Origin of the sequence: Snodgrassella sp. W8132 (assembly GCF_016100865.1) — a bacterium.
GTDB classification, from domain to species: Bacteria; Pseudomonadota; Gammaproteobacteria; order Burkholderiales; family Neisseriaceae; genus Snodgrassella; species Snodgrassella alvi.
In genome coordinates, this window is record NZ_JACFRQ010000002.1 from 57672 (window position 1) to 258255 (window position 200584).

The 200584-nt window shown below is 41.9% G+C and carries 194 protein-coding genes, 1 tRNA gene, 1 other RNA gene and 2 pseudogenes (1 of these 198 running past the window's edge); 127 read left to right on the forward strand and 71 right to left on the reverse strand.

Annotated features, from left to right (window positions below; all coding sequences use genetic code 11):
- Positions 1–501, forward strand: the end of a protein-coding gene (locus H3U82_RS07855) for a P-loop NTPase fold protein (RefSeq protein ID WP_198210070.1). 3729 nt of this gene lie to the left of the window's left edge; only the last 501 of its 4230 coding nucleotides appear in the window; its start codon lies beyond the left edge, outside the window; its stop codon occupies positions 499–501.
- A 26-nt stretch (positions 502–527) separates the two neighbouring features.
- Here H3U82_RS07855 and H3U82_RS07860 read toward each other — a convergent pair whose 3' ends face one another.
- From H3U82_RS07860 to H3U82_RS07905, 10 genes are all read right to left on the reverse strand, one after another.
- Positions 528–1394, reverse strand: coding sequence for a permease (locus H3U82_RS07860; RefSeq protein WP_198210072.1), 867 nt, complete (start codon positions 1392–1394; stop codon positions 528–530).
- Between the two features lie 384 nt (positions 1395–1778).
- On the reverse strand, positions 1779–3017 hold the full coding sequence (locus tag H3U82_RS07865) for a sugar transferase (protein WP_078475218.1): 1239 nt from the start codon (positions 3015–3017) through the stop codon (positions 1779–1781).
- 9 nt (positions 3018–3026) lie between these two features.
- Positions 3027–3848 carry a glycosyltransferase gene (locus tag H3U82_RS07870; protein ID WP_198210073.1) on the reverse strand — a complete coding sequence of 274 codons (822 nt, stop codon included), beginning with the start codon at positions 3846–3848 and terminating at the stop codon, positions 3027–3029.
- Between the two features lie 150 nt (positions 3849–3998).
- Positions 3999–5084, reverse strand: a complete 1086-nt coding sequence (locus H3U82_RS07875) for a stealth family protein (RefSeq protein WP_198210074.1) — start codon at positions 5082–5084, stop codon at positions 3999–4001.
- Positions 5081–5836, reverse strand: coding sequence for a glycosyltransferase family 32 protein (locus H3U82_RS07880; RefSeq protein WP_110414743.1), 756 nt, complete (start codon positions 5834–5836; stop codon positions 5081–5083). The genes H3U82_RS07875 and H3U82_RS07880 overlap by 4 nt, the downstream gene beginning before the upstream one ends.
- The gene (locus H3U82_RS07885; protein WP_198210075.1) at positions 5833–7308 is read right to left on the reverse strand and encodes a lipopolysaccharide biosynthesis protein; all 1476 of its coding nucleotides are present in this window, start codon (positions 7306–7308) and stop codon (positions 5833–5835) included. Before H3U82_RS07885 ends, H3U82_RS07880 begins: the two co-directional genes overlap by 4 nt.
- A gap of 26 nt (positions 7309–7334) precedes the next feature.
- Entirely contained in the window at positions 7335–8144 is an 810-nt protein-coding gene (locus tag H3U82_RS07890) for a hypothetical protein (protein ID WP_110414741.1), read from the reverse strand.
- On the reverse strand, positions 8141–9868 hold the full coding sequence (locus H3U82_RS07895; protein ID WP_198210076.1) for a biotin--[acetyl-CoA-carboxylase] ligase: 1728 nt from the start codon (positions 9866–9868) through the stop codon (positions 8141–8143). The genes H3U82_RS07890 and H3U82_RS07895 overlap by 4 nt, the downstream gene beginning before the upstream one ends.
- A 162-nt stretch (positions 9869–10030) precedes the next feature.
- Positions 10031–11110: an iron-sulfur cluster carrier protein ApbC gene (gene apbC / locus H3U82_RS07900; RefSeq protein WP_037393749.1), complete on the reverse strand. Its 1080-nt coding sequence runs from the start codon at positions 11108–11110 to the stop codon at positions 10031–10033.
- Between the two features lie 87 nt (positions 11111–11197).
- Entirely contained in the window at positions 11198–11722 is a 525-nt protein-coding gene (locus tag H3U82_RS07905) for a hypothetical protein (protein WP_198210077.1), read from the reverse strand.
- A 666-nt stretch (positions 11723–12388) separates the two neighbouring features.
- Between H3U82_RS07905 and H3U82_RS07910 the strand changes: the two genes are divergently transcribed.
- The 4 genes from H3U82_RS07910 to bfr (H3U82_RS07925) all read left to right on the forward strand — a co-directional run bounded on the left by H3U82_RS07910 (position 12389) and on the right by bfr (H3U82_RS07925) (position 16833).
- A complete protein-coding gene (locus H3U82_RS07910; protein ID WP_198210078.1) occupies positions 12389–13789 on the forward strand; it encodes an OmpP1/FadL family transporter in 1401 nt (466 codons plus the stop codon).
- Between the two features lie 187 nt (positions 13790–13976).
- Positions 13977–14870, forward strand: a complete 894-nt coding sequence (locus H3U82_RS07915) for an SDR family oxidoreductase (RefSeq protein ID WP_084551662.1) — start codon at positions 13977–13979, stop codon at positions 14868–14870.
- 1014 nt (positions 14871–15884) lie between these two features.
- Positions 15885–16349, forward strand: coding sequence for a bacterioferritin (bfr, locus tag H3U82_RS07920; protein ID WP_025331758.1), 465 nt, complete (start codon positions 15885–15887; stop codon positions 16347–16349).
- A gap of 10 nt (positions 16350–16359) precedes the next feature.
- Positions 16360–16833: a bacterioferritin gene (gene bfr / locus H3U82_RS07925; protein WP_041880283.1), complete on the forward strand. Its 474-nt coding sequence runs from the start codon at positions 16360–16362 to the stop codon at positions 16831–16833.
- A gap of 70 nt (positions 16834–16903) precedes the next feature.
- Here bfr (H3U82_RS07925) and cysG read toward each other — a convergent pair whose 3' ends face one another.
- Positions 16904–18316: a siroheme synthase CysG gene (cysG, locus tag H3U82_RS07930; RefSeq protein ID WP_198210079.1), complete on the reverse strand. Its 1413-nt coding sequence runs from the start codon at positions 18314–18316 to the stop codon at positions 16904–16906.
- 259 nt (positions 18317–18575) lie between these two features.
- Between cysG and H3U82_RS07935 the strand changes: the two genes are divergently transcribed.
- The 5 genes from H3U82_RS07935 (at position 18576) to H3U82_RS07955 (ending at position 23344) form a co-directional block, all read left to right on the forward strand.
- A complete protein-coding gene (locus tag H3U82_RS07935) occupies positions 18576–19298 on the forward strand; it encodes a phosphoadenylyl-sulfate reductase (protein ID WP_198210081.1) in 723 nt (240 codons plus the stop codon).
- A gap of 56 nt (positions 19299–19354) precedes the next feature.
- On the forward strand, positions 19355–20269 hold the full coding sequence (gene cysD / locus H3U82_RS07940; RefSeq protein WP_078475255.1) for a sulfate adenylyltransferase subunit CysD: 915 nt from the start codon (positions 19355–19357) through the stop codon (positions 20267–20269).
- Positions 20269–20871: an alpha/beta hydrolase gene (locus H3U82_RS07945; RefSeq protein ID WP_198210083.1), complete on the forward strand. Its 603-nt coding sequence runs from the start codon at positions 20269–20271 to the stop codon at positions 20869–20871. Before cysD ends, H3U82_RS07945 begins: the two co-directional genes overlap by 1 nt.
- A 7-nt stretch (positions 20872–20878) precedes the next feature.
- Positions 20879–22174: a sulfate adenylyltransferase subunit 1 gene (locus tag H3U82_RS07950; protein ID WP_198210093.1), complete on the forward strand. Its 1296-nt coding sequence runs from the start codon at positions 20879–20881 to the stop codon at positions 22172–22174.
- Between the two features lie 507 nt (positions 22175–22681).
- Complete coding sequence (locus H3U82_RS07955) at positions 22682–23344, forward strand: XRE family transcriptional regulator (RefSeq protein ID WP_198210094.1); 663 nt, start codon at positions 22682–22684, stop codon at positions 23342–23344.
- A gap of 233 nt (positions 23345–23577) precedes the next feature.
- Here the strand turns inward: H3U82_RS07955 and tehB are convergent, their stop codons facing one another.
- Complete coding sequence (gene tehB, locus H3U82_RS07960) at positions 23578–24438, reverse strand: SAM-dependent methyltransferase TehB (RefSeq protein ID WP_232336147.1); 861 nt, start codon at positions 24436–24438, stop codon at positions 23578–23580.
- Between the two features lie 682 nt (positions 24439–25120).
- Between tehB and H3U82_RS07965 the strand changes: the two genes are divergently transcribed.
- The 3 genes from H3U82_RS07965 (at position 25121) to H3U82_RS07975 (ending at position 29302) form a co-directional block, all read left to right on the forward strand.
- Positions 25121–26098 carry an L-lactate dehydrogenase gene (locus H3U82_RS07965; protein ID WP_025331749.1) on the forward strand — a complete coding sequence of 326 codons (978 nt, stop codon included), beginning with the start codon at positions 25121–25123 and terminating at the stop codon, positions 26096–26098.
- A gap of 192 nt (positions 26099–26290) precedes the next feature.
- Complete coding sequence (locus H3U82_RS07970; RefSeq protein ID WP_198210096.1) at positions 26291–28075, forward strand: assimilatory sulfite reductase (NADPH) flavoprotein subunit; 1785 nt, start codon at positions 26291–26293, stop codon at positions 28073–28075.
- 90 nt (positions 28076–28165) lie between these two features.
- The gene (locus H3U82_RS07975) at positions 28166–29302 is read left to right on the forward strand and encodes an acyltransferase (RefSeq protein ID WP_198210099.1); all 1137 of its coding nucleotides are present in this window, start codon (positions 28166–28168) and stop codon (positions 29300–29302) included.
- A 173-nt stretch (positions 29303–29475) separates the two neighbouring features.
- Here H3U82_RS07975 and H3U82_RS07980 read toward each other — a convergent pair whose 3' ends face one another.
- The 3 genes from H3U82_RS07980 to H3U82_RS07990 form a co-directional block, all read right to left on the reverse strand.
- Complete coding sequence (locus tag H3U82_RS07980) at positions 29476–30786, reverse strand: MFS transporter (protein ID WP_078475202.1); 1311 nt, start codon at positions 30784–30786, stop codon at positions 29476–29478.
- A gap of 480 nt (positions 30787–31266) precedes the next feature.
- Entirely contained in the window at positions 31267–31839 is a 573-nt protein-coding gene (locus tag H3U82_RS07985; RefSeq protein WP_198210101.1) for a hypothetical protein, read from the reverse strand.
- A 405-nt stretch (positions 31840–32244) separates the two neighbouring features.
- Positions 32245–32964 carry a LysR family transcriptional regulator gene (locus tag H3U82_RS07990; RefSeq protein WP_198210103.1) on the reverse strand — a complete coding sequence of 240 codons (720 nt, stop codon included), beginning with the start codon at positions 32962–32964 and terminating at the stop codon, positions 32245–32247.
- A 128-nt stretch (positions 32965–33092) separates the two neighbouring features.
- On the opposite strand from H3U82_RS07990, the gene H3U82_RS07995 reads away from it, so the two are divergent.
- Positions 33093–33635 (forward strand): DUF4865 family protein, encoded by a 543-nt coding sequence (locus tag H3U82_RS07995; RefSeq protein ID WP_198207350.1) that lies wholly within the window; start codon positions 33093–33095, stop codon positions 33633–33635.
- Positions 33636–33797: 162 nt separating this feature from the next.
- Here the strand turns inward: H3U82_RS07995 and rnpB are convergent.
- Positions 33798–34158, reverse strand: an RNA gene (gene rnpB, locus H3U82_RS08000) — RNase P RNA component class A.
- Between the two features lie 143 nt (positions 34159–34301).
- Between rnpB and H3U82_RS08005 the strand changes: the two genes are divergently transcribed.
- The 3 genes from H3U82_RS08005 (at position 34302) to H3U82_RS08015 (ending at position 39182) form a co-directional block, all read left to right on the forward strand.
- On the forward strand, positions 34302–36143 hold the full coding sequence (locus tag H3U82_RS08005) for an ABC transporter ATP-binding protein (RefSeq protein WP_198210105.1): 1842 nt from the start codon (positions 34302–34304) through the stop codon (positions 36141–36143).
- 103 nt (positions 36144–36246) lie between these two features.
- Entirely contained in the window at positions 36247–37947 is a 1701-nt protein-coding gene (dld, locus tag H3U82_RS08010) for a D-lactate dehydrogenase (RefSeq protein WP_037393718.1), read from the forward strand.
- A gap of 245 nt (positions 37948–38192) precedes the next feature.
- Positions 38193–39182, forward strand: coding sequence for an aldo/keto reductase (locus tag H3U82_RS08015; RefSeq protein ID WP_198210107.1), 990 nt, complete (start codon positions 38193–38195; stop codon positions 39180–39182).
- Between the two features lie 35 nt (positions 39183–39217).
- On the opposite strand, the gene H3U82_RS08020 is transcribed toward H3U82_RS08015, so the two are convergent.
- Entirely contained in the window at positions 39218–40111 is an 894-nt protein-coding gene (locus tag H3U82_RS08020; RefSeq protein WP_078475196.1) for a LysR family transcriptional regulator, read from the reverse strand.
- 345 nt (positions 40112–40456) lie between these two features.
- Between H3U82_RS08020 and mgtE the strand changes: the two genes are divergently transcribed.
- Together mgtE and prmC are read left to right on the forward strand one after the other, a co-directional pair.
- Positions 40457–41890, forward strand: a complete 1434-nt coding sequence (mgtE, locus tag H3U82_RS08025) for a magnesium transporter (RefSeq protein ID WP_025331738.1) — start codon at positions 40457–40459, stop codon at positions 41888–41890.
- A gap of 39 nt (positions 41891–41929) precedes the next feature.
- Positions 41930–42742, forward strand: a complete 813-nt coding sequence (gene prmC, locus H3U82_RS08030; protein ID WP_370524665.1) for a peptide chain release factor N(5)-glutamine methyltransferase — start codon at positions 41930–41932, stop codon at positions 42740–42742.
- Positions 42743–42900: 158 nt separating this feature from the next.
- Here prmC and H3U82_RS08035 read toward each other — a convergent pair whose 3' ends face one another.
- The 3 genes from H3U82_RS08035 to H3U82_RS08045 all read right to left on the reverse strand — a co-directional run bounded on the left by H3U82_RS08035 (position 42901) and on the right by H3U82_RS08045 (position 44564).
- On the reverse strand, positions 42901–43557 hold the full coding sequence (locus tag H3U82_RS08035) for a site-2 protease family protein (protein ID WP_025331736.1): 657 nt from the start codon (positions 43555–43557) through the stop codon (positions 42901–42903).
- A 65-nt stretch (positions 43558–43622) separates the two neighbouring features.
- Positions 43623–44243, reverse strand: a complete 621-nt coding sequence (locus tag H3U82_RS08040) for an L-threonylcarbamoyladenylate synthase (protein WP_025331735.1) — start codon at positions 44241–44243, stop codon at positions 43623–43625.
- Between the two features lie 174 nt (positions 44244–44417).
- Entirely contained in the window at positions 44418–44564 is a 147-nt protein-coding gene (locus tag H3U82_RS08045) for a hypothetical protein (RefSeq protein ID WP_198210111.1), read from the reverse strand.
- A gap of 493 nt (positions 44565–45057) precedes the next feature.
- On the opposite strand from H3U82_RS08045, the gene H3U82_RS08050 reads away from it, so the two are divergent.
- From H3U82_RS08050 to H3U82_RS08070, 5 genes are all read left to right on the forward strand, one after another.
- Entirely contained in the window at positions 45058–46194 is a 1137-nt protein-coding gene (locus tag H3U82_RS08050; protein WP_198210113.1) for an RNA ligase RtcB family protein, read from the forward strand.
- Positions 46194–46802, forward strand: a complete 609-nt coding sequence (prfH, locus tag H3U82_RS08055) for a peptide chain release factor H (RefSeq protein WP_025331732.1) — start codon at positions 46194–46196, stop codon at positions 46800–46802. The genes H3U82_RS08050 and prfH overlap by 1 nt, the downstream gene beginning before the upstream one ends.
- 173 nt (positions 46803–46975) lie before the next feature.
- Complete coding sequence (locus H3U82_RS08060) at positions 46976–47611, forward strand: hypothetical protein (protein ID WP_078475192.1); 636 nt, start codon at positions 46976–46978, stop codon at positions 47609–47611.
- A 510-nt stretch (positions 47612–48121) separates the two neighbouring features.
- Positions 48122–48772: a DUF421 domain-containing protein gene (locus H3U82_RS08065; RefSeq protein ID WP_025331730.1), complete on the forward strand. Its 651-nt coding sequence runs from the start codon at positions 48122–48124 to the stop codon at positions 48770–48772.
- Positions 48773–48974: 202 nt separating this feature from the next.
- The gene (locus H3U82_RS08070; protein ID WP_110414774.1) at positions 48975–49475 is read left to right on the forward strand and encodes a GNAT family N-acetyltransferase; all 501 of its coding nucleotides are present in this window, start codon (positions 48975–48977) and stop codon (positions 49473–49475) included.
- A 360-nt stretch (positions 49476–49835) separates the two neighbouring features.
- Here the strand turns inward: H3U82_RS08070 and H3U82_RS08075 are convergent, their stop codons facing one another.
- From H3U82_RS08075 to mutS, 3 genes are all read right to left on the reverse strand, one after another.
- The gene (locus H3U82_RS08075; protein WP_198210115.1) at positions 49836–50528 is read right to left on the reverse strand and encodes a DUF2461 domain-containing protein; all 693 of its coding nucleotides are present in this window, start codon (positions 50526–50528) and stop codon (positions 49836–49838) included.
- 704 nt (positions 50529–51232) lie between these two features.
- Positions 51233–51309, reverse strand: a tRNA-Met gene (locus H3U82_RS08080).
- Positions 51310–51379: 70 nt separating this feature from the next.
- Positions 51380–53992, reverse strand: a complete 2613-nt coding sequence (mutS, locus tag H3U82_RS08085; protein ID WP_198210117.1) for a DNA mismatch repair protein MutS — start codon at positions 53990–53992, stop codon at positions 51380–51382.
- 194 nt (positions 53993–54186) lie between these two features.
- Here mutS and H3U82_RS08090 point away from each other — a divergent pair, with 194 nt between their 5' ends.
- From H3U82_RS08090 to H3U82_RS08120, 7 genes are all read left to right on the forward strand, one after another.
- Positions 54187–55515 carry a murein transglycosylase A gene (locus tag H3U82_RS08090; RefSeq protein ID WP_198210119.1) on the forward strand — a complete coding sequence of 443 codons (1329 nt, stop codon included), beginning with the start codon at positions 54187–54189 and terminating at the stop codon, positions 55513–55515.
- A gap of 140 nt (positions 55516–55655) precedes the next feature.
- Entirely contained in the window at positions 55656–57110 is a 1455-nt protein-coding gene (locus tag H3U82_RS08095) for a hypothetical protein (RefSeq protein WP_078475433.1), read from the forward strand.
- The gene (locus tag H3U82_RS08100; protein ID WP_084550930.1) at positions 57107–58255 is read left to right on the forward strand and encodes a hypothetical protein; all 1149 of its coding nucleotides are present in this window, start codon (positions 57107–57109) and stop codon (positions 58253–58255) included. The genes H3U82_RS08095 and H3U82_RS08100 overlap by 4 nt, the downstream gene beginning before the upstream one ends.
- Positions 58256–58275: 20 nt before the next feature.
- Positions 58276–58812 (forward strand): ATP/GTP-binding protein, encoded by a 537-nt coding sequence (locus tag H3U82_RS08105; RefSeq protein WP_078475435.1) that lies wholly within the window; start codon positions 58276–58278, stop codon positions 58810–58812.
- 5 nt (positions 58813–58817) lie between these two features.
- Positions 58818–59477 carry a peptidase M23 gene (locus H3U82_RS08110; RefSeq protein WP_078475436.1) on the forward strand — a complete coding sequence of 220 codons (660 nt, stop codon included), beginning with the start codon at positions 58818–58820 and terminating at the stop codon, positions 59475–59477.
- A gap of 21 nt (positions 59478–59498) precedes the next feature.
- Positions 59499–59864, forward strand: coding sequence for a roadblock/LC7 domain-containing protein (locus H3U82_RS08115; protein ID WP_025331721.1), 366 nt, complete (start codon positions 59499–59501; stop codon positions 59862–59864).
- Between the two features lie 446 nt (positions 59865–60310).
- The gene (locus H3U82_RS08120) at positions 60311–60529 is read left to right on the forward strand and encodes a hypothetical protein (protein ID WP_084564650.1); all 219 of its coding nucleotides are present in this window, start codon (positions 60311–60313) and stop codon (positions 60527–60529) included.
- A gap of 1058 nt (positions 60530–61587) precedes the next feature.
- Here the strand turns inward: H3U82_RS08120 and H3U82_RS08125 are convergent.
- Complete coding sequence (locus H3U82_RS08125) at positions 61588–62070, reverse strand: hypothetical protein (RefSeq protein ID WP_198210121.1); 483 nt, start codon at positions 62068–62070, stop codon at positions 61588–61590.
- Positions 62071–62560: 490 nt separating this feature from the next.
- On the opposite strand from H3U82_RS08125, the gene ybeY reads away from it, so the two are divergent.
- The 4 genes from ybeY to rpoH all read left to right on the forward strand — a co-directional run bounded on the left by ybeY (position 62561) and on the right by rpoH (position 66788).
- Positions 62561–63076, forward strand: coding sequence for an rRNA maturation RNase YbeY (gene ybeY, locus H3U82_RS08130; RefSeq protein ID WP_084564652.1), 516 nt, complete (start codon positions 62561–62563; stop codon positions 63074–63076).
- Positions 63077–63078: 2 nt separating this feature from the next.
- Positions 63079–63915: an HlyC/CorC family transporter gene (locus tag H3U82_RS08135; protein WP_025331717.1), complete on the forward strand. Its 837-nt coding sequence runs from the start codon at positions 63079–63081 to the stop codon at positions 63913–63915.
- A gap of 274 nt (positions 63916–64189) precedes the next feature.
- Positions 64190–65710, forward strand: coding sequence for an apolipoprotein N-acyltransferase (gene lnt / locus H3U82_RS08140; protein WP_084550934.1), 1521 nt, complete (start codon positions 64190–64192; stop codon positions 65708–65710).
- Between the two features lie 229 nt (positions 65711–65939).
- Positions 65940–66788: an RNA polymerase sigma factor RpoH gene (gene rpoH / locus H3U82_RS08145; RefSeq protein ID WP_084564654.1), complete on the forward strand. Its 849-nt coding sequence runs from the start codon at positions 65940–65942 to the stop codon at positions 66786–66788.
- A 165-nt stretch (positions 66789–66953) separates the two neighbouring features.
- Here the strand turns inward: rpoH and H3U82_RS08150 are convergent, their stop codons facing one another.
- A complete protein-coding gene (locus H3U82_RS08150; RefSeq protein ID WP_084564656.1) occupies positions 66954–67796 on the reverse strand; it encodes a DUF3579 domain-containing protein in 843 nt (280 codons plus the stop codon).
- 536 nt (positions 67797–68332) lie between these two features.
- Here H3U82_RS08150 and H3U82_RS08155 point away from each other — a divergent pair.
- Together H3U82_RS08155 and H3U82_RS08160 are read left to right on the forward strand one after the other, a co-directional pair.
- Positions 68333–68671: a P-II family nitrogen regulator gene (locus H3U82_RS08155; RefSeq protein WP_198210123.1), complete on the forward strand. Its 339-nt coding sequence runs from the start codon at positions 68333–68335 to the stop codon at positions 68669–68671.
- Between the two features lie 30 nt (positions 68672–68701).
- Positions 68702–70027 carry an ammonium transporter gene (locus H3U82_RS08160; protein ID WP_080690472.1) on the forward strand — a complete coding sequence of 442 codons (1326 nt, stop codon included), beginning with the start codon at positions 68702–68704 and terminating at the stop codon, positions 70025–70027.
- Positions 70028–70136: 109 nt separating this feature from the next.
- Here the strand turns inward: H3U82_RS08160 and H3U82_RS08165 are convergent, their stop codons facing one another.
- Genes H3U82_RS08165 through orn form a run of 3 tightly spaced genes read right to left on the reverse strand, consistent with a single transcriptional unit; the run spans position 70137 to position 72846 of the window.
- Positions 70137–70610: a CinA family protein gene (locus H3U82_RS08165; protein WP_025331711.1), complete on the reverse strand. Its 474-nt coding sequence runs from the start codon at positions 70608–70610 to the stop codon at positions 70137–70139.
- Positions 70591–72252, reverse strand: coding sequence for a glucose-6-phosphate isomerase (gene pgi, locus H3U82_RS08170; protein WP_078475445.1), 1662 nt, complete (start codon positions 72250–72252; stop codon positions 70591–70593). Before pgi ends, H3U82_RS08165 begins: the two co-directional genes overlap by 20 nt.
- A gap of 45 nt (positions 72253–72297) precedes the next feature.
- Complete coding sequence (orn, locus tag H3U82_RS08175; protein WP_078475446.1) at positions 72298–72846, reverse strand: oligoribonuclease; 549 nt, start codon at positions 72844–72846, stop codon at positions 72298–72300.
- Positions 72847–73188: 342 nt separating this feature from the next.
- Here orn and H3U82_RS08180 point away from each other — a divergent pair, with 342 nt between their 5' ends.
- The 43 genes from H3U82_RS08180 to H3U82_RS08390 all read left to right on the forward strand — a co-directional run bounded on the left by H3U82_RS08180 (position 73189) and on the right by H3U82_RS08390 (position 102077).
- Positions 73189–74475, forward strand: a complete 1287-nt coding sequence (locus tag H3U82_RS08180) for a M48 family metallopeptidase (protein WP_198210125.1) — start codon at positions 73189–73191, stop codon at positions 74473–74475.
- Positions 74476–74477: 2 nt separating this feature from the next.
- Positions 74478–75362 (forward strand): ribosome small subunit-dependent GTPase A, encoded by an 885-nt coding sequence (gene rsgA, locus H3U82_RS08185; protein ID WP_198210127.1) that lies wholly within the window; start codon positions 74478–74480, stop codon positions 75360–75362.
- 229 nt (positions 75363–75591) lie between these two features.
- On the forward strand, positions 75592–76236 hold the full coding sequence (gene rplC / locus H3U82_RS08190) for a 50S ribosomal protein L3 (protein ID WP_037394597.1): 645 nt from the start codon (positions 75592–75594) through the stop codon (positions 76234–76236).
- The gene (rplD, locus tag H3U82_RS08195) at positions 76236–76856 is read left to right on the forward strand and encodes a 50S ribosomal protein L4 (RefSeq protein WP_025331819.1); all 621 of its coding nucleotides are present in this window, start codon (positions 76236–76238) and stop codon (positions 76854–76856) included. Before rplC ends, rplD begins: the two co-directional genes overlap by 1 nt.
- Positions 76853–77167, forward strand: coding sequence for a 50S ribosomal protein L23 (gene rplW, locus H3U82_RS08200; protein ID WP_025331706.1), 315 nt, complete (start codon positions 76853–76855; stop codon positions 77165–77167). The genes rplD and rplW overlap by 4 nt, the downstream gene beginning before the upstream one ends.
- Before the next feature lie 5 nt (positions 77168–77172).
- Positions 77173–78009, forward strand: coding sequence for a 50S ribosomal protein L2 (gene rplB, locus H3U82_RS08205; RefSeq protein ID WP_037394606.1), 837 nt, complete (start codon positions 77173–77175; stop codon positions 78007–78009).
- 5 nt (positions 78010–78014) lie between these two features.
- Positions 78015–78290 carry a 30S ribosomal protein S19 gene (gene rpsS / locus H3U82_RS08210; RefSeq protein ID WP_025331704.1) on the forward strand — a complete coding sequence of 92 codons (276 nt, stop codon included), beginning with the start codon at positions 78015–78017 and terminating at the stop codon, positions 78288–78290.
- Positions 78291–78300: 10 nt separating this feature from the next.
- Positions 78301–78630: a 50S ribosomal protein L22 gene (rplV, locus tag H3U82_RS08215; protein WP_025331703.1), complete on the forward strand. Its 330-nt coding sequence runs from the start codon at positions 78301–78303 to the stop codon at positions 78628–78630.
- Positions 78631–78639: 9 nt separating this feature from the next.
- Positions 78640–79344 carry a 30S ribosomal protein S3 gene (rpsC, locus tag H3U82_RS08220; RefSeq protein ID WP_037394614.1) on the forward strand — a complete coding sequence of 235 codons (705 nt, stop codon included), beginning with the start codon at positions 78640–78642 and terminating at the stop codon, positions 79342–79344.
- On the forward strand, positions 79328–79744 hold the full coding sequence (gene rplP / locus H3U82_RS08225) for a 50S ribosomal protein L16 (RefSeq protein ID WP_037394618.1): 417 nt from the start codon (positions 79328–79330) through the stop codon (positions 79742–79744). The genes rpsC and rplP overlap by 17 nt, the downstream gene beginning before the upstream one ends.
- Entirely contained in the window at positions 79744–79935 is a 192-nt protein-coding gene (rpmC, locus tag H3U82_RS08230) for a 50S ribosomal protein L29 (RefSeq protein ID WP_025331702.1), read from the forward strand. Before rplP ends, rpmC begins: the two co-directional genes overlap by 1 nt.
- Positions 79935–80198, forward strand: a complete 264-nt coding sequence (rpsQ, locus tag H3U82_RS08235) for a 30S ribosomal protein S17 (RefSeq protein WP_025331701.1) — start codon at positions 79935–79937, stop codon at positions 80196–80198. The genes rpmC and rpsQ overlap by 1 nt, the downstream gene beginning before the upstream one ends.
- A gap of 232 nt (positions 80199–80430) precedes the next feature.
- Positions 80431–80799 carry a 50S ribosomal protein L14 gene (gene rplN, locus H3U82_RS08240; RefSeq protein ID WP_025331700.1) on the forward strand — a complete coding sequence of 123 codons (369 nt, stop codon included), beginning with the start codon at positions 80431–80433 and terminating at the stop codon, positions 80797–80799.
- Positions 80800–80810: 11 nt separating this feature from the next.
- Positions 80811–81134, forward strand: coding sequence for a 50S ribosomal protein L24 (rplX, locus tag H3U82_RS08245; RefSeq protein ID WP_025331699.1), 324 nt, complete (start codon positions 80811–80813; stop codon positions 81132–81134).
- A gap of 10 nt (positions 81135–81144) precedes the next feature.
- On the forward strand, positions 81145–81684 hold the full coding sequence (rplE, locus tag H3U82_RS08250; RefSeq protein WP_198210129.1) for a 50S ribosomal protein L5: 540 nt from the start codon (positions 81145–81147) through the stop codon (positions 81682–81684).
- 2 nt (positions 81685–81686) lie between these two features.
- The gene (gene rpsN, locus H3U82_RS08255) at positions 81687–81992 is read left to right on the forward strand and encodes a 30S ribosomal protein S14 (RefSeq protein WP_025331697.1); all 306 of its coding nucleotides are present in this window, start codon (positions 81687–81689) and stop codon (positions 81990–81992) included.
- Positions 81993–82006: 14 nt separating this feature from the next.
- Positions 82007–82399 (forward strand): 30S ribosomal protein S8, encoded by a 393-nt coding sequence (rpsH, locus tag H3U82_RS08260; RefSeq protein WP_025331696.1) that lies wholly within the window; start codon positions 82007–82009, stop codon positions 82397–82399.
- A gap of 9 nt (positions 82400–82408) precedes the next feature.
- Positions 82409–82942, forward strand: coding sequence for a 50S ribosomal protein L6 (gene rplF, locus H3U82_RS08265; protein WP_025331695.1), 534 nt, complete (start codon positions 82409–82411; stop codon positions 82940–82942).
- 13 nt (positions 82943–82955) lie between these two features.
- Positions 82956–83309, forward strand: a complete 354-nt coding sequence (rplR, locus tag H3U82_RS08270; protein ID WP_025331694.1) for a 50S ribosomal protein L18 — start codon at positions 82956–82958, stop codon at positions 83307–83309.
- Positions 83310–83328: 19 nt separating this feature from the next.
- Positions 83329–83847, forward strand: coding sequence for a 30S ribosomal protein S5 (rpsE, locus tag H3U82_RS08275; RefSeq protein ID WP_025331693.1), 519 nt, complete (start codon positions 83329–83331; stop codon positions 83845–83847).
- Complete coding sequence (gene rpmD, locus H3U82_RS08280) at positions 83840–84025, forward strand: 50S ribosomal protein L30 (RefSeq protein WP_025331692.1); 186 nt, start codon at positions 83840–83842, stop codon at positions 84023–84025. The genes rpsE and rpmD overlap by 8 nt, the downstream gene beginning before the upstream one ends.
- Position 84026: 1 nt before the next feature.
- Positions 84027–84461: a 50S ribosomal protein L15 gene (gene rplO, locus H3U82_RS08285; RefSeq protein WP_025331691.1), complete on the forward strand. Its 435-nt coding sequence runs from the start codon at positions 84027–84029 to the stop codon at positions 84459–84461.
- Positions 84462–84474: 13 nt separating this feature from the next.
- Positions 84475–85791 carry a preprotein translocase subunit SecY gene (secY, locus tag H3U82_RS08290; RefSeq protein WP_025331690.1) on the forward strand — a complete coding sequence of 439 codons (1317 nt, stop codon included), beginning with the start codon at positions 84475–84477 and terminating at the stop codon, positions 85789–85791.
- Positions 85792–85796: 5 nt separating this feature from the next.
- Positions 85797–86015, forward strand: coding sequence for a translation initiation factor IF-1 (gene infA / locus H3U82_RS08295; RefSeq protein ID WP_003684714.1), 219 nt, complete (start codon positions 85797–85799; stop codon positions 86013–86015).
- 18 nt (positions 86016–86033) lie between these two features.
- Positions 86034–86147, forward strand: a complete 114-nt coding sequence (gene rpmJ / locus H3U82_RS08300) for a 50S ribosomal protein L36 (RefSeq protein ID WP_003697674.1) — start codon at positions 86034–86036, stop codon at positions 86145–86147.
- Positions 86148–86203: 56 nt separating this feature from the next.
- On the forward strand, positions 86204–86566 hold the full coding sequence (gene rpsM, locus H3U82_RS08305; RefSeq protein ID WP_025331689.1) for a 30S ribosomal protein S13: 363 nt from the start codon (positions 86204–86206) through the stop codon (positions 86564–86566).
- A 16-nt stretch (positions 86567–86582) separates the two neighbouring features.
- Complete coding sequence (rpsK, locus tag H3U82_RS08310; RefSeq protein ID WP_025331688.1) at positions 86583–86975, forward strand: 30S ribosomal protein S11; 393 nt, start codon at positions 86583–86585, stop codon at positions 86973–86975.
- 15 nt (positions 86976–86990) lie between these two features.
- Positions 86991–87611, forward strand: a complete 621-nt coding sequence (gene rpsD, locus H3U82_RS08315; protein WP_025331687.1) for a 30S ribosomal protein S4 — start codon at positions 86991–86993, stop codon at positions 87609–87611.
- 24 nt (positions 87612–87635) lie between these two features.
- Positions 87636–88622 carry a DNA-directed RNA polymerase subunit alpha gene (gene rpoA / locus H3U82_RS08320; protein ID WP_025331686.1) on the forward strand — a complete coding sequence of 329 codons (987 nt, stop codon included), beginning with the start codon at positions 87636–87638 and terminating at the stop codon, positions 88620–88622.
- A gap of 18 nt (positions 88623–88640) precedes the next feature.
- Positions 88641–89024 carry a 50S ribosomal protein L17 gene (gene rplQ / locus H3U82_RS08325; RefSeq protein WP_025331685.1) on the forward strand — a complete coding sequence of 128 codons (384 nt, stop codon included), beginning with the start codon at positions 88641–88643 and terminating at the stop codon, positions 89022–89024.
- A gap of 449 nt (positions 89025–89473) precedes the next feature.
- Positions 89474–89860: a hypothetical protein gene (locus tag H3U82_RS08330; protein ID WP_198210131.1), complete on the forward strand. Its 387-nt coding sequence runs from the start codon at positions 89474–89476 to the stop codon at positions 89858–89860.
- A 14-nt stretch (positions 89861–89874) separates the two neighbouring features.
- The gene (miaB, locus tag H3U82_RS08335; RefSeq protein ID WP_198210133.1) at positions 89875–91203 is read left to right on the forward strand and encodes a tRNA (N6-isopentenyl adenosine(37)-C2)-methylthiotransferase MiaB; all 1329 of its coding nucleotides are present in this window, start codon (positions 89875–89877) and stop codon (positions 91201–91203) included.
- A gap of 205 nt (positions 91204–91408) precedes the next feature.
- Positions 91409–92722 carry an NCS2 family permease gene (locus tag H3U82_RS08340; RefSeq protein ID WP_037475034.1) on the forward strand — a complete coding sequence of 438 codons (1314 nt, stop codon included), beginning with the start codon at positions 91409–91411 and terminating at the stop codon, positions 92720–92722.
- A 125-nt stretch (positions 92723–92847) separates the two neighbouring features.
- Positions 92848–93411 carry a carbonic anhydrase gene (locus tag H3U82_RS08345; protein ID WP_025331681.1) on the forward strand — a complete coding sequence of 188 codons (564 nt, stop codon included), beginning with the start codon at positions 92848–92850 and terminating at the stop codon, positions 93409–93411.
- Positions 93408–94043 (forward strand): nicotinate (nicotinamide) nucleotide adenylyltransferase, encoded by a 636-nt coding sequence (nadD, locus tag H3U82_RS08350; protein ID WP_198210135.1) that lies wholly within the window; start codon positions 93408–93410, stop codon positions 94041–94043. Before H3U82_RS08345 ends, nadD begins: the two co-directional genes overlap by 4 nt.
- A 62-nt stretch (positions 94044–94105) precedes the next feature.
- On the forward strand, positions 94106–94495 hold the full coding sequence (rsfS, locus tag H3U82_RS08355; protein WP_025331679.1) for a ribosome silencing factor: 390 nt from the start codon (positions 94106–94108) through the stop codon (positions 94493–94495).
- A 32-nt stretch (positions 94496–94527) separates the two neighbouring features.
- Positions 94528–94998 carry a 23S rRNA (pseudouridine(1915)-N(3))-methyltransferase RlmH gene (gene rlmH / locus H3U82_RS08360; protein ID WP_198210137.1) on the forward strand — a complete coding sequence of 157 codons (471 nt, stop codon included), beginning with the start codon at positions 94528–94530 and terminating at the stop codon, positions 94996–94998.
- Positions 94999–95204: 206 nt separating this feature from the next.
- Entirely contained in the window at positions 95205–97082 is a 1878-nt protein-coding gene (gene dxs / locus H3U82_RS08365; protein ID WP_198210139.1) for a 1-deoxy-D-xylulose-5-phosphate synthase, read from the forward strand.
- Between the two features lie 602 nt (positions 97083–97684).
- Entirely contained in the window at positions 97685–98689 is a 1005-nt protein-coding gene (dusB, locus tag H3U82_RS08370) for a tRNA dihydrouridine synthase DusB (RefSeq protein WP_198210141.1), read from the forward strand.
- A gap of 43 nt (positions 98690–98732) precedes the next feature.
- Entirely contained in the window at positions 98733–98969 is a 237-nt protein-coding gene (locus H3U82_RS08375; RefSeq protein WP_037394816.1) for a Fis family transcriptional regulator, read from the forward strand.
- A gap of 32 nt (positions 98970–99001) precedes the next feature.
- Positions 99002–100576: a bifunctional phosphoribosylaminoimidazolecarboxamide formyltransferase/IMP cyclohydrolase gene (gene purH, locus H3U82_RS08380; RefSeq protein WP_198210142.1), complete on the forward strand. Its 1575-nt coding sequence runs from the start codon at positions 99002–99004 to the stop codon at positions 100574–100576.
- A 33-nt stretch (positions 100577–100609) separates the two neighbouring features.
- Positions 100610–101416: a sulfite exporter TauE/SafE family protein gene (locus H3U82_RS08385; RefSeq protein ID WP_198210143.1), complete on the forward strand. Its 807-nt coding sequence runs from the start codon at positions 100610–100612 to the stop codon at positions 101414–101416.
- A gap of 25 nt (positions 101417–101441) precedes the next feature.
- Positions 101442–102077 carry an MBL fold metallo-hydrolase gene (locus H3U82_RS08390; protein ID WP_198210144.1) on the forward strand — a complete coding sequence of 212 codons (636 nt, stop codon included), beginning with the start codon at positions 101442–101444 and terminating at the stop codon, positions 102075–102077.
- A 193-nt stretch (positions 102078–102270) separates the two neighbouring features.
- On the opposite strand, the gene H3U82_RS08395 is transcribed toward H3U82_RS08390, so the two are convergent.
- Together H3U82_RS08395 and H3U82_RS08400 are read right to left on the reverse strand one after the other, a co-directional pair.
- Complete coding sequence (locus H3U82_RS08395; protein WP_198210145.1) at positions 102271–103557, reverse strand: AmpG family muropeptide MFS transporter; 1287 nt, start codon at positions 103555–103557, stop codon at positions 102271–102273.
- Between the two features lie 163 nt (positions 103558–103720).
- A pseudogene (locus H3U82_RS08400) lies at positions 103721–104869 on the reverse strand (DNA recombination protein RmuC); the annotation flags it as partial.
- Between the two features lie 909 nt (positions 104870–105778).
- On the opposite strand from H3U82_RS08400, the gene H3U82_RS10980 reads away from it, so the two are divergent.
- The 3 genes from H3U82_RS10980 to H3U82_RS08415 all read left to right on the forward strand — a co-directional run bounded on the left by H3U82_RS10980 (position 105779) and on the right by H3U82_RS08415 (position 107751).
- Positions 105779–106090, forward strand: coding sequence for a rhamnan synthesis F family protein (locus tag H3U82_RS10980; RefSeq protein WP_370524668.1), 312 nt, complete (start codon positions 105779–105781; stop codon positions 106088–106090).
- A gap of 35 nt (positions 106091–106125) precedes the next feature.
- A complete protein-coding gene (locus tag H3U82_RS10945; protein WP_255518462.1) occupies positions 106126–106521 on the forward strand; it encodes a rhamnan synthesis F family protein in 396 nt (131 codons plus the stop codon).
- Positions 106522–107349: 828 nt separating this feature from the next.
- Complete coding sequence (locus H3U82_RS08415) at positions 107350–107751, forward strand: hypothetical protein (RefSeq protein ID WP_198210148.1); 402 nt, start codon at positions 107350–107352, stop codon at positions 107749–107751.
- Positions 107752–107875: 124 nt separating this feature from the next.
- On the opposite strand, the gene rfbC is transcribed toward H3U82_RS08415, so the two are convergent.
- From rfbC to rfbB, 3 genes are all read right to left on the reverse strand, one after another.
- A complete protein-coding gene (rfbC, locus tag H3U82_RS08420; protein ID WP_078475463.1) occupies positions 107876–108454 on the reverse strand; it encodes a dTDP-4-dehydrorhamnose 3,5-epimerase in 579 nt (192 codons plus the stop codon).
- 2 nt (positions 108455–108456) lie between these two features.
- Positions 108457–109347 carry a glucose-1-phosphate thymidylyltransferase RfbA gene (rfbA, locus tag H3U82_RS08425; protein ID WP_198210150.1) on the reverse strand — a complete coding sequence of 297 codons (891 nt, stop codon included), beginning with the start codon at positions 109345–109347 and terminating at the stop codon, positions 108457–108459.
- A gap of 66 nt (positions 109348–109413) precedes the next feature.
- Positions 109414–110505, reverse strand: coding sequence for a dTDP-glucose 4,6-dehydratase (gene rfbB / locus H3U82_RS08430; protein ID WP_370524670.1), 1092 nt, complete (start codon positions 110503–110505; stop codon positions 109414–109416).
- Between the two features lie 190 nt (positions 110506–110695).
- On the opposite strand from rfbB, the gene H3U82_RS08435 reads away from it, so the two are divergent.
- Positions 110696–111742: a hypothetical protein gene (locus H3U82_RS08435; RefSeq protein WP_078475466.1), complete on the forward strand. Its 1047-nt coding sequence runs from the start codon at positions 110696–110698 to the stop codon at positions 111740–111742.
- 588 nt (positions 111743–112330) lie between these two features.
- On the opposite strand, the gene H3U82_RS08440 is transcribed toward H3U82_RS08435, so the two are convergent.
- Positions 112331–113335, reverse strand: coding sequence for a hypothetical protein (locus H3U82_RS08440; RefSeq protein ID WP_198210152.1), 1005 nt, complete (start codon positions 113333–113335; stop codon positions 112331–112333).
- A gap of 492 nt (positions 113336–113827) precedes the next feature.
- Here H3U82_RS08440 and msbA point away from each other — a divergent pair, with 492 nt between their 5' ends.
- Positions 113828–115615, forward strand: coding sequence for a lipid A export permease/ATP-binding protein MsbA (msbA, locus tag H3U82_RS08445; RefSeq protein ID WP_198210153.1), 1788 nt, complete (start codon positions 113828–113830; stop codon positions 115613–115615).
- Between the two features lie 396 nt (positions 115616–116011).
- Here msbA and H3U82_RS08450 read toward each other — a convergent pair whose 3' ends face one another.
- Positions 116012–117058 (reverse strand): hypothetical protein, encoded by a 1047-nt coding sequence (locus tag H3U82_RS08450; RefSeq protein ID WP_232336148.1) that lies wholly within the window; start codon positions 117056–117058, stop codon positions 116012–116014.
- 226 nt (positions 117059–117284) lie between these two features.
- Here H3U82_RS08450 and H3U82_RS08455 point away from each other — a divergent pair, with 226 nt between their 5' ends.
- Genes H3U82_RS08455 through H3U82_RS08470 form a run of 4 tightly spaced genes read left to right on the forward strand, consistent with a single transcriptional unit; the run spans position 117285 to position 120815 of the window.
- A complete protein-coding gene (locus H3U82_RS08455; protein WP_198210155.1) occupies positions 117285–118136 on the forward strand; it encodes a glycosyltransferase family 25 protein in 852 nt (283 codons plus the stop codon).
- 32 nt (positions 118137–118168) lie between these two features.
- The gene (locus H3U82_RS08460; RefSeq protein WP_198210157.1) at positions 118169–118957 is read left to right on the forward strand and encodes a putative nucleotide-diphospho-sugar transferase; all 789 of its coding nucleotides are present in this window, start codon (positions 118169–118171) and stop codon (positions 118955–118957) included.
- Between the two features lie 27 nt (positions 118958–118984).
- Positions 118985–119788 carry a glycosyltransferase family 25 protein gene (locus H3U82_RS08465; protein WP_198210159.1) on the forward strand — a complete coding sequence of 268 codons (804 nt, stop codon included), beginning with the start codon at positions 118985–118987 and terminating at the stop codon, positions 119786–119788.
- A gap of 4 nt (positions 119789–119792) precedes the next feature.
- Positions 119793–120815: a glycosyltransferase family 2 protein gene (locus H3U82_RS08470; RefSeq protein ID WP_198210161.1), complete on the forward strand. Its 1023-nt coding sequence runs from the start codon at positions 119793–119795 to the stop codon at positions 120813–120815.
- Positions 120816–120826: 11 nt separating this feature from the next.
- Here the strand turns inward: H3U82_RS08470 and H3U82_RS08475 are convergent, their stop codons facing one another.
- Positions 120827–121399 (reverse strand): hypothetical protein, encoded by a 573-nt coding sequence (locus H3U82_RS08475; protein WP_096765827.1) that lies wholly within the window; start codon positions 121397–121399, stop codon positions 120827–120829.
- A gap of 10 nt (positions 121400–121409) precedes the next feature.
- The gene (locus tag H3U82_RS08480) at positions 121410–122156 is read right to left on the reverse strand and encodes a hypothetical protein (RefSeq protein WP_198210163.1); all 747 of its coding nucleotides are present in this window, start codon (positions 122154–122156) and stop codon (positions 121410–121412) included.
- A 343-nt stretch (positions 122157–122499) separates the two neighbouring features.
- Between H3U82_RS08480 and sstT the strand changes: the two genes are divergently transcribed.
- From sstT to H3U82_RS08495, 3 genes are all read left to right on the forward strand, one after another.
- A complete protein-coding gene (sstT, locus tag H3U82_RS08485; RefSeq protein ID WP_025331653.1) occupies positions 122500–123735 on the forward strand; it encodes a serine/threonine transporter SstT in 1236 nt (411 codons plus the stop codon).
- Positions 123736–123866: 131 nt separating this feature from the next.
- Positions 123867–124862: an LLM class flavin-dependent oxidoreductase gene (locus H3U82_RS08490; protein WP_084565247.1), complete on the forward strand. Its 996-nt coding sequence runs from the start codon at positions 123867–123869 to the stop codon at positions 124860–124862.
- A 191-nt stretch (positions 124863–125053) separates the two neighbouring features.
- Positions 125054–125950, forward strand: a complete 897-nt coding sequence (locus H3U82_RS08495; RefSeq protein ID WP_037394709.1) for a glycosyl transferase — start codon at positions 125054–125056, stop codon at positions 125948–125950.
- Between the two features lie 114 nt (positions 125951–126064).
- Here H3U82_RS08495 and H3U82_RS08500 read toward each other — a convergent pair whose 3' ends face one another.
- Positions 126065–128245 carry a primosomal protein N' gene (locus H3U82_RS08500; RefSeq protein ID WP_198210301.1) on the reverse strand — a complete coding sequence of 727 codons (2181 nt, stop codon included), beginning with the start codon at positions 128243–128245 and terminating at the stop codon, positions 126065–126067.
- Positions 128246–128498: 253 nt separating this feature from the next.
- On the opposite strand from H3U82_RS08500, the gene pyrB reads away from it, so the two are divergent.
- Positions 128499–129440, forward strand: a complete 942-nt coding sequence (pyrB, locus tag H3U82_RS08505) for an aspartate carbamoyltransferase (RefSeq protein WP_198210166.1) — start codon at positions 128499–128501, stop codon at positions 129438–129440.
- Between the two features lie 6 nt (positions 129441–129446).
- The gene (gene pyrI, locus H3U82_RS08510; protein WP_025331648.1) at positions 129447–129905 is read left to right on the forward strand and encodes an aspartate carbamoyltransferase regulatory subunit; all 459 of its coding nucleotides are present in this window, start codon (positions 129447–129449) and stop codon (positions 129903–129905) included.
- A 24-nt stretch (positions 129906–129929) separates the two neighbouring features.
- Here the strand turns inward: pyrI and fghA are convergent, their stop codons facing one another.
- The 6 genes from fghA to H3U82_RS08540 form a co-directional block, all read right to left on the reverse strand.
- On the reverse strand, positions 129930–130763 hold the full coding sequence (gene fghA, locus H3U82_RS08515) for an S-formylglutathione hydrolase (protein ID WP_198210302.1): 834 nt from the start codon (positions 130761–130763) through the stop codon (positions 129930–129932).
- Between the two features lie 90 nt (positions 130764–130853).
- Positions 130854–131963 carry an S-(hydroxymethyl)glutathione dehydrogenase/class III alcohol dehydrogenase gene (locus H3U82_RS08520; protein ID WP_198190400.1) on the reverse strand — a complete coding sequence of 370 codons (1110 nt, stop codon included), beginning with the start codon at positions 131961–131963 and terminating at the stop codon, positions 130854–130856.
- 448 nt (positions 131964–132411) lie between these two features.
- Entirely contained in the window at positions 132412–133659 is a 1248-nt protein-coding gene (locus H3U82_RS08525) for a condensation domain-containing protein (protein WP_198190401.1), read from the reverse strand.
- Positions 133660–134240: 581 nt separating this feature from the next.
- Positions 134241–135077: a PHP domain-containing protein gene (locus H3U82_RS08530; protein ID WP_198210168.1), complete on the reverse strand. Its 837-nt coding sequence runs from the start codon at positions 135075–135077 to the stop codon at positions 134241–134243.
- Entirely contained in the window at positions 135074–135247 is a 174-nt protein-coding gene (locus tag H3U82_RS08535) for an oxidoreductase-like domain-containing protein (protein WP_198190403.1), read from the reverse strand. The genes H3U82_RS08530 and H3U82_RS08535 overlap by 4 nt, the downstream gene beginning before the upstream one ends.
- Positions 135244–135468 (reverse strand): RNA-binding S4 domain-containing protein, encoded by a 225-nt coding sequence (locus tag H3U82_RS08540; RefSeq protein WP_037474876.1) that lies wholly within the window; start codon positions 135466–135468, stop codon positions 135244–135246. Before H3U82_RS08540 ends, H3U82_RS08535 begins: the two co-directional genes overlap by 4 nt.
- 129 nt (positions 135469–135597) lie before the next feature.
- Here H3U82_RS08540 and argE point away from each other — a divergent pair, with 129 nt between their 5' ends.
- Positions 135598–136764 carry an acetylornithine deacetylase gene (gene argE, locus H3U82_RS08545; RefSeq protein ID WP_198210170.1) on the forward strand — a complete coding sequence of 389 codons (1167 nt, stop codon included), beginning with the start codon at positions 135598–135600 and terminating at the stop codon, positions 136762–136764.
- A 72-nt stretch (positions 136765–136836) separates the two neighbouring features.
- Complete coding sequence (locus H3U82_RS08550; protein ID WP_025331641.1) at positions 136837–137235, forward strand: cytochrome b562; 399 nt, start codon at positions 136837–136839, stop codon at positions 137233–137235.
- Between the two features lie 301 nt (positions 137236–137536).
- Here H3U82_RS08550 and H3U82_RS08555 read toward each other — a convergent pair whose 3' ends face one another.
- From H3U82_RS08555 to recQ, 5 genes are all read right to left on the reverse strand, one after another.
- Positions 137537–137767, reverse strand: coding sequence for a hypothetical protein (locus H3U82_RS08555; protein WP_198210172.1), 231 nt, complete (start codon positions 137765–137767; stop codon positions 137537–137539).
- 783 nt (positions 137768–138550) lie between these two features.
- Entirely contained in the window at positions 138551–139108 is a 558-nt protein-coding gene (locus H3U82_RS08560) for a hypoxanthine-guanine phosphoribosyltransferase (protein ID WP_025331639.1), read from the reverse strand.
- Between the two features lie 382 nt (positions 139109–139490).
- Positions 139491–139961, reverse strand: a complete 471-nt coding sequence (nrdG, locus tag H3U82_RS08565) for an anaerobic ribonucleoside-triphosphate reductase-activating protein (protein ID WP_084587387.1) — start codon at positions 139959–139961, stop codon at positions 139491–139493.
- Between the two features lie 2 nt (positions 139962–139963).
- Positions 139964–142105, reverse strand: a complete 2142-nt coding sequence (nrdD, locus tag H3U82_RS08570; protein ID WP_198210174.1) for an anaerobic ribonucleoside-triphosphate reductase — start codon at positions 142103–142105, stop codon at positions 139964–139966.
- Between the two features lie 932 nt (positions 142106–143037).
- The gene (gene recQ / locus H3U82_RS08575; RefSeq protein ID WP_198210176.1) at positions 143038–144828 is read right to left on the reverse strand and encodes a DNA helicase RecQ; all 1791 of its coding nucleotides are present in this window, start codon (positions 144826–144828) and stop codon (positions 143038–143040) included.
- 93 nt (positions 144829–144921) lie between these two features.
- On the opposite strand from recQ, the gene H3U82_RS08580 reads away from it, so the two are divergent.
- From H3U82_RS08580 to H3U82_RS08650, 15 genes are all read left to right on the forward strand, one after another.
- On the forward strand, positions 144922–145359 hold the full coding sequence (locus tag H3U82_RS08580) for a surface-adhesin E family protein (protein ID WP_037394744.1): 438 nt from the start codon (positions 144922–144924) through the stop codon (positions 145357–145359).
- A gap of 40 nt (positions 145360–145399) precedes the next feature.
- Positions 145400–145723 (forward strand): hypothetical protein, encoded by a 324-nt coding sequence (locus tag H3U82_RS08585; protein WP_198210178.1) that lies wholly within the window; start codon positions 145400–145402, stop codon positions 145721–145723.
- 148 nt (positions 145724–145871) lie between these two features.
- The gene (mnmG, locus tag H3U82_RS08590; RefSeq protein ID WP_198210180.1) at positions 145872–147764 is read left to right on the forward strand and encodes a tRNA uridine-5-carboxymethylaminomethyl(34) synthesis enzyme MnmG; all 1893 of its coding nucleotides are present in this window, start codon (positions 145872–145874) and stop codon (positions 147762–147764) included.
- Positions 147757–148392, forward strand: coding sequence for a 16S rRNA (guanine(527)-N(7))-methyltransferase RsmG (rsmG, locus tag H3U82_RS08595; protein WP_025331631.1), 636 nt, complete (start codon positions 147757–147759; stop codon positions 148390–148392). The genes mnmG and rsmG overlap by 8 nt, the downstream gene beginning before the upstream one ends.
- Entirely contained in the window at positions 148389–149159 is a 771-nt protein-coding gene (locus tag H3U82_RS08600; RefSeq protein ID WP_025331630.1) for a ParA family protein, read from the forward strand. The genes rsmG and H3U82_RS08600 overlap by 4 nt, the downstream gene beginning before the upstream one ends.
- 87 nt (positions 149160–149246) lie before the next feature.
- Positions 149247–150101 carry a ParB/RepB/Spo0J family partition protein gene (locus tag H3U82_RS08605; protein ID WP_084586238.1) on the forward strand — a complete coding sequence of 285 codons (855 nt, stop codon included), beginning with the start codon at positions 149247–149249 and terminating at the stop codon, positions 150099–150101.
- A 194-nt stretch (positions 150102–150295) separates the two neighbouring features.
- Complete coding sequence (locus H3U82_RS08610) at positions 150296–150640, forward strand: ATP synthase subunit I (RefSeq protein ID WP_078475490.1); 345 nt, start codon at positions 150296–150298, stop codon at positions 150638–150640.
- Positions 150637–151497 carry a F0F1 ATP synthase subunit A gene (gene atpB, locus H3U82_RS08615; protein WP_084586237.1) on the forward strand — a complete coding sequence of 287 codons (861 nt, stop codon included), beginning with the start codon at positions 150637–150639 and terminating at the stop codon, positions 151495–151497. Before H3U82_RS08610 ends, atpB begins: the two co-directional genes overlap by 4 nt.
- Positions 151498–151552: 55 nt before the next feature.
- Positions 151553–151783, forward strand: coding sequence for a F0F1 ATP synthase subunit C (gene atpE, locus H3U82_RS08620; protein ID WP_078475492.1), 231 nt, complete (start codon positions 151553–151555; stop codon positions 151781–151783).
- Between the two features lie 64 nt (positions 151784–151847).
- Positions 151848–152318 (forward strand): F0F1 ATP synthase subunit B, encoded by a 471-nt coding sequence (locus tag H3U82_RS08625; protein WP_078475493.1) that lies wholly within the window; start codon positions 151848–151850, stop codon positions 152316–152318.
- Between the two features lie 4 nt (positions 152319–152322).
- The gene (locus H3U82_RS08630; RefSeq protein ID WP_078475494.1) at positions 152323–152859 is read left to right on the forward strand and encodes a F0F1 ATP synthase subunit delta; all 537 of its coding nucleotides are present in this window, start codon (positions 152323–152325) and stop codon (positions 152857–152859) included.
- Between the two features lie 10 nt (positions 152860–152869).
- A complete protein-coding gene (gene atpA, locus H3U82_RS08635; RefSeq protein ID WP_025331624.1) occupies positions 152870–154414 on the forward strand; it encodes a F0F1 ATP synthase subunit alpha in 1545 nt (514 codons plus the stop codon).
- A gap of 24 nt (positions 154415–154438) precedes the next feature.
- Positions 154439–155314, forward strand: a complete 876-nt coding sequence (atpG, locus tag H3U82_RS08640; RefSeq protein WP_025331623.1) for a F0F1 ATP synthase subunit gamma — start codon at positions 154439–154441, stop codon at positions 155312–155314.
- 33 nt (positions 155315–155347) lie between these two features.
- Entirely contained in the window at positions 155348–156745 is a 1398-nt protein-coding gene (atpD, locus tag H3U82_RS08645) for a F0F1 ATP synthase subunit beta (protein WP_025331622.1), read from the forward strand.
- A gap of 10 nt (positions 156746–156755) precedes the next feature.
- Positions 156756–157178, forward strand: a complete 423-nt coding sequence (locus tag H3U82_RS08650) for a F0F1 ATP synthase subunit epsilon (protein WP_025331621.1) — start codon at positions 156756–156758, stop codon at positions 157176–157178.
- A 322-nt stretch (positions 157179–157500) separates the two neighbouring features.
- On the opposite strand, the gene H3U82_RS08655 is transcribed toward H3U82_RS08650, so the two are convergent.
- The 5 genes and pseudogenes from H3U82_RS08655 to H3U82_RS08675 all read right to left on the reverse strand — a co-directional run bounded on the left by H3U82_RS08655 (position 157501) and on the right by H3U82_RS08675 (position 161388).
- The gene (locus H3U82_RS08655; protein ID WP_084565262.1) at positions 157501–158244 is read right to left on the reverse strand and encodes an SDR family oxidoreductase; all 744 of its coding nucleotides are present in this window, start codon (positions 158242–158244) and stop codon (positions 157501–157503) included.
- A gap of 149 nt (positions 158245–158393) precedes the next feature.
- Positions 158394–158720 (reverse strand): carboxymuconolactone decarboxylase family protein, encoded by a 327-nt coding sequence (locus tag H3U82_RS08660; RefSeq protein ID WP_084548196.1) that lies wholly within the window; start codon positions 158718–158720, stop codon positions 158394–158396.
- Between the two features lie 30 nt (positions 158721–158750).
- Positions 158751–159149, reverse strand: coding sequence for a cupin domain-containing protein (locus H3U82_RS08665; RefSeq protein WP_084551377.1), 399 nt, complete (start codon positions 159147–159149; stop codon positions 158751–158753).
- Between the two features lie 383 nt (positions 159150–159532).
- Positions 159533–159649 (reverse strand): annotated as a pseudogene (locus H3U82_RS10985) (DNA polymerase beta superfamily protein); the annotation flags it as partial.
- Positions 159650–159819: 170 nt separating this feature from the next.
- Positions 159820–161388 (reverse strand): hypothetical protein, encoded by a 1569-nt coding sequence (locus H3U82_RS08675; RefSeq protein WP_198210181.1) that lies wholly within the window; start codon positions 161386–161388, stop codon positions 159820–159822.
- Between the two features lie 332 nt (positions 161389–161720).
- Here H3U82_RS08675 and H3U82_RS08680 point away from each other — a divergent pair, with 332 nt between their 5' ends.
- From H3U82_RS08680 to H3U82_RS08690, 3 genes are all read left to right on the forward strand, one after another.
- Positions 161721–162149: a MerR family transcriptional regulator gene (locus H3U82_RS08680; RefSeq protein WP_100126115.1), complete on the forward strand. Its 429-nt coding sequence runs from the start codon at positions 161721–161723 to the stop codon at positions 162147–162149.
- A gap of 130 nt (positions 162150–162279) precedes the next feature.
- Positions 162280–162813 carry an NAD(P)H-dependent oxidoreductase gene (locus H3U82_RS08685; RefSeq protein WP_370524673.1) on the forward strand — a complete coding sequence of 178 codons (534 nt, stop codon included), beginning with the start codon at positions 162280–162282 and terminating at the stop codon, positions 162811–162813.
- An 82-nt stretch (positions 162814–162895) separates the two neighbouring features.
- Positions 162896–163303, forward strand: coding sequence for a GNAT family N-acetyltransferase (locus H3U82_RS08690; protein WP_084551381.1), 408 nt, complete (start codon positions 162896–162898; stop codon positions 163301–163303).
- A 321-nt stretch (positions 163304–163624) separates the two neighbouring features.
- On the opposite strand, the gene H3U82_RS08695 is transcribed toward H3U82_RS08690, so the two are convergent.
- From H3U82_RS08695 to gyrA, 3 genes are all read right to left on the reverse strand, one after another.
- Positions 163625–164266 carry a rhodanese-like domain-containing protein gene (locus H3U82_RS08695; protein ID WP_084548202.1) on the reverse strand — a complete coding sequence of 214 codons (642 nt, stop codon included), beginning with the start codon at positions 164264–164266 and terminating at the stop codon, positions 163625–163627.
- Positions 164267–164508: 242 nt separating this feature from the next.
- Entirely contained in the window at positions 164509–164706 is a 198-nt protein-coding gene (locus H3U82_RS08700; RefSeq protein ID WP_078475503.1) for a (2Fe-2S)-binding protein, read from the reverse strand.
- Positions 164707–164874: 168 nt separating this feature from the next.
- Complete coding sequence (gyrA, locus tag H3U82_RS08705; RefSeq protein WP_037394775.1) at positions 164875–167478, reverse strand: DNA gyrase subunit A; 2604 nt, start codon at positions 167476–167478, stop codon at positions 164875–164877.
- Positions 167479–167898: 420 nt separating this feature from the next.
- Here gyrA and earP point away from each other — a divergent pair, with 420 nt between their 5' ends.
- The 5 genes from earP to H3U82_RS08730 all read left to right on the forward strand — a co-directional run bounded on the left by earP (position 167899) and on the right by H3U82_RS08730 (position 172974).
- A complete protein-coding gene (gene earP / locus H3U82_RS08710; RefSeq protein WP_232336150.1) occupies positions 167899–169095 on the forward strand; it encodes an elongation factor P maturation arginine rhamnosyltransferase EarP in 1197 nt (398 codons plus the stop codon).
- A gap of 43 nt (positions 169096–169138) precedes the next feature.
- Entirely contained in the window at positions 169139–169699 is a 561-nt protein-coding gene (efp, locus tag H3U82_RS08715) for an elongation factor P (protein WP_025331610.1), read from the forward strand.
- A 139-nt stretch (positions 169700–169838) separates the two neighbouring features.
- Positions 169839–171224: an MATE family efflux transporter gene (locus H3U82_RS08720; RefSeq protein ID WP_198210182.1), complete on the forward strand. Its 1386-nt coding sequence runs from the start codon at positions 169839–169841 to the stop codon at positions 171222–171224.
- A complete protein-coding gene (gene murB, locus H3U82_RS08725; RefSeq protein ID WP_198210183.1) occupies positions 171221–172270 on the forward strand; it encodes a UDP-N-acetylmuramate dehydrogenase in 1050 nt (349 codons plus the stop codon). Before H3U82_RS08720 ends, murB begins: the two co-directional genes overlap by 4 nt.
- 50 nt (positions 172271–172320) lie before the next feature.
- Positions 172321–172974: a TetR/AcrR family transcriptional regulator gene (locus tag H3U82_RS08730; RefSeq protein WP_100126139.1), complete on the forward strand. Its 654-nt coding sequence runs from the start codon at positions 172321–172323 to the stop codon at positions 172972–172974.
- Positions 172975–173250: 276 nt separating this feature from the next.
- Here the strand turns inward: H3U82_RS08730 and H3U82_RS08735 are convergent, their stop codons facing one another.
- Entirely contained in the window at positions 173251–174255 is a 1005-nt protein-coding gene (locus tag H3U82_RS08735; protein WP_198210184.1) for an MBL fold metallo-hydrolase, read from the reverse strand.
- A gap of 257 nt (positions 174256–174512) precedes the next feature.
- Here H3U82_RS08735 and H3U82_RS08740 point away from each other — a divergent pair, with 257 nt between their 5' ends.
- Complete coding sequence (locus H3U82_RS08740; protein ID WP_198210185.1) at positions 174513–175928, forward strand: hypothetical protein; 1416 nt, start codon at positions 174513–174515, stop codon at positions 175926–175928.
- Between the two features lie 193 nt (positions 175929–176121).
- On the opposite strand, the gene H3U82_RS08745 is transcribed toward H3U82_RS08740, so the two are convergent.
- Positions 176122–176940, reverse strand: a complete 819-nt coding sequence (locus H3U82_RS08745; RefSeq protein ID WP_157785010.1) for a PQQ-binding-like beta-propeller repeat protein — start codon at positions 176938–176940, stop codon at positions 176122–176124.
- Positions 176941–177672: 732 nt separating this feature from the next.
- On the opposite strand from H3U82_RS08745, the gene pta reads away from it, so the two are divergent.
- Positions 177673–179370, forward strand: a complete 1698-nt coding sequence (gene pta, locus H3U82_RS08750; protein ID WP_198210186.1) for a phosphate acetyltransferase — start codon at positions 177673–177675, stop codon at positions 179368–179370.
- Positions 179371–180183: 813 nt separating this feature from the next.
- Here the strand turns inward: pta and H3U82_RS08755 are convergent.
- A complete protein-coding gene (locus H3U82_RS08755; protein WP_084548210.1) occupies positions 180184–180456 on the reverse strand; it encodes a DUF3079 domain-containing protein in 273 nt (90 codons plus the stop codon).
- 169 nt (positions 180457–180625) lie between these two features.
- Between H3U82_RS08755 and H3U82_RS08760 the strand changes: the two genes are divergently transcribed.
- The 3 genes from H3U82_RS08760 to H3U82_RS08770 all read left to right on the forward strand — a co-directional run bounded on the left by H3U82_RS08760 (position 180626) and on the right by H3U82_RS08770 (position 182828).
- Positions 180626–181741, forward strand: coding sequence for an FAD-dependent oxidoreductase (locus H3U82_RS08760; RefSeq protein ID WP_198210187.1), 1116 nt, complete (start codon positions 180626–180628; stop codon positions 181739–181741).
- Positions 181741–181935, forward strand: a complete 195-nt coding sequence (gene thiS, locus H3U82_RS08765) for a sulfur carrier protein ThiS (RefSeq protein ID WP_198210189.1) — start codon at positions 181741–181743, stop codon at positions 181933–181935. The genes H3U82_RS08760 and thiS overlap by 1 nt, the downstream gene beginning before the upstream one ends.
- A 365-nt stretch (positions 181936–182300) precedes the next feature.
- Positions 182301–182828, forward strand: a complete 528-nt coding sequence (locus tag H3U82_RS08770; protein ID WP_038649059.1) for a DUF1440 domain-containing protein — start codon at positions 182301–182303, stop codon at positions 182826–182828.
- A gap of 198 nt (positions 182829–183026) precedes the next feature.
- On the opposite strand, the gene H3U82_RS08775 is transcribed toward H3U82_RS08770, so the two are convergent.
- On the reverse strand, positions 183027–183674 hold the full coding sequence (locus H3U82_RS08775) for a peroxiredoxin (protein WP_096765851.1): 648 nt from the start codon (positions 183672–183674) through the stop codon (positions 183027–183029).
- On the reverse strand, positions 183661–184167 hold the full coding sequence (locus tag H3U82_RS08780) for a MarR family winged helix-turn-helix transcriptional regulator (RefSeq protein ID WP_198210191.1): 507 nt from the start codon (positions 184165–184167) through the stop codon (positions 183661–183663). Before H3U82_RS08780 ends, H3U82_RS08775 begins: the two co-directional genes overlap by 14 nt.
- Before the next feature lie 537 nt (positions 184168–184704).
- Here H3U82_RS08780 and H3U82_RS08785 point away from each other — a divergent pair.
- The gene (locus H3U82_RS08785) at positions 184705–185490 is read left to right on the forward strand and encodes a thiazole synthase (RefSeq protein WP_198210193.1); all 786 of its coding nucleotides are present in this window, start codon (positions 184705–184707) and stop codon (positions 185488–185490) included.
- 242 nt (positions 185491–185732) lie between these two features.
- Here H3U82_RS08785 and H3U82_RS08790 read toward each other — a convergent pair whose 3' ends face one another.
- The gene (locus H3U82_RS08790) at positions 185733–187133 is read right to left on the reverse strand and encodes an amino acid permease (protein ID WP_084587424.1); all 1401 of its coding nucleotides are present in this window, start codon (positions 187131–187133) and stop codon (positions 185733–185735) included.
- 342 nt (positions 187134–187475) lie between these two features.
- On the opposite strand from H3U82_RS08790, the gene H3U82_RS08795 reads away from it, so the two are divergent.
- A complete protein-coding gene (locus tag H3U82_RS08795; protein ID WP_198210196.1) occupies positions 187476–188756 on the forward strand; it encodes an MFS transporter in 1281 nt (426 codons plus the stop codon).
- Positions 188757–188915: 159 nt separating this feature from the next.
- Positions 188916–191561 (forward strand): aminopeptidase N, encoded by a 2646-nt coding sequence (gene pepN / locus H3U82_RS08800; RefSeq protein ID WP_198210198.1) that lies wholly within the window; start codon positions 188916–188918, stop codon positions 191559–191561.
- A gap of 129 nt (positions 191562–191690) precedes the next feature.
- Here the strand turns inward: pepN and efeB are convergent, their stop codons facing one another.
- The 8 genes from efeB to H3U82_RS08840 all read right to left on the reverse strand — a co-directional run.
- Positions 191691–192980: an iron uptake transporter deferrochelatase/peroxidase subunit gene (gene efeB / locus H3U82_RS08805; protein WP_198210200.1), complete on the reverse strand. Its 1290-nt coding sequence runs from the start codon at positions 192978–192980 to the stop codon at positions 191691–191693.
- A gap of 10 nt (positions 192981–192990) precedes the next feature.
- Positions 192991–193884 (reverse strand): EfeM/EfeO family lipoprotein, encoded by an 894-nt coding sequence (locus H3U82_RS08810; RefSeq protein WP_198210202.1) that lies wholly within the window; start codon positions 193882–193884, stop codon positions 192991–192993.
- Entirely contained in the window at positions 193871–194689 is an 819-nt protein-coding gene (locus H3U82_RS08815) for an FTR1 family protein (RefSeq protein WP_198210204.1), read from the reverse strand. Before H3U82_RS08815 ends, H3U82_RS08810 begins: the two co-directional genes overlap by 14 nt.
- Positions 194690–195066: 377 nt before the next feature.
- Positions 195067–195897, reverse strand: coding sequence for an FTR1 family protein (locus H3U82_RS08820; protein WP_100126132.1), 831 nt, complete (start codon positions 195895–195897; stop codon positions 195067–195069).
- Between the two features lie 14 nt (positions 195898–195911).
- Positions 195912–196247: a cupredoxin domain-containing protein gene (locus tag H3U82_RS08825; RefSeq protein WP_025331587.1), complete on the reverse strand. Its 336-nt coding sequence runs from the start codon at positions 196245–196247 to the stop codon at positions 195912–195914.
- Positions 196248–196354: 107 nt separating this feature from the next.
- Positions 196355–196900 (reverse strand): iron transporter, encoded by a 546-nt coding sequence (locus tag H3U82_RS08830; RefSeq protein ID WP_025331586.1) that lies wholly within the window; start codon positions 196898–196900, stop codon positions 196355–196357.
- 587 nt (positions 196901–197487) lie between these two features.
- A complete protein-coding gene (locus H3U82_RS08835) occupies positions 197488–197844 on the reverse strand; it encodes a hypothetical protein (RefSeq protein WP_025331585.1) in 357 nt (118 codons plus the stop codon).
- A gap of 978 nt (positions 197845–198822) precedes the next feature.
- Positions 198823–200584: YadA family autotransporter adhesin (locus H3U82_RS08840; protein WP_198210206.1), on the reverse strand; the 1762-nt coding region annotated here is incomplete at its 5' end.

A 200584-nucleotide genomic window follows, 5' to 3' on the forward strand; every position in this document is an offset into this window, starting at 1 on the left:
ACTAACGAACCAGTTTCGGTTATTAAATATTCTTTTTCATCTAAGATAATGGCATATGTACTGGAGTATAACTTTAATAAAGATGATTTAGTGAATTTAATCAAAGACTATGATAAACATGATGAAGATATTCAGAGTCTTATCGTAGAACAGTCAATTAAAAATTGTGAATTGATTGTAATAAAACAAAAAACAGATATTGCAGATAATCTTTTGAATAAATTGTTTATTTCTGAAAAGCTAGGAGAGAATAAAAAAATTGATTTATTTATTCAGGCTTTACCCTATAAATATATGCATGTATCAGAGCGAAGGCAGGCATTAAAGAGTATGCAATTAGACGAATTTAATAAAATATGGAATCGTGGTACGCCAAAGATTAAATGTTGTGAAGATTATAGTCGTCTGTTGTTAGCACTAAAAGAACAAGGTTTAATACAGGATTTCTGTGTAGATAATAAACAAGAGAAATATTATCGAATTACTAAAAGAAATGGCTGAAAGTATGTTGGTTGAACAATTTCAAACTAGTTAGTTAATTTTATTGCCATAATACCTATAGCATAGATACCAATAGCTATAATGCTGATACAAGTACCACAGGAAATAGGTTTAACGGAGTAACCGGTACCCAGATAGTGGGTTTCAAGAACAATGATATTGGCTGCCGGAGGAAGCAGGCAAAATAAGTAAAGTGCGGCACTATTTTCCAGAATAAGGTTCTGCCGGCACAGACAGGCAAGGCCAAGCAGGGCGGAGAGGATGCAGAAATAAGCCGCAGCTTTTTTCAGGAAGGTCTGAATGGTGTTTCTGATGTCGGTCAGTGTAATTCTGCTTTTAGCCAGCCACATACCAAGAATAGCCATGCCAAGAAAGCTCATCAGAAATTTGGCGAGGGAATAAATTATATCCAGCTCACGGATTTGTTTACCCAGCGGTAATAGTAAGCAGCCAATAATAAGGGCAATGACGGGAGGCATCTGAATCAGTTTTCTGATATTGAACCGGATGCCGGTAAGCAGCCATGCCCCAAGTGAGTTACCGACAATAGAACTGCCGATATAAGCAGATATAAATATTGCGGCAGCCTGATTACCAAAGAGCGAGGCTGCTATGGGAAGACCGAGCCAGCCAATATTCAGATAGCTGAAACACAGGGTGCTTACCGGATTGATCCGGAGAAATTTACCGGTAAGCAGCATTATGCTCATAACGACAATAGTGGTAATTAATACCGCGCCCATATTGCTGAAATTGGTCGCTATATTATAGATAATTACGACAGGGATAATAAATTTTGTCAGTAGCAGAGACAAAACAGGTTTTGTATCCCGGGTTAATTTGCCGGCGATCAGACCACAGAGCAGGTAAATCAAGGGTAGAAACAGGGTCATGCCGGCTCCCTGAGCATTGCATCGGTTTGTGATAGTTCATTGTAGCTTATCTTTTTTCAGAACATTAGTCATCTGCATTTATTCGATAAGGTATTTATATACTTACAATACGTTTAATTATTTTTTATCGGTGTATTCTGATAAGTTTTGGTATTTGAGTTTTTTCTAGAGCCAGATAATCAGCGTTACTGGTACAGCCGTGGGATGGGGAGATAAATGCAGCAATCATTTATCACTGCTTTGATATCTTTTATGTGTTTTATTGCTTTGGGTCAAATGTAAAGATTTCTGTTTATCGGCAGTTGTGCTATGTGGTTTTTGTTAGTGTTTTGCAACGCTACCGGTAAGATTTTACTGGTAGCGTTTTGTATGGGGATGGCTGGGTTAGCGTGCGCCGAAGCCGGTGAGCATGGTTTTGAGGGTTTTGAAGAATATGAGTATATCGAGTGAGAAGGAAAAATGTTTGATGTAGTAAAAATCATGTTCGATTTTTATCTGGGTTTGTTCGGTGTCGGCAGCGTAGCCCTGAGTAACTTGCGCCCAGCCGGAAATACCGGGTTTGACAATGTGGCGGTAGTCATAAAAGGGAATTTCCTGAATAAACTGGTCGACAAATACTTTTTGCTCGGGGCGGGGACCAATCAGGCTCATGTCACCTTTCAGGATGTTCCAGAACTGCGGCAGTTCGTCGATGCGGGTTTTGCGGATGATGTGTCCGATACGGGTGACGCGGGCATCCCCAAGTTGCGCCATGCGGGCACCGTTTTTCTCTGAATCGCTGCACATGCTGCGAAATTTATAAATACAGAATTCTTTGCCGCTGCGTCCTACACGGTTTTGCCGGAACAGGATGTTACCCGGGCTTTCAAGTTTGATGGCAATGGCAGTAATAAGCATTACCGGCAGGGTAACAGGGGCAGATAGCAGGATAAGAACGATGTCGAATACGCGTTTAATTAATACATAGGTTGGTGAAGGCAGTAAAGAACCAAGATCATTTTCATATAGGTGATGAATTTTAACCCGTCCGGTAAGAAATTCTTCTACCTGACGAATATTGTAGACAGGCATGCCATTGAGGGTTTGCCGGGCAAGAAATTTCTGCCAGTGGTTGTCGAGCTCAGGTTCGTGCAGGTCGGCAACAATGCCGTTAATGACAGAGCTCTCAGGCAGGCAGGGGCTGGTTAATTTTATCCAGTTGACATTGGGAAGCTGGTCGGCGTTGCTGGCACGTCCGTAGGGCAGGTATGCGTAGGTTGTTATGAATTTGTTGCGGTAATAGATATAAGAAATACACAGAAACAGGGACAGACAGCCTGCCATGAATAAAAACCATACGGTATAGGGCAGGTTAAAGAATTTGGCCGTCATCCACATGCCGAAAAACCAGAAGAAAGCATGCGGCAGAGCAATCACTGCGGATTTTCTGCCGGGAAAGTTACTGAATACGGATAAAGATTTGGTTGTCAAAATATGGGCAATACCGGCAAGAATTATGCTGGTGATGAAAGCAGCACGTCCCTGGGCAAAGCCTTTAATAGGCTCCATGATGGCCAGTGGCAGTAGCATTACCAGCAGGGTTCCGAAGAAAAGACGGCTTTTATAGGACAGTAAACTTCGCATAATTGTTTTTTATTTGTTCAGGCGCAAATGTTGGTAGAGGTTGCCCAGCAGGCTGGTCGGCAGCAGACGGCTGCTGCCACGCAGGGCAAAACAGCTTAGTGCCGGCAGCAATGGCTGGCTTTTGAGGCGGTGTTTAAGACGCAGCAGCTGCCATTCGCTGCGAAGGTAGCGCAGCCCGCGCCGGCGGGCATGCATGTTGTGACCGGCACGGGCATACACGAGGGTTTCCGGCAGGTTTGCTGCCTGATAGCCGGCCGCCAGCAGGCGCAGCCACAGGTTGTAATCTTCCATCCACTGGTGATGCTGATAGCCGCCTACTGCCTGTACCGCACTTTTGCGGTAGGCCGCAGCCATGTGATTAATCGGGTTGCGCCACTGAGCATAATGGCGGATGGCAGTGTCTGTAAGAGGTACCTGCCTGACTGTGCCGCTTAGTTCCGGGGTTGTGCTGAATTCGGCTATCTGCCCGCTGAACAGGGCAATATCGGGGTTTTCCAGGATATATGCCCACTGGTATTCAAACCGTCCGGGTGCGCAGATGTCGTCAGTATCCATGCGCATGATCCATTCATGCCGGCAGTGTTCCAGTCCGGCATTAAGGGCATGTCCGAGACCGACATGCTGCGGCAGGGGAACGATTTTCAGAGGCAGCCGGGTCTGATAGCTGTTCAGTACGCTATGCAGTTCAGTACCTACAACACCATCCAGTACCATGATGATTTCGTCGGCCTGTATGCTCTGCGTGCACAGGCTTTCCAGACAGGCGCTGAGCCAGTCGGGATGTTCCTGTGCATATAAGGAAAGCAGAACGGAAAAAGGGCGCGTTTTCATGGTTGTGGCAGTGATGGATGCCTATGCTAATGGTTTGTCAAGATTTGTTTATTATATCGCAACAATGCAGGCAGGTGCCTCTCAGATGACGACGGGTGCAGGTTTATGCTGTTACATCAAAGATAGTTGCTGTTTTTTTTACATTTATATCTATTTATACTGTGATGATGGCTGCTGGCTGTTTTGTTCAAATGAGGCCGGATCGGGCAGGTAGTGCTCGTAAAATGCACTTTGAGCAGCGTGCAGTTGTGCCAGTTCGGTACTGTTGTTGCTGGTGCAGGTATCGTTGAGGCAGACAAAACGGATTTCCGGGTGGCGATGCAGATAATGGATAGCGTTATTCAGTTCGGTTATGTTGCTGATGTTGCGCACGAAGCCGTCGTTATGTTTTTGGGGTATGAATGCACCGCTGGCCAGTTGCCAGTAGCGATTGAGGTAGATGGTGAGGTCGTTACCGGCGCGGAAGCGGTTTGCGGTGCTGGCAAGTATTTCCGGTTCGAAGTGCTGATAAACCTGTTGCAGGGTATTGCGGGTGTAAGGCTGGGGCAGATGCCAGTGAGCAAACCAGAAATAATGGCGGTAAAGGTATTTGAGCAGGAAATTGCTGAATTTTTCACGCAGACTGTAGCTATGGGCAAATAATTGCTGTTTATTCAGTGAGGCCGGCTGATACAGGCGGTTAATCAGGGCAATATTGTTATTCAGTGCATCTACCCAGCTGTTGCGGCCGCGCAGACGGCGAAACAGGCTGCCGCGCTTTAGCCAGCCATGACAGAGAAAGTCTACCGGCAGCCCGTGCTGAAACAGCCGCTCACGCGGGACAGGACGCAGAATAACGGTGTCGTCGTTAAGATAAACAAATTGTTCACTCAGGCCTTTAAGGTTAACCAGATTCATTTCGATAGCTGAGGAATTGAATACTGGCAGATTCTGCGGGCGGATAAACAGTTGCCGGTGGCTGACAATTTCGATTTTTGGATGGCTGGTTTTCAGCCATGACGGTTGCTGATCAGCGGTTATCAGGTAAATTTTGTGATACCACGGGCAGTTTTTTTCAATGGAGCGCAGTACATAACGCAGGGTGCCGAAATCCTGATAACGGTTATTACTGGTCGCGTCACTGTGTCCCTGATGCTGTGGCTGATAGTGGTTTTTTGCAGCCAGCCAGTCCGGATCGCTGTTGTCTACCCATGGCAGAACAAAATCAATCGGGGTATTGTCAGTACTGGTGTTCATCGGTTTTTCCGTTTGAGCAGCGCTATCAGTTTCTGGCTGTTACGGGCGCCAAGTGTAGTACGCAGTGTGTTCAGGATTCTGCGTTTGAGCCGGTTGATGCCTTTACTGTCATTAAGCCATGTACCGTCGTAGTGATGAATGCAGACAGTATTAGCAGTACGGTTCAGTTCATGGGTATAGGCATTTTTGGCCATGAAGTAATCACTTGGATAAACGCAGACATAGCCGGGAATTTCCTGCCGCTGATCGTTAAGGATAATTCCGTGCTTTTGGTATATTTGTTTAAATAACTGGTTGATGGTAATAAGCTGCTGCGGATTGAATTCAAGATTCTGATACTGTTGCCAGATATCCTGCATAAGAATGCTGCCGGCTTCACAGCCCATTACGCCGGCCTGAGGGTTACAGGTAAGCTCGCGGGTATAGGGATTCATGCCCTGTTCGAAACCGGTGAAGCAGTGATGGTGCAGAAACGGGTCGAATGAGGCAATCATCTGTACATCGGTATCCAGATAGATGCCGCCATGCTGATAAAGTGCCTGAATACGGCAGACATCGGCTACAAAGGCATATTTTCCGGCAGCATAGGCTGAACGGGTGTAAGCGTTAGCCTGGTAGTCAAAATTGTGTTCGTTCCACAGCTGAATTTGGTAATCGGGCAGAAACTGGCGCCAGCTGGCAATATATTGTCGGGTGGCGGCAGGCAGTGGCTGAGGTCCGAACCAGCAATAGTGAATCAGTTTGGGTATCATTGGGCAGGCCGGCGATAAATCAGAATTAACAGGGTGCCAAAGGGTATGGCGGTGCTCAGACCGGTAATAAAGCCAAGTTTAATCCAATCGATAAAGGTATGTACACTGATACTATTTACCGGATGCCAGCCAATAGTGAGGATAATGGCGATGGTAGCAAAAACTGTCAGCCACAGCAGATAGGCACGGGTGCAGGGCAGGGACAGAATGTGTTTGCTGGTGTAATGCACCATTTCACTGCTGCGGTAAAGAAATGATATCAGTGCTGCAAGTAAAATGCCGGCACTGCCCCATATCTGTATAAAGCATACTGAGCAGGTAATGTTCAGAGCAGCTTCGATCAGTGCCTGTGGTTTGGTGTCTTTGTAGCGACCGGCTGCCATGATCATGGTCATACTCGGAATACGGCTGTTTTCAATAATGCCCACCAGTAAAAACAGGGCAGCCAGCACGGGCTGATGGTAGTTGGCATCGGTCATATTACGGGTATAAAGCTGAATAAAGGGCGTCAGCAACAGGCCGGTGCATGTATAAACCCAGCCCAGAAAGCACATAAAGAGACGATTATAGCGGCAGAAATTCTGACGGGTACGCTGGATATCTGTGGTAAGGCTATGACCGAAAATAGCCTGCATGCCTTGTGACAGTGATTGCAAGGCCATTTTGATGGCGCCGAAAATCAACGCATAAACGGCGTAGATGCTGGCGTCTTTCAGGGACAGGAAAAAAGTAATCAGTACCAGTGGTGAGCTGAATATCAGCAGACCGGTTAGCTGATGGGTTAGGGCATCCCATGTTTGTTGCAGCTTATACGCGTTATGTTTGTCGTAATGCTGGTTCAGATTGTGATAGTGGTGTTTTACATAGTGACGGTACAACAGAAATTTACTCGCCTGTATCAGGGTAGAGATAAACTGAACAGTCAGAATACTATAGCCGTTACCGATCAGCCAGTAGCATACGACGATGTTAACGAAGATGCTGCCTGCCTGAATGGCGGAGATGATATAGGTTTTCTGGTCGGCAGTAAGTAAGGCACGGTAGCTGCCGAAAAAGAAAAAATCCAGAATATTCACGGCACCCATAATCAGTACCATGTAAAAGGTAAGGCTGGCACTGATTTCGGTGTGGGTAAGCCAGGCAAACAGGATAGCCAGTATCAGTAATGCGACGGCAAACAGCCCGCCGGAGATGCGGTAAAAGTGATGGGCGGCTGCAAGAATACGGTTACGCAGCTGGTTATCCTGTGCTGTCAGCGCCTGATAAAGGGCTACGACGGCAGCTGCACCGATGCCAGCCTCTAGTAAAGTCAGGTAGGCAATAAACTGTTTGATAGAGGCCAGCATACCGTTGGTTGCTGAACCATAGGTTACAACAATTAACGGCGGCAGGATGAATCCGCCCAGTGCAGTTATCAGTTGCAGCAGCAGATTAGCGGATATGTTTTTCAGGATAACTGCACGGGTACTCATGAATATTTAAGCGGATAGGTGCCGGCTTAATGACATTTACCACTACGCTGCATCCGGCCGTAACGACCGGTAATGGCGTTGATGTCCTGCATAGCTGAGTTGTCTACACCACTGAATACAACGCGCATTTTGGCAATGCTGGTAGCGGAACTGCCGGATGACTGGCTGTCACTGTCGCTGCTACCGCCCAATGTGGTGATAAAGGCGTCACTGAATCCCTGCATTTTGGCACGCGCCATCAGGCCTTCTGCATCTTCCCGGCGGTTAAATACGCCAAGGCTGACTTTACCCTGATTAACACCGTAGTCAAACCCCTGTTCCTGCAGACGGGCACGTATACTGCTGTCATTACCGGAAGAGAGGGCAACCATGTAGCGGGTAGGAGCAGCTGTCTGACGGGTTTTGGCCGGAGCGCTGACCTGTTCTATAAAGCGGCTGGTGGTAAACGGCCAGTGAGTAAGCAGGCCTTTGATACGATGAAAATCGTCTTCCGGCAGGGTAACAGTGGCAGTACAGGTATTGGCCGGAGCAGCAGGCTGCTTGTCAGTGTTGTCGGAAGCATTAGTAGTAGCGGCAGTAGTTGTTTTGGGCGCAGCAGTGGTTTCTGTTTTGCTGGCAGCTTTAGCCGCTGTTGTATTGCTGCCGGCAACAGTTTCAGTTTCTGTTGCCTGCCGTACACTGATGTCCGGACTGGCTGGTGCAACAGCTTCTGTTTCAGGGCTGGCGGCACTGGCTGCAGCAGGTGCACCAGAATTACTATGTACCAGTTTCCCTGCTATCATGCTGCCGAAAACAATGATATTGAGTGCTACCAAAATTGCAAACAGCCATTTCATGCGTATTCAACCCAGTTTAGTAAACCGTAAATCACTAAATTATCCACAATTTCAATGCGGTTGTCTAAGACAAATGTATTAGGGAGTGCCTGAGCCACTTTATTGGCACCACCGCCGGTAATAATAATGTCGACAGGTTTGCCGGCACCGATTTTCTGTTGCAGGCGCGCATGCATCAGCACAATAGCCCCGCAGACTGCGTCCATAATGCCGCTGGCCATGGCATTCGGGGTGGTGGTGGCAAAAGCGTATGGTTTGCCCAGCGGCCGGTTAAGATTGGCGGTGCGTCGGGATAATGCCTCTTTCATTAAATAAAAACCCGGCAGGATACTGCCACCAAGATAATGGTTGGTGTCGGTAAGGGCATCTACTGTGACGGCTGTACCACAGCTGACTACGACACAGGCCTGACGGCTGTAGCGCCGGCTGCCAATGAGGTTAAACCAGCGGTCGGCACCATGTTCGGCCGGATTGCGGTAATGATTGGAGATGCCGAGTGCTTCCGGCATGGAAGGCAGCCACTGTACTGTCACAGGCAGAATACCGGCGATTTGCTGCTGGCGGGCTTCTCCGCAGACAGCACAGCCGATAATGCGCTGTACGCCGGCTCCTTGTCTGGTCCAGTCCTGTATCAGGGGCTTCAGGTCGTAGTAGGCTGCTTTGCCATAACCCAGTATGCAGCCGTTTTCTACCCATGCCCATTTGAGTTTGCTGTTGCCGGCATCCAGCAACAGGTAACGTTTTCTATTATTGGCTTGTACCTGATTCTGTGCAGTCCCCGGGCGCAGGCTGATTTCACCGGTGACGAAACTGCGTTCTCCGTCGGCAGTTTGCAGCAATAAAGCCCCCGATGCTGCAATCCCGTTAACGGTACCTTCGGCAATGGTCTTGCCGTTGGCCAGGAGATGGACTATTTGTCCCTGATCCCGATGCAGCTGGTTATAATCATTAAGAAACGATTCTAGCCCGGTCTGGTCAAACAGAGGCAGATATTGTGCCAGTTTGGCCAGAATACCCTGAAAAATCTGTGTTACCTGTGCATGTGGCAGAAGAGACAGAATAGCTGCGGCTGTGCCTACCTGATCGGGCAGACTGAAATTGATGCCGATACCGATAACAGCAGTGGTCTGATTCTGTTGCGCTATGGTTTCAATCAGGATGCCGCCAAGTTTGTTTTTATCCAGCATCAGATCATTCGGCCATTTAATTTGTGCCGCTACACCGAGCTCGCGTAAAGTTTGTGCGATAGCCAGCGCTACTACCAGCGCCAGACCGCCAAGCTCTGCCTGAGGCCGCTTAAATGACCAGCTCAGGCTGAACATAAGGCAGTCACCGATACGGTTTTGCCATGATTTGCCCTGACGTCCGCGCCCGGCAGTCTGCTCATAAGCCAGACAGATTTGCGGCGCTGTATTTACCGGTGCATAGCGCAATTGCTCCAGCAGGACGCTGTTGGTCGATGTGGTCTGCTCCAGCAGCTGCGGATTAAACCCGTACTGACGGGCACTGGTATTGAAGATGTGTTCCGGTATTAATGCCAGAGTTTTAGTTAGCTGCCAGACACCATTGCGCTGACGCAGCAGATTCTGGATATGGGCAGGCATATCCTGCCATGCTGCATTGAGCTGCGGTATTTTTTTATTCAGAATGCCTGCCAGTGTCTGGACTTCATGTGCCAGACCATCGGCAAGCAAGGCCAGTAACGGCCAAAACGGTGTGTTCATAAAATGGCATCACCAAGGGTGTCATTGGTTACAACAGGTTAAATTCAATTTGCTGTGTCTGACGGCTTTGCCGGATGCAGACAGGCTGTTAAAACGGCTGTGCAGTCACAACCGTTGTGAATATTATCGCATGGTTCGGTAAATGTATTTGGCTGTGCAGGTTTATTCGACCACAATTTTGGGAAAACGCCGGCTATAGTCTTTGCCCTGATCTGCCAGTGCCTGCACCAGTTGCCATGCAGCCTGTTCATACAAGCCGGCTATTTGCGGCTGCTGCTCTGCCAGTATGCCGGCGGTACCGTTATCCATGGCCTCACGTACAGCCATTGTTAACGGTAGCTGACCCAGCAGGGGAACACCGAGTTTATCAGCAAGCTGTTTACCGCCATTCTGTCCGAAAATAGATTCGGTATGGCCGCAGTTAGAGCAGATATGCACCGACATGTTTTCAAGTACGCCGAAAATGGGAATATTGACTTTCTGGAACATATTGACTGCTTTGCGCGCATCAATCAGTGCTATATCCTGCGGTGTGGTCACTACAACCGCACCGGTAACCGGAATTTTCTGTGCCAGTGTCAGCTGGATATCGCCTGTACCGGGGGGTAAGTCGATAATCAGATAATCGACATCATCCCACTGGCTCTGAAACAGAAGCTGCTGTAAAGCCTGACTAACCATGGGGCCGCGCCAGATAACTGCCTGATCAGTATCAACCAGAAAGCCGACTGACATCACCTGAATTTCACCGGCAGCCATGACCGGAATCAGTTTATCTTGATGCTGACGCGGTTCAAGGCCGGCGACACCGAGCATGGTAGGCTGGCTGGGGCCGTAAATATCAGCATCAAGGACGCCGACACGGGCACCCATGCGGCTCAGGGCAATTGCCAGATTAGCACTGGTAGTCGATTTGCCCACACCGCCTTTACCTGAGGCAACCGCAATAATATTTTTGACGCCGGCAATGGTTTGCACACCGGGCTGCACTTTATGTTTGCCTATCGCCAGTTGTACCTGAACAAATAATGGTGTGTCACCGAATTCAGTGGTAATGGCCTGATCAATACGCTGTTGCAGTTCGTCAATCAGATGGGCAACCGGATAGGGAAAAGTAAGATCCAGATGAATGCCGTCACTGGCGACGGTAACATTACTCAGGGCTTTTTCACTGCCCAGTGTACGGTTACTGTCCGGAATGGATATTGTGTTAAGTAAGGCGGTAATGGATTGTGTGTTCATGCAAATTAAGTCCGCAACTGTATTTCCGGCGCATATTTTACCCTATTTGGTCTGCAGCCAGTATTTGCTTAAGACGGTAGTGAATAATCAGGCTGGTGGCTGGATGTTTTCAGATTCAGCAGAGCTGCCGGAGTCAGCTTTGCTGTGCTGCTGCCGGCTGCGGATCCAGAGTAAACGCAGACACAGGGGGGCAGGATAAAGTAACAGTATGGAAACGATGAGGTAATGCAGATTATGCCAGTCTATAACCAGCTGTCCATGTGCAAGTGACCATAATGCCCATGACCATTGCCACCATGCAGGTAAACTAAATGCCAGTACAATCAGCAGCGCAGCTGTTCTGAGCAATGTCAGAGGCCATATCTGCTGTTGCTGTACTGCGCGGTTTAACTGTAGCAGTGTACGAAAAGCCAGGCTGAGAATGAATACCATACCGCCGTTGGCGATTACCTGTAACCAGCTAAAGGCAATGTCTGGTGATACCGGTAAACTATTGCGTGGTACTGGTGTCTGTTCCATTGAAATACTGGCAACAATATTCAGTATGAAACTGTAAATCAGATCCAGCCATAACAGTAATAGTGGCCAGGTGCGTTTCAAACGTTGAAACATGTTGTTTCGCTATCGAAATCAATAATACGACAGTGTACCCACTGCTACAGGCGACTGTAAATGGCTGGTAGCCGGATTATTTCGCTTATAAATGCTGAAACTGCTGTATAAAAAATAATTAATGATTGCAAAGTCGGGCAAATGTTGCCAGCAGAATAATGAAACGCTGGTGTGCTGCACTGCGGACTATCCGGTATTCATTTTCAGGTAATCAACAATTTTGTGTTTATTTATGGTTTGGTTTACCAGCCAGAAATAATGACCAGTCAGGCATAAGCAAACTGAAAATCATATCAGGCAAATATGTTTCAAATTCAGCCTGAATAAAACAATTTTATTGTTATTTAATTTATTATGCTTTTAGTTTGTATATTTTTTATCTGGTTTTAATTAGTGTATTTTCTTTAGTTAAAAAAATAGCTATTTGAAAAATAATGATTTTTATTCTTATTTTATATGCTATAAGAGTAAAAATTAATTGAATTTAAATACGGGTAATTTAATCTAGTTGAATAATTGTAAAGATTATCAAACGGCATTATTTACTTTTTTGAGTTAGAATAAACACTCAAATTTATCTTATTCTTAATTTTTGACTGAATTTTTTATTTGTTTTCTGACCTTTAATAAGGTCTTTTTTATTTTATGCTTTTGAGAATAAACACAATGACAAGACGTTTGCCAGTTGTGATGAAAATAAGTGCGGTCTTAATCAGTACGACGATAGTTATTTCTCCTGTATATGCTTCCGGATATCATTTGGGCTTACAGTCGGTAACAGCTGTTGGAACCGGGAATGCTGCCGCTGCTGAAGCGGCCGATGCGGCAACAATTGTCAATAATCCTGCCGGACTGGTACATCTGGATGGCACCCAGCTAGAGACTAATCTGTTTGTGATTAAGCCCGATATTAAATACAGTAATGCACGAGGTGTATTTTCAGATGGTTCCGCAGTACAGGGACCTGAGCATGGCAATATTGCCAATACTGCGCAACTGGTGCCGCAGCTGTATTTTTCCCATCGCCTGAACGACAGATGGGGTATGGGGCTTGGGGTATATATTCCGTATGCGGCCAGAACCAATGACAGTTCCGATTCGGTATTGCGTTATAACGTGAATAAAACCAATGTAAAAGCACTGAATATTAACCCGGCGATTGCTTATAAAATTAATGACAGGCATTCACTGGGTGTGGGGCTGATTGCGCAATACCTGCATGCAGAAGTACAGAAATATGCGGATTTTACTCCGGTGGGCAGTGCACAATCCGGAAGACCGTCGTCTGAATTACATCAGCAAGCTCCGGGCGCATTTGATGCACGCGCAACAGTCAAGGGTAATGACTGGGGCTATGGTTTTAATGCCGGCTGGTTATGGGACATTAATGATGATGTCCGGGTAGGTGTGAGCTATCGTTCGAAGATTAATCAGCATTTGCACGGTACTGCGCGCTGGAAACCTATGGGCAAATTTGCAGAAAACTATGCTCCGCTGTTTGAGCAGTTTGGCTTTAAGGCTCTGGAAGGTGCACAGGTACAGATTACTACGCCGGAAGTAGTATCTGTACACGGTATGTGGAAGGTCAATCCGCAGTGGAATGTTTTCAGCAATGTGAGCTGGACGCGTTCTTCACGTCTGCATGCTCTGGATATTAAATTTGAGAATGATAAGGCAATTGATCCGGTACATGGTGCTACTTCGAATACCACTCATATTGCCACAAACTGGCGTGATACTTATGCGGTTGGCGTGGGTGCTTCCTATCAGCAGAATCCGCATTTGCAGTGGCGTTTCGGCGTGAATTATGACCAGTCGCCAGTACGCAGTGCTTCTTCGCGTCTGTCTACTATTCCTGATGGTAACCGCTGGCTGTTTGGTGCCGGATTTAAGTATGATGTGGATAAAAAGAATACGGTAGCGGTATCGTATGCTTATCTGCATATTCAGCATACACATATGAATCAGCAGGATGAAGGAACACATGTATCAAGCAATGTGCGCGGTGAAGCTGATTATCGTTCGAATGCGCATATTGCCGGTGTTTCGTATACTTACCGGTTCTGAAATCTGTCCGGATGGCTGCTTGATGTCATTGTTTGATTATTGTTTTTTTAAGCCATTGAGATTAATAAACTTTAACTAGAATATTGACATAAATTACAGATACTTTTCTTTGTTGTGTACTAATCTGTCGTATGATGGTTCAGCTGTTCCATTTTGGATAAAGCATTGTTAAACAAGGAGATGTATTATGAAGCATCAAGAAGGTTTACAAGATCCAAGAACCAAGTACTACCATCAGGATTTTTCTAAACAGCATCAGCCTGCACCGGGCTTGCAGAGCAGAATGGATCCGGTGCCGGATTGCGGTGAAAGAAGCTATGAAGGTCATGGTCGTTTGCACGGCCGTAAAATTCTGGTAACTGGTGCCGATTCAGGTATTGGTCGTGCTGCTGCTATCGCTTATGCACGCGAAGGTGCCGATCTGGCCATTAATTATTTGCCAGCTGAAGAAGAGGATGCCAAACAGGTTGCTGCTCTGGCACAGGAAGCCGGCCGTAAGGTGGTGTGCATACCCGGTGATTTGAGTGACGAGCATTTTTGCAAACAGCTGGTTGAAAAAGCTCATACTGAGCTGGGCGGCCTTGATGGTCTGACTTTAGTGGCTGGTAAACAGACTGCGGTAGAGCGTTTCTGTGATATCAGCACTGAACAGTTGAAAAAGACTTTTGAAGTGAATATTTTTTCCCTGTTCTGGGTGATTCAGGCTGCTATGCCGCACTTGCCAGCCGGTGCCACTATTGTGACGACCAGCTCTGTACAGGCATATCAGCCTAGCCCGAATCTGGTCGACTATGCCACTACTAAAGCCGGAATTGTGGCTTTTACTCAGGCGTTGGCTAAACAGGTTGCCGCCAAAGGTATCCGGGTTAATTCTGTGGCTCCCGGCCCAATCTGGACTGCACTGGAAATTACCGGTGGTCAGCCTCCTGAAGCTATTCCGAAATTCGGTCAGAGTGAATCAGTACTTGGTCGTGCCGGACAGCCTGCCGAACTAGCATCTACCTATGTTTTCTTAATGTCTGAAGAATCCAGCTATGTGACAGCACAGGTATACGGAGTAACTGGTGGTATTGTGCTGTAAGCCAGTACTTTAAACCGTAATCTGTATTAATCCGTACCGAAATTTTTTCCGCTCTGATTGTTTATCAGCCGGAGAACTTAAATTCCGGTACGGATTTTTTGTTAATTACAGACGGATTTTCTGCGTTCTTCTGACCAGCCAGTACTTATTTGACAGACTATAGTCATCATTTTCAAAAGTCATCCGGTATGATTCTTGTATTCTGGTCAGGTGTATTACCCTGTATCTGTAAATAACTACTAATTGACTGTATTAGCCTTGTATTAAACAAATTGCTTCAATATTGAAGTTCCGGACATTGTCTATCTTTCAGGTAAACTATTTTATTTTCATAAATTTTGATACTAAGCAGTATTTATTTTATTGGTATATTCTGCTCCGATAATAAATGCGAATAGTTATGTTTTACATGGATAACTAACTGATAAAATTATGGGTATGTAGCTGTAAAAATAAAAATAAATAGTGAAAATAAGTTAAATTTTATAAATATTTTATAAATTAAATGGCTATTTCAGGTTGTTTACAACAGCTTAATAGATGGTGATAACTATTATTGTTATAAAGCTATGTTTTTATTTAATATTTTGTTAAATTGAGAATATTTTATCAAATTATTATGAAAATTAGTTTTATTTAGATTAAAAATAGTTATTTAATTTAATGTTATGATAACCCTGAATGGTTGTATTGATGATTATGCAGAATTTATTGCTTTGTTAATACAACTATTTAGAGGGGAGTCGGGTTGCGGGCTAGTGATAGTCTGCAACCCAAGACTGTAAAGATATTATTTTAGAATATTTTTCCCCGTATAAATGACTGCGCGATGTCAGTGCATCGCCTAATCTGCTGATGATACCGGCAACGATAAATTAATAAATAAAATTCTATGAATGACGTTCAGGCTATGACGGCAAATGAGTCAGGGCGGTTTGTTGACGACTGTTTAGTGATTGAGCATGCCTGTCTGGACGAATTAGCAGAAGAGTTTTGAGTAAAAAGGAAACAGACATGGAAGGCAAAAAAGTTGTACTGGATTGTTTAAACCGGTTACTGGCAGGAGAGCTGGCCGCACGTGACCAGTATTTTGCGCATTCACGCATGTATGAAGATATGGGCTATATGAAGCTTTTTCAGCGTATAGACCATGAGATGCAGGAAGAAACCGATCATGCTCACCAGTTTATTCACCGTATTCTGATGCTCAATGGCAAACCGGAAATGGTACCGGATGCAATTAATGTCGGTACTGATGTGATTAGTATGCTTGAAAATGATCTGGCAACAGAACTTTGTGTACGCCAGAATCTGAAAGATGCAATTAAGCTGTGTGAGCAGGAACAGGACTATGTCACCCGGCAGTTTCTGGTGACACAGCTGAAAGATACTGAAGAAGACCATGCCCACTGGCTGGAGCAACAGTTGCGCCAGATTGAAATAATGGGTTTGCCGAATTATCTGCAAAGCCAGCTGTAAGGAGAAAGATATGCAGGGTGATCGTCTGGCCTTACAGGCATTAAATAAAAATCTGGGTCTGCTGCTGGTATCCATCAATCAGTATTTTTTACATGCACGGATATTACGTAACTGGGGTTTTGCCGAACTGGGTGAGGCATTATACAAACATTCGATTCGCGATATGAAAAGTGCGGATGCACTGATTGAACGTATTCTGCTGCTGGAAGGACTGCCAAATTTACAGGAATACGGCAAAATTCTGGTTGGCGAAAATATCATCGAAATTCTGCAATGTGACCAGCAGGCAGAACAGGCAAAACATGTGGCACTGGCTGATGCCATTGCAGTATGTGAAAACCAGCTGGATTTTGTCTCCCGTGATTTGCTTGAACAGCAAAAAGCAGTAAATGAAGAGTATCTGGACTGGCTGGGAACACAGCTAGACCTGATTGAAGAAGTTGGTCTGGCTAATTATGCCCAGACCGCAGCGCAGGCAGACTGATACTTGCCTGAATGAAAAAACAACACGTTTGCGAACGTGTTGTTTTTTCAGCCGGAGAAATGATTAATTTCTATGCAGCAGCTTCACTGGCAACAGATTGGTTATCCGTCTGTTTAAACCATGCCAGTTGCTCCCGTAACTGTACTACTTCACCGATAACCATCAGAGCTGGTGTATCAGCCTGTTGAGCCAGATCGGCCAGCTGATGCAGTCTGCCGGTTAAGACACTCTGGCTGGACATTGTACCATGAGAGATAATCGCAACCGGTGTATCGGCAGCACGTCCGTGGTTAATGAGTTGTCTGCTGATTTCAGCCGCTTTCAGCGTACCCATGTAAATAACCAGTGTCTGCCGGTTACGGGCGAGTGTCTGCCAGCCATAAGGCTGGTCGGCCAGCTGCTGATGGCCGGTAATAAATAATACACTCTGAGCATAATCACGATGGGTTAGCGGAATACCGGCATAGGCAGTTGCTCCCAGACCGGCACTGATACCCGGAATAATCCGAAACGGAATCTCAGCAGCCTGCAATATGGCACATTCTTCTCCGCCACGACCGAATATAAACGGATCACCGCCTTTCAGACGCACAACGCGTTTTCCCTGCTGCGCCCACTGTACCAGTAATTCATTGGTTTGCTGTTGCTGTACCTGATGGTGTCCGCAACGTTTGCCTACACTGATTTTTAATGCATCACGCCTGACCAGATCCAGTACTTCTGCTGAAACCAGTGCATCATATAACACCACATCTGCTGTCTGTATCGCCTGTAAAGCATGCAGGGTCAGCAGGCCGGCATCGCCCGGGCCGGCTCCGACCAGAGTAACTTCGCCCTGTGGCAAAGGCTGATGCTGTGTCAGTTGTTGTTGCAGCAGTGTTTCTGCTGCTGATTCATTGCCACGGGCAATATACTGGTTAAAACGGCTGTGTTCAAACAGATATTCCCAGAAACGCCTGCGTTCGCTCATGTTGTGCAGTGTGGCTTTGACTCGTTTACGCCAGCGTCCGGCTATCGCCGCTGCCCGTCCGATAGAAAAGGGCAGTAATAATTCAATTTGCTTACGAATCAGCCGTGCCAGCACAGGTGCATGACCGCCGCTGCTTACCGCTACCTGTATCGGATTGCGGTCAATCAGTGCCGGGACAATAAATGAGCAGCAATCTGGCTGGTCTACGCAGTTGCAGAAAGTGGCAGCTGCTTCGGCTGCCTGAAAAATACGCCGGTTAAGCGCATGATCGCTGGTTGCGGCAATCACCAGAAAAATACCGTTTAATAAATCAGGGCTGAATTCGGTACCGATATGCTCAGCCTGTTGCCGGTCAAACCATTCTTTAAATCTGGCTGTAGTCTGCTGTGCGACCACCAGCAGATGCGCACCAGCCTCTAACAAAGCACCGGCTTTGCGTTCGGCTACGTGGCCGCCACCCACCAGTAATACCTTACGCTGGTGTAGTTGGGTAAAAATCGGGTAGTGATTCATGCTGACTTGTCGTTGTTGTTTATACGCTATCTTATAAGCGCCGGTGCCCGGATGAAAAAGAAGCAATTTTTCTAACCAAAGCGTTGGCAGTTATATCTGTAACAGCAGCATCAGTGACCGGAAGTTTGGTTATAAAGAAAGAAATTTTTATTCTTTCCGCCATGCCGGCTGCACTTGTTACTATTTGTGCTATTCAGACAGTAATCCGGTTGAACAATTACTGTCATTAATAATTTGTGCATTCAGGATAGTGATAACCATGTTGCGTCCCCGTTTGTGGACTCCTCCGCATGATGCGGCTGCCACCGGCCGCCTGCCGGCTCTGATGGCCGAGCTGACAACACGCTTGCAGCAGATTGCACAGCAGCATCACCATGTTAAATTTGCTTCCAGTCTGGCGGTTGAAGACATGGTCATTACTGATGTGATTGCCCGCGAACAGCTGCCTATTGAAGTATTTACGCTTAATACTGGTGCATTGAACAGTGAAACACTGAGCTTGCTGGGGGCTGTGCGTCAGCACTGGGGTATTCATATTACGGAATACCGGCCAGATGAACACGCTGTAAATGCATATATCGCCACTCATGGCAAACTGGCTTTTTATGACAGTGTTGCACTGAGGCGTGAGTGCTGTCATATCCGCAAAATCGAACCGCTTGGTCGTGCTCTGAGTCAGGCTGATGCCTGGATAACCGGACAAAGGCGTGAGCAGTCGGCAACACGTACGGCTCTGGCTCTGGCAGAGCAGGATCAGGTGCACGGCATGGCTAAATATAATCCTCTGGCTGAATGGCTGGAAACTGAAATATGGGCATATGCCCGGCAGCAGCAGTTACCGGTTAATGCCCTTTATCAGCAAGGTTATCCCAGTATTGGCTGTGAGCCCTGCACCCGCCCTGTAAAAGCAGGCGAAGACATTCGTGCCGGACGCTGGTGGTGGGAAAGTCAGGACAGTAAAGAATGTGGTTTACATAAATAAGCTGAAATCAACTCAGGGTTGCAGACAGAATGGTCTGTGCCCGTAACGGGAATATCATGAGTATTCAAGACAAACATCTGGACTGGCTGGAAGCTGAATCTATTTACATTATCCGCGAAGTAGTGGCCGAAGCACGCAATCCGGCATTACTGTTTTCCGGCGGCAAGGATTCAGTGGTGCTGCTGTCTCTGGCTGTAAAGGCTTTTCAGATTCCGGGGCACAGCCTGCAACTGCCATTGACACTGGTGCATATAGATACCGGACACAACTATCCGGAAGTTATTGCTTTTCGTGATGAAGTCGTACGCCGCCTTGGTGCACGTCTGGTTGTCGGCAGCGTAGAAGAGTCGATTCGCCGCGGCAGTGTTACTCTGCGCCGGGCTACTGATTCACGGAATGCCGCACAGGCCGTCACTCTGCTGGAAACAATTGAAGCCAATGGTTTTGATGCATTAATGGGCGGCGCCAGACGGGATGAGGAAAAAGCCCGGGCTAAAGAACGGATTTTTTCTTTTCGGGATGAATTTGGTCAGTGGGATCCGAAAAACCAGCGTCCCGAATTATGGGATTTGTACAATACACGTCTGCATCCGGGTGAAAATATGCGGGTTTTTCCGATTTCCAACTGGACAGAACTGGATATCTGGCAATATATCGCGCGTGAACAGCTTGCTTTGCCGGAGATTTACTATGCACATCAGCGAGAAGTCGTTGAGCGCAACGATATGCTGGTACCGGTAACAGAGCTGACACCAAAGAAAGAAGGTGAAGTCAGTATTGTGCGCAGTGTGCGTTTCCGGACTGTTGGTGATATTTCCTGTACCTGTCCGGTAGCCAGCACAGCCAGTACAGCAGCAGAAATTATTGCTGAAACCGCACAAACCACGATTTCCGAACGTAATGCTACCCGTATGGATGATCAGGTATCGGAAGCGGCGATGGAAGAGCGTAAGAAAGCAGGTTATTTCTGATGACAGAAAAACAAACGGTATTACCGGCCAGAATATTTATTGTGCATGGTTTTCAGAGCAGTCCGCAGGATAACTGGTTCGACTGGCTGGCTACACAGATCCGGCCAACCGGTGCAGAAGTAACCGTACCGCTTATGCCTCAGCCGGATTATCCGCAGGCAGCGCAATGGCAGCAGACACTGGATAAGCTTATCGGCCAGCCGGATGAACAGACTTTTCTGATTGGTCATAGTCTTGGCGTTATTACGCTGCTGCAATTTCTCAGCCGGCATAAACCTGCACGGCTGGGCGGTCTGATTCTGGTTGCCGGATTTGCCGCACACCTGCCCAAGCTACAAATACTGGATGGTTATATCGATGCCAGTCAGCCGGATTTTGCAGTATTGCAGCAAATCAGTATGCCGGTTCACAGCATTATTTCAACTAATGACCCATATGTTCCCGAAGCAGCCAGTAACGATATTGCCCATGCCTTGCATAGCAGTATTCAGTATATCCCTGATGGCGGCCATTTGATGGCAGAAGACGGCTTCAGAAAACTGGAACCTGCTCGGGACAGCCTGCAACAGATGCTGGCACAGGCGGCAACCTTTAAAAAGTGAGACACTGATGAGTACTGATTCTGTATTGCGTTTTATTACTGCCGGCAGCGTAGATGATGGTAAATCCACGCTGATAGGACGACTGCTGTTTGACAGTCAGTCCTTACTGGCTGATCAGGTTGCTTCGCTGTATCACGGCAAGCACAAACGTACCGCCGACGGCATTCCTGATTTTGCTCAGCTAACTGACGGACTTGCCGCTGAGCGTGAGCAGGGTATTACTATAGATGTAGCCTATCGTTATTTTGCCACGCCGGCGCGTAAATTTATTATTGCTGATACGCCGGGGCATGAGCAGTACACACGCAATATGGTTACAGGTGCATCTACTGCTGATGCAGCCATTATTCTCATAGATGCCACCCGGCTGGATTACACTGAACATACACCAGCCTTACTGCCGCAAACCCGCCGCCATAGCGCGATTCTGAAACTGCTGGGTACGCCGCATATTATTGTGGCAGTAAACAAACTGGATTTACTGGATTACAGTGAAGATAAATTTAATGCCATTAAGCGTGCTTATGCTGAACTGGCTATTGCTCTGGATTTGCACAATATCAGCTACGTACCCATATCAGCTTTGAATGGTGACAATATAGTGACTGCCAGTGCGCATATGCCATGGTATCAGGGGCAGCCTCTGTTGCCTTTGCTGGAAAGCCTGCCCGCTGCCAACCGCAGCAGCCAGTTACTGTCTGCTCCTGCATTATTCCCTGTTCAGCGGGTTGCCCGGCTGGATGGCAGCAGCGCAGATGATTTTCGCGGTTATCAGGGGCGTCTGGAACAAGGTACCCTGAAAGTGGGCGACCGTATACGCATTGAACCGGCAGGGCAGACCAGTGCCATAGCGGCCATTTATACGCCTGATGGTCAGGTGGAGCAGGCACAGTCAGGTGCTGTGCTGACTGTGGTACTGGCAGATGATGTTGATGTTTCCCGGGGCGACAGTCTGGTGGCAGCAGACAGTGCATTACAGCCAGTGAAAACCATCAGTGCTTCCGTGTGCTGGTTCGACAGCAAACCCTTAAACTCAGCCCGCCGCTACTGGTTCAAGCATACTACTCAGACGGTATACGCCAAAATCAAACAGGTTGATTATCTGCTGGATGTACAAAGCCTGAACCATCGCGAAGACAGCGACAGCCTGCAGCTAAACGATATTGGCCGTGTACAGCTTAGTATTCAGAAACCTGTGGTAGCAACTACTTATGAGGATAATCCCGCTGCCGGAGCCTTTATTCTGATTGATGAAGCCACCAACCATACTGTTGCAGCCGGTATGATTGTTTCTGTTGCTTAAAACAGCATTCATTAATAGTTAATCTATTGAAAATAAGCAGACAGAATTAATATTCTGTCTGTCTGGTACCAGCCTGATATTCAGGCTTTTATTGTTTTGTCATATATTAACTCGTAGATAATATTTATTAAATTTATTCGTCGTTTCAGATTATTTATCCGGCAAAATTCGGATATATTTAATATCTAATAGGTAAATATCTGATGCTTTGAATGCAAACATACAATGTCGCAATAAGATTTATATCAAACTTTTGTGTAAAAAATATGTAAAAATGACGTTAAACTGAAAATTTTAAAAGTCAAATTGTTAATGTAATATGATATTAATTAAAGTTTATGATGAATTATCATATTAATATTATTGGAAAATTTATATAGGGTAAATAATATTAACTTTTTTTGGCTAAATTTCCATATTTTATATATTAAAAATGATTATTCGTATAAACAAAACATAACACGATTTACGTTAACATCATTCTGTATTTGAGTCAGGAGATAACTGATGTTAAGCGATCGGATTAAACAGGCGCGTAAGCATGTGGCTCTGTCACAGCAACAGGTGGCTGATAGAATGGGGGTTTCTAAAACTGCCGTATTTAAATGGGAGAATGGTCATTACGAACCGAAAAATCTGGATATACTGGCCAATATACTGGGTGTCAGTTTATCCTGGTTACGTGAAGGCCGTGGTAGCCCTTTTCCGGCAACAACCACAACATTGGCTGCAGAAGTAAATATTATTGCAGAAAATCAGGATCAAACGCTTGTTCCATTTTATTCTTCAATAGAACAGGCCGGCAGTGTGCAGTCAAACCAACTGCATATTCAGCACGGTAAAGGAATCAGTTTAAGAACTGAGCTTCTGGAGCGTAAAAAAATCAATCCGCAAATGGTGGTGTGCTTTTCGGTAAATGATAATAGTATGGAACCTATTATTCCTTACGGTACTATTTTTGCAGTAGATTTAAACCGCACCAATATTATTGATGGTAATTTATATCTGATTAAACAAAATCACCAGTATCGCATCAGGAAACTATATTCAATGCCCTACGAAGAAGTACGTTTGCATGCTTTTAATACAAGGGAATATAGTGATGTCTGTATACCAGCTAATCACATTATTATCATTGGCCGGATATTTTATTACGCTGTAGAGTTGTAATTGGTGTCATTATCATGTTATTTTTTAATTAAGCTGGATACTTTTACTTTTAATTCAGTAAATTGTTTACTAATGCTCTGCTGGTTTCAAGGGAAACAGATCTGACTGTTTTCAAATAAGTATTACTTAGTCTGAAACTGGCATTATCGCTTTTTAATCTTAATATAGTTATTATTGAATTTTCTATTTAACCATTGCATGTTTTCAATTGTACTAAACTACATCCTGAGATATTACTTTTTTTGTGCCAGTAAAGTGGTAAATCGCAGTTTTATTCGATTACCATCACTATCGGTTTTATGCAGTTCACCAACATCTTCATTGTATTTCAGAATATTCCAGTCCTGATAATAATTACGCAATTCATTCTCTTTAAAAGTAAACGAAAACCCGACTGTACAAGGGAAATCGTCAGTGGACATCGCACTGACAATTAAATTATATCCCCCCGGTTTTGTTATCATTTGCATATTACGAATAATATCGGGAATTCTGTCTGCCTGTAGAAACATCATTACCACTGTTGAAATAATTAAATCGTAATTACCTGTTAAATCAGCCTGATTTATATCATATACAGATGCGTTGATATGGGATAAATGTTCATTAGCAATAATGCTTTGTAAATTATTAATACTCACCTCTGATTTATCAACGGAATCAACATCAAAACCCAGTAACTGTAAATAGAGTGAGTTACGACCGGAACCACAACCTAAATCCAAAACTTTCCCTGCCGAAAAGAACTGACTAACTGCCAGTACTTCAGAGTGCGTTCTGGTCATTTGATATTTTTTCTGAGTGTAATCTTCCGGCAGACAATAAAAAGCCAGCTGGCATTGCAAATCATCCGATATCTGAGCTATCCGGTGCCATTGCTGAGGTAAAATCAACGGTGGTTGCTGCTGAGTATTGAAAACATGTTCAGAAATGATGTCTCCCTGTTCGGTTAATATATCGAAATTAACATAACCTTTAATAATATTTAATTTTGCCCAGGTACCTGTTTGTGTATTATGCTGTTCACGAAACTGTTTCGGTAAGGTTTGTGCATTCCAGACTGGTAACGTTTTATAGCAAATTAAATTTTTCATCACATCACTATTAATAAAATAACTTATTGATACCATAGTATATGGCTTTTTTTATTAGTTAAAGAGATGACTCAAAATTAATTTAATTTGCTATTGTTACCTTACAGATAACATAGCATCTTTATCTTTAAAATAACCCGTATTTATATTCCGAATATCAAGAATAAATCTTCCTTTGATCATAAAAATAGATATTTATTCAATTTACCTTTAATGCAAAATTTTATGATGCCTCTAGCCTGGTATTCGCAAGGCCATAATTTATTCTATTTTAGAATGGCGATAACATTAAGAGAAAAAGGCAGATTATAAATACAATAAATGAATATTTGACATAGTTCTTACGAGTAGTAATTCGAAACCACTTTTTATAACTAACTATATCAATAATCAATAAAGTCTATAAATAAAGATCAATATTTTGGTTTTTAGTCAGGTATAAAATAGAATTTGCCAGCGTAAAGATATTATTCAAAATTAAATATAATTATGTTAAATTCACGAAAATATCAATATAACTGGCAAAAAATATACATAAAATTATATTTATAGGTCTAATATACCAAAATTTGTAATGAATAATGAATATAAATAAATAAAAAAAATGGCATATGGTAATCTGTTACAATTTATGCATAAATTCACATAGTTTTGTATTTATCCATAGAAACGAGGTTGATTTATGTTACAGCCTACTAATGCCAAAAATCACCAGAAAATAGTTCTGGTCGGCGCCGGTGCAGTTGGTTCCACTTTTGCCTATGCTGCTACCCTGCAAGGTATCGGTCAGGAACTGGTTATCGTCGATGTTGCCCGGGATAAGGCGCATGGTGATGCTAAAGATATTGCTGATGCATTACTGTTTACTTATCCGAAAAACATTTACGCCGGTGATTACAGTGACGCTGCTGATGCTGATATCGTAGTCATTACTGCCGGTGCTGCTCAAAAACCCGGTGAATCACGTCTGGATTTGGTTAATCGTAATCTGCATATCATTAAAAGCATTGTCACTCATATAGTAGAGTCTGGCTTTAACGGTATCTTTCTTGTGGCTTCGAATCCGGTTGACATTCTGACTTATGCTACATGGAAAATTTCCGGTTTTCCGGCAGAACGGGTAATCGGTTCCGGTACATCTTTGGATTCCGCCCGTTTGTGTAAATATGTAGGGTATTTACTGAATGTCGATCCGCGCACAGTAAGCGGATATATTCTGGGTGAACACGGAGACACCGAGTTTCCGGCCTGGTCTCACCTGAGTGTAGGCGGGCTGACCATAGAAGAATGGATTAAAGGTGACCCGCGCTTTACCGAAGCAGATCTGGATATTATTGCTGATCGTGTGGTCAATGCCGCTTACGATATTATTCGCCTTAAAGGTGCTACTTACTATGGTGTCGGTGCTGCTCTGGCACGTATCTGCCGCGCATTATTGGATGATGAAAATACCATTTTACCTGTTTCTGCTTATTTGAACGGTCAGTATGGTGTTAATGATATGTATATTGGTACACCGGCAGTGTTAGACCGGCATGGTATACGTCAGGTAATTGAAATTCCGCTGAATGAAAAAGAGCAGGGTTTAATGCGTGCTTCAGCCAGCCATCTGGATGAAGTGATGCGTAAATCTTTTCCGGAAATCGGTATTAAACGCTAATCCGGACAGTCTGGAGGCAAGCCAGACCATCCGATTCAAGGCAATCCGAAGGGTTGCCTTTTTATATATTCTTACTGCTTCTATCTAAATAAGCGTCATTTCTTTCTCAAAAAACTTTGTGCTTGCTAGTATGGCTGACTATCTATTGCAGTCTGAAAATTACATTAATCATAACTTTATCGAGCACAAGCCATGAGCATACCCATTTCCCCTGAATTGCTGCAATCGCTTGCCAGCCTTTCACCAACACAACTTGCCTGGCTGTCCGGCTATGCATGGGCAAACAGTCAGCAGCAAAATACGGTTTTTCCGGCAGCGTTGCCGGTATCCGGTGTTGCAGAACCGGTTGCAGCACGCAAAGTACTGGTTTTATCCGCTTCACAAACCGGTAACGCACGTCGTGTGGCAGAAAGCCTGCAACTGAAACTTGAAGCTGCCGGTATTAATGCAGCTTTAATCGCCAGCGGCGACTATAAAATCAAGCAACTCTCCAATGAAGATATTCTTTTGCTGGTAACTTCAACACAGGGCGAAGGCGAACCTCCGGAAGAAGCTTTACCACTATATAAATATCTGTTTGGTAAAAAAGCACCGGCTCTTAATCAGCTTCACTTTGCGGTACTGGGACTGGGAGACAGCAGTTATCCGCAATTTTGTCAGTGTGCTAAGGATTTTGATAATCAACTGGCTCATCTGGGTGCGCAGCGCCTTGCTGAACGGACTGACTGTGATGTCGACTATCAGAGTAGTGCCGCAGCATGGCAGGATAAAATTATTGCTCTTATCAGTGAGCTGAATAACACTAATAGCGCAAGTATAAGTAATGAGGTTCAGCAAAGTGTAGTCGCTGCACAAACTGCGGTATTTACCAAAGCAGCACCATTCAGTGCCACCTTAAGTTTGCGCCAGCGGATCACCACACCTGAAGCCAACAAAGATGTCGAACACATCGAAATCGATTTAACCGGTTCCGGTATCCGTTATCAGCCCGGGGATGCTCTGGGCGTGTTTTATCAGAATGCAGCCACACTGGTAGAAGAAATTCTGCAGCATACTCAGGTAGACAGGGATGCACTGGTTCGACTGGCTGACGGACGTGAAATAAGTATCGGAGAAGCTTTACAGAATGAGCTGGATATCACTCAGAATACACCTGCTCTGGTGCAAAACTATGCCCGGCAGATACAAAATGCCGAACTGGATGAAATTGTGGCTGACAATACAGCCCTGAAGCAGTTTATTGCCACTACTGCGCCAGTCAGTGTGCTGGCAGCCTATCCGCATTTAATTGATGCACAGGCATTACATGATTTATTTCGTCCGCTTACACCGCGCCTGTATTCAATTGCTTCAAGTCAGGATGAGGTTGGCGAGGAAGTTCATCTGACCGTGGGTGTGGTGCGTTTTATTCAGCGTGAACGGCAATATACAGGAGGTGCGTCCGGTTTTCTCGGTGAACGTTTGCCGGAAGGTGAGGCAGTGCGCGTATTTATTGAAGAAAATCACCGTTTCCGCTTACCTGAAGATGGTAACACACCCATTATCATGATTGGTGCCGGTACAGGTATTGCACCGTTTCGCGCATTCATGCAACAGCGTGATGCCAATGGTGACGCAGGTGAAAACTGGCTGTTTTTCGGTAATCAGAAATTTACTGATGATTTTCTTTATCAGGCCGAATGGCTGCAATACCGCAAAAGCGGTTTACTGACACGTTACGATTTTGCCTGGAGCCGTCAGGAAAACGAAAAGGTTTATGTACAGCATAAATTGCGGGAGCGTGCACAGGATATCTGGGAATGGTTACAGCGCGGAGCGCATATTTATGTTTGCGGCGATGCCGGCAAAATGGCTCGTGACGTAGAGCAGGCACTGCTGGATATTGTTACTGAGCAGGGTAAACTCAGCTCTGAAGATGCTGATGAATATCTGAGTGAGCTGCGTCAGCAGCAACGCTATCAGCGTGACGTATACTAACAGCAGGCCTGATTCTTAAAACCGGATTCACAGATACTGTAAAAAAACATTAATATCAGGTTATGTTTACTACTGATTGTTAATATTTTTATGCTTTTTTCATACCAAATGTTTGGCTGGATGCTGGGATTATTAATACTGTGCTGGGCAGTATTTCGAACCAAGCTGTTTGCATTTATGGATAATCCCGGTAGCCGGCGGATAGAGCGACTGGATGGTCTGCGCTTTATATTAGCTTTCAGTGTAGCCATGCATCATTATGTTTACAGCTATTATTATTTGCACGGCCAGCCATGGACACCGGCCGTATTTGTCCATAATCTGCTCAATCTACGTCTTGGTGCATTCGCTGTTACATTGTTTTTCATGCTTTCAGGTTATCTGTTTGCGTATTCTGGCCCCGTTTCGTGGATACAGTTTTATCAGAAGCGTCTGCTGCGCATTGCACCGGTATTTTGTTTATCTTCTGCCTGCTGTATATTACTTGCACTGTATTTTCAAAGACATACACTGATTACACGTGATATGCTGCTTAATCTGTATTACTGGTTTGATGCCGGTATTACTGGCATTAAACCAGGATTATTCGGTATGCAGGACGCCCGATTGATTAATGCAGGTGTATATTGGACGCTATACTGGGAATGGGCATTTTATTTTTCCCTGCCACTGATATGTATTCTGCGCCCGAAAACCGGTTTACTGCCTCTGGCAATAATCGTAATATTTATTGCCGTTTATCTGATTGCCCCATTTAATCAGCAAAAAGCTTACTTTATTGCCTGTTTTGCCATAGGCGCACTGGCCAGAATATTGTCAGAAACTGTACAGATATCTAAAAAATTCTGTGATATCGGTATCGTGCTATTACTGGTACTGATTTTTTGTATTACTAATGGTAACTATGACATTAATTTTTTACCACTGTTTGCAATGCTGTTTGGTCTGATTGCGCTCGGTGGCAATCTATTCGGGCTGTTACGGCTAAAAGCTTTTATACGGCTCGGTGATGCCAGCTACAGTATTTATTTATTACATGGTATTGGCTGGTTCTGTATGAATAAATATATAGTTTCCCATCATTTAATTTTGAACCGCACACAATACACATTAGTATCTACAGCAGTATTGTTGATTTTACTAACTATCTGTACCCTGACTTTTCAGTATATTGAAAAACCATTTATTGCTTTAGGCCGGCGTAAATTTTCATGGTTGAAAGAATAAACGTTTAAACAAATTTTTCTAGGGTACGACAAATGGTTGTATCACTTTCAGAAAACTAATGCTTAGTACAGATACAGATAATTCAGGATTTAATACCACCATAATTCTGCCCGGAACAATTCAGTGATCCGGGCAGTATGGTTTATGCGATACATTGCTTGCTTTGCAAATAGTTATTTATCCGGCTGATCCTGATTATCAGTATTCTGCAAAGTTTCATGAATATGCTGTTCTGCACTTTGGGCATCATACGGAGTGTCAGTAGCATTATTGTTGCGCGGGTCAAGCTCGGCGGTCATCGGTCCAACATTGCCGGATACCGGTACATAAACACTGCGTTCTGAAACAAGGACAGCCGGCTGCATGTACGCATATACCGCCAGAATGGTTGCGATAATCGCATATACACTATAGAAGCCGAAATGATTGAACAGCTGCATAACTGAACCCAGAATCAGTGGTGCCACCAGTGAGCCCAAACCATAAACAAACAGCAGACAGCGATTTACTTCCACTGTATTCATATTGGCAGGTAAAACATCATTGGCGCGTGCCAGCCCCAGTGCATACATCGGAAAGCCGCTACAACCGATAGCCAGTGCAATCACGCACTGAGCCCAGATATTACCCGGCAACCCCACTAACAACAGCATGCCACTGATTGCTGCTACCGCAGCTACACAGGCACAGCCGAAAATAGTACGCGGGCGCCCGAATTTATTTGACAGCCAGGCAATAAATAATTGGATGGTAAACCCTCCAATCATTGCAGAACCCAGAAACAGAGATACTTGAGGCAGACTGTAGCCCAGTTTCAGTATAAATACCGAGCCCATGGTGAAAAAGCCATTAATAAAAATCCCTGCCATAAAACAGGCAATCCATGCCAGTGGTACAATGGAAAAGACGTGCGGCAGACTGATACGTTCACGTTTAGGAATTTCCGGTTGCTGCATACGGGTCAGCCCTACCGGTAACGTGGCGGCAATCACCAGAATAGCAGCCAGTGTAAAAATGTTATTACTGGTCATATTCAGGCTTAGCAGCAGAACGCTGGTTGCTGACGACATGTAATATACTACTTCGTACAGAGCCAGAATCTTGGCGCGGTTCTGAGGAACGCTGCGTGCTGTAAACCAGCTTTCCACTACCATTAATAAGCTGTAGTGACAAAAACCCAGTAATGCACGCAAAATCCCCCACATCCACAACTGTTCTACCATCAGATGGGCGAGAGCGGCAATAGCAAACAATGCACCAAATACGCTGAAGCTGCGGATATGTCCTACGCGTGAAATAATCCGGTGAGAAACAATAGCAGAAATCGTACCACCAATAAAAAAGGCAGCATTCAGCACACCGATGGTAATATTACTGACTCCCATTTGAGTCGGCTTTACCCCGGCAGAATTCAGAATAAGCCCGTAACCGGAAAACAGAAAAAAAATAGAACCATATAAAGACAAAAACTGGCGCGTGTGCATGCTGATACCGATAATTAAACAATAGCCAAGCCTGACATAAAACTACTGTTAATGTAAAGTCTGTTACTGAGCGGACAAATAATTAAATTATATCTACATTGATTATTCAGGCTATGCAAAATACTCCTTCTGAGTTGATGCAGCCTGAGATTTAACAGTATTTAGTAGTGATTATCCGGCATAAAATTTTCTCTGGTGATGTAAAAGAAACAACCAAAATTTTCACTTCATCTGAATAAATTTTATTCAAATAAAGAGATTAAACACAATTAGCAGTACAAATTGCAGGTATAAAACTGTCTGTATATTTTAAATCTATTTATATATCAGGCTTAGGATTGAGAATATTCAATCTGCCCCATCTGGTATTGTTTATCCCATGATTCCCTTTGGGATTAATTATTAAACGTGATAGTAACTAGCATCAATCCTAAAAGACCGGTTATCCGGTCTTAATCATTCTGGCTATTCATATTTAAGTTATTTCATTCTCAAATACTTCGATGGTATATTTCTAAGAAACGGAGAAATGATAAAGCGTAAAGATTGGTCGTCCAGATCATGCTCCTGTGTATAACGAACATTATTGAACTCATATGAACATAATTTTACCATGCCACTGGATCCAGCTGGCCATGAGGTTTTATGTTTGGATTCACATACTTTATTACGCTCGAAGTCACTAAGCTCAAAATCAGCATCAAATGCTTCACTAATAAGCTGAATAGATTGCTGACATTTATTCATATCGGCTGATTTATTATTCGAGGATTGGTCACAGTTAAGTTTAAGTTGTGTTATCAACTCATCCCAGCTGTTTCTATGCATTGTGAGGTTGATATGAGGTGCAAGGTCATATTCAGATAGAGACTCCTCGCTTTTTTTAATAGGTTTCAGATTATATCGATATTGTTTATTTAAGGTATTGAATTTTTCTATAAAATCAGATGCTTTAACTTGATAGATGGGTGGGGAGGACACAGTTAGAGCTAATGCTGAGTAAGAGATTAACTGACAGACAACAAAAATAATGGCTATAAATATTTTTTGCATTTGGCTATCTCTGGGTTTAAAAAAGTAAGAATTCAATAGTTATCCAGCATTAGGCGTTACTGGAGAATATAAGAATGTAAATATCTGTTTTATTTTATAGATATTATGTTGTTTCAATGAAAAATAGAATGATTTAAATCAAAATTTAAGGATTTTGACTAGTGATATTATCAATCCGGCCGGAATAAATATCAGATCATAACTCTGTACCTGTTTAGATAATTTCTGCGCCTATTTAGTGGTAATTTTATCGGTAAGGCACTATTCAGACGTGCGGACATGCAGGCTGCAACAGTAAAAATCCATACAGATGTATTCAGTTCACAGCAAATGGTTTATTAACAGACTTAACCGGTTAATAATGATCCGGGTAGTGATAGTAAACTTGATATGATATAAAATTTTTTAAACTGATTGATGCTGATAACAAAAATAGTCAATCAGATACTGGTGAGTATCAAGTGGTGTAAGTTTATCCTGCGCAAAGAATACGGGCAATAGTGCTATTGCCTGCCCCTTTTTAACAAGATTTAACAGCTGGCTGAGAGAATCAATGGTAATAATATTAGTCAGCTGCGGATATATTGCTAAAGTTTTGGCACGTAAGGGACAATCTGCATCGTTGTTAATCAGGACAGGTAAATGCAGATGAGTAGTAACTTCGGAACTTTTTAAAAAGGCAACAGGTAAATATCCGGTTTCTGTTAAATCATAATCTTTATGCTTAAATTTTTTAAAAGTAATAACTTTATCATAATTATGCTGATTAATTTCATTTTCTATTTCACAGGTTTTTTTAATAACAATATCTGTTGATTCTATTTGATATTCAGTCTTTTCAATAACAATAAACTGAAACAGAAGTTCTGAAATTAATAATAAAGGTTTAACAGATTTAAATGATAATTTTATTTGTGCAAATTTTTCCAGTGTTGAATTGCTAAAAGCATAAAACTGATGGCCTTGTGCTGTTGGTTTCATTCCATCAAAACTACGGATAAAAAGCGTTGCCCGTAATTCATGTTCCATCTTTTTCAGATGTGCGGTCAGATTAGATTGTGAATAGCCTAAAATTTTTGCTGCTTTATTAAGACTTTTAACGTCATAAACTGTTTTAAAAATCATTAATCCTTTGAAATCCATATGTTGTATATGCCTATCATTTTTTCTGATAACTCAATCGCAGATTAGAATTATTCAAAATTTAATTAAATTTATAAACTGAATTACATCGTTTAAAGCGGGAATTCAGTATGCAGGCTATGCAATATAAAATTAGTTTACCAGCCGATTATGATATGAATATTATCAAAGATCGTATTCAAGATAATGGTTTTAAAACAGATGGCTTTGAAGATTTATTATTTAAGGCTTATATAATTGCTGATAAAAAGAGTGGCAACACAGGCAATGGATATTGTCCTCTTTATCTTTGGAAACAAACCAAAGGAATGAACAAATTTATTTTCGAGGGCTATTTTGACAATATTATTAATTCTTTTGGCTGGCAAAAAATCAATATTGGTATTACAGCAGAAGTGGAATTGACAAATGATTTCTCACAAAGCCGGTATGTATCAGAAGAAAATTTTTCTATAGCAGAACAAGTACGGTTAAGAGATTTTTCTTTTCAAAGTGCTGAGTATAAAAATAAAACTGGTAAAGTGATTATTTATAATCCTGATAAATGGCGTTATGCCGCATTTACTTTTTTTAAAGACAAACCAGCCATAAATAATCAGAATCTGTATCAGATTCTCCATCTTTCGCTTGATGCAGGGGATGGTCAAAAATAAATTAATCAGATTGTTCAATGAATGATAACAATAGATAACTAACTTGTTTTTACTTTATGTTTTTCTTTGATATCCGGTGCCATAGAAATGCTGAAAAATCAATGAGTACAAGAGAGCCGGAAAAACGGTTACAACTGTGTGAATAACCATTATGCTGAGGGGCACATCAGACAACCTATAAGCCGGGTTCTGTCTTGGACAGTCATTCATCTGGGCGGCACATTACTGTGCCGCTCTAGCAACCTACCCGAATGCTCGGCGAGCAGCGTCAATGCATTCTGTTTGGTCTTGCTCCGAATGGGGTTTAGCCTGCTACACGTTGTTACCAACGGCACGGTGCGCTCTTACCGCACCATTTCACCCTTACCTGTGCTGTGGTTTCCCACAGCCATCGGCGGTTATGCTTTCTGTTCCACTTTCCGTCGCCTCACGACGCCCGGCTGTTAGCCGGCATTCTGCTCTGTGGAGCCCGGACTTTCCTCCATGCATGTATATTATGCACAGCGACTGTCTGGTATGCTGATGTGCCTGCAGGATTCTAACACAAACCGCTGAAAGCTGATTTATATTTCAGATTATGTATAATGATTTGTCTTATTATTTTTCTGGCTGCCGTATTTGCTGGTACAGCCGCTATGGCTCATCTATGCAGAAAGCCCACGCAATATGTTACTGAACCGATTTTTTAGCTGGTTTGAAAACCGCATTGATACTTATCCGGATACGCTTCCGCAACCGCCGAAAAAAGGTGTGTTGCCGTTTATCTGGAGTTGTCTGGAAGGAGCACGCCCCTGGCTGCTGCTGATGGTTATCATGACCATAGGTACCGGTATTCTGGAAGCACTGGTATTTCGTTTCCTTGGTACGGTAATCGACTGGCTTGGTGCTTATTCACCAGACAGGTTATGGCCGGAAAAAGGACATGAACTGCTGCTGATGGCTGCTGTGCTGATATTCAGTATTATTTGGTCATTTCTTTCTTCCAATGTACAGTTTCAGACTCTTCAGGGCGCCTTTCCGATGCGTCTGCGCTGGAATTTCCACCGCCTGATGCTCGGGCAGAGTATGGGTTTTTATCAGGATGAATTTGCCGGCAGGGTTTCTGCCAAGGTGATGCAAACCGCGCTTGCGGTACGTGATACGGTAATGTCTGTGTCCAATATGCTGGTTTATGTACTGGTTTATTTTGTTACCAGCGGGGTAATACTTGCCGGTATGGACAGCTGGTTATTGCTGCCTTTTATTCTGTGGATAGTGCTGTTTGTCATGGTACTCAGATTTCTGATTCCTAGGCTGTCTAAAACTGCTCAGAGGCAGGCAGATGCCCGCAGTCTGATGACCGGTCGTATTACTGATGCCTACACCAATATTGCTACGGTGAAGCTGTTTTCTCACAGTGCGCGTGAAGCTGCCTATGCTAAAGCATCAATGCAGGAATTTCTGGTAACCGTGAATGCGCAGATGCGTCTGGCAACCCTGCTGGATAGTCTGAGCACCATGATTAATACTTTACTGGTAGTCGGTTCTGCCGGTCTGGGTATCTGGCTGTGGATGCAGGGGCAGGTGGGTGTCGGTGCTATTGCCACAGCGACAGCCATGGCCTCACGGATTAATGGTCTTTCACGCTGGGTAATGTGGGAAAGTGCGCGTCTGTTTGAAAATATCGGTACGGTTGAAGATGGTATGAAGATACTATCCCGTCCGCATGCTATTGTTGATAAACCTAAGGCACTGCCGTTAACAGTTAATCAGGGTGCGATTGATTTTGAGCATGTAAACTTTTCTTACAGTGAGGATAAACCGCTGCTGCGCGATTTTAATCTGCATATCCGCGCAGGTGAAAAAGTGGGTCTGGTCGGACGCAGCGGCGCCGGTAAAACTACACTGACCAATCTGCTGCTGCGTTTTTATGATGTACAGGGCGGGCGTATTCTGATTGACGGGCAGGATATCCGTGATGTAACGCAGGACAGTCTGCGTGCAGCACTGGGGCTGGTGACACAGGATACTTCTCTGCTGCACCGTTCGGTACGTGACAATATAGTTTACGGGCGTCCAGATGCCTCTGATGAAGAAATGATACGGGCAGCTCAGCAGGCAGCAGCGGATGGTTTCATTCCGTCACTGGAAGATTCCAAAGCAAGACATGGATATGATGCACATGTGGGTGAGCGTGGTGTGAAGCTGTCTGGCGGACAGCGCCAGCGGATTGCCATAGCCCGTGTAATTCTGAAAGATGCGCCGATTCTGCTGCTGGATGAAGCCACCAGTGCTCTGGATTCAGAAGTAGAGGCCGCCATTCAGGAAAATCTCACCCGGTTAATGCAGGGCAAAACGGTTGTGGCAATTGCGCACCGGCTGTCTACGATTGCTGCAATGGATCGGCTGATTGTGATGGATAAAGGGCAGATAGTTGAGCAGGGCACACATAGTGAGCTGCTGGCAAAAAATGGTGTTTATGCTATGCTGTGGCAACGGCAGAGCGGTGGTTTTTTGCCTGAAGCCTGATATACATCAGATATGTTAAAAATCTTTCCGTTAATATATAACTGTTCTAAAATGGTTTGTATTAATTAGGAATAAGTCACTACATAATAAAGGGAGAAGCAGTATGGGTATTAATACACATACCGACCTCGTTCACACATTACAGGGAATTGTCGGGCATGAATATACTCTGACTGATCCCGCACGTACTCTGCCTTACCGCCAGGGTATTCGTTTCGGAGTTGGTGATGCGCTGGCTGTTGTGATACCGGGTACACTGGTGGAACAGTGGCGGGTGTTAAAAGCCTGTGTTGAAGCGGATGTGATAGTCATCACTCAGTCTGCCAATACTGGTCTGACAGGTGGTTCGACACCGGATGGTAATGATTATGATCGCCCGATTGTCATTGTCAGCACACGCCGGCTGGATGGTATTCAGGTGATTGAAAATGGCGAACAGGTAGTCTGTCTGCCCGGCAGCACACTGTTCCGTCTGGAAAAAGAGCTGAAACAATATCAGCGTGGTCCGCATTCGGTTATCGGTTCATCCTGTATTGGTGCCTCCGTGATGGGCGGAGTATGTAACAATTCAGGCGGTGCGCTGATTCAGCGCGGTCCGGCTTATACTCAGATGGCAGTGTTTGCTCAACTGGATGAAAACGGTCAGTTGCATCTGGTAAATCATCTTGGTATCGAACTGGGCGATGAACCGGAAACTATTTTACAGAATCTGCAAAATCATAAATACAGCGATCAGGATATCAAACATGATGCCGGTATGGGACATGACCACGAATACCGCAACCATGTACGCGAAATAGATGCAGATACGCCGGCACGTTTTAATGCCGATCCGGCACGGCATTATGAAGCTTCCGGCAGCGCCGGACGTCTGATGGTCTTTGCTGTTCGTCTGGATACTTTCCCGCTGGAGAAAAAATCTGCGGTTTTCTATATCGGCAGTAATGATACCCACGAGTTGGATGATATTCGCCGCCATATTCTCAGCAAGTTTAAAAATCTGCCGGTTTCCGGTGAGTACATGCACCGTGAGGCTTTTGATATTGCTGCGGCGTATGGTAAAGATATTTTTGTTGCCATTCAGAAATTCGGTACGGATGCTATGCCGCGCCTGTTTGCCTTTAAGAATTTTGTTGATCGTATCATGGCGAAAATTCCGTTTTTTCCGAAGAATTTTTCTGACCATTTTGCGGTATTTATGTGTAAGTTTCTGCCGCAGCATTTACCTCAGTCCATTCGTGATTACCGCGACCGTTACGAACACCATCTGATTCTGAAAATGGCTGATGACGGTATTGAGGAAGCAGAAGCATTTCTGAATACTTTTTTCCAGCAGAAAACTGGTAGTTATTTTCGCTGTAATGAAAAAGAGGCCGAAGCGGCAATGCTGCATCGTTTTGCCGCAGCCGGCGCAGCGACTACCTATCGTAATGTGCATAGCGATACGGTAGAAAATATTGTTGCACTGGATGTGGCTTTACGGCGTAATGACAGCGAATGGTTTGAAACCCTGCCTGACAGTATTAATCAGCATTTCATCCATAAAATGTATTATGGTCACTTTTTCTGTCATGTTTTCCATCAGGATTATATTGCCCGTAAAGGTACCGATTGCAACAAAGTTGAAGATGAGATGCTGGTATTACTTGATCAGCGTGGAGCCCAGTATCCGGCTGAGCACAATGTTGGTCACTTGTATCATGCCAAACCGGCTTTAAAGCAATTCTACCGGCAGCTGGATCCTACCAATAGCTTTAATCCGGGTATTGGTAAAACTTCAAAGAAAAAATACTGGGCTGATTAAGCTGACAAATAAATCAGTATTTTCTGAAAATTATTGCTGATAAAGGTATTTGGAAAAGATAGTATTTACGTCTGAAATATACCGCTGAGCGCCTGCTGATTTGTCAGGCGCTTTTTTTGACTGATGAAAAGGCAGGTTGATTATTTATGAATAGTATTAATTAACCTTAGTAATTCAGACCTCTTAATCCTGTAGCCTGCAAAGACTATGCTGTTTCTGCAATTAATCACAAAAGGAATAGTACGATGCAACAACGTTATTTAGGCAGTAGCCGTCTGGCCGTTTCTGCTTTGGGGCTGGGATGTATGGAGCTGAGTTTCGGATATGGTGCGGCAACAGAAACCGGAAAAGCCATTGAGCTGATTCGTTCTGCTGTGGCACAAGGTGTGACTTTTTTTGATACGGCAGAAGTCTATGGCCCTTATCTGAACGAAGAATTAGTCGGTGAGGCTTTGAAACCTTACCGGCAACAGGTAGTGATTGCCACTAAGTTTGGTTTTACGTTTGGTGATGATAATAAACAGCAGATTTTAAACAGCCGTCCGGAGCATATTCGCCAGGCAGTCGAAGGTTCATTGCGACGGTTGCAAACAGATGTGATTGATTTATTGTATCAGCATCGGGTCGACCCTGATGTACCGATTGAAGATGTTGCCGGAACGGTTAAAGATTTGATTGCTGAGGGAAAGGTAAAATATTTTGGTTTGTCTGAAGCCGGTGCTGCTACTATTCGCCGGGCTCATGCAGTACAGCCTCTGACTGCTTTGCAAAGTGAATACTCAATGTGGTGGCGCGAGCCGGAAAAAGAAATTTTGCCATTGCTGCAGGAGCTGGGAATTGGTCTGGTACCGTTCAGCCCGCTGGGTAAAGGCTTTTTAACCGGTACCATTAATTCATCTACTGTATTTACCGCCGATGATTTCCGCCGGCGTGTACCGCGCTTTACTCCTGAAGCGCGGGCAGCAAATGAAAATCTGACCACTCTGATCAATAAACTGGCTCAGGCTCATCAGGTTACTCCGGCTCAGATTGCGCTGGCATGGCTGCTGGCACAAAAACCATGGATTGTTCCGATTCCGGGCACTACCAGACCAGACAGACTTCAGGAAAATCTGGCTGCGGCCGACATTCAGCTAACTGCCAGTGATGTTGCTGAAATTAATCAGGCTCTGGAGCGTGTTTCTATTGTGGGTGAGCGTTATCCTGCTGACCTGCAGGCACGTGTAGGGCGTTAATCAGGAAAGAATAAGGGAGACTCATATGGTTTCCCTTATTCAACTAGTCGTAAAGCATCAATCATCATAGCAAAGGCACGGGGGTGCTGTTTGCGGCTGGGATAGTAGAGGTAATAGCCCGGAAAAGCAGGACACCATTCTTTCAGTACTTGTACCAGCTGACCGGATGCCACCAGTGCTGTGACCATATCCTCGGGCACGTAGCCAATACCAAAACCAGATAACACGGCGTCTATGCGCTCAGGCAACTGATTGAAAGTGAGTTGTCCGTTTACTTTAATACGCAGTGGTTTGCCGTCTTTTTCAAACTCCCACTGGTAAAGTGCATTGGCACTGGGTAAGCGTACATTGATACACTGATGATGCTGTAAATCATATGGGGTGGCCGGTATAGCGTGAGTCTTGAAATAATCTGCTGATGCCACAACGGCCAGACGTATTTCAGAGCTCAGTTTAATGGCTACCATGTCTTGTTCGAGGCTCTCTCCAAGGCGTACTCCGGCATCAAAACCATCCTGCACGATATCTACAAAATGGTTATCGATAAATAACTCAACATTAATTTTCGGATGTTCTTTCAGAAATGGTTTCAGTTTCGGCCAGAGTACCGTATTTGCCGCATGTTCACTAACAGACAGCCGAATATTGCCGCTGGCTGTACCATTTTGTTCAACCAGATTCTGTAATGTAAATTCAAGCTCATTTAATCGTGGTTCCAGATAAGCAATTATCTGTTCACCTATATCAGTAGGCGCCACACTGCGCGTTGTCCGGGTCAGTAAACGTGTTTGCAGTTTTTGCTCCAGAACTTTAATCGCGTGGCTGAGCGCAGACTGTGTCATTCCCAGTTTACGGGCTGCTCTGGTAAAACTTCGCTCTTTGGCTATTGTCAGTAAATATTGAAATTCATTGAAATTTTCTCTGAGCATGTTGCTATTCCCCCTGCTGAGTTTAATCATAATTTGCAGCAGTAATGTAATTTATACATTAAAACAATGTGGTGTCATCAGCAACCTTATTCTGTGACAGAGAATATATAAACTTTACCGTGAAATACACTGATTATGCAGCTTAGCAATTTAGTTTGTGGTGATAAACGCAAAGAAGGAGAGGCGCGAACAGGTAAAATCCGTGTACAATATTATTAAAGACAGCCTGCTCAAGCAGGCTTTAATTTATCATAACAGGCAAAATGCTGTTTTATCAGGATATACTGCTGGCATTGCAGCGGTAACATTCCGGTTTGGATGTGCAACACACAGGATAACAATACAATGGATAGCCATAGCAATCTCAGCGAACTGGAACGCCTGCATCTGGATACCGATCACATATGTGAGCTGGTTGCTATTCTTTTGCCGGTTGCCGAGCATATCCATTCGCATACTCAGTCATACCTGCAAACACCGGAGCAGGAACAGGCACTGACTGAACTGATTGCTGCTCTGCACGAGCTGCATCCTGCCGATATGGCTACCCTGCTGGAGTCGCTGCCGCTACAGGAACGTATGCTGGTGTGGAAGCTGGCTACACCTACTGAAGATGGTGAGGTATTACTGGAGGTTTCTGATCCAGTACGTGAAACCCTGATTGAAAGCATGGCGCAGCAGGAACTGCTGGCCGCTGTGGATAATCTGGATGCAGACGAACTGGCCGAGCTGGCTCCGGATTTGCCCAAAGAAGTTGTTTATGAAGCCATCAGCAGCCGTGATGAAGAAGAGCGGGCACAAATTACTGCGGCAATGTCATTTGAAGACAATCAGGTTGGCGCACTGATGGATTTTGAGCTGGTAAGTATTCGGGCTGATGTAACCTGTGAGGTGGTATTGCGTTATTTACGCCGTTTTGAACGTTTGCCCGACCATACCGATAAAATCTTTGTAGTCGATAATTACGATGTTCTGCAAGGCGTTTTACCCATACGCAGTCTGCTGGTTGCCGATCCGGATTTACTGGTCTCGACAGTTATGGCCGATGATGTGGTTACCTTCCGTCCTGAAGACGATGCTGAAGAAGCAGCAGCGGCATTTGAGCGCTATGATCTGGTCACTGCACCAGTAGTAGACAGTAACCGCAAACTGATCGGACGTATTACCGTTGATGAAATGGTGGATGTGATTCGTGAAGAATCAGAAACCGATATGCTGAATATGGCCGGTTTACGTGAAGAGGAAGACCTGTTTGCGCCGGTAGTGGATTCAGTAAAAAACCGCTGGATATGGCTGGCTGTCAATTTGTGTACGGCTTTTGTTGCCAGCCGTGTAATTGGTATGTTTGAAAACTCAATTGAAAAAATTGTTGCGCTGGCAACACTGATGCCGATTGTGGCCGGTATTGGCGGTAATTCCGGTAATCAGACCATTACCATGATTGTGCGCGCCATGACCTCCGGACAAATCAGTAACAGTCAGGCATGGCGGTTACTGCGCAAAGAAGAGGGTGTTGCTCTTGTAAATGGTATTATCTGGGGTTCTGTGATGGGGCTTGTTTCCTATTTCCTGTATCACAGCGTAGGTATTGGTCTGGTTATGGTGGCTGCAATGACACTGAATCTGTTACTGGCTGCCACGGTCGGCGTACTGATACCGGTAATTATGCAAAAATCCGGCCGCGATCCGGCACTTGGCAGCAGTGTGCTGATTACTGCTGTTACAGATTCCGGCGGCTTTTTTATTTTTCTCGGTCTGGCTACCCTGTTTTTGTTATAAACCTGTCTTAAAGAATAGATAATGAATACAGATACGCCAATCACTCTTGATAGCTGGTTACACAACTGCGGTTTGCCGCGACTGGAAGCACGAATGCTGCTTCAGCAGGTACTGGATATCAGTCATGGCTATATTATCGCCCATGGTCAGCAGCTAATCAGCAGCAGAGATCAGACCAGACTGAATCAACTGGCACAACGGCGGCTGGCTGGTGAGCCATTGGCCTATCTGCTCGGATGGCGTGAATTTTACAGCAGGCGTTTTCAAGTTACAGAAGCTGTACTGATTCCGCGTCCGGAAACGGAACATCTCGTAGAAGCGGTTTTAGCACATTTACCTGAGCACGGAGTTGTGTGGGATTTAGGTACAGGCAGCGGAGCCATTGCGATTACCGTAGCCTGTGAACGTCCTGATGCACAGGTATGGGCAGCTGATATCAGTGCAGAAGCACTGGCAGTTGCGCGTACCAATGCTGCTGCCCTGCAGGCAGACGTATCTTTCGGACAAGGTTCATGGTATCAGGCGCAGCCGCAGCCTGCAGTTAACAGTGTGGACGTAATTGTATCCAATCCTCCTTATATTGCCGTACATGATCAACACTTGCAGCAGGGGGATTTGCGCTTTGAACCACAGCATGCGCTCACCGATAATTACAACGGTCTGACTGCATTTCAAACCATTATTACCGGCGCTGCACATTTTCTGCGTCCTGATGGCTGGTTATTACTGGAACATGGCTTTGATCAGGGAGAAGCAGTTCGCACAATGTTAGCGCAGAATAATTTCAGTCAGATTTACACACAGCCTGATCTGGCAGGTCTGGAAAGAGTAACACTAGGACAGAGAAAATAATTTCCTGGTAAATCAATGAGCCAATCATTTATTCACCAGAATTAATTTTAAATTGATGTAATCAATATAATTCGGCAAGAATATAAAAATATTCTTGCCGAATTAAATATTTCAATAGAATTTTGAATAATGAAAACTACATCTGATCTCAGAAGAGATTAATCACTGAAGATATCAATTATTGATGACATCAGCGATACAATAATATCGGTAAACGGCCACAAAATAGTCGACATTATGCCACTTACAATCAAAAGCAGAATAATCCATGTTCCATATGGTTCGAGTTTACGGTATTCCATCGAAGCTTTTGGTGACAGAAAACTGTCAACAAAACGTGCACCCGGTTGCGGAGGAATCGGCAGGAGACTGAAAAAGCAGAACATAGCATTAACATAGATACCTATTATTCCCATCATTGCCATTGGTTCCTCAAAATATTCCGGCACCCACTGACTGATAATCACAACAATGGTCCAGCACAGACATAAGAGCAGGTTAGCCAGAGGGCTGGCAATGGCTACCAGACGCTCTCCCTGACGTCTGTTTTTAAAATTTCGCGGGTCAATTGGTACTGGTTTGGCCCAGCCAACCATGAGAAAGCCTGACAAAAGAATCATAGTTGCCAGCGGGATAATAATTGTTCCGACAATATCAATGTATTTAGCCGGATTCAGACTCAGCCGACCCATCGTTTCAGCTGTACGGTCACCGCAAAAGCGCGCCACATAACCACAAACTGCTTCCGGGAGCGTAAGCCCAAGCAGAATCGGCAAGATTGCCAGAAGTAAGAAAGCCAGATCAAATTTCTGCAAAGTAAAATCCTTAAAATACAAATAGAAAATTCTGTATCAAAACAGTTATGATACCAGTGAAAATTTTACAAACCAAATAGTGCAGCATCCCCTTTACCCTGCCGTATCAGCGTAATATCCTCGGTCATATCAATGACGGTTGTAGGTTCAGTACCGCACCAGCCACCGTCTATCACCAGATCTACTTCATGTTCAAGCTGATCCCGGATATCATAAGGGTCAGTTAACGGTTCATCATCATGAGGCAGCATCAGTGTACATGACAGCATCGGTTCATTCAGATTCTGCAATAAAGCCAGAGCTATACGATTGTCCGGAACACGTAAACCGATGGTTTTGCGTTTAGGGTGAAGAGTACGTGCTGGTACTTCTTTGGTGGCCTGCAAAATAAATGTATAACTTCCGGGCGTTGCTGCTTTGAGTAGCCGGAACTGGCTATTATCTACACGCGCATAAACGCCCAGCTGGCTAAGATCATGACACATCAGAGTTAGATGATGTTTCTGATCAATGCCGCGTATACGTAAAATTCGCTCCATTGCCTGTTTATTGCCCGGCAAGCAGCCCAGTGCATAGCAGGAATCCGTCGGATAAACAATCACTCCGCCACCACGAACAATATCTGCTGCCTGATTAATCAGTCGTTCCTGAGGATCAGTGGGATGGATAGCAAAAAACTGTGCCATAAAAAATTCCTCATTTTGTATTTATCAATCTAACCAGTTATTGTAAACATAAGCCTGCCACACCAACAGAGAATAATATGTCCGACTAACTATTTATTTAGAAGTATTACCAGCAGTAAACAGCCAGCACATATTCAGACAGGTATCAGCACAAATAGAAAATTGCTGAAAAATTCAGCATTCAGCCTGAAATTCTCTACCAGTGCCGGTAAACTGTCTTATCAGAGCACATGATTTCTGTCCGTTATCAATATGTTGCGGCGTTACTGTTCCATTTCTGCCTGAGTTACTGCCACTATAAATATCGTTAATCCCCGTCATTATGCTTCTACTGCCGTTCCACTGACGGGCAGCAGTTCTGGAAGTTTTAACCCGGCGCAGATTTTTAAATTAATGCAGGAAACGTGGTTACCGATTAATATCAGAGTATGAATTATTATTAATGATTAATTTTTATTATTTTTAATTGAAAATAATTGTGTCAAAAGTACCGGATTAGTGTATTAGTGGTGAAATAACTACAAAACACTAATTATAATCAGCTCATTGACATAAAAATCGCTGATTATTTTTGACTACCTGTAAAACCTGATTTACAGTACGCCACTCTGTCAAATTATCAACATTGCAACGGAAAGGAATAATTATGTTTGTACTACCTATCCCTTGCAGGTCAATCCAGGGCTGATTACATCCTGATCCTTGGCTACGGCCTGCCAATTTATTACTCAGCATGCAAATCCTGTTCATTTATGATGAACATGGCTGACTATTGCTTGCTTATTACCAAATAAAATAATTGGAATGGATCAGAATGGGCAATTCTATTCAGCAGCTGGCGGACAATATTACCCTGATAACATCACCAGAACTCTGGTTAGAGGGCGAAGCCATCCGGCAGCTAGAGACAACTGCAAAACTTCCCGATATTAAATACGTTGCCGGTATGCCGGATTTACATCCCGGCCGTGGTTATCCGGTAGGTGCAGCTTTTTTTACTACCCAATATCTTTATCCGGCACTGATTGGCGGGGATATTGGCTGCGGAATGGCATTATGGCAAACCACAGTTAAAATCCGGGCAATGAATCAGGCTAAGCTGATTAAGCGTCTGGATAATATTGACCAGCCGCTATCAATCACAGAATGTACAGCGTTATGGCCAGAAATTCTGCCATTAAATAATCATACATATGCTTCAGGAACCATTGGCAGCGGTAACCATTTTGCAGAACTGCAAATGCTGGAAACAGTTTATGCACCGGAAATCATCCGGGAGACCGGACTGGATAAACAGCACCTGCAACTGATGGTACATAGCGGTTCACGCGGGCTGGGCGGCATGATTCTGGATAAACATACCCGCCAGTACGGGCATCAGGGATTAATCGCCGATAGTCCTGCCGGTAAAGAATATCTGATGCAACACAATCTGGCTCTGGATTATGCACAGCAGAACCGCGAGCTGATTGGCAGACGTATTCTGGCTAACCTGCGTCAGGAGGGGCAAAAACTGCTGGATATCAGCCATAACTTTATAGAACCGGTAACAATCAATAAGGAGTATGGCTGGTTACACCGAAAAGGTGCTGCGCCTGCCAACAGAGGATTAGTGATTATTCCCGGTTCCCGTGGTGATTTCAGCTATCTGGTACAGCCACTGGAGACCGTTTCCTCACTATATTCTCTGGCACACGGTGCAGGGCGTAAATGGCAGCGCTCTGCCTGTAAGGGCAGGCTGGCAGAACGCTATACAGCAGAACAGTTAAACCGTACAGCACATGGCAGCAGAGTAATCTGCTGTGATCGTGAACTGTTATATGAAGAAGCCCCTCAGGCATATAAATCAATTGAAAGTGTAATCGCAGCCATGGTTCAGGCTCAGCTAATCAGACCGGTAGCACGCCTTAAACCAGTGATTACTTATAAAGTTCAGGCGGAGAAGAAATAATGCAACTTTTGCAATTATCTGCTGCTTACGGACCAGCTGAATGTTGTCTTGCCGTTGTCAAAGCATTAGCACGTTTACAATATGAAGCTAAACAGAAACAGGTTGAAGTACAAGTTCTGGAACAGGAACCGGCTAAACACGGACTGCATTCGGTACTGGTAAGTTTAGAGGGTACTCAGGCCAGCGCACTGGCTGATATGTGGCAGGGTACTATTCAATGGATTTGTATCAGCCCTTATCGTCCGCAGCACAAACGAAAAAACTGGTTTATCGGAGCAAGTTGTTTTAATCCAGTTGTTCAGCAGTACTCTGATGAAATTGTGTTTGAAACCATGCGTTCATCCGGAGCAGGCGGACAGCACGTTAATAAAACAGAATCAGCTGTCAGAGCAACACATACAGCCAGCGGTATTAGTGTTAAAGTGCAATCAGAGCGCAGCCAGCATGCTAATAAAAAACTAGCTGTACTGTTGCTCCAGCATAAGCTGTTACAGCAGGAACAGCAATTGCAGGCAAGAAATAAGGCGGTTCATCATAAACACCATCATCAGATAGTCCGTGGCAATCCGGTACGAATATTTACCGGCATGGATTTCAAAGCTTTGTAGTGGTAAGCAGGCAACCAGATATCTTCATAGTTGCCTGTTTTATTTTCAACATCAATCTACCGAGTATCCGTTTAGAATAAATTTACAAAAAAAGTGAATATTGACATATATCATATAAATAAATCTGGTTTTTGATAAAATAAATTAATTTACATAATTAATTAAATGTCATAATGAAAAAATATATATTAGAGCCTTATGTTGCTTTCGATCCTGATACGGCAACATATTTATTTACCAAGAATATTAAATTAGAAGAAAATCAATCACCGGCGCCTCAAATATCCCGGGAGATATTTAAAATATATTTTCCTAAAAAAATTTTTTTTAGCGGCGTAATTATTTATATCATCGATATTGCATGTTTTTATTTGCAAAAATTTTTTTTAGAGGAAAATGCAATACCTAGAACAGTTATAGAATCTATTCAGATACTCGTGATTATATTTTTACTGATATCTATAGCACAAATTGTCGGAATAATTCGTGAAATCAGAAGATTAAAAAAATTATACCAAGAAATTAACTGGCCTGCTGAATATCATTATGTGTTTTTTGAAGAAGGAATCTTAATCAAATCTGTTGACATGGAAGGTATTTTTTATTGGGATGATTTTATGAGTATTATTTTAACGTCGAATACATTAGCGTTTAATTTATGCCCGGCCGGAACCCAAAAAGGCAATATATTTATCAAACACTATCCGCGTTTACATAATTTCTATCTTTTTACTGATATAGATGAGCAAATAAAAACATTAATTACTTCAATAAGTCAAAGATATAAAAAATTAGTTGTATTTAGATAGCATTTGTTACATTAACAGATAATGAAAACTTTTCCGTAAATTCTTAGCTGCTTTAATGCGATGATAGCTATTGGTAATCTTATCAGTGCCGTTATATAACCTGATGCGGGTAACTAAATCTGGTTTTCTCCGCATCAGAATTCAAATTTTTAAAACCTTCGTCTGAAAATATCTGGCAAGAACGATAAAAATATAACTAAAATAATCCAGCCAAAAACAATATTGCCTTATCAAGACCAAATTTCAACCAAAAGCATTATTAATTAATTACATAATTTTAAACAAATTAAACATTGAAATTTACCTTAAAATTACAATATAAACTATTGATAATAAATATATATTTTATTATTGTGTTTCTAATATTATAAATATTAATTACTTTAGGATATTGAGCGATATTCAGAATAATATCTTTTATTGATTTCATGATACATTTATTTATTAAAATCAATAATTTATGTTTATTTATCTGAAGCTGCGGTTATTATTGTTTAAAAGGAACCGTTAATGAATCCCATCTATCTCAATATCATTTTCAAAATGCTGGTCGCATTTTGTATTCTGTTAGTGTACATCAACTTATCCGGTAAAGGGTCTCTGGCGCCCATTTCTGCTATTGATCAGGTAGGTAACGTGGTTTTAGGGGCAATTATTGGCGGTCCGCTATATAATCCGTCCATAAGTATTACCCTACTTATGAGTGCTTCCATTTTTTGGGCAGGATTACTGTTACTGGTACGTTACACCACATTTAAGCGCAATATTGCTAAAGATTTTGTTGACGGTACCTCTATACGCTTAATGGAAAATGGAATCGTACTTTCACAGAATTTTCGTAAAGCAAAACTGTCTATCCGTGATTTTATTATGTTACTCCATCAGCGTGGCTATAACAGTCTGGAAGCACTCAGTGATGTCTGGTTTGAATATAATGGTCAGATGACCGTAGTAAAAAAAGGTGATCCCTCCATGGCCGTTGTTGTAGTAGAAAATGGAGTAGTGAATTACCCAAGTTTAAAATCTCTGGGGCATGACGAAAAATGGCTGGAAAATGAGCTGAACCGGTTAGGAGAAAAACTGGATGATGTTTTTCTGGCAGAAGTGCATGATAATAAGCTTTGGGTTTATCCAGATGTGCAAAAAAGTAGCGGAAACTAGTTTGATTAAACTTAGTTTGTAAATTTTATGCCATTTATCATGTGGCATCGTATTGAGATAAAAAATTTTTCTGATTCTTAGCTGGCTGTTACCGGCAGCAATACCCGGTATTTTGCAGTGATAATGAATTTCTCAGCAAATATGCGATAACATATCAATGTTGGTGATAATGAAGTGCAAAGTTTTGCTGGAACAAATCATAATGAAAATAGAAAACAAGTTGGGTAATGCTGCATCTGAAATCGAAGTAAAACCATACTCTCCACTCTATGCTACTGAAATATGCGATTTGTTTCATTCGACTATTCATGCTATTGATACCGATATTTATAGCAAAGCAGAGCAAGAAGCATGGTGCCCAACACCACCAGATTATCAGATGTGGTTAAAACGTTTAGATAACACTCAGCCTTGGATGGCTATCTTTGGCTCACGCCTTGCGGGGTTTATTGAACTTAAAAATGATGGTTACATAGACTGTTTTTACGTGCACCCTGACTTTCAAAAACGTGGCATAGCCAGAAAACTCTATGACCATGTGCTTGGCTTGGCACACCAGAAAAAGCTTTCACAATTAAGTGTAGATGCTTCAAAAGTGGCCATGCCAATTTTCAAAAAATGGGGTTTTATAATAAAGCGGGCTAACAAAATATCCAGAGAAAATCAGGTACTGATAAATTACCATATGTATAAACCACTTTGATTTTTATTGAGACCTCTGTTAAGTAGAAAACTTTATAAAGATAGCAGAAAATGAAATACACATCTGGTTTACCTATAATGAAGAAATAAATCCCGAATTTGCTTTGACCAACTATGTCTAATTTTTGAATCATCAGGAATTGGAGCAGTGGCAAAAATTATACTTTAACAAGTATAAACACCAATATTGGGTAACCCGAATGTTAGTGCGTGATGTTCTGAGCAGAGATCTACAAGGTATTCTTGCCGAAAATATAGAATTCATAACTAATAATTATAAGAAGCCCTATAGCTATATTGTCTCAGAAATTAAAAGCTATAACGGGAAATAATAAAAATCATTTTATATTGATGAGAATATTTATAACTTGGAAATATTTTTAATGAATTCTACATCCATTAAAAAATCATAAAGTGGTAATAACTGTTTAAAGCCTTGGGTCAGTTTATTTGGTAAATCCCTGTCAAATATATCTTCGATATGATGACTGGTTGCCATTACAGCAATACTTTTCCGGTTGTACCATGTTGCAATCTTTTTATCCTGCTCTTTAATTAAAGGACGTTTATAACTATCACCAACAAGCTCAAACGGTTTCTTCACACACCTCATCACTTTTAAAAACACTTCTGGTTTATTCAGTATTTCTTCACGGAAAATATCCATGGTTTGTTTGGGTGCACGATAATAACCAAGCCCATATCGATAAGTATCGGGACTAATTTCAAAAAAATAGGCAGGTGCCTCTTTCCAGTCGCGGCTTGGACGTTTAAATGTCAGCCATAATCGGCTGCGATAAAGAGATTTATCTTTTGAGAAACGGGTATCACGATGAATACGTGATATCGTTTTACCAATAGCCGGGCGAGTTTCAAATTCTTTGTCGATTTTCAACATTTCAGGGGTTAACTGTTCAACCAGTGCCCGAAATGGCTGTATCAATTCATGGTCATAAACTGAACGATGCTCATCAAACCACGGCTTACTATTATTAATCCGGATATCTTGTAAAAAATTGAGTCCAGTCTGCGTAAATCCGTTGAATTTATACATTAATCACCCTTTAAATATTCCAGAAAACGCACGGGATTTCCGGATTACTTACTTCATTTTTATCTTACCTAAGTAATTAAAGTTAATCCAGTATTCAGGCAAAGTAAATAAACTGGTTGAAAATTAATTTTTAATGTAATTTCTGATTACCGAGCTTATCTGAACATAACACTGCTGTTTACATTCCAGTGTTTCCGTGTCGAATCTCATATAATTAATCTAAAGTTTTACGGATATCTGATATTAATCATGGAAGCTTTGAACCGATAACCAATATTACTGAGACTTTGAAAGATTTAATAAAATATATACCGTGCAGTGATGCATGTGAAAATAATATTGTTAATTTTACAGGTTTACATGTGATTGATATGAGTAATTAAGATATTTTTCGATATCTGAAAATATTCTCAGTACAGAAAGATTTTGCATGTCTTTTTTGCCTTTATATACTTATATTCAAAGCTATTAAACCTGAATCCTTGATATTGTCGTTTTACATTTATTAGTCAGATATTGAATCTGGTTGTATCAATCAGCTTGTTATGAAATGGATAATTAAGATAAATCGCAAAGACTAATAAAAATAAATAAGTAAAATCGGCAATCGAAAACCAGAAATATCTATTTTTAAAATAATGAAATGATGTTCAGAGAATGGATAAAACAAAATGTCCTGTTTAAAACAGGACATTTTAGAAATCTGGATGCGGGGGCAGGATTCGAACCTACGACCTTCGGGTTATGAGCCCGACGAGCTACCGTGCTGCTCCACCCCGCGTCTGGTAAGGGAGCTATTATACGGATAATCAGCCTTATGTCAACTAAAAAACCGATTTTCTATGCATTTTTTATGATGACTGATGATTTTGCCAGCAGTTCACCAGATCATAAATAGCAGCCAGTGCTGCTTTAGGTGTCAGTTCATCAGGCTTTAGTGCATTTAGCTGAGCGCATAAATCAGCAGGAATTGCCGATATAGCAACATGATTAATATCAGTATCCATCATGGTTTCTTCTTCGCTGTCTGCTGCCTGAGCCTGGAACATATCCAGTTGCGGCTGTTCGGAAGCTGCATGCTGTTCAAGTGTTTGTAAATGGCGGTAGGCGGCACTTAGTGCCCTCGCCGGCAGTCCGGCCAGTTTCGCTACTGCTATCCCATAACTTTTACTTGCTGGTCCGGATTCAATATGATGCAGAAAAACAATATCCTGTCCTTGTTCCAAAGCCGCAAGATGCATATTGAATGCGTGTGCATGCTGCTCAGGTAAGCGGGTTAACTCAAAATAATGGGTAGCAAAAAGAGTGTAACTGCGATTTCTTTGCAGTAAATGTTCTGCAATGGCCTGCGCCAGAGCCAGACCATCAAAGGTAGATGTGCCACGGCCAACTTCATCCATTAATACCAGCGATTGTTCTGTTGCATGATGCAGAATATAAGCCGTTTCCGACATTTCTACCATAAAGGTAGAGCGGTTACCTGCCAGATCATCCGAAGCACCAATACGGGTAAATATCTGGTCAAATTCTCCCAGTGTACAGCTGTCTGCAGGTACCGGAGCACCAATATGCGCCAGTAACACAATTAAGGCTACTTGTCGCATATAAGTAGATTTACCCCCCATATTCGGGCCGGTTAAGAGCATCAGGCGCCGTTTTTCATCAAGACGCGTATCATTGGCAGTAAACTGTTTAACTTGCGCAGCCACTACCGGATGACGGCCATTTTTAATCTGTAAACACGGATAGTTTACCAATTCCGGAAAACAATAATGTTCGGTGCATGCATATCTGGCCAGTGTATTTAATACATCCAGACTGGCTGCCGCACGGGCGCTGCGCTGTAATACCGGCAGTTCACTTTGTAATTGCAGTAACAGCGTGTCATATATCTGTTTTTCCCGTTCCAGTGCATTTTGCTGTGCACTTAATACTTTTTCTTCGAAATCTTTTAATTCAGGCGTGATATAACGTTCTGCATTTTTCAGAGTCTGGCGTCGCTGATAGTCTGCCGGAGCCTGTTCAGACTGCACCTTACTCAATTCAATATAAAAACCATGCACACGGTTGAATTCAACTTTCAAACTGGATAAACCTGTGCGTTCCCGCTCCCGGTTTTCCAATTGCAACAAAAACTCATCTGCATGATTCTGTAAACGGCGTAATTCATCCAGTTCCGCATCAAAGCCATCATTAATCACCCCACCGTCGCGCAACCATATTGACGGTTCAGGCATAATCGCCATATTTAACTGTTCGGCAATAGGTGCGGCAGGTGGAAACTGTTCCAGCAGAGTTTGTATCAGGCTGCTACTCTGGCCGGATTCTTCTAAACGAAATTCTGCCAGAATAGTCAAACTATCCCGTAAAGCAGATAAATCACGAGGGCGGGCACTGCCAATAGCAATTCGTGCGGCAATACGTTCAATATCTGCTACCTGATTTAGCATGGATGTTACTTGTGCCTGCTGAGAGGCCAGCTCTGCAACGGCCTGTTGCCGGGCTATAATTTGCTGACGCTGACGCAATGGCTGATGTAACCATTGTGCCAGTAGACGACTGCCCATATGAGTTGCACACTGGTCTAAAACAGAAAATAGTGTAGGTGCTTTTAAACCGCTTAAAGTCTGAGTTAGTTCCAGATTGCGGCGGGTTGCCGCATCCATACCAATATAAGCAGATTCCTGCTCCAGTGACAGGCTGTCTAAATGTTTAGGTAACTGCATTTGGGTTTGCTGCACATAGTTCAGCAAAGCACCCGCAGCACCGATTGCTGCATCATGTATTCCCGGTTGTAAACCGAAAGCACGTAAGTCCTGACTGCCAAAATAACGCTCAATCATACGGGCACCGGTATCAGCAGCAAATTGCCATGTGTGTAACCGGGTTAGTTGCCAGTCATAGCCACTAAGATTCAATTTTTCCTGAGTCTGATCAGAAAGCAGTATTTCTGCAGCCTGCAAACGTGCCAGCTCATTAGGCAATGCTTCAGGAGTAATGATTTTGCATCTGAATTCTCCGCTTTGCAGCGAAAGCCACGCTATGCCAAGCTGTTTTTTCAATAAAGAAACGGCCGCAATACGGTTGGTCTCTTTATCTTCAAGTAATGCCGTATCAGTCACCGTACCCGGTGTAACAATACGTACAACCTGCCGTTCTACCGGTCCCTTATTTGCCCCCACTTCACCCGTTTGTTCACAAATAGCTACACTTTTACCCAGTTTTACCAGCTTTGCCAGATATTGTTCGGCTGCATGATAAGGTACACCGGCCATTCTGACCGGTTCTCCGTTAATCTGTCCGCGAGTAGTCAGCGTTATATCCAGCAGACGGGCTGCTTCAACGGCATCTTCCAGAAACAGTTCATAGAAATCCCCCATCCGGTAAAACAGTAATTTGTCCTGATGTTCAGCCTTAATAGAAAGGTATTGCGTCATCATCGGTGTGAGGGCGGGTTTACTCATAATGTGGAGAATATTTGAATTGATTAAAAAAACGCTATTGTAACAGAGTGTTTACATTCAGTTTATACAACGCCAAATATCACTGCCTAAAATCAGTTATTCAATAGTTCATTGTTTAAAAGCGTGACGGACTGTCATAATGGTGTAAAAATAGAGTTTATATTTTCTGTATCGATCTCAATTCCTATTAAAAAATGTCAAAAATCTTGCCATTAAAGAAATTCAGCCTAATTCGCTGCTGGATACTGTGCTTCTGTGTTTTATTTCTGAGTGCCTGCCCTCATGTCCGTAAACCTACAGATAAAATTCCTCCGAGCGAAACCGGTTCAGTAACACCGGGTAAACCGTTACCCCGGAATTATGTCTTTACCCCGGGGAAAGCCGGCGTCAGCTACCGAGCTGTTTCTTATCAGGAATTGCCGCAATGGCCGATTCAGTCATTTGTTGATAGTCTGGATGCATTCAAAACCAGTTGCAGCAAACTACAAATGCAGCCAGCCTGGCAGTCAATATGTCAGCAGGCAGCACACACATCCAGACATAACCAGCATGCCAGAGTATTTTTTGAAACTTATTTCACGCCATGGGAAGTCAGCCAGAACGGACAGCTGGCCGGTACTGTAACCGGCTACTATGAACCAATGCTGCCGGGCGATACCAGACAGACTGCACAGGCGCGCTTTCCTATTTATGGTATTCCCAGCGATTTTATCGTCGTTCCGCTAAATGCCGGACAGCGTCAGGGTGTTGTACGTATCCGACTTACCGGAGCAAATAGCGGCGTCATTACACCTAACGGAGATTACACCGCAAATCTGGCCTCCTTTCCCCTGAATGAGAAAACACGGGCACTAAAAGGCCGCATCAGTGGTAACCAATTGATTCCATATTACACCCGTGCCCAGATTAATGCAGGCGCACTTAATGGCAAAGCCCCTGTTCTGGGTTATGCTAATGATCCGGTAGAATTATTTTTTCTACATGTACAGGGGTCAGGGCAGTTAAGAACACCTGACGGCCGGATGCTGCGCCTCAGTTTTGCCGATAAAAATGACTACCCTTATGTATCAATTGGAAAATATATGGCTAACAAAGGTTATCTGCCACTTGCACAAACTTCAATGCAGGGTATTAAAGCCTGGTTACAGCAACATCCGCAGCAATTGGCTGAAGTCTTAGGGCAAAATCCAAGCTATGTCTTTTTTCGCGCATCTGCAGAGCCGGCCAGCGGACCAACCGGTGCATTGGGTGTACCCCTTACCAAAGGATATTCTGCTGCTGTCGACAGCCACTTTATGAATCTGGGTGCCCCTTTATTTGTTGCTACTACCCATCCCGCTAATGGTTTTGGTTTAAACCGGTTAATGATGGCGCAGGATACCGGCAGTGCCATTAACGGTGCAGTAAGAGTAGATTATTTCTGGGGTTATGGCGATGAAGCCGGTGCTTTGGCGGGTAAAATGAAATACCCCGGATACGTCTGGCAACTATTACCTAACGGAATGTTGCCCCAGGTTAAATAAAAATCTGGCGAACAAATGCAAGCTAAGGTAAAATAGTTACAGTATTGACAATTGTATGTGAAGCGTTACCGTAAATGAAAAACATGCATTTAACCATGCGCTCATGCATCTGGCAACTAATTATAAAAGGGATGTAAATTATGGAATTATATTTACCTATTGCCCTTTTGGTTATCTTGCTGGCTGTATTGCTTGTGCTGAAAAAGCGGCAGAAAGCGGCAGGACAAGGCAAAAGTAAAAGTTCGGTCCGCAAAAAGCAATCCGCATCTAAACAAAATAAAAAGACAGGTAAACAGGCTGCTGAAGCCCAGAATACATCCGAGAATGAGGATGCTTCAGCTTCTCTGGAGGATGAGGATTGGGACTGGCAGTTAACCACCAGTCCGGATAAATCCACGGTTTCTGTCGCTACTGTAGATCATCTTACTGAATATAAAGTTTATAAACAGTTTGGTTATTTTCAGAAAGCAGCTGATTCACTCGGTGCATATCTGGAGCAGAATATTGCCCAGCAGAGTCCTGCAATGGCAAATACTCTGGTCAATGAACTGGCTGCATTATGCTTAGATGCCAAAAATTCAGATAAACTTGCTGAAGTAATTGATCAATATCGTAATTATTTCCAGCGGCCTGAATTAGAAAATCTGATTCGCCAAGGACTTGCACTAGATGAAAATCATCTGGGTCTGCGCGTGCTTGCAGAAGATTTGCTGCAATGGGATGTCAAGGAAACAGAAAAAGAAGTAGGCATCAATCAGGATAAAAAACCTGAAGATGTTCGACCTGAAGCAGAATCCTCTGCTAATAAACAGAATGCTGAGGAGCAGCCGCACGAACTGCTGGTAGAAGGTAATCTAGGTAACTTTAAAATTCGCGGTGATGAGCGTGATGTTCTGCTGAGTTTTTCCAAACCCGAAAACAGTTACGTGTTGCTGAAAGAACAGTTGCCCTATGATGCAGCTATTCGCTGTCTAAATAAAGCAATTAAAACATCCAGAAAACCAGCAGGTATGATTATTGATGCTCTGGTGCTGGATTACAGACATAATAATATCAATGTGTTTGCACAACATTTATGGCGTTTGTATTATACTTTGGGCCAATACGGTAATGTCGTAAAAGAACGTATGCTGGGTTGGGGATACAGTCTGGGTGATCATCCAATGTTTGAAAAGTTGGAGACTAAGCCTAGCGAAACGATATTGCGTGATATTGGCGTGACTCAGGGTTATCTGCCTGTGAATAGCAGTGCCCTTAAAGCTAAACGCCTGTCATTGGTTGATAAAGCATCTTCAGAGAATGACGTGGCCGAAACACCTGCAGAACTTGTATTGCGGGATGTGGAATCGTTGCTTACCTTTGGTCAGTTTGATGAAGCAATGGATTTATTAGAAAAATCAGTCCTGCTTTATCCACAAGAGTCTCAGCTTTACATTACTTTATTTGACTTATATGAACGTGCAGAAGAATGGTCACGTCTGGAAAAAATGTTACAGGTAATTCGTGCTGAAATTCAGACGCCACCTGAAGAAGTTGTACTTGCTATGAGTCAATTATTGAAACGTATTAACCACGGTGGTGTGCAAAATCAATGATGAACAATTCAATACCCAAAGTAAAAACTGCCTATGTTTTGCTCGTCAATGTGGATGATCGCCAGACAGCCATGTTGCGCATGGCATTTAAGATGTACAATAGTGTAAATTACCAGTTAGTTCAGCCTGAAGATAATTTACAGCCCGAACTGGTTTTGGTTGATGGTGATGCTGACGACGGCGAAGAGCTCTGGCATAAGGCAAAAAAGAAATTTCCTGATGCTGTGGTAGTCTTTTTTGGTCGTAATGCACCATCTTTTACAGCACCTTACCTGATGAAACCTATCCGATTCGATACGCTGTTTCAGCATCTGCGTAATTTGCAGCAGGGGAACGGGGTCTGGCTTGCTGATAAAGCAGCTGCACAAAAAGAATCAGTTAGTGAAAAAATTGAATCAAATGCTGAACATAAGGCAGACAAAATTGCTGAGCATGCACATCAGTCGGTAACTGTAGTGCGCTTTCATACTCAGGGAACCTTACTGGGTATAGTACAAAAGCTTGCTCAGCAAACTGAAGATACAGCAATTCTGTTTAATAATAAGCCTGTATTAATTGTATTTCCCAGCATTGAAAGAGTATTACTGGCAGCTGAAAGTGATTTTTTGCAACAATTGTGTATGCAAACTGATGCAGAATGGCAGACTAAAACTGTACCTGCATCCGCATCAACAGCACAGTTGCATGATAAAGCTAAGCTAACCTTACAATCCTGTATTTGGCAGTTATCAATCTGGACAGCACGCGGTCGTCTGATTGAGCCTATTACGCCGGATACAGTGATCAGACTGAAAGCATGGCCAAATATGACTCGTCTGGCTTATTTGCCTGAAGCTATGCGTCTGTCAGCTTTTTTGGTGCGTACGCCTGTGGCACTGAATACTTTATATAAGTTATTACCAGTTTCTTTAGAAGATGTTTTAAACTATATAGCAGCTACATATTCAATTGGTGCCCTGATTATTGAGCAGCAGTTGACTCCTCCTGCTACACAACAGGAGAAAGAAATGGTTCTGACAAGAAAAGCACCACAAGCTGCTAAACCAGCAAGTGGTACACAAGAGGCAGAATATGATGAGAGCGATAAAGACAAGCCGAAAGGTGGTTTACTGGCACGTTTGATGGGTCGCTTGCGTGGCAATTAATACCTAAGCAGGGAGTAATCATGGTTGAAAATAAAATTATATTTACCGGCCCGGTTGGGGTGGGAAAAACGACTGCCATTGCTGCATTATCGGATGATCCTCCGGTACAGACTGATGCCAGTGCGTCGGATATGACACAGGATAGAAAAGGTCATACTACTGTAGCCATGGATTATGGTGTTATTCGGCTTGATGAACATACAAAAGTTCATTTATATGGTACACCTGGTCAAGAACGTTTTGACTTCATGTGGAGTATTTTAAGTAAGGGGAGTATGGGTTTAATTCTGCTGCTGGATAATACCCGCCAGAATCCATTAAAAGATTTGAAATTTTTTCTTACCTCTTTTCATGATTTACTGGATGAGGCTCCGGTTGTCGTTGGTGTAACTAAAATGGATATCAATCCTCAGCCGGGCGTGGATGTTTATCAGCAGTATTTGGCGCAGCATAAACTTAATGTACCTGTTTTTGAGGTAGATGCCCGTAATGAAGATGATGTAAAACAACTGGTTACTGCTATGCTGTACTCAATTGATCCAGGTTTAGAAGGGTAGTTAGTATGGAATCTACATTACAGCTACATCATGATTTGTATCCTAAAGTGATGCCAGCCGGTGCATTTTATGCGGTATCCAGCCCCAACCAGAGTGCCAGTCGTATGTTGCTGGCCAATATTCTGCAGGCGGATATTAATGCGAAGTTAACCGAAGAGCGTTTGAAACGATGGGCTGAAACAGATGATGTTCACACAGCGTTGAATTTGTTATATCGCTTACAACGTCTGGAATTCTTATACGGAGAGGCTAAACCCAGTTCTCAGCTGGTTAAAGTTACCTCTGATGAATTTGAAAACATTCTGGGGCAGCTATCAGACAGCCATAAAGCACTGTTGGTAGATCAGGATGGTTTTTATTTTGCTAATGTCGGTTTTAATCATGAAACTGCCGAAGAGGTAGCTAATCTGGCTAGTGAGGCTACACGCCTGACAGAAAAACACAGTTTACTGATTAAAAATAACCTTAATATCTACAACAACGCTATCGGGATATGTGATCCTGCCGGTCAGAGTGAATTAACATTCTTTCCTCTGTATATAGGCAATACCAAAAATATTTTGGTAACAGCAGGATTGCCGCTACTAAATGGTGAAGCTTTTGTCACGATGGTACGTGGTTTGTACGTATTGGCGGGTGAAGACATTCATGTGGTAAATGAATAACATCAATAGAAAGACATCAAGATGCAAGAACAATTACTGGTTTCGGTATTAAGTGATTTAAACAGCTCTTCGGCTGATATTACCGCATCTGCTGTAATTTCCTCCGATGGTCTGCCGGTAGCAACCTTGTTACCGAATGGTGTTGATCCAGACCGCGTTGGTGCAATGGCAGCAGCTTTGCTTGCTTTGGGAAACCGTACCTCCCGTGAGTTACAATGTGATGAACTGGAGCAGGTTATGGTTAAGGGTAAGCATGGTTATATTCTGCTAATTCAGGCTGGTGAGACCAATGTGCTGGCTGTAACTGCTAACGAAGGCGCTAAGCTTGGTCTCATTTTATTGGATGCCCGCCGCGCAGCACGTAGTATTGTAGATATTTTACGCTAAATTATCATATATAATGAAAGCCCTGTTTTCAAATATTTAAGCAGGGTGAGTAAATTTATATCAAAGAGGTAAATTGATAAGTGGCTTAGAATAGCAGTATATTTTAAATCATTTGAAGCAATCAATTTACCATATGTCTTTTGCCATAAATAAACTCAATATTTAGAATAAATACTGAGTTTATTTATGGATTTTGTTTGGATTCAAGAAACAGCTATTTTAATTATTATTGAATTAGCCTAATTAGTTTCACAATGCATTAGAATATTGTTTTTTAATATCTGTATTCATTTATATAATTTAAATAATAAATATATTAAGAAAATAAAATAATTTTATATAAAAATAGTGAATCAGTAATTTATACTTTTGGCAAAGAACAAGCAACTTATTGAAACAATAAATATTGGAAAGATGTTTAATTCTATTTTTTTCTTAGGGTTACAATGAAATTTAAATTAGTAATGTTTATATTATTAGGTTTAGTTTTTACCCTGCAAAATGTTTATGCTAATTCTGATGTGGATTTAGATGCCATTCCGGAAGAATATCGATTTCCCAAATATAATAACATTGCTCATCCGCCAATTAATGTTGAATATAAAGGCCATAAAGGAACAGCGATGTTTCTTAGTAATACTCATGAAAAGGGAGGCGTAATTTAGAGGTTTATTTCTTAACAAATAATAATAAAGAATTAAATAAAGCATACGAACTTTATACATATCAATATGGTGATGAAGAACTAGTAAGTGCTTTTGAATATACTGATAAAAAAACAGGTGACAAATACATTTACATTTTACTTAAAGATACTTTAAAGCCAAACATATCATACAGTTATGGCTTTATTAAATTACCTTTATTTATAGAAGATGATGGTATATTAAGGGCATTATTTTTTTGGGGGGATAATAGAGTCATATCAAAAATAATTTGTATCGATAATTTTCAAACTGATAGACGCTGTGAATTTTCAACGAAAGAGGGGTTGATAAAATATCTTAATAAAGTGAATGAATAATAAATGGGACTGAATTATTATTTTTATTAATCAATTAAGTAAAAGATTAAAAAAAGTGATGAAGTAAATTTACTGAATTGTATTAAATCTTAAAAGATAAATCGGTTAATCAAGAATAATATATTGATTAAATTTAGATTAATACATTTATTTGTTTTGCAGAGAATTTTAAACAGACATAAATGTACATCTCCAAAAATAATTCTTCAAAATACATTATTAAATTACTTTATTATTGATAAAAGGTAGAATTAGATGGTAATAAAGTTTATTGTGAAGAAACAATAAAAGTGTTTGTGTTATTGAAAGGAAAGACAATAAATTTTTATTCATCACATTGATTTATAGGTTATAAATTTCAGGGGTAATAACTATTTGTATGTTATTCGTAATGATTTTTGGAAATCTTGCATAATAAAGAATTATTATAACAAATTTCATTATGTCCATTAATCATAGTAGGGCTTAGTTTTTTATTCACTTTGTTCCTTACATTGGCGGTTTTGTATTACTCATTTTATGTACCTGAACGGAACTCTTGGCAGTGATCGTTTTGGCGAAGATTCACTTGCAAGTTCTAACAGCAGTTTAATATAATATTTTAGTTATATCGTTTAATCAAAAGAAAGGTTTAATTAATAAAGTAGGCTCTTTTTTATATTCAACACACACTATATAAATAAATTATGCTTATCAGTATCACGATGCAGATATTTGATGAGCTGGCAAATTTTCTCCACCTATTTGAAAAAAAGATAACTGATAACTAATTATATCTTCTTTATTTTCAGGAATATAAAACTGAACTTCACACGGATGCTCTGGAAACTGTAATTTTAGTTTTGCAGTATAAATTTCTTTAAGCACTTTACCTAAAGCAACTACTTTGTCACTCGTTACTTGTTCATTACAATGAATATCGGCGATGTGAAGGTGGTTAACAAGACACTCTACAGAGTAGCGCGTAGCCCCTTCCTTTTTTGCCCAACTATTGAGATAATCTGCTGTGAGCCCTTCTCGCACAATATAGCCATCAATCCATTGAAATGTTGGCCAAAATAATGTGCAATAACCCACGGCTAAATCATAACTCCCCATACAGCCAATCCAACTTTCTAAATCAATGCCTGCTCCATTATTCCATGCGCCTAGCTCTTGCTGCATACTTTCAGGAATGTTCATTATGAGCTCCATCTACTAGTAAAATAATATAATCATAACATAGCAAAGTGCTTGTTTAATTAAAGGTGCTCTTAGTACTCTCTCAAAAAAGACACTAACCACATTAATAGTCGGTGCCTTTTTGGTTAATAACACATCAAATCTTAAGAGAGCAGTGGATTAATGAAGATTAATTTAAAAATAAGATTTTAACATTTTAAATGCTGGATAATAAAATTTGTACAGTTAAAACTATATGTAAGAAATTGATGAAAAAATATGATGTTAAAATGGAAAATAACAAATAGGATAATGGGTGATGATACAAAAAATGAACGATTATGTGCAATATAGCTGTATAGATCAAAATTTTAATATAAATATTATCAAATTGAAATTTAAACTTTAATAGTAAAATCCTGATAAAAGCATTATTTCCAGAATCAGTGATGTAGTGCATTTATCAATAGTACTTGTTAAAATATACCTATTAGTATCAAAAATAAATTAGATGAAAATTGCCAAAAAAAAGCCGGTTTTACAACATTTGAATCAAATATTCAGTTTAAATGTCGATAATCGCAGTAATGCCAGCCTTGTTCCGACTTATAGACAGTGGCGGCAATGGATATGGCAAACGTGTAAGAATAGTTATAAACGAGCCAATATTGCCATATTACTATGTAATGAAGATGCGGCATGCCAATTTAATCATAATTATCGAAACAAAAATTATGCAACTAACGTTCTGAGTTTTGCACTCAATGAAGGTGAGAGTATGTATTTACCTAACTGCTCAGAACTCAATGGTGATCTGGTTTTTTGTCCGCAGGTGATAGAAAAAGAAGCAGCTGATCAGCATAAATCATTAATAGCGCATTATGCTCATCTTACTGTCCATGGTGTTTTACACCTGATGGGCTATGATCATATTGATGATGATGAAGCAGAAATTATGGAAGCGCTTGAAATTCGTATTCTGCATCAGTTAGGATATACCAATCCCTATATACAGGATGAATATTGATTATGGACGAAAGTTCATCGAAACCCGGATTTTTTGAGCGACTGGTTAATCGTATATCTGGAGAGACGCCGGATACTGAAGAAGACGTACTGCAAACCTTGCGGGAAGCCCATGAACGACAGGTTTTTGATGCAGATACCCTACAATGTCTGGAAAATGTACTGGACTTTGCTGATCTGGAAGTACGCGATGCGATGATAACGCGCAGCCAGATGGATGTGATTAAGATTGATGATTCATTAGACAAAATTATTACTTATATCATTGATACTGCTCATTCTCGTTTTCCGGTAATTGGTGAGGATAAAGATGAAATTCTGGGTATCCTGCATGCAAAAGATTTACTCAAATACTGGAATAAAACAGAGCATTTTCAGCTAGAACAAATATTGCGTCCTGCTGTATTTGTTCCGGAGGGTAAATCACTGAATACATTGCTGAAAGAATTCCGTGAGCAACGTAATCATATGGCTATTGTTGTTGATGAATATGGCGGTACTTCCGGACTGGTGACATTTGAAGATGTAATAGAGCCTATCATTGGTGATATCGAAGATGAATTTGATGAAGATGATAGTGCTGATAATATTTTTGCAGTGTCTGCTGAGCGGTTTCGCGTTAATGCGGTGACAGAAATAGAAGATATCAATGCATTCTTCGGTACTGATTATTCTGATGAAGAAGTAGACACTATTGGCGGTCTGGTTATTCAGGAAATAGGCCACATGCCAGTACGAGGTGAAAAAATTACCATTGGTAAATTAAACTTCACAATAGCCCGGGCTGATGCACGGCGCTTACAGACACTAATGGTAACTGTTAAACATGATGTAGATTAGTATACTTAATGCGTTTGCGCATTGAAAATTTTTTTATTTACATTGTTTTAGCTACAGAAACATAGAGATAGCTTATCAATCCGTATTTTATAGAAGGCAATATTTATGGTAATTAATCATATATTGTATTGAAAATATATTATTAAAATATAATGAATATTGATGTTTGCCATTAATGGCTAATGTAATTATTAAATTTTAATTTAGCTGTCTAAAAGCTGCGGAGATTTATGTGACTGCTCAACCGGAGATAGCTACACAACATTCTTCTGCTATGAAGTGTCATGCTATTTTAGCTAAAGCATGGGTGTACTGGCCGTTATTATTCATATCTGCGGTTCTGGTACCATTTACCTTTGCTCCTTATTATCATTATTGGTTATTACCAGTTTTACTGGCGGTATTGCTGATTTTGCAGAGTGTACGGCCACAATGGCGTATCAGGACAGCCTATCTGTGGGCATTAACTGCATATACATCATTACTCTACTGGATAGATATTGCTTTACATGATATTGCCGGATTAGCGCAAATTTGGGCCTGGCCGCTGACATTGATATTACCTGCTTATTTGGCTATTTATCCTGCTATAGTATTCTGGTTACTGGGTAAATTCAGGTTTTCAGGCACTATTTGCCATACTATTGTATTGCCTTTGTTATGGTGTCTGGCTGAATTTGTCCGTGAACGTGCACTAACAGGTTTTGGCTGGGGCATCTGGGGTTATAGCCAAATAGCAGATTCGGCTCTGGCCGGTTATGCACCAGTGGGTGGTATTTTTCTGGTTACACTGGTGACTGTAGCCAGTGGTGCCTGGCTGGCTGAGTTGGTACTGGCAAAAAGCTGGAGAGTAAAGATTAGCTGTGGTGTTGCATTAATAAGTGTATGGTTGCTTGGAGCAATATTATTACAGTTTCACTTTACACAGTCAGATGGCACTCATGCCAGGATTGCTCTGGCACAAGGCAATATTCCGCAGTCATTCAAATGGGATGAGCGGTCATTACAGCCAACATTACAACGTTATTTTGATCAGATAGCCAGTACCCATGCAGATATTGTTATTTTGCCAGAAACAGCGATTCCGGTAATGCGTCAGGATATGCCTGCTGAACTATTAGATGAATTTACTCAGCTTGCGCGCAGCCATGGTTCTGCACTCGCCGTGGGTATTCCGCAATATACGGCAGATGGAACCGGTTATCAAAATGCAGTGATTAATTTTACAGCTACTCCTGTAACAGCCGGATTGCCTTTCTATGCAAAAAATCATCTGGTTCCGTTTGGTGAGTATATTCCTTTTCCGGCTTTACTGGGCTGGCTATATAGTAAGATGGACATGCCACTGGTCGGTTTTTCTGGTGGTGGCATAGGACAAATGCCTTTACAACTGGCTAATCAGCGTATTGCATTTAATATTTGTTATGAAGATGGTTTCGGAGATGAACTAATTGCTACAGCCAAACAGGCGAGTTTACTGGCAAATGTAAGCAATATGGCCTGGTATGGAAAGTCACATGCTATGCAGCAGCAATTACAGCAATCTCAGGCACGTGCATTAGAAACAGGGCGCTATATGGTTCGTGCAACCAATACAGGAATGACTGCAATTATTAATCCTAAAGGGAAAGTTGTGGCACAACTCAAACCTGATACTGCATCTGTATTAGAAGGTGAAATATCCGGTTATAAAGGTAGTACACCCTATATGCGACTCGGAAGCAGCTGGCCTTTGGCTTTGATCAGTCTGTTTTTACTGTTAATACTAGGTATTTATGGACATTATCGCCATTGAATAAACCAAACTAATGTGTATAATGATAAATTTATACAATCATAATTTTGAATATACATTATTTTTCCTATAATGAACAAATCATAAATAGTAATTGAAGTACAGTAATATTTTAATTACAATGATAAATTATTAACTCAGTTATTAATTGTTTTCCTGCAATAAACAATGTGTTATTGTAGGGAGCGAAAAATAATTAAATAGCTGGGCACACAGAGAAAGGACAGGCATGAATACCGCTTTTGCATTACCCGTGCTGACCGGGCATGGTAGTTTGGAGCAATACATTCATACCGTAAACAATATTCCTATGCTTTCTCCTGAGGAAGAACAGGATTTGGCGGTACGCCAGACCGAAGGGGATTTAGAGGCTGCAAAAAAACTGATTTTGTCCCACTTGCGTGTAGTCGTTTCTATCGCTCGTGGTTATGATGGTTATGGTCTGAATCAGGCTGATTTGATTCAGGAAGGCAATATTGGTTTGATGAAAGCGGTAAAACGCTTTCAGCCAAGTCGTGGCGTACGTTTATTTTCGTTTGCGGTACATTGGATTAAAGCTGAAATACATGAATTTATTTTACGTAACTGGCGTTTGGTGCGTGTAGCTACTACTAAACCACAGCGTAAATTATTCTTCAATTTACGCAGTATGCGCAAATCTATGGCTGCATTAAGTAACAAAGAAGCACAGTCGATTGCTGATGATTTAGGTGTGAAACTTTCTGAAGTTCTGGAAATGGAACAGCGGATGACAGGTAAGGACATGTCGCTGCTGGCAGAAAATGATGATGAGGATAATTTTGCACCGATAGACTGGCTGACTGACAGTACTACAGAACCAACACAAGTACTGGCGCAGCAGGCGCATTATACTCTGCAGACCGAAGATTTGCAGAATGCACTGGCTAAACTGGATGATCGCAGCCGGCATATTGTTGAAAGTCGCTGGCTGGCAGATGATGGTGGATTAACCTTGCATGACCTGGCTGGTGAATATGGTGTATCTGCAGAACGTATCCGCCAGATTGAAGCCAAAGCTATGCAGAAATTGCGTGGCTATCTTTCTGAAAAAGAATGAGATTTATATCGTGCTATTCAGAAATATGAAAATAAATTCAATCTGATTTGTGTATTTTAAAAACAAATTAACTGAAGATAAATTTGCTATCTTAATAGCTAATATGCGGATAAAAAATACAGGATATGAAATATCCTGTATTTTTATATGTTATGAAGATGTTATTTAATCAATTTTTTGGCTGAATTTATGGCTGCATAATGTAAAACCGTTTTTCAGATATAAATGATGCATATTGCTACTATCCGAAGATACATTTGAATCAGCATGAATACTGCTACAGTGTTCATTTATTGCAATTGTTTTCAATGTTTTGAAAATCTGGCTAGCCTGCTCATCAGCTATGGGTAAATGAAGGCTGGCTAAATCATCAATATGTATATGGCGTCCAGAAGCAAAGTTAGTCACAATTCGAAAGCCACAAACGGTCACGGCATTCTGTTTACCTTCTTCAAATATTCCCAAAAGACGATAACCTTCGGTCTGCTGAATTTTGACCAGATCCTGAAACTGAGCTATATCACGAATATTGGGATGCAACAGATGCAAAGCTGCAAAAGCAGAACTAGTCTCTGCAGGAGTCAGTTCACGTAATTGATTAACCGGAACCTGTAGTTCTGTTTCTATTTCTGTTTGAATTGTATTTAATTGTGTTTGTGCTGTTTCTGCATTTTTCTGAGATACAGCATCGGTGAGTGTAATTTGTTTATGTTCCTGTTCTTCTAATAAAGATTTGCAATCCAGAATACGTAGGTCGTTGTCACGGGCAAAATCCATCAGGAAATTAAAAGCAGTAGCGCTGATCTGCTCCAATTTTCGATCTACAGCAACACAGCGGATATTGTCTACCAGAATCGGACGAACCCATTGATGATAAGACAGACGATGTCCCTGATCAAAAGAGGACAATATTCCGCATAAACGCTCAGCCCAGTCACTGGGACGAAAACGTTTATTATTATTAGTCATACCCTGGATAACGATTTCATACGGATTGCAAATTAGCATGTTGACCTCTTGATAGAAACATGAAGTTTCAATAATGCATATATTTATTTTTACTGTCGTGATTAATTATACCTGATACGGCATATTTAATGTATGTCACATGTGTGTGTTTTCTATTGAAATTATTTATGCAAAAAGAATAATAAATGTAATTTTATTTCATCTGCTACTTTTATTCTGTCAGATATAATTTCTGATAAAGATATCATCTGGACTTGTTATGTAATTAAATCTATTGAGCTGATTAGTTTATATGCAGAATTGAAATATAAATGGTTTATATAACTATTTTAATTGTTCTATAGGCTATATCGACCAGATTGATTATGACATTTGTCTGATGGATTCATTAGCAAAAGATAAGATAAATACCCCAGTAATTTTGATACATCTTTGCAGATTTAAAATAAAGATGTATGGTGTAATTAAAATTTTTGCTTGCTGCAAATTACAGAATTAACAAATTGGATTTGATGAATGTCATTAAGACTGTCTTGATGAGCAACATTCAAAAATTCAGAAAAGAGGAGAGTTATATGAAAAAAGTTACAGCGATGATTAAACCATTCAAGCTGGATGATGTACGTGAAGCACTGGCTGAAATAGGTGTGCAAGGAATGACTGTCAGTGAGGTAAAAGGTTTTGGCAGGCAAAAAGGACATACTGAAATCTATCGGGGTGCAGAATATGAAGTCGATTTCTTACCTAAAATTAAAATAGAAATTGTACTCGTAGATGATCTGGTAGAGCGGGCTGTTGAAGCGATAATGACATGTGCCAGTACAGGTAAAGTGGGTGATGGCAAAATTTTTGTTTCATCGGTTGAGCAGGTGGTGAGAATACGTACAGGTGAGTCCGGATCGGATGCTGTATAAATAATCTGAATAATTATTAAGGGAAATACAATGAAGTTGATTGATAAATGTGTAGTAATGACAGCTCTGTTATTACCATTGCCGCTACTGGCTGCTGATTTATCCGGATGGTGGCGACCGCTGTCAGAGATAAATGCAGGTAATACAGCATGGGTAATGACTTCTGCCGTACTGGTTTTGCTGATGACTGTTCCGGGGCTGGCATTGTTTTATGGCGGAATGGTACGAAAAAAAAATGTATTGGGTACTATGATGCACAGCTTTGTCGTTGCCGCTCTGGTGAGTGTGCTGTGGATGATAATAGGCTATTCGTTGGCTTTTACCCCGGGTAATTCATTTATTGGTGGTTTGGATAGGTTTATGCTTGGCGGTATGGGGCTGGATAAAACCAGAGAAATGACTACTATTGTTAATGGAGATGGTACTGTTCCTGAGTCAGTATTCATGTTTTTTCAAATGACCTTCGCCATTATATCTACGGCTATTGTGACAGGTGCTTTTGCCGAACGTCTGAAATTTTCAGCCTTATTGTTATTTTCCGGTTTTTGGGTTACTTGTGTTTATGCGCCGGTATGTCACTGGGTCTGGGGCGGGGGCTTTATGAGTGATACACAAACTCCGGTTCTGGATTTTGCCGGCGGAACGGTTGTGCACATTAATGCCGGTGTTGCCGGACTGGTAGCTGCACTGGTGATTGGTAAACGTCTGGGGTACGGTAAAGATGTAATGGCACCACATAATATGGTACTTACTCTAACCGGTGCTGCGATGTTATGGGTTGGCTGGTTTGGTTTTAATGCCGGTTCAGCTGGTGCTGCGGATGCTTCTGCCGGTATGGCTATGGCTGTGACTCAGATAGCAGCAGCTTCAGCAGCATTAACATGGATGTTATGTGAAAAACTGGCAGGACATAAACCTTCTGCATTGGGTATGGCTTCTGGTGCGGTGTCCGGTCTGGTAGGCATTACACCTGCTGCCGGGTTTGTCGGTCCACAGGCTGCATTGGTAATCGGAGTATTGACAGCTGTTGCTGCTTATTTTGCCGCAGTGTATTTAAAACGCAGATTTGGTTATGATGATTCGCTTGATGCCTTTGGTATTCATGGCTTTGGCGGTATCGTTGGTTCAATTTTAACTGGTTTGCTGTTCAGTAACGCCATTTTTGGCGGTGAGGCGACTTTAGGTAGTCAACTGCTGGCTCAGATTAAAGATGTGGCTATTACAATTGTATACAGCGTAATTATGACTTATCTTATTCTTAAAATTGTGGCAATTGTATGTCGCGGTTTACGTATTGATCATGATTCAGAACGCGAAGGTATGGATGTGAGTATCCATGGTGAACGTATTGAATAAGTATGGTTGATTCTCAATTCTGTTTGAAATGAAAAACTGACCGGCTGTGAAAAACCGGTCAGTTTTATTTTATCTGCTGGATTCTGATAAATAACGTATATAGTCTGGTTTAACGGTATAAATATTGACGTAAAAAACGCAAAGCATATTCCACAGCCTGAGTGCGGATTGTATCTCTATTACCGTTAAACTGATAATTTTTAGCCCAGATACGCTGTTTGGTTGCCAGCCCGAACCATACTGTACCAACTGGTTTTTCGGCACTTCCTCCAGTTGGTCCGGCAATACCGGAAATCGAAATAGCATAATTTGCTTTCGAATTAATCAGAGCACCTAGTGCCATTTCGCGTACACATTCCTCACTAACAGCTCCATAATGGCGCAAAGTTGTTTCGTTAACATTAAGTAACTGTTTTTTTGCCTGATTGCTATAAGTGACATAGCCCATATTAAACCAATTTGAACTACCCGGCAGGCGAGTTAGTTCTGCTGCCAACAAGCCCCCGGTACATGATTCGGCACAGGTTACCGTATGTCCCAATTCATCCAGTTTGGTGGTAATGTCAATTAAGGTTTGTGTCATGGTGATGTTTTCTGAAATAGTCAATGAGGCCGTTAGTTGAAGCATCATGGTGTAGCGAATCATTAGTACTTAATTCCGGTTCAATATTTTTAGCCAGAACTTTTCCGTACTCTACACCCCACTGATCGAATGAATTAATTCCCCAGATTACACCCTGTACAAATACTTTATGTTCATACATGGCCAGCAGCATACCCAGATTAAACGGGTTAATTTCATCTATTAAGAGTGTATTAGATGGCTGATTACCCGGAAATACTTTTTGCGGAGCCATAATATCGCGTGATTTGTTATCCAGATGAATTAATTCGGCATAAGCTTCCGCCAGTGTTTTGCCACGCATAAGTGCTTCAGTTTGAGCAAAGGCATTAGCAACAAGAACTTTATGCTGGGTACTGACATGATAAAAACTGTTAACTGGAACAATAAAATCGGAAGAAATCAGTCGTGGTCCCTGATGCAGTAATTGAAAAAAAGCATGCTGGCAGTTAACACCTTCCTCACCCCAGATTATCGGACCAGTATCAAAGTCCAGCCGTTCTCCATAACGGCTTACCTGTTTTCCATTACTTTCCATGTCTAGCTGCTGCAAGTGTGCAGCCAGACGGCGCAGTCCGTGGTCATAAGGAATGATTGCATGGCTGGTTGTGGTATAAAAGGTGTGATACCACAAGCCGATCAGTCCGAGTAAAACCGGAATATTATGTCTTGGCGGTGCATGAAAAAAATGTTCATCCATCGCTCTGCCGCCAGCAAGAAAATCCTGAAAATTTTCTTTACCAATGGCGCAAATAACTGATAATCCAATAGTTGACCAAACAGAGTAGCGACCGCCTACCCAGTCAAACATGGAGAATGTATGATCCGAAGTGATACCAAAAGCCTGTGCTTTATCAACAGCACTGGTTATAGCTATAAAATGGCGGCTGATATCAGCTTCACTCATTCCCTGTTGTAAAAACCAGTTACGTGCGGTTTGTGCATTCAGCAAAGTTTCAGGTGTAGTAAAAGATTTGCTGGCAATGATAAAAATGGTTGTGGCCGGATTAACTTTATTCAATACTTGAATCAGGTTGGCGCCGTCAACATTGGCAACATAATGAATATTCAGACCAGTTTGCTGAAACGGACGTAAGGCCAGTGTCACCATTTCCGGACCAAGATGAGATCCGCCAATACCTATATTAATAATATCCGTAATACGTTCATTACCAGCTCCGGTATATTCACCATTGCGCACTGATTCGGCAAAGTGGTAGGCTCGTTCCAGTTCCCGATGGATATCCGGTACGATATTATGATCATCAACATACACTTCAGCATGCGGCGGTAGCCTGAGTGCTGTATGTAATACGGCACGATTTTCGCTAACATTAATTTTATCACCGCGGCGCATTTTGTCAGTCCAGCCACGTACATCTGCAATATTGGCCAGCTCAATCAGTAATGCAAGCGTATCTTCAGTAATACGGTTTTTGCTGTAATCCAGTAACAGACCATTTAATTGTTCATGCATTTGTGCAAAACGATCTGGCTGCTGACGGAATAAGTCGCGCATATGCAAGAAACGGGTGCTGCGCTGATGCTGATGCAATTGTGCCCAAATGGCTGTCTGATTAATGGGGCAGGACGGATTGATCATAACCGGAATTAATTTCAGCAAAGATAAATAGGGCAGTATACAAAATCAGCTGGGTATTGTTAAGAAGTGTTCGCGATAATAAGCCATTTCCTCAATGCTTTCCTTAATGTCATCCAGAGCCTGATGTGCACCTTTTTTACTGATGCCTTTGACAATGGCAGGATTCCAGCGTCTGGCCAGTTCTTTAAGAGTAGAAACATCCAGATTGCGGTAATGGAAGTAAGCTTCCAGTCGCGGCATGTAGCGCACCATAAAGCGGCGATCCTGATGAATGGAATTGCCACACATTGGTGAGGCTTTTTCCGGTATCCACTCACTGATAAAAGCCAGCAATTTTTCTTCAGCCTCAGCTTCTGTTAGCGTTGAAGCTTTTACTTTATCTACCAGACCAGTACGGGTATGAGTGGTGGTATTCCATTTATCCATATGATCGATAATGCTGTCTGGCTGATGAATTACCAGTACTTCAGACTGTGCGAGTATATTCAGGTCACTATCGGTAATGATCATGGCAACCTCTATAATACGGTCTGTATCTGGATTTAATCCGGTCATTTCCATATCCAGCCACGCAAGATTTTTAGCGTTTTGCATATCTTAATCTTGATTAATAATAAAATATGATTTTAGCTTCTTTCTGGTAAGGCTGATAGGTTAAGCTGATTTTTTTACCTATATCTGGAGCTAAAATCAGGCAAAAGTAATTGTTTTAGGAGAACACAGAACAGACTGAACTTCAATTATTCTAATTGAATATAATTTGTGTAATGTTTTAAGTAGTTTTGGATATTATCACAAGATAATATATGGTAATAATATATTATTCAGTTAAATAATCATGTTAATTTTAAATAGAAGGATGTTTATTCAGACACTTTTTAGCCAGTAACAGATAAACTCCGTTAAAATGATTATTTTCAGGTACAAAGTATTTTTATGGTGTTTTATCTTTCTGCCCAAACAATTTATATATTGTTTTTATTATTTTTCATCTGCAGCATATGTGGTCAGTTATATCTTTCTGTTCGCCAAAGTAAAGCTGTACTGGCACATCGTAGCCATGTTCCAGCGGCTTTTATGCAAAGTGTGTCTCTGGCCGAACATCAAAAAGCAGCGGATTATACTTTGGCCAAGCAGCGTCTGGCTCGTTATGAAATTCTGTTTCAGGCATTATTATTGCTGATATTCACACTTGGTGGCGGTCTTGATCTATTAGCGCATTTAAGTCAGAAATGGGTACAGCACGATATTGCACAGGGAATTGTGCTTATTGGTCTGTTTGCTTTGGTTAATATGATTCTTGGCTGGCCGATCGCCTGGTACCGCAGTTTTTGTCTGGAGGCAAAATTTGGCTTTAACAAAATGACCATGGCTACTTTTATTGCTGATCAGTTTAAAGGTAGTCTTTTAGCCATTATTGTTGGCTTGCCCTTACTGTATATTATTCTCTGGCTGATGCGGATTCTGATTGCAGCAAACTGGTTTGGTGGCGCATGGTGGCTGGCTGTATGGCTGGTATGGGTCAGTTTTTCCTTGTTACTGATGTGGGCTTTTCCAAAATGGATTGCGCCGCTTTTCAATAAATTTGAACTATTGAAAGATGATACATTGCGAACCCGGATTGAAAACTTGTTGCAGCGTACTGGTTTTCATAGTGATGGTATTTTTGTAATGGATGGCTCCAGACGCAGCGGGCATGGTAATGCTTATTTTACCGGTCTGGGGAAACATAAGCGCATTGTATTTTTTGATACCTTACTGAAAGATATGCAGATAAGTGAGGTTGAGGCTGTACTGGCTCATGAGTTAGGTCATTTTGCCCACAAACATGTATTCAAACAAATGATTGTTACTTTTATATTGGCTTTAATTGTTTTTGCTGTTTTGGGCTGGCTATTACCTCAGACTGGTTTTTATACTGGTCTGGGTGTGCATGAAGTCAGTCATGCTATGGCTTTATTATTATTTATGCTGGTGCTGCCAGTATTTACTTTTCCGTTTTCACCATTGTCGAGTGTTTTGTCCCGTAAAAATGAATTTGAAGCAGACCGTTTTGCAGCAAAATATGCAAATGCCGATGATCTGATTCATGCTTTAACCAAACTTTATCGTACTAATGCCTCCAGTCTGGTTAGCGATATCTGGTATTCGCGGTTTTATGATTCGCATCCGGGAGCACGGGAACGTATTGCTGCATTACAAACAGCCGTAAAGGCAGACTGAGAATGGCACAGCCTGTGAATGAATTATTAACAGCACAGATTATTACCAGTTTCGGGCGCCGCTTCATAGTGCGCACACATGCGGGTAAAACTTATGAAGCCACTACGCGAAAGAAAAGAGTTGATTTTGCCTGTGGTGATGAAGTCCATATTAGTCATATCAATCAGCAGCAGGCTGTAATTGAGGATTATTTACCCCGGCGCAGCCTGCTTTACCGGCAGGATGCTACGCGCAGTAAACTCATTGCGGCCAATGTTACCCTTATGCTAATCGTACTGGCTGCTGTACCGACTCCCAGTGAATTATTATTGCAGCGTGCATTACTGGCTGCAGAGGCTGCGGATATACCGCCACTGATTGTATTAAATAAAGCAGATTTACTACAAAATAAGCTTTGGCTCGAAAAATTGGCCTTTTATCAAAGTCTGGGTTATCAGGTAATCAATATTAGTGCCTTATATAATGTGGCTGAGCTGCGTCAGTATTTACAGGGAGAGCGGGCAATCCTGTTAGGTCAGTCAGGTATGGGTAAATCAACTTTAACCAATGCATTGCTGGGTAATGAACAGGCACGGGTAGGTGATATCTCAGCGGCACTGGATTCAGGTCGTCACACCACGACTCATGCGCAATTATATGATCTGGATGCACACAGTCAGCTTATTGATTCGCCCGGATTGCAGGCATTTGGCTTACATCATTTGTCAGTTAGTAATCTGCTGCATTATTTCCCTGATATGCGTCAGTATATCGGGGAGTGCCGTTTTCATAATTGTACTCATCGTCAGGAACCGGGCTGTGCGCTGAAACAGGCTGCGGCTGACGGGAAACTGAAGCCTGAACGACTTCAGTTTCTGCAAAGTATTACTGATGAATTAACCAGATAATATTTATATTCAGGCAGAGTAAAAATACCCGAAATCCAGACTAATAGTCATGTATAAGGCATAAACGTTGTTTTTTTATCTAAAAATCCGTGCTTTACTTGCATAAAAAATTGATTCATGCAGAGTAAACATGATACTATCGCCATCTTGCCGATTTTACGTCGGCAAGATTCTTTATTTGTGCGAGGCCAATCAATCGTAATTGGTCCCTTTATAAAAGGAAATAACTATGACTTTAGGTCTGGTTGGGCGCAAAGTAGGCATGACGCGCGTGTTCGATGAGAACGGCGCATCAGTTCCGGTAACTGTACTGGATATGTCTGCTAATCGCGTCACTCAACTCAAATCCGAAGCTACTGACGGCTACACTGCCGTACAGGTAACTTTTGGTCAGAAAAAAGCCAATCGCGTAAGCAAGGCACAGGCAGGTCATTTTGCCAAGGCAGGTGTTGAAGCCGGTCGTGGTTTGGTTGAATTTGCTGTTTCTGAAGAAAAACTGGCTGAATTGTCTGCCGGTGCTGAAATCAATGTCGGCATTTTTGCAGCAGGTCAGTTAATTGATGTCACTGGTACCAGTAAAGGTAAAGGTTTTTCTGGCACCATCAAACGTCACAATTTTGGTTCTCAGCGTGCTTCTCACGGTAACTCACGCTCTCATCGTGTGCCTGGTTCAACCGGTATGGCACAGGATCCGGGTCGCGTATTCCGTGGTAAACGTATGGCCGGACAGTACGGTAACGTTAAGTCCACCATTCAGAATCTGGAAATCGTACGCGTAGACACCGAACGTCAGTTATTGCTGGTAAAAGGTGCGGTGCCCGGTGCGGTTAACAGCGACGTTGTCGTGCGTCCGAGCGTGAAGGTAGGTGCGTAATGGAACTGAAATTAATTGATGCTCAGGGTCAGGTTGCAGGTGCAGTTGCTGCGTCTGACGCATTGTTTGCACGTGAATACAATGAAGATCTGGTTCACCAGCTGGTTACAGCTTTTCTGGCTAATGCCCGTTCCGGTAACCGTTCACAGTTAACCCGTGCCGAAGTAAAACACTCCACTAAAAAACCATGGCGTCAGAAAGGAACCGGCCGTGCCCGTTCTGGTATGACATCTTCTCCGCTGTGGCGCAGTGGTGGTCGTGCGTTTCCGAATAAACCAGATGAAAACTTTACCCAGAAAGTAAATCGTAAGATGTACCGTGCGGGTATGGCAGCCATTCTGTCTCAGCTGGTACGCGATGAACGCCTGTTTGTAATTGATGAATTATCTGCTGCTACTCCTAAAACTAAAGCATTTGCTGAACAGGTTAAAAATCTGGGTATGGAGCAGGTATTGTTCATTACCAAACAGCTGGATGAAAACGTTTACTTGTCTAGCCGCAACCTGCCGAATGTACTGGTTCTGGAAGCACAGCAAACTGATCCGTACAATCTGTTACGCTTTAAGAAAGTGGTGCTTACCAAAGCAGCAGTTGCACAACTTGAGGAGCAATGGGTATGAATCAACAACGTTTAATGCAAGTGCTCTTGGCTCCTGTTGTTTCCGAAAAAAGCAACATGCTGGCTGAAAAACGCAACCAGATGACGTTTAGAGTATTGCCGAATGCCACTAAACCTGAAATTAAGGCAGCAGTGGAACTATTATTTAATGTGAAAGTGGATTCTGTAGCCACAACCATCATTAAAGGCAAAAACAAACGTTTTGGCCGTACCATCGGTAAGCGCAGCGATGTTAAGAAAGCTTATGTCAGCCTGGCGGCTGGACAGGAGCTGGATATTGAATCTGCTGCCGCTTCTGCAGATAAGGAATAAGCACTATGGCTATTGTTAAAATGAAGCCGACTTCTGCTGGCCGTCGCGGAATGGTACGCGTGGTTGCGGAAGGCTTGCATAAAGGTGCACCCTATGCACCATTATTAGAAAAACAGTCTTCAACTGCCGGTCGTAATCACGGCGGACGCATTACAACCCGTCATAAAGGTGGTGGTCACAAACACCATTACCGTATTGTTGACTTTAAACGTAATGATAAAGACGGTATCGCTGCTAAAGTAGAACGTATTGAGTACGATCCGAACCGTACCGCTCATATTGCGTTATTGTGTTTTGCAGATGGTGAACGCCGTTACATTATTGCGCCGCGTAATGTTCAGGTAGGTGCCGTATTGGTTTCCGGTTCTGAAGCTGCAATTAAAGCTGGTAATAATCTGCCAATCCGCAATATTCCGGTAGGTACAACTCTTCATTGTATCGAAATGAAACCGGGTAAAGGCGCACAGATTGCCCGTTCAGCCGGTGCATCTGCTGTATTGCTGGCAAAAGAAGGCGTATATGCACAGCTGCGTCTGCGTTCAGGTGAAGTACGTAAAATTCATGTTGACTGCCGTGCCACCATTGGTGAAGTAGGCAATGAAGAACAAAGCCTGCAAAAATTGGGTAAAGCCGGTGCTAAACGCTGGCGTGGCATTCGTCCGACCGTACGCGGTGTTGTGATGAACCCGGTTGACCACCCGCATGGTGGTGGTGAAGGTCGTACAGGTGAAGCTCGTGAACCGGTTAGCCCATGGGGTACACCGACTAAAGGCTATCGTACTCGTCGTAATAAACGCACGAACAATATGATTGTTCGCCGCCGTTACTCAAATAAAGGTTAACTGATATGGCTCGTTCATTAAAAAAAGGCCCATATGTCGACCTGCATTTACTGAAAAAGGTCGATGCGGCTCGTGCTAATAACGACAAACGCCCGATTAAAACCTGGTCACGTCGTTCCACTATTCTGCCTGATTTTATCGGTCTGACCATTGCTGTACACAACGGCCGTACCCACGTGCCTGTATTTATCAGCGATAACATGGTTGGTCATAAGTTGGGTGAGTTCTCATTGACCCGTACCTTCAAGGGCCATTTGGCTGATAAGAAGGCTAAAAAATAAGGGATAAAACATGAGAGTTAGTGCACAACACAAAAATGCCCGTATTTCAGCACAAAAAGCCCGTCTGGTAGCTGATTTGGTACGTGGTAAAGATATTGCTCAAGCGTTGAATATTTTGACATTCAGCCCGAAAAAAGGTGCTGAACTGATTAAAAAGGTACTGGAATCTGCAGTAGCCAATGCCGAACACAACGAAGGTGCTGATATCGATGAACTGAAAGTGGTTACTATTTTTATCGATAAAGGTCCGAGTCTGAAACGTTTTCAGGCACGTGCTAAAGGTCGTGGTAACCGCATCGAAAAACAAACTTGTCACATCAACGTGATTGTAGGCAACTAAGGAAAAGCGATGGGACAAAAAATTAACCCTACAGGCTTTCGCCTGGCAGTGAATAAAGATTGGTCTTCCAAGTGGTTTGCCAAAAGCGGCGACTTTTCCAAAGTGCTGAAAGAAGATATCGACGTACGTCATTTTTTACGCAAACGTCTTGCAAATGCTTCTGTAGGTCGCGTGGTAATTGAACGCCCGGCAAAATCTGCACGTATTACCATTTACAGTGCCCGTCCTGGTATTGTAATCGGTAAAAAAGGTGAAGATATTGAAGTATTAAAACGTGATTTGCAGAAAATCATGGGCGTGCCGGTGCATGTAAACATCGAAGAAATCCGTAAACCGGAAATCGATGCGCAAATTATTGCGGACAATATTGCCGGACAACTGGAAAAACGTGTTATGTTCCGTCGTGCCATGAAACGTGCTATGCAGAATGCTATGCGCGTTGGCGCCAAAGGCATCAAAATTATGTCTTCAGGTCGTCTGAACGGTATCGAAATTGCGCGTACCGAATGGTATCGTGAAGGTCGTGTGCCTTTGCATACCCTGCGTGCCAATGTTGACTACGCTACCAGCGAAGCTAAAACTACATATGGCATTATCGGTATCAAAGTCTGGGTTTACAAAGGTGAACTGACACCGGGTGAAATTCAGGCTAAGCCGGAACAGGACAAGAAACACAGCAGAAAGGCAGGTGGTCGAAATGCTGCAGCCAACTAGAATGAAATACCGCAAACAGCAAAAAGGCCGCAACACCGGTATTGCTACTCGTGGCAATAAAGTTAGCTTTGGTGATTTTGGTCTGAAAGCTGTGGGTCGCGGTCGTTTGACTGCACGCCAGATTGAGGCAGCACGTCGTGCAATGACCCGTCATATTAAACGTGGCGGTCGTATCTGGATTCGCGTATTCCCGGATAAACCTATTACTGAAAAACCAATTCAGGTTCGTATGGGTGGCGGTAAAGGTAATGTGGAATATTACATTGCTGAAATCCAGCCGGGCAAAATGCTCTACGAAATGGACGGTGTTGATGAAACATTGGCTCGTCAGGCTTTTGAACTGGCTGCAGCCAAATTGCCGATTCAGACTGTATTTGTTAAACGCCAGGTAGGTCAATAATGAAAACCAGTGAATTGAAAGACAAATCTGTTGAGCAGTTAAACGAAGAACTGGTTGGTCTGTTGAAAGCGCAGTTTGGTTTGCGTATGCAGCACGCCACCGGCCAGCTGGGTAAAAACAGTGAGCTGAAAAAAGTGCGTCGTAATATTGCTCGTGTAAAAACCATTTTGCATCAGAAGGATGGTGAATAATGACTGAAGCTAAAAACGTACGTACTTTGCAGGGCAAAGTCGTGAGCGACAAAATGGATAAAACTGTAACAGTATTGGTGGAACGTAAAGTGAAACACCCGCTGTATGGTAAAGTAATCCGTCGTTCTACTAAAATCCATGCGCACGATGAGCAAAACCAATACGGTATTGGTGACGTTGTTGTCATTTCCGAGGGTCGCCCGTTGTCAAAAACCAAAAGCTGGGTTGTAACTGAGCTGATTGAGAAAGCACGTAATGTGTAATTAACACAACAATGTGCTGCAATTAGGGAACGAAGTCTTGCGACAATCAGATATTGTCTGTAAACTTCGTTCCTTAACTTTCAGTTTCTTGAAAGTCTCCGGCAGTCGCCGGAACTCTCCCTTCGGGACCCAAGACTGGTTTACTAGAACCGTTAATGGTTTCAGACAGCTATTAAGTGGTAACAAGCTGACTGAAAGCGGTAAATTAAGTTGGATTTTTAAAGGTAATAACATGATTCAAATGCAGACCATCTTAGATGTGGCTGACAACTCTGGTGCGCGCCGCGTAATGTGCATCAAAGTATTAGGTGGATCTAAGCGTCGCTACGCATCTGTAGGCGACATTATTAAAGTGGCCGTAAAAGACGCAGCTCCCCGTGGTCGCGTTAAAAAGGGCGATGTATATAACGCTGTGGTAGTGCGTACAGCTAAAGGCGTACGTCGTAATGACGGAGCACTGATCAAATTTGATAACAATGCAGCCGTGCTGTTGAATACCAAACTGGAACCAATTGGTACCCGTATTTTTGGCCCGGTAACCCGTGAGCTACGTACTGAGCGATTCATGAAAATCGTTTCATTGGCTCCTGAAGTACTGTAAGTGAGGTTGCAATGAAAAAGATTAAAACTGGTGATCAGGTGATCATCATTGCCGGTAAAGATAAGGGCAAACAGGGTAAAGTAGTGCGTGTTTTGGGTGATAAAGTGATTGTTGACGGCGTAAATCGTGTTAAACGTCACCAGAAACCTAACCCCATGCGTGGGATTGAAGGTGGTGTAATCACCAAAGATGCGCCATTGGCTATTTCCAATGTGGCGATTTTCAATCCGGAAACCCAAAAAGCTGACCGCGTAGGTATCAAAGTAGAAACTGTAGACGGCAAAGTAGTGCGTACCCGTGTATATAAATCTACCGGTGCCGCCGTGGGAGCTTAAGGAGTAATCAATGGCTCGTTTAAAAGACTTTTATAACACTACTGTTGTTCCTGAGTTGACCAAACAGTTCGGTTACAAATCTATCATGGAAGTACCGCGTATTGAAAAAATTACCCTCAACATGGGTGTTGGTGAAGCGGTTGCCGATAAAAAAGTAATGGAACATGCAGTTGGTGATCTGGAAAAAATTGCTGGTCAGAAACCAGTAATAACTGTAGCACGCAAGTCAATTGCAGGCTTTAAAATCCGTGATAATTACCCGATTGGCTGCAAAGTAACTTTGCGCCGTGATCGTATGTATGAATTTCTGGATCGTCTGATTGCAATCGCTTTGCCGCGTGTACGTGACTTCCGCGGTGTAAATGGTAAATCATTCGACGGTCGTGGTAATTACAACATGGGCGTGCGTGAACAAATTATTTTCCCGGAAATTGAATACGATAAAATTGATGCTTTGCGTGGTTTGAATATTACTATTACCACTACTGCCAAAACTGACGCAGAAGCTAAAGCACTGCTGTCTCTGTTCAAATTTCCGTTTAAGGGTTAATTATGGCTAAGAAAGCACTTATTAATCGTGAGCTGAAGCGTGAAGCTTTGGCAAAAAAATATGCTGCAAAGCGTGAAGCCATTTTCGCCATCATCAATGATGCTAACGCGACTGATGAAGAACATTTTCAGGCACGTCTGAAACTGCAGGCTATCCCGCGTAATGCTGCTCCGATTCGTCAACGTCGTCGCTGCGCTTTGACCGGTCGTCCGCGTGGTAATTTCCGTAAATTCGGCTTGGCCCGTACCAAAATCCGTGAAATCGCCATGCGTGGTGAAATTCCGGGTGTCATCAAAGCCAGCTGGTAATAGGAGTATAAAATATGAGTATGCATGATCCTATTTCCGATATGTTGACCCGTATTCGCAACGCTCAGCGTGCGAATAAAGTCTCTGTAAGTATGCCTTCTTCAAAACTGAAAGTAGCAATTGCCAAAGTTTTGAAAGAAGAAGGCTACGTAGAAGATTTCGCCGTATCTGCTGAAACCAAGGCGACATTGGAAATACAATTGAAATACTATGCTGGTCAGCCGGTAATTGAGCGCATTCAGCGCGTATCACGTCCTGGTCTGCGTGTGTATAAAGGTTCCAACGACATTCCTTCTGTAATGAATGGTTTGGGCGTTGTGATTGTGAGCACTTCTAAAGGCGTAATGACTGACCGTAAAGCCCGTGCCAATGGTATTGGCGGTGAGTTATTGTGCGTAGTTGCCTAAGGAGAAAACATGTCTCGAATTGCAAAACATCCGGTAGTGGTTCCGGCTGGCGTTGACGTTAAGTTTTCTCCAGAGGCTATCATTGTTAAAGGTAAAAACGGCGAATTGTCTCTGCATCAGCACGCTGAAGTGAATGTGGCATTGAATGATGGTCAGCTGGTTGTTACCGCCAATGATAACAGTACAAAAGCAAATGCTTTATCCGGTACAGTTCGTGCCTTATTGCACAATATGGTTGTGGGCGTGAGCAATGGTTTTGAGAAAAAGCTGCAGCTGATTGGTGTGGGTTATCGCGCTCAGGCTCAGGGTAAAGTATTGAATCTTTCTTTAGGTTACTCTCATCCGATTAACTACGAATTGCCTGAAGGCATTACTGCTACTACTCCTTCTGCTACCGAAGTAATCATTGCCGGTGCAGATAAACAGGTAGTAGGGCAGGTGGCCGCTGAAATTCGTGGATTCCGTCCGCCGGAACCTTATAAAGGTAAAGGTGTACGTTATGCTGATGAGCGTGTCGTTATTAAAGAAACCAAGAAAAAATAATTGAGGCTCACTGATGGATAAAAATGTAGCAAGACTGCGTCGAGCACGTAAAACCCGTGCCAAAATTGCAGCCCTGAACAAAGTGAGATTGTGCGTTTTCCGCACCAATAATCACATTTATGCCCAGGTTATTAGCGCTGAAGGTGACCGAGTACTGGCTCAGGCCTCTACTCTTGAGGCTGATGTTCGTGCCAGCATTAAATATGGTAGCAATGTAGATGCTGCTGTTGTAGTTGGCAAACGCATTGCTGAAAAAGCCAAAGCGGCCGGCATTGATGCAGTGGCTTTTGACCGTTCTGGTTTTCAATACCATGGTCGCGTTAAAGCCTTGGCTGAGGCAGCCCGTGAAAACGGTTTGAGCTTCTAATAAACTGGAGACCAGAAATATGGCAAAACACGAAACTGAAGAACGCGGTGACGGCCTGATTGAAAAAATGGTTGCCGTAAACCGTGTGACCAAAGTGGTTAAGGGTGGCCGCATTATGGCCTTCTCGGCTTTAACCGTAGTAGGTGATGGCGATGGTCGCATTGGTATGGGCAAAGGTAAATCTAAAGAAGTACCTGTGGCTGTACAGAAAGCTATGGATCAAGCCCGCCGCAATATGATCAAAGTGCCTTTAAATGGACGTACCATTCATCACGAAGTAATTGGTCGCCATGGTGCAACACGTGTATTCATGCAACCGGCCAAAGAAGGTAATGGTGTGAAAGCTGGTGGTCCAATGCGTTTGGTATTTGATGCAATGGGTATTCATAATATCTCTGCTAAAGTACATGGTTCAACCAATCCATACAACATTGTTCGCGCAACTCTGGACGGATTATCTAAGCTGTATACGCCGGCTGAGATTGCTGCTAAACGTGGCCTGACCGTAGAAGAAATTTTAGGAGCAGATCATGAGTGAGCAAAAAACCATACGCATTACACTGGTTAAAAGTCTGATTGGCACTATTGCTGCTCATCGTGCCTGCGCACGCGGTTTAGGCTTACGTCACCGCGAGCATACTGTTGAAGTGCTTGATACCCCCGAAAATCGTGGCATGATCAACAAAATCAGCTACCTTTTGAAAGTGGAGAAGTAACATGCTTTTGAATACCATTCAACCTGCTGAAGGTGCTAAACACGCGGCTCGCCGTGTAGGTCGTGGCATTGGCAGCGGTTTAGGCAAAACTTGTGGCCGAGGCCATAAGGGTCAGAAAAGCCGTAAAGGTGGTTATCATAAAGTCGGTTTCGAAGGCGGTCAGATGCCTTTGCAACGCCGCCTGCCGAAACGCGGTTTTAAATCTCTGACTGCTAATCTGAATGCAGAAGTGCGTTTAGATGAACTGGCTAAAATTGCAGTTGATGAAATTGATGTTTTAGTTCTGAAACAGGCAGGACTGGTGCCTGCTACTGCTCTGAATGTTAAAATTATTGCTTCAGGCAGTATTGATAAGGCGGTAACTTTAAATGGTATTAAGGCCACCAAAGGTGCGCAACAGGCCATTGAAGCTGCCGGTGGTAAAGTAGCAGAATAAGGCAAGGACTCAAGTGGCTAATCCGCAATCCGCAACAGGACTTTCAAAGTTCGGTGATTTGAAAAATCGTCTGTTATTTTTACTTGGTGCGTTGGTTGTATTCCGCATCGGTTCACATATTCCAGTGCCCGGTGTGGATGGTGCTGCTTTGACCAAATTGTATGAAAGTGCCGGCGGAGGCATATTAAGTATGCTTAATATGTTTTCCGGCGGTTCTCTGCAACGGTTCAGTATTTTTGCAATAGGTGTAATGCCCTATATTTCAGCCTCAATTATTATTCAGCTTGCTTCTGAAATTATTCCTTCATTGAAGGCTCTAAAAAAAGAAGGTGAGGCGGGGCGCCGTACTTTGACCAAATATACCCGTTACGGTACTGTTTTGCTGGCCACTTTGCAAAGCTTTGGTGCTGCTGCATTTGTTTACCAGCAAAATGTAGTAGTTTCCGGTCAGATTGAGTTTTATTTCTCAACTATGGTTTGTCTGGTTACAGGAACCATGTTTCTGATGTGGCTGGGTGAACAAATTACTGAACGTGGTATAGGTAATGGTATTTCGCTGATTATTACCGCCGGTATTGCAGCCAGTCTGCCTGCCGGTATTGGTCGTTTGCTGACATTAACCAGTCAGGGATCAATTAGTTATCTGATGGCTGTTGCACTGATTGTTGGTGCGCTGGCATTGATATATGCTGTTGTATATATTGAAAGTGCACAACGTAAAGTACCTGTGCAATATGCCAAACGTCAGGTAGGTAATCGCATTATGCAGGCGCAAAACTCTCATCTGCCGTTCAAACTGAATATGGCTGGGGTTATTCCGCCAATTTTTGCATCCAGTATCATTTTGTTTCCATCTACTCTATTAAGCTGGTTTGGTTCAGCAAATCCGGATAGTTGGTTACAGAAACTGGCTACATTATTGCAGCATGGTCAGCCTGTTTATATTTTGTTATTTGCAGCTACTATTATCTTCTTTTGTTATTTCTATACGGCTTTGGTGTTCAGTCCAAGGGAAATGGCAGAAAATCTGAAGAAAAGTGGTGCTTTCGTTCCGGGTATCCGGCCTGGTGAGCAAACCAGTCGTTATCTGGAGAAAGTTGTATTGCGTTTGACCTTTTGGGGCGCAATTTATATTGCTATCGTGTGCCTGATTCCGGAAGTGCTGACTTCTGCGATGAATGTACCTTTCTACCTAGGTGGCACCTCACTACTTATTCTGGTGGTGGTGACCATGGATTTTAAAACGCAAATCGCTTCTTACGTAATGAGCAGTCAGTATGAACATCTGATGAAGCGTTCTGCGATGAAATCATTATCATCACGTCGTTAAGTATTATGGCTAAAGAAGATACCATACAAATGCAGGGTGAAATTCTTGAAACCCTGCCCAACGCAACTTTTAAAGTTAAACTTGAAAACGATCACGTCGTTTTAGGTCATATCTCCGGAAAAATGCGCATGCATTATATTCGTATTTCACCCGGTGATAAAGTGACTGTGGAATTGACTCCGTACGATTTGACTCGTGCCCGCATCGTTTTCCGCGCCCGCTAAGAGTAGAAAGGAAATAATATGCGCGTTCAGCCATCGGTAAAGAAAATTTGCCGTAATTGTAAAATCATTCGTCGTAATCGTGTCGTACGCGTGATTTGTACTGACCCTCGTCATAAACAACGCCAAGGCTAATGGATAACCATAAGTCTTTGTGTTATAGTGACAGACTTTTGCCCTAAGGAAAAAATATGGCTCGTATTGCAGGGGTAAATATCCCTAACAATGCCCATATCGTAATTGGCCTTCAGGCTATTTATGGTATTGGTTCGTCTCGCGCTAAACTGGTTTGCGAAGCTGCCGGCGTTGTGCCGAGCACTAAAGTAAAAGATTTAGACGAGACTCAGCTTGATGCTTTGCGTGAACAGATTGCCAAATACCATGTAGAAGGTGATCTACGCCGTGAAGTAACCATGAACATCAAACGTCTGATGGACATGGGCTGTTATCGTGGTCTGCGTCATCGTCGTGGTTTACCGTGCCGTGGTCAGCGTACCCGTACCAATGCGCGTACGCGTAAAGGTCCGCGTAAAGCGATCGCAGGCAAGAAATAATTGATAAGGAATAATAATGGCTAAAGCAAACACAGCTCGTGTGCGCAAGAAAGTACGTAAATCCGTAAGTGAAGGTATTGTGCATGTACATGCATCTTTCAATAATACCATCATTACTATCACTGACCGTCAGGGCAATGCATTATCTTGGGCTACCTCTGGCGGTGCTGGTTTTAAAGGTTCACGTAAGAGCACACCATTTGCCGCTCAGGTTGCGGCAGAAGCAGCTGGTAAAGTTGCCCAAGAGTATGGCGTAAAAAATCTGGAAGTTCGCATTAAAGGGCCGGGTCCTGGTCGCGAATCTTCTGTGCGTGCGCTCAACGCTCTTGGTTTCAAGATTACCAGTATTACAGACGTTACTCCATTGCCACACAATGGTTGTCGGCCACCTAAAAAACGTCGTATCTAACAGGAGTATTTGAGTATGGCACGTTATACCGGCCCGAAATGTAAATTAGCCCGTCGTGAGGGCACAGATCTGTTTCTGAAGAGTGCACGTCGCTCTCTGGATTCAAAATGTAAACTTGACTCTGCTCCCGGCCAGCATGGCGCAAAAAAACCGCGTTTGTCCGGCTATGGTCTGCAATTACGTGAAAAACAGAAAATCCGCCGTATTTACGGTGTGTTAGAACGCCAGTTCCGCCGTTATTTTGCTGAAGCAGCCCGTCGTAAAGGTTCGACTGGTGAATTGCTGCTTCAGTTGTTGGAGTCTCGTTTAGACAATGTGGTATACCGTATGGGGTTTGGCTCTACTCGTGCCGAAGCCCGTCAGTTGGTATCTCACAAAGCCATTACCGTGAACGGTCAGGTTGTAAACATCCCTTCTTTTCAGGTGAAAGCTGGTGATGTGGTTGCTGTTCGCGAAAAAGCCAAAAAACAGGTGCGAATTCAGGAAGCATTCAGTCTTGCCAGTCAGATTGGTTTACCAAGCTGGGTTTCTGTTGAAGAAGGCAAGCTGGAAGGTGTTTTCAAAAACATGCCAGATCGCACTGAATTGAGTGGCGATATTAATGAACAGCTGGTGGTAGAGTTTTACTCTAAATAAAGCTGGTTAAGTGAGGACAGTTAAATGCAAAACACATCCGAATTCTTGAAGCCACGTCAAATTGACGTTGACACCTTGTCTGCTACCCGTGCCAAAGTGTCTATGGAGCCTTTTGAACGTGGTTTCGGCCATACCTTGGGTAATGCTTTGCGTCGTATCTTACTGTCATCAATGAATGGTTATGCGTCGACAGAAGTAACGATTGAAGGCGTATTGCATGAATATTCTACACTTGACAGCGTTCAGGAGGATGTTGTTGATATTCTGCTGAATCTGAAAGGTGTAGTATTTAAAGTGCATGGCCGCACAGAAGTAACTTTAAGTTTAAAAAAATCAGGTGCCGGTGTTGTTACCGCAGCTGATATTGAGTTACCTCATGATGTCGAAATTGTTAACCCTGATCATGTTATCTGCCACCTGTCTGAAGGTGGTAGTATCAATATGGAAATTAAGGTTGAACAAGGCAGAGGCTATGAGTCTGTGTCAGGCCGTCGTAATAAAGACGACCACAAACGTATCGGCGCTATTCAACTAGATGCAAGCTTTTCGCCTATCAGTCGTGTCAGCTTTGAAGTAGAACCTGCTCGTGTTGAGCAGCGTACTGATTTAGATCGTCTGGTTCTGGATATTGAAACTAACGGTGCTATTGACCCTGAAGAAGCAGTTCGCAATGCGGCCTGTATTTTAATTGATCAAATGTCAATTTTTGCAGATTTACAGGGTACTCCAGTTACCGTGGTAGAAGAGAAAGAACCACCGATTGATCCAATTCTGCTTCGTCCAGTTGATGATCTGGAGTTGACCGTTCGTTCAGCAAACTGCTTGAAAGCTGAAGATATTTACTATATTGGCGATTTGATTCAACGCACAGAGACTGAATTGTTGAAAACCCCGAATCTGGGTAGAAAATCTCTGAACGAAATCAAGGAAGTCCTGGCTTCCAAAGGATTGACGTTGGGTTCAAAACTGGAAGCCTGGCCGCCGGCCAGTCTGGAAAAGCCACAAGTTTGATGATTAAAGGATAATGACATGCGTCATCGTAATGGTAACCGCAAATTAAATCGCACCAGCAGTCATCGCGCTGCTATGTTGCGTAATATGGCCAATTCTTTGTTGACTCACGAAACAATTGTAACTACTTTGCCGAAAGCAAAAGAGTTGCGTCGTGTAGCTGAACCATTGATTACTTTAGGTAAAAAGCCTTCACTGGCTAATCATCGTTTAGCTTTTAACCGTACACGTGATCGTGATGTTGTTGTTAAATTATTCAATGAGTTAGGTCCGCGCTTTGCTAATCGGAATGGTGGCTATCTGCGCATATTGAAGTATGGCTTCCGTAAAGGCGATAATGCTCCGCTGGCTCTGGTCGAGTTGGTTGAGAAAGCACCTGAATCTGAAGCTGTAGCTGAGTAATCAGACTTCACGAACAAGCCAGCCTTTAGGCTGGCTTGTTTCATTTTGATTTTTTGCTTTATGGTTTTGTGAATAGTTTGAAAATGTGTATTTATTTAGTAGTTGAGATGTATTAATTCAGTATATATCTATAAATTTTATTAGGTACGATTCACTACTTTTTTCATCATTGAATAAGTTTGGTTTTTGTTATGATGCCGAAAAATGTAGTTATTTTAGGAGTTAATCAATACACAAATTAAAAGCTGATTTTTTGAACCGAATTTAAATTATTTGTTTAGTGTAAGTTTATTACTGTAATTCTATTTAAATATATTTGTTTGATTTAATAAGTTTGTATTTACTGTTTTAGTTTTTCAGAATTCGTTTTTCTTAAAAAGCTGCTGTTTATCTCTCTTCTGCGTATAATTATTGACTCTCAGCCGACTATTGTTATTTAAGGAGAAATCATGAAATATTTACGTTTAGTATTGTTGAGCCTGATTTTTTTATCCTCTTCTTTAGTATGGGCAGGTCGTGTTTTACCTAATGACATTCATATAGTTGTATTGAAACAAGCAGAAGGACAGCAGGTTGTATTAGGGACGGCAAAAAAGGCATGGTTACGTACGTTAAGTCTGGGCTTAGTTAAAGGTAATAAAATATTTCAATTAAGCAGGGGAGTACGTATACATGATACAAATAATCGTTTTGTTACGTATAACAATTTATACAAATTTAAGAATGCAACGATAGCAGTGCGCGTTGACAGAGCAAATCAGATTCAGGAAATCTGGGTACTGACTGATGAAGAACAGGACGCATTAGTGAGACCCAATAATCCGCAGGTTGAATAATTATTGTAGGTGTTATGAAAAAAGTATTTATACGAACCTTTGGTTGTCAGATGAATGAATACGACAGTGAAAAAATGCTGTCTGTTCTGGCAGAAGGGCAACCTTTAGAACGAACTGACAGGGCTGAAGATGCAGATATTATTCTTTTTAATACCTGTTCGGTTCGGGAAAAGGCTCAGGAAAAAGTATTTTCAGATTTGGGTCGTATCCGACCTTTGAAAGTTAAAAATCCGGATTTAATTATCGGTGTCGGTGGTTGTGTGGCTTCACAAGAAGGTGAGGCGATTATTCAGCGCGCACCTTATGTGGATGTGGTTTTCGGTCCTCAGACTTTGCATCGTTTACCACAAATGATTCTCGATAAAGAAACCAGTGGTCTGTCACAGGTAGATATTTCTTTTCCGGAAATAGAAAAATTTGATCATTTACCGCCTGCACGTGTTGAAGGTGGAGCAGCGTTCGTATCTATTATGGAAGGCTGTTCCAAATATTGCAGTTTTTGTGTTGTACCCTATACGCGCGGAGAGGAATTTTCACGTCCACTTGACGATGTGCTTACTGAAATTGCCGGTCTGGCACAACAGGGTGTCAAGGAAATTAATCTGCTGGGACAAAACGTAAACGCCTATCGCGGCGATATGGGTGATGGTGAAATCTGTGATTTCGCGACGTTGCTGCGCATAGTGCATGAGATACCTGGTATTGAACGCATGCGCTTTACGACCAGCCACCCGCGAGAATTTTCTGATGCAATCATTGAGTGTTATCGTGATTTACCTAAGCTGGTATCACATTTGCATCTTCCGGTACAGTCTGGTTCTGACCGTGTTTTAATGGCAATGAAACGTGGCTATACAGCCTTAGAGTATAAACATATTATCCGTAAGTTGCGGGCTATCCGGCCGGATTTATGTTTAAGTTCAGACTTTATTGTTGGCTTTCCGGGAGAAACTGAGCGTGAGTTTGAGCAAACTCTGAAGTTAGTACAAGATCTGGCTTTTGATTTAAGCTTTGTATTTATCTATAGTCCGCGTCCGGGAACACCGGCAGCAAATTTACCTGATGATACTCCTCATGCTGAAAAAGTACGTCGTCTGGAAGCATTAAATACAGTGATTGAAGCTGAGACAGCGCGTATTAATCAATCTATGCGTGGTAGTGTACAGCGCTGTCTTGTAGAAGGTGTGTCTAAAAAAGATCCTGATCAGTTACAGGCGCGTACAGCAAATAACCGGGTAGTTAATTTTACGGGGCATCCTCGTCTGATTAATCAGATGGTAGAGCTGGAAATCACTGAGGCACATACTTTTTCTTTACGCGGAAAAATGGTTTTAGCCGATTAAGTAATTAATCTTTCTAATAAGGGGAAACGCTGCATTAATCCATTTATCTGGATACCGGAACATGTACATTAATACAGTATAAAGGCTGTGCTTGTTGTCGGAATGTGATGCTATATTTGTTTGTTTTTTCGTCTGGTTATCAGTAAAAATTTATTAATGATAACCGGTTTTGTCTGGCCTTTGTTCGGTATTAAAAGGAATTGGCATGAGCCCAGCGGGTACTTCTTTTCTGGATCGTTTTTTTAAAATTAAAGAAAGTGGCAGCAGTGTGCGCACTGAGGTGTTAGCCGGTCTGACTACTTTTTTGGCAATGAGCTATATTCTGGTAGTTAATCCTTCCATTCTTAAGGATGCGGGAATGGATTTTGGTGCGGTATTTGTGGCTACCTGTATTTCTTCAGCTTTTGCCTGCATGATGATGGGATTGGTAGCTAATTATCCGATCGCACTCGCGCCCGGTATGGGACTGAATGCTTATTTTACTTATGCTGTTGTAAAAGGTATGGGTATATCATGGCAGGTAGCACTGGGTGCAGTTTTTGTTTCTGGTATTGTTTTTATTATCTTAAGCCTGTTTAAGGTGCGCGAAGCGATTGTTAATTCACTACCGAATTCTCTCAAGTATTCTATTGGCGGCGGTATTGGTTTATTTCTGGCTCTGGTAGCGCTCAAAAGTGCCAAAGTAGTGGTATCTAATCCGGACACTCTGGTCAGTCTGGGTGATATTCATTCTCCTCAGGTGTTGCTGACGATCGTGGGCTTTTGTTTTATCGTTACTTTGGAGCATTTCCGCATACGTGGCGGAATTATTATCGGTATTTTGGTAATTACGGCTATTGCTTCAGTAGCAGGTCTTAATGAATTTAAGGGAGTATTTGCGCCGGTACCCTCTCTGGCTCCTACCTTTTTACAGCTGGATTTTCATGATTTATTTAACATGAGTCTGGTTAGCGTTATTTTTGTGTTTTTCTTTGTGGATTTATTTGACAGTACCGGTGTTCTGATTGGTGTTGCCGGACGCGCCGGTTTGTTGGTGGATGGCAAATTACCACGGGTAAAAAAAGCGTTGCTGGCCGATTCAACGGCAATTGTAGTCGGTGCCGGGCTGGGTACTTCTTCTACTACTGCTTATGTAGAGTCGGCAGCCGGAGCAGCTGCAGGCGGCCGTACAGGTCTGACAGCAGTGGTGGTTGGTCTTCTGATGCTGGCCAGTTTGTGGTTTTCCAAGCTTGCTGCCAGTGTACCGGCATATGCAACTGCGCCTGCTTTGTTATATGTGGGTGTACTGATGATGCGCAGTATGACGGAAATTGACTGGAAAGATGTATCTGAAGCTGCACCAGCATTTTTTACACTGATTTTTATGCCTTTCGCTTATTCAATTGCAGATGGTATTGCAATGGGTTTTATTAGTTATGCACTAATTAAACTGTTCTGTGGCAGAGTTAAAGAAGTTTCTTATATGGTGTGGATTATTGCTGTACTATGGGCTTTTAAATTGCTCTGGTTAGGTGCATAGACAGTTCGGTTTGTTAACAGGCAGCCGTTGGGCTGCCTAAATATTTTATGTTTTTTGTTCTTCGGGCTGATGTATCAATGTAATAAGCTTCATGTAACGATTAAATAAATGCAGAGGGAGAAATTATGTCTTTAATCGATGAAATTATGGACTTTAATCAAAGATTTGTTGATGCAGAAGAGTATGAGCAATTTTTTACAGATAAATATCCGGAAAAAAATCTGGCGATTGTTTCCTGTATGGACGCACGGATTCTGGATTTATTACCCCGTGCTCTGGGATTGAAGAATGGAGATGCTAAGGTAATTCGTAATGCCGGTGCTTTAGTCACCCATCCCTGGGGTTCTGTGATGCGTTCATTACTAGTGGCTGTATTTGAAATGAATGTAACTGAAATTATGGTGATCGGGCATTATGATTGCGGCATGCAGGAATTACATGTGCCTGATATGCTTGACCGAATGCGCGCCCGGGGGATCAGCGATGAGCGCCTTGAAATTCTGGAAAATGCCGGCGTAGATTTCCATAAATGGTTAACTGATTTTGATTGTGTGGAAGATGCTATTATGCATTCGGTGAATATGATACGTAAGCATCCTCTGATGCCCAGTGAGATTAGGGTACATGGTCTGGTTATTCATCCGATTACCGGTAAGCTGAATATTGTGGTTAACGGAAATAAAGTATGAAGCGTATCGGTTTGTTCGGCGGTACTTTTGATCCTCCGCATAATGGGCATATTCATATTGCACAGGGTTTTGCCGATGAGTTAATGCTGGATAATGTTATTTTTATTCCGGCTGGTGATCCGTATCATAAACCGACGGTTATCTGTACACCGGCACTACAACGTCTTGCTATGGTGGAAAGGGCAATTAGTACAGACAAACGTATTAGTGTGTCTGATTGCGATGTACTACGTAATGGACCTACATATACTATTGATACGGTATCTCTGTTTCGTCAGGTATTTCCGCAGTCTCAGTTATGGTGGTTGCTGGGAATGGATTCATTGTTGCAATTACCTCACTGGCATCGTTATCAGGCTCTGCTACAAAGTGTGAATCTGGCAATTGCTCAGCGCGGTCAACAGAGATTAACCGATTTGCCGGAATCATTGCAGCAATGGTTGCCAGATGCTCTGGCTAAAAATATAACTGTACCGGATGGTAGTGATGGCGGACGTGCAGTTTTATTACAAACGTCATTTTTACCAGTCAGCTCAACTGATATTCGTGCAAAATGGTCATCAGGTCATCATGATGATGTTCCGGAGACTGTGGCTGAATATATCGACCATGAAGGTCTTTATCAGGCATAATTTATATTTATAGAGTATTTCTAAGCTGGAAATGCTTTTAACATAATAGGGTATTTTACTATATGGATGAAAATCTTATCGCTCAATGGGAAAATATGGTAGCCGTTAGCGTTAATGCACTTGAAGATATTAAAGGAAAAGATATTATTGTGCTGGATACTTCAGCACAAACTTCGCTGTTTTCGCGCATGATTATTGCCAGTGGTGACAGTACACGTCAGGTAAAGGCTCTGGCCAATAATGTGGCTGTCGATTTGAAAGAGGCTGGTTATGAAATTATCAGCACAGAAGGTCTTGATAGCGGTGAATGGGCATTGGTTGATGCCGGTGATCTGGTTGTGCATGTTATGCAGCCAGCAGTACGCGATTATTATGATATTGAAGCTTTGTGGGGTGGTGAAAAACCTTCCTTTCATGCAGGGGCAGCTAAGCCATGGCAGGCTGCAGATTGATTTGTGCCGGATACTCATTTTACTGGAATTGAATGAATATTACTGTGCTGGCGGTAGGAACGAAAATGCCGCAATGGGTAGATTATGCTGTGACCGATTACAGTAAAAGATTTGGTCGTGAAATTCAGTTTCAGCTTAAAGAAATCAAGCCGGAAAAGCGTGGTCCCGGGATTAGTACAGCGCAGGCAATGGCTGCAGAAGAGGCGCGTATTGTTGCAGCCATTCCTGTGCATAGTTACCTGATAGTTCTGGATGAACGCGGAAAAGCACCAACTTCGATGGAACTCGCTGACTGGTTAAAAAAATGGCAGCATCAGGGTGATAATCTGTGTTTTGTTATTGGTGGTGCCGATGGTATGACTGATGGTTTAAAACAGCGGGCGAATTTGTTATTGCGGCTCTCCAGTCTTACTTTACCTCATGGTATGGTGCGGGTATTGCTGACAGAGCAGCTTTATCGTGCACAGTCGATTCTGCATAATCATCCTTATCATCGTGAGTAATTCAATAGTGTTGATTGGTAATTTAAGATTGAATTGTTTTGATTGACTGAAATTATTTGGATGAATCCGGATAAAAATAATTTATCGTCATACAGTGAAATACCCCCGTGCAGGGGGTATGCTGGTATATAATTACTCTGCATTTACTTGGCAGGTATTTGATCTGTCACCCGGATTAATAAATTAATAATAAGCAAAGTCTGATCATGAATCCTACACCACTGCTTGATACCATTGATTTACCGCAGGATGTTCGTCGTTTACAAAAAACACAGTTACCTGAGCTGGCCAATGAATTGCGCGCCTATTTACTTGAATCAGTAAGTAAAACAGGAGGACACTTTGCCAGTAATCTGGGGGCAGTTGAGTTAACTGTTGCTTTGCATTATGTATATCAGACACCATATGACCATCTGATTTGGGATGTAGGGCATCAGAGTTATCCGCATAAAATTCTGACCGGACGTAAGCAACGCATGAATACAATGCGGCAATGCGGTGGTCTGGCCGGTTTTCCTAAACGCAGCGAGTCTGAATATGATGTGTTTGGCGTCGGTCATTCCTCTACTTCGATTGGTGCTGCTCTGGGTATGGCTGTTGCTGATAAATTACAGCATAAAACCAATCGTAGTGTGGCTATTATTGGTGACGGGGCAATGACGGCTGGGCAGGCATTTGAAGCGTTAAATAATGCCGGGGATATGGACATTGATTTGTTGGTTATTCTCAACGATAACGAAATGTCTATTTCACCCAATGTGGGAGCTTTACCCAAATATTTGGCGAAAAATCCTTTGCATGATGTAAAAGACTTAGTTAAATCTATCAAGCACAAATCAGAAAAAGTGCTGAGTCTGGTTCCGGGCGCTCTGGATGTGGCTCAGCGGGTAGAAAATAAAATTAAGGGGCTGATTGAAGAAAGCACCAGCTCCGAAACTTTATCATTATTTGATAATTTTGGATTTACCTATTCCGGTCCGGTTGACGGGCATGATGTGATTCAGCTGGTAGATGTATTGCAGGAAATACGCAGCCGTAAGGGGCCGCAATTGTTGCATATTATTACAAAAAAAGGGCATGGCTATAAACTGGCAGAAAATGATCCGGTTGCATTTCATGCTGTCAGTGCATTTGATCCTCAGCAGGGTTTGCATTCATCTGCCGGGGCTGCTAAACCCACTTATACACAGATTTTTAGTCAATGGATAATTGATCAGGCCGCGGCAGACAATAAATTACTGGCTATTACTCCGGCAATGCGTGAAGGCAGTGGTCTGGTAGAGTTTGAGAAGCTTTACCCTGAACGTTATTTTGATGTAGGTATTGCAGAACAGCATGCGGTTACTTTTGCTGCCGGACTTGCCTGTGAGCAGATGAAGCCGGTTGTAGCAATTTATTCAACTTTTCTGCAACGTGCTTACGATCAGCTGATTCATGATGTGGCATTACAGAATTTGCCGGTTTTGTTTGCTATTGATCGCGGCGGAATTGTCGGTGCAGATGGTCCGACACATGCGGGTGTCTATGATTTAAGCTATTTGCGCTGTGTACCCAATCTGGTAATTGCTGTTCCTAGTGATGAACGCGAATGCCGTTTACTATTATCAAGCTGCTATCAGCTTAATCAGCCGGCGGCTGTGCGTTATCCGCGTGGTATGGGTACCGGTATCGAAGCGGGATCAGATTTGTCCACAGTAGCAATTGGTAAGGGAGTAGTACGCCGCAAAGGAAGTAAAATTGCTTTGGTAGCGTTTGGTAGTATGGTACAACCAGCACTGACTGTAGCTAATGCTATTGATGCTACAGTAGCAGATATGCGTTTTGTCAAACCACTGGATACAGAGTTATTAGTACAGCTGGCAGCAGAACATGATTATATAGTTACGCTAGAAGAAAACAGTAAAATTGGTGGTGCAGGAAGTGCTGTGCTTGAAGCATTAACACAGCATAATCTGACTAAACCCGTTTTGACACTCGGAATTCCTGATATTGTTACTGAACATGGTGATACAGCACGATTGTTAGCGCAAATGGGATTAAGTGCAGCAAAAATTCAGCAACAAATTCTACAATGGATAGAATAATTATTATCTGAATAGTATCAGGCAGCTTAATAGAGTTTTTATCTTAATAAAACTTTATTAAGCTGCTCTTAGTATGATGGACTGTATTTGTAGCTTTCAATATCTTCCTACCACCTAACTGTAATTAAAATCATTTAACTTCACACAAATAAAATAAATACTGCCAGCAAGCTTTAAAATCACTTTAAATATCACCAGTAATCTGCTTGTGGTTATTTGACCAACAAGTCGACAGGCTGTTTTATATCTTCTTATCTAAGTGCTGACATTTTGAAATAGTCGCTTTATTACAGCAGAGATAAATATAAATAGATAGCATAAAATTTATTATATTTTGGCCTGTTAGTTAGTATTTTACTCGTAATTGATTAATCAGTATTTAACCGATGCAGCAAATATCTATTTTGGACATCTGAAAGTAAATTGCAGAATACAAACTTGGCTTTAGTATTAGCGGGCTAAAACTATTTTATATTTAAGAAATAATTTTTTAAATTAATCAATGTGCTAGATTAATAATATTATTTATATTTGGAGTGAGTGCCTAAAAAATGTACAATATTTAGATATTTATTCTTCTTTCTCCGTTTGATTTAGCAATTATGCAAATTGGTTGTTATCAGCTTGCTACTCCGTTTGCCTTAGCTCCGATGGCAGGTATAACTGATAAACCTTTCCGTCAGTTATGCCGTGAATTTGGTGCAGGCTGGGCTGTAAGTGAAATGATTACCAGTGATCCTTATTTACAGAAAACTCGTAAGACTTTGCAGCGGGCAGACTACGACGGTGAAAGCGGGGTCAGGGTAGTACAGATTGCGGGTAGTGATCCGCAGCAGCTGGCCGAGGCTGCCTGCTATAATGTAGCTCGTGGTGCTGAAGTAATTGATATTAATATGGGCTGCCCGGCAAAAAAAGTATGTAATGTATTGGCTGGTAGTGCTCTATTACAAAATGAAGCACTGGTTAAGACTATTTTGCAAACCGTTGTCGGCGCAGTTGATGTTCCGGTAACGCTGAAAACCCGTCTGGGATGGGATGACGATCATCGTAATATTTTAACCATTGCGCAAATAGCTGAACAGGCAGGAATTGCTGCTCTTGCTATCCACGGCCGAACACGAACGCAAATGTACCGGGGAACGGCAAGTTATGATCTGATTACACAAGTACGACAGCAGATAAACCTGCCATTATGGGTTAACGGTGATATTATCAGCCCGCAAAAAGCGATTGATATAAAACAACAAACCGGCGCCGATGGTGTGATGATCGGGCGCGCGGCGCAGGGACAGCCATGGTTGTTCCGTGATTTGGTACATTACTATAAGCATGGTTGTTTACCACAGGCACTGACCGTAGCGGAGCATGCACAGATTATAGTTAATCATGTTTCTGCTATACATGATTTTTACGGGATATTTACGGGGGTGCGCATTGCCCGTAAACATATTGGCTGGTATGTGTCCGGTCTACCGGAAGGTGAAATTTTTCGCAGACAGGTGAACACGACAGATGATGCGCAAATACAGTTGCGGCTGGTTAATGATTTTCTGGACAGGCAAGTAGCACAATTAACAGAGTGGTCATGTGATTACCGTGAGCAATAAGCAGTTTGCCCTGAGTTATATAAGGAAAATGTAAATGAGTGAAATGCCTAAAGTTAGTATCGCTCAATGTATAGAGGCAAATGTACGTCAATATTTTGCTGATCTTGATGGTGAAACACCTTGTGCAGTATATGATATGGTATTACAGCAGATGGAACTACCGCTATTACGTTGTGTAATGGACGTATGTGATAACAATCAGACACGTGCAGCACAAATTCTTGGTTTGAACCGCAATACTTTACGTAAAAAATTAATCCAGCATCATCTGCTGGATTAAATCAGTAATATTCGCATATTAAGGGAGAAATCATGGCTGTAATCAAACGGGCACTGCTGAGTGTATCAGACAAAACTGGTGTAATTGAATTTGCGCATCAGCTGGCACAATTAGGAGTTGAATTGCTGTCAACCGGCGGCACAGCCAGTTTACTGGCTGATGCCGGTATTGCTGTCACTGAAGTGGCAGACTATACGGGTTTTCCGGAAATGCTGGACGGACGGGTTAAAACATTACATCCGAAAATTCATGGCGGTATTCTGGGACGACGTGACTGTCCTGAGCATGTAGCACAAATGGCAGAGCATGATATTAGAACCATTGATCTGGTTTGTGTAAATTTGTATCCATTTGCGGCAACAGTAGCTAAACCTGACTGCACACTGGAAGATGCTATTGAAAACATTGATATTGGTGGTCCGACAATGGTGCGTTCTGCAGCCAAAAACTGGCGAGATGTAGCCATTGTTACAGATTATCATGATTATGAAGCCATTATTGCCGAAATACAGCAGCTTGGCAGTTTATCTGCGCAAACGCGTTTTAATCTGGCACGAAAAGCTTTTGCCCATACAGCTCAATATGACGGTATGATCACTAATTACCTGACTCGTATTGACGATCAAAATCTGTCCGGAAAGCCGCAATTATACATTTTTCCTCAGCAATATAATCAGAACTGGTTGAAAGTGCAGGATTTACGCTATGGAGAAAATCCTCATCAGCAGGCAGCATTTTATCGTGATGTGAAGCCGGCTGCCGGTAGTCTGGCTAATTATCAGCAATTGCAAGGCAAAGAATTATCGTATAACAATATTGCTGATGCCGATGCAGCGTGGGAGGCTGTTAAATCTTTTACTCAGCCAGCCTGTGTTATCGTTAAGCATGCTAACCCTTGCGGAGTAGCAGTTGCAGCGGATACGTTAACTGCTTACCGTCTGGCATTTGCTACCGATACAACCAGTGCATTTGGCGGTATTATCGCGTTTAACCGTGAGGTAGATGCAGCAACAGTAGAAGCAGTTACCGGTCAGTTTCTTGAAGTATTAATGGCACCCGGATTTACTGCAGAGGCAAAAGCCATTATTGCTGCTAAAAAAAATGTACGTGTGCTTGAAATTCCCTTGTCAGCCGGAGCCAATCAGTTTGAATTAAAGCGTGTTGGCGGTGGTCTGCTGGTACAGACACCGGATAATCATCAGATCGAAAAAGCACAATTGCAGGTAGTCACATTACGTTCACCGACTGAACAGGAAATGCATGATTTACTGTTTGTATGGAAAGTGGCGAAATACGTAAAATCGAATGCAATTGTTTTTGGTAAAGGCGGTCAAACCTACGGTATCGGGGCCGGTCAGATGAGCAGGGTCGATTCAACCAGAATCGCTGCCCGTAAGGCACAGGATGCAGGTTTTGAGCTGGCAGGTGCCTGTGCGGCCTCAGATGCATTTTTTCCTTTCAGAGATGGCGTAGATGTAATTGCTGCGCAGGGTATTAAAGCCATTATTCAGCCTGGCGGTTCTGTACGGGATGAAGAGGTGATTAATGCAGCCAATGAGCATGGTATAGCAATGGTCGTAACCGGAGTACGCCACTTTCGCCATTAATATACAGTATTAGTGCAGCAAAAAAAATAATCTATGGAACTGCTTGCTTATTTAATAATCGGTGCGGTAGCCGGCTTTGCTGCCGGTCTGTTCGGAGTAGGTGGCGGTTTAATCGTTGTTCCTATACTCTATATAGTCTTTATGCATGCGGGCTATGGTGAGGCTGTCACCATGCATCTTGCGCTTGGCACATCCCTAGCCACTATTATGGTTACGTCAGTCAGTTCCATGCTGGCTCATAATAAAAATCATGCAGTGCTCTGGCCGGTGGTAGGACGGTTAACTCCTGGACTTGTATTTGGCTCATTCGCAGGTGCGGCTATTGCCGATGCTTTATCCGGTCAGAAATTGCAACTGGTTATCGGTATTTTTACTTTGTTCGTTGGCATCAATATGCTTCGCAGTGCCCGGGTAAAATCCAGCAGACAGAACAGGCCGTTAATTAATCCACGCTGGCACTGGTGTGCAGGTGTTGTTATTGGCCTGGCATCTGCTTTATTTGGTATCGGAGGCGGAAGTTTAACAGTGCCTTATCTGAATCGAAGCGGAATAGCAATGCAGCAGGCAGTAGGATCCTCCGCTGCATGTGGTTTGCCGATTGCGATTGCCGGAGCTTTAGGCTTTATATTCTTTGGAACGCATGAACACATTGATATAGCTCATACCATTGGTTATGTTCATATTTACGCATTTATTGGTATAAGTATTATGAGCTTTATCACTGCCAGACAGGGTGCTAAAGTAGCTCATCGGCTTTCACCGACAATGCTGAAGCAATGTTTTGCCTGTTTACTATTATTCATGAGTATATATTTTTTAAGCAAAGCACTATTCTTATAAATTAGTAACAAAATAAGAGAAAATAATGGCTTTACAAATTCAAGTGATACCAGTAACACCATTTCAACAAAATGCAGCATTGCTTTGGGATGATGTCAGCAGGGAAGCAGTACTAACTGATGTTGGCGGAGAGTCTGAACTTTTATTATCTGCAGTCAGTCAGCACCAGCTTAAACTGCAGGCTATCTGGTTAACACACGGACATCTTGATCATGCCAGTGGTGTAGCCGATTTAACTGAGCAGCAAAGTGTTCCCGTGCTGGGGCCGCATCAGTCTGATGATTATTGGTTGCAGGCATTGCCTGAAATTACCGCTAATTATGGTTTTCCGGTTAGTAAACCACTTACTCCCACACGCTGGTTGGAAGATGGCGATGAATTATCCGTTGGTGAACATAAATTTATTGTTTATCACATACCCGGTCATACACCCGGTCATGTTGTGTTTTACAGTCAGGTAAATAACTTATTGATTACTGGTGATGTTTTATTCCGTGAATCTATCGGCCGTACTGATTTTCCAGGCGGAAATCATGCTGATTTAATTCATGGGATTCAAAGTAAACTACTAACTTTGCCTGATAGTACTCGTGTTTTGCCGGGGCATGGTCCTATGACTACTATCGGTCATGAGAAACTGCATAATCCATATTTACGCTAATCAGGCTTGCATTTAACTGACAAAGTGTTCAAATTTATCCTGCAAAACCTGATTATTGAAGCTTTAATGCAAATATGCAGAATTATATATTCTGAATTGAACCAGATCATTCAGTTTGCCAATTGGCTTTTGAATCAGGCACAAACTAAGTTCTGATAATCTCTTTTTAGTTTAATTATATGTACAAGCAGTACTAAGTATCTGTTACGTTTTGATTCCATGGCGCAACTTTTATTAATAATAGCATACCGGGTAATGCCAGAAAGAAGCATAACCAGAAAAAATTGACAAAGTCCAGCCAGTTAATCAGATAACCGGTTGTTGCATTAATCAAAGTTCTTGGTACTGCTGCCAGACTGGTAAACAATGCCAGTTGTGTGGCAGTAAAAGCAGGATTGGTTTCACGTGCCATATAAGCCACAAAAGCAACCGTACCCAGACCCACACCAATTGCTTCAACGCCAATAACGGTTGCCAGCATTAACTGCTGCTTTAAACCGATTACGGCAAAAGGTCCCTGACTTGCCAGCCAGACAAATCCCAATATAGAAAAAACCTGTACCAGCCCGAATAGCCATAAAGCACGATTAATACCTAATTTAATCATCCAGATCCCGCCCAGAATGCCAGCAATAATTGTTGGCCACAAACCGGCATGTTTAGCAATCAGACCGATATCTTTATTACTGAAGCCCATATCTATATAAAAAGGTGTAGCCAGTGCAGTAGCCATACTGTCACCCAGTTTATACAAAAAAATAAAAAACAGTATCAGCAAAGCATTTTTAACACCTTTACGATTAAAAAATTCATTAAAAGGCTCAGTAACTGTTTGTTTAAAAGATTTATGAGTAATTACCGGAAGTTTGGGTTCTTGTGCCAGAAAGAGCGTCATAAATAGACCAGGAAGCATAAATAATGCGGTAATGGCGAATACTGTCGACCATGGATATGTCTCAGCCAGAATCAATGATAAGGAACCCGGTATAATTGAGGCAATACGATAGGCATAAACATGAATCGTATTACCTAATCCTAACTCATTATCCTGCAATATTTCACGCCGGAAAGCATCTAGAACAATATCCTGACTGGCCGCAAAAAAGGCTACAAACACCGACAGGATTTTTATAGTTGTCATATTCTGATTAGGATTAAGCCCGATGTAACCGAGTAAAGTCAGCAATAATGCAACTTGTGTGATAAACATCCAGCCACGCCGTCTCCCCAGCCATGGTAATTTAACTGAATCCATTAATGGTGACCATAAAAATTTCCAGGTAAAAGGCAGGCCGACCATGGAAAATGAAGCAATAGTTACCAAATCTATATGTTCTTTACGTAACCATGCCGGAATCAGATTAATCAGAAAATATAACGGCAAACCGGAGCTGAAACCTGTAAATATACATATCAGCATATGTCGGCTAAAAATTTTGCGTAATAATGGAACAGATGATTGAGAATCAGTTTGAGTCATTCGGATACAATCCAGCATCAAATGATATATGCCTGAAAGACTACATAAATATTAATTATTTATGTAATTGGCAAGATGGTTAAAAATACTGTCTGTCAACAGCTCTTGTAAGTTGGTTTATAATTTAAATCATCAATACATTAAAATAAATGGCGAACTTTTTTCAAAGTGAATCAGGAATAGACAGAGTTAGTTCTTCCTCGTCGTCTTCTGAGATTTGATAATGTTCTGGTAAATTTTTACCGCTTTGTACACCTAATTGACGTAATTTATTGGCTTTACTTACCAGATTACCACGTCCGTTTACTAATTGCCCCATTGCTTTCTGAAATTGTCCCTGAGCCTGATCCAGATTTTTACCTACACCTTCAAGCGTATTCACAAAACCAACAAATTTGTCATATAGTTTGCCGCCTTCTTTGGCAATAGCCAAAGCATTCTGGTTTTGCTGTTCATTACGCCAGATATGAGCAATTGTACGTAATGTCGCCAGTAAGGTGCTGGGTCCGACCAGCATAATCCGTTTCTGAAAACAATCATCAAAAAGCTGATTATCCTGTTGCAAAGCAAGTAAATATGCCGGTTCAACCGGAATAAACATGAACACAAAATCCAATGTATTTAACCCGTCAATTTCATCATAGCTTTTAGCTGAAAGATCCTTAATATGCTGGCGTACCGACTGAATATGGGCTGCCAGTGCTTTGGTCGCAGAACCGGGATCTGTTGCCTGAGTGTAGCGTACATAAGCAGTTAACGAAGTTTTTGCATCAATAATGATCTGTTTATTCTCCGGTAAATTCACCAGAACATCCGGTTGCAACCGGCGCTGCCGGCCATCCTCATCAATAACAGTTGAGGACGCCTGTAAAACATATTCACGCCCCTTATGTAAGCCTGAATTTTCCAGCACTTTTTCCAGAATCATTTCACCCCAGTTACCCTGATTTTTATTCTGGGTACCAGTTAATGCATCCGTAAGTGCTTTAGCATCATTGTGCAGCTGTGCATTTAACTGCTGTAAATGTTTCAGTTCAGTTTCAAGAGTAGTGCGCTCTTTAGCTTCTTTTTCATAAGTATTTTGTACCAGCTGACTAAATCCCTGCATACGTTCATGTAAGGGAGTTAATAACTGATTAAGACTGGTTTGATTCTGTTCACTGAAACGTTTACTTTTTTCTTCAAGTATATCATTGGCCAGTGCTTTAAACTGATCAGTCAGACTAACACGGGCTTCATTAAGCAAAGTCAGCTTTTCATCATAAGTTTCACGTTCATGCTTTAATTGTGTAGCCAGACGACTATTTTCCACACGCACATGATTTAATTCTTCCTGTACCTTTAGAAACTCTTCTTCACGCAAATGCCACTCCTCACTACGTAACTGCCAGTCTTGTAGTTGCTGTTCTGCTGCTGCCAGTTGGGTAGAAACAGACCGGCACTGTTGCTGTTCCCGCTCTAAAGCACTCTGAATATCGGTTAATTGAGCATTAACAGCTTCGGTTGCACTTAAACGTTTATGTACGATCTGTAACTCTTGGCGGCAATTACAAAGCTCAGCATTATAATTTTGATTGATTTGGTGTAGATTATTTACTTCTGCCTGGGTACGACTTAGCTCATTTTTTGCTTCAGATAAGAGAATATCTCCGGCCTGGCGTTCCTGTAACAACTTTTGGCGTGAAAATAGATATAATATACAAATGATTAAGATAAATAAGAATATCAAAATTAGCCAAGTCATAATGGTCATGATTTATTAAAATTTATAGCAAACAACAGCGTTAAATAATAGCATTTATTTAGCACTGACATAGAATAATTCAGTGTTGTAATGTGAAGATTAGACTAAATCTATTGATGAGCTACTGAAAAATAGTTATATGAATATTGAATTCGTAAATTCTATTTATATAGAAAAGATTTAAAATGCTAAAAGCATATAAAAGTAATAAAATTTATAAGCAGTATCAAAATAATCGATATTTATTATTGAATTCTGTATTTGGTTTGATTTTTTGCAGATATCTGTATTAAATATGCTGAAATAATAAAAAATATCATAAAAACCAAATTTATTTCCAATAATCATAAATATATGTATACCTTTATTTCAACGTATTAGGTTGTTAATGTGTTGCAGATAATAAATTTTTTATTTATTGTCTTGTAAATAAAAAATTTTTCACATAAAATTTTCTTATATAAAAATAAATTAAAAATTGCATATGAAATTAAAATAAAAATAGTTCTAAATCGTGGTCGTGACATCGTGCCAATGTTTACAGAGTTTGGTCAGCAATTAAAGCAGTATGATTATCTGGCACATTTACACAGTAAGAAATCGGTATATAACAAAGAGGTTATAGATAGTTGGTGTTCATATCTTTTTAATTCGCTGTTTGGTTCTGCAGCAAACATACAGAAAATTTATTCATTATTAATAGAAAATAATAATTTAGGTATAATTTATCCACAAATTTATCATCGGCTACCTTATTTTGCTTGTACTTGGTTAGCAAATAAAAGCTAGGGGGGCAAAAGTTATTAACTCATATGAAATTACCAATGATAAATGGTTATTTCAATTATCCGGTTGGATCAATGTTTTGGGCTAAAACGAATGCATTAGTGCCTTTATTTGATCTCAATTTGAAATGGGAAGATTTTTCAGAAGAACGAGGACAAACAGATGGAATATCGGCACATGCACTTGAAAGATTGCTAGGCATTGTACCTTCTTTAACTGGTTATAGCTCAGTAATTATTCAGGATTTAAAGTATCCTTCCTGGTCATCCTTCCAGATAGATACTCAATACCTGACACGAGACATACAATTTTATAAATCAAGAATTAACAAAGAGAAAGTAAAAGTAGTTGCTTTTGATATATTTGATACCTTATTGGTAAGGCCACTTTTAAATCCTGATCACAAAAAAAATAATATCCCAGTATTATCTTGATGATGAATGTAGAATGCTTTTTAAAAAATATTGGGTAGTTGCAGAAACTCAGGCCAGAAGTAGTAAAAGTAAGGATGTTTCATTATATGAAATATATGTCCAGTTTAAATATTTATCACAACTTACAGATAATCAGGTTCAGCAAATACAGTAAATTGAGGAAAGGGTTGAACTGGCTTACGTCAGTCCTCGTTATGACGTAATTGAATTAATGCAATTTGCTAAAAATATAGGGAAAAAGATTATTTTAATTAGCGATATATTTTTATCAAGAGAAATAGTTAAGAAGATGTTATCTCAACATGGAATTACTGAATGGCATAATTTATATTTATCTTCAGAAACCGGAGTCCGAAAGGATACTGGAAAGTTATATAAATACATGTTAAACAAATTTATGATTTGTGGAGTTCACCGCAAAAAAATACTCCTCAAAGCCATTATCTGCAAGTTTCTCGTAGATGTGTAACAGTACCGGCTATTAATTATTTTTAGGATATTATTGATATTGCAGAGAAAAACTACTATGAGAATAGTATTCAAAATTATTTGATTGAGCGATTTGGCTTAACTCTGGATGCTGAACGTTGGAAAAATATATATCAAAAAATTTATGGGATAAGGATAAAAAATTAATTATAAAACAAATTGATCATATAAAGCCTTTATTAGAATACCTGCAAACAGATATTTTAAGTCTGGCACAAACTGAAAAACTACCTTTAATGACATATCTGAAAAAATCCGGTCTCTTTTTCAAGTAAAAGTTCTGCGGTTGTAGATGTTGGGTATTCCGGGACAATTCAACTAGCATTAAATAAACTATTGATGCAGCCAATTCATGGTTATTACTTTGCAGCAATCATCCCGAGTATAGAAGGATTAACAAAAGATATTAAGATAAAAGGCTGTTATGTAAATAATTTAGCAATTTTGTATCCTGATTCTCAAATTTTTACCCGAAGTTTTGAGTTAGAAAAATTATTAAATGCTGATGATACTCAAATTATTAAATATTGTATTAATAATGATATGCTAAAAGGAGAGTTTAAAAATCTGTCCGATAGAGAACTGGCAACCCGACCAATACGAAATGCTTTACAACAGGGTGCTATAGATTTTGCGAAGGATGCGGTCAATCTTCGTAAAAATCTTTATTTTGATTTTAAACCTTCTTTGTTTATCGCCAACTCTCTATGTAAAGACTTTAGTTTAACATTAAGAATTTAAAAATAAAGTTTTAGAAAATCTAATTTTGGAAGATGATTATTGTGGCAGAGGTTTGGTAAGTAGATACGAATAGTATTGAATTAAGAAAAAATAAAAGGATTAATGATTTAATCCTTTTATTTGCTTAAAATAAATCGATTTTGTTATCTATCAGTTTCTTAAAATTTGGAGCATTATTGTCTTTATCTGTTTGATTTATTGACATATCGTTTTCAATCGGCCAATTAATAGCTAGATCTGTATCATTCCATAACAGGTTGCGTTCGCATTCTTTAGAATAATAATTGGTGGTTTTATATAAGAATTGAGTATTATCTTCTAAGGCAATAAAACCATGTGCAAATCCAGCGGGTATCCAGAATTGACGAAGATTCTTTTCAGATAGCTCGACTCCCACCCATTGACCAAAAGTTGGAGATGATGTCCGTATATCTACAGCGACATCCCATGCTTTTCCACTGACTACTCTTACAAGTTTTCCTTGAGCATGTGGATTTATCTGATAATGCAATCCACGAATTACGCCTCTATGTGAAATTGAGTGATTGTCTTGTACAAAGTTTACAATTGATTGATTATATGACGTTAGAATTGAATTAAAGGTTGTCTGGTTAAAACTTTCCATAAACCAGCCACGATTGTCTGCAAAAACTCTAGGTTCTAAAATCAGCAGATCTTTAATCTTAGTCTCAATCACATTCATATTTAGGCTTTCCTAGAAAATTCACTATATAGTTTTAATAGATATTGACCATAATCTGTCTTTTGAAAAAGTTTGCCACGTTTAAACAATTGATCTAAATCTATCCAGCTATTATTAAAAGCAATTTCTTCAAGGCATGCTATTTTTAATCCTTGTCTTTTTTCAATTGTCTGAACAAAACAGCTGGCTTCAATCAGTGAATCATGTGTACCAGTATCCAACCAGGCAAAGCCACGCCCGAGTATTTCAACATTTAATAATTTCTTATTTAAATAAGCATTATTAATATCAGTTATTTCAAGTTCACCTCTGGGTGAAGGGCGAATACTCTTGGCTATCTCAATAACTTCATTATCATAAAAATACAACCCTGTAATCGCATAATTTGATTTTGCTTCATTCGGTTTTTCTTCTATGGAAAGTGCTTTTCCATTGGTGTCAAATTCGACTACACCGAATCTCTCAGGGTCATTAACATAATAACCGAATACGGTAGCACCTTTTTCTTGTTGTGCTGCCTTTTGTAATTGTGTACCGAAACTTTGCCCGTAAAAAATGTTATCACCCAGGATAAGTGTGACATTATCTTTGCCAATAAATTCTACTCCAAGAATAAAAGCTTGTGCCAATCCGTCAGGAGATGGTTGTACTTTATAAGATAAATCAATTCCTAAATCTCTGCCGTCACCTAACATTTTTTTAAAATTAGGTAAATCTGCAGGAGTTGAAATAATCATGATTTCTCGTATCCCGGCCAGCATAAGTACAGAAAGGGGATAGTAAATCATCGGTTTATCATAAATGGGTAATAACTGTTTTGATACGCCTAAAGTAATAGGATAAAGTCTGGTTCCGGATCCGCCAGCCAGTATAAGACCCTTTCGTTTAACCATTTTTTGTTCCTTGATTATTAATACAATTAGAATTTAATTTTAAATAAATATTTGATTTATTATATCCTATTTCGGTTGGTATTGTTGTTGTATCCATTTCTGATATTCTCCGGTCAGAATATGATCTACCCAATCCTGATTGTTTAAATACCATAATACGGTTTTGCGTAAACCCGATTGAAAATTTTCTTTTGGTTCCCAGCCAAGTTCTTGTTTAATCTTACTCGCATCAATAGCATAACGTACATCATGTCCGGGACGATCCGGAACAAATGTGATTAAATCTTTGTAGGATTTTATCCCAAGTGTTTTATTGGGTACCAGTTCATCTAGAAGATTACATATATTTTTTACTACATCAATATTTTTCTGTTCATTATGCCCTCCAATATTATAGGTACTACCTGTTTTGGCTTTTGTGACAACCTGATATAAAGCTCTGGCGTGATCTTCAACATACAGCCAGTCCCGGATTTGTTCACCATTTCCGTATACAGGCAGTTTTTTACCTTGTAAAGCATTAAGAATAGTTAATGGGATTAATTTCTCCGGGAAATGATAAGGTCCATAATTATTCGAACAATTTGTAATAATAACTGGCAGTCCATAAGTACGATGCCAGGCACGAACCAGATGATCTGAACTTGCCTTACTGGCTGAATAGGGTGAACTTGGAGCGTATGGAGTAGATTCTGTAAATAATTCTGTACTTAAATCACTAAGATCACCATATACTTCATCAGTTGAAATGTGATGGAAGCGAAATAAATGTTGTTTTTCTTCAGGCAAATTTTCCCAGTAACGACGACTTATTTCCAAAAGTTGAAATGTACCTACAATATTAGTCTGAATAAATTCTGCTGAACTGGATATTGAACGATCAACATGTGATTCTGCTGCCAAATGCATAACTGTATCCGGCTGAAATTGCTTAAATAATTGTGTTATATATGCTTGATCACTAATATCGGCCCGACAAAAATGATAACGTGAATTATTTGCAATGGTGGCTAATGATTCTAAGTTACCGGCATAGGTTAATTTGTCAACATTCAAAATTTTATGGTCAGTTTCATTGATCAGATATCTAATAACTGCTGACCCAATAAATCCTGCTCCTCCAGTGATAAGAATATTCATAAAATTACATTCAAAAATTGGTAAAATGTAATATTTTATAATATAAATTATATTATGATATAAAAAATTAAAGTAAAATGGAAAAAATTTATTTAAGTTAAATTTGAAACATTTTTGTTTAACGAGCAATATAGTTGGTCTAAATATTGTCTAAATTTATATTGTATAATGGTTCCGTAAATTTTGTATGGAAGACAAGGTATATTTTATGACAAAAACAATTATTCTGGGTATGCCTAAAAGCCGTAATATTTACTTACAAATCAAAAAAAATCTGGAATTTTACGGGTTTGAGGTATTGTACATAGATAACTACCCAGAATATATTAAGCATTTTCATTATCAGAGTTTTAAAGATTATTTGTATAATCAGGTGCAAAAGTTTTTTTTTAGAAATTATTCATATAAAACAAAATTAAAAGAAAAATTACTTTTATCAAATGTTGAGCGAGTGCTAAGTAAAAGGAATTATGAATATGCTATTATTATACGTCCTGATTTGTATCCGGTAAGCTTATTAAACCTGATGAAAGCACATACCAAAAACGAATTTATTGCTTATCAGTGGGATGGATTGAGACGCATGCCTTGTACAAAAGAAACAATAAATTTATTTGATAGATTTTATGTATTTGATAGTCATGATTTAGTTGATAATAATTATCAAAACTATAAATTGGAGGGAATAACCAATTTTTATTTTGATATGAACAAACCGCAACCGGTGAAACACAAAGGAACAATAGCATATTATGTAGGAACACATGTTTCCGAACGTGTTGCTGACATTGAATATTGTGCAGCAGAGCTAATTAAAAACGATATCCAGCTCAAGTTTATTATCCCTACGAGTAATCAGAATAAGATTAATCAATACCATTGCTCTGATTATTTTATTTTTGGTGCCGAGAATGAAGTTGATTTTTCCAAAAACATAGAAATGTTAAACGAAATAGATATTATTGTCGATTTTGTTAATCCACTTCATAATGGTTTATCTTTTCGTTTTTTTGAAGCTTTGTATTACCAGAAAAAATTAATTACTAATAATGTTAATGTATCTAACTACGATTTTTATCATCCTGATAATATCCTTATCTGGCATAAAGATGATCTTTCACAAAAAATCAAAGAATTTTTATCTAAACCTTTTAGACAGATAGATCCTGAAATAGTAAAAAAATATGGATTTAATAACTGGATCAGGAATATTTTAAATTTACCGCCCTATTCAAAAATTAATTTATTGGATTAATTAAAACAAAAATTAATTATATAAAAGGTTCGCAGTTCTGAAATGCTATATTTTTTATGGTTTTATTTTTTTGATGAAAAGCCTTACTCTTGTTGCAAATCATTTTTAATGGAAAGGATTTTCTTTAATACACAGAAACAGATCAATAGGGCATTCAAATAAGTGAGTTAATACAGTGTGGAAAATATCAAAAGATATAATCGGGAAATCTTCTGTCTCTTTTAATAGTTGCTCTATGTATTTAATATCTATTTCTGCATTATTTTGGGCGTAATAATGATTAACTGAATTTAATAAAGAATTTAGATTTGTTGTATCCATAATAAACGCTATTTTAATTCCTTGGGCAATTAATATTTTTTGTTGTTAATTAAATAAGTTACTTTTTATAAATCTAAATCTGGATTTATATATATTTTGTAAATTAAATACCAGTTAAATAATTGATTTTAATAAAAATTAAAATGAATATTTATTTCAAATATTATTGTATTTAATTTTAGTTCGAAATTTTAAAGACTGTCACTTGCAAAATTTATCTGGTGTTATAAATTTCAGACTAAATTTTGAATTAGTCTATATATTTAATTATGAATTTATACCTAATATATTTTCTATCCAGTTTTTAAAACAGTATTTCGCAACTATATCCGGATTTATAGGGCTATATGGTTTCATAAGAAAGTTATTTATCTCTCCTAAATTTTTATCGTCCCAAATGAATATATTATTCGGATGATAAAAATCATAATATTGAATGTGTTTGTTGGTGGTGATTATTTTTTTTTTGTAGTAAAGTGCTTCAAAATGGCGGAACGATAAACCGTTATGATCTGCAATAACAAAATCTACCAAGATATCCGCTGTAGAGACATTTTTTAAGTTATCTTGATAAGATAGGCGATTTTTTTTACCAAAAATAAGATGTTTTGATTTATAACATTTAATATCGCTTTTTTTGCTCGTAGGTATTATAAATTTAATACTGACTCCATTTTCCGCAAGTTTTTCGGCACACTGCTCTATCATGGCAACGCGACTTTTCTGATGGTCACCAATATAGTAAGCTTCTAACTTATCATTTTGGACATAATCCGGCTTTATAACATCAAAATAGAAATTAGTAATACTATACAGTTGATGGTTTTGGTAGTCAGGGTTATTTAAATCGGTATGATCAAAAATAAAAAACCGATCAAATAAATGAATAATATTTTTTACTGGAAAGCGTTTTAGTCCATCCCATTGATAGCCAATAAATCTTTTTTTAGTATGCTTTTTTAATAAAGCCAATACCTTTGGCGGATAGATATCTGGCCGGATAACTAAGGCATAGTCATAAAGATTATCTGCCAGAAGTTGTTTTGCTTTATGAAAACTTTGTTTTTCTCGTAAAGTTTTTTTATATGTCTTACTCTGGGTGATATTTTTATGCAGAAAGTGATATATACGTTCCCAAATACTGTTATATTTGAATTTCAGTACACTATCTAATCGTAAAACTTGATATCCGTGAAATTGAAGGTTTTTTTCAATTAATTCAACTATACCATTGCTTGGTGGCATAGCTAATATGATGGTTTTACGAGTCATGAATAAAAACTGATTTAGATGTTGATAACAATTAAAACTGCTGAATGTAAAGAATTGGATTTATCCAATCAATATACAGAATAAGTTTATATTTTAATTCAAATTTAAATATCATATGTGTTTTGATTATTCTTTTAGAGTAAAAATATATACAATATTTATCAACAAATTGTTTTAAATAAACCGTATTTGTTAGCAATATGTAAATTGAATTCGGTAAGATCAGTGCTTAGTTTGTCTTAACTGATTTAAATTTCATTGATTTGGTAGTGGATTTTTGTACTGGAGAGAATTTTTATCAGGTATTTTATTCAGATTGTTTTCGATTTGATAGAATACAAGTTGTATGTGATTTTAGAAGTTGATAATTGGTATAGGTTTAGATTGGCAGTTTGCTGAATTTAATGGATTTATGCCGTTTATGATGAGATACCGACAGGTAATTTCATCGACACTGTGTTTTGTTTTGTATTTGATTGTTCTGGGAAGCGAATGAAAAAAAGTAAAAAGGCTGATGCTTTTTCACCGCATAATCTTTATAAGAGATTATTTCCGTATATGCGCGGGCTGGTAAAGTATTTTTTTATTTCTGTATTGGCAATGGTTGTCGTAGGTGTGACAGGTCCCCTTTTTGCTTATTTGTTAAAGCCGATCATTGATAATGGTTTTGTTGACAAAAATATCGAAGCTATGAAATGGGTACCATTTGAAATCATCGGTTTGTTCATTTTTCGTGGGGTTGCCAACTATATAAATGAATATACCAGTGCTTATATTTCTAATCAGATGGTCCAGGTAATTCAGCGTGATCTGTTTGCAAAAATGATGATGTTACCTGTGAGTTACTATCAGGAAAACAGCCGCGGGCGCATGATGTCGCGCATTACCAATGACGCTAAAGGAATAACGGCTGCCGGTTTTGATGTGATTACTGTCTTTGCCAAAGATGGTGTGACTGTTTTGGGACTTCTGATTTGGTTGTTTTATCTTGACTGGCAATTAACACTGATCACTTTTGTTACCATTCCATTAATTGCCTGGTGTGTGAGGGTTATTAATAAGCGTATTCGCCGATTAGTTACTAAAAGTCAGAATGATCTTGGCCAGGTCATGCAAATTTTGTCTGAATCAATTGATGGTACAAGGGTTGTACGCATTTATGGTGGTGAACAGTATGAACAGAGTCGTCTGGAAAAAACCAATAAGGCTCTGCGTAGTCTTGCTGTCAGACGTCAGTCGTATACGTCTATTGGCAGTGCAGTAACACAGCTGTTAATTGCCACATCATTATCAATTATTTTATATGTTGCTGCTAAAAGAGCCAGTCATGCAGGCTTTACTGCCGGTGATTTTATGTCTTTTCTGTCAGCTATGCTGATGATGTTTGATCCGTTAAAACGGATTACCAATATGTCCAGTGTTTTGCAGGCCGGACTGATGGCTGCAGCTAGTGTATTTCACTTTCTGGATGAACCGGAAGAAAAAAATCAGGGAAAAAAACAGCTGACTGCTCCTATTGGAGATATTGTTTTTCAGAATGTAACATTGCGTTATCAGCATGCGGATAAAAATGCGATAGATCATCTAAACCTGACAATTAAACAGGGTAGTGTGGTTGCGTTAGTAGGAGAGTCTGGTTGCGGTAAAACTTCTACTGTAAATCTTATTCCGCGATTTTACGATACGACCAGCGGACATGTAAGTATAGGTGGTATAAATGTTGATGATTTTGAATTGAAAAATCTTCGTTCAAAAATGGCATTAGTTAGTCAGGACGTTGTTTTATTTAATGATACTATTGCGAATAATATTGCTTATGGTTCTCCGCATGCTACAGAGGCAGATATTATTCAGGCTGCGAAAGCTGCTAATGCCTGGTCATTTATCAATAATATGCCTGAAGGCTTAAAAACTGAAGTGGGTGATCAGGGGATGAAGTTGTCCGGAGGTCAGCGACAGCGTTTGGCAATTGCACGGGCATTGCTAAAAGATGCGCCTATTTTAATTCTTGATGAGGCAACTAGTGCTTTGGATACTGAATCTGAACGATTAGTGCAATCTGCCCTGGAGACACTAATGAAAAACCGGACCACAATTGTGATCGCGCATCGCCTGTCGACTATTGAAAATGCGGATAATATTGTGGTGATGCATCAGGGGAAAATTGTCGAGCAGGGTAAGCATGCAGAGTTACTGGCAAAAAATGGACGTTATGCATTCTTGCATCGGATGCAGTTTGGTGAAAACCGCAATTCGGCTGAAGATAAATCATTAAATTAACAGATTTAAGAGTGTTTAAAATTTGCCTGTATTGTTTTTATTTATTGGTTTATATGTTTAAAAGTAGCAGAAATATTGGATTTTCAGTACTTTATTCATAATAAATCTATAAATAGATTGCTAACCGGATACTATGATTGTAGAAATAATGGTATCCGGTATTAAATTTAAATGCATTAATTTCATTTAATTCGATTAATATCTAAAGCAAAAAGATTTATTCATATTCAGTATGATATTAAATTGTTGTTCGATACTTCTCTTAATATTCAATTTTGCAGAGTAAGTTCCGTTGGTTTATCTTTTGCTGAAGCAGATGTTGTGTAATTGAATGTGCTGTAGTTAGTATTTTTTAAATACAAATTTGAGCCTACAGCATTTTTTAGAATATTTCAATTATATAACGGATATTTTCTGGAATGGCTGTCTGTTTAAAATATTGTTTATCCAGTTTGCAAAACTGTATTTTTTTATAATATCCGGATTGATGCTGACAAATGGCCTGGCCAGAAAGCTCTCTATTTTCTGTAAATCATCCGCATTCTTCCATATAAAAATGTTATCCGGATGATAGAAATCAAGATTTTTGATTTGTGGGTTATTGGTAATTAATTTCTTTCGATAATATAAAGCTTCAAATGTACGAAATGATAAACCATGATGAACCGGATTAACGATATCAATGAGTATATCTGCATTGTTGATGTGCTTTAAATTGTCATCGAAGGTAATATTTTCAGGGATAAAATGAATTTCCTTGCAAGAATATAGTCCCGCTTTGCTAGCTTCAGACGGGCGAAATTTTATATTAAAATCTAGATTTATCCCGTATTTAATTAATGCATTTGCACAGGCTTCTATAGCGGCAATGCGACTATCTACATGTAGTCCGACGAAATAGGCAATGGTTCCGGTATGTGATACAGGTTGTGGCTGATACATATCAAAATAGAAATTACTGATTCCATTTAGCCGGTACTGCTGGTATTCGTCATTATGCAGATCTTCAGAATCGAATACATAAAAACGATCAAATAAGTTTATTGTCGGCTTTGTTTTAGGAAATCGTCTGATTCCATTCCACTGATAAGCAACAAAATCGTTTTTTGTATGAATTTTTAGCAGTTGTAAGGCCTCTATAGGAAATAAGTCTGGTCGTATAACCAAAGTATAGTCGTAATGATTGTTGCCTAATAGGTTTTTAATATTTGCCAGTAATTTCTGATTGTACATTTGTTCTTTCAGATAAGCTTTGTATGAACAATCTGAAAGAAAAATTTTTCGGGCTGTATGAATCAGGTGCGATTTCAGGCTAGGATAATAAAAACTGGAATCAACTTGCTTCTTCAATTCCTCTGAAGTGCTGTTTATAAAGATAACTTTAAAATTATGGTATTCTAAATGTTTTTGAATAGCAGCAGCGAAGTCACTATAGCTTGACATTGCCAGAATAATAGTTGGTTGCGACATTGTTAACTTAATTTTATGAAATCTGGTATTCTCGATAGCTGTAAAGTTGAAATAGTGTAACTATTATCAGTTCAGATAGCTATTTTAGCAGTTTATACTGGTGAGTGTATCAGGATACTGGTTTTATCTATGAATGGCAGACATATTTTAGCTATAATTTATAGATAATTTATGACTAAAGTATGTGCAGGGCTAATCAATGCTCAAAACTTTTTTAATTAATCTTGAACGCCGTCCGGATAGATTAATGTTTGTTAAACAACAACTGGAAAATCTGAATATTGCTTTTGAAAGGGTAAATGCAGTTGATGGCAATTGTTTAACTGATGAGCAAAAAGCCTTTTTTAACCAGAAAAGATTTGCACTGGAATGTAAACGTAAGGTCGTTAATGGAGAAATTGGTTGTGCCTTATCCCATCAGGCGGTATGGCAGAGAATGGTAGATGAAAATATACCCTATGCTCTGATTCTGGAAGATGATGTTCAGCTTAAACCTGAACTGGTTTCTTTGCTGGCTGATGAAAAAAATTTTCAGTCTTTTGATTTTTTAAATCTGACTTTAAAAAGACCTTTTTACGATATTGATGTTGCGGCAGTTAATTCTTGTATTGCGCATAAACAGTTTGTCCGACCGCGATTCTGGCAATTGGTAAGGCGCAGATTATGGCGCTTTATGGAAAGTAAAGCTATTGTCCGGTGGAAAATTTTTCGTTTACATACGCTCTGTAATCATATGATTGCCTGTGAATGTGATATCGCTCCGTCATTGGCATGTTGTTATATTGTATCTTTGCAGGGAGCTAAAAATATGCTGCAGGCAAGTAAAAATCTCTTTTATCCCATTGATAAGGTCTGGCATTATAGTGGTGGCCGGTTAAAAGAGGCTTTTTTGGTTGAACCGCTGGCATTTCAGAATCTGGATTCAGATATTCCTCATCGTGTGCGTTTTAAACTTACTTTGGGACAAAAAATTAAAAGATTTTTTCTTAAGGGGCGGCATTGGCGGCGCCATTTTGATGTTGTGAAAATGTATGGATGGACACGTTTATAATAAATATATGTTAATCACTGAGAATAATACTAATGATTAAACTGGGCAGAGAATATGCATGGCGAGCCAAGAATCGTAAAGTTGTGGTTCCGCTGGCACGGGTTGTGACTGATGAGATGAAAGCATCAGCAGATGATGCGGTAACAGTTGTAGCCTATCATACAGATGATGAATTTTATACGCATGAAGCCAAACGTATGTGTGCTTCTGCTGAACGTTTGGGTATCAGAGTTAAGACAACTGCTATTTCCAGTCAGGGTGGGTGGGAAGCCAATACGTCGTTTAAAGCAGCTTATTTGCTTCGTGAACGTGATATAGTCAGCGGACCGATGCTGTATGTGGATGTTGATGCGGTTTTTCATGTTTCTCCGTTAAAATATCTTGCCAATCTGGATTGTGATATTGCAGTGTATTATGATTTAGGAGATGGTCATTTAGTATCTGCAACTCTTTTTTTCCAAGACACTGAGGCTGCAAGACACTTGCTAGCCGAATGGAACCGGCAGTGTATAGCGCATCCGGAAATCTGGGATCAGGAGGTTTTACAATCTGTCATTGCTGCTGATCAGGCATCTGACAATCCTCGTTATAAAGTTTTTCATTTGCCTGTTGGCTTTTGCTGGATATTTGATCGTGAAGACAATCTGCGTGCACCTAAACAGCAGGTTTATATCGAACAGTTACAGGCGGCCCGTGTGGTTCATGAAAATCTGAGAACCAGCGGGAAGCTGTTTTCAATACGGAAAAGTAAAGTACAGCGTCGCATGGATCGGATACGAGAAATTGAGGATGTTCTGTTTCAGCAAAAATCTGATGATTAATTATAATATCTGTGGTGATACAAACAGATGATTTCTGCTCTAGTAATTAATCTGGATCATTCAGTTGAGCGATTGGAATTTCAGCGCAAACAACTGATTCATTTGCAAATACCTATGCAGCGCCTGTCTGCTGTTAATAGTTCGGATATTCTTGGTGAACAATATGAACAATTAGCAAATGGCTGGGAGCGTAAATTGCGTCCGGCTGAGGTAGCCTGTTTTTTAAGCCATAAAGCTGCATGGCGATATGTACTTAATACCGATAAACCCTGGTTGATTCTTGAAGATGATGCTCTATTATCGCGTAAAACAGTAGATATTCTTGCTGCGTTAATTCCTCTGGCAAATGAAGTTGATTATGTGAATCTGGAAACGCGCCATCGACGTAAATGGATAAGTAAAAGGGCGTTTAATTTAATTGATGGTTATGAATTACGCCGGTTATATCAGGATCGGACAGGTGCCGCCGCATATGTTTTATTCCCTTCCGGGGCACGGAAGCTGTTAAACAGAGCTGAATATTCGGCACCGGCGCTTGCTGATGCATTTTTGTGTCGTTCATATGATTTGAATGCCAGACAAGTGTATCCGGCCGCTGCAATTCAACTGGATCAGTGTATTAATTATGGTCTGGAGCATACAGAATCTTTTGTTTCTACTATCACTCCTGAGAATAATCTGAAACCTCATGCAAAAGATATTTATAGTAACGTATGCTTTAAATATCGTCGTCTGGCAGCACAAATTCGTATGGGATGGAGGCAGTTATCCGTGCTGCGGTGTGCACAACGTACGCTGGTGCCAATAATAAAAAGTGATTTTGAGGAATAGTTGTGTGAATGGGGTAAAAGATAATTATGCAGGTACAGATAAAGTAGATTTAAGTATTCTGATTCCTGTATTTAATGTTGAATCATATCTTTCCGGATTGCTGGATGCTTTATTTCCGGATTTGACTGCTTTAACTGAAGTTATATTTTATGATGATTGTTCACCGGATAATTCACTTAGTGTGATTCGCAAATATCAGCAGAGTTATCCGTATGTGAATATTCGTGTACTGTGCGGAAAGAAAAATCTGGGTATTACTCAGGTTCGCCAGTGTCTGTTGCAGGCCAGTCATGCTGAATATGTCTGGTTTATTGATTCAGATGATTTGATTGAACCGCAAGCGGTACGGCAGATAAGGAATATTCTGAGTGAGTATCATCCGGATGTAGTACTGTTTGATTATGATGTTTTTTTTGATGGTAGTGGTAAAATTAAATACCATGAACATTTATCAGTTACTCCCGCAAATACTTTGCTGCATCAGAATAACGGTGAGTTATACCGCCTTGCAATTATGGATGGTAAACATTATTTCTGGAATAAAGTTTTCCGGCGTACTTTGGTAACAGATTCGTGTGATTTCACTATACCTGCCTATGAAGATATTGCGAATACTCCGATTATTCTGAATCAATGTCAGACTTACTTTTATTATCCGCAAACTTTAGTACATTATCGTATCTGGCCGGATTCGATTGTGCAGAAAATGAGTCTGAAACAGGTATATGGTATCAGGGCTTATCTGACACAGGCTGAATATGCTGATAAAGTGGTTGATGATAAAAAGTGCTGTGCTTATTTATTATATAAAGCTCATCTTTATTATTTCAGGTTGTGTCGTAAACTCAGAAAAATGAATCTTCCGGAAATGGAAAAAGCCGATATTTTGCTTTTGGCTAAAGAGCTATATGCACAAAAACAGTTATCGACTTGCGCAACTGTTTCGTTATTAGTACGTACGGGTATGTGGGACAAGGCGGCTAAACTGATATTAAAATCAGGTTTAGCCCGATTCTCATGCAGGTAAATATTTTCTATTCAGATTGCAGTTATTTTACCTTCGGTAATCCATTTATAAATTAGTTTTTTTTCATCATCCCAGTTATGCCCCGTCCAGCCTTCACTGGTGAAATTATGTATATAAATTTGTTTTTCCGGATAATGCTGACAAATGTAATCAATGGCCAGTAAACCTGTGCTTGGCTGGCGAAAACCCAGTGTATTGGCACAGTGCTGATAAGTATCTGTAGGTATCGTGTTTATTTGATATTGATCCAGATGAGAGTGTTTAATCCATTTAGGAAAACGCCAAATATATTTTATCCGTTTATGTAAAGGAATATTCTGATATCGTCCCAGACAGATATCTTTTGTGGTATATCGAAAAAATATTTGTGTGTCAGGTTTAAAAAACTGATGGTCAATATTCAGATGTCTGATTTGTGTGTAGCCATTGGCAATAAATACCCAGTCGGCCATAAGTGTACAGTTTGGATTGGGGGTGTTAAAGCGGACTACGATATCGTCTTCATGAATTAATCCGGCAATAGAATTTTGTTCGTCAGCATTGCCAATGATGAAGAATTTACTGTGTGTTTGTACGATTTTCATAATAGTAATTTTATTGCCAATAATTTTTTAACCATGGAGCCGGTAAAACTTTACGGTACCATTTTCCTCCGCCTCCCCTGATGGCATCCGGAGGATTAACTTCGCCGTGAAAGATGATAATTTTGCCGTAATCCGGCTTTTCCGGTGGCTGCCATAGCGCATAAGGCATTTTTTTTAATACGTCATATTTATAGCTCAGACACCAATTTTCAGGCCAGTAACTTAGTTTATGATTTTCGCGCACATACCATGATAAAAATGCCTGTTCATGACGAAATTGCTGACGAATAGTCTGGAAATGCTCGCGAAAATAGCTCATTAACTCTGGTAATGCACCAATCTGAAATCGGTATACTGAGCTATTGCCGACTTTTCGCCACGGCTTTTTCCAGTCACGAATAATCCATACTTCGTCCTGTCGGCTAGAAGGATGTGTGAAGAAGCAGTCTATGTTATCGATTATGACTATGTCTATGTCAAGAAATAAAGCTGTACCGTGTAAACCATATAAATCTGTACTAAATGTTGTCAGTTTGTTCCAGCCACGTTCAGGCAGACCCTGAGGCAGATCCAGTGGTATTAGCGGATAACACTGAACAGCCGGATTGATGCCTTTAGCATCATCTGTCAGGCAAATCATGGTAAATGGTAGCGTTAAATGGCGTTGTACCATGTTATAGAGGCGGTTGATGTATTCAGCATCATATTTTTGCCCCCATTTCATGCATAGTATGTAGTTTTGTGAAGCTGTGTCCATGGCATATTCTGTCTGGGCGGTTACTGGTGTGGGAGTATAGCATTTTAGATTTTTGTGTAGTTTGATTCCATTGATTAAGAATAATAAATTGCTGATTGATTTTAACTGTTTTTCGCGGTTTTATTGATTATTCGCTGTTTGTGTTCGTTTTAATGCTAAACTTATTATCTGCTAGGTAAACTGAAATGGTTTTCTGTTAAGGTTTAATGGTGTTGAAAAGACGGATTAAAACAGATTTTCTGATGAGAGATAATTTGCTGCTCACGGATTTATTGTCAGTTCTGATGATATTTTGTATCTGTTTTTAAATGTGTTTGAATCCGGCGATAACCAAGGATTGTGAATGAAGAAGCTTTTATGGGTATTATTTAAGAGTAATCTGATTGTACGCATGCTGATATGTATGATTATCGGCGCGTTTATTGCGGCGTTTTTACCGCAGTACGGGGTGAAACTGGAATTTCTGGGTAAGGTATTTATTCAGGCTTTACGTGCAGCTGCTCCGATACTGGTTTTTGTGTTAGTTATATCTTCTATTGTTAATAATAAATTTGATAATGTTTCCAGTATTAAGTCAGTAGCCTGGTTATATGCTGTTACTGTTCTGATTTCTGCAGTGCTGGCTTCTACGGTAAGTTTTTTATATCCGCTTCATTTGGTGATGGATGTACCGCCGATATCTGAAAAACCGCCGGAAGGTGTGGCAGAAATTCTTATGAATATTGTGCTCAAGTTTGTAGATAATCCGGTTGATGCACTGGCAACCGGTAATTTTCTGAGTATTCTGGCATGGTCAACAGCATTGGGTATTGCATTGCGCCAGAGTAGCGAGGCAACGAAATCGGTGATTAAAAACTGGTCGGATGCCACTATTTGGGTGGTTCGCCTTGTTGTGGCAATTGCTCCTTATGGTGTACTTGGTTTGGTTGCTTCTCACTTTACGAGTGATGGTTTGGCTAAGCTGAAGAATTATCTTGAGCTGATTGGTGTATTACTGGGTCTGATGGTGTTTGTGGCACTGGTGATTAATCCGCTGATTGTATTTTTGAATTTTCGTAAAAATCCATATCCGCTGGTGTTTACCTGTTTGCGTTATAGTGGAATTACAGCGTTTTTTACCCGTAGTTCAGCAGCAAATATTCCGGTAAATATCCGTCTGGCTCAGCGTATGCAATTGCCGGAAGAAATTTATTCGCTGTCTATTCCTCTGGGTGTGACAATGAGTATGAATGGAGCAGCTATCACGATTACGACGATGACGATGGCTACTGTGCATACTTTAGGTCTGGATGTGAGCTTTATTCAGACATTGTTGCTAAGTATTCTGGCAACGGTATGTGCTCTTGGTGCTTCCGGTGTGCCCGGCGGTTCGCTGCTACTGATTCCGGTAGCATGCAGTATGTTTGGTATTGATCCGGCTATATCCGCTCAGGTGGTAGCAATCGGGTTCGTTATCAGTGAAATTCAGGACTCAGCTGAAACAGTTTTGAATTCTTCTAGCGATATGCTGTTTACCTCTGTGGTGTCACTCAAACAGCAGGGAAGAGATCCGAGTAAAATTGAGTTACTACCGGAATAAGCCTGTATCATGATTGTGTATAGGCCGCTGTATAATTTATGCAGCGGTTTTTTATACGCGGGCAGAGTATTCGTTTTCTGCGCATAGGACGAATTTAATTTATATCTGTTTTTCTTCAATGTGAGGAATTTATGGCTATTCCTGTTTCTATACTGAATCTGGTACCACGTCGGGATAAAGGTACTGCGGCGGCGGCTATACAGGATATGTTGCGTCTGGCACAGGCTGCTGAACAGTCAGGTTTTGTGCGTTACTGGATCGCAGAACATCATAATATGCCGATGGTTGTCAGCTCTGCCACTCAGGTATTAATTGGTCATACACTGGCTCATACCCACAAGATAAGGGTAGGCAGCGGCGGAGTAATGCTGCCTAATCACAGTCCGTTAATGGTTGCAGAACAGTATGGCACTTTAGCAACCATTTATCCGCACCGGCTTGATTTGGGACTGGGGCGTGCACCCGGTACTGACAGGGTAACAGCTGCAGCTTTGCGTCGGCAGTTAAATGATGTTTCATTACAGTTTGCTGATGATGTGGTGCAGTTGCAGCGTTATCTGGGTGATGAGAATTGTCAGGGAATAGTAAAGGCCTATCCGGGTATTGGTACACATATTCCGCTCTATATACTTGGCTCCAGTACGGATAGTGCTTATCTGGCAGCCAAAATGGGGTTGCCATACGTTTTTGCTGCACATTTTGCACCGCGTTTTCTGGAAGAGGCCGCAGCGATTTACCGGGAACGTTTTCAGCCTTCTGCTCAGCTGAGTAAGCCTTTTTTTATGCTGTGTTTAAATGTTGTTGCCGCGGCAACGGATGAAGAGGCTCGTTTCCTGCAAACTACGCAGTTTCAATCGGTATTGGGACTGGTTCGCAATAGTCGGGCGCCGTTACAGCCACCTGTACCACATATGCACGGTTTATGGACTGCTGAGGAGGAAACTTATGTGCGTAACTTTACTGCCTGCACATTACTGGGTGCTCCTGATACTATTCGTCAGCAGCTGGAGGAATATCGCCTGCGCTTACAGCCGGATGAAGTAATGGCTGTGAGTTATATTTATGATATGGATAAATTACTTGAGTCTTATTATATTTTTAAGAGTGTGGCAGATATTGTCGGCTAATCTGTTAACTTGCCCATATTAAAACGAATTAATACCTGATAATAGGTATCTACCGGTCTGATATTTATAAATTTAATTGGAATTATTTGTTTCATATCAAATATTACTTGATTAATATTATCATTTTTACTGGTATTTTTGCGGTAAGATTACAATTATCTTTATAACGTAAGCAAATCGGGAGTATATGCATGAGCAACGATGTAATTAAGGTCTTTGTGGGTTGTGACCCGAATAACTGTGATCTGGAACAGATGATGGTGGTGGATTACAGCATCCATAAACATACATCGCGGCCAGTGGAAATTGTCTGGATGCAGTTAAGTCATGACCCGGAAAGCCCCTGGTACTCTGATCCGCAGTCTGGTGCCGGCTGGCATACTGAAAAATGGGCAACACCGTTTTCAGGTTTCCGCTGGGGTATTCCTGCTGCCTGCAACTATGAAGGCCGGGCTATTTATATGGATGCAGACATGATTATTCTGGCTGATTTAGCCGAACTCTGGGAGCATCCTATTGAAGGTGAAGCAATTGTTGCTGCCAAGGAAGTGCATGATCATGCCAAGGGCAAACGTTTTACCCGCTTGTGTACTTGTGTCTGGGATTGTGCGAAAGCTAAAGCTAAATTGCCGGAACAGGCTACGCTGCGTGCTGACCCTGATTCGCATAAGAAAATGATGGCTAAGTTTAAAGAGCATCCTGAATGGGTACAGGCTTATACAGCCGCATGGAATTGTGTCGATGGTGAAGGTATGCCGATCGAGCAGATGAAAATTTTGCATTATTCGGATATGGGTACCCAATTTAGCCATAAGTATTCAATCCCGCGTTTGTCTGCAGCTGGTCAGAAACATTGGTTTGATAGTGATATTCTGCCTCATCCGCGTAAAGATCTGGTTGAGCTGTTTGACCAGTACTATCAGGAAGCTCTGGATGCCGGCTATAAGCTGGAAAATTATGCTGTGGAACCTTTTGGTGCTTTCCCTAAGGAATCTCAAGTAGGTTATGATGGCAATGAAGTTACCCGCCAGAAAAAACAAAAACCATTACTTTCACGTGTTTGGCATAGTCTGCGTGGACGCGAATAAGTTATCAGTTAAATCTGATTACTGGTCATCTGCCAATCTGGCTGATGACCAGTTTTTGTTACAGATAGGGTAAAAATGAATGAATGTATGCTTATAATTCGAATGGCATCATAATTACATTTCCAGCGGATCTACATCGATCAGCCAGCGTGTGTGCGGGCTGGTTTTTTCCAGATGCAATAGCCAGCTTTGCCATATTGTAATGCTGTGATGTAATTCGCGCCGGTTATGACTTTCCAGAAAGACCTGTGCCCGTTCATAACCGGCCAGTCGTGCCATTAACATTGGTACTGGTCCGAAAATACTGACACTGGACGGTAAAGACTGTTGCTGTCCGATACCCTGTAATGCCTGTCGCAGGAGTTCCTGTGCTTCACGCATGGTTCTGGCGTCAGCACGAATAGCTGCCATATAGCTGAAAGGTGGCATGCCCAGTTCCTGTCTTTCCGTCAGTTCTGCTGTTGCAAAAGTAATATAATTTTGTGCAGCCAGCGCCTGATAAACTTTGTGTTCGGGTTGTCTGGTTTGTACCCAGACTTCGCCGCTGCATTCTGCTCTGCCGGCACGGCCGCTTACTTGCATCAATTCGGCAAACAAGCGTTCTGGTGCGCGAAAGTCTGCACTGTAAAGACTGTTATCTGCATTTAAAACAACAACCAGATTCAATTGCGGAAAATCATGACCTTTGGCCAGCATCTGGGTGCCGATCAGAACATCTACCTGCCGGTTAATGATTTTACTGTAAATATCTGACCAATCCTGCCGGTGGGCGGTGCTGTCGCGGTCTACCCGCAGAATACGTGCCTTAGGTAACAGATATTGCAGGTTTTCTTCAATGCGTTGTGTTCCTTGCCCGACAGCCGTTAAATCCTGATTACCGCATTCCGGGCAACAATGTGGAATACGCTGGTGAAAATCACAGTGATGACAGCGCAGCTGACCGGCATGCTGATGTAAAACCATCTTGGCCGAGCAGTTAGGGCAGCCGAAAGTATGCCCGCAGGCGGCGCAGAATAAAGCCGGAGCAAAGCCGCGACGGTTCAGATAGACCATACTTAAGCCACCATTGGCAAAATTGGTCTGTAATTTTTGTTTGATAATATCGCTCAAACCATTATCCAGTGGTAACCGGCGAATATCTACCAGATGAATTTGCGGTAATTGAGCACTGATATGGGCGCGTTCGCTTAATTGCAGTAGTTGATAATCTTTTTGCTGGGCTTTATACCAGCTTTCCAGAGATGGAGTGGCACTGCCCAGTACAATAGGACATCCTGCCTGCTGTGCACGCCACACAGCCAGATCCCGTGCCTGATAACGCAGTTCGCTTTCCTGCTTGAATGAGTAATCATGTTCTTCATCAACTACAATTAATCCCAGATTATGCATGGGAGTGAAAACAGCCAGTCGGGTGCCAATGATCAAAGCCGCCTGTCCAAGTGCTGCCTGAAGATAATTAGTTGTCCGTTGTCCGGCAGCAGTCTGACTGTGCAGCAGAGCAGTAATAGTATGTGGAAATCGCTGGCGCACACGCTGCAACAATTGCGGGGTCAGATTGATTTCCGGCAGCAGAAATAAAACCTGTTTGCCCTGCTGCAATATTTTGGACATGATGTCGAAATAAACTTCTGTTTTGCCGCTGCCTGTAATGCCATATAACAGAAATGGAGCAAACTGGCCGAATTTATTCTGTACTGTTGTACTGGCAAGCAGTTGTTGCTGATTAAGCTGATGCCGGCTTTCTGGAATGCTGCCGCAGGCCGGAACTGAAGTAGTCTGTATCCAGCCTTGTAGTTGCCACTGATTAAGATAATGTGCAGCCTGAGAATGTATGGTCTTAAGTTGTTGTAATGTAGCAGATGTTGTTTGCAGATGTTGCCATAATGCATTTTGTTTGTGAAAGCGTGCCGGTGGAGGAGGCTGTTCATGCCCCAGAGTATTTAACGTGTAAATCACTTCCGGTTGGGGTAGTTGCACGACTTCAGGCTGACGCAGACCCTTCGGCAACGCCGCCATTACTGCCTGCCCGAGAGGATAGTGATAATAGCGGGCAGTAAAACTGAGTAATGTGCGCCAGTCTTCAGGCAATTGCCAGTCATCAGAAAGCACTGATTCTATTGGTCGTATTTTGCTGATATCAATTTCCGGTTCTACATTACTTTCCCATACTATGGCGGCCATCAGACGTTTGCGAAAGCGTACTGCTACCCGTGTACCGGCGGGCAGGGCTGTGGTATGGGCATAAGTAAGCAGAGAATACAAGGGCACATTCAGTGCCAGTTGATGGTAAATCAATGTAAGCAGAAATAAAAAAGGCAATGAAGTGCTGATTGTAACTCAATTTGACCAGCTTTTATCATTGCGCTGTTTATGCGATAATTTATATTAATTTATTATTACGGGGATAATAGCGTGATGCAGATACTGGCAGCAGATGTTCAAGATTGTCTGGAACAGGTATTACATCAGTACAGCTAATTTCCGTAAGATTTTACCCGTTTGAAGACGGGTTTTTTTGTGCCTATTGATAAATGCTGAAGGTTAAATTATGGCTAATCCGCTGTATCGGCAACATTTCATTTCTATTAATGATTTATCTACTGCGCAGTTGGAATTTTTGCTGGCGCTCGCTTTACAGTTAAAACAGCAGCCTCAGGCTGATTTATTAGACGGAGGTTTAATTGGTTCGTGTTTTTTTGAACCGTCTACACGAACCCGTTTGTCATTTGAAACTGCTATCCAGCGGCTGGGCGGTAAAGTTATTGGTTTTGCTGATGGTGCCAATACCAGTGCCAAGAAGGGAGAAACGCTTGCTGATACCGCCAGAATTATCAGTAATTATGCAGATGCAATTGTAATGCGTCATCCGAAAGATGGTGCAGCCCGGGTAGTCAGTGAGTTTGCCCGGGTGCCTGTTATCAATGCAGGAGACGGTACGAATCAGCACCCGTCGCAGACATTGCTGGATTTAGTCACCATTTATGAAACGCAGGGACATTTACAGAATCTTAAAATTGCTTTAGTTGGTGATTTGAAATATGGCCGTACTGTACATTCACTGGCGCAGGCTCTCAGTCGCTGGGGGTGTGAATTTGTTTTTGTGTCTCCGCCAACTCTGGCAATGCCTGCTTATATCTGTGAGCAGCTGGATGATAATGGCGTACATTACCGGACTTCCGGCAGTCTCGAAGAAGCATTGGCCTGGGCTGATATTCTGTATATGACGCGTATTCAGCGTGAGCGGTTCGATGAACAGGAGTTTGCCAGAATCAGTGGTCATTTTAATTTGTGTGCGGCTATGCTCGGGCAGGCTAAACCGAATATGCGTATTTTGCATCCTTTACCGCGTGTGGATGAAATCCATGCAGATGTCGATGACAGTATTCATGCTTATTATTTTCAGCAGGCCAATAATGGTATGTATGCGCGGCAGGCTATTCTGGCGGCGATTCTGAATGAACATATTGATATAGTTGGAGCAAAAGGATAAACAATGATGAATCAGACCAGACTGAGTGTTGAGGCAATAAAAGATGGTACTGTGATTGATCACATCCCGGTAGGGCAGGGGCTGACTATTTTGCGCCAGTTTAAATTGCTGCATTCCGGTGATGCGGTTACGGTGGGGTTTAATCTGAGCAGTAAATCCACCGGCAGCAAGGATATTATTAAAATTTCCGGTCAGTATCTTGATGATGCTGCGGCTAACCGCTTGGCTTTGTTCGCGCCGCAGGCTACAGTTAATGATATTGAAAATTTTCGGGTAGTACGCAAACGTACATTAACTTTGCCGGAAAGTATCAGTGAAGTGTTTCGTTGTCCGAACAGCAATTGTGCCAGCCATGGAGAACCGGTAAAGAGCCATTTTTCTGTTCGGGTGAGTCATGGCGAAACCCGTTTATGCTGTCATTACTGCGAAAAAACGTTTGCGCGCGAATCCGTGATTGAAGCTTAGCTGTTAATTTACCGGTCTGGTGATTTATAGTCCGAATGCTTCGGCATGAAAGCTGATGTGGCTTTCTATAAATGTACTGACAAAATAATAGCTGTGATCATAGTTTTCACGCAGCTGATACCGAATGTTAATGCCTTTGGCTTTGGCTGCCTGAACGAAATCCTGTGGATTTAATTGCTCAGGATAGTATTCATCCACGCTTCCCTGATCGATAAGAACTGGTAATGAAAACGGATACCGGCTGATCAGTTCAGTACTGTCATATGCAGCCCAGTCTTGCTGATTGGCTCCCAGATAGGTTGAGAATGCTGTCTGACCCCATGCTCCGGCTACCGGATGGGCGATAGGAGCAAATGCCGATACAGCAACGTAGCGCTGAGGGTTTTTCAGGGCAATCATCAGCGCACCATGACCGCCCATACTGTGGCCGCATAAACTACGCTGTTCATTAACCGAAAAATGTTTTTCGATAAGTTCGGGCAGTTCTGTGACCACATAATCATACATCTGGTAATGCTGAGCCCACGGCTGCAGGGTAGCATTAAGATAAAAACCGGCTCCCTGTCCCAGATAGTGCACATCTGCATCAGCTACATCAGTACCGCGCGGACTGGTATCCGGCATAACCAGAACAATACCCCATTCAGCAGCAAAACGCTGTGCACCACTTTTCATCGAAAAATTTTCATCAGTACAGGTGAGCCCGCTCAGACAATACAGTACAGGCAGCCGGTAGCCTTGTAAGGCACGTGACGGAAGATAGACAGAAAATGTCATGTCACATTGATTGGAGTGACTGTAATGCCGGTAACGTCGTTGTTCGCCGTTAAACAGTTTATGGGTGGTCAGCAGAGTAATTTCAGCCATTTTAAAGGATCCGTATTGAGTTTATAACATGATGAAATACAGGCAATTACATTAATAATGTGTATGCACATACGCATATTATTAATAATAAATGACTGTACGAATTGATTCGCCGGTATGCATCAGCTCGAATGCCTGGTTAATATCAGTCAGCGGCAATGTATGAGTAATAAATGGTGTCAACTCGATTTTACCCTGCATGGCTTCTTCCACCATCTGCGGCAGTTGTGAGCGTCCTTTAACCCCACCGAAAGCAGATCCTTTCCATACCCGTCCGGTAACCAGCTGAAAAGGGCGTGTGGCTATTTCCTGACCGGCACCGGCGACGCCGATAATAATGCTTTGTCCCCAGCCCCGATGAGCGCATTCCAAAGCAGCACGCATCACTTCTACATTACCGATACACTCAAAACTATGATCTACGCCCCATTCAGTCAGACCAATAATTACCTGTTGTATAGGTTCCTGATAATCGTTCGGATTAATACATTCTGTGGCACCAAAATGTCTGGCAAGGGCAAATTTAGCCGGATTGGTATCAACAGCAATAATTCGTCCGGCTCCGGCCTGTCGTGCCCCCTGTACTACAGCCAGCCCGATACCACCCAGCCCGAATACGGCAACAGTATCACCTGCCTGTACTTTAGCAGTATTGTGTACTGCACCAATACCGGTAGTGACTCCGCAGCCTAGCAGACAAACCTGATCATGTCTGGCTTCAGGATTGATTTTAGCCAGAGATACCTCTGCCACAACGGTATATTCGCTGAAAGTTGAACAACCCATATAATGGTAAATGGGTTTTCCCTGATAGGAAAAACGTGTTGCGCCGTCAGGCATCAGCCCCTTACCCTGTGTTGCTCTTACTGCGGTACACAGGTTTGTTTTACCCGAACGGCAAAACAAACACTTCCCGCATTCGGCGGTATACAAGGGAATGACATGATCACCGGGTTTGACAGAAGTGACGCCTTCACCAACTTCTACCACAATACCGGCACCTTCGTGCCCCAGAATAACCGGAAATACACCTTCAGGATCATCGCCCGACAAAGTAAATGCATCAGTATGGCAAACACCGGTATGAGTAATCTTTACCAGTACTTCACCAGCCTTGGGCGGAGCAACGTCTACTTCAACAATTTGTAATGCCTCTCCCGGAGCAAAGGCAACTGCGGCACGAGATTTCATACTCTATCCTCTGAATTAATAAGCACATGTATTCGGCTAACATAACGGGATTGCAGCAATAAATCAATTGTCAGATTCTTAATTGCCAGTCTGATAGTCTGAATATGAGACCAGAAAAGCTGTGCAGAATAAATATTATGAGTGTAAAAATCTGATTTATATTGATATTCTAATGAATTTTATTTGTATGCCAGTATGGATAGTATATTTGTATGTATAAATAAAATTATTAACCGGAAAGCGCCACTATCAAACTTAATATATCAATAGTGGCGCTGACTGATGTGCAAGCATAAAAATCAGCCAGAAATGCCTGATTTCCTTGTTAGAAAATGCTGATATATCTGAAATATAGGTGTACTCATTATCTTTAAAACAAGGATTTTCCAAGTCAAATGCAGCAATCGCAGCTATATTTTGAGTATTTAATTTATTGATTTTTAAATGCTCAATACTCTTTTATGGCGAAATTTGTTAGCTGTCTGGCAATTCTTTCCATCAACTGGCTGATAATTTTACGTTGTAATATTTTGGTGTAATAAGAAAGGCAAAGTATCAGGCAGCCATTAAGGAAAGCCAGATGAAAGGTGGCAGTCAGAGTGCCGCTGTTCATATTGGCTCCGGTACGAAAGTTATGCAGCTTGAAGTTTGGCGGTACGGTTATTTTGTTAATCCGGCCATTATTGGTATATATAAAAACCAAATCTTTTTGCAGATTTTGTAACGTTATCGGTGACAGCATTTTATTTGCTGCAACTGTTGCTTTGGCATCCAGAATATCCTGTTTAATTTGCTGTGCACTGGTGTAAATATCTCCGGAAATAGTGGTTATTGCCTGCTGAATTAAGCAGGTAAAGCTGTCTTCTATGTTGAGTATCGGATGGCAGTTAATCGCAGTTAATATGGGAAATGAATCCAGCTTAAAAAAATCAGTATTGGTCTGCTGAATCAGGGCAGTCAATAATGAATTCATGGTCAGATTATGTCTGCTTGCTATTGAGCTTAATTTTTCAACAGTTTCTGCTTCAATTATGGCCGTATAGCTTGCTGTTTGGATTTCTCTGGCAGGATTACTCCACATTTTTACAGCTTGTTGATAATCAGGATAACTGTGTCCTGTCTTATTTGCAGAACTAAAACCTGTATTTTCTGGAGATATATTTCGGTCAATAGTTTTATCAGAAAAATTTTGTGCAGACAGACGTAATATTTCAGAAAAAATCTTCAGACCGGCTGTGGCGTCTGCAATGACGTGAGCCAGTGTCAGTATCAGTAAGTGGCGATTAAAATTATCCTGACTCAGCATGGTCAATCTGCATAATTGCTGATGGATATCTAACGGATCATTTACCTCTCTTTCCAGTAATTCATCAAAAGAGCGGACATCATTTGAGGGTAATTCCGGTATGGTAATGACGGTGAATATTATGGGAAAAGATAAAGAGGATTTAACCAGATGCCATTGACTTTCCTGTAGAAGAATTTTGGAGGCCAGTGCCTCATATTGCTTTTGAATGATTTGTAAAGCCTGCTCTACTCTGCTCGGTTCCAGTTTACCTTCAACCTCCAGAATTAAAGTAAATTGTGTTGTTCCTGAAAAATTAGTATGCAAATTTGCCATACCACTTTCCAGTCTGTTCAGAGGGCGGATAAAGTTTAACGCCTCTGATTGAATATCAGAGATCTGAGTGCTCATTTTTATTTCCTTTATATTGACTTGAATAAGTTCAGAAAAGCGATTAATAATTTTTTGTTAAAAAAGAAATCGATAGGAAAACACAAATTTAAAATAAGGTAAGTCTAATACTGTTATTTTATTTATTTTTAAATCTTATTTTATTTTGTAGATAATTTGCTATTAAATTATTGTATATGTAGATATATTTTACATTTTATTGGAATGGTAATGCCTATTAAGCAACAATATTAGTAATATATAAATAAAATAAATTTATCTGTAATAGGCCAATTATTTATTAATATTAATAGCGAAGTAAGCACGCATATCTGGTAAGTAATAAGACTGTACGGTTTTTCAGCAAAATTGATAGACATTTTAATATTATTTTTTTAGCGGATTTCCGTATATATCTTACTTTCCCGGTCATACTGGCTATTACTGTACAGGCAATAAAAATTTGATTTACTGTTTAATTCTTATTATCTGAATTTTTATATGATTTTGGCATATTATAATCAAACATTTTGTGATTGGTTTATGACTGAAACAAACTTGAAATACCTGATTTGATTTAAAATTTATCAGAGATAATACGGTTAATCAGCTAAATGATCCCATACTGGTTTACAGATAGGTGGTAGTTCAGGACAGCAGCCGAGCAGGCCACCACCAAAATCACCATCACGATGAAAATCACTGCCACAGCTGGCTAAAAAATCGAATTGTTGTGCCAGTAAGGCATAGTTCAGTCTATCGTTCAGATTAGAACGCCCACTATGCACTTCAATCGCTTCGCCACCACAAGCCTTAAAATCACTGAACAGATTGCGGCGTGCAGTAGCAGACAGCTCATAGCGCATTGGATGCGCAATAACTGCAATTCCGCCTGCATGCCGGATAGCAGTAACAACCTCAGCCAATTCTGCCCACTGATGTTTAACACTGCAGGATTTACCGTCACCAAGATATTTGCGAAATGCATCAGCTTTTTTATTTACATGGCCGGACTGGACTAAAAAATCAGCAATGTGCGTACGTGTTACCATATCTATATTCGTAGCAAGTGCCAGTGTACCTTCATAAGCATCACTAATTCCTTTTTTAGCCAGCTTGTCAGTAATGGCCTGTAAACGCTGTAAACGGCCACTGCGAAGACGTCCGAGTAGAGTTTGTAATACTTCATCTTCTGGAGATATATTCAGACCGACAATATGTATAGTGCGTCCGCGCCAGCTTACTGAGATTTCCACCCCGTTAATCAAAGTGATTCCTGACTGCTTGGCCTGTGCATGCGCAGCAGCCAGACCACCGGTATGGTCATGGTCTGTTAATGCCAGCAATGTGCAACCATTAGCAGAAGCACGCAGGACAACTTCGGCCGGCGTCAGTGCGCCATCAGAAACCGTGGAATGACAATGTAAATCAATATTCATGAGCTTTTTTCGTTATTAGAAGATGATGTGGACAACTGTGCCTGGATCGCTTCATATGCAGCTTTTTCGCGGTAATAAATTTGCCAGACACAGGCATCGCCACAGTCACTATTGCAGCATTCCCAGTCTTCCGGTGGTACTGGCGGAGTTAATAATTCCGGTGCGCTCATAACTCACTATTAATGACATTGATTTCACTGTCACCCAGCCGGATACTGTCTCCGGCAATGATTTTCGCGGTTTTACGGGTTTCCGGCTGCTGATTGCGCAGTACTTTACCTTCGGCAATCAATTGTTTGGCTCTGCCGCCGCTTTCTGCCAGCCCAGCCAGTTTAAGCAGATCACATAACGCAACATGTGGATGTCCGGCTAAGTCAAATTGCTGTTTCATCTGTTATACCTTTCCATAAATAGCTATTGTAGCTATTATCAGCGTCGAAGAGGATTTTGTTTTATGTACTGTTTAGGCTAAAGGCATAAAATATGCTATGGTTTAACCAGAGTTAACCGGAGATTTGCCGTGGATACACTTAGCTGGTTATGTCAGCTGATTGCTTTTGATACCACCAGCCGTCAGAGTAATCTGGCCTTGATTAATTATGTAGCCGATTATCTGGAGAGCCGTAAACTGTCGCCATGGCTGGCACATAATGAAAAGGGGGATAAAGCCAATCTGTTTGTCACTATCCCGGCTGCTGATGGCAGTACTTCTGGCGGGATAGTACTTTCCGGTCATACTGATGTTGTGCCGGTAGACGGGCAAAAATGGTTATCAGATCCGTTTGCAGCAAATATACGCGATGGCCGCGTATATGGTCGTGGCAGTAGTGACATGAAAGGTTTTATTGCCAGCGTACTGGCTGCGGTTCCGGACATGCAAAAGGCAAAGCTGAAAGTCCCATTACATATTGCTTTGTCTTTTGATGAAGAAGTCGGCTGTCTCGGTGCACCGGTGATGCTGGCTGAGCTGGAAAAAAGAGGTTTGCAGCCGCAATCCTGTATTGTTGGTGAACCTACATCCATGCAAATGGTAGTGGCCCACAAAGGGATCCATACTTTCTGTTGTGAAGTACACGGTAAAAATGCTCACTCTTCGCTCACGCCTGATGGTGTGAATGCAATTGAATATGCAGCCCGTCTGATTGTATTTATCAACCAGCTGGCTCAGCAATTACAACAGCGGGCTGATTTGGATCATGCTTTTGATGTCCCGTTTGCTACTGTTTCAACCGGCCTGATTCGTGGCGGTACCGCTATTAATATTGTGCCGGATTATTGTACCTTTGAATTTGATTATCGTAATTTGCCGCATATGACGGTAGAAGAGCTGACTGAACCGATTCGGCAATATATTGCAACGACCCTTTTACCCGCTATGCAGGCAGTGGTACCGGAAGCATCAATTAAGCTAACCCATAATGTACAGGTACCTGCTTTAAATGACGCAAATAATCAGCAGCTGCATGCATTGATTACTCAACTAGTGGATAATAAACAACAAGCCAAAGTGGCCTATGCGACTGAAGGCGGCCAGTTTCAGAATAGCGGTATCAATACTGTTGTATGTGGTCCCGGTAGTATTACAGTGGCTCATAAGGCTGATGAATATATAGAACTGGAGCAGCTTGAACGCTGTGATCACTTTTTACGCAAACTGATTCAGGTGCAAAGCTTATCATTTACTTGATACGGTATTATCAAACTCTGCGCTGTTTTATATATAAAATGTTTAGGATTAACTGAAGAACAGGAAAATCAGATGGCAACCAAAAAATTTCTCTCTGCAGGGATATTGTTATTATCACTGATATTATCAGTGATGACTGTTCAGGCGAATGGCGTAAACGTTTATATGAGTGCTATTAATATGAGTTATGCGCGTTTTAATTCAGCGCAAACAGTCGCAGATGCCAGTAAAGCTCTGGCCAGTATGCGGGCTGCTGCCGTGGCCGCTAAAGCAAAAAAACCTTCCGGTCTGGAAAATGCTGCACCGAATAATCCAAAATTGAGAGCATACTATGCTGAGATGGATAAATTGATTGCAGAAATTGATAAAACCAATAATCTGGTTAAAGCGGGAAAAATGGTACAGGCTAAGGCAGAAGGTAAGAAAATATTGCAATTACGTGATGAAGGGCATAAAGCGATGAGGCAATAAAAGATACTAGGGCGGTATAGCAGTAAAAACGATAGTCCAGAATGCAAAAAGCCTGGTTCCGCCCCTTAAAAAGCTAAAGAACCAGGAAACATAGACAAATAAACTAACTGATAGATAATGACCGGAAACAATGAGTCTGTACGGACATTATCTTAAATTTTTCAGGCAATCCTTTTTTTGCAACATTTCTTTATCCCCTTTCTACAATCAGATAATTGTAGCTATTAATACAAAAAATATACTAAATGCAATAAATATAATATATTATAAAAACTAACTATCTCATTACTGATTATAATACTCAATTAACTTTGCTGTCAGGCTTGGCTGAGTAAATAATTACTTTTTTAGGGCGTTTCAGTTTATATCTGATAAATAAGCGTATATCAGAACCAAAGGTGTTGTTTTCACACAAATTAATATGACAAAACTCTGGTAAAACCTGCTTATTGGTAATTGGAGCCATCGCTGGCGGAAACAGGCGTAACATATACGCTTCCAAATGGCGGCTTTCCGCCACAAAAATAGTCATAAACACTGCCTTTCCTGATTATTCTAATCAAACCGCTATGCGCTTCCAGACGCATCTGGCGGCAGAAGAATGGCAAGGCTGGAAGACCGTTAATCAGAACCGGCAGGCATAAAGCCTCCCTGCCATTGTCTACCATCGAAAAGGTATGCCAATGACTCGGTAAACAGAATATGAAAAAACCATAATAAAAAATATCAATGGTTTATCTGTCTGATAAAACAGCCTTCCAGAGCTGACCGTACTATTTAATACGGTATAGACATCATACTGGCGAGTAATTAAATTTGTCAAGAATGTGTTAATTAAATAATATAATCAATAGTTAATGTAATATTTTATTTTTTTATTGTAATCATTAAAAAAATTATTTAATAAAATATAACATATTATATTTTATACATATTTAGTATATACATTCTATGTATGCTGATATATTATGATATTAACATTTTTATTAGTGCTGTATGGCTGTTATTTAAATTTGAACATGAATTAGCTTAATCCTGCATTAATTCTTTATTTTTTATAAAAAATATATTTTAAAGCAGATTTGAAACAGTTGGCTGTCTTTCAAAAATGATTATTTAATGCAGTAGATATATTAATGATTTAGATACAGTTTTAATGCTATAGCTTTGAGTGAACCGTGATTTTATTAATGATAATGATGGAATTAAATTTGATTATGTTATATGTATTTCAAAACCGGAAAATCTAAGAATGAGCAAGGAGCCACGGTGTAGATAACCATGGCCTGCATACAATAGATACTGTTATTGACGATTACTCAGCCAGAGCATAAATTTCGTCCAGATTACGCCATTTACCTTCGGCATCCATGCCATACCCGAAAACATAACGATTGGGAACATCCAGTCCGACAAAATCAGCCATAATGGGCTTTTCTTTGCCAATCAGTTTGTTGGCAAAAACAGCTGTAGAACAGCTGGCTGCACCCATTTCCAGTATCTGTTTTTTTACGGCTGCCAGTGTATGTCCCTCATCCAAAATATCATCCAGCACTAGAATGTGGCGTCCGACTACCGCATTCTGCGGGGCACGCAGCCACTGATAATTACCACCTTTTAGTTTATCACCGTAGCGGGAAATATGGATGTAATCGAAATCCAGCGGAAAACGCAGTAATGGCAGTAATTTTCCGGTGAAAACAACTGCACCACCCATTACTGGTAATACCAGCGGGTATTTATCACTTAATGCTGCAGTGATGTCCGCAGCCATTTGCTCCAGCCTGGTTTCACAGGTTCTGCGGTCAAACAATAGATCTGCTTTATCCAGCATTGCCTGAGTTTCGGCGCGTCTGTCAGTTACATCAATTATGCTCATTGGTATTGTCCATGTGTATCCGGGTAAGTAAAACCGTATGTCACTATTAATTGACCACCAATATGCTCAGAATAGATGCAGGTAGTGTTGTCTACGGTTTAATTGAGTAAATTTGTACTGCTCTGGTGATTTGGCAGCACTAAGACGAATGTGTTTTGATTGTTTAAACCAGAATATTAAAGGTAAATTATCCCAGAATTTTACTTGCAATATGCGAATTTTATGCCATTCCGGCCATTTCGGGCAGTCTGAGAACATGCGAGTAAAATAACTGGCTGGTTTATTAGAAAAATTTTCTGACGGCAAGGAGTAAAGAAGCACCATTGCTGTTATGCAGAATTAATCTGTTAACTACAATGGTGCCATAATGGTTGAATTATACCGGATGCAGGTAATGAATCTGCTGGTTACTGCTGCCGCGCCAGACTAATGCCGGATCTTTCAGTTCCTGTATGAATTTACCGTCGATAAGAGTGTTGATTTCATTTACAACTTGTATTTGCGCTGGTGATAATTCTGCCAGCGTGTAGCCTGTCCATAACCAGATGTCTTTATGTTCGGTTTCCTGCCGCACCCGTCTGACCAGTTTCAGGATGGCATTCAGGTTATGCGGGTGCAGCGGATCCCCGCCGGTGAGCGACAGACCCTGACGCACAATACGTTTGTCGTTAAGGTCGCTGATAATCAAATCTTCCATCTGCTGGTCAAATGGCTTACCGGAATCTGTCCGCCATGTGGTGGCGTTATAGCAGCCCCGGCATTTGTGCTCACAGCCGGCTACGAACAGCGTACAGCGGGTTCCGGGACCGTTGACAACATCAACCGGATAATACTGATGATAATTCATACTTACAGTGCACCACATTGCTGACCAAGGTGTTTGACCCGTCGTTTAACCTCTTCCTGTTTGCCGGCATTAAACGGGCGGGAATCCGGACTGCCCAGATAACCGCATACACGTCTGGTAACGGATACCCGTGCAGGATCATGATTGCCGCATTTCGGGCAGACAAAACCTTTGCTGGTACAGGAAAATTCACCGCTGAATCCACAGTCGTAGCATTCATCGATCGGTGTATTCGTTCCGTAATAGGGAACGTAACGGTAGCTGTAGTCCCACACGTCCTCTAATGCTTTAAGATTGTGCTGTAAATTCGGATATTCCCCGTAGCAGATAAAACCGCCACTGGCCATTTTCGGATAGGGTGCTTCAAAATCGATTTTATCGTAAGGATTAACCTTTTTCTCAACATCCAGATGGAAGCTGTTGGTATAGTAACCTTTATCGGTCACACCATCGATAACCCCGAATTCGGCAGTATCAAGCCGGCAGAAGCGATCACACAGGTTTTCACTGGGTGTGCTGTACAGGCTGAAACCATAACCGGTTTCGGCTTTCCAGCGGTCGGCAGTGTCACGCAGTTTTTGTACGATAGCAATGGCTTTCTCGCGCAGGGTTTCGCTATCAAAAACATGTTTTTCGGTACCATACAGGGCATTAATGGTTTCGTGCAGACCGATATAACCCAGTGAAATTGAGGCGCGGCCGTTTTTGAATATTTGAGCTACTGAATCATCAGCATTCAGACGTACCCCGCAGGCACCCTCCATATACAGAATCGGAGCTACTCTTGCTTTGACATTTTCAAAACGGGCAATGCGTGTCATCAGTGCTTTGCGGCACAGTTGCAGACGTTCATCCAGTAACTGCCAGAAACGTGTTTCATCATATCTGGCTTCTATGGCGATACGGGGCAGATTCAGGCTGATAACTCCCAGATTGTTTCGTCCTTCATGGATTTGCTCCCCGTTTTCTTCATAGACACCAAGGAAGCTGCGGCAGCCCATCGGGGTTTTGAAGGAACCGGTAACAGCGACAACCTGATCATAGTTAAGAATATCTGGATACATACGTTTGGAAGCACATTCCAGAGCCAGCTGTTTAATGTCGTAGTTAATATCACCGGCTTTGTGGTTAATACCATCTCTAATGCTGAATACCAGTTTGGGAAAAACGGCTGTTTTGCCATTTTTACCAAGGCCTGCGAGGCGATTGCGTAAAATAGCAGTTTGTATCAGCCGGCTTTCCCAGCTTGTACCCAGACCAAAGCCAAAGGTTACAAAAGGAGTCTGACCATTAGCCGTATGCAGGGTATTAACTTCATATTCCAGTGACTGAAAGGCGTCATAACACTCTTTTTCAGTACGTGCACGTGCATACTCGTTTGCATTGGCAATCTGCCATTCAGTTGCAACTGCCAGATGTTTGTTGTAGCTGGCACGAACAAAGGGAGCCAGTACTTCATCAATTCGGTTGATGGTGCTGCCGCCATAAATATGGCTGGCTACCTGCGCAATGATCTGTGCGGTTACCGCAGTGGCAGTGGCAATTGATTTCGGCTGCTCGATTTCGGCATTACCCATTTTAAAACCGTTAGTCAGCATGCCTTTCAGGTCAATCAGCATGCAGTTAAACATTGGGAAAAAAGGTGCATAATCCAGATCATGGTAATGGATTTCACCCCGTTCATGTGCCAGTACCACATCGCGTGGAAGTAGGTGCTGTTGAGCGTAGTGTTTGGCGACAATGCCGGCCAGTAAATCGCGCTGTGTCGGAATAACTTTACTGTCTTTGTTGGCGTTTTCATTGAGCAGACTAAAGTTGGTTTGTTCAACCAAACCCTGAATTTCACGATTTAGACGACTGCGTGATTCACGTGCCACATCGCGGGAATGGCGATATTCAATATACGCCCTGGCCAGTTCCTTGTACTGTCCGGCCATTAATTGGTCTTCAACAGCCTGCTGGATATCATGAATATCAATGTACTCACGCTCGACAAGATGACCGGCCACACTTTCTGCCACCTGATGGCAATAATCGATATCGTTAATCTGTACTGCTTTGGCTGCTTGTTGTATGGCTTCTTTGATGCGGGCTGTATCAAAAGGTACGTGACAACCATCTCTTTTAATTACAATGGGTTTCATGCTGATTATCCTTCTGCCGCCTGTAATAACCGGCAGCAGTTACTGCATTGTTATTAAATAATAACAATTTGTCTGATCACAGTGCTTATATGTAAAAATACTATATTTAGTGTTTAAATGCTGTTGTTGCGCTTTTTTTTACTATATATGGGATTTGTATGATGAATAAAGCAGCATTTTTCACATTTATTTGATATAGCGCATCATTCATGGTTGACATGGCTATTTATTATAGATAAATCATTGGCTTATATTATTGAAAACAAAGTGTAAAAAATGGTCATTTCTTGCCTGCAACCGCAATGCTGATGTCTGTAACCAGCTCGTCTGAAATTTCTGTTAGAAGGTAACATGTCTGAATTAGATAATTTTATTTTCAGTAATATGCTTATTGTCATTATCTGATGATTGCTATGCAAGTAGCCTAAGTTAAGGCTGATGGGGATACTTATAATTGACAACCGGGTAAACAGTACAGTTTGCCATCGGTAATGATAGCGAATCTATATAACAGATAAATTTGAGCATAATAGGTGTCTGATAAAGGCAGGAATACCTATCAGTCGAAATTGAGCTGCTATGCTTTTATAAATGTGCAGACAGGTGATGGCTGTAAAAACGCATACAGCCAAACTAATCAGATGGATGGGTAAATGAACCCTAGAATAGATGCGATAAATTACCAAAAACAGATAAAAATAATAATCAGATAATGGCAGGATACCAGCTGCAGAATGCCCGTATTACCGGACATTCTCATGCACATAAAGTAGGTAAAATCAGGTGTTATTCTGCCGATAATCACCTGTTATGAAAAACTATTTGCTGTATCGGTATAAAGGCAGAATCATGACCGGATAAGTAAAGATAAAAGTTATAAAAACTGAGGAAATAAATGATTTATGAGCAGAATAGCAGAGACGTTCTGACTATTATTGCGCCCATTTGCGACACAGGGCCAGAATATCTGCACCGAAATTTCTGATTTTACTTTCACCTAATCCATAAATATGGTTTAAATCAGCCAGTGTGGCCGGCGGATGCCGGACTAAATCCTGTAATGTCCGGTCGGCAAAAATGGTATAGGCTGGTACATTGTTTTTGCTGGCGCGTTCTTTACGCCAGTTGCGCAGCGTTTGCCACAGACGTTCTTCGCGTTCAGTACGCAGCCAGGTATCAGTATTGCGATTGTTGCGGGTTTTATCATGCTTCAATGGTCGCAGCCAGACCTGTTGCTGGTTTTTTAATACTGCCCGTGCCTGCTCAGTAAGCTGTAATGCCTGATTGGCTATATCAACATTCAGATACCCTGACGCAACGCATTGCCGTACCACTGTACGCCACTCTTTAACTGTTAATTCACTGCCTATACCGAAAGTAGATAAATGCTGGTGTCCGCAGCGTATTACCAAGTCTGATTCGCGACCGCGTAAAACATCAATCACATGTCCGGTAGCAAAACGCTGTTTTACCCGATACACGCACGAAAGTAATTTTTGTGCCAGTACAGTGCCGTCAAATCTGCTGGGCGGGTCAGTGCAGTTGTCGCAATGTCCGCAGGACTCACCTTCCTCTCCGAAATAGCGCAGCAAGAGCCGGCGGCGGCAGTCTGCAGTCTCACAAAAGGCCAGCATGGCATCGAGTTTTTGTAAATCAATGCGTTTTTGCGCTTCATCGCGCTCAGCAAGCTCAATCCGTTCGCGCAATAGTACCCAGTCATTCAGGCCATAACACAGCCAGCTGGTGGCAGGCAGGCCGTCACGGCCGGCACGCCCTGATTCCTGATAAAAATGTTCAATGCTGGCAGGCATATCAAGATGGGCAACAAAACGTACATCCGGTTTATCTATACCCATACCAAATGCTACTGTTGCTACGATAATAATGCCATCTTCCTGTGTGAAGCGGCGCTGATTTCGGCTGCGTATTTCCCAGTCCAGTCCGGCATGATAGGGCAGGGCAGTCAGACCGTTTTCGCTTAGAAAAGCAGCAATATCTTCCACACGCTTGCGTGACAGACAATACACAATACCATTCTCTCCGGACATCTGGCTGCGGATGAATTGTAATAACTGTTTCTTACCGTTGTTTTTTTCAATAACCTGATAGTCAATATTCGGGCGGTTAAAGCTGGAAACAAATAATCGTGCGTCTGTTAAATCCAGATAGTGCTGAATATCTGCTCTGGTGGCATTATCTGCTGTGGCAGTAAGGGCAATACGCGGAATACCGGCAAATTCGTCTGCCAGAATGCTCAGTTGCTGATATTCAGGACGAAAATCATGTCCCCACTGGCTGACACAATGAGCCTCATCAATCGCAAACAGGCTAATACGGGTATTGTGTAAAAACTGTAAAAAACGTGGCATAACCAGACGTTCCGGTGCTACATATAATAACTTCAGATGCTCAGCCGCGATTTCATCAGCAATGCGCTGTATCTCTTCACTACTGGTGCCTCCGTGTACACAGGCGGCAGAAATACCATTGACATTCAGAGCTGTAACCTGATCCTGCATCAGTGCGATCAGTGGTGAAATCACAATAGCGACACCATCGCGCATTAATGCCGGAATTTGATAACATAAAGACTTGCCCGCGCCGGTAGGCATCAGTACCAGTGCATTATGACCGCTGGCTACTGTGTCGATAATTTTTGCCTGTTGTCCGCGAAATTCCGGATAGCCGAAAACATCGTGTAAAATTTGCTCGGCATGGGTCACAAAACACCTGTTACATTTAATCTGAAACGGGTATTGTACTGCAATTTACCTTTATTTCCGACAGCTACCTGATGGCTGTTGCAAGGAATTAGCATGAAAATCATTTATTTCCGTCACCTGATAACCAGTTTGGCTGTTTGTGCTATTCTGGCTGCATGTACTACCACCAATGTTCCGAAAGCCAGCGGCAGCTGGGTTGAGCTTGGTGTATCCGCCAGTGGTAATATCCAGTATGCGCTTGATAGCGGCAGTATTAAACGCCAGGGTAATCTGGTTACTTTCCGCGATCGCAAAACCGTTATCGACCCTAAACAGCAATATTACAGTAACACACCGGCTTATAAAACCGCACTGAGTACAACACAGATTGACTGTAGTCGTAAAATATTCCGGGTACTTGATGTAGAGTTGCTGGATGCGCATGGCGAACTGATTCGTCAGGATCATTTTGGTGAAACAGACTTGCGCCCGATGGGTATTACCAGTGGTTCAGCTTCCGAACAGCAATATCAGCATGTATGTGCACATTAATTCTAATTAAGATTAATTCTGATTAAGAAAGTTAGCAGGCATGAAAGTAAAATATAGCTTGTGGTTGATTTTAGGTCTGGCGGTTACGGCATGGGCTGAATCTCCTGCCGATGTTGAATTACTCAGTGCTCAGAAAGCTTATCAGGCGGCACTGTCAGCACAAAGTGCCAGCCAGAATAAAGCATTGCAATTGCAAACTCAGTTGCAATCGGCGCAGTTACAGCTGAAAAATGCACAGGATAATGTTACTCGTCTGCAAAATGATTTTAATCAGGCTGATGTTCAGCGCCAGCAGGCTGATGCTGCATTACAGGCAGCCGGTACCAGACTTGATGCCGCATGGCAGGGTGTGCACGGCCGTTAAAACAGACAGACTGCAATAACTGCCGGGGTGAAAAATCTCTTTGCATTTTTACATGCCTGACAAATGGCAACAGCTCGCGTAAAATAGCACTATTTTGCTCAGGCATTGTTTCTTGAAAAAACAATGCTATGGAATCAACTGTTGTCAAATGAATTATCCGATTGAATACGATGTAATTGTGGTGGGCGGCGGACATGCCGGTACAGAGGCGGCTTTGGCCGCTGCGCGTATGGGTGCGCAAACATTATTACTTACCCACAATATCGAAACTCTGGGACAAATGTCGTGTAATCCGTCGATCGGCGGCATCGGCAAAGGTCATCTGGTGCGCGAACTGGATGCACTGGGCGGGGCAATGGCGCTGGCTGCTGATTACGGAGGTATTCAATTTCGTCGCCTGAATGCATCAAAAGGACCGGCAGTACGTGCAACACGGGCACAGGCTGACCGCATTCTGTATAAAGCAGCTATCCGTTCCATGCTGGAGAATCAGCCGAACCTGCAATTATTTCAGCAGCAGGTAGAAGATATTGTTGTGGAACATGGCCGTGCTGTCGGAGTAATGACGGCAATGGGTGTTATATTCCGTAGTCGTGCAGTGGTGCTGACGGCTGGTACCTTTCTGGCTGGTAAAATTCATATTGGTCTGGAAAACTATGCCGGTGGCCGTGCCGGTGATCCGGCTGCCCAGCGTTTATCAGGCTGCCTGAAAGAGCTGAATTTACCGCAGGGACGTCTGAAAACCGGTACCCCGCCAAGAATTGATGGTCGCAGTATTGATTTCAGCCAGCTTAAAGAACAGCCGGGCGACAATCCGGCACCAGTATTTTCAGTACGTGGCAGCCGGGAGATACATCCGCAGCAGATTTCCTGCTGGATTACCCATACTAATAGCCACACCCACGATATTATCCGTAGCGGTTTCGACCGCAGCCCGATGTTTACCGGTAAGATTGAGGGAGTCGGTCCACGTTACTGTCCTTCTATAGAAGATAAAATCAATCGTTTTGCCGATAAAGAAAGCCATCAGATTTTTCTGGAACCTGAAGGGCTGAAAACACGCGAATATTATCCGAACGGTATTTCTACCAGTCTGCCGTTTGATATTCAGTTAAAGCTGGTGCATTCAATGCCCGGATTGCAGAATGCACATATCCTGCGCCCCGGTTATGCCATTGAATATGATTACTTTGATCCGCGTAATCTCAAGGCCAGTCTCGAAACCAAAAATATAGCCGGACTGTTTTTTGCCGGACAGATTAACGGTACTACCGGTTATGAAGAAGCTGCTGCTCAGGGCTTACTAGCCGGAACCAATGCTGTATTATATCTGCGTGAAGCAGAACCACTGGTATTGCAACGTGATCAGGCTTATTTGGGTGTACTGGTGGATGATCTGATTACTAAAGGCGTTACTGAGCCGTACCGCATGTTTACCAGTCGTGCCGAATACCGTCTGCAATTGCGTGAAGACAATGCTGATATGCGTTTGACCGGTCTGGGCCGAGCTGTTGGTCTGGTCAATGATGCGCAATGGCAAATATTTCAGCGAAAACAGGAAGCAGTTGAGCGCGAACTGCAACGCATGAGCCACACATGGTATACACCATTGAATCTGCCACTGAGTGATCAGCAGCGGGTGCTGGGTCAGCCACTGAGTAAAGAATCCAGTTTACTGGATATGCTGCGCCGGCCTAATGTCAGCTATGCTGACTTAATGACTTTACCTAATGCACAGCAAGAAGTTCTTGAAGCCGATGCGGCTGAGCAGGTAGAAATTCAGGCCAAATATCAGGGTTATATTGAGCGGCAAAATGAAGAAATCAGTCACCGTCAGAATCTGGAAAAACTAAAATTACCGGCCAGCATTGATTACACGCTGGTAAAAGGCCTTTCCGCAGAGGTACAACAAAAACTGAATCAATTTCGTCCCGAAACAGTTGGACAGGCTTCACGTATATCCGGTATCACACCGGCGGCAGTCGCATTACTGATGGTGCATCTGAAACGGGGTTTTGAGGGAGCAAAAAAATATGAATGACATGAAAACCATGTTGCAACAAGGTTTGCAGCAGATGAATATCGAACTGACTGTTCCGCAGCAATTACAATTACTGGCCTTCGTAGAGCTGTTGAAAAAATGGAATAGTACCTACAATCTGACTGCACTGCGCAATGATCAGGATGTTATCAGTCATCATATTCTCGACAGCCTCACTCTTTTGCCTTATGTAGAGCATGCCAGAGGTCTGATTGACGTAGGCAGCGGCGGTGGTATGCCAGGCATACCCGTAGCTATAGCACGCCCTGATTTGGCTGTCGCCCTGCTTGATGCTAACAGCAAAAAAACATCATTCCTGCAACAGGCAGTAATCGAGCTGGGCTTAAGTAATGTACAAGTTATAACGGCACGGGTAGAAGCCATGGTTGGTGAGCAGTTCGATGTCATTACCAGCAGGGCTTTTGCTGAATTGAATGATTTTGTTACCATCACTAAACAGTTGATGGCAAAAGGCGGTTACTGGGCGGCTATGAAGGGAGTTTATCCCTATGAAGAAATTGAACGGTTACCTGAAAATACAGAACTGATCCGGGTAGATAAACTCAGCGTACCGCATCTGGATGCAGAGCGGCATATGGTTCTGGTACGCAAGAAAGAAAGTGCATGAGTGCGCATATTATTGCAGTAGCCAACCAGAAAGGCGGGGTAGGTAAAACTACAACCGTAGTTAATCTGGCCGCTTCGCTGGTGGAAAAAAAGTCCAGAGTTCTGATAGTTGATCTCGACCCTCAGGGTAATGCCACAACTGGCAGTGGCATTAATAAAGCTAATGTAACCAGCGGAGTTTATGCTGTGTTGCTTGGTAATGAAACTATTCAGCAGGCCATTACTTCTGCTCAGCATGGCGGTTTTGATGTTTTACCTGCTAATCGTGCTCTGGCGGGTGCTGAGGTGGAGCTGGTGCAAGAGTTGGCGCGGGAAATGCGCCTGAAAAATGCACTGGCACAAGTGGCTGATCAGTACGATTACATTATCATTGACTGCCCGCCGACACTGACTTTATTAACCATTAACGGTCTGGTTGCAGCACAGCACATTATTGTACCCATGTTGTGTGAGTATTATGCACTGGAAGGTATTTCCGATCTGATTGCCACCGTGCGTAAAATCCGCCAGGCCATCAATCCGCAACTGGATATTTTAGGTATTGTCCGTACCCTGTACGACCCGCGCAGTTTGCTGGCAAAACAAGTGGACGAACAGCTGGGTACCCACTTTCCCGATAAGCTGTTCAGTACACCGATTCCGCGTAATATACGTCTGGCTGAAGCACCAAGCCATGGCATGCCGGCCTTGCAATATGATCCTCGTGCCACTGGTACCAGAGCCTATCTGGCACTTGCAGATGAAGTATTGCTGCGTACTAGTAAATAAGCAGTTAATAAGCATAAATTAAATGTATTTATGTAATAACAGCCTTTGCCACAATGTGGTGTTAATCCGGAAATTAAAGAGCAATACATGGTAAAAGCAAAAGGTTTGGGTGCAGGACTGGATGCCCTGCTTGGTTCCGGTAGCGATATTACCGGAGGGGATCGTTTAACAACAGTAGCAGTTACAGATATTATTCCCGGGCGTTATCAGCCTCGAACCCAGATTGATGATGAAGGGTTACAGGAACTGGCTGATTCAATTCGTGCTCAGGGCGTTATTCAGCCAGTAATCGTACGTGAAATGGGGCTACATCAGTACGAACTTATCGCTGGTGAGCGTCGCTGGCGTGCTGCTCAGCTTGCCGGGTTGCAGGAAATACCCGTAGTCATCAAAAGTATTACCGATGAAGCTGCGCTGGCCATGGGACTGATTGAAAATATCCAGCGGCAGAACCTGAATCCTATCGAAGAAGCCCGGGGGTTGAAGCGTCTGGTAGATGAATTCGGTCTTACACATGATACAGTAGCCAAAGCAGTTGGACGTAGCCGCAGCAGTATTTCTAACAGTCTCCGTTTACTTAATCTTCCTCAACCGGTTCAGGACCTGATGTATGGCCGTCAGCTGGAAATGGGACATGCCAGAGCTTTATTAACTTTGCCGGTTATCCAGCAAATTGACCTGGCACAGAAAGCAGTACAAAATGGCTGGTCAGTACGGGAAGTTGAGCGTCGCTGTCAGCAAATTCAGGCTAAACCGGAGGCTGCCAAACGCCATCCGGCAGAAAAAAGCAGTGAAGTTCAACAAATAGAAGCGGCGCTTGAGCAGCGTTTTTCTGTGCCTGTGCAGGTACAAAGTAAAAATCAGCGCAGCGGCCGGATTATTCTACAGTTTGATAATCCGGAAACTTTAAGTCATTTATTACAGAAATTAGGACTAGAATAATTCCTGCAAACAGAAATTAACTGTGGCAAAATTGTTTAGTTGGGTTATCAGTTTAAGCAATATTGTAGAAATATATAGAAAAATTAATTAATTAGGTGTAGTTAATTTAACAAAATTTCACAAAATTACTTGACGATATTGTATTAGTTGATTATATTATTGCAGCTTACCGAAGTGTTTTTCAGGGTAACAGAATGAAGTGGATCATGTTTTGGCAAACAGTCATGTTGTTTGCCGCAGTTTGCGTGTCCGCATGGTTGTGGAATTATTCTGCTATCTGGTCAGCAGTATTAGGTGGGCTGAGTTACCTGATACCTACATTACTGGCGATATTAACTATTATTGCTGCAAAAAAATTACCGGCGCTATTACCTGCAACACTGTTAATGGCCGAGATTAGCAAAATTCTGATGATATGCCTGATGATGTTATTGGTGTATTTATGCTATTCCGCTGTTAACTGGTTTGCTTTCCTGACAGGACTAATACTGGTCAGTCAGGCTGGATTGTTCACATTTAGAAAAAGATTGTTATTATGAGCGGCACAGAGATGACTCCGGGCGAATATATTAGCCATCATTTAATTAATTACACCCAGAAATCACCAGATTATCAGACAAATCTGGTTGATTTCTCATTTCTTGATCTGGATACACTATTCTTTTCCATTTTGACCGGTGTAATCGCTTCTGCTATCTTGTTTATAGCAGCAAAACGTATGAAAGCAGACGTGCCAACCCGTTTTCAGGCTGCAATTGAATTGCTGATTGAATTCGTTGACAGTGCCTGCAAAGATATGATTCATAACGAGAAATCTCGTAAGATTATTGCTCCTCTGGGGCTGACTGTATTCATGTGGATTCTCTTCATGAATATCATGGATTTATTGCCAGTAGATTTACTGCCATGGGCATGGCAGCATGCTACCGGTGATCATCATGCCTATTTGCGTGTAGTACCTACTGCCGATCTGAATGCAACCATGGCCATGGCGATTTCAGTCTTGTTTTTATGTTTTGTTTATAATATTAAAATCAAGGGACTGGGTGGCTGGATTCATGAATTATTCAGTGTGCCGTTCGGTAACAAAGTTTGGTTGTTTATCCCAAACTTTCTGATGAATATTATTGAGTTTTTCTCCAAAACCCTTTCACATGGTATGCGACTGTTCGGTAATATGTATGCCGGTGAAATTCTGTTTATGGTTATTGCCTTAATGGGTGGTGCATGGGGTGTGTCCGGTGCCGCCGGTGTCAGTGATGTTATGCTGTTTATCCTGCAGATTATTGCAGGTCTGGCATGGGCTATATTCCATATTCTGGTAATCGCCCTGCAGGCCTATCTCTTTATGGTACTGACTTTTGTTTATCTGGGTCAGGCTCACGATTCCCATTAAGGGTCAGTTTATTTGTTGTAGTATTCTCTTTTTTTATATTTAAGGAGTTAAGTAAATGGGTGGTTTAATCGCTATCGCTTGTGGTCTGATGATTGGTATTTCTGCAATGGGTGCCTCTATCGGTATTGGTATGCTGGGTGCAAAATACATGGAATCTTCTGCCCGTCAGCCTGAATTAATGGGCTCATTGCTGGGTAAATTCTTCATTATCATGGGTATGATTGATGCTACGTTCATTATCTCCCTGGGCGTATCATTCTTATACTTTATCAAAATTGGTGGCTGATAAACTTGGATTTGCTGGTTGTTAACTGTTTTAATTAATAAACACAAATTCTAAAGGTTTAATCGTGAATATCAATGCAACCCTAATCGCACAAGTACTCGTTTTTATCATGTTTGTGCTATTTACGATGAAATTCGTATGGCCACCCATTGTCAAAGTACTTGATGCCCGTGCCGACAAAATTGCCGAAGGTTTGGCTGCTGCCGAACGCGGGAAAAACGATTTTGCTCAGGCGGAAAAACGCGTTGCTGATATCTTAGCCGAGGGTCGCAGTCAGGTCTCCGAAATGGTGGCCAATGCAGAAAAGCGTGCCGCGCAGATTGTTGAAGATGCCAAAACGCAGGCATCAGAAGAAGCTGCCCGTATAATGGCTCAGGCAAAAGCTGATGTTGAGCAGGAAGCCAACAGAGCCCGTGAAGCATTGCGTCAACAGGTGGCTGATTTGGTTGTTAAAGGTGCCGAATCTATCCTGCGCAGCGAAGTTAATCCTTCACGTCACGCTGATTTACTGGCGAACCTGAAACAGGAGCTGTAATCCCATGGCTGAGTTCGCAACCATAGCCAGACCATATGCAAAGGCATTATTCAGTCTGGCACAAGAACAGAATCAAATTGAGTCTTGGTTGGACGAACTGAAAACACTGGCTGAAATTATTCTGCAACCTAAAGTGCAGTTACTGATTGACGAGCCGGAATGCGAATACACAGAAAAGGCAAAACAAATCCTGTCATTAGTGGATTTTACGCCGGCTGATGAATTAAAAAATTTCATCTTTCTGTTAGCGCAGAACAAACGCTTAACAGTTTTGCCAGAAATTTATACGTTATTCCAAGACTATGCTTTGTCCCTAAACGACATAAAAGAGGCCACTGTATATACGGCTTATCCCATTGACGAACAACAATTTACACAAGTCGTTTTAGATATGGAAGCCCATTTCAAAAGCCGGTTGAAAGCGCGTCAGGTGGTTGCCCCGGAATTGATTGGTGGCGTAAAAGTAGAAGTTGGTGACCAAGTATTGGATTTGTCGGTGCAAGGCAGATTAAACAGCCTGCATACGGCATTGATGAATTAGGAGAGTTTTCATGCAGCTTAATCCTGCTGAAATTAGCGATTTGATTAAAGCTAAAATCGCAAACCTGAACGTTGATTCAGAATTACGTACCCGCGGTACTGTAATGTCTGTAACTGACGGGATTGTGCGCGTTCACGGCTTATCAGACGTGATGCAAGGTGAAATGCTCGAGTTTCCCGGCAATACATTTGGTCTCGCCATGAACCTGGAGCGCGATTCTGTAGGTGCCGTGATTCTGGGTGAATCAGAACATATTAAGGAAGGTGACGAAGTTACCTGTACCGGCCGAATTCTGGAAGTACCGGTTGGCCGTGAACTGATTGGTCGCGTAGTTGATGCACTTGGCCGCCCGATCGATGGCAAAGGTCCGATTAATACTACACACACTGCTCCGGTAGAAAAAATTGCTCCCGGGGTGATTGCACGTCAGTCTGTAGATCAGCCAATGCAAACCGGTTTGAAAGCCATTGACTCAATGGTACCGATTGGTCGTGGTCAGCGTGAGCTGATTATTGGTGACCGTCAGACTGGTAAAACAGCCGTGGCACTTGATGCCATTGTTAACCAGAAAGATACCGGTGTTATCTGTATTTATGTTGCTATCGGTCAGAAAGCTTCTTCCATTGCCAGTGTAGTACGTAAACTGGAAGAACATGGTGCCATGGATCACACCATCATTATTGCTGCCACTGCATCAGAAGCAGCTGCACTGCAATATATTGCGCCATATGCCGGTTGCAGTATGGGTGAATATTTCCGTGATAACGGCGAAGATGCGCTGATTGTATACGATGATTTGTCTAAACAGGCTGTGGCGTATCGTCAGATTTCCCTGCTTTTGCGTCGTCCGCCAGGCCGCGAGGCTTATCCGGGTGATGTATTCTATCTGCATTCACGTTTGCTGGAACGCGCTTCCCGCATTAATGCACATGAGGTAGAAGAACTGACCAAAGGTGCCGTTAAAGGTAAAACTGGTTCTCTGACTGCTTTGCCAATTATTGAAACTCAGGCCGGTGACGTATCTGCATTCGTACCTACTAATGTAATTTCGATTACAGACGGTCAGATATTCCTGGAAACAGACCTGTTTAACTCTGGTATTCGTCCTGCTATCAATGCCGGTATTTCAGTATCCCGTGTAGGTGGTGCAGCACAGACTAAAGTCATTAAAAAGCTGGGCGGCGGTATTCGTCTGGCACTGGCACAGTACCGTGAACTGGCTGCATTCTCGCAGTTTGCTTCTGATCTGGATGAAGCTACCCGTAAACAGCTGCGTCATGGTGAAGTTGTGACGGAACTGATGAAACAGAAGCAGTTCAGTACACTGAGCACAGGTGAAATGGCGCTGACACTGTGGGCGATTAATAACGGCTCTTATGATGATGTGCCGGTATCAAAAGCATTGGCCTTTGAAGCAGAATTTTTAAGCTATGTGCGTACCCAGTGTCCGAATGTGTTACAGGACATTGATACAACCGGCGCTTTGAGCGATGATAATGCCAAAGCATTGGACAACGCCATGAAGACCTTCAAATCGTCTTACAGCTTTGCGTAAGCGTGTTATTGAAAGGAGTCTGAAATGGCAGTAGGAAAAGAGATTCTCACCAGAATTCGCAGTGTTCAGAATACTCAAAAGATCACTAAAGCGATGCAGATGGTGTCAACCTCTAAAATGCGGAAGACTCAGGAACGGATGCGTCAGGCGCGTCCGTATGCCGATAAAATTCGTCTGGTGATGAGCCATCTGGCACAAACCCATTCTACTCATAATGTACCTTTATTGCGCAGTAATAATGACAGCAAGCGTGTTGGCTTTATTGTTATTACCACAGATAAAGGCTTGTGCGGCGGATTGAATGCAAATATTTTAAAAGCATTCTTTCATAAGGTGCAGGAATGTGAGCAGAATGGTCTGGATGCAGAGATTGTGTGTCTGGGCGGTAAAGGGCTGGCAGCCTGTAACCGTGTGGGTCTGAATGTCATTGCCAGTGCTGTGGGTTTGGGTGATACACCCAAAGTAGCTACATTATTAGGTCCGTTAACGGAAATTTTCCAGCGCTATGCCGAAGGTAAACTGGATGCTATTTATCTGGTTTATGCCGGTTTTATCAATACTATGCGTCAGGAAGCACGTCTGGAAACCCTGTTGCCGATTGGTCAGAATGTTCTGGATGAAGTATCTGAAAGCAAAGAGTTCGGCTGGGAATATGTATACGAACCATCACCACAGCAGGTGCTGGAATTTTTAGTCCGCCGTTATTTAGAGTCTGTGGTTTATCAGGCCTTATCTGAAAATATGGCTGCCGAACAGGCTGCACGTATGGTAGCGATGAAAGCTGCTACTGATAATGCAAGTAATGCCATTAAAGAATTGCGTCTGATATATAACAAATCGCGTCAGGCAGCGATTACCACAGAGTTGTCAGAAATTGTGGCCGGTGCTGCTGCTGTTTAAGCAGAACAGGTCAAATAAACTTAGGATGCGATAATGAGCCAAGGCAAAATCGTACAAATCATTGGTGCGGTAGTGGACGTTGAATTTCCGCATGATACTATCCCCAATGTGTATGACGCTCTTAAACTGGTTGATACTGATTTAACTCTGGAAGTTGAACAGTTACTGGGTGATGGTATTGTACGTACCATTCCGATGGGTACTTCCGATGGTCTGAAACGCGGTATGGCCGTAATCAATACCGGTGCTCCGATTACCGTACCGGTAGGCACAGCTACTCTGGGCCGGATTATGGACGTTTTGGGTCACCCGGTAGATGAGGCAGGTGAAATCAAAACCGATACTACCCGTTCTATTCATCAGCAGGCACCGAAATTTGATGAACTTTCCAGCTCTACTGAATTGCTGGAAACCGGCATCAAGGTGATTGATTTGCTGTGCCCGTTTGCTAAAGGCGGTAAAGTTGGTCTGTTCGGTGGTGCCGGTGTGGGTAAAACCGTCAACATGATGGAACTGATTAATAATATTGCTAAAGCACACAGTGGTTTGTCTGTGTTTGCCGGCGTTGGTGAACGTACCCGTGAAGGTAACGACTTTTATCACGAGATGAAAGATTCCAACGTACTGGATAAAGTAGCGATGGTGTATGGTCAGATGAATGAGCCACCGGGTAACCGTCTGCGTGTGGCATTAACCGGGCTGACCATGGCGGAATATTTCCGTGATGAAAAAGATGAAAATGGTAAAGGTCGCGATGTATTGCTGTTCATCGATAACATTTACCGTTACACACTGGCCGGTACTGAAGTATCTGCATTATTAGGACGTATGCCGTCTGCTGTGGGTTATCAGCCGACACTGGCTGAAGAGATGGGACGCTTACAGGAGCGTATTGCTTCCACTAAAACTGGTTCTATCACGTCTATTCAGGCCGTATATGTACCTGCGGATGACTTGACTGACCCGTCTCCGGCTACTACTTTTGCCCACTTGGATGCTACAGTCGTGCTGAGCCGTGATATTGCCTCTTTAGGTATTTATCCTGCTGTAGATCCGCTGGATTCCACTTCCCGTCAGCTTGATCCTGCTGTAATCGGTCAGGAACATTATGATGTTGCACGCGGTGTACAGACTACTCTGCAAAAATACAAAGAATTAAACGATATTATTGCAATTCTGGGTATGGATGAATTATCTGATGAAGACAAGCTGACTGTAAACCGTGCGCGTAAAATTCAGCGCTTTTTGTCACAGCCTTTCCACGTAGCGGAAGTATTTACCGGTGCGCCGGGTAAATATGTATCTCTGCGTGATACTATTGCCGGCTTTAAGGCTATTCTGAGCGGTGAATATGATCACTTGCCGGAACAGGCTTTCTACATGGTAGGCAATATCGAAGAAGCTGCTGAAAAAGCGAAAACCCTAAACTAAGGAGCACTTGATGAGTACCATGCAAGTGGAAGTGGTGAGCAATGAAGAAAGCATCTACTCCGGAGAAGCGAGTTTTGTAGTCGTGCCTACTCTGGAAGGTGAGCTTGGTATTTTTCCTCGCCATGAACCCATTATGAGCCTGGTGCGTCCTGGTGCCCTGCGTTTGACAGTGCCTGGCCAGAAAGAAGAAATTCTGGTAGCCGTATCAGGTGGTGTCCTGGAAGTACAGCCGGATAAGCTTACGCTGTTGGCGGACGTGGCCGTTCGCAGTGAAGAAATGGATCAGCAGCGTGCCGAAGAGGCTAAAAAAGCAGCAGAATCAGGTATACATGAAGCCAAAGATGATGTTTCTCTGGTAAAAGCACATGTGGCTTTAGCTGCGGCAATTGCCCAACTGAAAACGCTGGACTATTTGCGCACGCATCGAAAATAAACAACTTTGATGGCAATCAATCTATAACTATCTGATTGCCTGACTGAGATGTTGAAAAGCCCGGACAATTTGTCCGGGCTTTTTATATCTGCACAGATTCAATCGAATGTTATCAACAATGAATTCATTAGATATACATCATTTAGTTGTTTAATGGTATCTGATTATGCTGAATATTTTATTGCATACAGGCAACTATGCTATATATGAAGAAAAAATATAAATGATCGTGATTCACTCCGTATCAGCTCACGTAATAAGAGTGTAATATCGGCTCAAACAGATGAATATTACACTCTTGTTGGTAAATCACATTTAACTTCTATGCTTGTTTAGTCGGATAAATAGTTAATTCACTAATATTGGTATCTTCAGGTTGTTCAATAGCAAAATTTACTACGCGCGCAATGGCGTCAGGGCTGATGCCTACCTGTTTATAGAGTTCAGTCATACTTTGTAAAACAGCAGTATCGGTAATGCTTTGTAAAAGCTCGGTATTGATTGCAGCCGGATATAGGGTAGTGGTGCGAATATTGGTTTGTTCGGTTGCACTTTCCTGCCGGATCACTTCCATCAGATTGCGTACAGCAAATTTGGTGGCTCCATAAACACCACAACCCATAAAGCTTTTGATACCGGCTATAGAAGAGGTGGTAATAATATGTCCCGATTTTTGTTTAGTAAAAATCGGCATCACTGCAGCTATACCGTTTAGCACACCTTTCAGATTAATATCAATCATGTCATTCCACTGTTGAGTTTGAACGGCACTGATTGGTGAGTTAGGCATGATTCCGGCGTTATTGAATATCACATCAACGCCCTGAAAATGTTTTTGTGCCAGTTCGACCAGTGTCTGCAGTTGTTCCGGTTGGCGCACATCTGTAACCTGATAAACTGCCTGACCGCCAGATTGAGTAATTTCCTGTTGCAATAATTGCAGTTGCTGTTCACGGCGTGCTGCCAGAACAACTTTAGCTCCGTTCCGAGCCAGTAAGCGGGCTGTTGCCGCACCAATACCGGATGATGCACCGGTAATAATAACAACCTTATTCTGAACACTCATATTTATTCCTTTGCAGATTGTAAAATTGAACATTACCGGCAGAAAATTTAATAAACCGGCATTTACTGTCTTCAAACAAATCAGAATAGTTTGCAAATAAGTCTATAATCTGACAATTAATTTGTTTGATATGATGATTATTGCACAGATTACTTTTTAGTATCGTGATATATTTCTTTAGCCAGATTAAATGCTGACCATGCTTTGGGCCAGCCAACATAAAAAGCCAGATGAGTGATAATCTCAACGATTTCAGTTTCAGTAATACCGTTTTGTCGTCCGATGTTTAAATGCGCGCGTAACTGCTCAAAGTTACCGGCACTGATCAGTGCGGCAATAGTAATCATACTACGCTGGTGCGCTGGTAATTGCTGTTCGCGAGACCACACCTCTCCAAATAGCACATCATCATTAAAATGTGCAAACTGGGGGGCAAAATCACCTAATAAATCATGGCCTGCTGTCTGTTTTTTCATGATTTTCTCCTATAGATTAAAAAAGATAAGTTAAAGATTGTTGTAATCACTGCTGTCTACCGGTTCCAGCCATTCACTTTGACCTTTAGTAATGGCTATATGGCTGAACCAGCTGTCTTTAGTGGCACCATGCCAGTGTTTGACTCCGGCATGAATGACTACCGAATCCCCGGGATTTAGCAGTCGCGCTGGTTTATCTGCTTCCTGATACCAGCCTTGTCCTGCTGTTACAAGCAGAATCTGATAGCCATGCAGATGTTTGTGCCAGTGATTATGGCAGCCCGGCTCAAAAGTAACATTGCTTACATCGACATCTATTTGTTCATCGATAGCGGCTAAATTAGATAAATAGCTTTGGCCGATAAAATATTGTGCATAATTAATATTAATCTTGCCTTGCGGAAAGATCTGTTTGAATGCTGTAGACATGGCTTACTCCTGTTGTTATCAGTATTTGAGTATAAAACTTAAAGTTAACTTTAACTCAAGAGTTATTTTGTATTAAACCATAACCATCAACTTTAGATATAATTTTAATTATGCAAAGATTAAAGTTATAAGATTGTAGATTCTGTTTTAGAAGTATAGCAGTTGTTTCAAGAATATCTATCTTCATCATAGATGTAACGAAAAATATGCTTTTTAAATATATTTGGTGCCACGAATTTCTTATTCTTTGAGATTTTGTCTACTATTTTTTTTGACCATTCGGACTGATTTATTATATTGATAGGTTTGCTTAATCTTTTACTCAAAAGGCGTAGTATTCGATTTTCGAAGCAGTTGTAAGGTTTTTTTCAAATCCAAACCATCTATAAATCCAATTTATTATTAAATGGAAGAGTCAAATGAGATGCCGGATTATCAATTAATAAGTATTTAGCAAACGGATGAACATATATAAAACTTACATCATAATCACTACTTGGTGAAGGAAATCCCTAAGTGCGGCTGCCAGATTCGCAGCAAAATAATTTTGATATTATTTTACTGCTCTAATGCAGTCAGTTCTGTTTAATACGGTTTTGCCTATGTAATAACATCTCTGTTAATTAATTTTATAAAGATTGTTTTAATAATAAGGCTATCAATCATTGTTTTAAGTTAATAACGTGATGATTCTGTGTTTAGTTTTTTCATCAGGTTCAATAATTGCCAGTTCTTGAATTGCGGTTTTAATTCTTTCTGACCAAGATGATCGATCCCAAGCTTTTATAGTATTTAATGCTATATTTCGGTTTTGTATTACCGGGCTATTCAAGCCGATTAATATTAAGTCTTCTCCAATACCGGGAAAATGATTGAGTTCTTGTAAAATCAAATCTAATAAATTATGTGTGTCAATTTCTGTTTCATATTCATAGATTAATGCAGGGCCTGTTGCGATTTTAGCAAAATCATATTGTTGATTAGCTAATTGAATAACTTGCTTTATTCTCGGTAATGAATCACTGAGTAGTAAATAAGGCCACTGATCGCTATGATAATTTTTTTGATGTTCAAAATGTGCTTCCCATGCATCAAAGCCATATTGTGTATAAAGGTTTGCAGCTAGCTGAAATTGTTGCGTATTATTAGTTGTCAGCGTATTTTTAATTAAGTCTAACCATTTATCTTGCTTAATAACCTCATTTGCTTTATTGATTATTTGATTTTTGATTTTCTTATCCCAGTTAGGATAATAATCGTTTACTTTATTAACCACAAAATCGTGTAATAACCAAACGGTTCGTAATATTTTCAGATCCGTTAAATTTGGTAGATTGAGTAAATGGGTTAAATAATTAAGACAGACTTTAGCACCAGCAGCATAGTTATGCATATCCTGAGTGGGTCCGCCGTTTATCAGCGCTGCAATAATTTCACTTGTGGAGCTGATTAATTCACTATCAATGGTTTCATGCGCTAAAGCTTTATCTAATTCACCTGACATTACACAGGTGTAAGCAAGATATTCATTCATCAAACTATTTTGATAGCCGGATCTTAGCAACCAGTCTTTTGTTGATGATGATAACGGATATGTTACTAACCGATAAATGATATGAATACGTCCCCAACCATCAATTTTTTTTGCTAATGTCAGCAAGGCATTTTCAATATCGGTTTCAGATGATAGTGTATTTTGTAATGCGCCAGCAGAATATAATGAAAATTCTTCATGCATACCAAATAACAAAAATAATTCTGTTTGTTCGGTAGTAAAGCATCCTAATATGGCAATACTGAATTTAATGATTTCACGATCCGGACTATTAAGTGCTAGCCAATAAATAAATTCGTATAATTTATCAAAATCAATAATGAGTTTAGGTATTTCCTCAGTTAAATCTTCAATATAACTTAAGGTTCGTCCTGTTTGGACTAGGGTGTAAAGTGTTTCGATATCTGATTGATTAGGTTGCGCAGTTATTTTGGTGAGTAATGCTAAAATTTTTTCTACACAACTTTGTTCTGCAGAGGCACTATGATAATTTGTAATTCCATCCCTCATTCTTGCTGCCTGTTTTATTTTTCGACTATCTAAGGAGTGATCAGGCAGAATTTTGGCCGTTTCGGGAAGTTTATCCGCGTTTTGATAAGGGAGTAAAAACTGATAAATACTGGTTTTATGGTTATCCCATACCAATGGAAAGTGTTGGCAATTAATATTATTCAGGTATTCCATTATTTTTCAGATTTTTAATATTTTAGAGTTTTTATGTATGGTGTTAATCTCTGGTAAAAATTAAGTACGGTTACCAGTACTGTCTGATTTTGCTGTGGTGGTTTGATTATACCTTAGCAATATATTAAGCATATGCTTTCCTGTATTATTATCTGAATATCTATTTTGAATTACCTTTTTTATTCATCATCAAAATTTTATTGCTATTTTTATACAGATTGATTCTTTATTTTACGCATTAAATTGGTTTTGCCTGATTTGCTATTACTTAGTCTTTAATATGAAATGATATTTTAAGTTGTTTGAGCTTTATTTTGGTGATAGGAACAAGAATGACAGAGTCACAACAATACAGTATCCGTGCTTTTGCGGATATATTCGGATTAACGCCGGCAACTGTCCGGTATTATGAAAGTCTTGGGCTGATTTCTCCGCAGCGCTCTGTCAATCAGCGTCGTTTCTATACCGAAAAGGACGTTGATTGGATGCGTTTTATTTTGCATCTGAAAAATACCGGTATGAGTATGGAACAGCTTCAGCAGTATGTGTTGCTGCGCAGTCAGGGGGATATAACTATTACTGAGCGGCTGGAGTTGTTGTTACAGACCCGTGATGATTTTTTGCAACAGCAGGCAAAACTGCAAAAACATCTGCAGATTTTGAATGACAAGATTGAATGGTATCAGCGACGGCAGCAGGGTCTTTTATCTGAGCAGGTGAGTTTTGCTGAATATTTAATCAGCAACGGCCATAGTCTGTAATACTGTGCTCTGTCTGGCTAAAGTGCAGGCTGTACTGTAAACTGAAATTCGGATGTGTTCGGATAAGTTAATTTTTATTTATATTTAGTGATCAAATAACCAAGGGGAATAAAATGAAAAAACACTGATTATTGTTGCGCATCCTGATATTGAACATTCTTCAGTCAATAAACGCTGGATTGAAGAAGTAAAAAAATTTCCGGTATATGAGCTGTATCAGTCTTATCCGGACGGTAAGATTGATGTGGAGAAAGAGCAGGCTTTGGTAGAGGTACAAGGTAGTCTGATCTGGCAATTTCCGGTTTACTGGTTTAACTGCCCGCCACTAATGAAACAGTGGTTTGATGATGTTTTAACCTACGGATGGGCATATGGTTCCCGCAGGACTCAGCTTAAAGATCGAAAAATCGGTTTGGCTGTTTCTATGGGAAGTTTGGAACAGGATTATCAGGCACCTTATGATTTAACGGCAGTTCTGCGTCCGTATGAAATGACTTTACATTATGTTAAAGCAGATTATCAGGGTGCATTTTCTTTGTTTGGCGCTAATACAGATGCTTCATTAGTAACAATTACTCCGCAGGCAATCAATCAAAGTGCTGCAGATTTTATTGAGTTTCTAAACAAATTTTATAATATGTTGAACCATGAACAGGGTTATTAGTTGGTTTCATCTGTACAAATTAGTTTTTCACTGTATCTGTATGTGAAGTTAATACTTTGTTCGTTTACTGGAGGTATTATGTATGAATAATATTGCTTACCGTTGTAATATCAAACCCGAACTCGAAGAAACGCTGAATCTTTACCGAAATTGCAGTCTGGGGGAACGGCGTCCGATTACGGATAAATCCCGTTTTCAGTCTATGCTGAATAATGCAAATTTAATTATTACAGCATGGGACGGACAGAAGTTGGTGGGTATTGCGCGCTGTTTAACTGATTTTGTTTATATTACTTATCTGGCTGATTTGGCTGTTGATGAGCGCTATCAAAAGCAGGGTATTGGTAAGCAGTTGATTCGGGAAATTCAGAAAAATACTGGAGAGAATGCCGGAATTGTTTTAATTGCTGCGCCACAGGCTGTCGACTATTATGGTCATATCGGTTTTACTGCTCATACATCTGCATGGGTTTTAAAGAAACCGTTATGATAGTAAATACAGTTCGTTGCTATTGATTATTCTTTTGTCTTGCCGGGTGCCGGACAGGCAGGTTTGGCAGAAACAGTGTTTTTCAGATATCAGTGCAGTGGGACATCATGATGGCTTGGCAGATAATCACAAAATAAGGGCAAAGCTATGATGACGGATTCCTGTTTTGCTCCTGAAAATAATATTGGTATTTGCCTGCAAGTTAATAACTTAGTATGGTTTCAGTTAACAGAGAGAGAAAAGTAAGTACGGCCATCTATTCTGACTATTCATGTGAATAGTCAGAATAGATGGGTTTAATGATTTGTGCGGATAAATGATTTATTTAACTTCGCTACCTTCAAATTTTAATCTTTTATCGTTAACAGAAACGAGATCTCCTAATTCGTAAACATTACGATAACCATATCCGTATAGATTGATAAAGGTAGGTATATTAAGGGCTAAACTGATCTTATCACGATAAGATGGCAGTCCGTTCAGGTCTGTTGGTGTTACTGCCATTTTACTGGCAAAGTTTTCCTGGTCATCTATAAAATTATTATTGCAATAAATGAGAATGGTTGTATTTTTATCTGGAATTAATCTGTATAGGCTAATCTGGTTATAGTCGGAAAAATTCAGATGAATGGCTCCTTTCAAATGTTTTCTGTCATACATTTCTTTGGATCTGGAGTCCAAAATAATGGTTTTTGAATTTTTGGATTTGGCCAAAAATTGGTTTAAAGGAAGAAGTCTTTTAGCTCTGTATCGTTTTACTTCTTCGGCTAATTTCATGTAACCATCAAAATCTATTTTGCTGCTGACTGATTTATCCTGAGCTATAAAATAATTCGATAAACGATTAACTTCAGCCTTATTAACTTTGGTAGTGGTTTTTGCAGTAGCAGGTAATGCTAATGTAATTAATATCGCTAAGCTTGATGTAAGAAAATAGTGTTTTATCAGATTATTCTTTTTCATTTATTGCTCCCTTTAAGTAAAAAACAAAACATTGAACATAATAAACAAACCAAAAGGCTTATGTGTTCTTATATGCCTGTTTGTTGATTTATGTAAAATATATGGTTTTGTTGATTCGGGTAGCGCAACTAATTATAAATAAGTTATCTATATTTAGTTAAAAGATAAAAATATGAAATGGTTGATAAATAAGAATGCAGTAAAGAAAATAACGGTTAATTATTCGTATGAGTATCAAATTTTTATGTGTTGTCCGCTTTGGTGCAATTAATCTGACGATCCTGATGACAGGAGAGGAATGAGCTGGCTAAATCAGCACAGCAGCCACAACAAGTGGCTACACCAAGCTGAGCCTGTAAATCAGTGAGACTTGAGGCGCCGGCAGCAACAGTTTCTTTTATCTGGCGATCAGTAATGGCATTGCACAGACAAACGTACATGTTTTGTCCTTTGTGTGTGTTTGGTTTCTTTTGTGGGTAAAGATGATAGTGGATTTCATTATTATTATCAAGTAGTGGATTTTATGCTGTCTGAAAGCTGATTATGTTTCTACCGGTAAAACATAAAGCCGACTGGGAAAGTCGGCTTTATGTTTTTAAATGTCGGAATTAATCTTCTGGTGTATCCAGTATATCTACTTCGTTATCGCTGTTTTCTTCTGCTTCAGCAATACGTTCCAGACTGACCAGTTTTTCGCCTTCATCCAGATTAATCAGTTTAACACCGGCAGCAGCACGACCGGTGGAACGGATCTGATCGACTTTGGTACGAATCAGTACACCGCCACTGGTAATCAGCATCAGGTCGTCGCTATCGGCTACGAGTGTAGCGGCTACCAGGTCACCATTACGTTCACCGGTATCGATGGCAATTACGCCCTGAGTACCACGGCCGGAACGACGGTAGTCATCAACAGCAGTGCGTTTACCAAAGCCGTTGGCTGTGGCGGTCAGTACCAGTTTGTCGCTATCTTCTTCAGCATCATAGGCCAGCAGGCTGATTACCTGGTTATTTTCAGCCAGTTTCATGCCGCGTACACCGCGGGCACTGCGTCCCATCGGACGAACATTGTCTTCACTGAAACGGACTGCTTTACCACCATTGGAAAACAACATGATGTCGTGTTTACCGGCAGTTTTAACCGCACCAATCAGATGGTCACCTTCATCCAGTCCGAGGGCGATAATGCCGGCTGAGCGCGGACGTGAAAAATCGATTAGTGATGTTTTCTTGACGATACCCTGTTCGGTACACATAAAGACATATTCATTTTCGCTGAATTCACGTACCGGCAGAATGGTGTTAATTTTTTCACCTTCTTCGAGCTGAATCAGGTTGTTAACCGGCCGCCCACGGCTGTTGCGGCCGCCTTCAGGCAGTTTGTATACTTTAATCCAGTGGCATTTACCCAGACTGGTGAAACACAGCAGGTAGTCGTGTGTGTTGGCGATAAACAGAGTTTCAATAAAGTCTTCATCTTTGGTGGCAGTTGCCTGTTTACCGCGACCGCCACGCCGTTGTGCCTGATAGTCATCTGCCTGCTGGGTTTTGATATAGCCGCCGTGAGTCAGTGTAACCACCATGTCACGTTTCGGTATCAGGTCTTCATCGGCAATGTCGCCACCAAAAGTGTTGATTTCGCTGCGACGTTCATCTCCGAATTGTTGCTGGATGGCGGTCAGCTCATCATGAATAATCTGGTTGATACGAGCCGGTTTGGCAAGAATATCAAGTAAGTCGACAATATTATCAAGGATAGTTTTGTATTCATCGACAATTTTATCCTGTTCCAAACCGGTAAGACGTTGCAGACGCATTTCGAGAATGGCCTGTGCCTGCGCGTCGGAAAGGAAATAGCCATCAGCACTCAGACCGGTATTTTCCGGTAAATTCTGAGGCTTGATCAATTTTGCATCAATATCGCTACGTACGAGCATGTTTTTAACCAGATCAGGACGCCATGCCCGTGAGGTTAAAGCGATTTTGGCTTCTGAAGGGGTAGGAGATGATTTAATCAGGGCAATGATTTCATCGACATTAGACAGAGCTACTGCCAGACCTTCGAGCAAGTGACCGCGTTCACGTGCTTTACGCAGATTAAACATGGTACGCCGGGTAACAACTTCGCGACGGTGACGCAGAAATTCATTCAGAATCTGTTTCAGGTTCAGCAGGCGCGGCTGACCGTCTACCAGAGCCACCATATTGATGCCGAAACTGTCCTGAAGCTGAGTTAATTTATACAGCTGATTAAGAACAACTTCGCTATTTTCATTGCGTTTGAGCTCGATAACCACACGCATGCCGGATCTGTCCGACTCGTCGCGCAGGTCTGAAATACCTTCGAGAATTTTATTGCGTACCAGCTCGCCGATTTTTTCGACTAGTCTGGCTTTGTTTACCTGATACGGAATTTCATCAATGATGATTGCTTCGCGTTCATCATGATGTCCGATAGGTTCGATATGGGTTTTACCACGAATAATGACGCGACCGCGACCGGTACGATAACCCTCACGTACGCCTGAAAGTCCGTAAATAATACCGCCAGTCGGAAAATCCGGGGCAGGAATCAGATCGATAAGCTCGTCAATACTGAGGTTTTCATTAGCCAGCAGAGCTTTGGCACCGCCTATTACTTCGTTAATATTGTGCGGCGGAATGTTGGTAGCCATACCGACGGCAATACCGGAAGAACCATTAATCAGTAATGTCGGAATACGTGTTGGCAATACCGCCGGCTCTTGTTCTTTGCCGTCATAATTCGGGACAAAATCAACAGTTTCCTGTTCGATATCAGCCATTAGCTCATGCGCAATTCTTGTCATGCGGATTTCGGTATACCGCATAGCCGCTGCACTGTCGCCATCAACGGAACCGAAATTACCTTGTCCGTCGACCAGCAGATAACGCATGGAGAAATCCTGCGCCAGACGTACGATAGTATCGTAAACCGCTGTATCGCCGTGCGGATGGTATTTACCAATAACATCGCCGACAATGCGCGCAGATTTTTTGTAAGGCCGGTTCCAGTCGTTATTCGCTTCGTTCATTGCATACAGCACACGACGATGAACCGGTTTCAGCCCATCGCGTACATCAGGAAGAGCACGTCCTACAATCACGCTCATGGCGTAATCCAGATAGGAACTGCGCATTTCATCTTCAAGTGATACTGCTATGGTTTCTTTGGCAAAAAGTGCATCAGACATAATGGCTTTACTACTTTAGAGAGCATGGTTTATTTTACCATAATGGTAATTAGTTTCTGATTATTTTTCATGGCTCGGATGATCTGGCATAAAAAACCTTGTCGTTAAAGGGGTTAAAGATATGCTCACAATATTTGTGGATAAATCTGTGGAAAATGAAAGATGAGCGTGCATAATTGCCTATAAATCAAGACTTGGATGTGCTTGCTTAAAAAATAAGCCTTAAAATAAAATTGTTTAAAAACAAATATATATAAAAATAAGATGCATGTGTGCAGCTATTTTTGCTTTTTGTGGGGTTCAGTATGCGTTGCTTAATTCATGTGGATAAAATCAGTTTGTCAAGTCTGTTTTATGGTTGACAAAAGGATAAATAGTGAGAATGTGTGAGTAAGTTGTGCTGTCTGTAAGGAAATTTTAATGCATGTTTTAAATTTACCTGAAACTATGCTATCGGATGAGTCTATGGCAGAGGCATGGGTATTTGTACGGGTAATTGATAATTATGGTGATGCGGGCGTAGGCTGGCGGCTAAGCTGTCTGCTGGCTGAATATCTGCACATGCATGTGCGTTTGTGGATTGATGATACTGATGCACTTAATAAGCTAGTGCCGGCACCGGAAAAACAGGCACGGATTACTATCGAAGCATGGCAGGGCGATGCCATGATGCAGCAACAGCTGTCTGCTGCTGCCGATCCGGTATTGGTAATAGAAACGTTTGGTTGTGAGCTCCCGCCTCAGGTATTGGAAAGAATGAGGCAGCGCCGGCCATTGTGGCTGAACTGGGAGTATCTGACCGCCGAAGACTGGGCGGTTGGTTTACATGCTATGTCATCGTTGCAGCCTAATGGTCTGGAAAAGTATTTCTGGTTTATGGGTATTGATGCGGACAGTGGCGGTTTGTTACGGGAACCGGATTATCTGGCTGAGCGGGAAAAATTCAGACAGCAGCCGAAGCTTCAGCAGGCATTCAGGCAGGAATATGGTTTGCCGTTACAGTATACAGGGCAGTTATGGCTGGTATTTGCTTATACTTCCGGTCAGTGGGCACAATGGATGGCTATGTGGCAGCAGGCGGATACGCCGGTAACGTTGTGGCTTGCCGGCGGACAGGTCATTGAAAGTTTACGTGCGGCAAAATTAATTGCACCGGAGGAGCTGCAGCAGGAAGGGGATATCTGTGAGCTGGGGAATGTGACGCTGGTACGTATTCCGTTTGTGCCACAGGCGGCCTTTGACCGTTTGCTGTGGCTGGCAGATGCGGCTATTGTGCGCGGTGAAGACAGCTTTGTCCGGGCATTATGGGCAGGATTACCGTTTTTCTGGCATATTTACCGTCAGGATGATGATGTCCATCTGCAAAAGCTGCATTCATTCTGGTTTAAGGCGATGCAAGGCTGGCCGGCAGAGCTCAGACAGGCGTTTACTGTTTTGTCGGATGATCTGAACGGAGCTGGGGCTGTGAGTTCGTTAAAACGTGAACAGGCATGGCAGTATTTGTGCGCGCATTGGCAAAGTTGGGTAAAATCAGCCGCTGCGTGGTCAGAAATGCTGCATGGGCAGGACAATGCGCTGGAAAAACTAGCCAGATTCAGCCATCTTCCGCTAAAATAATATACTTATTATTTGCTGAACATTTTTGGAAGTTAGATTAAAGATGAAAACCGCACAAGAATTGCGCCCGGGTAATGTATTTATGGTGGGCAATGATCCGATGGTGGTGCAGAAGTCCGAATACAATAAATCCGGTCGTAATGCTGCCGTGGTAAAAATGAAATTGAAAAACCTGCTGACTGGTGCTGCTACAGAAACGGTTTATAAAGCCGATGAAAAATTTGATGTGGTAGTGCTGGATCGCAAACAGTGCACTTACAGCTATTTTGCTGATCCGATGTATGTTTTCATGGATGATGAATTCAATCAGTATGAAGTGGAAGCAGAAAACATCGGCGATGCCATCAAGTTTATTGTAGACGGCATGGAAGAAAAATGCGAAGTAACGTTCTATGACGGCCGCGCTATTTCTGTAGAACTGCCTACTATTATCGTGCGTGAAGTGGAATATACTGAACCGGCAGTAAAAGGTGACACTTCTGGCAAAGTAATGAAAAATGCACGTTTGGTAGGTGGTGCCGAGATTCAGGTAGCTGCTTATATTGAAAATGGCGATAAAGTGGAAATTGATTCACGTACTTTTGAATTCCGTAAACGCGCTTAACTGATTTTCTTGCTGGCAGGCTGTCTGAATGATTTCAGGCAGCCTGTTTTATTGTTGGTATCGCAGCAGTAAACTGCCTGATGAGTGTGATGATCTACGGTATTTTGTTGTTTGTATTGTTTAATTTTGTAGGTGAAACATGTTGTTTGAACTGAATCAGCACGGCCGGGGCGAGTTGCTGGCTGAATGTCGCAGATTGCTGCGGCTGGCGTTGCCGATTCTTATTGCACAGGTAGCGCAGGTAGGTGTAGGCGTAGTCGATACTGTAATGGCCGGTCATGCCAGTGCCAACGACCTGGCCGGCGTGGCTCTGGGTTCGAATGTATTTATTACGCTGTATATTACTTTTCTGGGAGTGATGACGGCATTACAGCCGATACTGGCACAGTTATACGGTGCCGGTAAAACAACGGAAATCGGAGAACAGGGACGGCAGGGAATATGGTTCGGACTGTTTCTCGGTGTTCTGGGTATGCTGTTGCTGTGGGCAATGATTATACCAATGCAGCACTGGCTGAATATGGGTGCATATGTGGATGCAGTATTTGGTCAGTTTGTATTCTATATTGCACTGGGTATGCCGGCAGCGATGATTCACCGGGCATTTTATGCTTTTGCCTCTTCTTTAAACCGCCCCAAACCTATTATGGTGGTGAGTCTGATTGCACTATTGCTGAATATTCCGCTTAATTATATTTTTGTCTACGGAAAATTCGGGATGCCGCAGATGGGAGGCGCCGGCTGTGGTCTGGCCTCAGCTATCTGTTTCTGGCTGAATGCCATTGCACTGGGCATATATATTATACGGCAGCGGTATTTTGCACCTTTTGCTCTGTTTGTGCGCTTTGAGTGGCCGCGCTGGCGTACACAGGCTTCTTTGTTGCGTCTGGGTATTCCGATCGGAATGTCATTCTTTCTGGAAGTGAGTCTGTTTACTTTTATTAGTTTGCTGATTGCCCGTTTCGGGGTCACTCAGGTGGCAGCGCAACAGGTGGTAATCAGTATTACCTCTTTAATTTATATGTTGCCGCAAAGTGTGGGCATTGCGCTGGCTGTATGTGTGGGTCAGGCAGCCGGAGCACGTAACTGGCAGCGTGCCCGCTTTGTTTCCGGAGTAGGGTTGTGTATGGGTCTGCTTGGTGCCTGCTTTACCGGGATCATGCTGCTGCTGTTCCGGCATTTCTGGGTAGGCTTATATACAGCTGATCAGGAAGTGATTTTACTGGGCGGTACGCTGTTGATTTTTGCAGCAGTTTTCCAGTTGTCTGATGCAACACAGACAATTGCTTCTTATGCCTTGCGCGGCTATAAGCTGACTAAGATTCCGATGGTGATTCATGCGTTCAGTTTCTGGGGTCTGGGTCTGGGTTTCGGCTGTTTGTTTGGTTTGTATTTCGGTATGGCACTTTATGGTTTCTGGCTGGCTCTGGTGCTGGCATTGACAGGTGCGGCTGTGGCACTGGTGTGGTATCTGCACCGGAAAAGTGAAAAATTTATGCTGACAGATGCAGAAGGCAAATCATGATAAGTGTGATTGAACATGCAGATTTACAACCGCTAAATACTTTTGCTCTGCCGGTACGGGCACGCTGGCTGGTCACATTAACGAATACTGAACAGTTGCCGGATATTCTGGCACTGCCTCAGTTTGAACGGCAAAGTGTGCTGTGGTTGGGTGGCGGGAGTAATATTCTGTTTTGTGCGGATTATCCGGCACTGGTGGTGCGTATGGCCAATCGTGGTATCAGGCTGGTGGCGGATGATGGTGTACAGGTTATCGTAGAAGCTGCGGCCGGTGAAAACTGGCATGAATTTGTTCAGTACACGCTGGAACAGGGCTGGTGCGGCCTGGAAAATCTGAGTCTGATTCCGGGTACAGTAGGGGCGGCACCTGTACAGAATATCGGCGCTTATGGTGTTGAAGTACAATCCTGTATTGAGGCTGTACAATGTTTTGATCTTGAAAGTCAGCAACTGTGCTGGCTTAGCCGGAATGAATGCAGCTTTGCTTACCGGGACAGTGTATTTAAGCATGGCCAGCAAGGACGTTATGTCATTGTGGCGGTACGGTTTGTATTATCCCGCAGTTTTACACCGCAACTGCATTATGGTGATTTAGCTCAGGTGGCCACAGAGATGGCACAGGGGCAGCCTCTAACTGCCGGTATCGTTGCACAGGCAGTGTGCCGTATCCGCCGGCAGAAGCTGCCTGATCCGCGAGTGCTTGGCAGTGCCGGCAGTTTTTTTAAAAATCCTGTTGTGGCGGCTGAACTGGCAGAAAGCCTATTAAAACAATATCCGGCTTTGCCGCATTATCCACAGCCTGACGGGCAGGTAAAGCTGGCAGCAGGCTGGATGATAGACCAGTGCGGCCTGAAAGGCTATCAGCTTGGCGGTGCGGCAGTTCATGAGAAGCAGGCTTTGGTACTGGTTAATAAAAAACAGGCCAGCGCAGCCGATGTAGTTGCTCTGGCTGAATATGTTCGTAACTGTGTAGCACAGCATTTTCAGGTATTGCTCGAACCGGAACCGGTCTGGCTGCCGGAAGTTTTGCCGCATGCGGCTGGTTAAGAGAATATCTGTATGCTTTGCCCGGTGATAAACTGCATAATCAGAAAGAAATTAATATGGTGAAAGAATCACGCCCCAATACGTATAACCGCATTATTGATGCCAGTCTGAAACTGTTTAATGAAGAGGGTGAACGCAACATCAGCACTAATCATATTGCTTCTTTTCTGGGCATCAGTCCGGGCAATCTTTATTATCATTTTCGTAATAAAGATGAAATTATTATGCAGTTATTCAAGCGCTACAGTGAGAAATTGCTGTGTTATCTGCAGCAGGTCAGTCCGCCACAGGACACAGAAGCGATTAAGAACTATATGCTTGGTGTTTATGATGTAATGTGGCAATACCGTTTTTTATTCAGTGATTTAAATGCAATGCTTTCACGCAGTGCCGAATTATTGGGTGAACACAATAATTTCACCCGGGTTCGTGTATCACCACTACTGCAAAATCTCTTGCAGCAACTGACTGATATTGGTTTTATACAAACAGACGAAGTTGCCCGCAAGGAAATGGCAGTGAATATCTGGCTGATAACCAAATACTGGTGTGATTATGACAGTGCCTTATATGAACGCAAACTGACTGAAGCTTCTAAATTTCGTGGTACCCACCAGACTCTGACTCTGTTACGACCTTATGTTACCCCTGCCTACCGGGAAGAATTCAGTCGCATGATGAATGATTTGCGTAATCAGGTGTGAAAATAAAAATAAATAAAAGTGGTTTAGCTTAAACAGAATTTTTAATGCGATATTTTTTATCAGTATTTCATTTGCTCAAGTTAAGAAACTATACTATTTCTGCACGCATATTTATAAATTTGCACTGATTAATACGGCAATCAATTGGTCAGTCCGTATTTCAGATGTAGCAGACTGAAATTTAAATAAAATTAAAGATAATATTTTTTATTTTGCAATCTGTGAGTTCCATTCGGAACGATATGCCGGGTATGAAATTTTTTATTATTGTTTAATTTAATCAGGAATGGGACGGCTAGCTCCCATTTTGATACTTTCAAAACGACTGTTGTCCAGCTGCTGTTGTTCACAGGCCTGAGCTAGTAGCTGTGGTGGTTCATCTATGGGTTCATCTGCCAGTTCAAATGCACCCCAGTGCATGCCAACGGCCTGACGGCATTGTAGTATTTGAAAAATTGTTACTGCCTGATAAGGATCTATGTGCTGATTATGCATAAACCAGCGGGGTGCATAAGCTCCTGTCTGGATTGCAGCCATGTCTATCGGGGCAAATCGCCCGGCAATCTGCCGGAACATAATCTCGCTGAAACCTGTATCTCCGCTGAAATAAGTAGTACTTCCCGCGGCTGTCTGCATTATCCAGCCACACCACAGAGTACGATTGCGGTCGAAAATGCCGCGCTGGCTCCAGTGATGTGCCGGTACAGCATGAAACCGGATATCTTTAATCGTCACCTGTTCCCACCAGTCCAGTTCAATGACATTACGTACGCCCATATGTTCCAGTTTATTTTTCAAACCTAGGGGAACAATGGCAGTGATGGACGGAAAACGTTCGGCTAACTGGCGGATACTTGCCTTATCCAGATGATCGTAATGGTTGTGTGACAGTGCGATAACATCCACTGAAGGCAGCTGGGCAATACTGGCTGCAGGCTGAGTACGGCGTTTGGGGCCGGCAAATGTTACTGGTGATACCCGCTGTGAAAATACCGGATCGGTAATAATGGTACATTGCTGTAAACGTATGAGCAGTGTGGCATGGCTGATCCACCATAGCCGGTTGCCGCTCAGTGTAAAGTCCGGTTTCTGATACCAGTCGCGTGCAAAATGCTCATATCCGTTTTGCGGTGGTTTAGGCAGATGATGGATATGCCTTTCCCAGTTCCAGCGACAGACTTCCAGGGGTTTGATGACTGTAGGTTCCAGATTGCAGAAACCATAAGGTGTATGATGACTTTTAGCCGGATTGTAATATGGGTTTCTTTTCTTAAATAGCATTATCTGTTGTCTTTAGCTGATACAGCTACGGCAATATATTATCAGTTTAAATGTTTTAATGCTGTTTGCAGTTTCTATTTTAACTTAATTATAAATCATTCAGGTAGATATACCGAAACTGCGACGGTGGGATGATGTTATGCACAGAATGAAATCAGGATAAAAGTAAAGGCATTTGTTTGTTTTGTTAAATAGTGTTAATATGCGCCTTTTGTATTTTATCATGCGCCTGTTTTCGCGCCTCTGGAGATCGAAAAATGAAAAAAATTTTACTGGTCTTTTTATGTCTGTTGCTGGCAAGCTGTACATTACCGGTTAAGCCGGAGGACAAGTTCAAAACCGGTGATTATGTAGGCGGAGTGAAAGTTCTGGCTAATAATTTCAACACTAAGGCTAAGAAGCTTGAGCAAAAGAATAAGCCATGGAAGGACAAGGATATTCTGTATTTGCAGGTTACTGTTAGCGGTTTAGTGGAAATGGCGCAAAAAAATATTAAACAGGCTGCCGTTTCTGATTATGACTTACGGATTAAAAGCTATCAGCTGTTACTGGCGATGAAAACTGAGCTGGCAGATAAAAGTTACAGCACTTATATTGAAAAATATTTAAGTCTGTATACAGTAGATGGTCTGAAAGAATCTCTGGCTATACAGTTTTATCAGCAGGCTAATGCAATTGTAGCTTCAAACAGTGCAGATTATTTGCGCAAGGCTAAATTATACCGTCAGGGCTATGAGTATTTTAATTATAAGGATATTAAAAAGCGCGCTGATGATAATCAGAACATGTATTATAAAACTGCTGCTCAGGAATATTACACTGAAGCACAGGCTAATGTCAGAGACAAAAATTATAAAGAGGCAGCGAATAATTTTCGCAAAGCTCATGATGTTTATCTGCCTTTGGGCAATTATAAGGACAGTGCCAAATTAGCTGCTATTTATGAAAAAAAATGGCGTACTGCTGAAGCGGAAAGTCACTATCAGGAAGCGCAGGGTATTGTGCGCAAAGCAAGACTACTGAGTGAATACCGGCAGGCAGCGGCTTTGTTCCGTGCGGCCAGTGATGTGTACAGTCCTTATGGTAACACCTATAAAGATTCTACCAGACAGGCAGGTGTATATGAACAAAAAGGACAGGTACAGATATTTATCCGCGGAAATGACTATCTGGCCTACCAGATACGTTCCGTACTCCAGGCAAGCTATGTCAGCTTTGTAAACAGCCCTGGATCGGCTAATCTGGTGATTGATGTAAATATGACCCGCGGTCATTTTCAGCAGTATAAGGATAATATTGAGACGGATGATAAATATGAAAATCTGAAAGTGGGTACAAAAAAGGTAGCTGATGAAAATGGTAATATGGTTGAGCAATCTGTTTATGAAGATTTTTATTTCAAACAATATAGTGTGAAGACGATTAATGAAGCGGTAATGAATGCTGAAGTGCATACTAGTGGACTATATGAACTAAACCGCAGCTATAGAGGAAAAAGTACTTCATCGCAAACTTATTACTGGTTTGACGGACATGTTCCCAGAAAATACACAGCATTTACAGAAGGTACATTGCTTAGTCGTGAAGAGCAGTTTAGTGAGGCACGTAGTAATCTGTGGTATCAGATGCGCGGAGACTTTACTGAAATGAGCAGAGCACTGGCAAATCTATAGTTGTTTGAAAACTATTTTTAATTATCAGACAACCGGAAATACATACGTAACAATTTTGTGATCAGGAAATTTCCGGATCGGTATCTGATGATTAAAAGATGCTTATGTAAAAACAAAACCTGAATGAAAGCCATTCAGGTTTTGTTTTAGAAACTGGTTTGAACAGTTTATTGAAACTAATGTCTAGTTTGAACTATTTAGGATTAAAAGCATAAACAGTACCATCCTGCCATGTACCTATGTAATAGCGATTATTATGTAAAGCCAATGCTACTGCTCCTGGTAAAGAGGTAACTAATTTACGTACAGTCCCGGTTTTAATATCAACTGTGCGTACCATATCAGCACCATTATCAATCACGGCAACCATATTTGGCGAAACGGTGACAATACCTACTCCCGGCCGGTTGAAGTCTTTGCCCAGCTCTGTTTGCTGACCATTCGGGCGGATTAAGGTCAGGCGACCACTATACTGGGAAACAACCAAACTGTTATCCGGTAACTGTGTTACACCAACCGGAGTGGATAGACCGCGTGCAATAATTTCCTTGCGACGGTTGTTTAAATCAAGAGACACAATTTCTCCGGTGGAGCGGTTGGTAATCAGTAAATTTCCAGAATTGGAAAAAGCAATACCTGTCGGAGTATGGTAGCCATCAGAAATTTTTTCAGCTTTGCCGTCAGCAGTTATTTTGAGAATATAGTCATCACTGTATGATGATACGTAAATATTATCCTCTGCATCAATTACAATACCGGCAGGAGAAGAAATATTGGAATAAATAGTTTTACGCTCACCGTCCGCGGTTATTTTAGTGATTGAATTGCCAGACCAGTTGGTAACATACATGGCATTTGAGCTATCAAAAGCAATGCCTGTGGGCGCATCAAAAGAAGCTGCTACGGTGGTTAATCCGGCAGTATTATCTGCTGATATTTTGGATGCAGCTGCTCTGGTAGTATTATTTGCTGACGTATTGGATGCAGTTGCTCCGGTTGTTGAGCTGACCATATTGCTCCTTCCGTATAAATATAAAGTACATAAAGCAAGACAAGCAAAAACAATGGTATATAAGGAGAGTTTTTTCATCATGAGTACCCGCTAAAAGCTAAAGAAATGTGAACACCATAACACTCAGAATAGCTGAGAAATTGCTAATGGCCATTATTCATGCTTAAGCTTACTAAGCAAAAATTACTTAGCTTTTTTTTCTGCAATGCTATGGCTTACTTAAAGCGAAAGCCGGTATAGCTATTTTCTGGGCAAGAGTCAGAAATAAATGATTCATAATTTGCCATCATCATTCTCTAAAATTTAAATGCCCAAATAATGCATGAATAAAGCCTGTCAAAAGCGTATATAAAAAACAGAAAATACAGAAATACGAAATTAGCGATATAAAATAAATATCAAAGGCGAAACTCAGCAATAGCAAAAATAAACATATACAGTTATTTGACAGATTTGGATGATTTTATTAGTTCAAGCTAATGTTTTTTATAATGATTTTTGAGTAAAAATTAGTAATGCTGTGCTGGTGCTGCTGCCTGATTCAGGCAGGAAATAATTGAACAGATAATGACTTATGACTTGGTTAGTGGTTGCAATATCCGGCCGGCTTATGTTTTTTCATGCAAAAGTTGATGTAACTTATAATATAGCGCAGCGAAGTAAATTATAATCGTTAACGATAAGATAAGTGCAGTATTTGCTGCTAGTGTAATTTAAATGAAAGGGATGTTTATGTCACAATTTTTGCTGGTGCCGACAGGAACTCAGACAAATATAACTGCTGTAGGTTTGGGCGTGGCGCAGGTATTTGTACAAAAAGGTCACGTGCCTTTGTACTTTAAACCAATTGCTGAAGATGTGGCTAAGGATAATACATCTGAACTTGTACAGGTTGTATTGAATCAGAAATTACCGGTACCGCAGTCGCTGAGTAATCTGGATGAACGTGTATATCAGGGACAGGCAGATGATGTAGTAGAAGAATTTGTTGCTGCTTTCCACGAGATGGACGAAATTAAACATGATGTTGTTGTTATTGAAGGTGCAATACCTGAAGCAGGCCGTACATATCTGCCGGCACAGAATGTGAAAATTGCGGCTGCACTGAATGCCCGGGTAATTCTGGTCGCAGCAGTGGCCGGTCAGACAGCAGCGGCGGTGGCTGCGCAATTACAACTGACTTTGCATGATTATGCACACGGACATACTGAAATCAGTGGATTTATTTTAACTGCTGATGCACAGAATGTACCATCTGCCGGTTTTACGGCGGATGTTCAGGCTGAACTGGCTAAACATGGTAAGCAGCTGGAATGTATCGGTCTGGTTACTGTACCGGCAGATGTACAGGTTGCACAGGCACAGGAAGCTGCTAAAGCGGTAGCGGCACAATTAAATGCAGATGTGCTGGGTAGCGAACTGGCGAAACCTGTAGCAACACATCTGGCACCGGCAGCGTTTCGCTATCAGATGATGGCACGTGCCCGTGCGGCGAATAAACGCATTGTTCTGCCTGAAGGCAATGAACCGCGTACCATTGCTGCGGCTGCAATTTGTGAAAATAAAGGTATCGCCCGTTGTGTTCTGCTGGCCAAAAAAGCAGAAGTGGAAGCAGTGGCTCAGGCTAAAGGCATTACTTTGCCTGCATCTCTGGAAATTATTGATCCTGACAGTATCCGTGAACGTTATATTGCTCCGATGGTCGAACTGAGAAAGAGCAAGGGTCTGACTCCGGAACAGGCTGCTGAACAGTTACAGGATACGGTAGTTCTGGGCACAATGATGCTGGCTACCGGTGATGTAGACGGTCTGGTATCCGGTGCTGTACATACAACGGCCAATACTATTCGTCCGGCTTTGCAGCTGATTAAAACTGCGCCGGGGGCCAGTCTGGTATCCAGTGTATTCTTTATGCTGATGCCGGATCAGGTGCTGGTATATGGTGACTGTGCTGTTAATCCGAATCCTACAGCCGAACAGCTGGCTGATATTGCTATTCAGTCTGCCGATTCTGCTAAAGCATTCGGTATTGAACCCAAAGTAGCGATGATTTCATATTCTACTGGCTCGTCCGGCAGTGGTCCTGATGTTGAAACTGTTACCGCAGCAACCAAACTGGCACAGCAAAAACGTCCTGATTTACATATTGACGGTCCTTTACAATATGATGCTGCCAGCGTACCAAGTGTGGGCAAACAGAAAGCACCGGACAGCAAGGTAGCCGGTCAGGCAACTGTATTTGTATTCCCAGATCTGAATACGGGTAACACTACATACAAAGCAGTACAGCGCAGTGCACATGTGCTGAGTGTCGGTCCGATGTTGCAGGGGCTGAATAAACCGGTAAATGATTTGTCACGCGGTGCCCTGATTGAAGATATTGTGTATACCATTGCACTGACGGCAATTCAGGCAGTACAGATGAACTAGGCAAGATATTACAAGCCCGCAGGCATTGTAATTTTGTTATACAGCAGACAGATGATAGTAATATCATTTGTCTGTTTTTAATTTTTGGTAATAACTTTTAATAAATCTATTCTTTTGAGAAATATTATTTCTAATTTTAGTTATAAAAAGGTAGATTGTTGTCTTTTGGTGCTATATATTTACAAACTATTGTCAAAATTGAATTCATAAATTACAGTCTATTACACAGACGATGATCTGAAAAAAGCCAAGAATACAGAGGCATAATTTAAAAATAGAGGAAATATTACGGTATTAAATACTCGCCTGCAGATATTTGCAGGCGTTTTATTTTTATCTGCTGTTATTTTGATCTAAAAACCATTTCTGTGCACACATGCCGGCTAGGTTGCTGCCCGCTGCTGGTCACTATTTGCAATATTGTTTCAGGTATTGGTTTATCTGAAAGAATTTACTATTTTAAATAAATTATATACAGGTTTGGAATTTTACCAGAATACAGTTTTTATACTGTAATATCGTCATTCAGAATCATTTCTATTGTGTATTGCACAGCCACTATTTTCTGTAATATGGATAGCGTGGTAATTTTTCCGGTATGTTTTCAATCTTGTATCTGGTTTGCAAATATATCAATATGATTTTTAATCATAAATTTAGTTTAATGCTCAGTTCGGTTCATGCTGAATTAACTTAGCTTGATGTGCACCTTATGCTGCTGTGTTTCAAATTTATGAGCTGGATTAAAGAAATTGTTTTTTTGCGACATGGGTTCTGACAGGGAAGTGTATTTGCTGTTACATTAGGGACAGCTTACTTTTTTAACGCCAGTTTGATATGCGGTTTATGTGGTTTCTCTTCCGGTAAAGAGGGTTTACCGGCGGCGGCAATTTGTTCGCGCTGTGCTTCTGAAAGCAAGCCAGACCAGTCTCCGTCCAGATACCATTGCTCGCCGAAATCTTCGCAGGGATGCGGGATACGGATGCAACCATTACCACATTGCAAATCATCAGCACGACAATATTTATCACAACCCCAGCAGATTCGTTCGGGATGTTTCGGGTGTAACGGAAAAACCTTGGCCATGATGATGCAAACTTGTGACGATTAATATGAAGTTATACCTGCTGAGATAGTTTTATTCAAGGAACGGTTAAATGAAAACCGTGTAATATTTTGTCTGGATGAGGTGCTGATGGTACCGGATGCAGACTGAAATTGAATACAGATTCTAGTCAACAAAAATGGGTGCACGATGAAACAATATGATGTTGCAGTGCTGGGAGGCGGTTTATTGGGACGTCTGACTGCCTGGTTATTGGCAGAGCAGGGTTGTAAAGTAATATTATTTAATGCCGGTAAACGTAATGGTGAAGGCGCTGCTGCTTTTGCAGCGGCAGCTATGCTGGCACCTACAGCTGAGGCAGTAGAAGCAACGCCTCTTGTGGTACAACTGGGTTATACCAGTCTGCCTGTCTGGCGCCAGTGGGTGGATTCGTTTCCGACACCGGTATTTATGCAGCAAAATGGTTCATTGATTGTATGGCATCCGCAGGATCGTGCCTTAGCAAAACAATTTACTAATCACTTGCAGCGTGCCCATCAGGATAACAGCGTCTGGCAGATGTGGGATAAACAGGCAATCAGTGAGCATGAACCACAGCTGGCCGGACGTTTTAAGCAGGGACTGTTTTTACCGACCGAGGGGCAGCTGGATAATCGCCAGACATTACTGGCTCTGGCCGATGTGATCGAGCAAAAGCAGGTTAGCTGTCACTGGGAGCAGAGCAGTGATTTGGCTGAATGTGCCGGTCTGGCTCACTGGACGCTGGATTGCCGCGGCTATGGCGGCAAAAGTAACTGGAATAGCCATGGTCAGAGCCGTCTGCGCGGGGTACGGGGAGAGGTGCTGCGGGTTTATGCGCCTGATATTGAGCTTAATCGTCCGGTACGGATATTGCATCCGCGCTATCCTATTTATATTGCACCCAAACAGAATAAGTTGTTTGTTATCGGTGCTACACAGATTGAAAGTGAAGATGACAGTAATCTGAGTGTGCGCAGCGGTTTGGAGCTGATGTCTGCTTTGCATACTGTTCATTCGGCATTCGGTGAAGCAAGGATTTTGGAAAGTATGGCTGAACTGCGCCCGACACTTAATCACGAGAGCCCGGAAATACGTTATGATAAGCAAAATCATGTAGTGGCTGTAAATGGTCTGTTCCGGCACGGTTTTATGATTTCGCCGGCAGTAAGTATTGCAACAGTACGGGTATTACAGGCCTTAATGCAGCAGCAATCCATTCCGGATGCTCCGGCACGCTATCATATTGATGTTTTACCGGAAAATGACAATGGAGAAACAGATTAATGGATATTAGTGTTAATGATGATGTAATTGATTTTAATGGTAATACTGTGGCTGAACTATTGGAGCAGCTGATGCCGGAATCACCATTTGCGGTTTCGGTAAATACTTGTTTTATATCCAAAAAACAATATTCTGTTTATCAGTTGCAGCCGCAGGATAAAGTGGATATTGTCAGACCGGTAGTGGGCGGGTAGTACCAGCCGGTAGTTAAGTTTTATTTTGAAAACCCTGTTTGATACAGGGTTTTTGCTTATCTGGCAACAGCCGGTTTATACCTGCCGGGAAGAATAATTTACTTTGTTTATCTATAAATGAATTGGTGATTTGAGCAGTGAAAATTCGATGAGAGGTATATGGATTTTCCGGTATACAAAATCAGTATATTGCTGATTAAACAGCCATTCAGATTTTTAAACAGTTATTTATGCTCTGCTGGAGAGATATTCGGAGGGTAAATTTACTTGATTTAGCATTAAATATGCATTTACACTTGCGACCCCAATTTTGGGTTAATTAATAGAAAAAAAAGTAATCATTATTACATTAAGAGGAAATAATTATGTCTAATCTGTTTACTCGCACACAACCATCCAGTCGCAATTACGGTGTAGCCTTTTTTGCCGGTATTATGGGCGGTCTGGTTTCTGCATTTGTGAAATCAGGTACGGAAGGAATAATGCCGCCACGAACCCCGGATCGTATAGCACCGCCCATTCAGATGATTCAGGATATGGGTATTGATATTCACAGCATGGTTTACATCTATTCAGATCAGTTAGTGAACTGGGGTGGTAGTACCATACATATTCTGTTTTCAATTGTATGGGCTATTATTTACTGTATGGCTGCTGAAATTTTTCCTAAAGTTAAATTATGGCAGGGTCTGGCTTTTGGTATTGGTGTAACCATTCTGTTTCACGGTATTATGCTGCCGGTGCTGAATTTATCTCCGGCACCATGGAATCTGCCGTTTGATGAATTGTTTTCTGAACTTGTTGGTACGCTATTATGGATGTGGACAATTGAAATCTTCCGCCGCGATCTGCGTAACCGCCTGACCGAAAAACCGGATCCTGAGTTTCAGTAAAACTCATCTGATTTATGCATGATGTACCGGCTTATATGCTTAAGACCGGATACGATGCCCGTGTATATCTGTAACAATCGGGAAAATATTATTTAGCCGCTATTCCTGATGATACAGACATGCACGGGCATTATGTTAAGCACTTCAGCCTGCTGGCTTTAGTGCTTTGTGATGGATGAAATCATGATGATGGCAGGCTTAATCTTTTTTCAGTGCTTTGATTAGTTCCGAAGTGTCAGCTCTTTCCATGTAATTGACATTGATATAGGAAAAGATAACTTTTTTATTTTGGTCGATAATATAAGTGGCTGGTATGGGCAGCTGATAACTGTCATCACCATTAAAATCAGGCAGATTTGCACCTAAGTTTTTGTATAAATTTCTGACATTCTCAGGTAAGGTAAATACCAGACCGTACTGTTTGGCTATCTGATTACCCGTATCCGATAAAATAGTCAGATTAATATTGTGTTCCTGTATTAATTGAGCGCTGATATCAGGTTTTTGCGGAGAAATAGCGATAAAGTGAACGTCTTGAGTATCGAGGATTAATTTCAGATTTTGGTTAAAGTGTTCTAATTCTTTAACACAAAACGGACACCAGCTGCCCCGGAAAAAACTGAGAATGACTGATTTTGTCTCCAGTAATTTATAGAGTTCGATTTTTTGATTATTTGGCGCTACCAGAGAAAAATCTGGTGCGGTATCTCCGCTTTTTATGGCATGGCAATCTAAATTCTGCGTAAGCATTTCTGATAATGAATTTCCCATTACATTCAATACTTCTGCAGGTAACTGGGTAAACATATCTTGCTGTATTGATTTTAGTTCTTCAATTATTTTCATTATGACTTTCCTGTTGTGAAACGTTTTGATGAATTTGTTGCAGAATTTTTTTAAATATCGTTAATTCTTCAGCAGATAAATTTTGGGTTATTTTTTCTATCCACTGGCTGTGATGATGCAGAATTTCTTTAACCAGTTTAGTGCCGGTATCAGTTAATGAGACGAGGGAAATTCTTTTATCCTGACTGGCAGTTCTTTTTGAAATCAGTTTTTCATTAACTAGTGAGCTGATTAGTGTTGTTGTTGATGCTTTGGTTATGCCTAATAATTTAGCAATTTCTTGTAATGACAGCTCAGGATATTCTTTTAACAATACTAAAATAATCAGCCTGCTTTCAGATAAATGAAATTGCTGCAGACGTTTGGCGCATTCAATATCAATAGTGTTTGCAACGGATAATAGAGTAAAGCATGTCTTAATTTTATCCAGATCTGCAATTTTTTCTTTTTCCAGAACGTTACAAAAGGATAAATAACGGTTTTCAAGTTGCATACGGTTATTTTTTTAAATTAGTTAGTGACCTTACTATTTGTTAATTATAGTATAGACTAGGAAAATTATTGTCAATAATTTCAGAATCGTATTGTTATGGTAAATTAATATGAATGGCTGTGTTTGCTGTTTTCCGGATGTTTCTAGTAATTAAGAATTTATTTGTTTTCTTGGATATTTCTGAAATTTTTTGCTTGATGGCTAGGATAAATTGAATTGTCGTAACCATGCCGGCAGAAAGAGAAGCTGCAAATGTTTTCATTTATTAGGGCTGATATTTACCATGACATTCATTACACAGGGTTTTTGTTTCCTATCATGATAAAAGTTATATGTGCGGTGCTTTGATATTTGAAATAAAAATATTAATTATGATAATTATATATATGCACCGGGTAATAGTAACAAATGTTGTTTTAAGTGAAAATAAGTGAAAAGTTATTGTTTTTGTTATAAAGTATAAATGCTTTGTGCAGTTTGCCTTTATCGCTTGTAGTTGGAAGATTTTTATTTTTTATGTTAACGGGGGAAGTGAATATGGCTTTACAACTTTATGATGAAAAGTTTAATAGTCGTTTGTTGTTAGGCACTGCTGCTTATCCCACTCTTGAAATACTGCGTACGGCAGTAAGGAAAGCGCAGCCGGCCATGATTACGGTTGCTTTACGCCGTCAGAGCGCAACTTCGGCAGAGCATGGGCAGGGTATATGGGGATTGTTGCAGGAGCTGGCTGTACCGATTCTTCCTAATACCGCCGGTTGTCTGAGTGTAGAAGAGGCGGTAACAACTGCGCAGATGGCTCGCGAGGTATTTGAAACAGACTGGATCAAGCTTGAACTGATTGGTGATGATGATACCTTGCAGCCGGATGTATTTCAGCTGGTGCGTGCAGCCGAAATCCTGATTAAAGAGGGTTTCAAGGTACTGCCATATTGTACTGAAGATTTGATTGCCTGCCGTCGCTTGCTGGATGCCGGTTGTCAGGCACTGATGCCATGGGCTGCACCGATTGGTACCGGTCTGGGACCGGTACATGAATATGCTTTGCATGTCCTGCGTGAACGCTTACCGGATATTCCTCTGCTTGTCGATGCAGGGCTAGGCTTACCTTCGCATGCGGCAAAAGTAATGGAGTGGGGTTTTGATGGGGTATTGCTGAATACCGCAGTTTCACGTAGTGGCTTGCCGGTGATGATGGCAGAAGCGTTTGCACTGGCTATTAATGCAGGAAGAATGGCTTATGAAGCGGATCCGGTAGTACCGCGGGACAATGCACAAGCCTCTACACCTCAGGTCGGACAGCCTTTCTGGCACTATGCTTAACTATGTTTTCATTTGTCACTGAATACTGATTTTGTGTGAAATGGCTTAGCGGTTATTGCTTAACGGCTTCCCGATAAGGAAAGTTATCCCCCAATAACATATTGAATTGAAGAGCAGCAAACTGATTAAGATTAGTATTCAATAAAAGACCTAAAGCGTATGTAAGCTTTAGGTCTTTTATTGATTATTCTGTCCTGTTTAATTGATGCAGATAGTAATTAATCAGGACAGATTTTTGGATACTAATGATTCGGATGGTCTGTATCGGTATAGGTAATGCGTTTTTTCAGTTGCTGACGATATAAAGGCAGGAACATGGTCAGCAGAATAAACCACACTGGTGTGGCGACCAGACCGGTAAGCGTATCTTTATCCTGACTGAACAGATATAGGACAAAAACGAAAAATATCAGAGTGGCATAACACATGGGTATACCCAGAGGCATTTTGTAAACTGAGCGCGCATGCGCTTCAGGATAAAGCCGGCGGTAGCGTAGATAGGCAATCAGAATGACTGCCCATACAAAAATAAAGCAAATACTGGATACGGTGGTGACAATCGTGAATACTTTCATTACGTCGCCTTCCGCATAAAGCAGAACAACGCCAATCAGCAGCAGAGCACAAGAATATAACAGACCGTTTTGCGGCACTCCGTTGGCGGACAGCTGCGCAAAAGCCTTCGGACCAACACCGTTTTTTGACAGACCGTACAGCATACGGCCGGTAGAATACATACCGCTGTTGGCGGAAGACAGTGCAGAGGTGAGTACAACAAAATTAATAATAGTGGCCGCAGCACTGATGCCGATCAGTGTAAACATATTGACGAACGGACTACGGTCTGGAGCGACCATATTCCACGGGGTAACCGTCATAATAATGGTTAGTGCCAGTACGTAGAAAATAATGACACGCACCGGTATTTTATTAATGGCAGCCGGCAGGGTGGTATTTGGATCATCTGTTTCGGCTGAAGCGGTACCGACCAGCTCAATGCCGACAAAAGCAAAGATAGCAATCTGAAATGCGGCAAAAAAACCTGACCAGCCATGAGGCATCCAACCGCCGTAAGACCATAAATTGCTGATTTTAGCCTGAATGCCGCTGGGGCTGGTAAAGCCGGTTAGTAATAAATAGCCGCCACAGCCGATAAGTGCGAGAATCGCCAGAATTTTAATCAGGGCAAACCAGAATTCCAGTTCGCCGAAGAGTTTGACCGATAACAGATTCAGCGCCAGCAGGATGGCAATGCAGATAATGCCGGGCAGCCATAATGGCACTTCCGGCCACCAGAACTGAGTATAACCGGTAATCGCTACAATATCTGCCATACCAATCACTACCCAGCAAAACCAGTATGACCAGCCGACATAATAACCTACAGTCGGATTCAGGATATCGGTAGTGAAATCGACAAAAGATTTGTAATGCAGATTGTGCAGCAGTAATTCACCCATGGCACGCATCACAAAAAACAGAAATGCGCCGATGATTATATAGGTAAACAACACAGATGGTCCGGCCAGGCTGATCGTACGGCCTGAACCCATAAACAGACCGGTGCCGATTGCGCCACCAATAGCAATCAATTGTAAATGTCGGTTTTTCAGTGTGCGTTTTAACTCAGGTGGTCGGCTCATGGTGTATCCTTTACAGACTGGAAAACAAAACAAAAATAGAAAACATGGTTTTATTTTTAGAAGTGTATACGTTGATATAAAGTTAATTATGATAAATATATATGCTGCTAACCACAGACTGGTTCATCACTATGCTTATATACATTTATTGATATAAGCATTTTTACCGGTACATACCGGTTCGAATTTGTAATACTTTATCACAGTTTATTGTTGTTGCCGGCAATATCTGAATATAGTTGTTGAGAATGAGAGGCTGTTGTATTAAGGTGATGGTGTTACCGGTTTTAGACCGGTATAAAAAGACATAATAACAGATAAATAAGGAAGGAGAGCTTGTCCATGCGCGCAATCCAGACCGGATTAGTGGTGGGCTATGGTTTTATTGTGATGTTTATCAGCACAGCCATAAAAGGGGTTTATCAGGTTTATTTTACCAGTCTGGTAGATCATTATGCTGTGAGTATTGAAACAATGGCTCTGGTTGGTGGTTTTTTTGGCCTTGCGCAAGGTATTTACTCAGCATTAGTCGGTAAGCTGTGTGACCGTTGTGGTGCTGGTCATGTTCTGTTATCGGGAATGCTGGCAGCTGCCTGCGCATTTTTGCTGTTTTCCTCTAATAATAATTTCATGACTTTTGTGCTGGGGTTTCTGCTGCTGGCTGCATATGCGGTTGCTGCACTGACTTTTGTACCGGTCAGTATTCTGATTGACAGATATGTAATACCTGAGCGGCGCCAGTTTGCGTATGTGCTGGCCACTAACGGCATCGCTGCCGGTCTGATGATATTGTCTCCTCTGTGGATTTATCTGGACGGGTTTATTTCATGGCCGATGCTTTGTGCTATTCTGGCCGGTGTATTTGCCTGTCTGGCTATTGTTCCGGCATTGCTGAACTGGATGGAAGGTATCTGGGTGCCTGAAAAAGTAGCAGTGCAGTCAGCAAATATATCATCTAAGCCTAAGCCGGTCAGCCCGAATATTACCGCACCTTTACCCCGTTACTGGTATCTGGACCGTCGGTTTGTGCTGTCTGCCTTAGCTTTTTCCGGCTGCGGTACGTCAATGATTTTTATTGATGTACATTATGTTCCGACAATACAGGAAATATTAAGCCAGAATGAAACCGCCAATCTGTTTACCGGTACTTCACTGAGTTTGCTGGGGCTGGCGGAAGCCGTGGGCAGTGTACTGATTGGTTATCTGGTGGCTAAAAAAGTATCTCTGCCTTTATTGCTGTGTCTGCTGTATATCGTGCGTTGTATAACGCTCATGGCACTGGCTCTGTGGTCGGAACCAATGATGGTACCGCTGTTCGGGATTTTTTTCGGAATAACTTATATGGGAACCGTCATTATTATATCCCGTCTGGCCGGTTCTATTTTCGGTTATCGGTATAAAGGCTTTATTTTTGGTGCATTTTTTCTGATTCATCAGATTAGCGGTTTATTAACCGCCTGGCTAGGTGGTTTGCTGCGGGTATATTGCGGTAGTTATTTTCCGGTTATCTGTTTTGTTGCTATATGGATGGCATTATCAGCAGCTGCCTCTTTATTGTTATCTATGCTGAAAAAAAATGATAGTTCTGATAACGGTGGTCGTTATCAGGTTAAATATGAATAATAATTGCCAATTCTGCTATTAATAGCCGGCAGGAATTGAGAACGGCGAACATGGCCGTATTTAAAGATAATTATGTTGCCGGACAGGGCATGATGAGGTTGATTGTATTGATGGCAGTCGTACAATAACCAAAACAGATTTGAATAAAGAGTGTTAATGATGAGTGAAGAAAAAGTGGTTCATTATCTTAAAGATTATCAGGCACCGGATTTTGCGGTGGCAGATATTAATCTGACTTTTACTCTGGACGAAGCTTATACCACAGTAATCAATCGTATGACTGTTGTACCAAAGCAGACGCAAAAACCTTGTGTGCTTGATGGCAGTGCGGAACTATTGCAGATTGTTTTAGATGGTAAATCCTTATATCCGCATGAGTATGCTGTGGCAGATGAAAAGCTGATTATTCATACGGTACCGGAAAGACAGTTTGTACTGGAAATCACGACCAGACTGTATCCGGCACAAAATAAAACGCTGATGGGTTTATATGAATCCGGTGATAATCTGTATACCCAGAATGAGCCGGAGGGCTTCCGTAAAATTACTTATTACTTTGACCGTCCGGATGTCATGAGCCAGTTTACCACCACCATTATTGGTGACAAAGAACAGTATCCGGTTATGCTGTCTAACGGTAATCTGATTGATAGTGGTGAGCTGGATAATGGTCGTCACTGGGTATGCTGGCGTGACCCGTTTGCCAAGCCAAGCTATCTGTTTGCTCTGGTAGCAGGCAAGCTGGCGGTGCTCGAAGGCAGTTTTACTACCTGTAGCGGTAAAGAAGTGGCGCTGAAATTTTATACCCGTCCGGAAGACCGTGCTAAGGCAGGTTTTGCTCTGGAGTCGCTGAAGCATGCCATGCAGTGGGATGAAGAGCGCTTTAATCTGGAATATGATTTAAATATTTTTATGGTGGTGGCTGTTGGTGATTTTAATATGGGCGCCATGGAAAATAAGGGCCTGAATATTTTCAACACCAAATATGTGCTTGCCAGCAGTGATACAGCTACAGATGCTGATTTTGAGGCGATAGAGGGTGTAATCGGGCATGAGTATTTCCACAACTGGACAGGTAACCGGGTCACTTGCCGGGACTGGTTTCAGTTGTCGCTGAAAGAGGGGCTGACCGTTTTTCGTGATCAGGAATTTTCAGCCGACCGGGCCAGCAGAGCTGTTCGCCGTATTCATAATGTCAGAGTATTGCGCAGTATGCAGTTTGCGGAAGATGCCGGTCCGATGGCACATCCGGTACGACCGGCTTCATACGAGGAAATGAATAATTTCTATACACTGACTGTGTATGAAAAAGGTGCCGAAGTGGTACGTATGTACCATACTCTTCTCGGTGAAGCCGGTTTTCAGAAAGGAATGCAGCTTTATTTCCAGCGGCATGACGGACAGGCTGTTACCTGTGACGATTTTCGTGCTGCTATGGCCGATGCCAATGGTGTTAATCTGGAACAGTTTGCGTTGTGGTACAGTCAGGCCGGTACACCGCAGGTTAAAGCACGTGGTGAATATGATGCGGAAAAACGTACATTTAGTCTGCATTTGCAGCAATCTATTCCGCCCACACCGGATATGAATGAAAAACAGCCAATGGTGATTCCGGTAAAAGCCGGTTTAATCGGTAAAGATGGCTCACCAGTTTCGTTCCGGCTGGATAACAGTGATTCTGTGGTTGAAGAAACAGTACTGGTATTTAATCAGGCTGAGCAGACTTTTGTCTTTAATGATGTAACACAAGAAGTCATACCGTCATTATTGCGCGGATTCAGTGCTCCGGTGAGACTGGAGTATCCCTATAGTGATGCTGATTTAATGCTGTTACTGGCGCATGATAGTGATTCTTTTGCCCGCTGGGAAGCAGCACAAACTCTGTACCGGCGTGCCATTACGGTAAATCTGGCTGCGCTTGAAGCTGGTCAGCCTGTACCACATCATGCTGCGCTGGCTCAGGCCATTACGGCGGCACTGAATGCTGATATTGATCCGGCGTATAAGGCAGTATTGTTGCAGGTGCCGGCTGAAGCAGAATTGTGGGAAGATGCTCAGAGTATTAATCCCGAGCTGTATGTTCGTGCACGTCAGGCACTGTTGCAGGATCTGGCTTGCAGTATGGAGGATACACTGACACACTGGCGTCAGTGGGCTGATGAGCAGGAGCAGAACAGTAAACATGCTGCCCCGCAGGAATACCATCCTGATCTGGCCGGTATTCGCAGCCTGCGCAATACTTTACTGCAATGGGGCGTACAGGCCAGAGCAGAATTATTGCAAAGCATTGCTGCTGAGTATCCGCAGCGGGCTACCAATATGACGCATGAATTCGGAATGCTTCTGGCCATTAATCATTTGGCTGATACAAAGCGTAATGAGTTATTAGACCAGTTTGCTCAGCGCCATGCTCATGATGATTTGGTCATGGATAAGTATTTTACTCTGATAGGCAGCAGCCAGCGGACGGATACTTTGCAACAGGTGCAGGCAGCATTACAGAACCACGCTTTCAGCTTAGAAAATCCGAATAAGGTACGTTCTTTACTGGGTAGCTTTAGCCGGAATATTCAGCACTTTCATGCGGCCGATGGCAGTGGTTACCGTTTTATTGCTGAGCATATATTGCACATTGACGGATTTAATCCGCAGGTGGCTTCTCGTCTGGTACAGGCATTTAATCTGTACGGTCGGCTGGAACCGCACCGCAAAGCCTTGATGGCCGAGCAGTTACAGCGGATTCAAAAACATGACGGGTTGTCCAAAGACAGCCGTGAAATTGTAGATAAAATATTAGGTGGCTGAGGAATTGCTGATTTATTTAGTGATAAGCCAGATAAATGAAAGCACTACAGTTGATGCTGTAGTGCTTTTTTATTTCAGTATTTTATTTTTTAAGCCTTATAAACTTAAAAATATCTGTCTTGGTACTGTTTATCCTTCAAGCAGCAGTCTGCCCAGATAGTCATTTTCTTTGGCCATTCCCGGTAAAACAAAGAAAAATCCGCCGCCGAATGGTTTGATATAACGTTCCATCGGTTCGCCATTCAGGCGATTCTGGGTATCAATAAAACCTTTTTTCAGGTCGTTCTGATAGGCAACAAAAATCAGACCCATATCAAGTTGACCGTTGGGTAATACACCCAGAGAGTAACTGAAACTGCGCCGGCGCAGTTTGGCTACATGCCGTTCAGGAATACGTGGTTCTGCACGGCGCATGTGTGAATCAAACAGAATACGGTCGCCATGAGGGTCACTGTTCATTTTCGGGTCATCCATTTCATGTTGCATACCAATGGGTGCTCCGCTGGTTTTGTAACGGCCAAAATCATTTTCCTGATCTTCCAGCGGGGTTCTGTCCCAGAATTCGAGATTGAAGCGAATCAGACGGATTGCCTGATAACTGCCGCCCAGACACCATGCCGGTTCCTGGTTGTTCTTGGTTACCCATACCAGTTCATCCATCAGTTTGCTATCGCTAATGGAGCCATTACCGGTACCGTCTTTAAAACCAAACAGATTAATAGCGGTAGTGTGATTGTCGATATCTCTGGCCGGCAGAAATCCGTCCATTTTCCATACCGGCACCATATACTGATTACAATGACTAATCAGATCGCGCAGGGCATAAATGACACTTTCGCGGCTGTTGGCGCAGAACTGGATTGATAAATCTCCGCCGCACCATGCTTTTTCCAGCCGGTCGTTGGGAAAGCGGGGCATAGGAATCAGTTTTTTGGGTTTGAGCTGAGACAGACCAAAACGCTGGTCAAACAGGCTGGCACCCACGGCCAGGGTAATTGTCAGTGAGTCGGGAGACAGATTATGACCCAGCAGCCCGGATTCTGCCGGAGGAAGCTGGTCATTTTTTCCTGCTGTGAGTGTTTGTGGTCTGGTGAGATAGGCAATACGTTGTGAAATCCGCTGGAATAACTGTTGCAGCTCTTTTTTGTTTTTTACAGTAACGTTGAAGACAACAAAGATAGCTTCTTTGGTGTCGGGGGTGATTACGCCGGCCTGATGGCTACCCCAGTAATCAACGGCCTGATTGTAATCATGAGTACAGTTGCCGGCTGCATTGGCTGCTTTGATGGCGCTAAGACTGGCGATACCCAGCCCTCCGGCCAGCAGTATTTTCATGCTATTGCGTCGCGTAGTGCTGGCCGGATTGTCTTCAGGCGAGGCAGCTGAGACAGGCTGATGTCTGAAGGTATTTTTAGACATAACTTAAACCTTAATGAGGATATTTATAATAAACACGAATACTTAGTTGCGCCCTAAGCTGGGCCAGCCGTGCTGTCTGCGTACTTAGTAAGGAATACAGGATATCGTGATCTGTCTGACTGAGCCGGCTGAAACTTTGGAATTGGTTCTGGGGCAGTTGATAATGCTGCAGAATGGCAAAAATCTGCTGGTAACCATGATTCAGTGCTTTACGCTGCTCTGCCGGAATAAAGCTCTGCAGATGCTGCATGATTTGTGCTGAACCGGTTACATTGGCATGGATATCGGCCAGATCACTGTGGCTATACTGATTTTCTTTGCCGGCAAGTTTGGTTTGCAGAATCATTTCCAGAAAGTCGGATGCTGACTGAACTACTTTGGCAATATCCAGATCATCGGCAGCTACACGTTTTTGTAAATCAATAATTTCATATTGCAGATTGCTGTTTTCTGCCTGTGCTTGCTGTAGGTCTTTGAGTTTAAATAAATCATATTCTAAACGGTGAAAACCGCTGAAATTCGGATCATCGGTACCTTGCAGATAATAATCAGCGCGCGAGTTAATATTCTGGTCAGCATTACCAAACAGTTTGACGATAACCCGTACTTGTTCGTAACTCTGATGGGCACGGATATAATTTTGTTGCGCCTGTTGCAGCTGTCCGTTTTTGCAGGCATTCTTAATCGCATTAAGATATTGCTGAGTGGTTTTTAGTTGCAGTACAACTTCCTGCTGATAATTACGAATTGCTGACTGGTATTTTTCCGGAGTGGGAATATCCCCTTTTGCGACTACAGCATTAGAATCATTGATAATTGGTGCCCGCAAACCATGTGCTGCAGCAATGGCAGGCATCAGTAAAGAGCAAATAATAAATAGTGTACAGAACTTATTCTGTGTCATTTAAAATTTTCCTTAAGAAGAGCTGTATGGCGATTAATAGCAGAATACTAATAAATGAAATGATGCTAAACCATACAGGCGGCGAATTATAGGCAGAAATTAAGTCAGGAAAGCTGTCGGACAGAAAGCTATTGTCAATAAAATGTGAGATTTTCACTGCCGGCCACATCATAATATCAGGAAGGGGTTCATTGTGTGCCGACAGATATACACCTGCTTTGACATATGGGGGGAAATTCAGAACTAACATTATAATACTGGTTATGATAAGGTATTTTTTCAACTGCATGCGGCGGCTGATTACAACAAATGGATAAAATGTCAGGGCAGATACTGCAATGCCGAGAATGACCGCAAGGCATAAATTAGTATAATCAGGATTATTCAGCTGTCTGATCTGACTGGACAACCATAAGATAACTTCATTGCCTGCACAGGCAATGGTAAGTGCTGCTATGAACATGGCTGCTGTCCATGAACGTGCCATCTGCTGAGCTTTTATCTGTTCCTGTGCTGATCCCATGCTCAGGATATAGTCAAACATCAAAAACACTACTAAAAATGTCAGTAAAGTAATCAATAGCAATATGCTCATCATAAGCATTTTTTGATTTTTATCGGGAATATATCTGAACACACCACCGATAATTGCTGCCAGGAACAGTACACCAAGTATCAAGCCGCTAAACAGATGGCGCATTCCGCTTTTGCTGTCCGGATTATGCTTAATCCATGAGTAAATAATGCCGACAACAATCAGTGTTACAAAGCATTCACGCCAGACAATAAAAAAGGTTTGTTCCATTCTATATCTCGTTTTATTTTAAAATTAATTGATTAAAGACCTGTTCCGATTGAAATTTATACAGGGTTTTTCAGTGCAATGGTAGCAACTGATGAAGCATTGCACCGATTACTTTTTATTGTGACAGAAGGGGGACAAACGTGATATATCTTTTGTTCGTATTCACCATATTGCAGCAAGTAATAGATATGGTTGGTAAGGGTGTTAAGTGCTGGGGCATGATTTTCAGCCTGAGCTAGTTATCAGTAATGCTAGAGAAGGATAAGGCTGTATAAAAACACTCAAATCATGATTGAATGGTGCCGGTAAATCATATGCTGAAGAAATAACCGGCACATGCCCAAAGTAAGTAAATCAGATATGTAGCAGGTTTTGCCTTATTTGGATTTTTTCCTTAAAAACAATATAGCCATTAATAACCAGAATACACCAAAAGTAATGACGCTAATCCACATTGGCTGGGAGCGGTAGGCAAACAGTGAGGAAGCAAAACTGCCAATCAGACCGCTATCGTCAATAAAATGTGATGTATCCCATGCCGGGCTAATGAGGAAATCAGGAATTGATACATCATGCTCCAGCAGCATATTGGTACCGTCTTCAACAGCTCTCAGCAATAATGAAATGGCCAGAAATAACAGGACAATACCGGTTATGGTAAAAAACTTTTTCCATTGGATGAAGCGGCTGGTTAGAATAAAAGCATAAAATGTCAGGGCAGATACTGCTATGCCGATAAGTACGGCGAGACAGAAATCGGAGTAATTTTGACTGTTCAGCTGCATAATCTGGCCGGACAGAAATACGACAATTTCACTGCCTTCACGGGCAATGGCAATGGCTATAATAAACAGAGCTCCCCACCAAGAATTGCGGGCTACCTGTTGTGCCATTTCCTGTTCCAGGGATGATTTCATATTTCGGGCGTGTTTGTTCATCCAGTACACCATTTGCACAATCAGTATGCAGGCAACAGCAGACATGCCCATCATAAACATGGTTTGATGGTCATCGGTAAGCGCTTTGAATACGCCGTTGATGATTAATGCCAGTATGACAGAAATCAGTACGCCAAGCCCGACACCGCCAAACAAATAACGCATACCATGGCTATTGTCAGGATTACGTTTAATCCATGCATAAATAATGCCGACAACCAGTAATGCTTCGAAACATTCACGCCAGACGACAAAAATTGTTTGTCCCATTGTATTTCCTGCTTTTATTTTACTATTAACTGCCCTTTGGGCTTATTCAGATGAAAGTCATCGAAAAAGATATAGGTACCGGGTTTTTTCGGGGCGATGACGACCACTGATGAAGCACCCGGGGCGAGTACTTTTTCTTTGACCAGCTGGGTACTTTCAAACTCGACGGGACCTTTGCCAATATTGGTAACCTTAATGCGAATAATTTTGTTGGCCGGTGCATTGAGGGTCAGGGGAATCAGATCACCATCTTTCATTTTCAGTTCCAGAGTGACTTTATCGTCAGCAATGGCTGAAAATGAAAACATAAGACTGCATAAACCCAATAAGATAAGAAGAAATTTTTTCATAACAGATATTCTTACAGTGAAAGGTGTTGTGGCAGTAATAATGTAATAAGGGATTATTCAGCCAGTTGAAACTAGAATAATCCCTGATCACAGCCAGCTAAATGCGATTAATAGCTGCCTTTGCGGCCTACACCGGCATAATCAAAATCCCAGCTGACTTCAAATGGTTTGAACCATGGTGCTACGCCGGTTTCTTTGTCAATATGGCGAGCCATCTGGTTGGCTGTTGGTGGGGAGATACGGTAGGTAACACGATATTTGCCCAGACCATTCAGTTTGATGTTGTCACCATAGTGGGGACCATCATTGGCAACCATAGACATGAATTTACCTGAATGTTCGAATTTGCCTTTAGTCAGTTTGGTAATGGAGTATTCTATATTCAGATTGGGAATCCAGTCTCCTTCGGCAAAGCCGTTAGGATTACCTTCTGTTGCATGAATATCGGCTTCCATGTGCACGTCGGATTTGCTGGCCGGCAAATGCATATTACTGTGATCCATGCCATCAGTGTCCATAGTAATAGGCGGCAGATATACACCGGAAATTTCCATTCCGTTTTTAATAATAGGTTTGCCCATGGGGTATTCCTGAGCAAAGGCTGCCATTGATACAAGAGCGGCACTGGCGATAGCAATTTTTTGTAACAGCATTTTATAATTTCCCTATTTTATTCATATTGAGACAAATTGAATCAGATATGACTGCATATCAATTGATAAGGATTATCAATATACTCCTTTTACCAATGTTAGAAAATAATTAAATTATGTTTTTTACTGGTGTTTATTGTTATTTATTGTGGTGCAAATAACAGTAATTTTTTGAGGTTGTCCGTAAAAGTGTCTTATAAATAACAAATCTAAATTGACAATTGAATATATCCTTTATTAATAAATATATAGATTAAAAAAGCTGAAAACGCCGGCTGGAAATGGTTTCAGCTGTTATCAATCTTAATCTGGTCGTTACCAACCGGAAAACTGATGGAGGAATTTCTAAATTATTTGCTGTTGTGGTGTAGGCAAACTATTGATATATAAGTTAAGTAATGTTAAATTAAGCTTGTGGTTGTGATAGCGCTGGTTATGGAAATGATCAGCCGGAACAGATTCCGGATAGTACTTTAATTGGTATGTGTTAGTTTGAAGTAGAAAACTGTTCGGGCTGGTTTGGTGGTATGAATAAACAGTTATCGAAAATAGTCGCCTATGGTGAAATTACTATAAGCAGAAAATGATTAGGTTCTGTGTACTGCCTGCCATATTTGTTGTGCTATGGGTTCTATCCCTTGCCAGAGCAGGGGTTCCCAGTTATGCTGTTTGCAGAATGAAAATACCAGGGTTTCGGCACTGATGATGCTGTTACAGGGCTTGAAAACCAGCAACCCGCTATCCTGCCAGTCTGAGTCGGCTTTGATGATATAGGGTGACAGGATATAGGCTGTATATTCGGTAATTTCCTCTGGTTCGTTATGCCATTGGCTGCCGAGTGATGTAGTTTGTTGTATATAATAAAGTGCAAAGGGGTATTGCAGTTGTAGATTGTCGTGCAATGCTGTGGATAGCGCATTCTTGTCAGGCGCAAGAAGTTTCATTGTTTATTCTCCCTTTGTATTTTATGCTGAATGAGTAATTGTATGAAGTATGTAGTATATCTGTGTATCAGGACGACACCTGATTGTCAGTAGTTTTTGGACAAACAGGTTAGATTGTGGTTTCTGAAAGGGGAGATTTGCTTTGTAGATGTTCATATCATTGCCCTTCTCTTTAATCATGAGACCGCAAGTGTGCTGTTAAACACAGATGGCGGCAGACAAATGGCAGGGTTGACAGACCGACAAAGAGTATACCGGTAGGCGTAAAGCCTCCCTGCCACTGTCCACCATGAAAAAAAGCGGTGGCAATGGGTTTTTACAGACCAACGCTACTTTTTTGGTAAGTAGCAAAAAGTCTGCCTCTTTGTTCAGCCTGTCAAAGCTGGTTACGCTATTGAACGTAACGTCTTTATCTTGCCGCTAAAGCAGGGAACTGTCAATTATTGACTCATATATATGTATGAGTTATCTGATATGCATTTTCATTCCGGGTAAAAATGGTTTGTTTATCCGGATTATTAAGTCTGTTTTATGACTGAAAAGTCAGTTTTTATTTTTTTGGCATGTATTGCCGGCTGTTATGTATTTTGCATATTTTTATGATAAATGCGAGATTAAGCAGACGATTGTGTAATTACTTATTGTATACAGGACAGAATATCTTTAACTGTAGCCATATTCGCTGAACAGGCTGTGATGACTATTGAATAATATAAATGGATAATAAACAGAAACCGGCTGCATATTCTTCGATTTAGTGTATTTGCAATATTTTTTGTTTAATGGTTAACAGTTTTATTTTTAAAGTGTTGTTTTATTGGTATTAGAAGCGAATTGATATAACTAAAAAAACTGGTATTTCATCATTCAGTCTTTAGTATCAGGATAATGTAATTTCTCAATGCTTTTATTTGTTATTTTCAGCAAAAAATCGGGCATACACTGGTATGCCCGATTTTGAAGCTATTTATCTGATGATTACCACTTATAGCCTATACCTGCATTAAAGCCGGTTTCACGTCCGGTAGTGGAGACACCTGCACCCCATGAGAACTTACCGGTATTGTTTGTGGCTTTGTAGTTAATACCAACTGCAGCATAACCATGATATGAACCCATGCCTACACCTACTGTCTGTTCACCGGCATTTAACTGCGGCAGATAAGCACCAGACAGTGCCATGGCCAGTGCAGTACCGGAATAGGCACGCCGTTCTACACGATGTACGCGGTCGTTAACATCATTGACGTAGCGGTTGATATTTTCCATGCGGGCATTAACACCTTTCAGCTGTGCCACATTGACTGCATCAGTGTCAGCAGTACCTGCAGCGACACCTGTAATCTGACGGTAAACACCATTGGCGGCGTCACCCACAGACACAGCGGCCTGAGTGCTGGTGGTTGCCTGAATGGCTCTTGCCTGTTGTGCTGTGGCACTAACCGGAATGTAGCCATTAATACCTGCTGCCGTATTGGCCACAGAGTTGGCACCCAGCGCAATTCCGCCATTCTGAGTAACGCTGGCATGATTACCAATAGCTACGCCGTTTTCTGCACTGGCTGCTGCTTGTGAACCAATAGCTACAGCAGCCTTACCACTGGCAGCTGCTGCACCGCCTACAGCAATAGCATCACTTCCGTTTGCTGAAGCCACAGCCTGAGTGGAATTAACTTTTGCATATTTGCTGCCGCCGTTATACAGATTGTTAATGGCATCGCCTACATTATTGGCTGTTACCGCAGTACCATCAGCATTGCTGGTTGTATAGCTTGGTGCAGTGAAACCACCTGTGCCGGCTCTGGTGAGCGGGTTGTAGCTGGCATTACCGCCCAGGCTGGCTGCTACTGCAGACAGGGCATCAGCTGTTGAAGCAGACAGTTTCTGGGTATCCGAAATAGCCTGATTGGCTTTTTCAGTTGCTTCATTGATCGCAGAAGCATTACCGCCACCACTGTTTTGTGCCAGCTTGGTATCCACTGAGCTGGAAAGACTTTGTAAATCCTGTTTCCATTCATTTTTCATTTGCCACAGCTGGCTGCCATTCACTGCCTCTGTTGAATTCTGGCCTGTATCACCAGAAGCAACATTGGTAATTTTCTGGGCAGTGCCGGAGCCATGGCTGGCATCGTAAGCTGAACCGTTCCATTGCAGGGCATTAAGCTGTAATGAGCTCAATGTTGTGGATATTCCTGCCGGTATGGTGCCGGAAGCAAGGTGAAGCTGATCCTGCAGGCTGGACAGACTGGTTGAGGTGGAAGTGGACAGCGAATAGAGCTGACGACCATTTACTGCCTGATTAGACGTTGCGTCTACTCGTCCGTCTGCAACTCCACTAATGGTTCTTTCGTTGCTTGCTTCACGAGTCAGCTGATTTGAGAAGGCTGTTGTACCATCGTCAAAATGCACTGAGTTCTTCTGCAATTCGTCAATCAAACGTTTTGAGGTCTTAATATCATCCTGAGCAGTTTTAATATCATCCTGAGCAGCTTTGATATCTTTGTTCATCGTTTCTATCGTTGTCCTGCTCTCAGTAACTACCTGATCAACTGAGCTTGATACACTGCTAATGATGGAAGACGAAATACTGTATAACTGTCCGGCATTGACTGCATCAGTAGAACCGTCTGCCAGCTGACCGGCAGCCACGTTGGTAATCTTCTGGGCAGCGCCGGAACCATGGCTGGCATCATAAGCATTACCATTCCATTGCAGTGCGTCGCGTTGCAGATTACTGATG

What these genes read in the sequence shown, in the direction of transcription:
- H3U82_RS07860 (WP_198210072.1), bottom strand. Translation starts at nt 1,394, where the DNA reads ATGACCCTGTTTCTACCCTTGATTTACCTGCTCTGTGGTCTGATCGCC.
- H3U82_RS07865 (WP_078475218.1), bottom strand. Translation starts at nt 3,017, where the DNA reads ATGCGAAGTTTACTGTCCTATAAAAGCCGTCTTTTCTTCGGAACCCTG.
- H3U82_RS07870 (WP_198210073.1), bottom strand. Translation starts at nt 3,848, where the DNA reads ATGAAAACGCGCCCTTTTTCCGTTCTGCTTTCCTTATATGCACAGGAA.
- H3U82_RS07875 (WP_198210074.1), bottom strand. Translation starts at nt 5,084, where the DNA reads ATGAACACCAGTACTGACAATACCCCGATTGATTTTGTTCTGCCATGG.
- H3U82_RS07880 (WP_110414743.1), bottom strand. Translation starts at nt 5,836, where the DNA reads ATGATACCCAAACTGATTCACTATTGCTGGTTCGGACCTCAGCCACTG.
- H3U82_RS07885 (WP_198210075.1), bottom strand. Translation starts at nt 7,308, where the DNA reads ATGAGTACCCGTGCAGTTATCCTGAAAAACATATCCGCTAATCTGCTG.
- H3U82_RS07890 (WP_110414741.1), bottom strand. Translation starts at nt 8,144, where the DNA reads ATGAAATGGCTGTTTGCAATTTTGGTAGCACTCAATATCATTGTTTTC.
- H3U82_RS07895 (WP_198210076.1), bottom strand. Translation starts at nt 9,868, where the DNA reads ATGAACACACCGTTTTGGCCGTTACTGGCCTTGCTTGCCGATGGTCTG.
- apbC (WP_037393749.1), bottom strand. Translation starts at nt 11,110, where the DNA reads ATGAACACACAATCCATTACCGCCTTACTTAACACAATATCCATTCCG.
- H3U82_RS07905 (WP_198210077.1), bottom strand. Translation starts at nt 11,722, where the DNA reads ATGTTTCAACGTTTGAAACGCACCTGGCCACTATTACTGTTATGGCTG.
- H3U82_RS07910 (WP_198210078.1), top strand. Translation starts at nt 12,389, where the DNA reads ATGACAAGACGTTTGCCAGTTGTGATGAAAATAAGTGCGGTCTTAATC.
- H3U82_RS07915 (WP_084551662.1), top strand. Translation starts at nt 13,977, where the DNA reads ATGAAGCATCAAGAAGGTTTACAAGATCCAAGAACCAAGTACTACCAT.
- bfr (WP_025331758.1), top strand. Translation starts at nt 15,885, where the DNA reads ATGGAAGGCAAAAAAGTTGTACTGGATTGTTTAAACCGGTTACTGGCA.
- bfr (WP_041880283.1), top strand. Translation starts at nt 16,360, where the DNA reads ATGCAGGGTGATCGTCTGGCCTTACAGGCATTAAATAAAAATCTGGGT.
- cysG (WP_198210079.1), bottom strand. Translation starts at nt 18,316, where the DNA reads ATGAATCACTACCCGATTTTTACCCAACTACACCAGCGTAAGGTATTA.
- H3U82_RS07935 (WP_198210081.1), top strand. Translation starts at nt 18,576, where the DNA reads ATGTTGCGTCCCCGTTTGTGGACTCCTCCGCATGATGCGGCTGCCACC.
- cysD (WP_078475255.1), top strand. Translation starts at nt 19,355, where the DNA reads ATGAGTATTCAAGACAAACATCTGGACTGGCTGGAAGCTGAATCTATT.
- H3U82_RS07945 (WP_198210083.1), top strand. Translation starts at nt 20,269, where the DNA reads ATGACAGAAAAACAAACGGTATTACCGGCCAGAATATTTATTGTGCAT.
- H3U82_RS07950 (WP_198210093.1), top strand. Translation starts at nt 20,879, where the DNA reads ATGAGTACTGATTCTGTATTGCGTTTTATTACTGCCGGCAGCGTAGAT.
- H3U82_RS07955 (WP_198210094.1), top strand. Translation starts at nt 22,682, where the DNA reads ATGTTAAGCGATCGGATTAAACAGGCGCGTAAGCATGTGGCTCTGTCA.
- tehB (WP_232336147.1), bottom strand. Translation starts at nt 24,438, where the DNA reads ATGAAAAATTTAATTTGCTATAAAACGTTACCAGTCTGGAATGCACAA.
- H3U82_RS07965 (WP_025331749.1), top strand. Translation starts at nt 25,121, where the DNA reads ATGTTACAGCCTACTAATGCCAAAAATCACCAGAAAATAGTTCTGGTC.
- H3U82_RS07970 (WP_198210096.1), top strand. Translation starts at nt 26,291, where the DNA reads ATGAGCATACCCATTTCCCCTGAATTGCTGCAATCGCTTGCCAGCCTT.
- H3U82_RS07975 (WP_198210099.1), top strand. Translation starts at nt 28,166, where the DNA reads ATGCTTTTTTCATACCAAATGTTTGGCTGGATGCTGGGATTATTAATA.
- H3U82_RS07980 (WP_078475202.1), bottom strand. Translation starts at nt 30,786, where the DNA reads ATGCACACGCGCCAGTTTTTGTCTTTATATGGTTCTATTTTTTTTCTG.
- H3U82_RS07985 (WP_198210101.1), bottom strand. Translation starts at nt 31,839, where the DNA reads ATGCAAAAAATATTTATAGCCATTATTTTTGTTGTCTGTCAGTTAATC.
- H3U82_RS07990 (WP_198210103.1), bottom strand. Translation starts at nt 32,964, where the DNA reads ATGATTTTTAAAACAGTTTATGACGTTAAAAGTCTTAATAAAGCAGCA.
- H3U82_RS07995 (WP_198207350.1), top strand. Translation starts at nt 33,093, where the DNA reads ATGCAGGCTATGCAATATAAAATTAGTTTACCAGCCGATTATGATATG.
- H3U82_RS08005 (WP_198210105.1), top strand. Translation starts at nt 34,302, where the DNA reads ATGTTACTGAACCGATTTTTTAGCTGGTTTGAAAACCGCATTGATACT.
- dld (WP_037393718.1), top strand. Translation starts at nt 36,247, where the DNA reads ATGGGTATTAATACACATACCGACCTCGTTCACACATTACAGGGAATT.
- H3U82_RS08015 (WP_198210107.1), top strand. Translation starts at nt 38,193, where the DNA reads ATGCAACAACGTTATTTAGGCAGTAGCCGTCTGGCCGTTTCTGCTTTG.
- H3U82_RS08020 (WP_078475196.1), bottom strand. Translation starts at nt 40,111, where the DNA reads ATGCTCAGAGAAAATTTCAATGAATTTCAATATTTACTGACAATAGCC.
- mgtE (WP_025331738.1), top strand. Translation starts at nt 40,457, where the DNA reads ATGGATAGCCATAGCAATCTCAGCGAACTGGAACGCCTGCATCTGGAT.
- H3U82_RS08040 (WP_025331735.1), bottom strand. Translation starts at nt 44,243, where the DNA reads ATGGCACAGTTTTTTGCTATCCATCCCACTGATCCTCAGGAACGACTG.
- H3U82_RS08045 (WP_198210111.1), bottom strand. Translation starts at nt 44,564, where the DNA reads ATGACGGGGATTAACGATATTTATAGTGGCAGTAACTCAGGCAGAAAT.
- H3U82_RS08050 (WP_198210113.1), top strand. Translation starts at nt 45,058, where the DNA reads ATGGGCAATTCTATTCAGCAGCTGGCGGACAATATTACCCTGATAACA.
- prfH (WP_025331732.1), top strand. Translation starts at nt 46,194, where the DNA reads ATGCAACTTTTGCAATTATCTGCTGCTTACGGACCAGCTGAATGTTGT.
- H3U82_RS08060 (WP_078475192.1), top strand. Translation starts at nt 46,976, where the DNA reads ATGAAAAAATATATATTAGAGCCTTATGTTGCTTTCGATCCTGATACG.
- H3U82_RS08065 (WP_025331730.1), top strand. Translation starts at nt 48,122, where the DNA reads ATGAATCCCATCTATCTCAATATCATTTTCAAAATGCTGGTCGCATTT.
- H3U82_RS08070 (WP_110414774.1), top strand. Translation starts at nt 48,975, where the DNA reads ATGAAAATAGAAAACAAGTTGGGTAATGCTGCATCTGAAATCGAAGTA.
- H3U82_RS08075 (WP_198210115.1), bottom strand. Translation starts at nt 50,528, where the DNA reads ATGTATAAATTCAACGGATTTACGCAGACTGGACTCAATTTTTTACAA.
- mutS (WP_198210117.1), bottom strand. Translation starts at nt 53,992, where the DNA reads ATGAGTAAACCCGCCCTCACACCGATGATGACGCAATACCTTTCTATT.
- H3U82_RS08090 (WP_198210119.1), top strand. Translation starts at nt 54,187, where the DNA reads ATGTCAAAAATCTTGCCATTAAAGAAATTCAGCCTAATTCGCTGCTGG.
- H3U82_RS08095 (WP_078475433.1), top strand. Translation starts at nt 55,656, where the DNA reads ATGGAATTATATTTACCTATTGCCCTTTTGGTTATCTTGCTGGCTGTA.
- H3U82_RS08100 (WP_084550930.1), top strand. Translation starts at nt 57,107, where the DNA reads ATGATGAACAATTCAATACCCAAAGTAAAAACTGCCTATGTTTTGCTC.
- H3U82_RS08105 (WP_078475435.1), top strand. Translation starts at nt 58,276, where the DNA reads ATGGTTGAAAATAAAATTATATTTACCGGCCCGGTTGGGGTGGGAAAA.
- H3U82_RS08110 (WP_078475436.1), top strand. Translation starts at nt 58,818, where the DNA reads ATGGAATCTACATTACAGCTACATCATGATTTGTATCCTAAAGTGATG.
- H3U82_RS08115 (WP_025331721.1), top strand. Translation starts at nt 59,499, where the DNA reads ATGCAAGAACAATTACTGGTTTCGGTATTAAGTGATTTAAACAGCTCT.
- H3U82_RS08120 (WP_084564650.1), top strand. Translation starts at nt 60,311, where the DNA reads ATGAAATTTAAATTAGTAATGTTTATATTATTAGGTTTAGTTTTTACC.
- H3U82_RS08125 (WP_198210121.1), bottom strand. Translation starts at nt 62,070, where the DNA reads ATGAACATTCCTGAAAGTATGCAGCAAGAGCTAGGCGCATGGAATAAT.
- ybeY (WP_084564652.1), top strand. Translation starts at nt 62,561, where the DNA reads ATGAAAATTGCCAAAAAAAAGCCGGTTTTACAACATTTGAATCAAATA.
- H3U82_RS08135 (WP_025331717.1), top strand. Translation starts at nt 63,079, where the DNA reads ATGGACGAAAGTTCATCGAAACCCGGATTTTTTGAGCGACTGGTTAAT.
- lnt (WP_084550934.1), top strand. Translation starts at nt 64,190, where the DNA reads ATGAAGTGTCATGCTATTTTAGCTAAAGCATGGGTGTACTGGCCGTTA.
- rpoH (WP_084564654.1), top strand. Translation starts at nt 65,940, where the DNA reads ATGAATACCGCTTTTGCATTACCCGTGCTGACCGGGCATGGTAGTTTG.
- H3U82_RS08150 (WP_084564656.1), bottom strand. Translation starts at nt 67,796, where the DNA reads ATGCTAATTTGCAATCCGTATGAAATCGTTATCCAGGGTATGACTAAT.
- H3U82_RS08155 (WP_198210123.1), top strand. Translation starts at nt 68,333, where the DNA reads ATGAAAAAAGTTACAGCGATGATTAAACCATTCAAGCTGGATGATGTA.
- H3U82_RS08160 (WP_080690472.1), top strand. Translation starts at nt 68,702, where the DNA reads ATGAAGTTGATTGATAAATGTGTAGTAATGACAGCTCTGTTATTACCA.
- H3U82_RS08165 (WP_025331711.1), bottom strand. Translation starts at nt 70,610, where the DNA reads ATGACACAAACCTTAATTGACATTACCACCAAACTGGATGAATTGGGA.
- pgi (WP_078475445.1), bottom strand. Translation starts at nt 72,252, where the DNA reads ATGATCAATCCGTCCTGCCCCATTAATCAGACAGCCATTTGGGCACAA.
- orn (WP_078475446.1), bottom strand. Translation starts at nt 72,846, where the DNA reads ATGCAAAACGCTAAAAATCTTGCGTGGCTGGATATGGAAATGACCGGA.
- H3U82_RS08180 (WP_198210125.1), top strand. Translation starts at nt 73,189, where the DNA reads ATGGTGTTTTATCTTTCTGCCCAAACAATTTATATATTGTTTTTATTA.
- rsgA (WP_198210127.1), top strand. Translation starts at nt 74,478, where the DNA reads ATGGCACAGCCTGTGAATGAATTATTAACAGCACAGATTATTACCAGT.
- rplC (WP_037394597.1), top strand. Translation starts at nt 75,592, where the DNA reads ATGACTTTAGGTCTGGTTGGGCGCAAAGTAGGCATGACGCGCGTGTTC.
- rplD (WP_025331819.1), top strand. Translation starts at nt 76,236, where the DNA reads ATGGAACTGAAATTAATTGATGCTCAGGGTCAGGTTGCAGGTGCAGTT.
- rplW (WP_025331706.1), top strand. Translation starts at nt 76,853, where the DNA reads ATGAATCAACAACGTTTAATGCAAGTGCTCTTGGCTCCTGTTGTTTCC.
- rplB (WP_037394606.1), top strand. Translation starts at nt 77,173, where the DNA reads ATGGCTATTGTTAAAATGAAGCCGACTTCTGCTGGCCGTCGCGGAATG.
- rpsS (WP_025331704.1), top strand. Translation starts at nt 78,015, where the DNA reads ATGGCTCGTTCATTAAAAAAAGGCCCATATGTCGACCTGCATTTACTG.
- rplV (WP_025331703.1), top strand. Translation starts at nt 78,301, where the DNA reads ATGAGAGTTAGTGCACAACACAAAAATGCCCGTATTTCAGCACAAAAA.
- rpsC (WP_037394614.1), top strand. Translation starts at nt 78,640, where the DNA reads ATGGGACAAAAAATTAACCCTACAGGCTTTCGCCTGGCAGTGAATAAA.
- rplP (WP_037394618.1), top strand. Translation starts at nt 79,328, where the DNA reads ATGCTGCAGCCAACTAGAATGAAATACCGCAAACAGCAAAAAGGCCGC.
- rpmC (WP_025331702.1), top strand. Translation starts at nt 79,744, where the DNA reads ATGAAAACCAGTGAATTGAAAGACAAATCTGTTGAGCAGTTAAACGAA.
- rpsQ (WP_025331701.1), top strand. Translation starts at nt 79,935, where the DNA reads ATGACTGAAGCTAAAAACGTACGTACTTTGCAGGGCAAAGTCGTGAGC.
- rplN (WP_025331700.1), top strand. Translation starts at nt 80,431, where the DNA reads ATGATTCAAATGCAGACCATCTTAGATGTGGCTGACAACTCTGGTGCG.
- rplX (WP_025331699.1), top strand. Translation starts at nt 80,811, where the DNA reads ATGAAAAAGATTAAAACTGGTGATCAGGTGATCATCATTGCCGGTAAA.
- rplE (WP_198210129.1), top strand. Translation starts at nt 81,145, where the DNA reads ATGGCTCGTTTAAAAGACTTTTATAACACTACTGTTGTTCCTGAGTTG.
- rpsN (WP_025331697.1), top strand. Translation starts at nt 81,687, where the DNA reads ATGGCTAAGAAAGCACTTATTAATCGTGAGCTGAAGCGTGAAGCTTTG.
- rpsH (WP_025331696.1), top strand. Translation starts at nt 82,007, where the DNA reads ATGAGTATGCATGATCCTATTTCCGATATGTTGACCCGTATTCGCAAC.
- rplF (WP_025331695.1), top strand. Translation starts at nt 82,409, where the DNA reads ATGTCTCGAATTGCAAAACATCCGGTAGTGGTTCCGGCTGGCGTTGAC.
- rplR (WP_025331694.1), top strand. Translation starts at nt 82,956, where the DNA reads ATGGATAAAAATGTAGCAAGACTGCGTCGAGCACGTAAAACCCGTGCC.
- rpsE (WP_025331693.1), top strand. Translation starts at nt 83,329, where the DNA reads ATGGCAAAACACGAAACTGAAGAACGCGGTGACGGCCTGATTGAAAAA.
- rpmD (WP_025331692.1), top strand. Translation starts at nt 83,840, where the DNA reads ATGAGTGAGCAAAAAACCATACGCATTACACTGGTTAAAAGTCTGATT.
- rplO (WP_025331691.1), top strand. Translation starts at nt 84,027, where the DNA reads ATGCTTTTGAATACCATTCAACCTGCTGAAGGTGCTAAACACGCGGCT.
- infA (WP_003684714.1), top strand. Translation starts at nt 85,797, where the DNA reads ATGGCTAAAGAAGATACCATACAAATGCAGGGTGAAATTCTTGAAACC.
- rpmJ (WP_003697674.1), top strand. Translation starts at nt 86,034, where the DNA reads ATGCGCGTTCAGCCATCGGTAAAGAAAATTTGCCGTAATTGTAAAATC.
- rpsM (WP_025331689.1), top strand. Translation starts at nt 86,204, where the DNA reads ATGGCTCGTATTGCAGGGGTAAATATCCCTAACAATGCCCATATCGTA.
- rpsK (WP_025331688.1), top strand. Translation starts at nt 86,583, where the DNA reads ATGGCTAAAGCAAACACAGCTCGTGTGCGCAAGAAAGTACGTAAATCC.
- rpsD (WP_025331687.1), top strand. Translation starts at nt 86,991, where the DNA reads ATGGCACGTTATACCGGCCCGAAATGTAAATTAGCCCGTCGTGAGGGC.
- rpoA (WP_025331686.1), top strand. Translation starts at nt 87,636, where the DNA reads ATGCAAAACACATCCGAATTCTTGAAGCCACGTCAAATTGACGTTGAC.
- rplQ (WP_025331685.1), top strand. Translation starts at nt 88,641, where the DNA reads ATGCGTCATCGTAATGGTAACCGCAAATTAAATCGCACCAGCAGTCAT.
- H3U82_RS08330 (WP_198210131.1), top strand. Translation starts at nt 89,474, where the DNA reads ATGAAATATTTACGTTTAGTATTGTTGAGCCTGATTTTTTTATCCTCT.
- miaB (WP_198210133.1), top strand. Translation starts at nt 89,875, where the DNA reads ATGAAAAAAGTATTTATACGAACCTTTGGTTGTCAGATGAATGAATAC.
- H3U82_RS08340 (WP_037475034.1), top strand. Translation starts at nt 91,409, where the DNA reads ATGAGCCCAGCGGGTACTTCTTTTCTGGATCGTTTTTTTAAAATTAAA.
- H3U82_RS08345 (WP_025331681.1), top strand. Translation starts at nt 92,848, where the DNA reads ATGTCTTTAATCGATGAAATTATGGACTTTAATCAAAGATTTGTTGAT.
- nadD (WP_198210135.1), top strand. Translation starts at nt 93,408, where the DNA reads ATGAAGCGTATCGGTTTGTTCGGCGGTACTTTTGATCCTCCGCATAAT.
- rsfS (WP_025331679.1), top strand. Translation starts at nt 94,106, where the DNA reads ATGGATGAAAATCTTATCGCTCAATGGGAAAATATGGTAGCCGTTAGC.
- rlmH (WP_198210137.1), top strand. Translation starts at nt 94,528, where the DNA reads ATGAATATTACTGTGCTGGCGGTAGGAACGAAAATGCCGCAATGGGTA.
- dxs (WP_198210139.1), top strand. Translation starts at nt 95,205, where the DNA reads ATGAATCCTACACCACTGCTTGATACCATTGATTTACCGCAGGATGTT.
- dusB (WP_198210141.1), top strand. Translation starts at nt 97,685, where the DNA reads ATGCAAATTGGTTGTTATCAGCTTGCTACTCCGTTTGCCTTAGCTCCG.
- H3U82_RS08375 (WP_037394816.1), top strand. Translation starts at nt 98,733, where the DNA reads ATGCCTAAAGTTAGTATCGCTCAATGTATAGAGGCAAATGTACGTCAA.
- purH (WP_198210142.1), top strand. Translation starts at nt 99,002, where the DNA reads ATGGCTGTAATCAAACGGGCACTGCTGAGTGTATCAGACAAAACTGGT.
- H3U82_RS08385 (WP_198210143.1), top strand. Translation starts at nt 100,610, where the DNA reads ATGGAACTGCTTGCTTATTTAATAATCGGTGCGGTAGCCGGCTTTGCT.
- H3U82_RS08390 (WP_198210144.1), top strand. Translation starts at nt 101,442, where the DNA reads ATGGCTTTACAAATTCAAGTGATACCAGTAACACCATTTCAACAAAAT.
- H3U82_RS08395 (WP_198210145.1), bottom strand. Translation starts at nt 103,557, where the DNA reads ATGACTCAAACTGATTCTCAATCATCTGTTCCATTATTACGCAAAATT.
- H3U82_RS10945 (WP_255518462.1), top strand. Translation starts at nt 106,126, where the DNA reads ATGATAAATGGTTATTTCAATTATCCGGTTGGATCAATGTTTTGGGCT.
- H3U82_RS08415 (WP_198210148.1), top strand. Translation starts at nt 107,350, where the DNA reads ATGCAGCCAATTCATGGTTATTACTTTGCAGCAATCATCCCGAGTATA.
- rfbC (WP_078475463.1), bottom strand. Translation starts at nt 108,454, where the DNA reads ATGAATGTGATTGAGACTAAGATTAAAGATCTGCTGATTTTAGAACCT.
- rfbA (WP_198210150.1), bottom strand. Translation starts at nt 109,347, where the DNA reads ATGGTTAAACGAAAGGGTCTTATACTGGCTGGCGGATCCGGAACCAGA.
- H3U82_RS08435 (WP_078475466.1), top strand. Translation starts at nt 110,696, where the DNA reads ATGACAAAAACAATTATTCTGGGTATGCCTAAAAGCCGTAATATTTAC.
- H3U82_RS08440 (WP_198210152.1), bottom strand. Translation starts at nt 113,335, where the DNA reads ATGACTCGTAAAACCATCATATTAGCTATGCCACCAAGCAATGGTATA.
- msbA (WP_198210153.1), top strand. Translation starts at nt 113,828, where the DNA reads ATGAAAAAAAGTAAAAAGGCTGATGCTTTTTCACCGCATAATCTTTAT.
- H3U82_RS08450 (WP_232336148.1), bottom strand. Translation starts at nt 117,058, where the DNA reads ATGTCAAGCTATAGTGACTTCGCTGCTGCTATTCAAAAACATTTAGAA.
- H3U82_RS08455 (WP_198210155.1), top strand. Translation starts at nt 117,285, where the DNA reads ATGCTCAAAACTTTTTTAATTAATCTTGAACGCCGTCCGGATAGATTA.
- H3U82_RS08460 (WP_198210157.1), top strand. Translation starts at nt 118,169, where the DNA reads ATGATTAAACTGGGCAGAGAATATGCATGGCGAGCCAAGAATCGTAAA.
- H3U82_RS08465 (WP_198210159.1), top strand. Translation starts at nt 118,985, where the DNA reads ATGATTTCTGCTCTAGTAATTAATCTGGATCATTCAGTTGAGCGATTG.
- H3U82_RS08475 (WP_096765827.1), bottom strand. Translation starts at nt 121,399, where the DNA reads ATGAAAATCGTACAAACACACAGTAAATTCTTCATCATTGGCAATGCT.
- H3U82_RS08480 (WP_198210163.1), bottom strand. Translation starts at nt 122,156, where the DNA reads ATGGACACAGCTTCACAAAACTACATACTATGCATGAAATGGGGGCAA.
- sstT (WP_025331653.1), top strand. Translation starts at nt 122,500, where the DNA reads ATGAAGAAGCTTTTATGGGTATTATTTAAGAGTAATCTGATTGTACGC.
- H3U82_RS08490 (WP_084565247.1), top strand. Translation starts at nt 123,867, where the DNA reads ATGGCTATTCCTGTTTCTATACTGAATCTGGTACCACGTCGGGATAAA.
- H3U82_RS08495 (WP_037394709.1), top strand. Translation starts at nt 125,054, where the DNA reads ATGAGCAACGATGTAATTAAGGTCTTTGTGGGTTGTGACCCGAATAAC.
- pyrB (WP_198210166.1), top strand. Translation starts at nt 128,499, where the DNA reads ATGGCTAATCCGCTGTATCGGCAACATTTCATTTCTATTAATGATTTA.
- pyrI (WP_025331648.1), top strand. Translation starts at nt 129,447, where the DNA reads ATGAATCAGACCAGACTGAGTGTTGAGGCAATAAAAGATGGTACTGTG.
- H3U82_RS08520 (WP_198190400.1), bottom strand. Translation starts at nt 131,963, where the DNA reads ATGAAATCTCGTGCCGCAGTTGCCTTTGCTCCGGGAGAGGCATTACAA.
- H3U82_RS08525 (WP_198190401.1), bottom strand. Translation starts at nt 133,659, where the DNA reads ATGAGCACTCAGATCTCTGATATTCAATCAGAGGCGTTAAACTTTATC.
- H3U82_RS08530 (WP_198210168.1), bottom strand. Translation starts at nt 135,077, where the DNA reads ATGAATATTGATTTACATTGTCATTCCACGGTTTCTGATGGCGCACTG.
- H3U82_RS08535 (WP_198190403.1), bottom strand. Translation starts at nt 135,247, where the DNA reads ATGAGCGCACCGGAATTATTAACTCCGCCAGTACCACCGGAAGACTGG.
- H3U82_RS08540 (WP_037474876.1), bottom strand. Translation starts at nt 135,468, where the DNA reads ATGAAACAGCAATTTGACTTAGCCGGACATCCACATGTTGCGTTATGT.
- H3U82_RS08550 (WP_025331641.1), top strand. Translation starts at nt 136,837, where the DNA reads ATGGCAACCAAAAAATTTCTCTCTGCAGGGATATTGTTATTATCACTG.
- H3U82_RS08555 (WP_198210172.1), bottom strand. Translation starts at nt 137,767, where the DNA reads ATGACTATTTTTGTGGCGGAAAGCCGCCATTTGGAAGCGTATATGTTA.
- nrdG (WP_084587387.1), bottom strand. Translation starts at nt 139,961, where the DNA reads ATGAATTATCATCAGTATTATCCGGTTGATGTTGTCAACGGTCCCGGA.
- nrdD (WP_198210174.1), bottom strand. Translation starts at nt 142,105, where the DNA reads ATGAAACCCATTGTAATTAAAAGAGATGGTTGTCACGTACCTTTTGAT.
- H3U82_RS08580 (WP_037394744.1), top strand. Translation starts at nt 144,922, where the DNA reads ATGAAAATCATTTATTTCCGTCACCTGATAACCAGTTTGGCTGTTTGT.
- H3U82_RS08585 (WP_198210178.1), top strand. Translation starts at nt 145,400, where the DNA reads ATGAAAGTAAAATATAGCTTGTGGTTGATTTTAGGTCTGGCGGTTACG.
- mnmG (WP_198210180.1), top strand. Translation starts at nt 145,872, where the DNA reads ATGAATTATCCGATTGAATACGATGTAATTGTGGTGGGCGGCGGACAT.
- rsmG (WP_025331631.1), top strand. Translation starts at nt 147,757, where the DNA reads ATGAATGACATGAAAACCATGTTGCAACAAGGTTTGCAGCAGATGAAT.
- H3U82_RS08600 (WP_025331630.1), top strand. Translation starts at nt 148,389, where the DNA reads ATGAGTGCGCATATTATTGCAGTAGCCAACCAGAAAGGCGGGGTAGGT.
- H3U82_RS08605 (WP_084586238.1), top strand. Translation starts at nt 149,247, where the DNA reads ATGGTAAAAGCAAAAGGTTTGGGTGCAGGACTGGATGCCCTGCTTGGT.
- H3U82_RS08610 (WP_078475490.1), top strand. Translation starts at nt 150,296, where the DNA reads ATGAAGTGGATCATGTTTTGGCAAACAGTCATGTTGTTTGCCGCAGTT.
- atpB (WP_084586237.1), top strand. Translation starts at nt 150,637, where the DNA reads ATGAGCGGCACAGAGATGACTCCGGGCGAATATATTAGCCATCATTTA.
- atpE (WP_078475492.1), top strand. Translation starts at nt 151,553, where the DNA reads ATGGGTGGTTTAATCGCTATCGCTTGTGGTCTGATGATTGGTATTTCT.
- H3U82_RS08630 (WP_078475494.1), top strand. Translation starts at nt 152,323, where the DNA reads ATGGCTGAGTTCGCAACCATAGCCAGACCATATGCAAAGGCATTATTC.
- atpA (WP_025331624.1), top strand. Translation starts at nt 152,870, where the DNA reads ATGCAGCTTAATCCTGCTGAAATTAGCGATTTGATTAAAGCTAAAATC.
- atpG (WP_025331623.1), top strand. Translation starts at nt 154,439, where the DNA reads ATGGCAGTAGGAAAAGAGATTCTCACCAGAATTCGCAGTGTTCAGAAT.
- atpD (WP_025331622.1), top strand. Translation starts at nt 155,348, where the DNA reads ATGAGCCAAGGCAAAATCGTACAAATCATTGGTGCGGTAGTGGACGTT.
- H3U82_RS08650 (WP_025331621.1), top strand. Translation starts at nt 156,756, where the DNA reads ATGAGTACCATGCAAGTGGAAGTGGTGAGCAATGAAGAAAGCATCTAC.
- H3U82_RS08655 (WP_084565262.1), bottom strand. Translation starts at nt 158,244, where the DNA reads ATGAGTGTTCAGAATAAGGTTGTTATTATTACCGGTGCATCATCCGGT.
- H3U82_RS08660 (WP_084548196.1), bottom strand. Translation starts at nt 158,720, where the DNA reads ATGAAAAAACAGACAGCAGGCCATGATTTATTAGGTGATTTTGCCCCC.
- H3U82_RS08665 (WP_084551377.1), bottom strand. Translation starts at nt 159,149, where the DNA reads ATGTCTACAGCATTCAAACAGATCTTTCCGCAAGGCAAGATTAATATT.
- H3U82_RS08675 (WP_198210181.1), bottom strand. Translation starts at nt 161,388, where the DNA reads ATGGAATACCTGAATAATATTAATTGCCAACACTTTCCATTGGTATGG.
- H3U82_RS08680 (WP_100126115.1), top strand. Translation starts at nt 161,721, where the DNA reads ATGACAGAGTCACAACAATACAGTATCCGTGCTTTTGCGGATATATTC.
- H3U82_RS08690 (WP_084551381.1), top strand. Translation starts at nt 162,896, where the DNA reads ATGAATAATATTGCTTACCGTTGTAATATCAAACCCGAACTCGAAGAA.
- H3U82_RS08695 (WP_084548202.1), bottom strand. Translation starts at nt 164,266, where the DNA reads ATGAAAAAGAATAATCTGATAAAACACTATTTTCTTACATCAAGCTTA.
- H3U82_RS08700 (WP_078475503.1), bottom strand. Translation starts at nt 164,706, where the DNA reads ATGTACGTTTGTCTGTGCAATGCCATTACTGATCGCCAGATAAAAGAA.
- gyrA (WP_037394775.1), bottom strand. Translation starts at nt 167,478, where the DNA reads ATGTCTGATGCACTTTTTGCCAAAGAAACCATAGCAGTATCACTTGAA.
- earP (WP_232336150.1), top strand. Translation starts at nt 167,899, where the DNA reads ATGCATGTTTTAAATTTACCTGAAACTATGCTATCGGATGAGTCTATG.
- efp (WP_025331610.1), top strand. Translation starts at nt 169,139, where the DNA reads ATGAAAACCGCACAAGAATTGCGCCCGGGTAATGTATTTATGGTGGGC.
- H3U82_RS08720 (WP_198210182.1), top strand. Translation starts at nt 169,839, where the DNA reads ATGTTGTTTGAACTGAATCAGCACGGCCGGGGCGAGTTGCTGGCTGAA.
- murB (WP_198210183.1), top strand. Translation starts at nt 171,221, where the DNA reads ATGATAAGTGTGATTGAACATGCAGATTTACAACCGCTAAATACTTTT.
- H3U82_RS08735 (WP_198210184.1), bottom strand. Translation starts at nt 174,255, where the DNA reads ATGCTATTTAAGAAAAGAAACCCATATTACAATCCGGCTAAAAGTCAT.
- H3U82_RS08740 (WP_198210185.1), top strand. Translation starts at nt 174,513, where the DNA reads ATGAAAAAAATTTTACTGGTCTTTTTATGTCTGTTGCTGGCAAGCTGT.
- H3U82_RS08745 (WP_157785010.1), bottom strand. Translation starts at nt 176,940, where the DNA reads ATGGTCAGCTCAACAACCGGAGCAACTGCATCCAATACGTCAGCAAAT.
- pta (WP_198210186.1), top strand. Translation starts at nt 177,673, where the DNA reads ATGTCACAATTTTTGCTGGTGCCGACAGGAACTCAGACAAATATAACT.
- H3U82_RS08755 (WP_084548210.1), bottom strand. Translation starts at nt 180,456, where the DNA reads ATGGCCAAGGTTTTTCCGTTACACCCGAAACATCCCGAACGAATCTGC.
- H3U82_RS08760 (WP_198210187.1), top strand. Translation starts at nt 180,626, where the DNA reads ATGAAACAATATGATGTTGCAGTGCTGGGAGGCGGTTTATTGGGACGT.
- thiS (WP_198210189.1), top strand. Translation starts at nt 181,741, where the DNA reads ATGGATATTAGTGTTAATGATGATGTAATTGATTTTAATGGTAATACT.
- H3U82_RS08770 (WP_038649059.1), top strand. Translation starts at nt 182,301, where the DNA reads ATGTCTAATCTGTTTACTCGCACACAACCATCCAGTCGCAATTACGGT.
- H3U82_RS08775 (WP_096765851.1), bottom strand. Translation starts at nt 183,674, where the DNA reads ATGAAAATAATTGAAGAACTAAAATCAATACAGCAAGATATGTTTACC.
- H3U82_RS08780 (WP_198210191.1), bottom strand. Translation starts at nt 184,167, where the DNA reads ATGCAACTTGAAAACCGTTATTTATCCTTTTGTAACGTTCTGGAAAAA.
- H3U82_RS08785 (WP_198210193.1), top strand. Translation starts at nt 184,705, where the DNA reads ATGGCTTTACAACTTTATGATGAAAAGTTTAATAGTCGTTTGTTGTTA.
- H3U82_RS08790 (WP_084587424.1), bottom strand. Translation starts at nt 187,133, where the DNA reads ATGAGCCGACCACCTGAGTTAAAACGCACACTGAAAAACCGACATTTA.
- H3U82_RS08795 (WP_198210196.1), top strand. Translation starts at nt 187,476, where the DNA reads ATGCGCGCAATCCAGACCGGATTAGTGGTGGGCTATGGTTTTATTGTG.
- pepN (WP_198210198.1), top strand. Translation starts at nt 188,916, where the DNA reads ATGAGTGAAGAAAAAGTGGTTCATTATCTTAAAGATTATCAGGCACCG.
- efeB (WP_198210200.1), bottom strand. Translation starts at nt 192,980, where the DNA reads ATGTCTAAAAATACCTTCAGACATCAGCCTGTCTCAGCTGCCTCGCCT.
- H3U82_RS08810 (WP_198210202.1), bottom strand. Translation starts at nt 193,884, where the DNA reads ATGACACAGAATAAGTTCTGTACACTATTTATTATTTGCTCTTTACTG.
- H3U82_RS08815 (WP_198210204.1), bottom strand. Translation starts at nt 194,689, where the DNA reads ATGGAACAAACCTTTTTTATTGTCTGGCGTGAATGCTTTGTAACACTG.
- H3U82_RS08820 (WP_100126132.1), bottom strand. Translation starts at nt 195,897, where the DNA reads ATGGGACAAACAATTTTTGTCGTCTGGCGTGAATGTTTCGAAGCATTA.
- H3U82_RS08825 (WP_025331587.1), bottom strand. Translation starts at nt 196,247, where the DNA reads ATGAAAAAATTTCTTCTTATCTTATTGGGTTTATGCAGTCTTATGTTT.
- H3U82_RS08830 (WP_025331586.1), bottom strand. Translation starts at nt 196,900, where the DNA reads ATGCTGTTACAAAAAATTGCTATCGCCAGTGCCGCTCTTGTATCAATG.
- H3U82_RS08835 (WP_025331585.1), bottom strand. Translation starts at nt 197,844, where the DNA reads ATGAAACTTCTTGCGCCTGACAAGAATGCGCTATCCACAGCATTGCAC.